The 227,438-nt window shown below is 59.9% G+C and carries 201 protein-coding genes and 1 pseudogene; 110 read left to right on the forward strand and 92 right to left on the reverse strand.

Translation table 11 applies throughout. From position 1 onward, the window contains the following. From AC13RM_RS12555 to AC13RM_RS12565, 3 genes are all read right to left on the reverse strand, one after another. On the reverse strand, positions 1 to 797 hold a 797-nt coding region (locus AC13RM_RS12555; RefSeq protein WP_488555141.1), incomplete at its 3' end, for an ABC transporter substrate-binding protein. Positions 798 to 883: 86 nt separating this feature from the next. Then, positions 884 to 1,669 (reverse strand): DUF4037 domain-containing protein, encoded by a 786-nt coding sequence (locus AC13RM_RS12560; RefSeq protein WP_440478166.1) that lies wholly within the window; start codon positions 1,667 to 1,669, stop codon positions 884 to 886. Positions 1,670 to 1,703: 34 nt separating this feature from the next. Next, on the reverse strand, positions 1,704 to 3,023 hold the full coding sequence (locus tag AC13RM_RS12565; protein ID WP_374818797.1) for an alpha-L-fucosidase: 1,320 nt from the start codon (positions 3,021 to 3,023) through the stop codon (positions 1,704 to 1,706). A 203-nt stretch (positions 3,024 to 3,226) separates the two neighbouring features. Between AC13RM_RS12565 and AC13RM_RS12570 the strand changes: the two genes are divergently transcribed. After that, a complete protein-coding gene (locus AC13RM_RS12570) occupies positions 3,227 to 4,234 on the forward strand; it encodes a LacI family DNA-binding transcriptional regulator (protein ID WP_113228456.1) in 1,008 nt (335 codons plus the stop codon). A 138-nt stretch (positions 4,235 to 4,372) separates the two neighbouring features. Further along, entirely contained in the window at positions 4,373 to 6,577 is a 2,205-nt protein-coding gene (locus AC13RM_RS12575) for a DUF1217 domain-containing protein (RefSeq protein WP_440478167.1), read from the forward strand. 17 nt (positions 6,578 to 6,594) lie between these two features. On the opposite strand, the gene AC13RM_RS12580 is transcribed toward AC13RM_RS12575, so the two are convergent. Together AC13RM_RS12580 and AC13RM_RS12585 are read right to left on the reverse strand one after the other, a co-directional pair. Continuing rightward, complete coding sequence (locus AC13RM_RS12580) at positions 6,595 to 7,371, reverse strand: SDR family oxidoreductase (protein ID WP_440478168.1); 777 nt, start codon at positions 7,369 to 7,371, stop codon at positions 6,595 to 6,597. 53 nt (positions 7,372 to 7,424) lie between these two features. Then, positions 7,425 to 8,318 carry an aldose 1-epimerase gene (locus AC13RM_RS12585; RefSeq protein WP_440478169.1) on the reverse strand — a complete coding sequence of 298 codons (894 nt, stop codon included), beginning with the start codon at positions 8,316 to 8,318 and terminating at the stop codon, positions 7,425 to 7,427. Between the two features lie 378 nt (positions 8,319 to 8,696). Here AC13RM_RS12585 and AC13RM_RS12590 point away from each other — a divergent pair, with 378 nt between their 5' ends. The 5 genes from AC13RM_RS12590 to AC13RM_RS12610 all read left to right on the forward strand — a co-directional run bounded on the left by AC13RM_RS12590 (position 8,697) and on the right by AC13RM_RS12610 (position 13,717). Further along, a complete protein-coding gene (locus AC13RM_RS12590) occupies positions 8,697 to 9,680 on the forward strand; it encodes an arabinose ABC transporter substrate-binding protein (protein ID WP_488555142.1) in 984 nt (327 codons plus the stop codon). A 71-nt stretch (positions 9,681 to 9,751) separates the two neighbouring features. After that, a complete protein-coding gene (araG, locus tag AC13RM_RS12595) occupies positions 9,752 to 11,257 on the forward strand; it encodes an L-arabinose ABC transporter ATP-binding protein AraG (protein WP_488555143.1) in 1,506 nt (501 codons plus the stop codon). A 16-nt stretch (positions 11,258 to 11,273) separates the two neighbouring features. Continuing rightward, positions 11,274 to 12,230 (forward strand): L-arabinose ABC transporter permease AraH, encoded by a 957-nt coding sequence (gene araH / locus AC13RM_RS12600; protein WP_285174334.1) that lies wholly within the window; start codon positions 11,274 to 11,276, stop codon positions 12,228 to 12,230. A 119-nt stretch (positions 12,231 to 12,349) separates the two neighbouring features. Then, a complete protein-coding gene (locus AC13RM_RS12605; protein ID WP_374818811.1) occupies positions 12,350 to 13,126 on the forward strand; it encodes a FadR/GntR family transcriptional regulator in 777 nt (258 codons plus the stop codon). A 207-nt stretch (positions 13,127 to 13,333) separates the two neighbouring features. Continuing rightward, complete coding sequence (locus AC13RM_RS12610; RefSeq protein ID WP_440478172.1) at positions 13,334 to 13,717, forward strand: YybH family protein; 384 nt, start codon at positions 13,334 to 13,336, stop codon at positions 13,715 to 13,717. A 38-nt stretch (positions 13,718 to 13,755) separates the two neighbouring features. Here AC13RM_RS12610 and AC13RM_RS12615 read toward each other — a convergent pair whose 3' ends face one another. Next, positions 13,756 to 15,039: a cystathionine gamma-synthase family protein gene (locus AC13RM_RS12615; RefSeq protein ID WP_374818817.1), complete on the reverse strand. Its 1,284-nt coding sequence runs from the start codon at positions 15,037 to 15,039 to the stop codon at positions 13,756 to 13,758. A gap of 334 nt (positions 15,040 to 15,373) precedes the next feature. On the opposite strand from AC13RM_RS12615, the gene AC13RM_RS12620 reads away from it, so the two are divergent. Beyond that, positions 15,374 to 16,153 carry a class I SAM-dependent methyltransferase gene (locus tag AC13RM_RS12620; RefSeq protein ID WP_374818820.1) on the forward strand — a complete coding sequence of 260 codons (780 nt, stop codon included), beginning with the start codon at positions 15,374 to 15,376 and terminating at the stop codon, positions 16,151 to 16,153. Between the two features lie 103 nt (positions 16,154 to 16,256). Here AC13RM_RS12620 and ppk2 read toward each other — a convergent pair whose 3' ends face one another. Both ppk2 and AC13RM_RS12630 read right to left on the reverse strand, forming a co-directional pair. Continuing rightward, positions 16,257 to 17,171, reverse strand: a complete 915-nt coding sequence (gene ppk2, locus AC13RM_RS12625) for a polyphosphate kinase 2 (RefSeq protein ID WP_374818823.1) — start codon at positions 17,169 to 17,171, stop codon at positions 16,257 to 16,259. A gap of 96 nt (positions 17,172 to 17,267) precedes the next feature. Then, positions 17,268 to 18,056, reverse strand: a complete 789-nt coding sequence (locus AC13RM_RS12630) for a 3-hydroxybutyrate dehydrogenase (protein WP_374818826.1) — start codon at positions 18,054 to 18,056, stop codon at positions 17,268 to 17,270. Positions 18,057 to 18,261: 205 nt separating this feature from the next. On the opposite strand from AC13RM_RS12630, the gene AC13RM_RS12635 reads away from it, so the two are divergent. After that, a complete protein-coding gene (locus AC13RM_RS12635; RefSeq protein ID WP_075852790.1) occupies positions 18,262 to 19,008 on the forward strand; it encodes an acetoacetate decarboxylase in 747 nt (248 codons plus the stop codon). Between the two features lie 36 nt (positions 19,009 to 19,044). After that, positions 19,045 to 20,202 (forward strand): patatin-like phospholipase family protein, encoded by a 1,158-nt coding sequence (locus tag AC13RM_RS12640; RefSeq protein ID WP_374818829.1) that lies wholly within the window; start codon positions 19,045 to 19,047, stop codon positions 20,200 to 20,202. Positions 20,203 to 20,315: 113 nt separating this feature from the next. On the opposite strand, the gene AC13RM_RS12645 is transcribed toward AC13RM_RS12640, so the two are convergent. Continuing rightward, complete coding sequence (locus tag AC13RM_RS12645) at positions 20,316 to 20,933, reverse strand: CGNR zinc finger domain-containing protein (RefSeq protein ID WP_374818832.1); 618 nt, start codon at positions 20,931 to 20,933, stop codon at positions 20,316 to 20,318. Between the two features lie 164 nt (positions 20,934 to 21,097). Between AC13RM_RS12645 and AC13RM_RS12650 the strand changes: the two genes are divergently transcribed. The 3 genes and pseudogenes from AC13RM_RS12650 to AC13RM_RS12660 all read left to right on the forward strand — a co-directional run. Further along, a complete protein-coding gene (locus AC13RM_RS12650) occupies positions 21,098 to 21,784 on the forward strand; it encodes an alpha/beta fold hydrolase (RefSeq protein ID WP_374818835.1) in 687 nt (228 codons plus the stop codon). A 56-nt stretch (positions 21,785 to 21,840) separates the two neighbouring features. After that, positions 21,841 to 22,683, forward strand: a complete 843-nt coding sequence (locus tag AC13RM_RS12655) for an alpha/beta fold hydrolase (RefSeq protein WP_374818838.1) — start codon at positions 21,841 to 21,843, stop codon at positions 22,681 to 22,683. A gap of 108 nt (positions 22,684 to 22,791) precedes the next feature. After that, positions 22,792 to 22,980 (forward strand): annotated as a pseudogene (locus AC13RM_RS12660) (SDR family oxidoreductase); the annotation flags it as partial. A 20-nt stretch (positions 22,981 to 23,000) separates the two neighbouring features. Here AC13RM_RS12660 and AC13RM_RS12665 read toward each other — a convergent pair. The 4 genes from AC13RM_RS12665 to AC13RM_RS12680 form a co-directional block, all read right to left on the reverse strand. Continuing rightward, positions 23,001 to 23,795: a hypothetical protein gene (locus AC13RM_RS12665; RefSeq protein ID WP_374818840.1), complete on the reverse strand. Its 795-nt coding sequence runs from the start codon at positions 23,793 to 23,795 to the stop codon at positions 23,001 to 23,003. 231 nt (positions 23,796 to 24,026) lie between these two features. Then, positions 24,027 to 25,724 carry a GMC family oxidoreductase gene (locus AC13RM_RS12670; protein ID WP_374818843.1) on the reverse strand — a complete coding sequence of 566 codons (1,698 nt, stop codon included), beginning with the start codon at positions 25,722 to 25,724 and terminating at the stop codon, positions 24,027 to 24,029. Between the two features lie 3 nt (positions 25,725 to 25,727). Further along, positions 25,728 to 26,456 carry an SDR family oxidoreductase gene (locus tag AC13RM_RS12675; RefSeq protein ID WP_374818846.1) on the reverse strand — a complete coding sequence of 243 codons (729 nt, stop codon included), beginning with the start codon at positions 26,454 to 26,456 and terminating at the stop codon, positions 25,728 to 25,730. Positions 26,457 to 26,604: 148 nt separating this feature from the next. Next, positions 26,605 to 26,733: a hypothetical protein gene (locus tag AC13RM_RS12680; RefSeq protein WP_374818849.1), complete on the reverse strand. Its 129-nt coding sequence runs from the start codon at positions 26,731 to 26,733 to the stop codon at positions 26,605 to 26,607. Positions 26,734 to 26,957: 224 nt separating this feature from the next. Here AC13RM_RS12680 and AC13RM_RS12685 point away from each other — a divergent pair, with 224 nt between their 5' ends. Then, a complete protein-coding gene (locus AC13RM_RS12685; RefSeq protein ID WP_374818852.1) occupies positions 26,958 to 28,694 on the forward strand; it encodes a hypothetical protein in 1,737 nt (578 codons plus the stop codon). A 285-nt stretch (positions 28,695 to 28,979) separates the two neighbouring features. After that, on the forward strand, positions 28,980 to 29,804 hold the full coding sequence (locus AC13RM_RS12690; RefSeq protein ID WP_374818855.1) for a DUF535 family protein: 825 nt from the start codon (positions 28,980 to 28,982) through the stop codon (positions 29,802 to 29,804). 36 nt (positions 29,805 to 29,840) lie between these two features. Here the strand turns inward: AC13RM_RS12690 and AC13RM_RS12695 are convergent, their stop codons facing one another. Both AC13RM_RS12695 and AC13RM_RS12700 read right to left on the reverse strand, forming a co-directional pair. Beyond that, on the reverse strand, positions 29,841 to 31,058 hold the full coding sequence (locus tag AC13RM_RS12695) for an ATP-binding protein (RefSeq protein WP_374818858.1): 1,218 nt from the start codon (positions 31,056 to 31,058) through the stop codon (positions 29,841 to 29,843). Continuing rightward, positions 31,055 to 31,747, reverse strand: coding sequence for a response regulator (locus AC13RM_RS12700; RefSeq protein ID WP_374818861.1), 693 nt, complete (start codon positions 31,745 to 31,747; stop codon positions 31,055 to 31,057). Before AC13RM_RS12700 ends, AC13RM_RS12695 begins: the two co-directional genes overlap by 4 nt. A 202-nt stretch (positions 31,748 to 31,949) precedes the next feature. Here AC13RM_RS12700 and AC13RM_RS12705 point away from each other — a divergent pair, with 202 nt between their 5' ends. The 3 genes from AC13RM_RS12705 (at position 31,950) to AC13RM_RS12715 (ending at position 35,262) form a co-directional block, all read left to right on the forward strand. Beyond that, positions 31,950 to 32,711, forward strand: a complete 762-nt coding sequence (locus AC13RM_RS12705; RefSeq protein ID WP_374818864.1) for a phosphatase PAP2 family protein — start codon at positions 31,950 to 31,952, stop codon at positions 32,709 to 32,711. Positions 32,712 to 33,271: 560 nt separating this feature from the next. Next, positions 33,272 to 33,901, forward strand: coding sequence for a ParB-like protein (locus tag AC13RM_RS12710; RefSeq protein ID WP_113228432.1), 630 nt, complete (start codon positions 33,272 to 33,274; stop codon positions 33,899 to 33,901). Between the two features lie 173 nt (positions 33,902 to 34,074). Next, positions 34,075 to 35,262, forward strand: coding sequence for an arabinose transporter (locus AC13RM_RS12715; RefSeq protein WP_374818867.1), 1,188 nt, complete (start codon positions 34,075 to 34,077; stop codon positions 35,260 to 35,262). A 166-nt stretch (positions 35,263 to 35,428) separates the two neighbouring features. On the opposite strand, the gene AC13RM_RS12720 is transcribed toward AC13RM_RS12715, so the two are convergent. Together AC13RM_RS12720 and AC13RM_RS12725 are read right to left on the reverse strand one after the other, a co-directional pair. Beyond that, positions 35,429 to 36,007 (reverse strand): flavodoxin, encoded by a 579-nt coding sequence (locus tag AC13RM_RS12720; RefSeq protein ID WP_374818869.1) that lies wholly within the window; start codon positions 36,005 to 36,007, stop codon positions 35,429 to 35,431. A gap of 70 nt (positions 36,008 to 36,077) precedes the next feature. After that, positions 36,078 to 36,335 carry a hypothetical protein gene (locus AC13RM_RS12725; protein WP_374818871.1) on the reverse strand — a complete coding sequence of 86 codons (258 nt, stop codon included), beginning with the start codon at positions 36,333 to 36,335 and terminating at the stop codon, positions 36,078 to 36,080. Between the two features lie 576 nt (positions 36,336 to 36,911). On the opposite strand from AC13RM_RS12725, the gene AC13RM_RS12730 reads away from it, so the two are divergent. Together AC13RM_RS12730 and AC13RM_RS12735 are read left to right on the forward strand one after the other, a co-directional pair. Next, positions 36,912 to 37,637: a response regulator gene (locus AC13RM_RS12730; RefSeq protein WP_374818873.1), complete on the forward strand. Its 726-nt coding sequence runs from the start codon at positions 36,912 to 36,914 to the stop codon at positions 37,635 to 37,637. Then, positions 37,634 to 39,133, forward strand: coding sequence for a sensor histidine kinase (locus AC13RM_RS12735; protein ID WP_374818875.1), 1,500 nt, complete (start codon positions 37,634 to 37,636; stop codon positions 39,131 to 39,133). Before AC13RM_RS12730 ends, AC13RM_RS12735 begins: the two co-directional genes overlap by 4 nt. Positions 39,134 to 39,320: 187 nt before the next feature. Here the strand turns inward: AC13RM_RS12735 and AC13RM_RS12740 are convergent, their stop codons facing one another. The 4 genes from AC13RM_RS12740 to AC13RM_RS12755 all read right to left on the reverse strand — a co-directional run bounded on the left by AC13RM_RS12740 (position 39,321) and on the right by AC13RM_RS12755 (position 44,503). Further along, positions 39,321 to 40,670: a c-type cytochrome gene (locus tag AC13RM_RS12740; protein WP_374818878.1), complete on the reverse strand. Its 1,350-nt coding sequence runs from the start codon at positions 40,668 to 40,670 to the stop codon at positions 39,321 to 39,323. Positions 40,671 to 40,790: 120 nt separating this feature from the next. Further along, on the reverse strand, positions 40,791 to 43,055 hold the full coding sequence (locus AC13RM_RS12745) for a xanthine dehydrogenase family protein molybdopterin-binding subunit (RefSeq protein ID WP_374818881.1): 2,265 nt from the start codon (positions 43,053 to 43,055) through the stop codon (positions 40,791 to 40,793). Next, positions 43,052 to 43,513, reverse strand: coding sequence for a (2Fe-2S)-binding protein (locus tag AC13RM_RS12750; RefSeq protein WP_374818884.1), 462 nt, complete (start codon positions 43,511 to 43,513; stop codon positions 43,052 to 43,054). Before AC13RM_RS12750 ends, AC13RM_RS12745 begins: the two co-directional genes overlap by 4 nt. 270 nt (positions 43,514 to 43,783) lie before the next feature. Beyond that, positions 43,784 to 44,503, reverse strand: a complete 720-nt coding sequence (locus tag AC13RM_RS12755) for a CDP-diacylglycerol diphosphatase (protein WP_374818887.1) — start codon at positions 44,501 to 44,503, stop codon at positions 43,784 to 43,786. A gap of 334 nt (positions 44,504 to 44,837) precedes the next feature. Between AC13RM_RS12755 and AC13RM_RS12760 the strand changes: the two genes are divergently transcribed. Beyond that, a complete protein-coding gene (locus tag AC13RM_RS12760) occupies positions 44,838 to 45,041 on the forward strand; it encodes a hypothetical protein (protein WP_092707204.1) in 204 nt (67 codons plus the stop codon). A gap of 72 nt (positions 45,042 to 45,113) precedes the next feature. Here AC13RM_RS12760 and AC13RM_RS12765 read toward each other — a convergent pair whose 3' ends face one another. Continuing rightward, positions 45,114 to 45,485 carry an NIPSNAP family protein gene (locus AC13RM_RS12765; RefSeq protein ID WP_113228424.1) on the reverse strand — a complete coding sequence of 124 codons (372 nt, stop codon included), beginning with the start codon at positions 45,483 to 45,485 and terminating at the stop codon, positions 45,114 to 45,116. Between the two features lie 550 nt (positions 45,486 to 46,035). Here AC13RM_RS12765 and AC13RM_RS12770 point away from each other — a divergent pair. From AC13RM_RS12770 to fdxA, 4 genes are all read left to right on the forward strand, one after another. Next, a complete protein-coding gene (locus AC13RM_RS12770; RefSeq protein WP_440478254.1) occupies positions 46,036 to 46,509 on the forward strand; it encodes a (2Fe-2S)-binding protein in 474 nt (157 codons plus the stop codon). Continuing rightward, positions 46,509 to 47,492, forward strand: coding sequence for an FAD binding domain-containing protein (locus AC13RM_RS12775; RefSeq protein WP_488555182.1), 984 nt, complete (start codon positions 46,509 to 46,511; stop codon positions 47,490 to 47,492). The genes AC13RM_RS12770 and AC13RM_RS12775 overlap by 1 nt, the downstream gene beginning before the upstream one ends. Continuing rightward, on the forward strand, positions 47,489 to 49,777 hold the full coding sequence (locus tag AC13RM_RS12780) for a xanthine dehydrogenase family protein molybdopterin-binding subunit (RefSeq protein ID WP_440478255.1): 2,289 nt from the start codon (positions 47,489 to 47,491) through the stop codon (positions 49,775 to 49,777). Before AC13RM_RS12775 ends, AC13RM_RS12780 begins: the two co-directional genes overlap by 4 nt. 216 nt (positions 49,778 to 49,993) lie before the next feature. Beyond that, a complete protein-coding gene (gene fdxA / locus AC13RM_RS12785; RefSeq protein WP_095437155.1) occupies positions 49,994 to 50,335 on the forward strand; it encodes a ferredoxin in 342 nt (113 codons plus the stop codon). A gap of 66 nt (positions 50,336 to 50,401) precedes the next feature. On the opposite strand, the gene AC13RM_RS12790 is transcribed toward fdxA, so the two are convergent. The 9 genes from AC13RM_RS12790 to AC13RM_RS12830 all read right to left on the reverse strand — a co-directional run bounded on the left by AC13RM_RS12790 (position 50,402) and on the right by AC13RM_RS12830 (position 60,090). Further along, on the reverse strand, positions 50,402 to 51,799 hold the full coding sequence (locus AC13RM_RS12790) for an amidohydrolase family protein (protein WP_488555144.1): 1,398 nt from the start codon (positions 51,797 to 51,799) through the stop codon (positions 50,402 to 50,404). A 7-nt stretch (positions 51,800 to 51,806) separates the two neighbouring features. Beyond that, positions 51,807 to 52,730 (reverse strand): LysR family transcriptional regulator, encoded by a 924-nt coding sequence (locus AC13RM_RS12795; RefSeq protein WP_095437153.1) that lies wholly within the window; start codon positions 52,728 to 52,730, stop codon positions 51,807 to 51,809. Between the two features lie 35 nt (positions 52,731 to 52,765). Then, positions 52,766 to 53,542 carry an enoyl-CoA hydratase-related protein gene (locus AC13RM_RS12800; protein WP_488555145.1) on the reverse strand — a complete coding sequence of 259 codons (777 nt, stop codon included), beginning with the start codon at positions 53,540 to 53,542 and terminating at the stop codon, positions 52,766 to 52,768. After that, complete coding sequence (locus AC13RM_RS12805) at positions 53,539 to 54,696, reverse strand: CaiB/BaiF CoA transferase family protein (RefSeq protein ID WP_488555146.1); 1,158 nt, start codon at positions 54,694 to 54,696, stop codon at positions 53,539 to 53,541. Before AC13RM_RS12805 ends, AC13RM_RS12800 begins: the two co-directional genes overlap by 4 nt. Continuing rightward, the gene (locus AC13RM_RS12810; RefSeq protein ID WP_488555147.1) at positions 54,693 to 56,051 is read right to left on the reverse strand and encodes an FAD-dependent oxidoreductase; all 1,359 of its coding nucleotides are present in this window, start codon (positions 56,049 to 56,051) and stop codon (positions 54,693 to 54,695) included. Before AC13RM_RS12810 ends, AC13RM_RS12805 begins: the two co-directional genes overlap by 4 nt. A gap of 27 nt (positions 56,052 to 56,078) precedes the next feature. Further along, on the reverse strand, positions 56,079 to 56,912 hold the full coding sequence (locus AC13RM_RS12815; RefSeq protein WP_440478261.1) for an ABC transporter permease: 834 nt from the start codon (positions 56,910 to 56,912) through the stop codon (positions 56,079 to 56,081). Further along, positions 56,909 to 57,727: an ABC transporter ATP-binding protein gene (locus tag AC13RM_RS12820; protein ID WP_374818918.1), complete on the reverse strand. Its 819-nt coding sequence runs from the start codon at positions 57,725 to 57,727 to the stop codon at positions 56,909 to 56,911. The genes AC13RM_RS12815 and AC13RM_RS12820 overlap by 4 nt, the downstream gene beginning before the upstream one ends. Positions 57,728 to 57,732: 5 nt before the next feature. Beyond that, the gene (locus tag AC13RM_RS12825; RefSeq protein WP_488555148.1) at positions 57,733 to 58,767 is read right to left on the reverse strand and encodes an ABC transporter substrate-binding protein; all 1,035 of its coding nucleotides are present in this window, start codon (positions 58,765 to 58,767) and stop codon (positions 57,733 to 57,735) included. A gap of 234 nt (positions 58,768 to 59,001) precedes the next feature. Next, positions 59,002 to 60,090 carry a DJ-1/PfpI family protein gene (locus AC13RM_RS12830; protein ID WP_488555149.1) on the reverse strand — a complete coding sequence of 363 codons (1,089 nt, stop codon included), beginning with the start codon at positions 60,088 to 60,090 and terminating at the stop codon, positions 59,002 to 59,004. A 62-nt stretch (positions 60,091 to 60,152) separates the two neighbouring features. Between AC13RM_RS12830 and AC13RM_RS12835 the strand changes: the two genes are divergently transcribed. Beyond that, positions 60,153 to 61,178, forward strand: coding sequence for a GlxA family transcriptional regulator (locus AC13RM_RS12835; protein ID WP_488555150.1), 1,026 nt, complete (start codon positions 60,153 to 60,155; stop codon positions 61,176 to 61,178). Between the two features lie 104 nt (positions 61,179 to 61,282). Here AC13RM_RS12835 and AC13RM_RS12840 read toward each other — a convergent pair whose 3' ends face one another. The 6 genes from AC13RM_RS12840 to AC13RM_RS12865 form a co-directional block, all read right to left on the reverse strand. Beyond that, entirely contained in the window at positions 61,283 to 62,536 is a 1,254-nt protein-coding gene (locus tag AC13RM_RS12840) for an LVIVD repeat-containing protein (RefSeq protein ID WP_488555151.1), read from the reverse strand. A 73-nt stretch (positions 62,537 to 62,609) separates the two neighbouring features. Next, positions 62,610 to 63,653: a substrate-binding domain-containing protein gene (locus AC13RM_RS12845; protein WP_285174293.1), complete on the reverse strand. Its 1,044-nt coding sequence runs from the start codon at positions 63,651 to 63,653 to the stop codon at positions 62,610 to 62,612. 40 nt (positions 63,654 to 63,693) lie between these two features. Further along, a complete protein-coding gene (locus tag AC13RM_RS12850; protein ID WP_285174292.1) occupies positions 63,694 to 64,728 on the reverse strand; it encodes an ABC transporter permease in 1,035 nt (344 codons plus the stop codon). Further along, positions 64,728 to 66,209: a sugar ABC transporter ATP-binding protein gene (locus AC13RM_RS12855; protein ID WP_488555152.1), complete on the reverse strand. Its 1,482-nt coding sequence runs from the start codon at positions 66,207 to 66,209 to the stop codon at positions 64,728 to 64,730. The genes AC13RM_RS12850 and AC13RM_RS12855 overlap by 1 nt, the downstream gene beginning before the upstream one ends. 563 nt (positions 66,210 to 66,772) lie before the next feature. Beyond that, positions 66,773 to 68,659, reverse strand: coding sequence for an MFS transporter (locus AC13RM_RS12860; RefSeq protein WP_374818941.1), 1,887 nt, complete (start codon positions 68,657 to 68,659; stop codon positions 66,773 to 66,775). A gap of 370 nt (positions 68,660 to 69,029) precedes the next feature. Further along, positions 69,030 to 70,229: an MFS transporter gene (locus AC13RM_RS12865; RefSeq protein ID WP_374818944.1), complete on the reverse strand. Its 1,200-nt coding sequence runs from the start codon at positions 70,227 to 70,229 to the stop codon at positions 69,030 to 69,032. Positions 70,230 to 70,804: 575 nt separating this feature from the next. On the opposite strand from AC13RM_RS12865, the gene AC13RM_RS12870 reads away from it, so the two are divergent. The 6 genes from AC13RM_RS12870 to AC13RM_RS12895 all read left to right on the forward strand — a co-directional run bounded on the left by AC13RM_RS12870 (position 70,805) and on the right by AC13RM_RS12895 (position 76,747). After that, positions 70,805 to 72,364: a B12-binding domain-containing radical SAM protein gene (locus AC13RM_RS12870; protein ID WP_374818947.1), complete on the forward strand. Its 1,560-nt coding sequence runs from the start codon at positions 70,805 to 70,807 to the stop codon at positions 72,362 to 72,364. Positions 72,365 to 72,814: 450 nt separating this feature from the next. Continuing rightward, positions 72,815 to 73,057, forward strand: coding sequence for a DUF1127 domain-containing protein (locus tag AC13RM_RS12875; RefSeq protein ID WP_374818950.1), 243 nt, complete (start codon positions 72,815 to 72,817; stop codon positions 73,055 to 73,057). A 356-nt stretch (positions 73,058 to 73,413) separates the two neighbouring features. Beyond that, positions 73,414 to 74,088 carry a response regulator transcription factor gene (locus tag AC13RM_RS12880; RefSeq protein WP_488555153.1) on the forward strand — a complete coding sequence of 225 codons (675 nt, stop codon included), beginning with the start codon at positions 73,414 to 73,416 and terminating at the stop codon, positions 74,086 to 74,088. Continuing rightward, positions 74,085 to 75,440, forward strand: coding sequence for a sensor histidine kinase (locus AC13RM_RS12885; RefSeq protein WP_374821260.1), 1,356 nt, complete (start codon positions 74,085 to 74,087; stop codon positions 75,438 to 75,440). The genes AC13RM_RS12880 and AC13RM_RS12885 overlap by 4 nt, the downstream gene beginning before the upstream one ends. 99 nt (positions 75,441 to 75,539) lie before the next feature. Further along, a complete protein-coding gene (locus AC13RM_RS12890) occupies positions 75,540 to 76,130 on the forward strand; it encodes a class I SAM-dependent methyltransferase (RefSeq protein WP_095437136.1) in 591 nt (196 codons plus the stop codon). Beyond that, on the forward strand, positions 76,127 to 76,747 hold the full coding sequence (locus AC13RM_RS12895; RefSeq protein ID WP_374821264.1) for a DedA family protein: 621 nt from the start codon (positions 76,127 to 76,129) through the stop codon (positions 76,745 to 76,747). Before AC13RM_RS12890 ends, AC13RM_RS12895 begins: the two co-directional genes overlap by 4 nt. 23 nt (positions 76,748 to 76,770) lie before the next feature. Here the strand turns inward: AC13RM_RS12895 and AC13RM_RS12900 are convergent, their stop codons facing one another. Further along, the gene (locus AC13RM_RS12900; protein ID WP_374821267.1) at positions 76,771 to 77,802 is read right to left on the reverse strand and encodes a class I SAM-dependent methyltransferase; all 1,032 of its coding nucleotides are present in this window, start codon (positions 77,800 to 77,802) and stop codon (positions 76,771 to 76,773) included. 253 nt (positions 77,803 to 78,055) lie between these two features. On the opposite strand from AC13RM_RS12900, the gene AC13RM_RS12905 reads away from it, so the two are divergent. Further along, positions 78,056 to 79,999 (forward strand): putative bifunctional diguanylate cyclase/phosphodiesterase, encoded by a 1,944-nt coding sequence (locus AC13RM_RS12905; RefSeq protein WP_374821270.1) that lies wholly within the window; start codon positions 78,056 to 78,058, stop codon positions 79,997 to 79,999. Between the two features lie 34 nt (positions 80,000 to 80,033). Further along, complete coding sequence (locus tag AC13RM_RS12910) at positions 80,034 to 80,420, forward strand: ester cyclase (RefSeq protein ID WP_095437132.1); 387 nt, start codon at positions 80,034 to 80,036, stop codon at positions 80,418 to 80,420. Here AC13RM_RS12910 and AC13RM_RS12915 read toward each other — a convergent pair. The 5 genes from AC13RM_RS12915 to AC13RM_RS12935 all read right to left on the reverse strand — a co-directional run bounded on the left by AC13RM_RS12915 (position 80,417) and on the right by AC13RM_RS12935 (position 86,933). Beyond that, complete coding sequence (locus tag AC13RM_RS12915; protein WP_374821274.1) at positions 80,417 to 81,619, reverse strand: MFS transporter; 1,203 nt, start codon at positions 81,617 to 81,619, stop codon at positions 80,417 to 80,419. The two genes, AC13RM_RS12910 and AC13RM_RS12915, sit on opposite strands and share 4 nt — an antisense overlap. Positions 81,620 to 81,739: 120 nt before the next feature. Further along, positions 81,740 to 84,070, reverse strand: coding sequence for a cation:proton antiporter domain-containing protein (locus AC13RM_RS12920; protein ID WP_488555154.1), 2,331 nt, complete (start codon positions 84,068 to 84,070; stop codon positions 81,740 to 81,742). Between the two features lie 150 nt (positions 84,071 to 84,220). Further along, positions 84,221 to 85,426: a 3-oxoadipyl-CoA thiolase gene (pcaF, locus tag AC13RM_RS12925; RefSeq protein ID WP_488555155.1), complete on the reverse strand. Its 1,206-nt coding sequence runs from the start codon at positions 85,424 to 85,426 to the stop codon at positions 84,221 to 84,223. Between the two features lie 113 nt (positions 85,427 to 85,539). Next, positions 85,540 to 86,229 (reverse strand): CoA transferase subunit B, encoded by a 690-nt coding sequence (locus AC13RM_RS12930; protein ID WP_440478278.1) that lies wholly within the window; start codon positions 86,227 to 86,229, stop codon positions 85,540 to 85,542. After that, the gene (locus tag AC13RM_RS12935; protein WP_488555156.1) at positions 86,226 to 86,933 is read right to left on the reverse strand and encodes a 3-oxoacid CoA-transferase subunit A; all 708 of its coding nucleotides are present in this window, start codon (positions 86,931 to 86,933) and stop codon (positions 86,226 to 86,228) included. Before AC13RM_RS12935 ends, AC13RM_RS12930 begins: the two co-directional genes overlap by 4 nt. Positions 86,934 to 87,084: 151 nt before the next feature. On the opposite strand from AC13RM_RS12935, the gene AC13RM_RS12940 reads away from it, so the two are divergent. Beyond that, positions 87,085 to 87,840 carry an IclR family transcriptional regulator gene (locus AC13RM_RS12940; protein ID WP_440478280.1) on the forward strand — a complete coding sequence of 252 codons (756 nt, stop codon included), beginning with the start codon at positions 87,085 to 87,087 and terminating at the stop codon, positions 87,838 to 87,840. Between the two features lie 95 nt (positions 87,841 to 87,935). Here the strand turns inward: AC13RM_RS12940 and AC13RM_RS12945 are convergent, their stop codons facing one another. Next, positions 87,936 to 88,823 (reverse strand): helix-turn-helix domain-containing protein, encoded by an 888-nt coding sequence (locus tag AC13RM_RS12945; RefSeq protein WP_488555157.1) that lies wholly within the window; start codon positions 88,821 to 88,823, stop codon positions 87,936 to 87,938. 113 nt (positions 88,824 to 88,936) lie between these two features. Here AC13RM_RS12945 and pobA point away from each other — a divergent pair, with 113 nt between their 5' ends. After that, positions 88,937 to 90,109, forward strand: a complete 1,173-nt coding sequence (gene pobA / locus AC13RM_RS12950) for a 4-hydroxybenzoate 3-monooxygenase (protein ID WP_488555158.1) — start codon at positions 88,937 to 88,939, stop codon at positions 90,107 to 90,109. Between the two features lie 7 nt (positions 90,110 to 90,116). Here pobA and pcaQ read toward each other — a convergent pair whose 3' ends face one another. After that, positions 90,117 to 91,043 carry a pca operon transcription factor PcaQ gene (gene pcaQ / locus AC13RM_RS12955; protein ID WP_488555159.1) on the reverse strand — a complete coding sequence of 309 codons (927 nt, stop codon included), beginning with the start codon at positions 91,041 to 91,043 and terminating at the stop codon, positions 90,117 to 90,119. A gap of 94 nt (positions 91,044 to 91,137) precedes the next feature. On the opposite strand from pcaQ, the gene pcaD reads away from it, so the two are divergent. From pcaD to AC13RM_RS13030, 15 genes are all read left to right on the forward strand, one after another. Further along, positions 91,138 to 91,944 carry a 3-oxoadipate enol-lactonase gene (gene pcaD, locus AC13RM_RS12960; RefSeq protein ID WP_488555160.1) on the forward strand — a complete coding sequence of 269 codons (807 nt, stop codon included), beginning with the start codon at positions 91,138 to 91,140 and terminating at the stop codon, positions 91,942 to 91,944. Beyond that, positions 91,944 to 92,348 carry a 4-carboxymuconolactone decarboxylase gene (gene pcaC, locus AC13RM_RS12965; RefSeq protein ID WP_113228390.1) on the forward strand — a complete coding sequence of 135 codons (405 nt, stop codon included), beginning with the start codon at positions 91,944 to 91,946 and terminating at the stop codon, positions 92,346 to 92,348. Before pcaD ends, pcaC begins: the two co-directional genes overlap by 1 nt. A gap of 12 nt (positions 92,349 to 92,360) precedes the next feature. Beyond that, positions 92,361 to 93,110 carry a protocatechuate 3,4-dioxygenase subunit beta gene (pcaH, locus tag AC13RM_RS12970; RefSeq protein ID WP_488555161.1) on the forward strand — a complete coding sequence of 250 codons (750 nt, stop codon included), beginning with the start codon at positions 92,361 to 92,363 and terminating at the stop codon, positions 93,108 to 93,110. Next, positions 93,110 to 93,724, forward strand: coding sequence for a protocatechuate 3,4-dioxygenase subunit alpha (gene pcaG, locus AC13RM_RS12975; RefSeq protein WP_374821305.1), 615 nt, complete (start codon positions 93,110 to 93,112; stop codon positions 93,722 to 93,724). Before pcaH ends, pcaG begins: the two co-directional genes overlap by 1 nt. Positions 93,725 to 93,727: 3 nt before the next feature. Continuing rightward, the gene (locus tag AC13RM_RS12980; protein ID WP_374821308.1) at positions 93,728 to 94,801 is read left to right on the forward strand and encodes a 3-carboxy-cis,cis-muconate cycloisomerase; all 1,074 of its coding nucleotides are present in this window, start codon (positions 93,728 to 93,730) and stop codon (positions 94,799 to 94,801) included. A 125-nt stretch (positions 94,802 to 94,926) separates the two neighbouring features. Continuing rightward, on the forward strand, positions 94,927 to 96,099 hold the full coding sequence (locus AC13RM_RS12985; protein WP_374821311.1) for an ABC transporter substrate-binding protein: 1,173 nt from the start codon (positions 94,927 to 94,929) through the stop codon (positions 96,097 to 96,099). 91 nt (positions 96,100 to 96,190) lie between these two features. Further along, on the forward strand, positions 96,191 to 97,054 hold the full coding sequence (locus AC13RM_RS12990; protein ID WP_374821314.1) for a branched-chain amino acid ABC transporter permease: 864 nt from the start codon (positions 96,191 to 96,193) through the stop codon (positions 97,052 to 97,054). 1 nt (position 97,055) lies between these two features. Continuing rightward, positions 97,056 to 98,060 carry a branched-chain amino acid ABC transporter permease gene (locus tag AC13RM_RS12995; protein WP_285174265.1) on the forward strand — a complete coding sequence of 335 codons (1,005 nt, stop codon included), beginning with the start codon at positions 97,056 to 97,058 and terminating at the stop codon, positions 98,058 to 98,060. Next, positions 98,057 to 98,821 (forward strand): ABC transporter ATP-binding protein, encoded by a 765-nt coding sequence (locus AC13RM_RS13000; RefSeq protein ID WP_285174264.1) that lies wholly within the window; start codon positions 98,057 to 98,059, stop codon positions 98,819 to 98,821. The genes AC13RM_RS12995 and AC13RM_RS13000 overlap by 4 nt, the downstream gene beginning before the upstream one ends. Continuing rightward, a complete protein-coding gene (locus AC13RM_RS13005; protein ID WP_285174263.1) occupies positions 98,802 to 99,518 on the forward strand; it encodes an ABC transporter ATP-binding protein in 717 nt (238 codons plus the stop codon). Before AC13RM_RS13000 ends, AC13RM_RS13005 begins: the two co-directional genes overlap by 20 nt. Positions 99,519 to 99,653: 135 nt before the next feature. Further along, entirely contained in the window at positions 99,654 to 100,046 is a 393-nt protein-coding gene (locus tag AC13RM_RS13010; RefSeq protein WP_285174262.1) for a GFA family protein, read from the forward strand. A gap of 133 nt (positions 100,047 to 100,179) precedes the next feature. After that, positions 100,180 to 103,806 (forward strand): hydantoinase B/oxoprolinase family protein, encoded by a 3,627-nt coding sequence (locus AC13RM_RS13015; RefSeq protein WP_488555183.1) that lies wholly within the window; start codon positions 100,180 to 100,182, stop codon positions 103,804 to 103,806. A gap of 83 nt (positions 103,807 to 103,889) precedes the next feature. Next, positions 103,890 to 104,417, forward strand: a complete 528-nt coding sequence (locus tag AC13RM_RS13020) for a winged helix DNA-binding protein (protein ID WP_069610284.1) — start codon at positions 103,890 to 103,892, stop codon at positions 104,415 to 104,417. 302 nt (positions 104,418 to 104,719) lie between these two features. After that, positions 104,720 to 105,550: an MBL fold metallo-hydrolase gene (locus tag AC13RM_RS13025; protein ID WP_374821319.1), complete on the forward strand. Its 831-nt coding sequence runs from the start codon at positions 104,720 to 104,722 to the stop codon at positions 105,548 to 105,550. 79 nt (positions 105,551 to 105,629) lie between these two features. Next, positions 105,630 to 106,067 carry a VOC family protein gene (locus tag AC13RM_RS13030; RefSeq protein ID WP_440478873.1) on the forward strand — a complete coding sequence of 146 codons (438 nt, stop codon included), beginning with the start codon at positions 105,630 to 105,632 and terminating at the stop codon, positions 106,065 to 106,067. Positions 106,068 to 106,081: 14 nt separating this feature from the next. Here the strand turns inward: AC13RM_RS13030 and AC13RM_RS13035 are convergent, their stop codons facing one another. Together AC13RM_RS13035 and AC13RM_RS13040 are read right to left on the reverse strand one after the other, a co-directional pair. After that, positions 106,082 to 106,828, reverse strand: coding sequence for a polysaccharide deacetylase family protein (locus AC13RM_RS13035; protein ID WP_440478872.1), 747 nt, complete (start codon positions 106,826 to 106,828; stop codon positions 106,082 to 106,084). After that, the gene (locus tag AC13RM_RS13040; RefSeq protein WP_440478871.1) at positions 106,818 to 107,915 is read right to left on the reverse strand and encodes a glycosyltransferase family 4 protein; all 1,098 of its coding nucleotides are present in this window, start codon (positions 107,913 to 107,915) and stop codon (positions 106,818 to 106,820) included. Before AC13RM_RS13040 ends, AC13RM_RS13035 begins: the two co-directional genes overlap by 11 nt. 303 nt (positions 107,916 to 108,218) lie before the next feature. On the opposite strand from AC13RM_RS13040, the gene AC13RM_RS13045 reads away from it, so the two are divergent. After that, entirely contained in the window at positions 108,219 to 109,943 is a 1,725-nt protein-coding gene (locus tag AC13RM_RS13045) for an adenylate/guanylate cyclase domain-containing protein (protein ID WP_440478877.1), read from the forward strand. A gap of 69 nt (positions 109,944 to 110,012) precedes the next feature. Then, positions 110,013 to 110,891, forward strand: coding sequence for an FkbM family methyltransferase (locus AC13RM_RS13050; protein WP_488555162.1), 879 nt, complete (start codon positions 110,013 to 110,015; stop codon positions 110,889 to 110,891). 2 nt (positions 110,892 to 110,893) lie between these two features. On the opposite strand, the gene AC13RM_RS13055 is transcribed toward AC13RM_RS13050, so the two are convergent. Next, complete coding sequence (locus AC13RM_RS13055; protein ID WP_440478869.1) at positions 110,894 to 111,373, reverse strand: class I SAM-dependent methyltransferase; 480 nt, start codon at positions 111,371 to 111,373, stop codon at positions 110,894 to 110,896. A 143-nt stretch (positions 111,374 to 111,516) separates the two neighbouring features. Between AC13RM_RS13055 and AC13RM_RS13060 the strand changes: the two genes are divergently transcribed. The 12 genes from AC13RM_RS13060 to AC13RM_RS13115 all read left to right on the forward strand — a co-directional run bounded on the left by AC13RM_RS13060 (position 111,517) and on the right by AC13RM_RS13115 (position 128,334). After that, positions 111,517 to 112,692 carry a DUF3095 domain-containing protein gene (locus tag AC13RM_RS13060; protein WP_440478868.1) on the forward strand — a complete coding sequence of 392 codons (1,176 nt, stop codon included), beginning with the start codon at positions 111,517 to 111,519 and terminating at the stop codon, positions 112,690 to 112,692. A 360-nt stretch (positions 112,693 to 113,052) separates the two neighbouring features. Next, entirely contained in the window at positions 113,053 to 114,390 is a 1,338-nt protein-coding gene (locus tag AC13RM_RS13065; RefSeq protein WP_113228374.1) for an adenylate/guanylate cyclase domain-containing protein, read from the forward strand. A 160-nt stretch (positions 114,391 to 114,550) separates the two neighbouring features. Continuing rightward, complete coding sequence (locus tag AC13RM_RS13070) at positions 114,551 to 116,458, forward strand: ABC transporter ATP-binding protein (RefSeq protein WP_113228373.1); 1,908 nt, start codon at positions 114,551 to 114,553, stop codon at positions 116,456 to 116,458. Beyond that, positions 116,455 to 118,377, forward strand: a complete 1,923-nt coding sequence (locus AC13RM_RS13075) for an ABC transporter substrate-binding protein (protein WP_374821341.1) — start codon at positions 116,455 to 116,457, stop codon at positions 118,375 to 118,377. Before AC13RM_RS13070 ends, AC13RM_RS13075 begins: the two co-directional genes overlap by 4 nt. Next, the gene (locus AC13RM_RS13080; protein ID WP_113228371.1) at positions 118,370 to 119,368 is read left to right on the forward strand and encodes an ABC transporter permease; all 999 of its coding nucleotides are present in this window, start codon (positions 118,370 to 118,372) and stop codon (positions 119,366 to 119,368) included. Before AC13RM_RS13075 ends, AC13RM_RS13080 begins: the two co-directional genes overlap by 8 nt. After that, positions 119,365 to 120,540, forward strand: coding sequence for an ABC transporter permease (locus AC13RM_RS13085; RefSeq protein WP_285174253.1), 1,176 nt, complete (start codon positions 119,365 to 119,367; stop codon positions 120,538 to 120,540). Before AC13RM_RS13080 ends, AC13RM_RS13085 begins: the two co-directional genes overlap by 4 nt. 101 nt (positions 120,541 to 120,641) lie before the next feature. Then, the gene (locus tag AC13RM_RS13090; protein ID WP_374821345.1) at positions 120,642 to 121,856 is read left to right on the forward strand and encodes a glycosyltransferase family protein; all 1,215 of its coding nucleotides are present in this window, start codon (positions 120,642 to 120,644) and stop codon (positions 121,854 to 121,856) included. Positions 121,857 to 121,873: 17 nt separating this feature from the next. Continuing rightward, on the forward strand, positions 121,874 to 123,133 hold the full coding sequence (locus AC13RM_RS13095; RefSeq protein ID WP_374821348.1) for a glycosyltransferase family 4 protein: 1,260 nt from the start codon (positions 121,874 to 121,876) through the stop codon (positions 123,131 to 123,133). Further along, on the forward strand, positions 123,130 to 124,275 hold the full coding sequence (locus AC13RM_RS13100) for a glycosyltransferase family protein (RefSeq protein WP_488555163.1): 1,146 nt from the start codon (positions 123,130 to 123,132) through the stop codon (positions 124,273 to 124,275). The genes AC13RM_RS13095 and AC13RM_RS13100 overlap by 4 nt, the downstream gene beginning before the upstream one ends. 237 nt (positions 124,276 to 124,512) lie before the next feature. Next, entirely contained in the window at positions 124,513 to 127,227 is a 2,715-nt protein-coding gene (locus tag AC13RM_RS13105; protein ID WP_440479748.1) for an ABC transporter transmembrane domain-containing protein, read from the forward strand. A 53-nt stretch (positions 127,228 to 127,280) separates the two neighbouring features. Beyond that, positions 127,281 to 127,757, forward strand: a complete 477-nt coding sequence (locus tag AC13RM_RS13110) for a cyclic nucleotide-binding domain-containing protein (protein WP_015343447.1) — start codon at positions 127,281 to 127,283, stop codon at positions 127,755 to 127,757. A gap of 133 nt (positions 127,758 to 127,890) precedes the next feature. Beyond that, positions 127,891 to 128,334 (forward strand): CYTH domain-containing protein, encoded by a 444-nt coding sequence (locus tag AC13RM_RS13115; protein ID WP_285174251.1) that lies wholly within the window; start codon positions 127,891 to 127,893, stop codon positions 128,332 to 128,334. On the opposite strand, the gene AC13RM_RS13120 is transcribed toward AC13RM_RS13115, so the two are convergent. The 9 genes from AC13RM_RS13120 to melA (AC13RM_RS13160) form a co-directional block, all read right to left on the reverse strand. Further along, positions 128,331 to 128,552, reverse strand: coding sequence for a hypothetical protein (locus tag AC13RM_RS13120; RefSeq protein ID WP_440479747.1), 222 nt, complete (start codon positions 128,550 to 128,552; stop codon positions 128,331 to 128,333). The two genes, AC13RM_RS13115 and AC13RM_RS13120, sit on opposite strands and share 4 nt — an antisense overlap. 8 nt (positions 128,553 to 128,560) lie before the next feature. Beyond that, positions 128,561 to 129,622 (reverse strand): hypothetical protein, encoded by a 1,062-nt coding sequence (locus AC13RM_RS13125; protein ID WP_440479746.1) that lies wholly within the window; start codon positions 129,620 to 129,622, stop codon positions 128,561 to 128,563. A gap of 314 nt (positions 129,623 to 129,936) precedes the next feature. Continuing rightward, positions 129,937 to 131,079: a fumarylacetoacetate hydrolase family protein gene (locus AC13RM_RS13130; protein WP_440479745.1), complete on the reverse strand. Its 1,143-nt coding sequence runs from the start codon at positions 131,077 to 131,079 to the stop codon at positions 129,937 to 129,939. A gap of 177 nt (positions 131,080 to 131,256) precedes the next feature. Continuing rightward, positions 131,257 to 132,627: an alpha-glucosidase/alpha-galactosidase gene (melA, locus tag AC13RM_RS13135; protein WP_132719288.1), complete on the reverse strand. Its 1,371-nt coding sequence runs from the start codon at positions 132,625 to 132,627 to the stop codon at positions 131,257 to 131,259. An 18-nt stretch (positions 132,628 to 132,645) separates the two neighbouring features. After that, a complete protein-coding gene (locus AC13RM_RS13140; protein WP_113228361.1) occupies positions 132,646 to 134,316 on the reverse strand; it encodes an ABC transporter ATP-binding protein in 1,671 nt (556 codons plus the stop codon). Positions 134,317 to 134,326: 10 nt separating this feature from the next. Next, on the reverse strand, positions 134,327 to 135,454 hold the full coding sequence (locus AC13RM_RS13145) for an ABC transporter permease (RefSeq protein WP_285171569.1): 1,128 nt from the start codon (positions 135,452 to 135,454) through the stop codon (positions 134,327 to 134,329). Continuing rightward, the gene (locus tag AC13RM_RS13150) at positions 135,454 to 136,464 is read right to left on the reverse strand and encodes an ABC transporter permease (RefSeq protein ID WP_113228359.1); all 1,011 of its coding nucleotides are present in this window, start codon (positions 136,462 to 136,464) and stop codon (positions 135,454 to 135,456) included. The genes AC13RM_RS13145 and AC13RM_RS13150 overlap by 1 nt, the downstream gene beginning before the upstream one ends. Positions 136,465 to 136,622: 158 nt before the next feature. After that, positions 136,623 to 138,710, reverse strand: a complete 2,088-nt coding sequence (locus tag AC13RM_RS13155) for an ABC transporter substrate-binding protein (RefSeq protein ID WP_113228358.1) — start codon at positions 138,708 to 138,710, stop codon at positions 136,623 to 136,625. 132 nt (positions 138,711 to 138,842) lie between these two features. Further along, complete coding sequence (gene melA / locus AC13RM_RS13160) at positions 138,843 to 140,309, reverse strand: alpha-glucosidase/alpha-galactosidase (protein WP_374821370.1); 1,467 nt, start codon at positions 140,307 to 140,309, stop codon at positions 138,843 to 138,845. Between the two features lie 210 nt (positions 140,310 to 140,519). Between melA (AC13RM_RS13160) and AC13RM_RS13165 the strand changes: the two genes are divergently transcribed. Together AC13RM_RS13165 and AC13RM_RS13170 are read left to right on the forward strand one after the other, a co-directional pair. Then, entirely contained in the window at positions 140,520 to 141,422 is a 903-nt protein-coding gene (locus AC13RM_RS13165; RefSeq protein WP_374821373.1) for a helix-turn-helix transcriptional regulator, read from the forward strand. 195 nt (positions 141,423 to 141,617) lie between these two features. Further along, the gene (locus tag AC13RM_RS13170) at positions 141,618 to 143,861 is read left to right on the forward strand and encodes a glycoside hydrolase family 2 protein (protein ID WP_440478006.1); all 2,244 of its coding nucleotides are present in this window, start codon (positions 141,618 to 141,620) and stop codon (positions 143,859 to 143,861) included. Positions 143,862 to 143,882: 21 nt separating this feature from the next. Here the strand turns inward: AC13RM_RS13170 and AC13RM_RS13175 are convergent, their stop codons facing one another. Beyond that, on the reverse strand, positions 143,883 to 144,794 hold the full coding sequence (locus AC13RM_RS13175; RefSeq protein ID WP_488555164.1) for a GntR family transcriptional regulator: 912 nt from the start codon (positions 144,792 to 144,794) through the stop codon (positions 143,883 to 143,885). A gap of 317 nt (positions 144,795 to 145,111) precedes the next feature. Between AC13RM_RS13175 and AC13RM_RS13180 the strand changes: the two genes are divergently transcribed. The 4 genes from AC13RM_RS13180 (at position 145,112) to AC13RM_RS13195 (ending at position 149,947) form a co-directional block, all read left to right on the forward strand. Continuing rightward, positions 145,112 to 146,131: an aldo/keto reductase gene (locus tag AC13RM_RS13180; protein WP_488555165.1), complete on the forward strand. Its 1,020-nt coding sequence runs from the start codon at positions 145,112 to 145,114 to the stop codon at positions 146,129 to 146,131. Positions 146,132 to 146,308: 177 nt separating this feature from the next. Continuing rightward, positions 146,309 to 147,298, forward strand: coding sequence for an ABC transporter substrate-binding protein (locus tag AC13RM_RS13185; RefSeq protein ID WP_113228352.1), 990 nt, complete (start codon positions 146,309 to 146,311; stop codon positions 147,296 to 147,298). Between the two features lie 94 nt (positions 147,299 to 147,392). Continuing rightward, positions 147,393 to 148,943, forward strand: a complete 1,551-nt coding sequence (locus tag AC13RM_RS13190; protein WP_488555166.1) for a sugar ABC transporter ATP-binding protein — start codon at positions 147,393 to 147,395, stop codon at positions 148,941 to 148,943. Positions 148,944 to 148,975: 32 nt separating this feature from the next. Beyond that, positions 148,976 to 149,947: an ABC transporter permease gene (locus tag AC13RM_RS13195; RefSeq protein ID WP_113228350.1), complete on the forward strand. Its 972-nt coding sequence runs from the start codon at positions 148,976 to 148,978 to the stop codon at positions 149,945 to 149,947. Between the two features lie 236 nt (positions 149,948 to 150,183). Here AC13RM_RS13195 and AC13RM_RS13200 read toward each other — a convergent pair whose 3' ends face one another. The 4 genes from AC13RM_RS13200 to AC13RM_RS13215 form a co-directional block, all read right to left on the reverse strand. Beyond that, the gene (locus AC13RM_RS13200) at positions 150,184 to 151,191 is read right to left on the reverse strand and encodes an acyltransferase family protein (protein ID WP_488555167.1); all 1,008 of its coding nucleotides are present in this window, start codon (positions 151,189 to 151,191) and stop codon (positions 150,184 to 150,186) included. Next, complete coding sequence (locus AC13RM_RS13205) at positions 151,188 to 152,480, reverse strand: O-antigen ligase family protein (RefSeq protein ID WP_488555168.1); 1,293 nt, start codon at positions 152,478 to 152,480, stop codon at positions 151,188 to 151,190. The genes AC13RM_RS13200 and AC13RM_RS13205 overlap by 4 nt, the downstream gene beginning before the upstream one ends. An 8-nt stretch (positions 152,481 to 152,488) precedes the next feature. Continuing rightward, the gene (locus AC13RM_RS13210; protein WP_488555169.1) at positions 152,489 to 153,763 is read right to left on the reverse strand and encodes a polysaccharide biosynthesis/export family protein; all 1,275 of its coding nucleotides are present in this window, start codon (positions 153,761 to 153,763) and stop codon (positions 152,489 to 152,491) included. Between the two features lie 84 nt (positions 153,764 to 153,847). Beyond that, positions 153,848 to 154,528 (reverse strand): sugar transferase, encoded by a 681-nt coding sequence (locus AC13RM_RS13215; RefSeq protein ID WP_113232802.1) that lies wholly within the window; start codon positions 154,526 to 154,528, stop codon positions 153,848 to 153,850. A gap of 730 nt (positions 154,529 to 155,258) precedes the next feature. Here AC13RM_RS13215 and AC13RM_RS13220 point away from each other — a divergent pair. Continuing rightward, positions 155,259 to 155,549: an exopolysaccharide production repressor protein gene (locus AC13RM_RS13220; RefSeq protein ID WP_374821393.1), complete on the forward strand. Its 291-nt coding sequence runs from the start codon at positions 155,259 to 155,261 to the stop codon at positions 155,547 to 155,549. Between the two features lie 90 nt (positions 155,550 to 155,639). Then, a complete protein-coding gene (locus tag AC13RM_RS13225) occupies positions 155,640 to 156,650 on the forward strand; it encodes a glycosyltransferase family 2 protein (RefSeq protein ID WP_113232803.1) in 1,011 nt (336 codons plus the stop codon). Positions 156,651 to 156,662: 12 nt separating this feature from the next. On the opposite strand, the gene AC13RM_RS13230 is transcribed toward AC13RM_RS13225, so the two are convergent. Both AC13RM_RS13230 and AC13RM_RS13235 read right to left on the reverse strand, forming a co-directional pair. Next, positions 156,663 to 157,607, reverse strand: a complete 945-nt coding sequence (locus tag AC13RM_RS13230; protein ID WP_374821397.1) for a polysaccharide pyruvyl transferase family protein — start codon at positions 157,605 to 157,607, stop codon at positions 156,663 to 156,665. 86 nt (positions 157,608 to 157,693) lie between these two features. Further along, complete coding sequence (locus tag AC13RM_RS13235) at positions 157,694 to 158,653, reverse strand: glycosyltransferase family 2 protein (RefSeq protein WP_113232805.1); 960 nt, start codon at positions 158,651 to 158,653, stop codon at positions 157,694 to 157,696. Between the two features lie 719 nt (positions 158,654 to 159,372). Here AC13RM_RS13235 and AC13RM_RS13240 point away from each other — a divergent pair. The 8 genes from AC13RM_RS13240 (at position 159,373) to AC13RM_RS13275 (ending at position 168,878) form a co-directional block, all read left to right on the forward strand. After that, positions 159,373 to 160,458, forward strand: a complete 1,086-nt coding sequence (locus tag AC13RM_RS13240) for an acyltransferase family protein (protein WP_208409494.1) — start codon at positions 159,373 to 159,375, stop codon at positions 160,456 to 160,458. A 28-nt stretch (positions 160,459 to 160,486) separates the two neighbouring features. Beyond that, positions 160,487 to 161,269 (forward strand): endo-1,3-1,4-beta-glycanase ExoK, encoded by a 783-nt coding sequence (gene exoK, locus AC13RM_RS13245; protein WP_374821562.1) that lies wholly within the window; start codon positions 160,487 to 160,489, stop codon positions 161,267 to 161,269. Between the two features lie 106 nt (positions 161,270 to 161,375). Continuing rightward, positions 161,376 to 162,584: a glycosyltransferase family protein gene (locus AC13RM_RS13250; protein ID WP_113232807.1), complete on the forward strand. Its 1,209-nt coding sequence runs from the start codon at positions 161,376 to 161,378 to the stop codon at positions 162,582 to 162,584. Positions 162,585 to 162,604: 20 nt separating this feature from the next. Continuing rightward, positions 162,605 to 163,579, forward strand: coding sequence for a glycosyltransferase family 2 protein (locus AC13RM_RS13255; protein WP_374821401.1), 975 nt, complete (start codon positions 162,605 to 162,607; stop codon positions 163,577 to 163,579). Continuing rightward, positions 163,576 to 164,514: a glycosyltransferase family 2 protein gene (locus tag AC13RM_RS13260; RefSeq protein WP_113232809.1), complete on the forward strand. Its 939-nt coding sequence runs from the start codon at positions 163,576 to 163,578 to the stop codon at positions 164,512 to 164,514. The genes AC13RM_RS13255 and AC13RM_RS13260 overlap by 4 nt, the downstream gene beginning before the upstream one ends. Next, entirely contained in the window at positions 164,511 to 165,536 is a 1,026-nt protein-coding gene (locus AC13RM_RS13265; protein WP_113232810.1) for a glycosyltransferase family 2 protein, read from the forward strand. The genes AC13RM_RS13260 and AC13RM_RS13265 overlap by 4 nt, the downstream gene beginning before the upstream one ends. A gap of 4 nt (positions 165,537 to 165,540) precedes the next feature. Further along, positions 165,541 to 166,446, forward strand: a complete 906-nt coding sequence (gene galU / locus AC13RM_RS13270) for a UTP--glucose-1-phosphate uridylyltransferase GalU (protein WP_374821405.1) — start codon at positions 165,541 to 165,543, stop codon at positions 166,444 to 166,446. An 83-nt stretch (positions 166,447 to 166,529) separates the two neighbouring features. Beyond that, positions 166,530 to 168,878, forward strand: a complete 2,349-nt coding sequence (locus tag AC13RM_RS13275; protein ID WP_113232933.1) for a polysaccharide biosynthesis tyrosine autokinase — start codon at positions 166,530 to 166,532, stop codon at positions 168,876 to 168,878. Here AC13RM_RS13275 and AC13RM_RS13280 read toward each other — a convergent pair. The 5 genes from AC13RM_RS13280 to cbiE all read right to left on the reverse strand — a co-directional run bounded on the left by AC13RM_RS13280 (position 168,875) and on the right by cbiE (position 173,267). Continuing rightward, the gene (locus AC13RM_RS13280; protein ID WP_374821408.1) at positions 168,875 to 169,771 is read right to left on the reverse strand and encodes a DMT family transporter; all 897 of its coding nucleotides are present in this window, start codon (positions 169,769 to 169,771) and stop codon (positions 168,875 to 168,877) included. The genes AC13RM_RS13275 and AC13RM_RS13280 overlap by 4 nt on opposite strands. Positions 169,772 to 169,901: 130 nt before the next feature. Further along, complete coding sequence (locus tag AC13RM_RS13285; RefSeq protein ID WP_374821411.1) at positions 169,902 to 170,462, reverse strand: NADPH-dependent FMN reductase; 561 nt, start codon at positions 170,460 to 170,462, stop codon at positions 169,902 to 169,904. A 268-nt stretch (positions 170,463 to 170,730) separates the two neighbouring features. After that, a complete protein-coding gene (nikR, locus tag AC13RM_RS13290; protein ID WP_285171627.1) occupies positions 170,731 to 171,168 on the reverse strand; it encodes a nickel-responsive transcriptional regulator NikR in 438 nt (145 codons plus the stop codon). 79 nt (positions 171,169 to 171,247) lie between these two features. Next, positions 171,248 to 172,006, reverse strand: a complete 759-nt coding sequence (gene cobM, locus AC13RM_RS13295; protein WP_374821414.1) for a precorrin-4 C(11)-methyltransferase — start codon at positions 172,004 to 172,006, stop codon at positions 171,248 to 171,250. A 19-nt stretch (positions 172,007 to 172,025) separates the two neighbouring features. Beyond that, positions 172,026 to 173,267 (reverse strand): precorrin-6y C5,15-methyltransferase (decarboxylating) subunit CbiE, encoded by a 1,242-nt coding sequence (gene cbiE / locus AC13RM_RS13300; RefSeq protein ID WP_488555170.1) that lies wholly within the window; start codon positions 173,265 to 173,267, stop codon positions 172,026 to 172,028. Here cbiE and AC13RM_RS13305 point away from each other — a divergent pair. Continuing rightward, positions 173,251 to 174,021: a cobalt-precorrin-6A reductase gene (locus AC13RM_RS13305; RefSeq protein WP_488555171.1), complete on the forward strand. Its 771-nt coding sequence runs from the start codon at positions 173,251 to 173,253 to the stop codon at positions 174,019 to 174,021. The two genes, cbiE and AC13RM_RS13305, sit on opposite strands and share 17 nt — an antisense overlap. Here the strand turns inward: AC13RM_RS13305 and AC13RM_RS13310 are convergent. The 6 genes from AC13RM_RS13310 to AC13RM_RS13335 are packed head-to-tail and all read right to left on the reverse strand — an operon-like array spanning position 173,985 to position 179,267. After that, on the reverse strand, positions 173,985 to 174,749 hold the full coding sequence (locus AC13RM_RS13310; RefSeq protein ID WP_488555172.1) for a precorrin-3B C(17)-methyltransferase: 765 nt from the start codon (positions 174,747 to 174,749) through the stop codon (positions 173,985 to 173,987). The genes AC13RM_RS13305 and AC13RM_RS13310 overlap by 37 nt on opposite strands. After that, entirely contained in the window at positions 174,746 to 175,483 is a 738-nt protein-coding gene (locus tag AC13RM_RS13315; RefSeq protein ID WP_488555173.1) for a precorrin-2 C(20)-methyltransferase, read from the reverse strand. The genes AC13RM_RS13310 and AC13RM_RS13315 overlap by 4 nt, the downstream gene beginning before the upstream one ends. Continuing rightward, positions 175,480 to 176,112, reverse strand: a complete 633-nt coding sequence (locus tag AC13RM_RS13320; RefSeq protein ID WP_488555174.1) for a precorrin-8X methylmutase — start codon at positions 176,110 to 176,112, stop codon at positions 175,480 to 175,482. The genes AC13RM_RS13315 and AC13RM_RS13320 overlap by 4 nt, the downstream gene beginning before the upstream one ends. Positions 176,113 to 176,114: 2 nt before the next feature. Next, complete coding sequence (gene cobG / locus AC13RM_RS13325) at positions 176,115 to 177,548, reverse strand: precorrin-3B synthase (protein ID WP_488555175.1); 1,434 nt, start codon at positions 177,546 to 177,548, stop codon at positions 176,115 to 176,117. 48 nt (positions 177,549 to 177,596) lie between these two features. Beyond that, a complete protein-coding gene (gene cobF / locus AC13RM_RS13330; protein WP_488555176.1) occupies positions 177,597 to 178,373 on the reverse strand; it encodes a precorrin-6A synthase (deacetylating) in 777 nt (258 codons plus the stop codon). 57 nt (positions 178,374 to 178,430) lie between these two features. Beyond that, positions 178,431 to 179,267 carry an AraC family transcriptional regulator gene (locus AC13RM_RS13335; RefSeq protein ID WP_113232823.1) on the reverse strand — a complete coding sequence of 279 codons (837 nt, stop codon included), beginning with the start codon at positions 179,265 to 179,267 and terminating at the stop codon, positions 178,431 to 178,433. Positions 179,268 to 179,386: 119 nt separating this feature from the next. Between AC13RM_RS13335 and AC13RM_RS13340 the strand changes: the two genes are divergently transcribed. Next, positions 179,387 to 180,583 carry an MFS transporter gene (locus AC13RM_RS13340; protein ID WP_113232824.1) on the forward strand — a complete coding sequence of 399 codons (1,197 nt, stop codon included), beginning with the start codon at positions 179,387 to 179,389 and terminating at the stop codon, positions 180,581 to 180,583. A 61-nt stretch (positions 180,584 to 180,644) separates the two neighbouring features. On the opposite strand, the gene AC13RM_RS13345 is transcribed toward AC13RM_RS13340, so the two are convergent. Both AC13RM_RS13345 and alr read right to left on the reverse strand, forming a co-directional pair. Then, positions 180,645 to 181,895: a D-amino acid dehydrogenase gene (locus AC13RM_RS13345; RefSeq protein WP_488555177.1), complete on the reverse strand. Its 1,251-nt coding sequence runs from the start codon at positions 181,893 to 181,895 to the stop codon at positions 180,645 to 180,647. Between the two features lie 31 nt (positions 181,896 to 181,926). Further along, a complete protein-coding gene (gene alr / locus AC13RM_RS13350) occupies positions 181,927 to 183,060 on the reverse strand; it encodes an alanine racemase (RefSeq protein WP_488555178.1) in 1,134 nt (377 codons plus the stop codon). 125 nt (positions 183,061 to 183,185) lie between these two features. On the opposite strand from alr, the gene AC13RM_RS13355 reads away from it, so the two are divergent. Then, positions 183,186 to 183,650 (forward strand): Lrp/AsnC family transcriptional regulator, encoded by a 465-nt coding sequence (locus AC13RM_RS13355; RefSeq protein WP_015343397.1) that lies wholly within the window; start codon positions 183,186 to 183,188, stop codon positions 183,648 to 183,650. A gap of 35 nt (positions 183,651 to 183,685) precedes the next feature. Here AC13RM_RS13355 and AC13RM_RS13360 read toward each other — a convergent pair whose 3' ends face one another. Beyond that, positions 183,686 to 185,512: a PAS domain S-box protein gene (locus tag AC13RM_RS13360; RefSeq protein WP_374821449.1), complete on the reverse strand. Its 1,827-nt coding sequence runs from the start codon at positions 185,510 to 185,512 to the stop codon at positions 183,686 to 183,688. A 248-nt stretch (positions 185,513 to 185,760) separates the two neighbouring features. Then, on the reverse strand, positions 185,761 to 186,645 hold the full coding sequence (locus tag AC13RM_RS13365) for a LysR substrate-binding domain-containing protein (protein WP_174181938.1): 885 nt from the start codon (positions 186,643 to 186,645) through the stop codon (positions 185,761 to 185,763). Between the two features lie 217 nt (positions 186,646 to 186,862). Here AC13RM_RS13365 and AC13RM_RS13370 point away from each other — a divergent pair, with 217 nt between their 5' ends. Continuing rightward, positions 186,863 to 188,203, forward strand: coding sequence for an MFS transporter (locus AC13RM_RS13370; RefSeq protein ID WP_374821453.1), 1,341 nt, complete (start codon positions 186,863 to 186,865; stop codon positions 188,201 to 188,203). A gap of 64 nt (positions 188,204 to 188,267) precedes the next feature. Here AC13RM_RS13370 and ocd read toward each other — a convergent pair whose 3' ends face one another. Then, positions 188,268 to 189,317, reverse strand: coding sequence for an ornithine cyclodeaminase (gene ocd, locus AC13RM_RS13375; protein WP_285171655.1), 1,050 nt, complete (start codon positions 189,315 to 189,317; stop codon positions 188,268 to 188,270). A 143-nt stretch (positions 189,318 to 189,460) separates the two neighbouring features. Between ocd and AC13RM_RS13380 the strand changes: the two genes are divergently transcribed. Next, entirely contained in the window at positions 189,461 to 189,898 is a 438-nt protein-coding gene (locus tag AC13RM_RS13380; protein ID WP_015343394.1) for an Lrp/AsnC family transcriptional regulator, read from the forward strand. 36 nt (positions 189,899 to 189,934) lie between these two features. Here the strand turns inward: AC13RM_RS13380 and AC13RM_RS13385 are convergent, their stop codons facing one another. After that, on the reverse strand, positions 189,935 to 190,192 hold the full coding sequence (locus AC13RM_RS13385) for a hypothetical protein (RefSeq protein WP_374821458.1): 258 nt from the start codon (positions 190,190 to 190,192) through the stop codon (positions 189,935 to 189,937). Positions 190,193 to 190,439: 247 nt separating this feature from the next. On the opposite strand from AC13RM_RS13385, the gene AC13RM_RS13390 reads away from it, so the two are divergent. Beyond that, a complete protein-coding gene (locus tag AC13RM_RS13390; RefSeq protein WP_374821461.1) occupies positions 190,440 to 190,787 on the forward strand; it encodes a hypothetical protein in 348 nt (115 codons plus the stop codon). 86 nt (positions 190,788 to 190,873) lie between these two features. Here AC13RM_RS13390 and hutC read toward each other — a convergent pair whose 3' ends face one another. Then, positions 190,874 to 191,629 (reverse strand): histidine utilization transcriptional repressor HutC, encoded by a 756-nt coding sequence (hutC, locus tag AC13RM_RS13395; protein ID WP_488555179.1) that lies wholly within the window; start codon positions 191,627 to 191,629, stop codon positions 190,874 to 190,876. Positions 191,630 to 191,822: 193 nt separating this feature from the next. On the opposite strand from hutC, the gene AC13RM_RS13400 reads away from it, so the two are divergent. The 6 genes from AC13RM_RS13400 to solA all read left to right on the forward strand — a co-directional run bounded on the left by AC13RM_RS13400 (position 191,823) and on the right by solA (position 197,655). Continuing rightward, positions 191,823 to 192,662, forward strand: coding sequence for a transporter substrate-binding domain-containing protein (locus AC13RM_RS13400; RefSeq protein ID WP_488555180.1), 840 nt, complete (start codon positions 191,823 to 191,825; stop codon positions 192,660 to 192,662). Positions 192,663 to 192,763: 101 nt separating this feature from the next. Beyond that, positions 192,764 to 193,489: an ABC transporter permease gene (locus tag AC13RM_RS13405; protein ID WP_374821470.1), complete on the forward strand. Its 726-nt coding sequence runs from the start codon at positions 192,764 to 192,766 to the stop codon at positions 193,487 to 193,489. Between the two features lie 10 nt (positions 193,490 to 193,499). Continuing rightward, positions 193,500 to 194,204, forward strand: a complete 705-nt coding sequence (locus AC13RM_RS13410; RefSeq protein ID WP_113232837.1) for an ABC transporter permease — start codon at positions 193,500 to 193,502, stop codon at positions 194,202 to 194,204. 22 nt (positions 194,205 to 194,226) lie between these two features. After that, positions 194,227 to 195,003, forward strand: a complete 777-nt coding sequence (locus tag AC13RM_RS13415) for an ABC transporter ATP-binding protein (RefSeq protein ID WP_092706976.1) — start codon at positions 194,227 to 194,229, stop codon at positions 195,001 to 195,003. After that, the gene (locus AC13RM_RS13420; protein ID WP_374821475.1) at positions 195,000 to 196,505 is read left to right on the forward strand and encodes an HAL/PAL/TAL family ammonia-lyase; all 1,506 of its coding nucleotides are present in this window, start codon (positions 195,000 to 195,002) and stop codon (positions 196,503 to 196,505) included. The genes AC13RM_RS13415 and AC13RM_RS13420 overlap by 4 nt, the downstream gene beginning before the upstream one ends. 1 nt (position 196,506) lies before the next feature. Continuing rightward, a complete protein-coding gene (solA, locus tag AC13RM_RS13425) occupies positions 196,507 to 197,655 on the forward strand; it encodes an N-methyl-L-tryptophan oxidase (RefSeq protein WP_374821478.1) in 1,149 nt (382 codons plus the stop codon). 20 nt (positions 197,656 to 197,675) lie between these two features. Here solA and AC13RM_RS13430 read toward each other — a convergent pair whose 3' ends face one another. Further along, positions 197,676 to 198,170, reverse strand: coding sequence for a cytochrome b (locus tag AC13RM_RS13430; protein ID WP_374821481.1), 495 nt, complete (start codon positions 198,168 to 198,170; stop codon positions 197,676 to 197,678). 204 nt (positions 198,171 to 198,374) lie between these two features. After that, positions 198,375 to 199,790: an aldehyde dehydrogenase family protein gene (locus AC13RM_RS13435; RefSeq protein ID WP_374821484.1), complete on the reverse strand. Its 1,416-nt coding sequence runs from the start codon at positions 199,788 to 199,790 to the stop codon at positions 198,375 to 198,377. A gap of 94 nt (positions 199,791 to 199,884) precedes the next feature. Here AC13RM_RS13435 and AC13RM_RS13440 point away from each other — a divergent pair, with 94 nt between their 5' ends. Beyond that, entirely contained in the window at positions 199,885 to 200,781 is an 897-nt protein-coding gene (locus AC13RM_RS13440) for a LysR family transcriptional regulator (protein WP_374821487.1), read from the forward strand. Positions 200,782 to 200,902: 121 nt separating this feature from the next. Next, positions 200,903 to 201,520: an O-methyltransferase gene (locus AC13RM_RS13445; protein WP_374821490.1), complete on the forward strand. Its 618-nt coding sequence runs from the start codon at positions 200,903 to 200,905 to the stop codon at positions 201,518 to 201,520. 49 nt (positions 201,521 to 201,569) lie between these two features. On the opposite strand, the gene AC13RM_RS13450 is transcribed toward AC13RM_RS13445, so the two are convergent. After that, on the reverse strand, positions 201,570 to 202,328 hold the full coding sequence (locus AC13RM_RS13450) for an alpha/beta fold hydrolase (RefSeq protein ID WP_374821493.1): 759 nt from the start codon (positions 202,326 to 202,328) through the stop codon (positions 201,570 to 201,572). A gap of 50 nt (positions 202,329 to 202,378) precedes the next feature. Further along, the gene (locus AC13RM_RS13455; RefSeq protein WP_374821496.1) at positions 202,379 to 204,151 is read right to left on the reverse strand and encodes a cytochrome c biogenesis protein DipZ; all 1,773 of its coding nucleotides are present in this window, start codon (positions 204,149 to 204,151) and stop codon (positions 202,379 to 202,381) included. A 556-nt stretch (positions 204,152 to 204,707) separates the two neighbouring features. Here AC13RM_RS13455 and AC13RM_RS13460 point away from each other — a divergent pair. From AC13RM_RS13460 to minE, 7 genes are all read left to right on the forward strand, one after another. Continuing rightward, the gene (locus tag AC13RM_RS13460) at positions 204,708 to 205,760 is read left to right on the forward strand and encodes an alpha/beta fold hydrolase (protein ID WP_374821499.1); all 1,053 of its coding nucleotides are present in this window, start codon (positions 204,708 to 204,710) and stop codon (positions 205,758 to 205,760) included. Positions 205,761 to 205,872: 112 nt separating this feature from the next. After that, entirely contained in the window at positions 205,873 to 206,613 is a 741-nt protein-coding gene (locus AC13RM_RS13465; protein WP_374821502.1) for a response regulator, read from the forward strand. Then, entirely contained in the window at positions 206,610 to 207,932 is a 1,323-nt protein-coding gene (locus AC13RM_RS13470) for a sensor histidine kinase (protein WP_374821505.1), read from the forward strand. The genes AC13RM_RS13465 and AC13RM_RS13470 overlap by 4 nt, the downstream gene beginning before the upstream one ends. Before the next feature lie 186 nt (positions 207,933 to 208,118). After that, on the forward strand, positions 208,119 to 208,535 hold the full coding sequence (locus tag AC13RM_RS13475) for an organic hydroperoxide resistance protein (protein ID WP_374821508.1): 417 nt from the start codon (positions 208,119 to 208,121) through the stop codon (positions 208,533 to 208,535). 313 nt (positions 208,536 to 208,848) lie between these two features. Continuing rightward, positions 208,849 to 209,580 (forward strand): septum site-determining protein MinC, encoded by a 732-nt coding sequence (minC, locus tag AC13RM_RS13480; protein WP_374821511.1) that lies wholly within the window; start codon positions 208,849 to 208,851, stop codon positions 209,578 to 209,580. Between the two features lie 29 nt (positions 209,581 to 209,609). Beyond that, positions 209,610 to 210,425, forward strand: coding sequence for a septum site-determining protein MinD (gene minD, locus AC13RM_RS13485; RefSeq protein ID WP_285171720.1), 816 nt, complete (start codon positions 209,610 to 209,612; stop codon positions 210,423 to 210,425). Continuing rightward, on the forward strand, positions 210,422 to 210,682 hold the full coding sequence (gene minE, locus AC13RM_RS13490; RefSeq protein WP_075856156.1) for a cell division topological specificity factor MinE: 261 nt from the start codon (positions 210,422 to 210,424) through the stop codon (positions 210,680 to 210,682). The genes minD and minE overlap by 4 nt, the downstream gene beginning before the upstream one ends. 64 nt (positions 210,683 to 210,746) lie before the next feature. Here minE and AC13RM_RS13495 read toward each other — a convergent pair whose 3' ends face one another. Further along, positions 210,747 to 210,947: a hypothetical protein gene (locus AC13RM_RS13495; RefSeq protein WP_374821514.1), complete on the reverse strand. Its 201-nt coding sequence runs from the start codon at positions 210,945 to 210,947 to the stop codon at positions 210,747 to 210,749. A 76-nt stretch (positions 210,948 to 211,023) separates the two neighbouring features. Between AC13RM_RS13495 and AC13RM_RS13500 the strand changes: the two genes are divergently transcribed. Continuing rightward, complete coding sequence (locus tag AC13RM_RS13500) at positions 211,024 to 211,770, forward strand: polysaccharide deacetylase family protein (RefSeq protein ID WP_374821518.1); 747 nt, start codon at positions 211,024 to 211,026, stop codon at positions 211,768 to 211,770. Positions 211,771 to 211,785: 15 nt separating this feature from the next. On the opposite strand, the gene AC13RM_RS13505 is transcribed toward AC13RM_RS13500, so the two are convergent. After that, a complete protein-coding gene (locus tag AC13RM_RS13505) occupies positions 211,786 to 212,394 on the reverse strand; it encodes a TetR/AcrR family transcriptional regulator (RefSeq protein WP_374821521.1) in 609 nt (202 codons plus the stop codon). 111 nt (positions 212,395 to 212,505) lie between these two features. Between AC13RM_RS13505 and AC13RM_RS13510 the strand changes: the two genes are divergently transcribed. The 3 genes from AC13RM_RS13510 to AC13RM_RS13520 all read left to right on the forward strand — a co-directional run bounded on the left by AC13RM_RS13510 (position 212,506) and on the right by AC13RM_RS13520 (position 217,007). Continuing rightward, the gene (locus AC13RM_RS13510) at positions 212,506 to 213,195 is read left to right on the forward strand and encodes a PspA/IM30 family protein (protein ID WP_374821524.1); all 690 of its coding nucleotides are present in this window, start codon (positions 212,506 to 212,508) and stop codon (positions 213,193 to 213,195) included. Positions 213,196 to 213,239: 44 nt separating this feature from the next. Further along, positions 213,240 to 213,521 carry a YiaA/YiaB family inner membrane protein gene (locus tag AC13RM_RS13515; protein ID WP_112335778.1) on the forward strand — a complete coding sequence of 94 codons (282 nt, stop codon included), beginning with the start codon at positions 213,240 to 213,242 and terminating at the stop codon, positions 213,519 to 213,521. Between the two features lie 90 nt (positions 213,522 to 213,611). Further along, positions 213,612 to 217,007 carry an acyl-[ACP]--phospholipid O-acyltransferase gene (locus tag AC13RM_RS13520; protein ID WP_440478037.1) on the forward strand — a complete coding sequence of 1,132 codons (3,396 nt, stop codon included), beginning with the start codon at positions 213,612 to 213,614 and terminating at the stop codon, positions 217,005 to 217,007. Positions 217,008 to 217,099: 92 nt separating this feature from the next. Here AC13RM_RS13520 and AC13RM_RS13525 read toward each other — a convergent pair whose 3' ends face one another. Genes AC13RM_RS13525 through AC13RM_RS13535 form a run of 3 tightly spaced genes read right to left on the reverse strand, consistent with a single transcriptional unit; the run spans position 217,100 to position 220,349 of the window. Beyond that, on the reverse strand, positions 217,100 to 218,113 hold the full coding sequence (locus AC13RM_RS13525; RefSeq protein WP_374821531.1) for a HAMP domain-containing sensor histidine kinase: 1,014 nt from the start codon (positions 218,111 to 218,113) through the stop codon (positions 217,100 to 217,102). Then, positions 218,113 to 218,817 (reverse strand): response regulator, encoded by a 705-nt coding sequence (locus tag AC13RM_RS13530; protein ID WP_374821535.1) that lies wholly within the window; start codon positions 218,815 to 218,817, stop codon positions 218,113 to 218,115. The genes AC13RM_RS13525 and AC13RM_RS13530 overlap by 1 nt, the downstream gene beginning before the upstream one ends. Positions 218,818 to 218,834: 17 nt before the next feature. Next, the gene (locus tag AC13RM_RS13535) at positions 218,835 to 220,349 is read right to left on the reverse strand and encodes a DUF4153 domain-containing protein (RefSeq protein ID WP_440478038.1); all 1,515 of its coding nucleotides are present in this window, start codon (positions 220,347 to 220,349) and stop codon (positions 218,835 to 218,837) included. Between the two features lie 694 nt (positions 220,350 to 221,043). Here AC13RM_RS13535 and AC13RM_RS13540 point away from each other — a divergent pair. From AC13RM_RS13540 to AC13RM_RS13550, 3 genes are all read left to right on the forward strand, one after another. Further along, entirely contained in the window at positions 221,044 to 222,852 is a 1,809-nt protein-coding gene (locus AC13RM_RS13540; RefSeq protein WP_374821541.1) for a diguanylate cyclase, read from the forward strand. A 106-nt stretch (positions 222,853 to 222,958) separates the two neighbouring features. Next, on the forward strand, positions 222,959 to 224,032 hold the full coding sequence (locus AC13RM_RS13545; RefSeq protein WP_374821544.1) for a serine hydrolase domain-containing protein: 1,074 nt from the start codon (positions 222,959 to 222,961) through the stop codon (positions 224,030 to 224,032). A gap of 2 nt (positions 224,033 to 224,034) precedes the next feature. Further along, positions 224,035 to 224,592, forward strand: coding sequence for a GNAT family N-acetyltransferase (locus tag AC13RM_RS13550; protein WP_488555181.1), 558 nt, complete (start codon positions 224,035 to 224,037; stop codon positions 224,590 to 224,592). Between the two features lie 3 nt (positions 224,593 to 224,595). Here AC13RM_RS13550 and AC13RM_RS13555 read toward each other — a convergent pair whose 3' ends face one another. Then, positions 224,596 to 225,417, reverse strand: coding sequence for an AraC family transcriptional regulator (locus AC13RM_RS13555; RefSeq protein ID WP_374821550.1), 822 nt, complete (start codon positions 225,415 to 225,417; stop codon positions 224,596 to 224,598). 291 nt (positions 225,418 to 225,708) lie between these two features. Between AC13RM_RS13555 and leuA the strand changes: the two genes are divergently transcribed. Next, positions 225,709 to 227,382: a 2-isopropylmalate synthase gene (gene leuA, locus AC13RM_RS13560; protein WP_374821553.1), complete on the forward strand. Its 1,674-nt coding sequence runs from the start codon at positions 225,709 to 225,711 to the stop codon at positions 227,380 to 227,382. The last annotated feature ends 56 nt before the right edge of the window (positions 227,383 to 227,438 follow it).

Below are 227,438 nucleotides of genomic sequence, written 5' to 3' on the forward strand. Positions count from 1 at the left end.
CCGGTAATCAGTGACCAGGGACCGTCTATATACATGGCGACATTGCCCGAAGCGAAGCGGCCGCTTGCCGCGGAGGCATCGGCCGCAGAGGCAAAGACCGGCGAGAGCTTGTCCTTGGCGGTGAGATCGGCGTATTTGCCGAACGCATCGACAAAGCCGGCATTGGTGAGGTCGAATTCATTGTCGGCGTTGAAATAATCCGCGCCGAGCGCGACGGGGCCGGCGATGAAATCGAAAGCCTGGGTGCCATAGCCGTATGCTCCGTCCTTGGTCAGTACCTTGGCGTCGGCCTTGAAGTCGTCGAACGTCCAGTCCTTGGCAGGTTCCTTCAAGCCGGCGGCTGCGAACTTGTCGCGATTGTAGAAGACCATCCACGGGCCGACATCGTAGGGCAGCGCATAGAGTTTGCCGTCCTGCGAAAGACCGGACATGATCGATGTTTCGAAGTCAGCCACCTTCACGTCGCTGCCTTTCACATAATCATCAAGCGGCGTCAGGATCGAAGAGAAATTCGGCAGGCGCATCGATTGCATTGAGACGATATCGGCGACCTGACCCGATGCCGCCAGAACCGGCAGGCGCGTCCAGTAGTCCGTCCAGCCCGAAAGCTGCAGCTTGATCTTGATATCGGGATATTGCTTGTTGACGAGATCGGCCAGCTGCTGCCAGAGCTCCGCATCGTTCGGCGCTCCCCACATCTGCCAGGTAAGGGTCACGGCGGCATCCTGCGCTTGCGCGCCGATGCCGGGTAGTGAGCTCGCCGCAAGGGCGGCGGCAAAGATCAATGAACGCTTCATGATTGTTCCTCCTCCTTAATGACTTTCGTTGTAGTGACGTTGATCACTATCCGGACGCTCCCCTCCGGCTTGGTCTTGCGGCTCGTTCACGCCGCGATCATGGCCTCCAGGTCGGCGATCAGGCCGATCAGTTCGCTTCGTTGACGCTGCCACGTGTCCGGGCCTTGCTCGGGCTCCAGAATGGCCGTCATCCGCTGGAGAAAGTCAGGCGGCAGCCGTTCAAGTTCGGCCGCCATGGGCAGGTTCCAGCCGTCGCCCGGAAAATAGACACGGTTGAAGGCAAAGACGGTCTGCAGAATGGCGTTGGCAAGCTTGCCTGTGAGACCGACGAGAAAGACGAGGTCGCGGCGAACGACCTTGCTCTCATAGTGATAATCCCTGGCCCAATAGCGCAGGACATCCATATATTGGCTGAGCACGGACGCCCGCAGCGCTTCCGGATATTGCGCCAGCTGCTGCCTCCAGCCGGCCAGTAACCCCCTGGGATCGGCGATGATCTGCTGGTTGGCGAGATCGGTCGGCAGATGATAGCCCCAGATCGTCCATTCGAAGCTCTTCGGCACGACGACGCCGGCAAGCCAGGAATCCAGGTCGCGCTGGACGCCGGCATACCGCCGCATCCAGACGCCATCCATGCGAATACCTTCGGCCCGCCAGTCTCGCAGCGCGGCATCGAAACGCCGCCACGCCGCGGTTTGCCGGACCTCCGGTCCGCGATAGGTGTCGGCATAGACTCTGAAGTCGAAATCCGATTGCGCATCCGACCATCCCTTGCCGCGCGATCCGGCGAGCGCGACGGCACCATTGCCGTCTTCTGCCAGATCGGCGATCAGGGGGGTCATCGCGGCAATGAGTTCGGTTTCGCGGCTCACGGCGGCACAGGGCGGCTGGGCTTCGCTATCTCCCTTAATCCTTGAGGATCAGTTCGATGACCGGGGTGACGACGTCAGGCTTGAGCACCGGCAGTTCCAGGGTCAAAATGCCATCCCCGACGGCGACGCCGATATTGGAGTCGACTTCGGCATCCGGGTCGAGCCAATGAAGCTCGCTGGCATCGTGCAGGAACTGTGCATATTTGACCTTGCGCCCCAGCCCTTCGATATGGATGTGGCGGAAGGGCCAGGTCTGTATATGCAGGTAGAGCCGATTGCCCTTCTGGGTGAAGCGGCATCCGTTTGGCGCCTTGTAGGTCGAAGGTCCTGCACCATAGATCGCGCGGCCGTTCAGCCGCAGCCATTCGCCATAGGTGTCGAGCGCCTTGATGGCGCGGGCGTCGAAGGTGCCGCGGCCGGTCGGACCGACATTCATCAGCAGATTGCCGCCGAGCGAGACCGTGTCGACCAGGATGTTGATGAGCTGGCCGGCATCCTTCCAGCTGGTCTCGTCGCGATAATAGCCCCAGGAGCCGCTGAAGGTGTGGCAAGCTTCCCATCGTACCGGCAGGCCCGCAACGGTCGGTGCGACGCGCGGCGTATATTGCTCCGGCGTGACGAGTTCGGGCATGTGATCCGCATCGCGCGGCAAGTCGAGGCGGTCGCCGACGATGATATCGGGTTGCAGCTGGCGCACCAGCTTCATCAGGTCGTCGCTCTCCCAATCGGCTCGGCCCTTGCCCGGCAGGCCCTTGTAGACGCGCTGTGGGTAGCTGAAATCGAACCAGATCACGTCGATCTTGCCAAAATTCGTCAGAAGCTCGGTCACTTGGTCGCGCATGTATTTGGCGTAACGCTTGACGTCGCGGCCCTCGTTGAGCTTGGCGGCGTCGGGATGGTTTCGCTGCGGGTGATGTCCGTCGATCGGGAAGTCGGGGTGGTGCCAGTCGAGCAGCGAATAATAGAAGCCGACCTTGAGCCCCTCGGCGCGAAGCGCTTCGACATAGGGGCCGATCAGGTCCTTGCCATAGGGTGTGTTGGTAACTTTGTAGTCGGTGACCTTGCTGTCCCACAGGCAGAAGCCTTCATGGTGCTTCGCGGTCAGAACGACATATTTCATGCCGGCTTCGCGAGCGCGGCGTGCCCATTCGCGGGCGTCGTAAAGGTCGGGGTCGAAATTGTCGAAATACTTCTGATAGGCCTCGGTGGTGAACTCTTCGCGGTTCTTCAGCCATTCGTGACGTGCGCCGAGGGCGTAAAGTCCGAAGTGGATGAACATGCCGAAGCGGTCGTGTCCAAACCATGCCTTGCCGTCGGCCACATTCTGGCCGCCACTGATCGCTGCGTCGCTCACACTATCCTCCCAAGTGTTAAGGCTTCATCGAACCGGTTCGATTTGATAATTGATCCACATGCCCAGTATGTCAAGCGCACTGTTGAAATCTCTTTCCGCATATTGCTTCATGGCCGGCAAATGTTAGATTTGTGACAAAGATTCATGGAAGGGAGTCCTTTCGATCGGAAGGCTTGAGGCGATAGAAACGGTTCGAAAAATTCATGGCCACCATTCGTGACGTCGCCAAACTCGCTGACGTATCCGTCTCGACGGTGTCGCTGGCTTTGAGCAATCCGGCGCGCGTCAGCCAGAAAACGCTGGAGAAAATCCGTCAGGCGATCGCCGCGGTCGGCTTCGTTGCCGATCCGCTTGCCCAGAGCCTGGCGCGTGGGCGCAGCCGCATGATCGGCTTCATCGTCGGCAATGTCGGCAACCCGTTTTTCGGGGATATCCGACGCGAGCTGGAAAATTATGCGCTGGACCACCAGCACTTCGTCGTCGTCACCGATTCCTCAGGCAAAACGGATCGCGAGAGGGCCATGGTCGAGCACCTGATCGGCCTGAAGACCGCAGGCCTCGCACTTGCGCCGTCAGGCCATGATCGGGATTATATCGACTTCATTGCCGGCCTGAACCTGCCGATCGTCTGTTTCGACCAGAAGGTTGCCGGCATCGAGCGCGATTTCGTCGGCTCCGACAACTATCTGGCCGGGGCGATGCTGACGGAACATCTCCTGCAGCTCGGCCACAGGCGCATCGCCGTCATTACCGGCCCGAGCCATATGCATACCGCGACGGAGAGATATCGCGGCTTTGCCGATACGATGGCCAATGCCGGCGTGGACATCAATCCGAATTTCGTCGTCGACGGCCAGTTCACGCGCACAGCCGGCTACGAGGCGGCCATGCGTCTGCTGATCCAGCCCGAACGCCCCACTGCGATCCTCGGCACCAATAACGCAGTTGCGCTCTCGACGCTGCAAGCCATGCAGGAGCTGGGCTTCCGCTGTCCCGAAGACATCTCGCTCGCCATGATCGACAATGTCCAATGGAGCTCGGTCATCACGCCACGCATCACCATGGTGGTCCAGGATACGCTGGCGCTCGGCGGCATCATCGCTAGACGCCTGATGCACCGCATCACCAATCCGCAAGGTGCGGTCGAGCCGCCGCAGGATTTCGTGCTGACGCCGAAATTCGTTCCGGGCAATTCCTGCCGGAGAATTTAAGGCTCCGTGCCCGCGGCGTAGCTGAGATTGATTACACCGAATGGCAAAGCACAGATTGCTGATCTAGTCTCGCGCAAGGTCCGGTTGCGATAATTTATGCGGGGCGAATATCGATGAACTGCGCTGTGGGGGCGATCTATGATTTCGACGTATCTCGGCTACGTGTCCGCGACAAAGGACATGGCATCGACGCTTGCGCGCATCGCCAAACAGGCGACGGTCAAAAGCGACCAGCAATATTACGATGCGCATATCGGCAAGATTAAGAATGTCGATGAGTTTCTGAGCGACTACAAACTGTATAGCTATGCGGTGAAGGCCTATGGCCTCGAGGACATGACCTACGCCAAGGCCTTCATGAAAAAGGTCCTGACCAGCGATCTCAGCGACACGAGCAGCTTTGCAAACAAACTGACGGACAGCCGCTATCGTCAATTCGCTGCCGCTTTCAATTTCGGCGGCACGTCAAAAAATCAATCGGCTCAAAGCGATTCGCAGAAGAGCGATACGATCGGGCTCTATGAGCAATCCTTCGCCAATGAGACGGCCTTGGCCAAGAAGGAAAGCAAATTCTACGATAGCTGGATCGACAAGGTGTCGAACGTCGACGATATCGTCAATAGCAGCAGGATGACGGACTATATCCTGCGGGCACATGGTCTAAACCCGGACAATATCTCGAAGGCGTTCTTGAAGTCGGTTCTGACCAGTGATGTCAACGACCCGAACAGCTTCGTCAACACGGCGAGCAATTTCTCGACGGCATCGCTGCAGCCGACATACAAGCTGATCGCGTCGCAGTTCAGCTTCAATGCCGACGGAACGCTTTCCGGTGCGACTGCGCAGACGGCGGAGCAGAAGGAGGCCATGATCTCGCGGTATGACAGCATGGTCCCGAGCCTGTTGAGCCCGGCTGCGGCCACCAGCAATGACGACTATTATCGCCAGGCAATCACGAAAGTTCAGTCGCTCAGCGAGATCACCGGCGACAACAGGCTGTTTTCCTATATCAAGACGGCATTCAATCTCAATCCCAAGCTCACTCCGGTCCAGTTCAATCTCGCTTTCACGAACTCCGATTATGCTGCCGTGACCGGAATGGCGGATATGGTTTCGCACTTTCAGTTTGCGTCCGATGGTACGCTGCCGGCCGGTCAGCCGGCGCAGACGCAGCAAGCCATCGACGACATCTCGGCCAAATATTTGAACCAGGCGAAAGATGCGAAACAGAACCTGTTCGGCGATGCCGAAAAACACTACAAGACCGCGGTCGGCGAGATAAAGACGATCGCGGACTTCTTTGCCGCCAACGATACCAAGAACAAGAATCTTCCAACCGTGGAGGACATGGCGCTTCGCGCCTTCGGGATCGGCAAGAACGAGGTCTCCAGAGATCAGCTGCGCAAGATCCTGGAAAGCGATCCCTATGACAGCAAGAGCTATGTCAACTCGCTGAAAGACGACAGATTCGTCGAGCTTGCCAAGGCATTCAATTTTGACAGCAAAGGCAATCTGCGGGCGCCGGTCACGGCGCTGTCGCAAACCTCGATCAACAGCCTGATCTCAGCCTATTCGAAGTCGAAGACCTTCGGATTGACCGGCGAGATGCGAGACAAGGCGGTCAAGGATGCGAAGGACGCAGCGACCGAATTCAGCAAGTCGATCGCCAAGATCAAGACGGTCGACGAACTTCTGGCTGACAAGAAGCTGACGGAGTTTATCCTCATTGCGAACAATATCGATCCCAAGTCGGTCGACAAGAATACCTTGAAGAAGGCTTTCACTGCGGATCCCGAGGATGCCAAGGGCTTTTTGAACACGCAGGCAGGCCAACAGTTCAAGGCGATGGTGAACGTCTTCAATTTCGACGCCAAGGGAAATCTGACCACAGCCAAGATCGAGCAGGGGCAGAACAAGGGCGCACGTCTCGCCACCAACGATCTCTATCTTCATCAGACCCTGGAGACGCAGCAGGGGAGCTCCAACGAAGGCGTCCGCCTCGCTCTCTATTTCCAGCGCAAGGCGCCGCAGGTCAATTCCGTCTACGATATCATGTCGGATCCGGCGCTCTACAATGTGATCAAGACGACCTATTCGCTGCCCGCATCCATGTCGAACATGGATGTGACCCGCCAGGCAGCTATGCTTGAAAAACTATTCCCGATCAAGGACTTGCATGACGCCGGCAAGGTGAACAGCCTGCTCAAGCGCTTCTCGGCCGTCTATGATGCGGCAAATGGCGGGAATACGACCTCCGCCGCATCCGCCATCCTGACGCGCGGGTCGGGGATTGGCATGAGCGCGGACCTGATGCTCTCGATTGCCCAGCTCAGATCGCGATAGCCTCTTCGTTTGCGACACTATTGATGCTGCAATACGCTCAGGCCTCCGTCCACGGTCAGGCAGGTGGCATTCATGAAGGGACACTCGTCAGAGACCATGAAGACCGCTGCCATGGCGATTTCGTGAGGCGTGGCGATGCGGCCGCCCGGATGTAGCTTCATCGTCTCCGCCCTGGCCTTTTCCGGGTCGGGGAAACTGTTCCAGTAATCGATGGCCTTCTGCGTTGCGACATAGCCGGGCGCGAGCGCGTTCACGCGCACGTTCTTCGAGGCATATTCGATCCCCAGCGATTTGGTCATGCCAAGAAGCGCATGCTTGGCAAGCGGATAGGGGAAGGTGTGCGGAATGATCGTGAAGGCGTGGGTCGAGGCGATGTTGAGTATGACGCCGCCACTGCGGGCGATCATCTCGGGCAGCATGGACCGGCAGCAATTCCAGGCGCCCTTGAGGTTGATGTCAAAGCATCGTTCCCAGTCCTCGTCCGTCGTCTGCAACGGCTCGGCAAAGACGTTGACCCCGGCATTGTTGACGAGCGCATTGATGCCGCCGATTTCGCCGGATGCTCTCGCCACGGCTGCGCGCACGGCTTCGGTATCGGTGATGTCGGCGGCTTGATAGCCGAGATTGGCGCCATCTTCCTTCAGCCTATCCGCAGCCTGTTCCAGCAGAGCTTCGTCGCGATCGATCAGGAAGATGCTTGCATCTTCGGCCACGCATGCCTCGGCTATGGCCAGCCCGATCCCCTGTGCGGCTCCGGTAATGAAGATCCGTTTTCCCGAAAGGCGATTTGACATCCAGTATTCCTCTTTGTGCTGGGGCGGAAGTCTCGCGGTCAGCCGGTCGCGGGCTACCGCGAATATTCCTGTGGCTGCAAGCGGATCGATCCTGCAAATGTCTCCCCGGGCTGCAGGATTTTCAAATCTCCGAGATCGGGAAGATTGTGACCGTTGGCAATGTGGGACATTGGCTCGAAGCAGAAATAGTCATGGCGAAAGGCCGGGTTGAAGTTTGTGTCGGGGACGAAGATGAAGGCGTGCCTGATCGACGTGTCGGCAGTCAGGCGCAGGCGTGCATGTCTTTCCGGCCAGACGATCTCCGCCTCGCCGCTCCATCCCTCGAAGCCGTTGTTGACCCAGCGGCGAGGCAAGGGGGAGGGTGCGGAGAAATCGAGATCGGCCGGAATCTCGGTAGGTTCTCCCGGAAGCCAGCCTTCTGTTTCTGTCCAAAATCGCAGCGCCGGCGCAAAGAGCGTCGTCTCAGGGGTCATCGGGAAGTATGGATGCCAGCCAAGCCCGAAGGGCAGCGCCCCCTTGCCGGTGTTCTCAACGCTCATGTGAAGCATCAGCCCTTCGGATGACAGAGCGATGATCTGTCTCGCTTCGTAACTGTAGGGCGTATCGCCCTCCCGATGATGAAAGCCGATCTGCAGTTCGTTGCTGCTGCGGGAGAGGACGGACCATTCAGCCTGCCAACCGTCGCCGTGAAGGTAATGAGGATCTGAGGCCGTGTTCGGCCTGAGCCGGTAGTCGTGCCCCTCGAACTCGAAGCGATTGTTTCGCACGCGGTTGCCGAAGGGAACGAGGGGATAGCAGGCGGAGGCGGACGCCTGCGCATCATCGGGAGCGGGTCTCAATAGTGCAATTCTGCTGCCTTCCATCGTCCAGGCATAATCAAGCAATGTGCCGCCGAAGGTTGAAACGCGAGCCGAAAGCGAACCGTCCTGCAAATCGATAATGGTCATTAAACGGTTGCCTTCCCCTCACAACCAAGGCCGGTGCCGAACGGATGGCACCCTATATTTGCCTCATTCCATGTCAACATATATATATGATTTATTTTGGACTATCTTTGAGGTTTCTACCGTTAAATCTCGCGATTCCTCCATATGTAGTATTTCAAGCGGAGCTCCTCGCTACCGCTCAACGCTGCAATAACGCAAATAATCATACATAAATATTGACTGGTATGATGTTTTTTCATATTCAAGGTCGCGGGTCCTTGGGCTGCAAATGCAGCTTAATTGTTATACAAATAATTGACTCGTATTACAATATAACTTACGGAAATCGAGCAGTTCCCGGGAGATGGATGGGGACGCGCAAACAAAGGGAGAGAGATCATGCGCTTTTTCAAAGCGGCAATCCTTGCAGGCACCTTTGCCGTTCTGGCGGCCGGCTCTGCTTTCGCGGAGGACGTCAAGATCGGCTTCATCGTGAAGCAGCCGGAAGAACCCTGGTTCCAGGATGAGTGGAAGTTTGCTGATCAGGCGGCCAAGGAGAAGGGCTTCACGCTCGTCAAGATCGGCGCCGAGGATGGCGAGAAGGTTCAGTCGGCGATCGATAATCTCGGCGCGCAAGGTGCGCAGGGCTTCATCATCTGCACGCCGGACGTGAAGCTCGGCCCCGGTATCGTTGCCAAGGCTGCCGCCAATCAGCTGAAGCTGATGACCGTCGACGACCGCCTGGTGAATGCCGAGGGCAAGCCGCTCGAAGATGTACCGCATATGGGCATTTCCGCAACGAAGATCGGCGAGACCGTGGGCCAGGCGATCGTCGACGAAATCAAGAAGCGCGGCTGGGACATGAAGAATGTCGGCGCGATCCGCGTGTCCTACGATCAGCTGCCGACTGCCGTCGACCGCGTCGAAGGCGCGATCGCGGTTCTGAAGGCCGCGGGTTTTCCGGCCGCGAATATCTACGACGCACCGCAGGCCAAGACCGATACGGAAGCAGCGCTCAACGCCGCGACCACGGTTCTCAACAAGCATGCCGATATCAAATACTGGGTCGCTTTCGGCCTCAACGACGAAGCCGTGCTCGGTGCCGTCCGTGCCTCGGAATCGGTCGGCATTCCCGCAACGAACATGATCGGCGTCGGCATCGGCGGCGCGGATTCGGCGATCAACGAGTTCAAGAAGCCCGCTGCGACCGGCTTCTTCGGAACTGTCATCATCTCGCCGAAGCGTCATGGCTATGAAACGGCGCTCAACATGTATGACTGGATCGCCAACAGCAAGGAGCCGCCGAAGCTGACGCTCACCTCCGGTTCCCTCGCGCTGCGCGGCGATTACGAAAAGGTTCGCAAGGATCTCGGCATCGAATGATCATCCAGGCAGGATGATGTCCGTCCGGCGGCCTCATAAATGCCGCCGGACCTTCTCTCGATGGAGCAAGCATGGCTTTCCTTGAATTCAAGGGCATTTCCAAGGGCTATCCCGGTGTCCAGGCGCTGTCCGACGTCTCTTTCGATGTCGAAAGAGGCGCCGTGCACGGGCTGATGGGAGAAAACGGCGCCGGCAAATCGACGCTGATCCGGGTTCTCTCCGGCGATCAGGCGGCGGATAGCGGCAGCATCGTCATCGATGGCGTGGAGCAACGCTACAGCTCCGTCCGCGATGCCTTTCATGCCGGCGTCATCGTCATCCATCAGGAACTGCAGCTGGTGCCGGAACTGACGGTTGCCGAAAACCTCTGGCTCGGCCGTTTTCCCGGCAAGGCCGGCGTGATCGACGGCAAGAGGCTGATCGAGACCGTTCGCACCAAGCTCAAGCAAATTGGCATCGATGTCGATCCCGCGGCAAAGGTGTCCTCGCTGTCGATCGGCGCGCGCCAGATGGTGGAGATCGCCAAGGCCGTCATGGTCGATGCGCGGGTGATCGCGCTCGATGAGCCGACCTCCTCGCTCTCGTCACGTGAAAGCGAAATCCTGTTTTCCCTGATCGACCGGTTGAGAGCCAACGGCACCGTCATTCTTTATGTCTCCCATCGCCTGGATGAGATCTTCCGGCTCTGCGATAGCCTCACCGTGCTGCGCGACGGCAAACTTGCAGCCCATCATCCTGATATTGCCGATACGACGCGCGAGCAGATCATCTCGCAAATGGTCGGCCGCGAAATCAGCAATATATGGGGCTGGCGCGAGCGGCCGCTCGGCGAGGTACGTCTGGAAGTTACGGCGCTCTCCGGCTCGAAGTTGCGCCATCCCGTCAGCTTCTCGGTTCGCAGGGGCGAAATCCTTGGCTTTTTCGGCCTCATCGGCGCCGGCCGAAGCGAAATGGCCCGGCTTCTTTATGGCGCCGATCATCGTCATCAGGGCAGCGTCTCGATAGATGGCGTCGCCGTCGCGCCGAACAATCCGAAGGCGGCCATCAGTGCCGGCATGGTTCTCTGCCCTGAAGATCGAAAGTTCGACGGCATCATTCAGGGGCGATCGATCGAGGAAAACATTGCGATTTCTTCGCGGCGGCATTTCTCACCCTTCGGCATCCTCAATCTGAAGAAGGAAGCCTCGGTCGCCGATCAGTTCATCGCCAAGCTCAGGGTCCGTACGCCCTCGCGCAAGCAGGATATCGTCAATCTCTCGGGCGGCAACCAGCAGAAGGTCATCCTCGGTCGCTGGCTTTCGGAGCAGGGTGTCAAGGTTCTCGTCATCGACGAGCCGACGCGCGGCATCGATGTCGGCGCCAAGTCGGAAATCTATGAAATTCTCTACGAGCTGGCGGCAGGCGGCATGGCGATCGTCGTTATCTCCAGCGAGCTTCCCGAGGTCATGGGCATTTCCGATCGCATCATGGTCATGTGCCAGGGTCGCGTCGCCGCCAATGTCGCTCGCGCTGATTTCGACGAACGGGCCATTCTGACTGCAGCCTTGCCCGACAAGAATGCCGCCGGCACAATCTAATTCAGGAATAGTAGTGATGAATTCGTTGAAAAAAATCCTTCTCGGCGAACAGGGCCTCGTGGTGATCTTCGCGATCGCCTTCGTGATCGTCTCGCTCTTCGTGCCGAGCTTCCTGACGGAGCGCAACATGCTCGGCCTGCTGCAGTCGGTGGTGACGATCGGCATCGTCGCCTGCACGATGATGTTCTGCCTGGCCTCGCGCGACTTCGATCTCTCGGTCGGCTCGACGGTCGCCTTCTCGGGCATGATCGCCGTTATGGTGTCGAACTCCACCGGCTCCATTCCGCTCGGCCTGCTCGCCGCACTGATCTGCGGCAGCGTCGTCGGCGTCGTCAACGGCGTCGTCATCGCCAAGTTCCGCATCAATGCGCTGATCACCACGCTCGCGACGATGCAGATCGTGCGCGGCCTCGCCTTGATCGCGTCTGATGGCCGTGCCGTCGGCATCAACGATCCGGCCTTTTATCAGCTGGCGCTGTCGCGCTTGCTGACGGTGCCGACGCCGATCTGGATCATGGTGCTGCTCTTCATCATCTTCGGCTTCACGCTCAACCGCACTGTTTTCGGCAAGAACACGCTTGCGATCGGCGGCAATCCCGAGGCGTCGCGTCTTGCCGGCGTCAATGTCGTCAACATGCGGATCTGGATCTTTGCCTTGCAGGGTCTTGTCTGCGCCATTGCCGGCATTCTGCTTGCCTCGCGCATCACTTCGGGCCAGCCGAACGCGGCAACCGGGCTCGAGCTCTCCGTCATCTCGGCATGCGTGCTTGGCGGTGTGTCGCTTGCGGGCGGCCGCGCAGCGATGACCGGCGTGATCGTCGGTGTCCTCATCATGGGTATCGCCGAGAACGTCATGAACCTGCTCAATATCCAGGCCTTCTATCAATATCTCGTGCGCGGCTGCATTCTGCTGCTTGCCGTCCTGTTGGACAATCTGCGGTCGTCGGCGGCAGGGCGTGGCAGTCGCTTGTAACGGTCGGATTTCCCAGGAGAAGTTTGGGGAGAAGTTTGTCGGGCTTGCAGTTGCGCATTGATGCCGGGGCGTAGTGCCGCTCATGATCGCTGACGGGCCAGCGGAAGGGAGTGCTAGGGATGAGTACGCGTTTGGGGTCTTTACGGACGGCGCAGGCCGGGGCCGCGCCCGAGCAGGGAAGGCGAACCGTGCGCGAGGAGCTGTTGAAGAAGCTCATCGGCCAGATCGTCTCGGGTGCTCTTGCCGAGGGCTCGCTTCTTCCCAACGAGGCTGAGCTTTCGGAGGTTTATGGCGTCAGCCGCACCAGCCTGCGCGAAGCCATGCAATATTTATCGGCGCTGGGGATGGTTCGCTCGCGCACCCGCGCCGGCACCACCGTCCTCCCACGAGAGAACTGGAACTATCTGGACCCGCTGGTTCTCGATGCGACCCTGGCACTCAGCAACGACCGCAGCTTCTACGATTCCCTGCTCGATGCGCGGCAAGTGCTGGAACCCGCCGCTGCCGCACAGGCGGCTGCCAATGCCACGGCCAAGCAGCTCGCACAGATTGCCGAAGCCTTCGAGGATATGGTCGCCGCCAATGCCCGCGACAACGAGGCATGGAGCCAGGCGGATCTGGAGTTTCATACCGCCATCATCAATGCCAGCGGCAACTGGGTTTTCCGCCAGTTCGCCACTGCGATCCGCGCCGCTTTGCTGGCGAGTTTTCGCCTGACCAACCGGGCCAGCCAGTCGCATGATTACGCGATCGCGCGCCATCAGGATGTCCTGGATGCGATCCGCATGCGCCGTCCCGATGCTGCACGTTTTGCCATGGAACAGCTGATCGGAACGGCCAGAATGGAACTTAGCGACGCCCTGCGTGCCGCCAAGCCGAAGGACGGGTCGGAATAGGCCGGTTCGTCTGCGGCAAAGAAGGCCCCACTATCTGCTATATGTCCGGCATGACGGAGCGCGCTATATCGTTAATCTGGATATTGAAACCTGGCCGGATGATTGAGTTTAGGCAACGGCGACTTTCTCCGTCCAATAATTCTCGCCTCACGAGTTGAAACGCAGCCGCTGTTGCAATGCAGCGCTGTCTATGGAGGAAATGTCGCAGTGACCGACGATGAAAAGGCAATCCGGAAAGTCGTGGAAACCTGGACTGCCGCGAGTAGGGCGGGCGATACGGCGACCGTCCTCGGGCTGATGACGGACGATGTCATCTTCATGATTCCCGGCCAGGAGCCCTTTGGCAAGGAGGCATTTGCTGCGGCTTCCAAAGGCATGGAGGGTATGAAGATGGAGGGTGCGAGCGAGATCGTCGAGCTGCAGGTGCTTGGTGACTGGGCCTATATCCGCAATCACATCGATATGACGGTGACACTGCCTGATGGCGACGCTGTTCATCAATCGGGCTATACGCTCACGCTTCTGCGCAAGGAGGCAGGCGGTGAGTGGCGCCTCGCGCGTGATGCCAACCTCCTGGCCGTGCGGCCCTGATCTATCTCGCTCCCAGCCTTTCGGCCGCGTAGGCTTTATCAAGCGGCGTCGAGGGCAGCGGCAAGATCGGCAATCAGATCGTCGGGATGTTCGATCCCGATCGACAGGCGGATCGTCGATTCCAGCACGCCGATGCGGTGGCGTACATCCACAGGCACGCCGGAATGCGTTGTCGTTGCCGGATGGGAAGCGAGTGATTCCGTGCCGCCGAGGCTGACGGCGAGCTTGAAGATCTGCAGCGCGTTCAGGAATTTGAACGATGCCGGCTGGCCACCCTTGATGTCGAAGGAGAAGGTGGAGCCCGCACCGCTGCACTGGGCGGCGAAGGTACGGCCCCTTGCCGAGGACGGATCCGTGTAGGGCAGGTAATGGATCTGCTCGACCTTCGGATGATCCCGCAGGAAATCGGCGACCGCCAGGGCGTTGCTGTTTGCCCGCTCCATGCGGATCTGCAGCGTTTCCAGCGACCGGCCGAGCATCCAGCAGGAATGCGGATCGAGCTGAGTGCCGATCGCTCCGCGCAGCGCCTTCACCTGTTTGATGACGGCTTTTGAGCCGAGGGCGGCGCCCGCGATCAGATCGGAATGGCCGCCGACATATTTGGTCAGCGAATAGAGGGAGATATCGGCCCCGTGCTCGATCGGCCGCTGAAAGACCGGGCCGAGCAGCGTATTGTCGCAGGCGATGATCGGGGTATGTCCCTGTTTCCTGCCGATCGCATCGGCGATGCGGCGGATCATGGCGATATCGACGAGGCTGTTCGTGGGGTTAGCAGGCGTTTCCACGAGAATGACCGAGACACGGCCTTTGGTCATGGCCTCCTCGGCAGCTGCCGTCACCGAGCCTTCGTTGACGCCATCGGCGAAGCCGACGGCCGCGACCCCGAGATTGAGGAATGTCTTGGCGACCAGCGTTTCCGTGCCGCCATAAAGCGGCTGCGAATGCAGGATCGCATCGCCCGGTCGCGCGAAGGTGAGAAGGGTCGTCGCGATGGCCGACATGCCGGAGGAAAACAGCGCGCCGCTTTCCGCTTTTTCGTAAACGGCAAGGCGATCCTCGACGATTTCGCTATTGGGATGATTGAAGCGGGAATAGACGAGGCCGACCCCCGTGCCCGCCGGCGGTTCGGTGCGGCCGGAGATATAGTTGAAGAAATCACGCCCGTCCTCTGCCGATTTGAAGACGAAGGTCGAGGTCAGGAAAACAGGCGGCTTGACCGCGCCCTCGGAGAGCTCAGGGTCATAGCCGTAATTCAGCATCTGTGTTTCGGGATGGAGGGGGTGGTTGCCGATATGCGTTTTGGACGGATGCGGCGCAGTCATGACGGTCTCCTCGGCCGATGAGGTGAATTTTAGACTCACATTATACATCACTTAGGATGCCGGCTCGCAATTCGTCATCATCTGCGATGCGGTTCGGTACTGGCCCAATATAGGTCAGAACTATCCAACTAGCGCATGACTATCCGGAATACGACAGAAAGGTCGCTATATCCGTGAGTGGCGCTCGCCGTGACGCCCTACCACCCCAATTTTCGAGAGCTTCCGGCTTCGCTGTAGCGGTCATGCAGAAATGGGGCGTTTCTTGATCGACCAGTCCTAACCGATGGGGAGGCTCGGAGGCGAAATGCATGAGGAAAACCAGTGAGGTTTACATTTGAAATCGGGCGTTCGAAAATTTGTGTTTCGTGATCTTCAAAAAATCGATGGTTACATCGACCCACCGGATGCGCTTGTCTTCCTGTCTTTGATCGAAAAGCAAAGACAGGAGAAACTATACGGCGGTCTCGCCGAAATCGGGGTTTATTACGGGCGATCCTATTTTTTGCTGCGCAAGATCAGCGCACCCGATGACAATGTGCTTGCGATCGATCTTTTCGACATAGAAGCGAATGGTGCGCAATATCAACGCTTTCTCGACAACGGAAAATCGCTGGGCATTCCCGTCGACGAGGACCTCGTCATAACAGGCGATAGCACCGGGCTCGATCCGCAGGCCATCATCGATAGGGTTGGGCAGGTTCGTTTTTTCAGTATCGATGGAGGACATTTGCTTCGCCACATCGTTGCCGACAGCCGGTTAGCGAAGAGTGTTCTGACCGATCACGGCATCATCGCCTTCGACGACACCTTCAATCCGGCTTGGCCGGAGGTGACGGTCGGCGTCTCGGATTTTCTGCGCAGAAACAGCGATACCTTTGCCGCCTTCTGCATGACGAAGTATAAGACCTATGTCTGCCGGCGCGACTTTCATGAGCTCTATCGAGCCGCGCTTGACCAGGCACGGCATCTTCTGCCGTTCGAGCACGCGGAGATGGATTTTCTCGGCTCGAAAGTCCTCAGGCTGCACAATCCCATCAACCGGAGGGTTGCCTATGAGCTTCTACAGCGGCTGGGCTTGGGGGCGATATCCGAATGGGCCTATCGTTCAGCCTGACCTTGAGCCGGCCCGGCTTGCCGGTTGGCGGAACTAGCGCGATTTCGTTTTTCAAGTAATTCTTCAGAGGGGCCCGCCGGAGGCGGACCCCTCATCGGTTTCATCAGTAGATTTCAGGCACATACATTTCCGGCGGGACCGGCGTACGGTGATAGTCTGCATTGCGCATGCGTTCCGGCAGCACGATTTCCGGCTTCGGTACGCTTTCGTAGGGGATCTGGCCCAGAAGATGGGCGATGCAGTTGAGGCGCGCCTTCTTCTTGTCGACGGCATGGACGACCCACCACGGCGCTTCCGGAATATGGGTGCGCTCCAACATCTCTTCCTTGGCCTTGGTGTATTCTTCCCAATGCACGCGGCTCTGCAGATCCATCGGTGAAAGCTTCCACTGCTTCAGCGGGTCCTGAATGCGCATGTTGAAGCGGAATTCCTGCTCCTCGTCGGTGATCGAGAACCAGTATTTCAGGAGAATGATGCCGGAGCGAACCAGCATGCGCTCAAAATCCGGCACGGAGCGGAAGAACTCCTCCAACTCCTCCGGCGAGCAGAAGCCCATGACGCGTTCGACGCCGGCGCGGTTATACCAGCTGCGGTCGAAAAGCACCATTTCGCCAGCTGTCGGTAGATGAGCGGCATAACGCTGGAAATACCATTGGTGCCGTTCGCGTTCTGTCGGGGCTGGCAATGCGACCACGCGGCAGACGCGCGGGTTGAGGCGCTGGGTGACACGCTTGATGGCGCCGCCCTTGCCGGCGGAATCGCGGCCCTCGAACAGCACGACGACCTTCAGCTTCTTGTACTGCACCCAGTCCTGCAGGCGCACGAGTTCATGCTGAAGGCGGAAGAGTTCGCGGAAGTAGACCCGCCGGTCGAGCGTCGCCTCGCCTTCGCTGATGAGACCTTCTGCGACCAGCTCGTCGAGCCGATCCTCTTCGAGCTGCATCTCCAGCTCTTCGTCGAAGCTATCGACGATCTCATCCTTGATGCGGCTGAGCGGGTCCTGGTTCTCTTCGGTCATTGCGCGCCTCCTGCTCTGTTTTCATCTTGTCGTTACTGCGGCTCACGGCCGCAAAGCCGGCGCATTCGGCAAATATGCGTCGGCTATGTCTCGGCATTATTCGGCGGTCCAGCCGCCGTCGACGGAAAGCGTCGTGCCGGTAATCTGCTTGGCTGTATTGCCGCAAAGGAAGACGGCGATTGCGGCCACTTCATCGACCGTCACGAATTCCTTCGTCGGCTGGGCGGCCAGAAGCACATCGTGCTTAACCTGCTCTTCCGTCATATTGCGCGCCTTCATCGTCTCCGGGATCTGCTTCTCGACAAGCGGTGTCCAGACATAGCCGGGCGCGATGGAGTTGACGGTCACGCCATCTTGTGCGGCTTCAAGGGCGATCGTCTTGGTGAGGCCGGTGATGCCATGCTTGGCGGAAACATAGGCCGACTTAAAGGGCGAGGCGACCAGCGCGTGTGCCGAAGACGTATTGATGATGCGGCCCCATTTGCGTGCCTTCATGCCGGGGATGGCGGCCTTGATGGCGTAGAAGGCGGCAAGCAGATTGATGCGGATGATCGCTTCCCACTTGTCGTCGGGAAACTCTTCGATCGGAGCCACGAACTGGATACCGGCATTGTTGACGAGAATATCGAGGCTGCCGAAGGCTTCCTCGGCTTCACGCACCATTGATGTCACTTCTTCGCCATTCATCATGTTGGCGGCGGAGTAGCGGCACTTCACGCCGAAATCGGCTTCGATGCCAGCGCGTTCCTTTTCGATCGCATCGGCATCGCCAAGGCCGTTGATCGTCACATTCGCGCCCTCGGCGGCAAAGGCACGGGCGATCGCAAGCCCGATGCCGCTCGTCGAACCGGTGACCAGCGCATTCTTCGAAGTCAACGAACCCATGATGCAACTCCTGCAATGTCTATGACATGGTTGAGTAAATGGAAAAGGCTGAGATGAGCGCACACTGCCAGCCTCGTATGTCGCTTTGATAACAGTGCGGTTTCGCCTCTCGCCGCAACCCTTCGACAGCTGACACTTCACTGTCATGCAACCGTGCAAGTTTTCGCTCCGGTACCGGCGATTTCCTCCAACGACGGAAGATACGATGAAGGTCGAAGACATTCTCAAGCATGCCTATGCGATGCCGCTGACCAACCCCTCCTATCCTCCCGGGCCCTATCGGTTCTTCGATCGCGAATATATCATCATCACCTACCGGACCTCGCGCGAAGCGCTTGAGGCGGTCGTGCCCGCGCCGCTCGAAATCGACGAGCCGCTGGTGAAGTACGAATTTATCCGCATGCCGGATTCCACCGGTTTCGGCGATTATACCGAGACCGGGCAGGTCATCCCGGTTACCTATCGCGGGCAGAAGGGCGGCTATGTTCACTCCATGTATCTCGACGACGATGCGCCGATCACCGGTGGCCGCGAGATCTGGGGCTTTCCGAAGAAGCTCGCCAGCCCGAAGATCGTCAACGAAGGCGAGGTCATCGTCGGCACGCTGCATTACGGCAGCGTTCTCTGTGCTACGGGGACGATGGGCTACAAGCACAAGCCGGTCGACCAGGGGCCGCTTCTGTCCGCTCTCTCGGAGCCCAATTTCCTGATCAAGATCGTGCCGCATGTCGACGCCACCCCGCGCATTTGCGAATTGGTGCGCTATTACCTCACCGACATTACCATCAAGGAAGCCTGGACCTCGCCCGCCGCCCTCGATCTCAGGCCGCATGTCATGGCCGATGTCGCGCGGCTGCCTGTGCTGGAAGTGGTTTCCGCGGTTCATTTCACCGCCGATCTGACGCTCGGGCTTGGTGAAGTCGTTCACGACTATCTCGCCGAGCGCAGATAGCCGCATCCTATTTTCATTTCATGCTGGAGACGGACCGTGCTTGAACGAAACACCAAGGCCGCAGCCCCGACCATTTCGGAAATTGCCGCTCAATATGATCGCGTCGCCCTGGTATTCCAGGGCGGCGGCGCGCTCGGCGCCTATCAGGCCGGCGTCTACGAGGCGCTTGCCGAAGCGGGATGCGAGCCGAGCTGGCTTTCGGGCGTCTCGATCGGCGCGGTCAATGCCGCTATCATCGCCGGCAACGAACCCGGCCGGCGGCTGCAGCGTCTGGAGCAATTCTGGCAGATCATCTCCGGTCGCAAGATCTGGGCCTATACGCCCGAAGGCGATTTCTTCCGCGATATCCGCAACCGCACCAGCTCGTGGATGACGATGACCATGGGCCAGCCCGGCTTCTTCAAGCCGCGCTTCCCCAATCCCTGGTTCGAATTGCCGGGCGCAGAAGGTGCCACCAGCTTCTATGACTCGGCAGAGCTCAAGAAGACGCTGGAGATGCTGATCGATTTCGACGTGCTAAATGATGGCAAGAAGCGCTTCAGCGTCGGTGCGGTGAATGTGCGCACCGGCAACTTCGTGTATTTCGATACCGACAATATCCGCATTGGCCCCGAGCATATCATGGCGAGCGGCGCCCTTCCGCCGGCCCTCCCGTCTATCCGCATCGAGGGCGAATATTACTGGGACGGCGGCATCGTCTCCAATACGCCGCTGCAATATCTGCTCGATCAGGAAGAAGACCGCAGCTCGCTCGTCTTCCAGGTGGATCTCTTCAGCGCCCGCGGCGTCCTGCCGCGGAGCATGCCGGACGTGCTGTCGCGTCATAAGGACATCATGTATTCCAGCCGCACCCGGCAGAATACCGACAACTTTAAGCGAATTCACGGGCTGAAGATGAAGCTCCTGGGTGCTTTGAAGCGTGTTCCGAAGGATCAGCTGACACCGGAAGAAGAAGAGCTGATTGCGGATTATTCCGATGCCGGCGTCGTCAACATCGTGCATCTGATCTATCAGCACAAGAATTACGAAGGTCACGCCAAGGACTATGAGTTCTCCGGCACGTCGATGCGCGAGCATTGGGACATGGGCCTCGAAGATACCAAGCGCACGCTGCGCCATACCGACTGGCTGCTGCCACCCTTCAGCGACGATGCCGTCGCCATTCACGATCTTCACAGGGAAGACCCGGCCTGAGCCGATAGACGCCCTTCGGCCCGACTTTAGCGATGACCGGACCGGAGCGAGCTGCGCTTAGCTCCGGCTGATTTCATGCTTCCGGCAAAACCCTATCTTCTGCGCGACAGGCGTCAGCTCTGCTTGAGCCGGTGCCGATGAGCGGCCTGCTTGGCGCGATTGCCGCACATCGCCATGCTGCACCAGCGTCTGCGGTGACCGCGCGTGTGGTCGACGAAGAGCAGGGTGCATGCGTGGCCTTCGCAGGCTTTCACATCGGAGAAATCCTCGGTGCAGACAAAACGCCCCAGCGCTTCGCCGATCGGCAATAGCAGCGATTCCGGTGACCGCCATTTCCGCATCGGCTGAAAACCGAGCCCTTCTCCGCCGGATGGTCTTGCGACGATCCGACCAAAACCTTCGTCGCGTTCCAGCAGGCGATTCAGTGGCTCCAGATCGCTCAAAGCATCCGATGTGAGCGGTTTTCCCTTGTGGGAGTTTACGAAAGCCCTGAACCATTCGCGCAGGTTTCTTGCCTGATCGGCGACCTTGTCGAGTTCGCCGGGCAGCGCCCGTTCGCGCATGGCATTGAGCGTCTCACGAGGCACCAAGCCCGCCTGTTCCAGCCAGCGAAGCAAGCCCTCCCCATCGTCAATCCAGTCGATCGGCACATCCACCGGCGTTGCGACCGAATTGAGGAAATCCAGTCCCAGCGTATCGCCGACGAAGATGGCGGGCGAGTGGTTGTCCATGGACTACTTCCTTTCCGGCCATCGACAAGGATGCTGAATGGCCATTCGAAAACATGACAGGCATATAACCTATCAAAAGCCGCTTGACAAGTTACGCATATCAGTCGTAACCCTATTAACGTAATTTGAACGGTTACGAGCTTCGGACCATAAGGAGAAAGCCGATGTCGTCGCAAAATGCAGATATTGTTCTTGTCCATGGCGCCTGGGCGGATGGGTCGGGTTGGGCAAAAGTGATCGTGCCGCTGGCCGCTGCCGGCTTTTCGGCAACTGCCGCTCCATTGCCGTTGACCTCCTTTGACGAAGATGTCGCCGCGCTTGAACGGGCGCTGGAGCGGGCGAAAGGACCGGTGATCCTGGTCGGCCACGCCTATGCCGGCGCGGTTATCTCAGCCGTTCGCGGCGAAAAAGTAAGGGCACTGGTCTATGTTGCTGCACTTGCGCCGGATGAGGGCGAGACGGCCGCCGATGTCTTCTATCGCGGCGAGCCTCACCCGCAGGCGCCGAAACTCGCGCCTGACGGCCACGGGTTGATCTACCTTCCGAATGGCGCCTTCGCGACCGCCTTTGCACAGAACGCCAGGGCCGATGAACTGGCGGTACTGGCTGCCTCGCAACGGCCGATCTCGCCGGCATGCATCACCGTTCCCGTCGCCCGCCCGCTCTGGAAGGACCGTCTCACCTGGTTCCTGATCGCCGAGGAGGACCGGATGATCCGGGTCGACAATCAGCGCTTCATGGCAGCGCGCATGAAGGCAAAGCAGTGCTCCGTCCCGGCCGATCATATGCCGATGGTCACGGCGCCGGCCGCCATTTTCGACATTATCCGAGACGCGGCCGTCGCTATCTGAATTCTCGATTTGTAGCTCTATAATTGCAATCAGAAAGGTTATGAAAGGGCCTTAACATGTCTGATATCAGCTATCGCATCGTCAATGTCGAAGGCGTCAAGGTCTTCTACCGCGAGGCAGGCTCGCCAGGGGCAGACAAGCTGCTGCTCCTGCATGGCTTCCCCACTTCCAGCCATATGTTCCGCGATCTCATCCCGTTGCTGGCCGATCGTTATCATATCATCGCACCGGATCTTCCGGGCTTCGGGCAATCCGACGCGCCGAAGGGCGGCAACACATTCGACAGCATCGCCGAGACGATCGACCGTTTCACCGAAATCGTTGGTTTCGAGCGCTATGCCGTCTATGTCTTCGATTATGGCGCACCGACCGGCTTCCGCCTGGCCGTGAAGCATCCGGAGCGGATCACGGCGATCATCTCGCAAAACGGCAATGCCTATGAGGAGGGTCTGAGTGAGGAGTGGAATCCGATCCAAGCCTACTGGCGCGAAGCCTCGGAGGAAAACCGAAATGCGCTGAAGGCGGCGCTCACGCCGGAGGCAACAGCCTGGCAATACACGCACGGCGTTCCGGATGTCGCTAAAGTCTCACCGGACGGCTATTCGCTCGATAATCTCTATCTAGCCCGCCCCGGTGCGGAAAAGGTGCAGCTCGATCTCTTCGGCGACTATAAGAGCAACGTCGCGCTCTATCCGACCTTCCAGAATTACTTCCGCACCCATAAGCCGCGTCTCTTGGCGATTTGGGGCAAGCATGATCCTTTCTTCCTGCCGCCCGGTGCCGAGGCCTATCGCCGCGACATTCCCGGAGCGGTCGTCAAGCTTCTCGACACCGGCCATTTCGCCCTCGAAACGCATGCGGGCGAGATCGCAGCCGAAATCCGCGCCTTCCTTGGCTGACATCAAGCCCAACCGCATCGACAAGGATCGGTGCGGTAGGGCGTCAGCTTTCTTCGAAATCAGGAGAAATATCCTGTCCGACGCTGTCGTGATCATCACCGGTGCAAACATTGGGCGCCGCTGCACGATATGACCGTCGAAGAGGCCACCGCCAAGTTCCCGCGGGAAGCGGGAATTGCCCGCTATGGCGAGCCGGAAGAGATCGCAGAGCTGATGGCGTTCCTGGTCTCGCCAGGAGCGCGCTGGATGACCGGCTCGGCCCTGCGCATGGATGGCGGCGAGGTGAAGTCGGTCTGATCGACGCTGGGTGACAGACGTCAGCGAGCCTTGTAGCTGACTGAGATCTTCGCGCTCGCCAGCGCTGTTTGCGCGAGTTGTGCGGCGTCGAGACCGAGGGTGCCGATCGGCAGCGGCTTGTCGAAGGCAAGGTCGAGCGTAAAGAAGCCCGTCGGGTGCGGCAGATCCTGTACGAAACGCAGCAACGCCTTTTTCGATTCCGCATCGATACGGCTGTCGGGCAGAGCCTGCAGCGCGGTGACCGTCGTATCACGCAACTGGTTGATGCCCTGGGCGGGATCATCCGAACCTGTCATCTGCTGCAGAAAGGCAGCCAGCGACGGCACGGCCATGCCCTCGAACAGCCCTTGATTGTCGAGCCGGAAGCGCAAGTGCGAGAGTCCGACCGATCCATTTTGCATCAGAGCCGGCATGCCTGCATTTTTGGGCAAGCTCAGCTCGGCCGAGAGCGAGGCTCTGCCGAGGCGCAGATTGGTGAGCTCCAGCTCCTGAATATCCAGGTAACCATCCTTGGGATCGAAACGGAAGGCGCCGGACATCTCCATCGGCCATTGCTGGACCGTCGTAATGTAATTCGCCATGGCGTTGTCGAGCATCGGCGTGAAGCGCACGCCCTCGACCGAGAACCGCCCCCAGGTCGGCAGATGGTCGGGCTTGCTTGCGATGGACTTGAGGAAGTCGGCCAATCCGTCTCCCTTGAACTCGGCGCGTTCGAAGGTCCATCCCACTCTGCTGCCGGATTTGAACAGGCCATTCGTAACCGCGCAGCCATCATGCAGGTCGGAAATGGCAAAGCCGTCGGCATGCTGGATCACTGCACTCCCCTCAATGAGATCGGTACATGGCGTCCCGGCCGCGGCGGTGAGGGGCGCGAATGAGACGAGCAATGGGAGCACGAGGGAGAAGCGCATCTTTCAGGACTACCTGTTTGAGTCGATCGGCAAATAGCCGCCACGCCATGTTTGCGGCTATGCCGCTTATGTCAAGGCGTGAGATCTCCGTAAGCCGTGCGCCGCCAATGCGGGTCGGTAAGCCGGCGATGCCCTCTATGTGAGGATGCTGTTAGCATCGGTCGCGCGGATCAGGTCTGCGGCCTTTTCGGCAAGGCAATAGGTGGCCGCGACCGTATTGGCCGAAACGATGCCCGGCATGATCGAGGCGTCGACGACGCGCAGGCCCTCGACGCCATGCACCCGCATGGTAGCGGGATCGACGACCGATCGTTCTCCGCGTCCCATGGCGCAGGTGCCGACGGGATGAAACAGCGTCCCGACCCGCTCGCGGATGAAGGCGTCAAGCGCGCCATCGCTTTCGATATCCGACCCGGGGTCTATCTCGGCGTCCAGATGTGATGTGAACGGAGCCTGCGCCGTGATCTGGCGTGCCAGCCGGACGCCCTTGCGCAGTACGTCCATCGTGCTGTCGCCTCGGAAGAAATTATAGAGGATCGACGGCTTCTCCTTCGGGTCGGCACTCTTCAAGGCGACGCGACCGATGCTTCCGGGCCGCAGCTGGCAGACATGCATGAGGAAGCCATGGCCGGTGAAGCCCGATGCGGCCTGTGTGTTGGCCCGGCCGGTGCAGAAGAAGAGCTGGATATCAGGCCGGCCGCTTTCAGGATCTGTCGAGATGAAGCCCCCGCCTTCGCCTGTTGTCGAGGAAAACAGGCCGCGTTTATTGAAAACCCAGTTAAGGACATGGCCGACATTGCGTGGCAAGGCGCGCCAGGAGACGCCGTAGGGCGCGATGGATTTCGCCCGATATTCGATGGTGACGTCGAGATGATCCTGCAGGTTCTCACCGACCCCGGGCAGGTCGGCGATGACAGGAATGCCATGGCGCATAAGGTCTTTTGCGTTGCCGATGCCCGACAGCATCAGCAGATGCGGCGACGCGAAGGATCCGGCCGAGAGGATGATTTCGCGGCCGTCGAGCGTGCCGTTCTCCCCGTTTCTTCGAAAGGCAATACCGGTTGCCTTTCGGCCATCGAACACGACGCGCGTTACCTCGGTTTCGCCCATCACCATGAGGTTCGGCCGATGCCGCACCGGGTCGAGATAGGCGCCTTCTGCAGTGACGCGCTCGCCGTCCTTTTGCGTGAAAGTATAGAGGCCGACACCGTTCTGTCGCGCGCCGTTGAAATCGGCGTTGAGGGGATAGCCAGCCTGTTGCGCCGCTTCCAGAAACACTTCCGCCATCGGATTGACGCTGCGCAGCGGCGCGATGTTCAGCGGTCCTTTCGTGCCGTGATAGGTTGGGTCGATCTGTTTCTCGAGCGGCGCGTTGCCGAAGCGAATGTGTCCGGCGGAGCCCGGCTCGGCCAGGATCTCGAAGCGCTCCAGCTTACGGAAATAGGGCAGCAGGTCGTCATAGCCCCAGCCGGAATTGCCGAGGTCGCGCCAATGGTCGAAATCCTCGCGCTGGCCGCGGATGAAGATCTGGCCGTTGACATTCGTCGAGCCACCCATGCCCTTGCCGCGCGGCAGGGCGATCGAGCGACCCTGCAGGCCGGGCTCGGGTTCGGTTTCGAACCAGGACATGAATTTCGGGCCACCGAAAAAGGCGAGCGCCGGCGCCATGAAGGTGACCATGGCGAGCGGAATGCGCACGATCGCCTTGCGTGCATTGCGGTCCATGCCCGCTTCGACCAGGCAGACGCGTGTGGCCGGATCTTCGCTCAGGCGATTGGCCAGCACGCAACCCGCCGCACCGCCACCGACGATGATGTAGTCGAAATCGTGCAAGGCTCAGATATCCTGGGTCTGCGGCAGGATCACCAGATCGCGGATGGTGACATTGGCGGGCCGCGTCAGCATGAAGAGCACGGCATCGGCCACATCCTCCGACTTCAAGCCCTCGCGCGCCGCAACCTTGGCATCGATAGCGGCAGGATCGGTATAGCCCCAGAGTTCGTTCAGCACGACGCCGGGCGCCACAGAGCCGACGCGGATATTGTGCTTCATGATTTGCCGCCGCAGCCCATGCACGAAAGCCTGGATCGCATGCTTGGATGCCGAGTATATCGGCTCCCAATGGATGGCCTGATGCCCTGCCACCGAGGAGGTGACGACGATCTGGCCGCCGCCCTTGGCAATCATGTCTGGCAGCACGGCGCGGGTCAGCCGGAAGACCGAATTGACGTTGATCGAAATAAGTTCATCCCAAGCGTCGGGATTGCCTTCGGCAACATCGCCGGGAATGTAGAGGCCGGCATTGGGCAGGAGAATGTCGATCCGGTCGAAGCGCTCCATCGCTGCATCGACGACCTTCTTGACTGCATCCGGTTCGGTGAGATCCGCCGGCAGTACCAGCGCGTCACCGCCAGCCTTGTCGGCGACCGCTTGCAGCCTTTCGGCGGAACGGCCGACAAGTGCGAGCTTCGCTCCCTCTTCGCCGAGCGCCAATGCGATTGCGCGCCCGATACCGGAGCTTGCGCCGGTAACCAGTGCGACCTTACCTTCAAGCTTTTGTCCCAAGATATCCTCCCCCTTGGCGGAGCCTTGGAAACTCTCCGCCCACGGGAGCCTAGGTAGGCTACTTCTACCCGTCAATGAAAAATCTTTTCTCACGTAAATTTTTGACCAATGCAGCAGACGTGCAGGCGGCGCCGGCGGACAGGACTCATCAGGCCGACAGCTTGTATCCGTCTGTTTTCGCCTGTGCGGTCACGCGGCCGCTATAGGGCAGGATGCGACGCAGAACTTCCTGGGCAAGCGTCTGGGCGTTCTGCTGCGCCTTGTCGAGATTGCTCACGGTTTCGGGATCGATCGAATAAAGGGTCTGGCCATAGCCGAAGTCTTCTGACCATCGGATTGACGCGCGTCAAAACCACCGAATGCGGGTCTTGCCCAGGACTTTCCCGGCGGCGCAGGGGTGACGGTCGCAAGCTGGCGCCCTGTTTCGTCCTCCCCGTTAACTCCATGTTTTTCTGTTCGCTTTAGTTTCCCGGGGATAGTCTTGGGCGGGATCCGAACAGTATGGCGTATGCAGCGACAAGCCGGCAATTTATCCCGTCGACGGATAGTTTCGTCGATCGCTTGGAGAGCGCCCGATTGCAGATCGAACAGCGCTTCCTGGATGGTGGCGCGGTCCTCATCACGGTCACGGAAGCGCTCGCCAAGCTCGTCAGCCTGCTGGAGCATATCGGCAATTCGTTGAAAGAGGAGAATGCGACCGAAGCCACGGCGCGGCTGCTTCAGACGGTGGATCTTTTGAACAAGCTGCCGCCTGCCGAAGCGCGGCGCCAGGGGAGCGTCGCTGCCATCGGGCAGACTGGACAGCGGCTTGCCGAACACGTCCTCTCGATGGAGGAAACCCTGCGCTATCTCAGGACCTTTGCCGCAACGGCGAAGATTGCAGGCGCGCGCATTCCCGACTTTTCGAGCTTCGCCAGCGAGATCGTCGAGCGCATCGAATTCGCCGCCAAGGAAGTCAAGGCGCTGTCCTTGCAGATCCGCTCCCTGGAAGGGCAGATCGAATCCGCCACGGCAAATGAGGACGGTTCTCTAGGGCAGCATCTGAACGGCATCCCGTCCATAGCCCAGCGCCTCATATTGAACGCCGAGGAAATCCAGATTCAACGCCGCAATCTTTCCGAATTGGCGGATAGCGTCGCCGGCCTGGCGCGCAAGATCCAGAACAAGGTAGCCCATACGCTGTCGGCCATGCAGATCGGCGACATCACCAGGCAAAGGGTCGAGCACTGCCAGACGGCGTATGCGATCGCGGAGGCCTATCTCGCCTCGGAGGTTCCGGCCGGCCTTTCCGCCATCGACCGCCAGCGCCTCTCGCAACTGGCCACGACACTGATCTCAGAGCTGCTTGCCGAAACGACCAAGGGCTTCGACCGCGAGACCGCCAAGATCGTCGACAACATCCGTAGTTTCAATGATGATATCGGCACTCTGCTCGATCTCTACCGAACAATGATGTCGCAGAGCGGGCAGGATGGCAAAAGCCCGATCAATTCGCGGCGCGGCGATCTCGCCGCCGCGCGGATCGTTGTCGATCGCATCGACATCGCCGCAGCCGGCACCAATCGGCTTAGCGAAAAGACGTCCGAGATGGTCAAGGAGCTGACGACGAGCATCCTGACCATCCAGCTCGTGCGGCGCGACATTCAATACATGGCCCTCAATACCAATCTGCGCTGCGGCAAGCTCGGTGAGGAAGGGCGAGCGATCAATGTGGTTGCCGGCGAGCTGCGCTCGTTCGCATCGCTGCTCGATGAAGATGCCGAGAAGATCCTCGTCGGCCTCGGCAAGCTCGAAACACAGGCGACCGGCCTCAAGGATTGGCGACAGGTCGGCGAAGAAGAAAATTCCCCCGGGCTCGGCACGCATATAGACGCCGCACTTGCCCATATCGGCGAAGCCGGCGCGTCGATGGATCTCAACGTGCAGGAACTTCGCCGTTGCGGCGAGGCCATGACTTCGCAAGTGGCCGATGTGATCAAGGGTTTGGACTTCCGCGCTGGGGTAGTTGAGACCTTGGCGTCCTGTATGAAGGAGGCAGGACGTATGCGGAGCGCATTTGTCGATACGACCGGGCTCGAGGCTTCAGTGGCGGCGATTTCCGAGCGCATCTTCAAGATCTACACCATGGCGGCCGAACGCGAGATTCATGCTGCCATTTTCGGTGCGGTGAGCTCTGTTGCCGAAAGCGCACCGGCGCCGGCCAGTGACGAGGATCTTTTCGCGGATGCTCTCTTCTAATCCCCTGGCAGCTTGGTGCGGAGGGCAAATATCCCATCGCCTTGTAAGCTAGCTTCAGCCTTTGATGACACGACCCGCGAAAGGCTGACCTTGCCTTGACGCTGTCTTGACAATTCCAATGCAGATGGTTCGGCGAAGCCATATTCGCCGGGCCTTTGCATGAATCGAAAGACATCGATCGCCGTGACGCCAGAGGGCGTCATATCCAGTATTTCTCCTTCCAAGATGGTTGTGCCGGCAGCTGCCAGATCGCACACATCCCGATACGCCCTGCTCTGGAGAATATTGACCTTCAGTCTGCGGGTGCGTTGGAAGCGTGCTCTTCTCTTCTGGTGCCGCTTTGCCGCAAACCCGCTTGTGACCTTCCGATGGTGGCGCTTTACCGCTGCGTTTGCCGCTGCGCGCGAATTGCCGCCGCCCCATGACGAGCTGCTGCAGAAACCGCTATCGAAATTTCTGGTCCACGGAATGCCCAACGCGCGGCGGCTCTCCCTTCTCATCGAGCATTTTTCCATTGCGGAAACTATTTTCTCCAGGGACAGCATGACGCGGCTCTGGTGCGGCGAATGGCTGGAAATGGGCCTTGTTCAAGGCAAGAGCGAAGCATATGCGTGCTGCATCGCGCTCGCCGACCGCAGCGGCGGCCGGCATGAGGGCGCTTTTGCGATCAAACTCCAGCGCGTGAGTGATCAGGCACTTCTCTGCACGGCGAGATTCACCTTCGTCAATCAAGGGGTGGAGGGGCGCTATACATTTGTCGTCGGCAGCATGCAGGGACCGCGCAATGCGAAGCAGCGTATCGTCGAGGTGACCCGCGATCTTGCGGGCCTGCGTCCGAAGGAGGCGATCCTCATCGTGCTGCAGGGCCTCGCGGCGGAGGGCGGCATGCAACACTTTCTGGCGGTCTCGCAGGCAAGACATCCGATTCAGTATCGCCGGCGCGCCCGCCAATCGATGTTGCTGTCGAACATCGATGCCTTCTGGTTCGAACGTTCCGCCGAACCGGAAGGGGTTTACGGCTTCAGGGTTCCCTATTCGAATATCCTGGGAGCAGACAGGCGCAGCCAGAGCAAGTCATGGTTCTACAATATCGGCGAACTCTTCCATTGATCGCCTGCCGGCCTCTTCCGGCGGCGATGGCTTTGGTCAACAAAGCCGGCATTGCCCCCGCTGTCCGGAACCGTGCCCTTCTTCCGGCACGCTGTCCGTCAAATGGATTGCGACCATGGCGCCGCCCTCGGGCCGATTTGCGAATTCAAGATGTCCGCCGTGGGCAGCCGCGATTGCCTGCACCACGGATAAACCCAGTCCGGTGCCGCCGGTCGCCCGCGAACGCGAGGGGTCGCCGCGCCAGAAAGGGTTGACGGCAACGGCGTCCATATCCTGCGGAAATCCGGGACCGCGATCGAGAACGCGAATGACGATCCTATCGTCCGCCAGCTGCTCGGTTTCGCATCGCAGCCATCCGCCTCCGGCAGCGTAACGGCACGCATTTTCGAGCAGCGCCAATACGGCTTGCCGAATGCGGGGGGAGTCGGCCGAGATCCAGGCGGGTTTCAGCCCAGTTTCGACCTGCAGCTTGCTGGCTTCCAGCATGGGTTTTGCCGAGGCGATGACAGTCTCGACCAGCAGGGATGCGTCGATGCGCTGACGGTCCATCACGAGTTTCTGACCGATGGCGAGCGACAGGGTGCGCAGATCCTCGACAACCCGCCCCAGGCCTTCGACCTGCAGGAGGAGATCGGAAATGATCTTCTGGTCCATCGGAAACACGCCGTCGAGCATACTCTGCAGGGATCCCTGCAGGATGGTCAACGGCGTGCGCAGCTCATGTGCAACCGCCATGTTGTTGAAGCGCAATCTTTCCTCCATCGTCTCCAGGCTGCTCGCAAGGGCGTTGAAGGTTTCAACGAGGCTCGCGACTTCGCGCGTGCTGCGATAGGAGGCTGCGACGCGGACGGAGAAGTCGCCGGACTTCAGGCCTTCGGCGGCGGAAGTGAGATCTTCGAGCGGGCGCGTAAGCCGTCGCGCCAGGAAGACGCCGATTACGGCGCAGAGCAGGGCCGACAAGAGGCCGAAGACGAGGACGGAGAGCTGCACCTTGAGATCCGTCGGCTCCGTCAGCGAATTAAGATGCTCGACAAGCAGCTTAAGCGAATCGCCGTCGGGAACCTTGTTTTCACTCAGCATTTTGTAGGCTGTTGCGGCTCGCGGCGGCAGGGCATCGCTGATACCCTGCTCCAGATAGGTCGCATACCAGTTGACCCCCAGATAGGTCAGGCCGACGCTGAGCAGCAGCATGATCGTGGTGACGACGGCCGTGAGCGACGCAAGCGGCGCGCTGGGAAATCTCGGTTTCTTCATCGAGGGTCCGAAAAGCGATAGCCGATGCCGCGCACGGCAGGAAAGAAGCCGACCTGCCCCATTTCCTCCAGTTTGCGCCTGAGGTTGGAAATGTGCGTATCGACGGTCCGCACAAGGGCATCGCTTTCCGGCAGGCAGGCATCGAGAATATCGGCGCGTGCGAAAGCCTGGGTCGGATGGCGGATCATGTAGGCGAGGATTCGGAATTCGCTAAGCGTCAACGGCACTGCAACGCGGCCTTCCTCCCCGTTGATGAAGACGGTGTAGCTGCTGAAATCGACCTCCAGCGCGCCGAAGCGCTTGATGGCGTCTGCGCGCTCGCCCTGCGTCCGACGCAAGACAGCTCTGACACGGGCGACGACTTCCTGCGGGTTGAACGGCTTGACGACGTAGTCGTCGGCACCGAGGCGCAACCCGCTCAGGCGGTCGATGTCGTCAGCGACGGCCGTGACCATGATGACCGGCGTCGAGCCGGCCTGGCGCAGCCGGCCGAGCACGCCGAAGCCGTCCAGTTTCGGCAAACGAACATCCAGAAGCACGAGATCGGGCTTCAAAAGCGCATGGTGCTGCAGCGCGGTTTCGCCGTCGCCGGCGCGAACCGTGCGAAAGCCGTCCCGCGTCAGATAGCCCTCGAGTATCTGTGCGATTGCCGGTTCATCCTCCACGATGAGAACGAGACTGTTATCCACCCCTAGCGCCCTGTGTTCTTCTGTTTTTCCGTTCGGCTTTGTCGTCCGAACCTTACTATCGCGGACAAAGCCCGCTTCCGCAATTTCCAAACAGCTTTTCGTTCGTCCGATGGCCGATTCTGAACACGGCCTTCATGCGATCTTCGCCATTTCTTGACAATCGGGCTTCAGCTTGGCGCCGTTCCGCCCTTGGAGACATGGCATGTGGAAATATGCATCGAATTTATGGAGTTCCGACTCCGGTCAAATGCGGCCGCGTCAGCTGCAAGCAACTGCGGACAGCGAATTGGCGGTCATAGGCATGCTGATCGTCTGGACCAGCTTCGTCTTTGTGGTCTTTCCGAAACTCGATCTGGCTGTTGCGCGCTTGTTTGCCCACGGGCATGTCTTCTGGCTCGCAGAAAATCCCTGGCTGAAGGCGGTGAGGGATATTGCCCGTCAAAGCCAGCCTTATATTCTCGGCACCATGGCTGTCATCGTCGTCCTGCATGTTTTCCTGCCGCGGCGATTGCGGTTCTGCCGCCCTCATAAGCCGCTTTTTGTGCTCCTGAGTTTTGCCGCCGGGCCGCTACTGGTGGTGCAGACGCTGAAAGTAGTGATTGGACGCGTGCGCCCTCGTCAGCTGATCGAGTTCGGCGGCACAGCGGATTTTACCCCGGTATGGCAGTTTTCGGCGGCGTGCAGCCGCAATTGTTCCTTCCCTTCCGGCGAAGCAGCCGCCGCTGCTGCGGCGCTGTCCCTGTTGATATTCGTGCCTGCCGGGCGAAGATGGATTGCTGCGGTGATCCTGGTGCCATGCTCGCTGTTCGTGGCATTCAACCGCGTGATCTTCGGCGCTCATTTCCTGTCGGATGTCATGCTCGGATGGCTTTTGACCATGTTTGCCATGGCCATGATTTGGCACCGGATCGAAGCGAATTCGCGGGTGATCGATCGCCATGTCACGCGCCTGATGTTCCGATGACCCCATTGCCATGGAAGCAGGCGACGACATCCTCATTCAGTCCGGTTTCCGATCCTTGCGGAGCGGGATTGGCTGTCGGGTGTCGCCGCAATGCGACAGTCCCAAGCAAACCCATGTTACAAACCTTAATACAACGTTTCTTCACCTTTCCTTCGATCAGGGGTTACCTATTTAGCGCTTGTCATGCCGTCGGACGCGATTGAGGCCGGTAGAGCGGATGGTGAGGAGACCTTTGGCGGGGTGAGAGTGACGGAATGGGGTTGGTAGATTGGGCGTTGCGTGGAATGCTCGACACGGATGGCCGACGCAGGATGCGCTCCCGCAGAGACCATTACGAGCCATGGGTCGTGCTTGCCGTTGAGAGCTTCGAGCGGGAAATGCTGGCCTTCTACAGGCGTTCGCAGTTTACGGTAATCAAAAAAGCCGCATGAAGGGTAATTCGATACCGGGTATGGTCGCGCTTCTCCCGCAGCCTGCCTGACGAGCGCGCAACGCTGATCTTGCCGGATTGAAGGGTTATGCTACGCTAAAGTGGTCCTCTCTTTGTGGAGAACTTTCAAATGGTTACGCTGCGCGAACCGATCTTGCATCCAGTTCCCATTGAAGAATTGAGACCCACCCAGATCACCGTCGGCATGCGCGAGGTCAAGGCCAAGCGCAAGGCGTGGCGTCTCAAGGCGGCAGCGGCAGGCGATAAGGCCGGCGAGTTCCTCGGAAATCACATGGTGCCAGCCATCCGGGGACCGCGCGGAAAATACTACGTTATCGATCATCACCATCTTTCCCTCGCGCTTTATGAGGAAGGGGTGAAGGATGTTCTCGTCACCACAGTGGCCGATCTTTCGCGGCTTGATCGGGAGTCCTTCTGGTTCGTCATGGATTGCCATGACTGGATGCATCCTTTCGACGAAGAGGGGAAACGCCGGGGCTATGAGGACATCCCGAAGAGCATTAAGGATCTGGTCGACGATCCCTATCGTTCGCTTGCCGGCGAGTTGCGCCATGTCGGCGGCTACGCCAAGGACACGACGCCGTTCAGCGAATTTCTCTGGGCGGATTTCCTGCGCCGCCGCATCAAGCGCAAGGATCTCGATAAGGATTTCAAGGCCGCACTGGAAAGGGCGCACGACCTTGCCAAGGGCAAGGAGGCCGATTACTTGCCCGGTTGGTGCGGTCCGGTCCCCGAGTGATCGACCAGCTTCGCGGCATCATGTTGACAGTCGTTCAGCAAGCGCCTATTGCAAAGGTAGCCGGTGTTACCGGCCGTAAGCGTTTGACGTCAAGCAACGCACTCAACGATCCTCGTCGGTCGGAGTGCGTTTTTTTATGCCTTCGCCGATTGAGGAAAAGCCTGGAGATTATCATGGCTTTTCAATCGACACCCGATCCGGCGCGCGGCCGGCTGCTGCTGCTGAGCGCCATTCTCTTCATTTCCTATCTTTGCATCGGCATATCGTTTCCGATCGTGCCGCTTTATGTGAACGGACAGCTCCGGCTCGGCAATGTCTGGGCCGGACTCGGCGTCGGCATCGCCTTTCTGGCAACCATCCTCACGCGCGGCTATGCCGGCGGGTTCTCGGACCATCGCGGCGCCAAGGTGGCTGTGACGCGGGGACTTGTATTCTATGTCGTCGGCGCTTTGACGGCTTTGGGTGCCGGCGTCCTCACCGACATGCCGTTGCCGTCCTTTCTGCTCCTCCTTCTGGGACGCTTGGCTTTGGGGCTGGGCGAAAGTCTGGTCGCCGTCGGCATCATCGCCTGGGGCATCGGTGTCGTCGGCCCGGCGCGTTCGGGTAGGGTCCTGGCGCTGGTCGGCGCCGCCATCTATGGAGCGCTCGCAGTGGGTGGGCCGATCGGGTTGATGTTGTTCAGCCGGCTCGGTTTTGCCGGGACAATGGCGATTAGCGCTGTCCTGCCATTCCTGGGCCTGGTGGCGATCTGGCAGGTTCCCGGCGTTGCGCCTCATCCCGGTCAACAGCGCCCGCCATTTTGGACTGTCGTCGGCAAGGTCTGGCTATATGGGGCGGTCGTGTGTTTTCAGGGCATAGGCTTTGCCGCGATCGGCGCCTTCTTTACGCTCTATTTCCTCGACCGGGGCTGGAACTATGCCGGACTGGGCCTGACGGCCTTCGGCGTCGGTTTCGTTCTGGTGCGCGTGTTCTTCGGCCATCTGCCTGACCGTATCGGTGGCCTGCCGGTCGCGCTCGGATCCCTGGCCGTCGAAGCGGCAGGCCAATTGCTGATCTGGTGTGCCGCCGATCCCATGCTCGCCCTGACGGGTGCCTTTCTGACCGGTCTCGGATGCTCGCTGATCTATCCTTCCATGGGCCGCGAGGTGGTCCGGCGGGTGGAGCCGCATCTGCGCGGCACGGCGCTTGGCGGCTTCTCGGCCTTCCAGGACCTCGCCTACGGGCTGACCGGGCCATTTGCCGGCCTCCTGGCCGACCGGGCCGGTTATGGCAGCGTCTTTCTAGCAGGCACCGTCGCCGCGATCGCCGGCCTGTTGATCGCGCTCTCGCTCCGCAGGATACGCGCGGTTGCGTTCAGCTGATTGATATGGCGGTCCCGGCGTTCGGCCGGGACTGCCAGAAGCGATTGGCAATATGCCCAGCGCCATCCTTGGCACAGCTACAGGGCAGCGAAAACCACGCCGTCGACAAGACGTTGCGGCCTGCGCTGAAAGTAAAGCGGGGGCCAATCCGAGCGTGTTGGCGAGCTTAGAGGGCTCGCGGCGCATCCTTCGGCAGGTTTTTGAGAGCCCAGGACGCGATGGCCTTGTCCGCCAGCCTCTCCGTGACCTCGAATTCGCTGATCATCAGGCTAGGCAGAAGCGAAGCGCTGCGTGCTTGTGCGGCAAAATTCCTTTCGTAGTGCGCCGGCTCCAGTACATATGTGGCGAAGGCGGCAACCTTCCGCGCTCCGAAATCCATCCGTTCGAGGAAACTCATGACAGGCGGCGTGATGGTATTCCACCACACCGGGCCGCCGACGAGGATCAGGTCATATTTCGAAAGATTGGGAAGGCCATCGAGCAAGGGAGGAAGCTCTCCCGTTTCCAGCTCGTATTTGGACTGCTCGGCAGCACGCTGCATGTCGAGAGGATAGGGGTTGCGCATCTGGATTTCGAAGAGCTCGGCCCCCAGGAGCGCGCGAAGCTTTTCGGCAACAGCGCCGGTATGGCCGGTATAAGAATAATAGACGACCAGAGTCCGTCGCTCGTCTGCGGCGAAGCTCCATCTGGGTGCGGCGGCCGCGGCCACCATCGATGTCAACACGGTGCGGCGGGAAAGGTGCATGGGTTTGCCTTCCGATTTCAATGAGGCTTTTGGATGCGGAAGATGACCGGACAATTTCGATGGCGGACAATCATTGCTGCCGCGCCGAGGAAGCGCCCATCGATGCCACGGTCCTTCGGGCCGGCAGCATAGGTCCGCCGGAAGTCTGCATTGCCTCGTCGAGGCGCTGCTCGAGAACTAGGGGATCGGTTTCGCCCTCGTCGGCGAATTTCATGAGCTCGCGGGCGGCGATGATCGCCGTTCTATCGGCGAACTCTAGGTCGTGCCGGGCGCAGAAGATTTCGAGAACGCGGCGAAGCGTTGCGATCTGTGATAATTCTATGGCCAATTCCATATCCTCCTGTCAGCGTCGATAGTCTCGACCGGGCAAGTGATTTTCGAGCAGGAGGTTAGGACGGTCCTGTCGCAGCTTTGTGCCGGAGATGTAAAAAGCCTGTCGCCGGCAATGGCAGCGCCGGCCATCGGCTCTGGAGCGGGCCGGCGCGGCAATGATTGTCGGGCTGCGGCCGCAAGGGGCCTATTTTTCAGAGCGTACGGCAGGATTGACCTTGATCGAAGCCGGTCGATGCCGCCGTCGTATTTTGCCGATACAGGGCACATCGGCGGTGCGAGAGCTGCGACAGCTTGTTACAAATTTGCCGGCCTGCGGCACATCTATGTGACAACAAGCTTATAGTTTGTCAGCTGCAGGGGGTCTCTTAGCGCAAAATATCAATTGGATTTCGGGGACAGTTTCGATGAAATTCGTATCCTGGCGATACGGCCTGCACCGGCTGTCGTCAGATTTTCAAGTGGGGCACCGCTTGTGGCGCAACCCTCCGGTCTATGTGAAACTTTGATACACTTTTTTCGATGCGGCTCGAAGCGGCCTTCTGTAGAATGGCTTGAGATCGTGGAAACTGTCATGCAAAAAGCTGCGCACATCGCCGTCGTCGATGATCATTCGGACATAAGGGACCTTGTCGGCCAATATCTCGAGCAGCAGGGCTACAAGGTCAGCGTCGCCGATAGCGGGCTGGCCCTGAGACGGATTCTCGAGCGCGGTGCCGTGGATCTGATCGTTCTCGACGTCATGATGCCGGGTGAAGATGGTCTTTCCGTCTGCCGTCATCTCAGGGCGACAACGGATACACCCATCATCTTCCTGACCGCCACGAGCGAGGATACGGACCGCATCATCGGCCTTGAACTGGGGGCTGACGATTATCTGGTGAAGCCGTTCAATCCGCGCGAATTGCTGGCACGCATTCGGGCTGTTCTGCGTCGGGTCAATGGCGTGCCGCAGCAGCAGCGGGAAACGTTGAAAAAGGCGAGGGTCGTTCGTGTCGGTCAGTGGCGCGTCAATATGGGGCGGCAGGAGCTTTCGGGCGATGATGGCGTCGGCATCCCGCTCAGCACCGCCGAATTCCGGCTTCTGAAGGTCTTCCTCGAACGGCCGGGCATGGTGCTCAGCCGCGAACAGCTTCTCGATCTGACGGTTGGCAGGACGGCCGACATCTTCGATAGAAGCATCGACAATCAGGTGAGCCGCCTGCGCAAGAAGATCGAGCCGGACCCGAAGAACCCTTCGGTCATCAAGACGCATTGGGGCGGCGGCTACAGTCTCTCGGCGGATGTGGGGTTCGAATGATCTACTGGTGGAGGAGGAGCCTTGCCGCGCAGTTCATCGGCTTTACCCTGCTTGCCCTTGTCGTCTCGCAGTGCCTGACATTTTCGATTTCCTGGGACGAGCGCACCAAGGCGCTGCATGCCGCCATGAAGAGCGAATTTTTCAGCCGGTGCGCCTCCGTCACGCGCTTGATGGAATCCATGCCCAAGCCGTTGCGTGAACAGGCTCTGTTGGCAAGCGAGACCAGCTATTCCCGTTTCTGGCTTTCGCAGACGGAACCGACGGATGAAAGCGCATGGCGCTCGCGTGCGGCAAACGAACTTGCGCGGCCGATCGAGAATTTTATCGATCTCGGCGCGAAGTACGGCATGCGCTCGAACTCCGATGTCGATCATCTGATGTCGAAGGGGACAATGACGGCAAATGCTGCCGAGGGCTGGGCTACACCGCCGCCAGTTCTCTGGAGCCTGCCGCAGCCGGCAAAATTCGTTTATTTCGGGGATCGCAACGGATACGGCCTTGTCGTCAAGCTCAATGACGGTATGTGGCTGAACACGGCGTTCTATAAGAATGTCGGCGACCGCTGGTGGGATATGAAATCGCTCACCTCTCTTGCGACCACCGCGCTCATCCTGTCACTTATCGGAGTATTCATCGCCAGCCGCATCGCGCGCCCGCTAAGACGGCTTGCCGTTTCGGCGGAGGCCTTGGGGCGCGGCGAAAATCTTCCGCCGCTGCCCGAAGAAGGACCTGACGACATCAGGCGCACGGCCGAGGCGTTCAACAGGATGCAGGAGCGGCTGCATCGCTTCGTCGACGATCGCACCCGGATGCTCGCCGCAATCGGCCATGACCTCAGGACGCCGCTGACTTCGCTCCGGTTGCGGGCGGAATTCGTCAAGGATGCCGATATCCAGCAGAAGATGCTGACGACCATCGACGAGCTTCAGAGCATGACGGAAGCCGCCATTTCCTTTGCACGCGGCGAATCCACGGCCGAGGAAACGCGAGCCATCGAACTGGAGGCACTGGTCGGCAGCATCTGCGACGACCTTGCCGATCTCGGCCTGCCGGTGGAATATCTCGAAGGGCCGAAGACGACCTATCGCTGCCGGCCCGATGGCTTGCGCCGCGCCGTCCGCAATCTTGCGGAAAATGCGGCACGCTACGGCGGCCATGCCAAGGTCCACATTCACCACTCGGCCAGTACCATCGATATCGTCGTCGAAGACAATGGCCCGGGCATACCGGAGGATATGAAGGAAAAAGTCTTCGCGCCCTTCTTCCGTCTGGAAGCTTCGAGAAACAGGGGCACGGGCGGCGTCGGACTCGGCCTGTCTATTGCAAGGGCAGTGGCCCGGCAGCATGGCGGCGATATCCTGCTTCAGCCCAACAATCCCGGTCTGAAGGCTATCATTTCCTTGCCCCAGGAAGGGCAGGTCAAGACGCCCTCGTCGCGGGTGAGCAGGAGAAGAAGGCGGGCGCAAGCTCTCAAGCTTGCCGGGCAGGAACAGTAGATGCTTGATCCCGGCTCATGGCAGGGCAATCGCATGGACTGAAGTCGTTACGGCGTCCCTTCTGCCCGCTGGGGAGAACGAATTTCCAGTGCTCATCCGCCCCATATGCGATAGCTCTGAGGCTTATGGGAAGACAATGCCGTAAGTCACGCGTAGCGGCACGGCAACGGTCAACATGCAACCAGGACTACCGCATCTGCAATATGATCGGGCTGCTGCTTGCCGGATCCGTGTGCTCGCGCAGGGCCTGCACATCGTTTGCTGTAACCGCTCCGCCATGATTTCCCCAGGAAGAGCGCACGAATGTCAGGACATCGGCAATCTGCTGGTCCGAAAGCTGCTGGCGGAACGGCGGCATGCGATAGGCATCCGGGATTCCATTTGCGACGACGCGGCTGGAGCCGTTCAGCGTTACATTGATCTGCGACGCGTTTTCCTTCGCAAGCGAAGCGGCAGAGCCGGCGAGCGGCGGAATCCATTGCTGCTTTCCGCGCCCGTCGACGCCGTGACAGAAGCTGCATTTTGCAACGAAAGTCTGGGCGCCCGGTATCTGCTCACGGTTGGAAATCGATACGTTCTGGGCCGTGGCCCCGTCATATTGCCAGGGGGTGCCGTCGCGGGCGGGATCGCCGGGCAGGGATTTCAGGTAATGGCTTATCGCCTTCAGGTCGTCATCACTCATGAACTGTGTCGAATTGTTGAAGGCATCCGCCATCGAACCGAAGACCACGGCATGACCGTTCCTGCCGTTCTTGAGGAAGGCATAGATATCGTCCTCGCTCCAGCGCCCAAGTCCGGTGTTGGGATCGCCACGCAGGCTCGGTGCATACCAGCCGTCGAGAAGGGCGCCGGAAAGATAGAGCGGGCTGCTCTCATCCAGCGCTTTTTCCGCCATGGTGATTGCGCGCGGCGTATGACAGCTGCCGCAATGACCAGGCCCCTGCACGAGATAGGCGCCACGGTTCCACTGGTCATCACCGGCCGTTTTCGGCTGATAGGTGCCGCCTTCGGTGAAGACGGCATTCCAGAGCGCCAGAGGCCAGCGCATGTTCATCGGCCATTTGATGTCGGAGGGTTTGTCCGCCTGCTTCACAGGCTCGACCCTATTCATGAAATAGGCATAGAGCGCACGAATGTCGTCGTCGCTCATCTTCACATAGGAGGGATAGGGCATGGCCGGATAGAGGCGATGCCCGTCGCGGGCAACACCCTGGCGCACGGCGCGGTCGAAATCGGCGAGCGTATAGTTGCCGATCCCGGTTTCCTTGTCCGGGGTGATGTTGGTCGTGAAAATGGAGCCGAGCGGCGTCCCCATCTCCAGCCCGCCGGCAAAGGGGGCGCTCTTCGGCGTGCTATGGCAGGCGACGCAGTCGCCGAGGCGCGCGACATATTCGCCGTGGCGCAGCAGGTCTTCCGAAGGCGCCTGTATCGCGGCGACATTGTCGAAGGGAGATGCCGGCGTGCGGGTTACGAACCATGCGACGCCGCCGGCCACAAGCACGATGATCAGGAGAAGAACCAGAAGAAGTTTCTTCAAAGGTGTGCCCTCATGTCTTTGCTTCGGGATTTTTTACGCGGTTAGAGCCAACCAAGCCGGCTCTCGGACCGGAAATGAGCCGAGAGCCGGATGTGTGCCTGGCGCAGCGAGTGCTGCGCCTCAGCTTTCAAAGGTGTAGTTGGAGAGGGGCATGCTGCGTATCCGCTTGCCCGTCAGCGTGGAAACCGCATTGGCAACCGCCGGCGGGATGGCTGGCAGGCCCGGCTCGCCGATGCCGCCCATTTCCGCCCCGCTTTCGACGATGCGGACGTGAACGCGCGCCATGCGATCCGGCGGCAGGATCGGATAGAGATCGTAATTGCGCGCCACCGGCTCGCCGTTCTTGTAAACGGCCTCCTCCATCAGAACCTGTGACATTCCAAGTGCGGTCGCCGAATTGATCTGCGCTTCGATGATTGCCGGATTGACGATGCTGCCGGGGTCGATCGCTTCCCAGACGTCATGGACGACGACCTGGCCGTTGCGGATGGAGACCTCGGCGATCGCCGCCGTATGGCTGCCGAAGGGAGAAGCCATGGCAACACCACGTGCCCGTTTGGAGCCATCCTCCGCCGTGAAGGGACCCCGCTTCCAGCCGCCTGAGAGATCGCCGGCCGCTTTCAGGAGATTGCTCAGTCGCTCGTTCTTTTGCAGCAGCTTGAGGCGCAGCTCATAGGGGTCCTGCCCACCCTTGTCCGCCAACTCGTCGAGGAAGGTCTCGTAGAAGAAGTCGTTCATGGAATTGCCGACAGAGCGCCAATAGGCGAGCGTCGTCGGGTTTTTGACGTAGATCTGCGCAATGCGGTAGTTTGGGATTGCATAGGATTTGCCGGTCAGACCTTCCAGGGCCGTCGGATCCAGCGAATCCTCCTTGTGACCGTAGACGCCTTCCGTCGGTCCCTCGCAAGCGCTGATGGCCTCGAGTGCCACCGGCATGCCGCTGGCGTCGAGTGCGCCGCGGAAGCGCACCGCCGCCATCGGACGCATCGGATCGCGCAGAAACTCCTCCTCGCGGCTCCAGATGAGCTTGACCGGCCGCCCAACCTCTTTTGCAAGCTGGATGGCCTGCGGATAGGGATTGGCCGACGGATACAGGAAATGCCGTCCGAAGAAGCCGCCCAGAATGGGGCTATGGATTATCACCTTCGATGGATCGAGCCCCGTCAGCTTGGCTATGTCGGCCTGGAATTGCTCGGGTGCCTGGTTGGGCATCCAGAGTTCGAGACTGCCGTCCGGATTGAAGCGGGCCAGGGTCGATGGCGGCTCCAGCTGCGCATGATGCAGATACTGGCTCCTGTAGGTGGCGGAAACGAAGGTCTTGGCGCCGTCGAACGCTTTGGCGATATCGCCGACATTCTCCGCTTCCTTGCCATTGCCCGGTTCGTTGGCGAGCTTGTCGTTGAAGGCTGTGGTTGAAAAATCGGCGGGCATATAGCGGAGCTCAGGATTGACGTTCGAGCCGGGCTCGCGCCAATCGACCTGGGCGGCCTCGGCTGCACGCTTGGCATTCCACCAGCGTTCGGCGACGACGGCAACGGCGCCGGGCAGGCTGTGGACGGAATGAACACCCGGCATCGCCTTGAGCTGCTCTTCGTTGCGGATCTTGCCGATGGTCAGGCCGAGGCGAGGAGCGTGCTGGACGGCGGCATGCAACATGCCGTCAATCTTGCAATCGATAGCGTAGACTGCCTTGCCTGTCGACTTGTCGTGGATATCGAGCCGCTCAACCGGCTTGCCGATCCAGCGGAATTTGCTTGGGTCCCGAAGCGCCACGCTCTCAGGGGCAGGAACCGGCAGATCCAGTGCTTCACTCGCAACATCGCCATAGGCAAGGCTGCGCCCTGACGCGGCATGGATGACCCGGCCGGGTTCCGTCGTCAGTTCAGTGATCGGCGCATCCAGGCGCTTTGCGGCGGCTTGCAGGATCATGTTGCGGGCGAGCGCGCCGAGCCGGCGCATGGTCTCATAGCTGGTGCGCACCGACATGCTGCCGCCGGTAATGCGCATCTTACCGTGCACGACCAGATAGTCGCTGCCCGTCGGCGCATTTTCGACGATGAAGGTCTTCGGATCGGCATCGAGTTCTTCGCCAACGATCTGGGCCATCGCAGTGAAGACGCCTTGCCCGCCTTCGACGAAGGGGCTCATGAAACGGATGCTGCTGTCCGGGCGGATTTCGAGAAAGGCCGGGACGCGGGTGCCTGGAGGCATTGGGCTTGCCGCCTGCTGGGCTCGCGCGCGGCCAACCGGGACGCCGAAGCCGAGGACGAAAGCGCCTGCTGCTGCACCCGCGGATGTCAGGAGAAAGTGCCGGCGTGAGATGTTGATAGGAGATCCTGTGGGAAACTCATCTTCAGGAAGGAGATTGCGGCTGGTCTCGGTCACAGCGTTTCTCCTTCTTTCGACGAGAGATCTTTGACTGCCGCCTTGATCGCGTTGTAGGTGCCGCATCGACAGAGATTGATCATCGCCGCGGCGATCTCGTCATCGGAGGGATTGGGCGTTTGTTTAAGGAGCGCAGTCGCCGCCACGACCTGCCCCGATTGGCAGTAGCCGCATTGCGGAACCTGATGCTTGACCCAGGCAGCGACAACACGCTTTCCAACCGGATCCGCCTCGATCGCCTCGATCGTCGTGATCTGGCGGCCGGCGACGCTGTCGAGCGGCGTGACGCAGGAGCGCACCACTTCGCCGTCGACGAGGACCGAACAAGCGCCGCATTGTGCCAGCCCGCAACCATATTTCGTGCCGGTCATGCCCAGCTCATCGCGGATGATCCAGAGGAGCGGCGTATCTCCCTCCGAATCGATTTGGTAGGATTGGCTATTGATTTGAAGATTCATGAGGCGCCTCCTGAGGCTTTCGATCGCGAACCTTCAATGCCAGTCGATGATCTGGATGCTCAACGAACGGATGATGCATAGCTCCGGCTCACAACCCGGACTATAACACTGAACCGACCGCATCAAAAAGATTAGTATGTGAAACGCGATAGACGTTAGAAACCAGATTCATAAATCTGGTTTCCAGGCTCATTCGCTCGCGCGAAAGGAGGCCGCCGGATCGAAGAGGTGATCGATGCGGCCCTCGCGCTAAGCCCTAATATACTGATTCTAATGCGTAATCGCGCAGCTATGGTCCTGCACGTCCTCGCCGCCCATGCCGGGCGGTGCGACATCCGTCAGGACGATAAAGCCGGGGCCGTCGGCGAAATCGGCGCCGACAACCACGAGATTGTGATCGCCCATTTCCTTCGCCGGGTCCTTCAATGTCCTGGCGAGCGCCAGAAACGGATTGAAGTCGCCCAGTGTCTCGCCCTTGACTTGGACCGCCAAGAACTTGTGACCGGCGATTGTATCGGGAAGGGGTGTCCAGTCAGCGCCGATCTTGTCCGCATCGGCCTTGAGGGCTGCCCGTGCATCGGCGCTCAGGCAATCGACGTGGATATGCAGCTGGTTCTGCGAGCGCGCCTGCTGCGCGTTGACGGCCAGGCTGAGGCCGTCGCGCGGGAGCGCATGCGGCAACCGGACATTGACATCGGCTCGCTCGGCCCAGGCATCGGCAAAGAAGTTATGCGTTGCAGGATCGAGGAGTGCCGGGCTCTCCACGCCCGTGATCTTGTCGGTCGGAATCAGCAGAACTTGCGCAACGCCCCGCAGATCCTTCAGCATCGCGTAGTGCTCGGCCGTATTCACCGAGAGGCATGGCGCAGTCTGCACCACGCACTTGTCATGAACGATCTTCCAGAGCACGTCGGAGTCGGCGAAGGCCGGCGCGAAAAGGAGGGGGAGGAAAGTTGCGGCAAGAGCCGTGACGCGGCGCGAGAATGTCATGGCAGGAAATTTCCCAGGTTCAAACGGTTTGGCATTGTCCGAAATTCCGGAGGCTTAGCACAGGCCTATTAGGCTGATGTGACGGCTTGACGGCGGCAAGTGTCAAATGCGGGCAAGCGCGTGCGGTAGAGATTGCGCGATATCAGCTTCGCTTCATCTTGGGCTAAGGCCGCTTTCAGTTTGGTTGCCTAAATGGCAGGAGCCGGGGAAAACCATGCCTTGCCCGGGGAGGAAAAGGTCGCTTGCAGTGACCTTCCAAACACCCGCTGCGAGGCGTTCGCAACGCTCGATCGCCGCAACTTTGCGGCAGACAAAAAACGATCAGGAGCTTGAAATGGGTATCGGAAAGCTGATTGAAGAAGTTGCAGGTGCCGTGGCTGCCGACGAGGCCGTTGAGGCTGTCGACCCGAATGCCGGTTTCCTGACGAAGGCCGCTGCTGCCGTCGCCGGCTTTGAAGGCGTCAACAAGCTGACGGACGTGCTGAAGGAAAAAGAACAGGAACCGGCCGCAGACAATAGCGGTGACCAGAACGGCTGACGGGAAGCGGCAAGCACGCCTGCCGAAAAGAGTTTGAAAGCCGGGCATGTCCCGGCTTTTACGTCAGGCCCATTAATCTTCCACCAGTTTTACAGTTTTAGTCTCGGCCTCGACGGCGATAAAGGGGCGAAAGAATCGGGTCGGTTGCAGGATCGAACTGGCGATATTGGCAATGATCGGGCCTGACGTCTCGCTCCTTGCCAGAGCCTCCTTCCAAGCCGGATCAGCCACGAATGCTGCCCATTTCCGCTGGCGCTCCTCTAGCGATTGCCATTCGAGGAAATAGATGAGATCGTTGCTGGACGGCCCGATCATCGTCGTCCAGAAGCCGATGGGGCGGATCCCGAGCCGCTCCCAGATCGCCAGCGTCGCCGTTTCGAAACGCTCCTGGAGCGCTGGCAGCTTGCCGGGCAAGCAAGTATAGATGCGCATTTCATGGATCATGAAAAATCCTCCTTAAGCGAATTCAGAAAAGGCCGAGCCTGTCCCTGAGAGCTCGACTTAAAAGTAGTTGAGCGATAACAGCGGGTTGTGATCCCTTTAGCGCTGAATCAAAATAGGGCTTTCGATGACGTGCGCTACTATTGCTCTATTTGAGCATAACTGAAGCGGGCTTCATGTTTCAAGTGATTTTACGGACCGCGAACGGGCGTTGATCGATCCCATCCCACCGGCCGCAGTGGTGTGCGATCGAGGACAAATAGCACGGGCTCTTTCGGTCCCACCCCTTGCCATCCTCTATCTCGACCGGTTCAAAGCTAGATTCGCCCGGATGTTGGGCTTGACGAAAACAAGCCAGGCATTAATTTAAACGGAGGCGCCTCCGTTTATTCGTGGTGTCCTCTGCTTCCTTGTTCAGATGAGAGCCGACCGTGACAGCACAATCCCATCGGCCCCGTCTTCCTGAAAGAAACCTATAGCAACCGGTAGACCGACGAAGAGTTTCTACTAGATTTCGTAGGTCTCATCTTCGTGACGATGGCAGGAGCTTATCATGACACGAACCATCCATATCGCGCTCGACATCAACGGGCAGCGCCACGAGCTCGATGTCGAGCCGCGTGTAACGCTGCTCGACGCGCTGCGTGAGCATCTTTCCCTTACCGGCACCAAGAAAGGCTGCGACCAGGGACAGTGCGGCGCCTGCACCTGCCATGTCGACGGTAAGCGCGTGCTATCCTGTCTGACGCTCGCCGCGCAGGCCGAAGGCCGCGAGATCACGACGATCGAGGGGCTGACCGGCGAGACCGGCGATCTGCATCCGGTGCAGGCAGCGTTCATCGAGCATGACGCCTTCCAGTGCGGTTATTGCACACCGGGCCAGATCATGTCGGCGGTCGCCTGCATTCGCGAGGGGCATGCCGGCTCGGATGCGGAGATCCGCGAATACATGTCCGGCAATCTCTGTCGGTGCGGGGCCTATAACAGCATCGTTGCGGCGGTGCGCCAGGCGGCGGAGGTGGCATGATGCGCAATTTCTCCTATCTGCGCGCCGCATCGACGGCGGAGGCTGCCCAGGCGGCGCAACAGGCCGGCGCCATGCTGCTTGCCGGCGGAACGACGCTGCTCGATCTCGCCAAATGTGGTGTCGGCCAGCCCGATACCGTCATAGACATTACTCATCTCTCCGGCATGAGCGGCATCACCGTTACCGCCGATGGTGCAACGATCGGAGCGCTTGCCAGGATGAGCGAAGTCGCCGATCACAAGGATATCCGTGCGGCCTTCCCGGCTGTTTCCGAATCCTTATCTCTGGCCGCCTCTGCCCAGCTTCGCAACATGGCGACAGTCGGCGGCAACCTCCTGCAGCGCACGCGCTGTTCTTATTTCCGCGATCCCGGCGCCTTTCCCGCTTGCAACAAGCGCAATCCCGGTTCCGGCTGTTCGGCGATCGGCGGCGTCACGCGCAATCACGCCGTGCTCGGGACCAGCGAGGCCTGTATCGCCTCCTATCCCGGTGATCTGGCGGTTGCTCTGGTCGCATTTGACGCCGTGGTCGAGACGGATCGCCGCAAGGTTGCCGCCGATGATTTCTTCCTCGTACCCGGCAGCACACCGGACAAGGAAACCGTCCTGCAGCGCGGCGAGATCATCACCGCCATCACCATTCCTGCCTTCGCCGCTGCCCGGAACTCCACCTACATCAAGGTCCGTGATCGGCAGTCCTATGAATTTGCTGCCGCGAGTGCCGCAGTCGGTCTGGAGCTCGAAGCCGACGGCAGGACGGTCCGCGATATTCGCGTGGCAATCGGCGGGGTCGCCACCAAGCCCTGGCGGGCGCGTGTCGTCGAGCAGGCGCTGATCGGCAAGGCTCTCATTCCGGAGGCTGTGGAAAAGGCCGGCAGGCTCGCCATGGAGGGTGCCGTCGATCATGGCGGCAACCATTACAAGATCGAACTCGCGCCGCGCGTCATCGCCCGTGCCATTTTGAAGATGGGAGGTCTCGCATGACCATGATGGAACCCCGCAAACATGGCGACGCTTCCGACGGTACGGTCGGCGGTCGTCAATCGCGCTTCGAAGGCAATATGAAGGTGACGGGTGCGGCGACCTACGCGCTGGAATACCCGGTCGAAAACCTGGTCTACGCTGTCCTCGTCCAGAGTACGATTCCGGCTGGCCGCGTCATCGAGGTCGATGCTTCGGCAGCACTTGCGGTGCCGGGCGTGCTGCTAGTGCTGACACCAGAGGACGATCTCGGTCTCAAGCTTGCCGGTGATTGGGGCGGCAACAAGCCCGCCGACGGCCCCTATTATCCCCTGCCGCGCGAGGTGCAGTTTAATGGGCAGTCGATTGCCGCCGTCGTTGCCGAAAGCCGCGAATTGGCGACGGAGGCCGCCAGGCTGGTGCGCATCAGCTATGAAGAGAGCAAGCACGTTGCCCATCTCAACGATCCGAATGCCGGCGAGGGCAAGCTCATGGAACCGCTTTCGGTTGCCTGGGGCGATGCCGAGGCTGTCCTTGCCGCATCCCCGGTTAGGATCGAAGCGGAATATTCGACGCCGCGCGAATATCACGTCGCGATGGAGCCGCACGGTCTGACGGCGAAATGGGATGGCGACCAGCTGACCATCTGGGAACCGAGCCAGTGGTCGCATGGCATGGCGCGCATGTATTCGGAATGGTTCGACATGCCCTATGAGAATGTCCGAATCATCTCGCCTTTCATCGGCGGCGGCTTCGGATCGAAGGGGGTGCCGCTTGCCTATGGCGCGGTCGCCGTTGCGGCTGCAAGAAAGCTCGGCCGGCCGGTCAAGCTCGCAGTCACCCGGCCGCAGAATTTCACAAGCTATGGCGGGCGTGCTGCAACCCGACAGAAGATCGCGCTTGGCGCGACGCAGGACGGTATCCTGCAGGCCATCGTCCATCGTGGCGCCAGCGAAACCTCGGTCGATGCCGACTGGCCGGAGCAGACGGGCGCGGCAACGTCGATCCTCTACAAGGTCGAGAATTTCTCCTCGCAGCATCGCGTGGTACCGGTCAATAGCGTGACGCCCGGCGCCTTGCGGGGACCGGGCAAAAATCCGAGCGCCTACGGTATCGAATGCGCGATCGAGGAACTGGCCTACAAGCTCGGCATGGATCCGCTCGAGCTCAGGCTGAAGAACTATGCCGATCACGACTATCAATCCGGCAAGCCATGGTCGACGCGTCGGCTGCGCGAGGCGCTGACGGAAGGTGCTGAAGCCTTCGGTTGGTCGCGGCGCAGCCACGCGCCGCGCTCGATGCGCGACGGCAAGACGCTGATCGGCTGGGGTATCGGCTGCGGCACCTTCCCGGTCATCCGGGCGCCGAGCGAGGCGATGATCCGCATTCTGGGGAACGGCCGGGTCGAGGTTATCAGCGGCGCCATCGATATGGGGCAGGGGACCTATACCATCCTTGCCCAGAGCGCCGCTGAGGTCTTCGGCATCCCCGTGGATCAGGTGGACGTCCATCTCGGTGATTCACGCCTGCCGGGATCGGCGATCGCTGGCGGCTCGATGCTGGCCGGATCGATCATGGGTGCCGTCCACAAGGCAGCGGTCGCAGCGCGCGACGAACTCATCGGCCTTGCCCTCAGCGAAGCAAACTCGCCCTTCCGCGAGACGGGCGCGAACACGCTGAACTTCGCCGAGGGGCGCATCGTGGCACCGCGCGGCGAGACGCCATCGCTGACGCTGGCGGAACTGATGTCGGCGCTGAAGCGTGAGGAGATCGAGGTCCGGCGCAATACCCTGCCTGACGGTGCGAACGCCCAGGAACAGCTCCAGGCATGGACAACCATGGCTAGGGTTCAGGGGCCGACGATGGGTGATTATTCCATGCACAGCTGGTGCGCCCATTTCGCCGAAGTGCAGGTCGACGAGGATTTCGGTACGGTGCGCGTCTCCCGCATGGTCTCCGCCTTCGATTGCGGCCGCCTTTACAATCCGCGGCTGGTCGAAAGCCAGTGGCGCGGCGGCATCATCATGGGCATCGGCCAGGCACTTCTGGAAGAGGGGCTAGTCGATCAGCGTAACGGACGCACCGTCAACAACAATGTCGGCGACTATCTCGTTCCGACGAACTCCGACATTCCGGATATCCAGGTGATCTCCGTCGGCGTGCCGGACCATAATGCCTCGGCGCTCGGCGGCAAGGGCGTCGGGGAAGTCGGTATCGTCGGCGTCGCGCCTGCCATCGCCAACGCCGTGTTCCATGCCACCGGCAAGCGTGTCCGCGATCTGCCGATAACGCTGGAAAAGTTGCTCTAACGGCAGTTCGGATTGAGCCGCATTGTGTAAATGAATGCGGCTCAAATGCCTCAAGCCTATCTCAACTCCGGTGCGTGGGTGTCTTTCAACAGATTTCCTTTCACCGGAGCGTTGCCGGTTTGGCAATCAAAAGGCCGAAAATCGGCGCTTCTTCAGAACGCTCCCTTTTGCCATAGTTCATCGAAAGCGCTCTTGAGAGCGCTGCGAGGCGACGTCATGGCTTACGTAATCACCGAACCCTGCATCGATACGAAGGACGGCGCCTGCACCGTCGCCTGTCCGGTCGATTGCATCTACGAGGGCGGGCGGATGTTCTACATTCACCCGGACGAGTGCATCAATTGCGGCCTCTGTCTTTCCGTCTGTCCTGTCGATGCCATCCTGTGGGACGAGGAAATGCCGGCGGAGCGGCTGTTCCTGCGCGACGTCAACCGCGATTTCTTCGCTGACGGTGTGACCGGCTGGGGCGCCCCCGGCGGCTGGGACAAGAGCCGCACGACCAGCCTCGATCATCCCTTCGTGACGGCTTATGATGGAGCGCCCGAAAATCGCTTGTGATGCAAGGCATGTCTCGATTGGGTCTCGCCGCTGCCCTTTGTGCAGTGGTCGTTGCCTCTCGCGATATCAGGAAATGCCGGGCCAGCTCGCATAATAGGTGCGCGTCGCTTCCGACAATGCGTTGACGAGAGGCCGTTGCCGCTCAAGTCTCGGCAGATCGGCTCTTGCCTGCGCCAGGAGTTCTGCAAGCGCAGCGTCGAAGTCGACGCCTGTCAGCCTACCCTCGCGCATCACTTCGTGGCCAGCCACGACAAGTCCGCTGGCATATCGCGCGCTCATGCGCGTCAACAGGACCTCCGCCTCGTCGACATCATCGAACAGCGCATCGGCGATTAGAGCTTTATAATCGATGATCGCATAGTCCTCCGCACCCTTGGCATTGATGACCTGCCTCCCAACCCGGATTGCTGCGTCGAATACATTCTCGGCTGTCAACCGTCGTGTCAGGCTACGTCCGCCATGCAGCAGATAAAGGAGACGCATTTCCCGCCAGAGATCCTGATCGTCATCCAGGCCGGTACCGTCGAGGCCGATGGCGAAGGCGGGACCGCCGAATTCGATCATGGATGCGATCGGAGCGATGCCCGAGCGGAGGAGCAGATTGGCTGAGAGATTGCTGACGAGCTGCACGCCGCGCTCGGCAAGCACTTCAAGTTCGTCGGGGCGCAATTGGACGCCATGGGCGATGGCGAGCCGCGGCGACAGGAAGCCTATGCTGTCGAGATAGTTGACGATGCCCTCGGGAAAGCGGCGGTCCAGCCATAGGCGCTGGCGCGGACTTTCGAGCAGATGCATATGGATGCGCCTGTTGTGGAATGCTGAAGCCTCCGCAATCGCCTCAAGAAGCGCGTTCGAGCACCATTGCGGCCCGATCGGCCCATACTGCACATCGACCAAGGGGCTGGTGTTGGCCGCAGCGACCGCCCCAACGGCTGCAAGTTGGGTGGAGATGGGAGCGTAGGCCGGAATGGTCGGCTCCAACACCTCCCAGTCACTTGCCGGCAGAAAGGATTTGAGCCGTTGTGGCCCGCCATCATAGGCCCAGGCATCATGGTCGAGCAGCGGGCAGGAAAGCGCAAGTCGAATGCCGATATCGCCTGCGGCCCGCATGACGGCGCTTGCCTCGTCGACCAGACGATCGACATTGAGGGAATTATGGCAGTGCATCGTCGCGCCGACACCGGTTTTGGCCAGCCGGCCGAATGCGACAAGCGCCTCGAGATAGGGATCTGTGCGCGGCCGCAGCCTCAAGCCCGGTATCCATACCTCAAGCGCGTCGTCGACCGCGCCGAAATCAAGGGTGCGGATGCCGTAGCCATGGTCATGGGCGTTGACGGGCGAGGGCAGGATGAGGTCGCCGGGTTGCGCAGTCGTAGCATCGAACCGCAATGGCAGGTCTGTCAATCTGTCGAAACGTGTGGCCGGGCCATAGCCAGGACATTTGAGCAGGCGGATCTTTTTCATGCTTTTCTCATCTGCTGACGATGGCTCTCAAATCCTCGCCGAACCTGCGCAGCTCGGTATTAAGCAGCTCGATGACTGCTTGGCTGGCATGGGTTAGATGCCGATCGCGCGGCACGAAAATAGCGATATCGACAGTGCTGAGCTTGAAGTCGCGAATCGGGATGGCAACGATTTCGCCCGTCTGGATTTCCGGCCAGAGTCCAACCGGGGTAAAAAAACCAATGCCGTCACCCGACATGATCAATGGTTTGAGAAGGATTGGATTGTTGGATGCGACCAAGGTTCGCCCCACCCGATTGAGCCCCGCAAGTTCGACTGCTATCGCCGAACTGACGACTTCGCTGTCGAGCGCCAGAAGCAGCTTATATTGGGCGCATTCTGGCAGCGTCACCGATTTCGCCCGCGCCAATGGATGCGATGAAGCGACCATGGCCATGAAGGCTGTGCGGATCGAGCCCACAAGCTTCAGGTCATGTGGGGTCGCAAGGTCAAAGCTGATGCCGATATCAATGTCGCCAGCCGCGATGAAATGAAAAATATTGTTGTAGGCTCCCGCTCGGACGCGAAAATCGACCGCAGGATGCAGCCTATGAAACCTCTTAATGAAATCAGGAAGAAACGTAACGAGGAGGCTGTCGAGGGCGGCGATGTGGACGCGGCCCGTATTCTTTCCCTGAAGGTCACCGAGATTGGACTTCATTACCTCGAAGTCCTGCAGCGTCTCCTTGGCATGGCGCAGCACGATTTCGCCGGCAGACGTTAGGCGCAAACCGTCGGAAAAGCGCTCGAACAACGGTGTTCCAAGCTCGTCTTCCAATTTCTTGATCTGGCGGCTGACGGCGGAGGTTGCCACATGCAGCTCTTCGGACGCCTTGCGGATCGATCCGGAGCGTGCGACCTCGGCGAAATACTTCAGGATGCTGGCATGCATAGAAAGCCCTCGGCAATCTCGAAGCTATAGCATGCCTATCTGCCGCGCCAAACGGGTGCCCGCTTCTCGCGGAAAGCCGCCACACCCTCCAGGGCATCCTCGCTTTTCAGCGCCTTGATGAGCGCCGGCGTGCGCAATGCCTGAGCCTCGACCGGGCTCAAATGGGCGGTGCGATTGACCGTCTGCTTGATGGCCCGGAGCGATAGCGGCGCACAGGCGACGATGTCCGAGACCCAGCGATCGACAGCCGCATCCAGCCCTGCGGCCGATACGACTTCGTTGACGACGCCATAGCTTGCCATCTCATTCGCACTGAACTGCCGCCCCGTCAGCATAACGGCCATGGCGCGGTTGAACGGGATCTTGCGCTGCAGGAGCACCATGCCGCCATCGAGCGGCATGCGGCCGACGCGGGCTTCAGGTAGACCAAAGCGGGCCGTTTCCACCGCAATGACGATATCGCAGCCGAGCACCATCTCGAAGCCGCCGCCAAGCGCATAGCCGTTGACGCGGGCAATCACGGGCACGTCGAGCGAGCGGCGGAAGGCGAGGCCGCCAAAGCCGTTCTCCCGCCCGACGGTCCAATAATCGACGCCGGAACTGCCGCTGCCGCCTTTGAGGTCGGCGCCGGCGCAAAAAGCCTTTTCGCCGGAACCGGTCAGGACGACGCAACTGATATCGTCGCGCCTCTCGATCTCCGTCCAGATCGCCTCAAGTTCGGCTTCTGTCTCGGCATCGACGGCGTTCATCCGGTCGGGCCGACCCAGCGTGACGCGGGCGACGCGGTCTTTTACGGTGAAGGTAACGCTCATGCCGCGTCTCCCTGCACCTCGGAAAGCGAGGCGAGAATCTCGTCATTGTGCTGACCGAGCTGCGGCGGCGCGATCCGAACAGTCACCTGAGCAGCCGACATGTCGATCGGCGAGCCGATCAGGCGGATCGGACCGGCGGCGGTCTCGCCTGCCTCGAGGATCATCTTGTTGATGATCGTCTGCTCGTCCTTCAGCGCCTCGGGGAGTGAACGCACCGGCGCGCAGAGGATGTCGACGCCTTCCAGCCGTGCAATCCAGTGCGCAGTGCTGTTCTTGGCGAAGTTGTCGCGGAAGATCGCCTGCAATTCCGGCCGCCGCGCCATCTGGGCATCGAAATCTTTGTAGTGCGGATATTGCGAGAGGTCCTCGATCTCCAACGCCTCGCAGATGTCGCGCAAGGGGTTCGGCTTGAAGGCGCCGACCATGACGATCGCACTGTCGGTTGTCTCGAAAACACCCGTCAGCGGAAAGGCGCCCCAGTTTAGATCCTTCTGGCGCATCAGATGCGTCGTACCCTCCTGCATCTGCATGGCGATCATGGAGTTGTAGAGGCTGACGGCGACCTGTTGGCCTTCGCCGGTCTTGTCGCGTTGCAGAAGAGCAAGCAGGATACCTTGGACGAGGTGCATGCCGGCAGAATAATCGGCAAGCGGTGTGGCATAGATCGAGGTCGGGTGGCTGTTGTCCGACTTGCGGCGCATGACGCCGGAGACGGCCTGCGCCAGCACGTCCTGGCCGCCCTTGTGCTGATAGGGGCCGGTCAGCCCGAAACCCGTGCCGACGGCATAGATCAGGCGCGGATTGGTCTTCTTGAGATCCTCATAGCCAAAACCCATGCGTTCCATGACGCCGGGCCGGAAGTTGTTGACGACCACGTCGGCAGTCTCAAGCAGCGCCTGGACGGTCTTGCGGGCGCCGGCATCCTTCAGATCGAGCGCCAGGCTCTTCTTGTTGCGGTTCAAAGAGCAGAAGACCGGGTTGTTGAGCCCGTCCGGATCGGAGCCGAGCGACCAGCGCGAGAGATCGCCGATCTTGACCTTTTCGATCTTGATGACTTCGGCGCCGTAGTCGGCCAGGACCTGCGTGCAGGAAGGCCCGAGCATAACCTGTGTGAAGTCAATCACGCGGATTCCGTCGAGTGGCAAAGTCGTCATTCTGCAGCCTCCAAATATGTCGCGTTCTCCGAGGGAATGTCGCCGGGATCGGCGCCCTGGGCCCGCATCTGTTTCTGAATTGCCTTGACATCGGCCTTGCGAACGGTCGTACCGGCATTGAGGGCGACGGTTGCGGCGACACCCGCCGCCTCGCCCATCGCCATGCACGGTGGGATCTCGCGACTGGATTTCTGTGCTTGCGGCGTTGAAGAATAATGCCGGCCGGCAACGATCAGCTGGTCGACCTCCCTCGGCAACATGGCGCGGTAAGGCGTGTAATAATCGCGGCCGCGGCAGACGGTGTCGGCAAAATGGCGGCGGGTCATGACGTCGTCCTTCGTCACGACATAATCTCCCTGCAGCAGCCGCGTCTGGCGCACGCCGGTCTGCGGTGCGAAATCGACGACATAGGCATTCTCGAAGCCGGGCATCTTTTCCCGCGCGAAATCGAGCAGCTTTGCGATCCGCGAGCGGCCTTCCATCTCCGCTCTGGTCAGGTCGTCGACCTTTAGACCACTCAGCGTCGGCATATGCGGGCAGTTCAGCCAGACGACGCCGGGCAGCGGCGTCTTCAACCACCAGAAGGACCAGCAGCCGCCGATCAGTCGCTTGGCTTCATGATCGAGCGCCTTGAAGGCTTCCGGCTCCTGCTGCTCGAAACGCTCCGCCGCTTCCGTATCGACGCCGCCCCAGCGCGAAACCGTCGTCAGGATGAAGTTGGATTCGACATGGGAAGCGCCTGCGCTTGCGGCGACATCGAGATCGCCCGTCGTGTCGATGACGACATCACCAAGGATCGCCTGCATGCCTTCCTTGGTCTGGCAGATCACGCCCTTGATTGTGCCATCCTCGACGATCGCCGAGGAGAACCAGCTATGGGTCCTGAGCTTGATCCTCGCTGCGGCGATCATGTCGTAGGCGGCGCGCTTAAAGGCGTCGGGATCAAAGGCGGCCGAAAAGCAGATCGGATGCGGCATCGACTGGGTGTGGAAGTCGAAGAGGCCCCAGCGCGCCCAGCGCTGCCAGGCCTCCGGCGTATCGCGGAATTCGATCAGGCGATCGCGATCCGTCGGGGTCACGCACAGTCCCCAGCGCTTCATGCGCTCGATCATCTCTATGCAGATGCCGCGCACGGTGATTTCAAGCTCGTTGATCATGTCGTCGAGCACGAGCACCATGCCGCCGGCGGCAAGTCCGCCGACATAGGGATAGCGTTCGAGAAGCGTGACGCTGGCGCCGTTGCGTGCGGCCGAGACGGCTGCGGCAATCCCTGCCGGGCCACCGCCGACCACGACCACATCGGAGCGATCGACGACACGGATATCCCGTGCAGGCTGGTGAATAACCTGTTCCATTGGTGTTCCCTCGATGTTTTCTAAGCTTTAGTGCTGTCCAGCCGGCTTCCAGCGGATCATCTTCGCCTCGGCGACCGAGACGATGAAGAAGAGGATCACGGCCAGCAGCGCGGCAATGACCACCGTCGCGTAAAGCAGCGGCGAGCGGAAATTGTAGGTCGCCTCGATGATGAGCGCGCCGAGCCCGAAGCTGGAGCCGATCCATTCCGCCACGATCGCGCCCATGACGCTGCTCGTCGCGGCGATCTTCAGCGCGGCGAACAGGAATGGCAGCGAGCTGGGGAGACGAACCTTCCAGAGGATCTCTGAATTGCTGGCCGAAAGCACCCGCATCAGGTCGAGCATGGCGGGGCTCGCGGAGCGAAGTCCCTGGACCATGTTGACCAGCGTCGGGAAGAAGCAGATCAGGCCGGCGATGATAATCTTCGGGGCAACGCCATTGCCGAAGATCAGAACGAGGATCGGCGCCAGCGCGATGATCGGGATCGCCTTGACGAAGACCGCGATCGGATAGAAGGCCTTTTCGGCAGTCGCGCTGTGGACGAACCAGATCGCCAGCAGGATGGCGACGAGATTGCCGAAGACGAAACCGAGAACGGCCTCGAGCACGGTCGGCAGGAAGTTTCGCGTCAGTGTCGCGGCATTGTCGCGAAAGGCGTAGAGCACATCGAGTGGGCTCGGCGCCATGAAGGTCGGGATCTTGAAGATCCAGATGACCGCCTGCCAGAGCACGATGCAGCCGAGTGCTGCAAGGATCGCCGGCATGTGCGAGGAGAGAACGCCGACGGTGGCGTCGAGAATGGCGACCTTGCGCGGCGTCTTGGCAATACGGCCGAAGTCGGAGTGCACGGCGTTGCTCATATGCATTCCTCCAGCAGCGCGCGCAGATGCGCTGTGACTTTGATGAAGTCGACCGTGTCGCGCATCGCAAGGGTGCGGGGATAGGGAAGATCGACCTCCATGAACTCTTTCACCCGGCCGGGATGCGCCTGCAGCATCAGCACGTGCTGACCGAGGAAGACCGCCTCAGGAATGGAATGGGTGACGAAGACGATGGTCGTGCCGGTTTCGCGCCAGATGCGAAGCAGTTCTTCATTGAGCTTGTCACGGGTGATTTCGTCCAGGGCGCCGAAAGGCTCATCCATTAAAAGGATACGCGGCTTGGTTATCAGGGCGCGGGCGATGGCGACGCGCTGGCGCATGCCGCCGGACAATTCGTGCGGCAGGGCATTTTCGCGACCCTTGAGACCGACGAGGGCGAGCAGCTCCATGGGATCGGCATAGGAACTCTTGTCGTGCTTGCCGACTTCCAGCGGCAGGCGGACATTGTCGATGACACTCCGCCACGGCAAAAGCGTTGCCTCCTGGAAGACGAAGGCAAAATCGCGACCCTCACGTGCCTCTCGTGGCGACCGGCCGAACACCGAAACCGACCCGTCGCTGATATGGACAAGATCGGCGATGCAGCGCAGCAAGGTCGACTTGCCGCAGCCGGATGGCCCGAGCATGGTGACGAACGACCCCTCGGGAATGTCGACGGAGACATTGGAGAGAGCGGTGAACTCGTTACCCTTGTCGCCGAAGCGAATGTCGAGATCGCGAATAGAAACCGCGAGCCTCGTCGTTTCGGCTGCTGGTAGCGGCTGTTGCTGCTTGATGGTAGCGGCGCTCATCATGGCATTCACCCGATCTGCTTACGGATTTCGGTCGTCGCGTCGAGGATCGCCATGGTAGCGACGTCGTCGACGGTCGGTATGGCGCCGGCAAACTGCTTGAGATCGGCATAAGCCTTGATCTGGGCGGCCCAATTGTCCTTGTTCATCGCACCCCAGCCGGTCTGCTTGGTGCTGTCGCCGAAGGAGAAATCGATGACCGGGTGGACGGCCTCGAGCTCGCTGGTCTTGTCGAGGTTGGGATAGGCGTCGACCAGCATGTCGACCGCCTCTTCCGGATGGTCGCGAACATAACCCCAGCCCTTGGCGGCGGCCGTGGTGAAGCGCACCAGCACGTCGGAATGCTTGTCGAGCTGTTCGTCGGTCGTGTAGTAGACGTTGGCGTAGAGCTGGAGGCCTGCATCCCAAAGCATCATATCGACACGCTCGCCGCCGAGCACCTTTAGCGCATTGGTGTTCGTCACCCAGCCGGTAACGGCATCGGCCTGGCCGGTGATCAGCTGGTTCATATCTGAACCCATGTTGACCATCTTCACCTTGTCTTCCGGAATACCGTTTTTGGCCAGCAGCGCGCGCAGCAGGATGAAGGCGGTCGGCTGCGTGGCGATCGTCTTACCGATCATGTCCTTCGGCTCGCGGATCGGTGCCTTCTTCAGCGAGAAATACGTAAAGGGATGCTTACGGTATCCGGCCAGAAACGCCTTGACCGGCATGCCGGCCGAGCGGGCGAGCATGACGGACGGGCTGGAGGAAATCTGCCCGATGGTGGATTGGCCTGCTGCAACGCCGGCGACGCCATCGACATTCGGGCCGCCGGGGACGATGGTGAGATTGATGCCCTGCTCGGTGAAGAAGCCCTTCTTCTGTGCCGCGACTTCGCCGATGAGTCCGTTGGAAGCAAGCCAGCCGAGCTGCATGCGCACTTCGGCAACATCGGCGGCCTTGCCCGCGCGGATGCCGACGAAGGTCTGTGTCGCGGCGAGACCTCCGACCAAGGCGGCATTGGACAGGAAACGGCGACGATTCATCATGAATTGAGACATGCTGATAGTTCCCCTGTTGATTGGGCGACCGGACTTTTCGTCTCGTTATCCACCAATGTCAGGGATGATGGGGGAATTCAGCGTTCTAATAAAGAACAATTATGCGTACTATCGATTGCCGAAAAGGCAACGGGCAAGGTGGCGCAAGTCATGCCTTAGCTGCCGTGTTCGTCGCGAGAGTGCAGCCGCCGACGATCAACGAATTTTGCCAGATCGGCGGCGGATAATGATGGATCAATGCCGTATGGGATATTCGAGCTGCAGCACGACGATATCGGATGTTCGTGCACCATATCGCGCGGTAATCTCCAACAGCGCCTGATCCAGCGCCTGCGCGGACGGGCGCGCGGGAACCGTCACGACCAAGGCATCGGTATGGGTCGAAAGGTCCGGCACGAGCACGAGGCCGTTGCGCGAACGGATGGATTGGGCCGGCTCCGCAATGACAGCCTTCGAACGATAGGTTCTAGACCACGCCTCCGCCGTCAGCGCCAACGCGATTTCATCGAAACCGTGCTCCACGGACAGGCGGATGGTCTCGTGGTTCCAGAAGGCAAGGGTGTTGCCGGCAAAGCGCCAGAGGCGGCTCGTTGTCATGTGAAACGGTGTGGAATCATGCGCGCTGCTCCAATCGATGACACCCAGCCGGGCGGCAGCCGAGCGCGCCTTCTGCGCGCCAGCAATGGCCTCCACCAGAGTCAGGGAAGCGGGGATCGATGCCGTGACGCCCGCGGTGCTCATGACATTGCCGTCGACGATGTAACGCTGGTTATGAACCCACTCTGTCCGCGGAAAGGTACGGCGGATCTTGTCGAGGGCGTACCAATGGGTGGTGGCGCGCTTGCCGTCGAACACGCCGGCCCTTGCCGCAAGCCAAGCGCCCTCACAGATCGAAACGACCATCGCACCCTTCGATGATTGCTCGCGAATCCAGGCAATGACGTTGCGGCTGCTGTCATCATGCATGGCGGGGACGATGACGATGTCGGCGCCTTCTGGATGCTCACGGTCAAAGTCCGGCATTGTCGCGTCCGGCTTGATTTTCAACGCCGGCATGAGGTTCACGATGCCGGCCTGGGTCGAGACGATCACGACGTCGGCGACACCGGCACTGCGCAGGACGCCGTAGGGGATGACGAGATCGGTCGTCTCCGTGCCTCGGTTGTCGGCGGCGATCGCGATGAGGGGCCGTGTCCGCCCGGCTTTGAATGTCGGGAGCCGGATGGCATTTTCTGCCGCTGTTGCAGGTCTCTCGAAAGGGAAAATCGCGATGCAAAATGAAAACAGGGCGAGAAGCAAGGTTCTGAGGGGATGGCGATCCATGGCACGTGTCCGGATTTTTGATGTCATGCCCTCGGAAATATTTGGTTCGCAGGCTGGCGAAAATGACAAAGATATCGCATTTTCCGCCAATGCAGGATTCTGGACATTCCCCTCGGCGCATCGTTGTTATCGGCTATGACGGCGTTCAGGCGCTCGATATCGTCGGACCGATGGAGGTCTTCGCGATGGCCAATCTCCATCTGCCCGAGCGCGCGGGGCCTTATGAGGTTCTGCTCGCGTCCCCAGCGGGCGGAGCCATAAAGAGCAGCTCTGCCGGTGGGCTGGTCTTCGGCGAGACCGCGAGCCTGGAGCAACTGCCTGCCGATCTCGATACGATCATCCTCGCGGGCGGCAGCGAGGATGGGCTTCGGCAGGTCATATTTCAAACGGACCTGCTTGCCTGGTTGCATTCGCAGGTGGGGCCTACCCGGCGCATGGCCAGTGTCTGCACCGGAGCCTTCATCCTCGCGGCCGGCGGTTTCCTCGATGGCAGACGAGCGACCACGCACTGGAATTCCTGTGCGCTTTTGAAAGAGTTGCGGCCTCAGATCGAGGTCGAGCCCGATGCCATCTTTGTGGCGGAGCCGCCTGTCTTCACTTCGGCCGGCATTACGGCTGGCATCGATCTATGTCTGGCGCTGGTCGAGGCCGATTGTGGTTCGAAGACTGCTCTTGCCGTTGCGCGACAGATGGTATTGTTCATGCGCCGGCCGGGCGGTCAGTCGCAGTTCAGCACGGGCCTAGCCCTTCAGGCGAACGCCACGCCGCGCTTGCGGCAGCTCTTGAGCGAGATCGTCGATGATCCGACAGGGGATCTATCTGGACCTGCTCTTGCCAACCGGGTCGGTATGACGGAGCGCACCTTTTCGCGCAGTTTCCGAAAGGAAACCGGAACAACGCCGGCGCAATTCGTGGAAGCCGCTCGGCTGGAACGGGCAAAGGCGCTTCTCGAAAGCTCTGACTGGCCGCTGGCCCGTATCGCCGAGCGTTCGGGTTTTTCAAGCCTCGACACTCTGCATAGGGCCTTTCTCAAGCATCTTGCCATAACACCCGGCTTTTATCGGGCGCGTTTTGGCACGGGTGCCTGACGACAAGGTCAGCCTCGTCACTCACATGTCGACTCATGCCGTGCTGGAAAAAACTTCTCTTCTTTCGTCGATAGAGAATATCGATTGGGAGCTAAGCTCGCGCATCAGTCGCCATATTCGATGATCTCAAGTCCGGCGTTGTAATCCGTCGCATAGATCAGGCCCCTAGCATCGACGAAGACGTCGGCGGACTGGATGACTTTCGGACGACCTGGACGGCGGTCGGTCATGGCGGTCGGGCCTGCGGGCACGAGAGCGCCCGTTTCGACAGGATGATAGGGGTCGGAAATATCGAAGGCGCGGATGCCGGCATTCTGCCATGTCGCAAAGATCAGCGTCTCGGAGACGAACGAGCCGGGCCGGTTTTCATGCAGATTGTGCGGTCCGAAATGGCCGCCCTTCGTTGCATAGTCGATTTCGGCCGGGATCGGGAACGTCGAGATGCTGATCGGATTTTCGGGCACGCGGATGTCGAAGACCCAGGTATGTTTCCGACCGTCTTCCTCATTGTCCAACACGGCTTCATCCGCCACGACAAGAAGATCGCGGCCGGGAAGCGGCAGCGGCGAATGCGTGCCACCGCCATAGGGCGGGCACCAGTTATGGTGCTTGATGAGCCTGGGGGCGGAATGATCCTTGATATCGAGGAGCGTCAGTCCGCCGTCGCGCCAGCAGGCATAGGCGGTGTCGCCATGGACAAGCGCATGGTGCAGCGCATAGCGCTTGCCGTCGCCCCAGTTCGGAGTTTCGCCCGCCGCGCGGTTCATGCCGGGGAGCCACCATTGGCCGACAAGTTCGGGCCTGGTTGGATCAGCCATGTCGATAGTGACGAAGATATAGTCGGTAAAACCGTCGAGCAGCGCCGAGGCATAGGCATAGCGGCCGCCGACATACCAAAGCCTGTGAAAGCCGACGCCTTCGACATCCAGTTGGCCGATCTTGCGCGGCCGGTCGGGAACGGAAATATCGAACACGCTCATGCCAGCGGTCCAGGCGCGTTCGCGCTTTCTGGAGGCGACTGTCTCGCCAACGGACTGCGTGTAGTAGGCCTTCTCGTCCGTGAAGGTTTCCACGTCGGCAAAGAGATCGAGCGCGTTGATGACCAGCAGCAGGTCCTCATGCGTCTGCAGATGGATGTTCCAGGTGTTGGCTGGCGCTGGCACGTAATTGACCGTCTTGGGGTTTTTCGGGTCGCGTACGTCAACGATCGAGAAGCCCTGCGACCAGGGATGGGCGACATAGGCGTAGCCTCGATGAACCATCAATTGCAGCCCATCGCCACGGCCGCCGATATCGCTATGGCCGATCAGTGTCATGTTGCGGGCAAAGTCGGGTTTGGGCAGGTCGGTGGACGCCATGGCTCTTCTCATGCGTAAGGAAGTAAAGAGGGCGGCCTTTCACGGCGGCACCTGCGAAAGCGGCTGATAAGCCTCAGTTCTTGGCCGTCGGGATCCACGCAGCCGTCGCGGCATCGCTTTTCAGGAAGGCGGGGAATTTCTGCTGCAGCTCTTCGATCGTGCCGATCTTGTTGTTGATGAGATCGTCACGCGTAATGAGCGTCGGCTGCAGAAGAACGGAGTGGCCCGGAGACTGGCCGATAATGGCGAGCGAAACGGCGCGGACGGAAACTTCACCGACAACTGCCGCATTCGTGGCGGCCGTTGCGACCCAGGCGCTATCCGGCTCGATCATCAGCTGGATATCGGCGGTCGAGGTGTCGACGCCATAGATCTTCACCTGACCGGAAAGGCCGAGTTCGTCGATGGCGAGCTTCACGCCTTTGGCGAATTCATCCCATGGCGTGAAAATCACCGAAATATCCGGATTGGCGCGCAGCACCGCCTTGGTCTGGTCGGCGACGGAGGCGGGAACGGTGTCGTTGACGACACCCCAGACGGCCTTTTCTTTCAGATTGTGCTTGACGATGAAATCCTTCCACACCGCATAGCGGCGGTCGAGCGGCGCGAAACCGGCAACGTAGACAGCACCGCCGGTGAAGCCATCACCCTTATCCTTCACGGCTTGGTCGAGCACGAGCTTGGCCATATCCTTGTCGCTCTGTTCGATCTGCGGAATTTGCGGATTGTCGAGGTTGACGTCATAGGCGACAACCTTGATGCCCTTGTCGAGCGCCTTCTGCGCGACATCCTTCAGGACTTCGGGACGGCCATTGTTGATGATGATGCCATCGACACCGAGATTGATCGCCTGCTCGACGAGATTGCGCTGCGTGTCATTGTCATTGCGGGCTTGCGAGACGGTGAGGTTGACGCCAAGCGCATCAGCCTGCCGTTTGACGCCAGCCTCGAAGGCCTGCAGCCAGTCACCGCTGCCAAGGAAGCTGATGACGGCGATATTGACGGTTCTTTTATCGAAAGGAGCGGGCGCGCCGGGAATGCCGGCAGCCGATGCCGTGGTCATGAAAAGCGAGCCGGCGACGACGGCCGAAGCTATGATTTTGAATAATTTGATCATTGAAAATCCATTGAGCGTTGAGTGGGGACGGATGGCGGGATCATGCTCTGCCGCGGCTGATCCCATAGGTAAGTGCGAGCGCACCGACGAGAACGGCGCCCTTGATGAAATCCTGCGTATAATAGGGCGCGTTCAGCATCGTCAGCCCGTTCAGGAGCACGCCGACGAAGACGGCACCGATCGTCGTGCCGAGAACGTTGGGACGGCGCAGTCCCAGCACGGCAAAACCAATGAGCGAGGCTGCGACGGAATCCATCAGCAGCGAGGCGCCGGAGGAAACGTCTCCTCGACCGACGCGGGCGGCAACGATGATGCCGCCCAGCGAGGCGAGAACGCCCGAGAGCACATAGGCAAAGGTCTTCAGACGGGCGACATTAGCGCCCGCAAGCCGCGTCGCGGCTTCATTGCCGCCGGTTGCGTAAAGAAGGCGACCGAGACGCGTACGCTCGGTCAGCACGAAGAGCACGAGCGCCACGACGAGCATGAGAATGACGGGGAAGGGGACTGTGCCGAACAGGCTTGAACGTCCTATCGTCAAAAAGGCGGGATCGACCTTGCCGATCGCCTTCGTCCCATCGGGAAGGATCAGACCGACAGAGATCGAGCGCCCGGCTGTCGGGATCAGCTGCAATCCCGTGAGCAGGAACATGGTGGAGAGGGTCGCGAGCAGGTCCGGCACCCTCAGCCGAACGATCAGCAGAGCATTGACGAGCCCGACGATCGCGCCGAAGGCGAGTACCAGTGGCACGGTCTCATAGGCGTCGAGGTTCCACACGATCATCGCATAGCTCGCGGCCATGACACTGGAGGCAGCCACCGCGCCGACGGAAAGATCGAAGCCGCCGATCGCAAGCGTCACCGTGACGCCGGCACCGATGATGGCGACCACCGAAACCGCCTGCAGGATGCTCATCAGATTGTTGATGTTGATGAAGGCCGGCTGGGTGAAGCTGAAGATGATGACAAGGGCAATGAGAAGAAGAAATACCGCTCCGCGCCGCACGAACTCCTGCGGTGTAATCGTATTGCCTGCTTGCCTGACCTGTTCGGGAATTTCTGCGGTACCTTCACTCATCAGGCATATTCCTTGTTCTGTCGGTCGCCTGCGGCCGCGTCAGCGGCGTCTTTGAGACCATGATGTTCCATCACCAGCACGCGGTCGGCGACTTCGAGTGCTTCTTCCGGATCGGATGTCGCGATCAGGGTGGCGCGGTCGGTGTGGGCGCGTATGGCCGTGATAATGTCCTGGCGGGCGCCGACATCGACCCCCTGAAAGGGCTCGTCGAGAAGCAGGAGGCGGCTTGGCTCGGCCTCCCAGCGCGCGAGCACGACCTTCTGCTGATTGCCGCCGGAAAGCGACCAGACGGATGCTTCGGGACTGGAGGCCTTTATGCCGAGACGCCGAACGGCCCTTCCTCCTTCGCGGCTCTCCCGCCCGGAAAACAGGAAGCCCGACGGATACCAACGTTTCAGATGCGGCAGGCTGATCGTTGCCGCAATACTCTCTCCCGGCCAGTCCGATGGCATGAGAGAAGAGCGATGCCGGTCGGCGGCAGCCATGACAACGCCACGCGCGATCGCATCCGCGGGCGAGCCGGGCTGAAATGCAATGTCGTCCAGAAGTGCCGTGCCGGAGGCAAAGCGCTCAAGGCCGAAAAGTGTCGACAGAAGTCGGCTCTTGCCGGCGCCGAGAACGCCGGTAATGGCGACGACCTCGCCGGCATGGAGCCTGAGATCGATCGGCGGGCTGTCGGCCAGCAGCCGGACAGCCTGAAGCTCCAGTATGGTCCGGTCGAATTGTTCACGGCGATGTGGGCGAGCCGCCTTCATGGAGCGGCCAATCATGGTTTCGATGGCGACGTCGAAGTCGATCGGCTGCGAGAAGGCACCGACATTGCGGCCGCCCCGCAGGACATCAACGCGGTCGGCGAGCGCATCGAGATCGGCCGTACGGTGCGAAATATAGAGAATGCCCAGGCCGCGGGCCTTCAGCCGGCGGACGATATCGTAAAGCCGGGCCGTCTCGCGCGCAGACAGGCTTGCGGTGGGCTCGTCCAGGATCAGCAGCTGTGCCTTGTTGGAAAGGGCGCGGGCGATGGCGACCATCTGCCGGTCGGCAGTGCCGAGATCGCCAAAATCCCGGTCGAGCGGCAGGTCGAAGCCGGCTTCCGACAGGATCGCTTCCGCCTTCCGCCGCACCGAACGCTTCGACAGAAAGAAGGGCTGGCGTCCGTCAACATATTGGTTAAGCAGCAGCGCATCTGCGACCGAGAGTCCGGCGACGCCGACGACATCGGTCGATTGATGCACGGTGACGATGCCCTGCGCCGTCGCCTCGGCCGGGCTTTCGGGGCGATAATCTGCGCCATTCCATAGGATGATCCCTGAATCGGCGCGGTGGATGCCCGACAGGATTTTGACCAGCGTCGACTTGCCGGCACCGTTCGCTCCCATCAGTGCGACGACCTCGCCGCGATTAACGGTTAGAGACGCTGCCGACAAAGCCTGTGTCGAGCCGAAAGCAAGCGAAAGATTTTGGGCATCCAGCAAGGTCATGGGCGTGGGGTTCGATGATTGTCAGCGGTACTCGTAAGCCCCTGGCGATCAATTAAAAGGACGCGCCTTGCTTTGTTTATTTAATCTATAGAATAAATTTTTCCCAGGCTCCGGTTCGCCTCCATTCGGGTCTCTACAGACGGGCGGCGAGACCGAGCAAGTCTTGCCGACGCCTGTCGCCAGCGAGTTTAATTTGTCTGAAATTTCGAGAGAGCCGAAAAAACCTTCCTTTAATCTACTAATTTTATAGACAATATAAACCGTCAAATATCAGCAATGTCCGCGATGGCGAGGTATTCACGTTGCGTCTGCGGAAACATGCGCCAGGGGTTTTCATGGATACAGTGCTCTATCTCGCTTCTCTCGCGCCGCGGCCAAGCCTTGCGGCAACCAAACGCGCCTGGTCGATTCTGCAGCATTTTCTGGCAGGCCTAATGGTCCTCTTTTCGCTTCTGGTGCTGCTGCACGCTGTTTGCGGAAGCTGAAATCCGCGCTTCCATCAGGAACTGAAAGGAAAACGAATGGGCCCGGCGTGCCGCATCTGAACGCCGGGCCTTATGCGGTTACTTGATGCTGTTCAGATCGACGCCCTTGGTTTCCCGAACGAAGATAAGGCCAATGATCAGAGTCATCGCAGCGATCGCGATCGGGTACCAGAGGCCATAATAGATATCGCCCTTGGCGGCGCTCATGGCGAAGACCGTTGCCGGCAGCAGGCCGCCGAACCAGCCGTTGCCGATGTGATAGGGCAGCGACATGCCGGTATAGCGGATGCGGGTCGGGAACATCTCCACCAGGATTGCGGCGATCGGGCCGTAGACCATCGTCACGTAGATGACGAGGATGGTCAGGATGAGGATGGTCAGCGGCCAGTTGATGGCCGCAGGATCGGCAACCACCTTGAAGGCACCACCCTTAGCGATGGTGTAGACCGGCATATCAGTTGCGCCACCGGCCTGATCCGCCGTCAGAAGCTTCGCCTTGACGAGATCTGCAACTGGGGTGACTGTCTTGTCGCCCGCCCGCACGGTCGCCCCGTCAAGCCCCAGTTCCGGGTTTGCGGCGATGAAGGCGTCAAGCTTGGCGTCCGGCACCTTGACGGGATCGCGCGCCAGCGGGAAGCCGGCCTTTTGCAGGGCAAGGTTCATGTCATGCGTGAATGCAGCGCTCTTGGCCGCTGTACCGGCACCTGCCGCCGTTGCATCGTAAGAGGTGATGGTCGCGTCGCCGATCTTGACGGTTGCCGGCTGTCCGGCTGGGCCTTCGGCGATCATGTAGGGCACGGACGACTTCGACAGGAACGAGGTGGCGATGTCGCATGAATTGTTGAACTGGTTGGTGAGGCCAACCGGATTGAACTGAAAAGTGCAATCGCCAGGAGCAGCCGTCACCGTCGCCCGGACGGTTTGCTCCGCTTGGGCGAGGGCGGGATTTGCGGCATTGGTCAGCGCCTTGAAGAGCGGGAAATAGGTGAGGATCGCCAGCGCAAGGCCCGCCATGATGATCGGCTTGCGGCCGATCTTGTCGGACAACCAGCCGAAGAACACGAAGAAGCCGCTGCCGATCAGAAGCGCGATCGCGATCATGATGTTGACCGATTGGCCGTCGACCTTCAGCACGTTCTGCAGGAAGAACAGCGAGTAGAACTGGCCGGCATACCAGACGACCGCCTGGCCGGCGGTGAGGCCGAGCAGCGCGATCAAGGCGATCTTGGCATTCTTCCACTGGCCGAAGGCTTCGGAGAGCGGTGCCTTGGAGCCCTTGCCCTCTTCCTTCATCTTCTTGAAGGCCGGCGATTCACTGAGCGATAGCCGGATCCAGACGGAGATGGCGAGCAGAAGGCAGGAGAGAAGGAAGGGAATACGCCAGCCCCAGGCTGCGAAAGCCTCCTTGCCGAGCGCATTCTGCACGATCAGGATGACGATCAGCGACAGGAACAGGCCGAGTGTTGCCGTTGTCTGGATCCACGACGTGTAGTAGCCGCGTTTGTTGTCGGGCGCATGCTCGGCGACGTAGGTGGCGGCGCCACCATATTCGCCGCCAAGCGCAAGGCCCTGCAGCAGGCGAAGGATGATCAGGATGACAGGCGCGGCGATGCCCCAGCTCGCCGATCCGGGAAGGACGCCGACCAGGAAGGTCGAAAGACCCATGATCAGGATCGTGACGAGGAAAGTGTACTTACGTCCGACAAGATCGCCGATGCGCCCGAAGACGAGGGCGCCGAACGGCCGGACGAGGAAGCCTGCGGCAAAGGCGAGCAGGGCGAAGATATTGCGGGTTGCTTCCGGATAGTCGCTGAAGAAGGCCGTGCCGATGAAGGCGGCCAGAGAACCGTAAAGATAGAAATCGTACCATTCGAACACGGTTCCGAGGGAGGAGGCGAAGATGACCTTCTTCTCCTCCCTGGTCATGCCTCGACTCGTCGTCTCGGCCACGGACGTGGATGCCATGAATCAATCCTCCCAATTGCACCAGGGACATGGTCAAAAGACCCGTGTCATGTCCCCCATAATGACATTACGCAGGACTTTCCTGCCGATGGGCGCGGAAAGTCGCGCCAGTGGATGCTCTCCTGATTTCCTCCCCCAGGAGATCACGCACCTGATGCATATGTGAGTGTTGGCCAAAAATTGAAAATTGCAATGGCTGCAACCGCTGTTGCTCATGGAAATCTGTGTGTAAGTATCAAGAAATATGAATATGTCATTGCCCGGCGTAACGGCCGGGGCTTGTCGCCGGCAAAAGCGCTGTCGGGCGCGGCGAAATGTGAGGCACCCGACATGGTTCGCAGATGTGAGTCCAGGCCTCTTCGCGCTGATTTCAGGCCGGCTGCAGCTGCAAGCGCCGCATGGGCGGAAAGGCAAGCGCGATGGCGGCCGCCCCCAGCCCCACCATGGAGGAGCCGATGAAGAGCCAGGAGTAGTTGGCGAAGGTATCGAAGATCCAGCCGCCGATCAAAGGTCCGGCTGCCATGCCGATGCTCGAGAGCATCGATGCCGCTCCAAAGACAGTGCCAATGACGCGCGGCCCGAAATATTCGCGCGCCAGCACGGCATAAAGCGGCATCACGCCGCCATAGGCACTGCCGAAGACGACCGCCAGCGCATAGAACTCGCCAAGCTCGCTGACCAGCAGATAGGTGGCAAGTGCCGCCGCCTGCACCAGGAGGCCGGCGACCAGCACCGGTTTCACACCGAACCTGTCCGCAAGCGTCCCGTAAAGGAGGCGGCCGCCAAGACCCGCAAGGCCCTCGACGCTATAGATGCTGACAGCTGCCATCGGCCCCACGCCGCAGATGGTGGCGTAGCTGACCATGTGGAAGATCGGTCCGGAATGGGCTGCGCAGCAGGCAAAGAAGGTCGCGCCGAGCACGAGGAACTGCGGCGAGCTGAAGATCCGCCCGAGCGGCAGGCTCCGCTCTTCCCTTTGTCCATCCGCGCCGGTGGTCTCGGCAAGGACCGGTGCTCGCCGGACCAGCAGCGCCGCCGGGATCAGCAGAACCCACGCCATGATGCCGATGACAAGCATGGCGAAACGCCAGTCATAGGCCGAAATAAGATATCGGGCGAACGGCGACACCGTCATCGGTGCGACGCCCATGCCGGCTGAGACCAGGGATACCGCAAGACCTCTGCCCTTGTCGAACCAGGCGGTCGTTGCCGCGATCATCGGGGCGAAGAAGGCACTGGCGGCAAGGCCGACGAGAATGCCGTAGGTCAGCTGGAATTGCAGAAGCGACCCCGCCCGGCTTGCCAGGACAAGCGCCAGCCCAAGCAGCAACGCGCCGGTCATCACTACGATGCGGATGCCAAAGCGATCGCTTGCGGCTCCCCAGGCAAAGGCACCGAGGCCCATGGTCAGGAAATTCAGCGTCATGGCGGCGGCGATGCCGGCATGCGACCAGCCTGTATCCGCGGCAATCGGCACTTGAAAGATCGCCAGCGAAAACATCGCGCCGAGCGCAACACAAGTCATCAGCGCACCGGCACCGACGATCACCCAACGATAGGACGAACTCATTTTGCAGCTCCCTTCATCCGGTTCGGTTCAAGGTGCGAAAGATCCGATAATATGCTTTCGCGCCATGTCTGGAATAAAGACGATTGCGTCGGGACGATTTCGACATTGCCGCCGTAAAAATTTTTATCGGCGGCGTGGGCGATTCATTTGCCCATGTCGGATCGGCACTGGATGAGAGGCATCCTCGGTAGACTGAAGTGGTAGAAGCTCACCCTCCCCTTGGGGGGGAGGGTCGGCCGTAGGCCGGGGTGGGGTGACTGCGGCAATCTCTGAGGCCAGACAATTGTCACCCCCACCCGCCGCTTTGCGGCGACCTCCCCCCTCAAGGGGGAGGTATTATCTAGCATGCGGTGCGCTCAGCGAGAAGAATGTCCCGCGCGGGTGGTTGCTCGGACACCCAGCGGCCGGAGGCATCCGGAATTTAATCCTGAGCTCATATAGGGCTGCTAAGACAGCCGCCTCGATGCTGGAAGACCCTGCTTCGCTGCCGGAAGGTCGGCGGATGCAGCTGCAAATGATATACAGGCTTAAAGCAATACCGAACCAGATCTTCACGTCATGGAGCGGACTATTCAATGGCTCATATCGTCATCATCAATCCGCGTTTCGAAACCTCCTATTGGGGCATGGAGCACGCTCTGCCGCTGTTCGACGTCAAGGCCAATCTTCCGGTGGCCTGCCTGCCTTTGCTGGCGGCGCTGACGCCGGCCACACATACCGTCACTCTAGTCGATGAGAATATCGAGCCGATAGACTACGGCCTTTGCGAGAAGGCCGATATCGTTGCGCTGACGGGGATGATCGTTCAGCGCTTTCGTATGACGGAAATCCTGACCGAACTCAAACGGCGCAACTGTTTCACCGTCGTCGGCGGACCTTGGGTTACGGTCAAGGAGGATTATTTCGGCAACCTCGTCGATGTCTCCTTCATCGGCGAGGCGGAGGAGACCTGGCCGAAATTCCTGGCTGAATGGCAGGAGGGTCATCATGCCCGGCGCTACGAACAGGCCGACAAGACGGATATGAGCAAGGTGCCCGTGCCGCGCTTCGATCTCTTGAAGATGGACGAATATGCTGTTGGCAGCATCCAGTTTTCGCGCGGCTGTCCTTTTACCTGCGATTTCTGCGACATCATCGTGGTTTTCGGCCGCAAGCCGCGCATCAAGACCAGCACGCAGATCATCGCCGAGATGGAGGCCCTGCTCGCGTCCGGAATGGATACGGCTTTCATCGTCGATGACAATCTGATTGGCAACAAGAAGGCGATCAAGGAAGTGCTGCGCGATGTCGTCGCCTGGCAGGAGCGTCATCATTACCCGATGACGTTTCTGACGGAGGCGTCGATCGATCTGGCTGACGATGCCGAACTGATGCAGCTGATGGTCGATGCCAATATCCGTGTCGTCTTCATCGGTATCGAAACCCCGAACGAGGAGGCGCTGCGCGAAACCAAGAAGCTGCAGAACCTGCGCAAGGGCGGGACGATGTTGGAGAAAATCCACACGATCCAGCAGACCGGCATGGAGGTCTGGTGCGGCATGATCCTGGGCTTCGACAGCGACGATGCAACCATCTTCGATGCGCAGCGGGTTTTCATCAAGGATGCGCGCATCGTCAATGCCATGATCGGCATGCTGGCGGCGATCCCGAAGACGCCGCTCTATACACGTCTCGCCAAGGAAGGCAGGCTCGATCATGACGATCCGCCAGCCTACGGCACCAATGTCATCCCGCTCAATCTCTCGCGCGAAACCTTGCGGGACGGATATCTTTCTGTCCTCAGCGATCTGCATGAGCCGGCCGCCTATTTCGATCGGTTGGATGCGCTTTATATCGATGCCCGCATCGAACCGGAAAGTACCCGCTTACGCCACCTGCGCCGCCACCCGCTGCGTTTGCTGGCGCTCAACGCGACATGGGCATTCGAGGCGGTCGGGATTTTCCTCCGGCTGATGCGCCGAGTGAAGGAGGCGGATTTGCGAGCCACTTACCGCGCGCGGCTTTTCAATCTCCTGCGGCATCGGCGCTCTCCCGTCGTGCTGCAAATCTATGCCATCAAATGCGCCATGCATTACCACGCCCATATCATGGTGCAGCAGATGCGTACCGGGGGCGGCATCGTCAATTCGTTCTAGCCCGGCTTCAAACTTGGCAGACCTTGCCGGCAGTCAGGCCCCCCCTGCGGCAGCGATCCTCCTCTGCTCGCCAACGTCGTCACTGTTGCTTCGATGCAACATATTGTGCTGGATATTTGCAATTCGAAATTGTGGGGTTGCCGATTGGCGGATCTCGCGTATGATACGTCCATCCGCAAATCGAACAGGGAGGCGTGACATGCATAATCTACATATGTTTACATACGTCTCCGGCGGAATGATGTCGATGGCCTTGGTGTGTGCTGCACCAACTGCGCGACGACTCTATAATTAAAGCTTTAAAAGCTTTATCTGCCGCCGCTTAGGCGTTTTCCCATTAAACCTATATGACCTGCCCAGGGAATGACTTGGTGCGTCGTCGACGCATCCGCTCCTGAAGCCGGTCAAGCTTCAAGAGGACCTGGTCGCGTGATTGCGCCAGGAATAACGATGGCTCCTTCACAATTTATAGTTGCCGAGAGTTTGACGGCGACGATCGATGAACTTTACCAGAAATTCGGTGCCTGGAGGACTGCACAAGCCCTGCTGTTTGTCGCCTGGAAACGGCGGCAGATCTATGAGGATGTATCCGGATTATCGAATTATCAGCTTCGTGATATCGGCCTTCCCGAGCGTGAGGAAGGGTTGGATTATCGCAGCTTGCTGGCGTTGCATGTGAGCCGCCTTAAATGAGGTGGGCTTGATGCAGATGAACACTTTACTGCTCGTCCTTCTTGACCTCTGTTGGTTCGAGAATGGCGGGACGGCTGCGAAATTGCGGCGGACGGGAAACCATTTGTGTGGTGTGTTCACCGCTCCGTTCGCTGTAGCTTACCTATCGGCCGCCGCACGGCGGATATCGCAGGGGGAGGCGATGCCTTCCCTTGCGACCTAACTGGCGTCGAAAGCCGAACTGGCCGAGATCTTCGCATGCCGGCAGCATATCGGTCCGAATTCTCCAATACATAATAGAGTGTAGCCCGGAGAGGGTCGCAATCTTCCCGCAATCCGCTTATGCAATGCAGTCGTTCCATTTTGGGGATGGTTCATTGCGGATCTTGTTACTAGAAGACGAGCCGGAAATGGCAGCGGCGCTGAGGGCTGCGTTGCAGGCTCGCGATGCCATCGTCGATCATGTATCGATGCTGGCCGATGCCGAAGAGGCTGCGATAAATCTCCCTTACGATGCCATTCTCCTCGACCGGCAGGTTCCGGATGGCGACGGCTTGTCGATCATTCCGAAGCTGAGGGCTGCCGGCGTCAATACGCCCGTTATCGTGTTGACTGCACGCGGCGATCTCGACGATCGTATTGGCGGTCTTGATACCGGCGCCGACGATTATCTCGTCAAGCCTTTTGCCATAGAGGAGCTGCTGGCACGACTGCGGGCCATTCTGAGACGCCCCGGCGAGTTGCGGACCGAGGTGGTGAATTTCGGCAGGCTGTCCTATGACTTCGGCTGCCATGACATACTGATCGAAGGCCAACGGCTCGAATTGCCACGCCGGGAAGTTCTGGTCTTCGAGGCGCTTGCGCGCCGACTTGGCCGCACGGTGCCGCGTCATGCGCTCGAAGAGGCCGTCTACGGGTTCAGCGAAGATATCCAGTCGAATACGCTGGATGCGCATATCTCCCGTCTTCGCCGCAAGCTTGCCTCCGTGGAGTCCGGTCTGGAGATCCATCCCGTTCGCGGTATCGGCTATCTGATGAGACAGCAATCATGATCGCAAGCCAACCTTCCCTGCGATGGCGTCTCGTATCGCGCCTGTCATTCCTGCAGGCGATTTTCCTGTCGCTGCTTGCGGTGCTCATCGTCGCCGCTCTGTGGGCGACCGGCAGTTTCATCTCGCTTCAGCCGGAAGACGAGACCATCGATGCCATCTCCCAGTCCCTCGGGCGCGATCAGAATGGCGCCCTTGTGCTAAAGGAGACACCGGCGCTTACGGCACGGCGCGGAGATTTGCCGGGTCTCTGGTTCGTCGTGCGTGATCGCAGCGGCGCTGTGATCCAAGACGGAAGCGTGCCTCCGGCCTATGCGACGATCGGCGCTGCGCTCGACGGTATCGGACAGGCCCGTTTCGGCAGCAATCTCGGCGGCAGTATCGTGCCGGCCGCCCGGCTGCAATGGGTATCGTCTCCGGCGGGCGAGATCCAGGTCCTGACGGGCGTGGACGGCAGCGTATCGACGGTCCGCATCCTTGGAGCCATGAGTATTGTCTTCTTTAGCGCCCTTCTCCCGCTGCTGATCGTCACCGCGATCGCAACGATGATTGCCGCGCCGATCGTGGTTCGCCGCGCTTTTTCTTCGCTCGATTCCGCCGTTGCTCGCGCCGGACAGATCGATATCAATCGCCAGGGTACGCGGCTGCCGGTCGACGATGTCCCGCGCGAGATCCTGCCGCTTGTCGAAGCCGTCAATGATGCGCTGAGCCGGCTGGACGAAGGCTATGAACGGGAGAAACGTCTTTTCTCTCATCTTGCCCATGAGTGGCGTACCCCGGTCGCGATCCTGCAGACACGTCTCGATGGCCTGCCGGCAGGCCCTTTGAAAGAGCGGCTCTTCGAGGATACGGTTCGCCTTGCGACCCTTGCCGAGCAATTCCTCGATCTTCAGCGCCTCAATCATCGTTTCGAACCGGCTTCGGTCGATCTCGTGGAGATCGCCGAGCACGTGGTTTCGGAGCTGGCGCCGCTTGCGATCGCTGCCAATTACGAACCCTGCTTCATCAAGGACGAGGAGATCGTCCAGGTTCTCGGTGATCGCATGGCTATCGAGCGGGCCGTCGCCAATGTCGTACAGAATGCGATCCAACATGGCGGCCGCCGTGGCAGGATAATTGTCCATGTTGGTCGTGCCACCGGCATCACCGTAACCGACGAAGGAAACGGTATCCCGCCGGAGGAGCGGGACCGCATCTTCGAGCCGTTTCATCGCCTCCCCGGGCGCGGCAAAGGGTTCGGTCTTGGGCTCAACCTCGTTCAGGAAATTGCCAGGCTTCACGGTGGACAGGTTTGCGTTGTCGACGGACCGACCGGAGGTGCGACTTTTAGATTGAGCTTCCCGATGGCCGGGTAGGTCGTCGCGGGTTCCCCGGTGCAATGTTCCCGCAATCGGCTCCCCTTAGGAAAAGCCTGCCGCGCAGGCGAATCTTTCAAGCCCTACTGGCGGGAACACATGTCAAACACGTCTCTATTTCTGCGAACTCTCTTGACCAACCCGCGCATGGTCGGTGCCATAGCGCCGTCCGGCACGATGCTGGCCAATCTGATTACAAGCGAAGTCGATCCTTCCGCGGGTCCGGTTTTGGAACTCGGCCCCGGAACGGGCGTGTTCACGCATGCCCTGCTTTCGCGCGGCATATGCGAGAGGGATATTACGCTGATTGAGTCTGCCCATGGCTTTGCCAGCCTGCTTCGACAGCGGTTTCCCGATGCTCGTGTCGTCTGCGCCGATGCCGCGCGGCTCGGCACTCACAACCTGCCGGAAGGCGTGCGGTTCGGCTGCGCGATCAGCGGATTGCCGCTGCTCAACATGTCGCCGAAGACAGTGATTGCCATTCTGACTGCGGTCTCGGCAAGGCTGCATGAGGGCGGGGCGCTCTATCAGTTCACCTATGGTGTCCGCTGTCCGGTGCCGCGTCGTTTGCTCGATCGGTTCGGCTTCAAGGCAACGCTGCACGGCCGGGTGTTGCGCAACTTCCCGCCCGCCAGGGTCTATAAGATCGTCCGGCGCAGGCCGCTTCATTATCCGGCTGTGGTCGTATGAATGGTACCTCCCATCTGTTGGATGTGCTGCCCGATCTGGTGGCATGGGGATTGCTTGGTCTTGCGCTATGTTCGGCGATCGAGAAGCTCGTCCCAGTCATACCATCCGCCGGCATGCTCTTGATGCTGGGTATGTTGGGTGTCGTCCATCTTGCGGCTCTACCCATCGTGATTGCCATTACCGCCAGTGGTTCAACGGCAGGCTCGTTGTTTTGGTATGGAATGGGCCGATGGCTGGGGCCGGTGCGTGGCGACATTTTCGTGCTGAAGGTGACCAGGTATCTGGATATTAAAGAAGAGCGGTATCTGCGTCTGAAGCGCAGTTATCGTGGTAATCTGATACGGGTCACGTTCCTCGGCCAGCTTGTGCCTGTTGTCAGGGCCTATATGGCATTTCCGGCAGGCGTGCTCGCCATGCCGCTGCCAGGCTTCGCCATCGCAACATTCTGCGGCGCATTGATGTGGAATACGCCGTTTCTGGTGTCGGGCTACTTGCTGCGGAGGCAGATATTTACACCAGATACAGCAGCGCCTGCCGCCGTTGCAGCAATCGCTTTGGTTAATTTTCTGCTGCTTGCTCTGTTCCGATTTCGCCGGCCAAGCCGCAACGCGGCTTAGCCGGTCATGTCGCTTGCCGTCGGCTATACGGTCAGAACGGCGTATATCACGCCGCCGTTTTCGCCGCGTGTAAGAGAAACATCGGCGATCGGGTGCTTGACCTTGTCGATGATCGACTGGACATCCTCGTCCGTTCGCCAGATCAGCGGCCAGTTCATGAAGGTCTCCATATAACCTTCGACACCGATATCCTTGGCGAAGTTTGCAAGCAGGAACTTGCCGCCGGGCTTCAGCATCTGCAGGCAGCGTTCCGTCAGACGCACGGCTACGCTTTCGGCCAGATAATCGTAAAGGCCTGCTGCATAGATGAAGTCGAACGTGCCGAGCTTCTGTGCGCGTCCCAAAATGGTGCGAACGGAGCCGTTGATCGCTTCGATGCAGCTGCCTTGGAAGGCCGAGCTCACCGTCCCGACGCTGACCGGATCCTGATCAAGTGCGACCCAGCGTTTGAGCCTGCCGCTCTGCAGAGCCTTAGACAGCTCCGCTTCGCGAAGATGGCCGGCCGCGATCGCCAGGATCTCGGCGCCATCCGTCGCCTCCGCCGCCGCATCGACATGCGCTGCCAGGATCTCGCGCCTTTCACGCACGGCGACTGCGGATGCTGCACGCCGAGTGAAATCGTAAACTTCAGCGCCCAGCGCCGAAGCTTCCGCCACCTGTGCAGCAACGGCTGGATGTTCGTAAATGAAATCCAGCAGATAGGCATCCCCGCTATAGCCGCGCGGCTTTTCGAAGGACCATCGTGTCAGAGGGTCCTGCAGCAGGAAGGACGACACGGGATGACCCTGCGCAACCGAGGCCAAATGGGCCCAGGTCAGGGGTGTCGTCTTGCTTTTCAGCGCCTGCAGACGCTCGGTCAAGGCCTTCATCGTGCCGGGAACGGGTGCGTTTGCTTCGAAGGCCTGCTGCGTAAGGGAGAGAACGAGGGCGAGTTCGGCCTCGCCCTCCTTAATTTGATCGGTTGTAAGGTTGTTACCGGACGATCTCGTATGTTCCGAGATGGACTGAGAGGTAACGAGGCTGAAGCCATCAAGAGCGGTTTGAAATTGTTTCAATTTTAAATCATTCCGTGAACACTACGCAAACCATATCTCATATAAAAATTGAGCGCTATGGTTTTGTTAATGTCGCTGCGGCAACGCTTTCGTTATCAAACGGATCAAATTAGCCGCCGTGGTGAAGCGAGCGATTTGTTCATTCGAGCGACGCAAAGGTAACGCGGTGGACATGAAGTCTCGGCTAACTCGGGTGATGATGAGCATGCGTCGATTGTCGGGAAGCAGCGATCTTGGTCAGAGCGAGGCCCGCATGACTAACCGCCCCGATGAGCTGCGTGCGCTCTACAAAGCCTATAGCAACGATGCGCGGCGTGCCTTGGCTCGCAGCGGTCTGTGGCTTGCCGTGCCTGTTTATGTCCTCTTCCTGATCACGGATCTGGTCTTCATTCCCGACGTTTCGCACGTGACGATCCCTGCGCGGTTTCTGATCGGTGGCTTTTCGCTTCTGACCCTGGAAATGCAGTTTTCGCGGCAACGTCGTGCCGGCGAGCTTGAGGCGACATGTGCTGCGGCTGTCGTTCTTGGATATGTCGTGTGGCTGCTGCCGGCATTGCAGACGGCCAATGCCGAGGCATTCTCCTATTATGCCGCCTTCGGCGCCATCTTCATGATGGGCGTTAACCTTTTCTTCAGCCTCGAATTCGGTTTGGCACTGCTCTCGTCGGGGCTGATCTTCGCCTTTTTCCTGCTGTCGCTGACGGAATTTCACTACAGCGCCGCCTATTGTCTGGCCTTCACCACCTTCTATCTCTGTTGCTTCGTATTCACCTCCTATGTGAACTGGAAACTGAACAAGGAGCGCTTCAACGTCTTTCTCAATGCAAGAGAAGCGGAGCTGCAGCAGCGCCAGGCGACAGAACGCGGCGAAGCTCTTCTGCGGCTCTCCATTACCGATTCCCTGACCGGGATGGAGAACAGAAGAGCTGCCGATATAAGGCTGAAACAGTTTTGGGATCGCTGGCGCGAGAAGGGCGCAGCATTCGCCATCCTGCTGGTCGATGTCGACTTCTTTAAGAAGTACAATGATTATTACGGCCATCAGGAGGGTGATCACTGTCTTGTGACGGTTGCCAATGCGCTGTCGAACATCGTCGCTCCGCTCGGTGCGACGGTCGGGCGCTACGGTGGCGAGGAATTCATCGTTATCCTCGATCTGGAGAGCAGCGCGGATGCGCTGGCTCTGGCGGATGCCATTTGTCAGGGGATCGAAGCTCTCGATATCGTCCATGCACAGCGCCTGGATGGCTTCCGGCATGTCACGGTGAGCGTTGGAGCGACCATTACGAGAGACGTCGCCGGCGCGAAGCTGGAGAATGTGATCAATGAGGCTGATCGCGCCCTGTATTCGGCAAAGGCGAGCGGCCGCAATTGCGCACGGATATTCGACCCGAACGAGCTGCCCGGCGGCGATGCGAGCGAGAATATCGCAGCCATTCTGAAGATCGCCATCCAGCAGAACCTCGTCTCGCTTGTCTATCAGCCGATCCAATATCTCCAGACCGGAGAAATCGGTGCCTATGAAGCTCTGATGCGCCTGCAGTTGCTAGACGGGTCGAATGCTTCTCCGGCGGTCTTTATCCCGATAGCGGAGCGCACCGGGGCCATCATGGAGCTCGGCTATTGGGCGATCAGAAGGGCTTGTTGTGATTTGCTTACCCGCGACATCGTCGACACCGTCAGCATCAACGTCTCCCCGATCCAGCTGCGGGCTCCAGGTTTCGCCGCGCAGGTGGCGGCTATTTTGGCGGAAACGGGCGTTTCGGGTCACAGGGTGGCGTTCGAGATCACCGAGGGCGTCGATATGGAGATACGCCCCGATGTGCTCGACAGCATTCAGGATCTGAAGAAGCTCGGCATCAAATTCTGGCTTGATGATTTCGGCACAGGTTTTGCCGGGTTGTCATGGCTTCGCCTGATGGAGTTCGAAACCGTCAAGATCGACAAATCCTTCCTGCATGATGCGGCAAGCAACGACGGCGCGAAGATCCTTCTCGAGGATATCATCGGTCTGGTGCGCAATCGCGGCCATCGCATCCTGGTCGAGGGCGTGGAGGACGAGGAGCAACTCAATCTCGTCAAATCCTTTGGCATCGACGCCGTTCAGGGATACCATATCGGCCGTCCGGCACCTGCGCTCAAGCATCCGATCACGATGATGCATACAGGCCGCCGCCGTCTGCAGGCATCGGCCTGAAGCACAGGCCGTCTCCAGGTCGAGGGTGATGAGAATGGCAAACGTCGATCTGTCCGAGATCTACCGAGGCTATATTGCCTGTCTCAACGGACAAGATTGGCCAAATCTGCGTAAATTCGTCCACGAAGACGTGTGCTATAATGGCGCCCATGTCGGGCTATCAGGCTATCGGCAAATGCTCGAAGATGATTTTCGCGCCATTCCCGATCTTCATTTCGATATCACTTTACTGATCTGCGAACCGCCACGCGTCGCAAGCCGCCTGCAATTTGATTGCAGGCCGACGGGCATGCTGTTCGGTATGGCGGTGAATGGCAGAAGGGTACAGTTTGCCGAGAATGTCTTCTATGAGTTTCTGGACAGGCGAATCCGGAACGTCTGGTCTGTCATCGACAAGGCGGCAATCGCGGCCCAGCTCTAGGACTTTTTCCCAAGGCGCAACGCTATGAAGCCTGCTACGAACGCCGCGACGCCGCTTGCAATAATCGGGCCGGAATAGCTGCCGGTATGGTCGAAAATAAAGCCTGCTGCAGTTGGCCCGATCAGGGCTGCTACACCCACGGCCGAATAGAGATACCCGATAACTGCACCAATCTGGCGCGTGCCGAACAAGTCAGCGGCGACAGCCGGATAAAGGCCGACGCACCCGCCATAGCTCATGCCGAAGATCAATGCGAATAAAGTGAGCTGGATCATGCCTGATGCCGACGCCCATATGGCAAAGGAGGCAGCGACTGCAAGGGTGAGCGATGCCAGCAGCTGCCGGCGGCCGAAACGATCTCCCAGGCCTGCGAGAAAGAAGCGGCCGACGATGCTGCCGACACCGATAACGCTGACAAGGGCGGTTCCGTCCTGAATGGAAAGACCCATGTCGCGGGCGGCGGCGACGATATGGACGTAAGGAATGAAGGTGCACAGAGAGGACAGGAGAAGCACGACATAGAAAAGCCAGAACCGTCCGTCACGCCATATTGCGGGGAGCGTATGGTCGCCGGCGTAAGCCAGGTGCGAGATCGTACTGTCCCGTCGCTTGCGGACAAGCAATGCCGCCGGCACGCCAAAGACCGCGAAGATGCAGGCAAGAGTAAGGAAACATCCTCGCCAGCCGATGAAGGGAAGGGCCTTGCCGATGGCAAAGGGCAGGATCAGGGTGCCAAGTCCAATCCCCGCCGTCGCGATGCCCGACGCCTGGCTTCGTTTGTGGATGAACCAAGACTGCACCGCTCCGATCGCCGGAACGTATGAGAGGCCGATCCCAAACCCGACGCCGAAGCCATACCAGATGTAAAGGGCGGTCAGGGACCCGGCGCGGCTGGCGCCGATATAGCCGAGGATCATGGCGGCAAGCCCCAGAAGAACCAGACCGCGGGGCGACCATCTGTCGGCGAGAGGCCCGGCAATCGCGCCGAGCGAGTAGAAGAGGAATGCGGAAATGGAGAAGACGAGGGCGATCTCACCGCGGGAGGCGCTAAACTCCGCGGCAAGGCCCGGTAAGGTGGCGGAGAAGGAGTAGGCGGCTCCGAACGTCACGGCCGTCAGCACATGGGCGGCGGCAACGACCTTCCATCCCTCCCGCGTATCGGCTTCTTCATGGTCACGCGAAAGGGCAAGGTCGGACATCGGTGCGCTCGGTCAAATCATGTTGCCGGCCAATATGGCCCAGGAGGCAGCATAGGAAAAATGAATAGCGTTGATGTCTTTTATCGATTCTCCTGATTCATCTCATGGCTGATGGTCGGTTTATTCGGGAATTGCCGGCGAGGAAGAGGCCAGATCGGTTTCGATGAAAATGCAGGATCTGTCGGCGGTCTGCAGCATCGTGTCGGCGACGCTTCCGTAGGAAAGGCTGCCGCTGGCTCTTTTGCTTACGCCGAGCACGATCAGATTATACCCGCCGCTGCGTGCATGCCGTAGGATCGAGAGCTCCGGCGAGGGGCCTTGCTGCACGACCTTTTCGATCTGCACGCCATAATAATCTGCAATGGCACCGACCTTGTTCAAAATATCCCGATGGTCGCTGCCGCGGTCGCTGATGCGTGGAATAGCGCTGGCGTTGCGCGGCTCGACGATTAACAACAGCGCGCAATGGGCGTTTGCCGCCTTTGCGATCGCGAGCCCGAATTCGGCAGCGCGGATGGAACGCTCCGTGCCGCTGACGGGCAGAAGGATCCGCAGATCCCCCGGATTCTTTGGAAGCGAGCCGCGTGCCGTTATGATCGCCGAAATTCCCTGGAACGCCGATGTCATGACCTGCAGCGACGGGCCAAAGCGACCATCGTCTCCCAAGGAGGGTTCGATGCCCGCAAGGAGAAGATCGTGGCCTGTATCGGAGACGTCTTCGAGTACAGTTTCGAGTTTGTCGCTCTTTTCTCGAACTGTCACATGGATATCGCCTTGGCCAGCCAAATTCTGCTCCGGTGGCGCAGACGCAAGCAGGTCGGTGGCGTATTGGCGCAGATCTTCCGCGATTGTCTTGGCTTGCGACGCTGGACGCAAGTCTCCCGATGCATCGGGCGCGTCCAGAGTTTCATCGGCTTCGCGCGCATCCATCACCGTGACGGGCATCTTGCGCGTCACCGCGAAGAAAGCGGCGATCCAGGTTGCCAGACGGCTGCTTTGTGAACCGTCGACAGCCAGCAGGATGCGTTCAAAATTTCCGAGGAAGCTCTCGCTTTCGAATTGTTCGCGCTCCAGACGATTGCGTTCCTCTTCGCGCAGCGGCAGGCGGGCAAGTGCCCAACGAAGCGTCGGCGGCATCGCCATGGTGGTGATGACGGCCATGGCGACGATGACGGAGAAGAGTTTTTCGTCCAGCACGCCGACCGACAGGCCTATGGTCGCGACGATCACTTCCGTCGATCCCCTCGCATTCATGCCGCAGCCGAGCGCCAGGGCCTCCGATGCCGAATAGCCGCCGAACCTGGCGGCGGCAAAAGCGCCGCCGAACTTGCCGATGCTCGCTATGACCACGACGGCAGCCGTCAGCAGCAGGATGGAGGGATCGGCAAGCACGGTGAGATCGGTCTGCAGGCCGGTCAGCCCGAAGAAGACGGGCATGAACAGAGCCGTCGTCAAGGCGCGAAGCTGCACATCGATCTGACGTGTGAGAATGGGCGATTCACCGACCAGAATGCCGGCAACGAAGGCGCCGAGGACGGTATGGACGCCGATGAGGTTGGTGATGATCGCCATCGTACCCATGATTGCGATGATGGCGCTGAGCACGGGCAGGTCGCTGTGGAAATTGTCGTTGGTCCAGCGGATAATTTCGAAGACTACCCGTCTGCCGACGGTGAAGCTGACGGCCATGAAGGCCAGCGTCCCGATCACGCTGGTTGCCAACGTCGTGAGATCGACCGTGCCTTTTTCGGCAAGACCGAATGTTATGGCGATGATGACCCACCCGATCGTATCGTCGATGATAGCGGAGGCGACGATCAGTTGGCCGATGTTCCGGCGCATGAAATCCATCTCGCGAACCACGGAAGCGACGATCTTCACCGAGGAGATGGAAAGCGCAGTGCCCAGGAAGAGGGAGGTTACCAACCGCTTTTGAGGATCGGGAAGCAAGGCGTCGGGGATGAGCTCGCCTAAGGCAAATCCCGCAGCAAACGGGATGGCGATACCGGTCAGAGAGACGCCGGCCGCGGATTTGCGCAGACGTTTCGCAAGACCGAGATCGGTCTCCATGCCGGCGAGCAACAGGAGAAAGAGAATGCCGAGCTGGCCGACCGCATCGACCATGCTCTTTTGTGCGCCGTCCGAAGGAAAAAGGCTCGCTTGTGCATGCGGGAAGATCAGGCCGAAAAGGGAGGGGCCGAGAATGATGCCGGCGATGATCTGGCCCATGATCGATGGCTGGCCGATGCGCACCATCAATTCGCCGAGCAGCCTGCCTGATACGACAAGCAGAATGATCTGGATCAGGAACAGCCCTTCCGAAGGGTGACTGGCCTTCTGCCCCTCCGCTGCGAAGGCGGATTGCGCAATCGACAGTAACAGGGCGACGGTAATGAGAATGATAACGGCGTTTGACGAAAATGGCTTCGAGACATTCTGGCGTGACGGCATGGACTGATCCCACTGAGCAGCAGGAAAACGCTCCAAAGCCTTTGCCGTTCCAGATCATTACTGATTGCCGCCGTCGCCAGGCCTGCATCGGGCGCTTGGAAGCGGTCGTGGTCCGCCGCTCATCCGGCCGCGGACCATGGGCTGGAACGATCAGACCCGTTCCAGCGCGATGGCGATGCCCTGGCCGACGCCGATGCACATGGTGGAAAGCGAATAGCGGCCGCCGGTTTCCTTAAGCTCCAGGGCGGCGGTGCCGGTGATGCGGGCGCCAGACATGCCAAGCGGATGACCAAGCGCGATGGCACCGCCATTGCGATTGACGCGGGTATCGTCGTCAGCAATGCCGAGTTCGCGCAACACGGCAAGTCCCTGGGAAGCGAAGGCTTCGTTGAGTTCGATGACATCGAACTGTTCCTGGCGCATGCCGAAGCGCGTCATGAGCTTGCGCGAGGCCGGAACCGGGCCGATCCCCATAATGCGCGGGGGGACGCCGGCAGCCGCACCGCCCAGAATGCGCGCTATCGGCGTCAGGCCGTATTTTCTGGCCGCTGCTTCTGAAGCAATGATGAGTGCGGCAGCGCCATCATTGACGCCGGAGGCGTTGCCGGCCGTCACCGTGCCGCCTTCCTTCTTGAAAGGCGTGCCGAGCTTGGCAAGCGCTTCCATCGAGGTTGCGCGCGGATGCTCGTCCTTGCCGACGATAACCGGATCGCCCTTGCGCTGCGGGATCGTGACTGAGGTGATCTCCTTGGCAAGCCGGCCGTTCTCCTGTGCTGCCGCAGCCTTTGCCTGCGAGCGGACGGCAAAGGCGTCCTGATCTTCGCGAGTGACCTTGTAATCTTCGGCGACGTTCTCGCCGGTTTCCGGCATGGAGTCGACGCCATACTGCTTCTTCATGACAGGATTGACGAAGCGCCAGCCGATGGTGGTGTCGTAGATCTCGGCATTGCGCGAAAAGGCGCTTTCGGCCTTGGGAATGACGAAAGGCGCTCGCGACATGCTTTCGACGCCACCAGCGATCATGATGTCGGCCTCGCCGGCGCGGATGGCGCGGGCAGCTGTGATGACGGCATCCATGCCCGAGCCGCAAAGCCGGTTGATCGTCGTCCCGGGCACCGAAATCGGCAGGCCGGCCAGCAGGCCTGCCATGCGCGCGACGTTGCGATTGTCTTCGCCCGCCTGGTTGGCGCAGCCGTAGATAACGTCGTCGATGGCTTCCCAGTCGACCGAGCCGTTGCGCTCGATTAGTGCCTTCAGCGGCACGGCGCCGAGATCGTCGGCGCGGACGGAAGAAAGCGATCCGCCGAAGCGGCCGATCGGCGTGCGGATATAGTCACAGATGAAGGCTTCGGTCATGATCTTCTCCCTACGGCATGTCGCGCAAAACGTTATGGCGGTTTGCAATAGCGACCTACGAGATATTATAAGCTTAAAGCATTGCGCGCGAGTCTGAAAGATCGCAACGGGCTTCAGAGCTTCGGCACAATGAGGTCGGCAACGGGGCGATCGATATGGAGCGGCGCGCCGGTCATCGCCTGCAGCTCGTCCATCGTCATGGCGGCGAGCTTTTCACGGACGACGAAGCCTTCCTTGGCAATGTCGATGACCGCATGGCTCGTATAGATGCGGGTAATGCAGCCGACGCCGGTCAATGGGAAGGTGCAGGCCTCCACTAGTTTCGGCTTGCCGTCCTTCGTCACATGTTCGGTGATGACGAAAACCTGCTTGGCGCCATGGACCAGATCCATGGCCCCGCCGACGGCGGGCACACCCTTCGAGCCGACGCGCCAGTTGGCGAGGTCGCCATTTTGCGCCACCTGATAGGCACCGAGGATCGCGACATCCAGATGGCCGCCGCGTACCATGGCGAAACTATCGGCATGATGGAAGAAGGAGGCGCCGGGTTTCAGCGTGACGGCCTTCTTGCCGGCGTTGATCAGGTCCCAATCCTCTTCGCCCTCCGCCGGCGGCTCGCCGAAATTCAGGATGCCGTTTTCGGTGTGGAAGATCGCCTGACGGCCCGAGGGCTGGTAGCGGGCGACCATTTCCGGAAAGCCGATGCCGAGGTTCACATAGGCGCCATCTTCGATATCCTGAGCCGCGCGCCAGGCGATCTGCGCATTGGAGAGCTTAATGTCTTCGCGTGTGTCGATGGTCATACGTAGGCCACTCCGGCTCGAATGAGATTCTCTTCCTGCTGCGGATCGGCGACCTCAACAACGCCGTTGACGAAGATGCCGGGGGTAACGATGTGCTCAGGATCGAGCTCGCCGGCGGCAACGATTTTCGAGACCTGTGCGATCGTCTTGGCCGCGGCCATGCACATCAGCGGGTTAAAATTGCGGCCGGCCTTATTGTAGATGAGATTGCCCTGCACGTCGCCGACTGCAGCTTTGACAATGGCGAAATCGGCCTTGAGCCAGCGCTCCTGGACGTAGTGACGACCGTCGAATTCCGCGATGACCTTGCCGTTGGCGAGTTCGGTGCCATAGGCTGTGGGGGTGTAGAAAGCCGGAATGCCGGCGCCGCCGGCGCGGATACGTTCGGCAAGAGTGCCCTGAGGCACCAGTTCCAGCTCGATTTCGCCCGCCAGATAACGGTCCGTGAAGGCGCGCGGATCGGATGAGCGCGGGAAGGAGCAGATCATCTTCCTGACCATGCCGGCATCGATCATGGCTGCGATGCCGATGCGCCCGTTGCCGGCATTGTTGTTGATGACAGTCAGGTTCTTAGGACCTTTGTCGATCAGCGCGTGGATGAGTTCGATCGGCGCGCCTGAGCCGCCAAAGCCACCGATCATCACGGTCGCACCATCGCCGATCTCGGAGACGGCAGCCGCCGTGCTCGCAATTGTCTTATCCATGCGAAAACTCCCACTTGCAAATGCGGGCGGACCAAGGCGCCCCGTCCTCTTCCTTTCGAATAGATCAGCATGGACTGGACGGCAATTAATTTGTGCGTTATTTGATTTTTGTTCATATATCGCACAAATCGGATGAGGATTGGAGGCTGTTATGCGCGAAACGGATTTCGTCAGCGGCTTTGCCAGGGGATTGAAAGTCATCGAGGCCTTTGGGGAGACGCGGCAGCGCCTGACGATCGCCGAGGCATCGAAGTTGACCGGCCTCGATCGTGCCACGGTGCGCCGTTCGCTGCTGACGCTCTCCGACCTCGGCTATGCTGTTTATGACGGCAAATTCTTTACGCTGACGCCGAAGATCCTGCGGCTCGGCCATGCCTACCTGGCGGCGACGCCGCTGCCGACCATCATCCAGCCGCATCTCGATCAGCTTGCCGAGCGCGCCGGGCAGAATGCGTCCGCCTCGGTGCTCGACGGCACGGAAGTCGTCTATATCGCGCGTGCCTCGCAGCGTCGGGTGATGTCGATCAACCTGACGCCCGGCAGCCGCCTTCCGGCTTTCTGCGCTTCGATGGGCCGCGTCCTGCTGGCGGCGCTGTCGGAAGGCGAGGCGCGTTCGGTGCTTGGGCGAACTGATCTCAAGGCGAACACGCCGAATACCAAGACCGATCCCGAGGAGTTGATGGCCGAGTTCCGCCGGGTGAGGGAGCAGGGCTATGCCGTTATCGATCAGGAGCTGGAAATCGGCCTTTGCTCGATTGCCGTGCCGGTCGAAAACGATCGCGGCCAGACCGTGGCGGCGATCAATATCGGTGCTCCGGCTGCCTATGTTGCGGCTTCCGACATGGCCGAGAGGTTCCTGCCATTGTTAAAGGAGACGCAGAAGGCGCTGCGGCTGGTGCTGCCGTAGCTTTGTATTTTCGGGGCATCTTCGTGGTTCGAGACGGTCCTTTAGGCCTCCTCGAAGCACGAGGGCGGGTGGCTGCCCTCGATCCAGATGCTTGCTCACATCCCGAGCCTCTCCCGCTCCTCGATACGCCAAGCGCGCGGCGTCTGGCCAGTCTGCTTGGCGAAGAAGCGCGAGAAATAAGCCGGATCGGCAAAGCCGAGGCGATAGCTGATTTCCTGGACCGTCGCGAAGGTGAAGACCAGTTCGCGCTTGGCTTCATCCAGCAGCTTGCGCGTAATCAATTCATGAGCGCCGTGCCCGGTCCGGCTGCGTACGATGCGGCTGAGATGGGCCGGCGAGATGCCGAGGTTCTCGGCATAGAAGGCGGCCGGCTTGTGCGAGCGGAAGTGGCGCTGGATGAGGCCCTGCAGCATCTCCATGCGGCGCTCGCTTTCGTCGCCTGGCGTCGATCCTTCTTCAGCCTTTTGGGCTATACGCGCCGTCAGCAGCAAGGCCGAAGTCAGATAGGCATCCAGCAGATCGTTGCGGCCGTTGCGGTGGCTCGCAAATTCTTCGCCCAGGCGTTTTAGCGTATTGGCGACATAAGCCGCGTCTTCGTTGCCCATGTCGAGCAGGGTTAAATGGGGCTCTGCAAGCCATGCTCCGAGCCGGCTGCGATCGCCCGGGGACGCCTTCAGATGCGAGATCAGCACCGTGATGACAAAGCCGTCTATATCTCGCGAAAAGCGGAAGCCGTGATTGAGGCGAGGCGGCACGGTAATGACGGCGGGCGGCGTTATGGCATGGGGAGTTCCGTCAAAGATGGCATCGCCGGATCCGGCATCTATGTACAAGATCTGGAAAAAGCTCTCATGCCGGTGTGGGCGGATCTCCCAGTGATGGAGGCTGCTGCGGGACGGAATTGTTTCGCAATGCAGCCAGAAATCCGGCTTCCGGCCGGTATTTTCGCCATAGAGCTCATAGATCGGCACGTTCTTCGTCATGGCACTCCTCCCTCGCCATGTTCGATTTGTGCAATTTCATGACCGAAATGTCCATTGCGGACTTGCCTCGCGCCGAAGAGACTTGAGGCAAGAAATATGCATGGGAGGAGACAATGCGCACTCAAGTCGCCATTATCGGTTCGGGGCCGTCTGGGCTGCTGCTCGGCCAGCTGCTCACGGAAGCCGGCATCGACAATGTCATTCTCGATCGGGTCGGCAAGGATTATATTCTCGGCCGCGTGCGCGCCGGCGTTCTGGAGGAAGGCACCGTCCGCCTGCTGGATCAGGCGAAGTCCGCCACGCGCCTGCATGCCGAGGGCTTACCGCATGATGGCTTCTCGCTCGCCTTCGACGGCCGCGATCATCGCATCGACCTTCATGGTCTCACCGGCGGCAAACGGGTCGTCATCTATGGTCAGACGGAGATGACCCGTGACCTGATGGCTCGCCGCGAGGAAAGCGGCGCTCCAACCATCTACGGCGCCGCCAACGTCCAGCCGCACGGTTTCGATGGCGATATGCCCTATCTGACTTACGAGAAGGACGGCATTTCGCATCGCATCGATTGCGATTTCATTGCCGGCTGTGACGGCTTTCATGGTGTCAGCCGCAAATCGGTGCCGCAAAAGGCAATCCGCAGCTTCGAGAAGGTCTATCCCTTCGGCTGGCTCGGCGTGCTGGCGGAGGTGGCGCCCGTCAATCACGAGCTGATCTATGCCAACCATCCCCGTGGTTTCGCGCTATGCTCCATGCGATCGATGACACGCAGCCGCTATTACATTCAGTGTCCGCTCGACGAGAAGGTCGAGGACTGGAGCGACGACCGCTTCTGGGATGAACTGCGCCGCCGGCTGCCGGCCCATCATGCCGAGGCTCTGATCACCGCGCCGTCCTTCGAGAAATCGATCGCGCCGCTGCGCTCCTTCGTGGCCGAGCCCATGCGGTTCGGCCGCCTTTTCCTCGTCGGCGATGCCGCCCATATCGTGCCGCCGACCGGCGCCAAAGGGCTCAATCTGGCGGCGAGCGACGTGCATTATCTGTTTTCGGGGCTTGCCGAACATTATCAGGATCGCTCGAATGCAGGGCTGGGCGCCTATTCCGCCCGCGCGCTTGCTCGCGTTTGGAAGGCGGTGCGCTTCTCCTGGTGGATGACGACGATGATGCATCGTTTTCCCGATACCAGCGATTTCGACCAGAAGATTCAGGAAGCCGAACTCGATTATCTCACCCATTCGCGCGCCGCTTCGACCGCGCTCGCCGAGAATTATGTCGGTCTACCGTTCTAGGCGAGCATTAGAGCTTCTTGGCAATCTCGCCTGCCGCTTCTCGGATTGTCTGCATCAGGATCGATAGGGGCAGGGTGGGGATAGCGTCGGTGCGCATGGTCAAGCCGACCGGTCCTTTCGTTTCGCTGGTATCGATCGGCAGCAGCGCCAATAGCCCGTCATCGACATCCCCGGCAACGACGCCGGCCGAGATGATCCAGATGGCGTCGCTCGATCGCACGAAGGCGCGGCCGAAGGAATCTGACACGGTTTCGATCTGGTTGGGCAGTCCGCCGGCGCCGTTGGCGATCAGGAAGCTCTCGACGAAGGGCCGGATGATCGAGCCGCGCGTGGGCATCAGGACAGTATAGCGGTTGAGATCGGAAAACAGCGACTGCCCGCCCGATAGGAGCGGATGGCCGGCCCTGACGGCGAAGACGACCTGTTCAGAGTAGAGGTGCTCGAAGGAAAAGCCGGTCATCTTGTCGGGGCTCGCCAATCGGCCGACGACGAGATCGAGGTCGCCGATGCGCAGTTGCTCTAGCAGCACCGCGTTCTCGCCTGTCACGATCTTGATGCGGCTCCAGGTCTCCTCTTTGAGAAACAGGTCCATCGCCCGCGGCATAATGCGTGTCGAGACCGTCGGCAGTGCGCCGACGCGGATCGGCGGCGCTTCGCCGGAGCGCTCCTGCGAAACCGAGTCCAACCCTTGTCGGAGTGCTGTCAACGCGGCACCGGCATGGCGGAGAAAAACTTCGCCATAGCGGGTGATGCGGATACCGCGCCCATCGCGCTCGAAGACGGCGACGCCGAGTGCTTCTTCGAGTTCGCGGATGGTTTTCGTCACCGCCGGCTGGCTGATATTCAGCAGCCCGGCCGCCTTGATCACGCTTTTCTGGCGCGCAACCTCGACAAAGGTTTGCAGATGGCGGAACTTGATGCGTGCGTCGAGCATGCTTACTCATAACCCTGGAGTTATCGTAGAGCAAAGAAATATCATTTTACCTAACCAGATTATACATCCAATCTCGCGGTCGAGGAGATTTCCAGTGCAGTTTGCCCGCATCAACGACGTCACGATCCACTATCAGATCATCGGCGGCCCCGCCGACAAGCCGGTTCTTGTCTTTGCCAATTCGCTCGGCACCGATTTCCGGATCTGGCGGGATGTGATCGTGCGCCTGGCCGGCGATTTCGCCATCGTGCTCTACGACAAGCGCGGCCATGGTCTCTCCGATCTCGGTCAGATGCCTTATTCGATCGAGGATCATGCCACCGACCTTGCCGGGCTGCTCGATTTCCTCTCGGTTAAGAACGCCATTATCTGCGGCCTGTCGGTCGGCGGGCTGATCGCGCAGTCGCTCTATCAACGCCGTCCGGATCTGGTGCGGGCGCTGGTCCTCTGCGATACCGCCCACAAGATCGGCACGACCGAGAGTTGGAATGCCCGCATTGCGCAGGTCGAAGCTGAGGGTATCGAATCCATCGTCGATTCCATCATGGAGCGCTGGTTCACGCCCGCCTTCCGCCGTCCGGAAAACATCGCCTATACCGGCTATTGCAATATGCTGATCCGCCAGCCGGTCGCGGGCTATGCCGCCACCTGCGCGGCCCTTCGCGATGCCGATCTCACCGAAGCCGCGGCCAAGATCGCCGTGCCCACCATCTGCATCGTCGGTGATCAAGATGGCTCGACGCCGCCCGATGTGGTTCTGTCGACGGCTAAGCTCATTCCGAATGCGCGTTATGAAGTGATCAAGGACGCCGGCCATATCCCCTGCGTCGAACAACCCGAGGCGTTGACCGAAGTCATCCGTGCCTTCATCGATGTCGTCCTGCGTGGAGAACAAGCCTGATGAATGACCCTACCGCGCCGTCCGAGCGCTATCTTCAGGGCATGGCGACACGCCGCGCTGTGCTCGGCGACAGCCATGTCGATCGTGCGCAGCAGGCCGTAACGGAGTTCGACCAGCCTTTCCAGGAGCTGATCACCGAAGCGGCTTGGGGGCATGTCTGGTCGCGCCCGACGCTCAGCCGGCGCGAGCGCTCCATCGTGACGATCGCGCTTCTGGCCGCACTTGGTCAGGATGATGAGGTGGCCATGCATGTGCGCGCAACGCGCAATACCGGCGCGACGCGCGAGGACATCTGCGAGGCGCTTCTGCATGTGGCGATCTATGCTGGCGTGCCGGCCGCCAACCACGCGATCAAGATCGCCAAGCAGGTTTTCGAACAGATGGACGCCGAACAGGCGGCATGAAACGAGGCAGACATGTCCGATAGAACCAACAGCAAGCCCGAAACGGGCGCCTTTTTCGCGAGAGACCGCGCATGGCATCCGCCGGCCTTTGCGCCCGGCTACAAGACCTCCGTATTGCGCTCGCCACAGCGCGCATTGCTGTCGCTCGACGGCACGATCTCGGAAATCACCGGGCCGGTCTTCGGTCATTCCATATTGAACGAACTCGACAACGACCTGATCCATAATTTTGCCAAGCCTGGCGAAAGCGCCATCGGTGAACGGATCATCGTTCATGGTCGTGTACTCGATGAGCGCGCCCGACCGGTGCCGGGCGTGCTGCTCGAATTCTGGCAGGCCAATGCCGGAGGGCGCTATCGCCACAAGAAGGAAACCTATCTCGCTGCTATCGATCCGAATTTTGGCGGCTGCGGCCGCGCCATCACGGATGATGAGGGGCGCTATGCCTTTCGCACCATACGCCCCGGCGCCTATCCCTGGCCGAACGGCGTCAATGACTGGCGGCCGGCGCATATCCACTTCTCCGTCTTCGGCCACGGCTTTGCGCAGCGGCTGATCACGCAGATGTATTTCGAGGGCGATCCGATGATCTGGAAATGTCCGATCGTCGGCACGATCCCCGACAAACAGGCGATCGAGCAGCTGATTGCACCGCTCGACTGGGGTAATACGATCCCGATGGATGCCCGCGCCTATAAATTCGATATCGTGCTGCGCGGTCGCCGTTCGACCCTGTTCGAAAACCGGCCGGAGGGCAATTGATGGTACAGGATCTCGGCTATCTGAAGGAAACGCCGTCGCAGACGGCAGGCCCTTACGTCCATATCGGTCTGACGCCGAATTACAGCGAGATAGGCGGCGTCTACGAGGCCGATCTCGGCTCCGTCATGGTCAACGACAAGACGCTTGGCGAGCGCATTACGGTGACGGGCAGGGTGATTGATGGGGCGGGAGCGCCGGTCAAGGATGCCGTCCTCGAAATCTGGCAGGCAGACAGTGCCGGATTGTACAACAGCCCGTCGGAGTTGCGCGGCACGGCCGATCCGCATTTTACCGGCTGGGGGCGTTGTCCGACCAATTCGACTGACGGCGTTTTCCGTTTCGAGACCATCAAGCCCGGCCGTGTTCCCTTCAAGGACGGCCGCAAGATGGCGCCGCACATCACCGTCTGGATCGTGGCGCGCGGTATTAATATCGGTCTGCATACGCGGATGTATTTTCCGGAAGAGGCTGCCGCCAACGTGGAAGATCCTTTGCTTGCCCGCATCGAACACAAGGAACGTTTGGCAACGCTGATCGCCCGCAAGGAAGGCTCCGTCTACACCTTCGACGTCCATTTGCAGGGCGACAAGGAAACGGTTTTCCTCGATATATAAGCCATGAGCGTTTCTCCCTTCGATCATTCCTTTCTGTCAGGCCTTCTCGGTGACGAGGAGATTGCGGCCTATTTCTCGGCCCAGGCCGATATCCGTTCCATGCTCGCCTTCGAAGCAGCGCTTGCCGAGGTCGAGGCGCGGCATGGGTTGATCCCGCAGGCAGCGGCTGCTCGTATCGCCGAAGTCTGCGCGACTTTCGAACCGGATCTGCAAAGCCTGAAGACGGCGACGGCTTCAGATGGTGTCGTCGTCCCCGATCTTGTCAGACAGCTGCGCAAGGCCGTCGGCGAGGATGCAGGCAAGCATGTCCATTTCGGCGCCACCAGCCAGGATGTCATCGACACCAGCTTGATGCTGAGGCTGAAGGCAGCGGCATTTATCCTGAGCGGCCGCCTCTTCGCCGTATCATCCGCGCTTGCCAAACTGGATGAGCGTTTCGGATCGAACAGGCTGATGGGTCGCACCCGGATGCAGGCGGCGATTGCGATCACCGTGTCCGATCGGCTGCGGGCTTGGCAGCATCCGCTCGATCAGTACCGCGATCGGCTGACGCAGGAGACTTTTCCGCTGCAATTCGGCGGGGCCGCCGGTACGTTGGAAAAATTCGGGCCGAATGCGGCGGAAGTCAGGAGTTCGCTGGCACAAGCGCTCGGCCTCACGGACGAGCCGCAATGGCAGAGCCAGAGGGGGCGCGTTGCCGAACTGGCCGGATTGCTTTCGATGATCTCCGGCAGCCTCGGCAAGATCGGCCAGGACGTGGCACTTCTGGCGCAGGCGGGCGACGAGATCGAGCTTGCCGGCGGCGGCGGTTCATCGGCGATGCCGCACAAACAAAACCCGGTCGCTGCCGAAACGCTGGTCACGTTTGCCCGCTTCAATGCGGTGCAGCTTTCGGGCATTCACCAGTCGCTGGTACACGAGCAGGAGCGCTCTGGCGCCGCCTGGACATTGGAATGGCTGCTATTGCCCCCTATGGTGGTGGCAACGGCAGCTTCGTTGCGCCACGCGTTGCAACTGGTCGGTTCGATCAAGCGCTTGGGAACGACAGCCGAGCAGGATATTCGTCGCCATTCATAACTGAATTGGTATGGAAGCAAGGTTTTATTTCATTTTACATCACCATTTCCCATGAGAAATTGGTGATGATCAGAATTTGAATGATCAAGGGCAGCTCAAAAAAACGGCTGCCGGGAGGAGAGAAAATGAAACGGTTTGTCTTGGCCGCTATCGCGGCCGTTGCTCTTGGCGGTGCTGCCTATGCCGATACTATTAAGATCGGCGTCATCGGTCCGTTTTCCGGCCCGTTCGCGCTGCAGGGCAAGAATTTCAAGGCCGGTATCGACGCCTATATGGCCGTCAACGGCAAGAAGGTCGGCAATGATGAGGTGGAGGTGATCTACCGCGACTTGCCGGCAGCTGATCCCGCCCAATCGAAGTCGCTCGCCCAGGAGCTCGTCGTCAAGGAGAAGGTTCAGTATCTCGCCGGCTTCTACTTTACCCCGGATGCGATGGCGGTAACACCGATCCTCAAGCAGGCCAATGTGCCGATGGTGATCTTCAACGCCGCCACTTCGGCTATCGTCACCAAGAGCCCGCTCGTCGTGCGCACTTCATTCACCACGTGGCAGACGTCGACGCCGATCGCCAAGGTTGCCTACGATGCCGGCGTGAAGAAGGTCATCTCCGTCGTCAGCGATTACGGCCCGGGCGTCGACGCCGAAAACGCCTTCAAGGCCGGTTTCGAGAAGCAGGGCGGCCAGGTGGCTCAGGCGATCCGCATGCCGCTTTCGACCAATGATTTCAGCCCGATCATGCAGCGCATCAAGGATTCCGGCGCGCAAGGCGTCTTCGCCTTCCTGCCATCCGGCCCGACGACGCTCGGCTTCGTCAAGGCCTATAATGAGAATGGCCTGAAGGCTGCCGGCATCAAGCTTTTTGCACCCGGCGACCTCACGCAGGAATCCGATTTGCCGGCGCTTGGCGATGCCGCGCTCGGCATGCAAACGACCTTCCACTATGCGATTTCGCATGACTCGCCGGAAAACAAGGCTTTCGTCGCGGCCGCCGGCAAGGCGATCGGCAATCCTGCCGAGCTGACCTTCCCGGCCGTCGGCGCTTTCGACGGCATGCATGTCATCTACAAGATGATCGAGGCGACCGGCGGCAAGCAGGATGCGCAGAAGGCCGTTGATGCAGTCAAGGGCCTGTCCTGGGTCAGCCCGCGCGGCCCGGTCACCATCGACGCGGAAAGCCGGCATATCACGCAGAACATCTATCTGCGTGAGGTCGCCAAGGGCGATGACGGCAAATACTACAACAAGGAAATCCAGACCTTCGAGAAGCAGGGCGATCCAGGCCTTGCTGCCGCGAAGTAAGCGCTCCTGAAGCTCCTACCTCTGATCGGAAGCCTCCGTTCAGGGGTGTGACGACAGCGGTCGCGTAACAATAACCGGACCAGCGATATCAATGCAAACCGTGCTCAGCATAGCAGTCGATGCCCTCGCTTACGGCATGGTGCTGTTCGTCATCTCCATCGGCCTCTCGGTCACGATGGGGTTGATGCGCGTCGTCAATCTGGCCCATGGCGCCTTTGCCATGATCGGCGGCTATATCGCCTCTTATGCCGCACATGATCTTGGTCTTGGCTATGCTGCCGCAGTATTGCTGGCCGTGGTTGGCACGGTCATCATCTCCATCCCGATCGAACGGCTGCTCTATCGGCGCATCTATGGTGCGCCCGAGTTGACGCAGGTGCTGATGACGATCGGCATCACCTTCTGCATCATCGGTATCGCCAACTACGTCTTCGGCCCGACTTTGAAGACCATACCCTTGCCGGGCAGCCTGCAGGGCTCCGTCGATCTTGGCTTTCGGACCATCGGCACCCATCGCATCTTCGCGATCGTCTGTGGCCTCATCGTTGCTTTGGCGCTGTGGTACACGATTGAGAAGACCTCCTTCGGCGTGAAGCTACGGGCCTCAGTCGACAATGCCTCAATGGCGGCGGCTCTCGGTGTGCGAACAGAAATCGTCTATGCGGTCAGCTTCGCGATTGCCGTTGGGCTTGCCGCCTTCGGCGGCGTCGTGGGGGCCGAGCTACTACCGGTCGAACCCTATTATGCCCTGCGCTACATGGTGACCTTCCTGGTCGTCGTCTCTGTCGGCGGCGCGGGCTCGATCTCCGGCGCGCTGCTCGCCTGCCTCATTCTCGGCTGCATCGACACGACCGGCCGCTACCTCATGCCGGAATACGGCGAATTCTTCTTCTATCTGGCCGTCATCGCCATCGTCTGCGTCTTCCCGCGCGGCTTTGCCGGGAGAATGAAGTAACATGGCCTTGACCCTTGAAAGAGAGGCGGCGACGACCGTGACCAGACATCGTACATTCGGGCAGGACCTGGTCGCGGTTGCGGTCATCCTCGTCATAGCTGCTGCCGGCTATCTGCTTTTTCCGGACAACCTCGCCCTTCTCACCCGTCTGATCGCAATCGCGCTTCTCGTGCTGTCGCTCGATCTTGTCACAGGCTATTGCGGCGTGGCGACCCTCGGTCATGCGGCGCTGTTCGGTGCCGGCGCCTACGCTGCCGGCATCGCATCGGCCCATTACGGCATCAACGATCCCTTGCTCATGACGCTTGCCGGCATCGTCGCCGGAGCCATCGCCGGCCTGATCTGCGGCGTCGTCATTTTGAGAGCGCATGGCCTGCCGCAGCTCGTGCTCTCGATCGCGCTGGTCTATCTCTTCCACGAATTCGCCAACAAGGCATCGAGCTGGACAGGCGGCAGCGATGGATTGTCGGGGATTTCAGCCGATCCGCTGTTCGGTGTTTTCGAGTTCGATCTCTATGGGCACACGGCCTACTTCTATGGCGTGGCACTGCTGCTGATCGTCCTCGTGCTTTTGCGCTTTCTCGTCCGTTCGCCCTTCGGCATGCTCTGCCGCGGTATTCGGCAGGATCCCTTGCGCATCCGCGCCATGGGCGCTTCGCCGAAGGTGGCTCTCATCAAGATGTATGTCATTTCCGGCGCCGTTGCCGGCATCGGCGGCGCCTTGACCGCGATCTCGACACAGGTCGTCGGTCTCGACAGCCTCTCCTTCACACAATCGGCCGAGGCGCTCGTCATGCTCGTACTCGGCGGCACTGGATCGCTGTTCGGCGCGCTCGTCGGCACGCTGATTTTCATGCTGTTCGAGGATTACGTCTCGGCCGCCAATCCCTTCCATTGGCTGACGATCGTCGGCGCTCTGCTGATTCTCGTCGTTCTCTTCGCGCCCACGGGCATTTACGGCACGGCCGCCGCCTATGTGGCCCGTCGCAGGGAGGCGCGGGCATGAGTGCGATTTTTGAAGTCAGCAATCTGAAGAAGGCGTTCGGGGGTCTGACGGTGACGAACAATGTCAGCCTGTCGATGGCGCCGGGAGATCGTGTTGCGCTCATCGGCCCGAACGGCGCGGGCAAGACCAGCTTCGTCAATCTCGTCACGGGCAATCTGCCCGTCGATTCCGGCGAAGTCCGTATTGCGGGACAAAACGTCAACAAGGTCGATGCCATCGGCCGGGTCAGGCGCGGCCTCGTACGCTCGTTCCAGGTGACCAGGTTGTTTCAGGATATGACTCCGGCCGAGCATGTGGGCATGGCCGTGCTGCAGCGGACGGGTCGCTCCGGTCGCATGTTCGGCAATTTCCTCGCCATGCGCGATGTCATGGCCGAAACGGAGGAACTGCTCGACACGCTCGGCCTCAGCGCACTTGCGCATCGCAAGGTCAGCGAAATCGCTTACGGCCAACAGCGGCTCCTGGAAATTGCCGTTGCCATGGCCCTGAAGCCGAAGGTGCTCCTGCTCGATGAGCCCGCGGCCGGCGTGCCGCAGAGCGATACCGGCCGCATTGAGCAGGCGCTGGCCGATCTTCCCGCCGATCTCGCCGTGCTGATGATCGAACATGACATGGACCTCGTTTTCCGCTTCGCCAAGCGCGTGGTGGTGCTCGCCGCCGGCACAATCATATTCGACGGTTCACCGAAAGACGTGACGCAGGATGCGCGGGTGCGCGAAGCCTATCTTGGGAGCTATGCCAATGCCGGCCACGCCGCTTGAAGTCGAAAACCTGTCGGCCGGCTACGGGCCGACGCGGGTGCTGGAAGGGGTTTCATTTTCGGTCCGCGCCGGCGGGCGGCTCGCCGTGCTCGGCCGCAACGGCATGGGCAAGAGCACGCTGCTTGCCACGCTCGCCGGGCAGACCCGGCGCTATGATGGCCGCATCCGGCTGGGTTCGGCCGACATCGCTGGCCTGCCGAGCGCCCGCCGCGCCCATCAGGGCCTCGGCTATGTGCCGCAGACGCGCGACGTCTTTCCGACGCTGACGGTGGAGGAAAATCTCTCCGTTGGGCTCAAAGGACGGCCGAAGAGCGCTTTGCAGGAAGCCTATGACATGTTCCCGCGCCTGAAGGAGCGTCGCAAAAATTTAGGCAGCCAGCTTTCCGGCGGCGAACAGCAGATGCTGTCGACGGCCCGTACAATTCTCGGCCGTCCTTCCGTCCTGCTTCTCGACGAGCCGCTGGAGGGGCTTGCCCCCGTCATCTGCGAGGAGTTGATGGCCGCCTTCGCCAAGCTTGCCAAATCGGGCGATATGACGATCCTGCTCGTCGAGCAGCGCATCCAAAGCGCGCTCGATTTTGCCAGCGATGTCATCATTCTGGAACGCGGCCGGCTTGCCTGGAAGGGTACGCCCGAGGGGCTGGCTGCGGATCATGGCGCGGTTGAACGCTTGCTCGGCGTCGGTGGATTGCATTAGCCCATCTGCTTCGGCTGTGCTCCGATGGAGCGTGGCGTTATAATGAAACGCCATGCTCCCACCAGCCGCCTGCCGTTGCAGCGGCTGTTCCGTTTGTCGTAGACAGTCGTCTGCTTGTTTTTGAGGAAGTGCAAGATGGATCGATTTACCGGCGGCTGCTTGTGCGGCAAGGTGCGGATCGTCGCGTCGGGGCGCCCCTATCGGGTCGGCATTTGTCATTGTCTCGACTGCCGCAAGCATCACGGCGCGCTTTTCCATGCCTCCGCGATCTTTCCCGAGGATGCGGTGACGATCGAAGGCGAAACACGAGACTATGCCGGCCGATTTTTCTGCCCTCACTGCGGCTCGTCCGTCTTCTCGCGAAGCGCAGACGAAATCGAAGTGAACCTCGGGTCTCTCGATGCTCCGGATCGGTTGAAGCCGACCTACGAACTCTGGACCGTCCGCCGCGAATCCTGGCTGCCGCCGTTTCCGCTCGCGAGACGATATGATCACGATCGCGAGGCAACGAGCCGCTTCGAGGATTAGGTCAGGCTCGCCGCAAGCGTTATGATGACGAAAATTGTCACGGCGATCGGTATCGATTCATGTTGACGATAAAACGTTGACGATTTATCGATATATTATCATCGTTGTTGGCGTCGTTCTGCTGGAGGCGGGTTTGTCGGAGAAGATTTCGGGTCGTTGGGATTTCTGGATCGATCGCGGCGGTACCTTTACCGACGTTGTCGGGCGCGATCCGTCCGGTGCTCTCCACGCCCGCAAGGTCCTCTCGGAAAATCCCGAGGCTTATCGCGATGCGGCCGTTCATGGCATTCGTCTCCATCTCGGTCTTGGCAAGGGCGAGCCGGTTCCTGAAGGTGCGATCGGCGAGGTCCGCATGGGCACGACGGTCGCCACCAATGCGCTGCTCGAGCGCAAGGGCGAACGCCTTGCGCTGGTAACGACGAAGGGATTTCGTGACGCGCTGCGCATCGGCTATCAGGAGCGCAAGAAGATCTTCGCGACCGAGATCGTCAAGCCGGAAGCGCTATACGAAGATGTCGTCGAGATCGAAGAGAGGGTGCTTGCCGACGGCACCGTCGAACTGGCTCTGGACGAAAAGGCTGCAGAAGCGGCACTGCGCGACCTTCTCGCTAGAGGTTATCGCTCCGTCGCCATCGTCTTCATGCATGCCTATAAATTTCCGGCGCATGAGGCTGCGGTCGCGAGGATCGCCAGATCCATTGGCTTCGAGCAGGTTTCGGTCAGTCATGAGGTCTCACCGCTGATCAAGCTCGTCGGCCGCGGCGATACGGCTGTCATCGACGCCTATCTGTCGCCGGTGCTCGGCCGCTACATCCGCCAGGTCTGCGATGAGCTCGATGTCGAGCGCACCGGCGCGCGCGTCATGTTCATGATGTCGTCAGGCGGATTGACGGCCGCCGACATGTTCCAGGGCAAGGACGCGATCCTTTCGGGTCCGGCTGGCGGCGTGGTCGGCCTTGCGAAAACCGGCGAGCAGGCGGGTTTTGCCAATGTCATTGGCTTCGACATGGGCGGCACCTCGACGGATGTGGCGCATTTCGATGGCGAATATGAGCGCGCCTTCGAGACGGAGGTGGCGGGCGTCCGCGTCCGTGCGCCGATGATGCTGATCCACACTGTCGCGGCCGGCGGCGGTTCGATCCTGCATTTCGATGGTGATCGCTTCCGCGTCGGCCCAGATTCTGCCGGCGCCTTTCCGGGTCCGGCCTGCTATCGCAATGGCGGTCCGCTGGCGGTCACCGATGCCAATGTCATGGCCGGCAAGCTGCTGCCGGAATTCTTCCCCTCCATTTTCGGACCCAACCAGGATCAGCCGCTCGATGTCGAGACGGTGCGGACCAAGTTCGCATCCCTCGCAGCCGAAATTGGCGATGGGCGAAGCCCGGAGGACGTTGCCGACGGCTTTATCCGCATCGCGGTTGCCAATATGGTCGAGGCGATCAAGAAAATCTCCGTGCAGCGCGGCTATGACGTGACGCGCTATGCGCTCAACTGCTTCGGCGGCGCCGGTGGCCAGCATGCCTGTCTGGTGGCCGATGCGCTCGGCATGAAGAGCATCCTTCTGCATCCGATGTCCGGCCTTCTCTCCGCCTATGGCATGGGCCTTGCCGATATCCGCGCAACGCGCCAGAAGGCACTCGGCGTTTCCCTCGATGATGCCGCACCTGCCGCCATCGCAGCGCTTGGCAGCGAACTGCGTGGCGAATGCGTGCCCGAATTGGGAGCCCAAGGTGTCGCAACGGCCGAGATCAAGACGGTCCAGCGCGCCCATATCCGCTATGCTGGCACCGATACGCTGCTGGCGGTCGAAACGACTTTCCCCGAGATCGACAAGCCCTCGCGGCTGCGCAGCCAATTCGAGACGCTGCACAAGCGCCGCTTCGGTTTCGTTGCCGAGGACAAGCCTTTGGTGGTGGAAGCCGTCGAGATCGAAACGATCGGCGGCGCTGCGGCCGATATCGCAGTCGAGCTGGAGACGATGGGCGAAGGTGAAGCTGAGGCAGCAAGGCGCACCGCCTTCTATTCGAACGGCGAGAGTCACGATGCGGCCGTTGTTCTGCGCCAGGCGATCAAGCCCGGCCAGACCGTGACCGGTCCGGCCATCATCATCGAGCCGAACCAGACTGTTGTCATCGAGGACGGCTGGCAGGCGCAGCTGACGGTCAAGGATCATATCGTCCTCGAGCGCATCAAGGCGCTGCCCGAACGCAACGCCATCGGTACCAAGGCCGATCCGGTGATGCTGGAGATTTTCAACAATCTTTTCATGTCGATCGCCGAGCAGATGGGCATGACGCTGCAAAACACGGCCTATTCGGTCAATATCAAGGAGCGGCTGGATTTCTCCTGCGCCGTCTTCGATGCGGAAGGCAATCTGGTCGCCAACGCGCCGCATATGCCGGTTCATCTGGGCTCGATGGATGCGTCGGTCGCAACCGCGATCCGCGAAAACGCCGTCATCCATCCGGGCGACGTCTTCCTCATCAATGCGCCCTATAATGGCGGCACGCATCTGCCTGACCTCACGGTCTGTACCCCGGTCTTTGACGATGCGGGTCAGAAGATCCGCTTCTGGGTCGCCAGCCGCGGCCATCACGCCGATATCGGCGGCATTTCGCCGGGCTCCATGTCGCCGCTCGCCACCCATATCGAGGAGGAAGGCGTCTATATCGACAATTTCAAGCTGCTCGATCGCGGCCGATTCTGTGAGGCGGAACTTACCAAGCTGCTGACGGGTGCGCGCTATCCGGTGCGCACGCTGGCGCAGAACATCAACGATCTCAAGGCCCAGGTTGCAGCCAACGAGAAGGGCGTCGCCGAGCTGAAGAAGATGATCGTTCACTTCGGCGAGGATGTGGTCGATGCCTATATGGGCCATGTTCAGGATAACGCGGCAGAAAGCGTGCGCCGCGTCCTCGATCGCCTGTCCGACGGTGAATTCAGCTATGAGATGGATCAGGGCTGCAAGATCGTCGTCAAGATTTCGATCGACAAGGACAAGCGCGAGGCGACGGTCGATTTCAACGGCACGTCCGCGCAGCGCCCGGACAATTTCAATGCGCCGCAGCCCGTCACACGCGCCGCCGTCCTCTATGTCTTCCGTGTGCTCGTCGAGGCCGATATTCCGATGAATGCCGGCTGCCTCCGGCCGATCCGGATCATCATTCCCGAAGGCACGATGCTGACGCCGAAATATCCAGCGGCCGTCGTTGCCGGCAATGTCGAGGTCAGCCAGGCCGTGACTAACTGCCTGTTCGGCGCCGTCGAGGCGCTTGCCGCAGCCCAAGGCACGATGAACAATCTGACCTTCGGCAACGATGCCTATCAATATTACGAGACGATCTGCTCCGGTGCGCCGGCAGGACCGGGTTTCAATGGCGCCGATGCGGTGCACACGCATATGACCAATTCGCGCCTGACCGACCCCGAAATCCTCGAAACTCGGTTCCCGGTCGTGCTGGAAGATTTCCACATTCGTCCGAATTCGGGCGGACGCGGCAAATGGAACGCCGGCAACGGCACGCAACGCACGATCCGCACGCGCGAAAAGCTGGAATTCGCGATCCTGTCAGGCCATCGGCGTGTGGCGCCCTTTGGCGTGAAGGGCGGCGAAGCAGGACAGACCGGCCGCAATTATGTCCGTCGCAACGATGGCAAGATCGAGGAACTGATCGGCTCGGCCCATACCATCCTCGAAGCTGGCGAAGCCTTTACGGTCGTCACTCCCACTGGCGGTGGCTACGGAAAACGGGACGAATAGCAATGTGATGCCGGGTCGAGCGGCCTTGATCGCTCGGCCCGTCGAATCTGCTGGGCCTTGATCCGGTTCGAAGGAGTTTTCAGGTGACGTCCGAGGAAAAGAGTAAGCGACGCGAATTGATCGTATCGTCGGCCCATCTGGCCGGCGGCAGCTCGCCGGCTCTGTCGGAGCTGGAATACGGGTCAATCCTCTTTTCCCATGCCTTCAATCGTTGGCTGGTGCGCTGCATGGCGGCGGCCGGTGTGCCTGGCCTTTCGCCGATCGAGATCCTGATCATCCATTCGGTGCGGCATCGCGATCGGCCGAAAACGCTTGCCGATCTCTGCCTCGTCCTCGACATCGAGGACACGCATGTCGCCAATTACGCCATCAAGAAGCTTGAGGCGGCAGGCCTCGTCAAAAGCGGCAAGGCCGGCAAGGAAAAGACCATCCGCGTCACTGACAAGGGCCTGGACGCGCTGAAGCGCTATACCGAAATTCGCGAGCGGCTATTGGTTGAGGCAACGAAAGTATCGGGTCTCTCGCAAGACGATCTCTCCGATATCGCTTCGCATCTGAGGGCATTGTCTGGCTATTACGAACAGGCGGCACGTTCGGCCGCCACGCTCTAGGATAGAAGCGCGCAAGTCTCGGCCAAATCTTCTCAGTCTCTCGCAAAGGTTCGCATTTCGTTGCGGTCTAATATAGATTAGCCCATCAGAACCACACGCAAATTCCCGTCTCTTATCTATTCTGCCATTTCATACCTATATTAGGTCTGTGCGATCCGTTGGCGGCAATCCGCCCAACGATCTGTGTCGGCTGACCGATGAGATCCAGTTTTTACCACTGCACGACTTTTAGAAATTGCTGGCTTCGCACGATAGCAAAAGTGTGCTTTTTTGACCGAAAGGGGAATGGTGTAAAAACTTCCATGAACAACGATAGTTTTGAGCTGAAATTTTGGGGCGTGCGGGGGAGCATCCCTGTATCGGGACCGGAATTTGAGCGGTACGGCGGTAACACGTCGTGCATTGAGTTACGGCATGACGGCAGGCATATCTTATTCGACGCCGGGACGGGTTTGCGCGAAGCGGCCGGCTCCCTTGCCAAGGAAGGGGTTCGCAACATCGATCTCTTCTTTACCCACTCCCACTACGACCACATCATCGGCTTACCTTTCTTCAACGCGATCTATGATCCGCGCGTGAGCGTCGATCTCTGGTCGGGCCATCTGGCGGGCAAGACGACGACGCGGCAGCTGATCGGCCAGTTCATGCGGCCGCCATGGTTCCCCGTCGAACCCGATATCTGTCGCGCGGCGATGAATTTCCGTGATTTCGCCGCCGGCGATACGTTGAAGCCGCATCCGGGCATCGTCATTCATACGACGAGGCTGAACCATCCCGGCGGCTGTATCGGCTATCGCATCGAATGGGCGGGCCGGGTGATCGCCATGGTCTATGATACCGAGCATGTGGCAGGCAAACTCGATGAGGCCGCGCTTGAGCTAATGGCGGATGCAGATCTTGCCATCTACGATGCGACCTATCTCGAAGCGGAGATGCAGAAATATCTTGGTTTTGGCCATTCTACATGGCAGGAGGGCATCAAGCTCGCCAAGAAGGCCGGCGCCAAGCGGCTTGCCATGTTCCATCACGCGCCCGGCCGCACGGACCGCGAACTGGACGACATGCAGCGCGATGCACAGAAGAGCTTCCCCGAAGCGTTCTTCGCCTTTGACGGACAGTCGCTGCAGCTCTGAGGTACGTTTGGCCGCAAGCATCCATTGTTAGATCGGGCCGCACCCCGTAGACTGGAACGACTTTCGGGAGGCTGCAAGCATGGCCGTCAAACGGATGGACAATGTCGGAATCGTCGTCGAAGACCTGGCAGGGGCGATTGATTTCTTTCGCGAACTTGGCCTTGAGCTCGAAGGGCAGGCGACGATTGAGGGAGAGTGGGCGGGGCGTATCACCGGGCTCGGCGATCAGCGCGTCGAAATTGCCATGATGCGCACGCCGGACGGTCACAGCCGACTCGAGCTCTCCCGTTTCTTTGCGCCGCCTGTCATCGCGGATCATCGCAACGCCCCGGTCAACGCTTTGGGCTATCTCCGCGTCATGTTTGCCGTGGACGACATCGACGACACCCTTGAAAGGCTCCGCATGCGCGGCGCGCAGCTCGTCGGCGAGGTGGTCCAGTATAGCAACACATATCGCCTCTGCTATATCCGCGGGCCTGAAGGGCTCCTCATCGGGCTTGCCCAGGAACTTAGCTGAGCGCAACACGGCGGCTAGGATATGAAATGGTCAACCGGCCGCCATTCGATGGCGGCATGGTCGACCGTTTCCTCGAACAATGTCTCGACGAAATCCCAGGCGAGATCGTCATGGACGAGGTGGTGCGTCATCACCCCGATCGGTTCGTCATGGCCGTCGAAACGGATCCGGAGTTCTTCAACGAGACGTGCGATTACTTCGGCATGCGGTAAACCGCCACGTACACCGTGCCATCTCATGATATCGATATGCGTGTTGATCAGGCCGATAGGGGCCTGCTTTGCCAATCCAAAAACGGAGACGGCGCGATAGCCGAAGGGGGCGAGATGCAGCAGCAGCGCATCGGCGATCCGGTTCCACGGCGGCACCAGCAGCGGTACGAACTGCTTGCCATAAAGAGCTTCGAGCTTGTCAAAGCCGCGATGCAGCTCGTCGAGCACGATTGCCTGTGGCCGATGCAGACCGAGTTCCTGCTTCTTGGTCTCGTCAGGAGCATAGTTTTGATGCGTCCAGCCATGCACCGTGGCAGTGATGCGGCTTTCGCCCGCCAGCCGTTTGGCAAGTGCCTCGCCTGTCGGTCCCGGAATGATCGCAAGAGCCATTGGCACGTCGAAACGATTGGCAAGCGATAGAAGCCGGTCGAGGGCAGGCGTCGGCTCGATGGCATCATCATCGCGGAACCAGAATTTCACCTTTCGCCCGGCCGCGTTCCATCGCTGCAGCTCGTCGCGCAGGGGCTGCCAATCGGCTCTATCGCTCATAATAGGTGTCTCCCAGATGGTTTCGAAGAATGGTTTCCAACCGCTGCGACGCGGCGGTCAAGGAACGCTCCCGATGCACGAAGTGATAGGCTGCGTCTGCCATGCTCTGCCGCAGGTTCTGATCGTTCAAAAGTCGAGCGATAGCACCGGCATAGGCCGTGATATCGCCTTCCGGTGTCAAAAATCCCGCCCTATCCGCCATCACCACCTCCGGCACGCCGGCCGTTGCCTGCGCGACGACGGGCAGGCCCGCCGCCTGCGCCTCCAGATAGGCGAGGCCATAGGCTTCATTGCAGCCGGGCCAGACATAAAGGCCGGCGGTTGCCAGTTCTTGCGCGATCTCTGCGGTGGAACGCTCTCCGCGCCAGATGATGCGGTTTTCACCGAACGTGGAAAACAACGACCTTGCCTCGGCCCGCATCGGCCCGTCGCCAATGATAGTCAAGGTCCAATCCTGATCGCGGATAAGATCAAGCGCACCCGCCAGCATGGCGTAGCTGTCAAACTTGTCGCCCTTGCGCAGCATTGCCACGGTAATCAGCCGTCGCGGATCGGAGGACAAGCGGGCGAAGGGCGCGGTATCGATGAAGGGAAGGAGGCGCTCGTAGCGGCCATCGGGGATCGCATCGAGCAAACCGATCCGGTCCCGCTCGGTAAAGCACAGATTGACGGCGGCCAGCCTTACCGCATCGGCGATAAGGCGCTGATTCTCGCTCCAGCCGGTCTCGTCATGACGGCGGGAATAGGAAGCCTCCGCCGTGACATAGGGGATGCCCAGCCTCCTGGCGACGGATGGACCGATGAGATCGGGCGTCTTGTAATAGGGATGATAGGTGAACCACAGATCAGGCGCTGCCTCGCTTTGCCAGCGCTCGATCAGGCGGCCTGCTTCGGCTTGCGCCTGCCGGGCGATTTCCATGCGTGGGCCGGCTTCCGGGGTGGGCGTGAAACTGCGCAATTCGGAAGCGACTTCGACTTGATGTCCCGCCATCTTCAATGCTGCGATGATCTGGCGGGCCATCAGCCGGTCACCGGACGGGACCGAATGGGCAGGTGACTTCAAGGGAGCGTAAAAGGCAATCTTCATGATGTCGTCACACGGTTGACGATTAAGTGATGGCAGGAACCCGAATCGTGAAAAGATTGCCCGAATTCCGACCGGTTGCGTGACAATAAGGTCCCTGCTTCAAAAAGCCGCGTTCTCGACGGCATGCGGCGTTGCGGCTACTGCATAATTCCTTAAATCGGAATCGATTTAGGGATAAAATTATGCAGCAGATTAAAAGTGCTACAGCGACCTTTGCGCGTCGTATATAACGCGCAGCGCTGTAGATGATAGGCGATAGCCGTTTTCGGATCTGTTGTGAACGGGCAATATACATTGGGTTTGATGACCATCGAGGCAAGAAAGCCAATCATGACCGATCGCCTCGTGCGAAAGCTGCGTCTCGGCTCGGGTCTGATCGTTTTTGTTTTCGTCATTATGCATTTGGCCAACCATTCCCTCGGCCTGATCTCGCTCGGCATGGCCGAACATGCGCAACATTGGTTCATGGCGGTTTGGCGCAATCCGGTTGGAACCCTGCTTCTCTATGGAGCGCTGATCCTGCATATCCTGCTCGTGCTGCGAATGCTCTACAAGCGCAGAACGCTCGTCATGCCCGCCGGCGAAGCTTTTCAGATCGTTACCGGTCTGTTGGTGCCCCTCCTGCTGATCGACCATATCGTTGCGACGCGCATCGTTCACGAAGTCTACGGCTATCACGACACCTACAAGGCGATCGTGCGTAGCCTGTGGGTGACTTCGCCATTCAACGGGATGCGCCAATCGTTCGTCCTCCTCATCGTCTGGGTTCATGGATGTATCGGCGTTCACTTCTGGCTGCGCTACCGCCCGTGGTACACGGCGATCGCGCCCGTCATTCTGTCGCTTGCCATCGTTTTGCCGGTTCTTGCGTTGCTCGGCTTTGCCGCAATGGGCAAGACCGTGGCGCATGAGGTCGCCCAGGAGGATGAACGCGGTTATCCCGGCGGCTATTACAGCGACGTGCGAAGCTTCGGCGAAACAGGCTCGGCACCCGGCGGTAAGATAGCGGAAGACTTGTGGCCGTACCGTGCCGGATTCTATGGTGCCTTCAGCCTGTCGATCGCCGCTCTTTTCGCCTTCCGGGCGCATCGCAGACTAAGAGAGCGGCAATATCAGGTCGCTATCCGCTACGCAGGCGGAGAGGTCGTGCACGCACCACGCGGTTTCAGTGTGCTCGAAGCAAGCCGTCTCGGCGGCATCCCCCATTATTCGGTCTGTGGCGGCAAGGGGCAATGCTCTACCTGCCGCGTGCAAATCATCGAGGGGGCGGAAAACCTGCCGCCGCCTGAGCCGTTGGAGCAGAAGACCTTGAACCGTATCGGCGCCACGCCGGATGTCAGGCTTGCCTGTCAGCTGCGCCCGACCGGCAATGTCAGCGTCGTGCCATTGCTGACGCCGATGGCCGAGGCGACGATTCCCGTCTATACCCAAGCCGCAAGTCCCGGCCGCGAGCGCGAGATCGTCGTCTTCTTCTGCGATCTGCGCCATTTCACCTCGCTGACGGAATCGCGGCTGCCCTTCGACATCGTCTTCCTGCTCAACCGCTATTTCGCCATCGTCGGCCGCATCGTCGAGGAGAATGGCGGCCGGATGGACAAGTTCATCGGCGATGGTGCCATGGCCCTCTTCGGCCTTCGCACAACCCCGAAGGAGGCCAATCGCCAGGCATTGAAGGCCGCCGCCGCGATCATCCGCGAGATCGACAAGCTCAGTGCCGAGCTGGCTGATGACCTGGCTGCCCCGCTCGAAATCGCCATCGGCATCCACACCGGCCTCGCGGTGGTGGGTTCGATGGGATACGGCACCGTCAAGAACGTGACGGCGATCGGCGATACCGTCAATGTCGCCAGCCGTCTCGAAAGCGTTGCCAAGGAATTCAACACCGCGCTCGTCTTTTCGGAGCCGGTGGCACAGCTTTCGGAAGCAGATATTGCCGGCACCGAAAGCCGCGAGATCGCCGTCAGGGGCCGGGGCGAGCCCTTGCGCGTCTACATCGTCTCGAAGGAGGCGAGTGGCCACTTTGCCTGATTTTCCGAGACCTGAGGCGCCGATCTCCGCCGTTTGCAATCGAATGGCGCTGGTGTAGGGATGGCGCTCATGTTCGACCGCAGGATTCTCACAAGAAAATACTGGAAGCGAGCCTTTCGCCGCAAACGCGATGCAATCGCCACGCGCCTCTTCGACACCAGGTTGGGCCGGGACATCCTCGTCAGTGCGATCGGCCCCCGCGTCAAGACGATGACGGTCGATTGCGGCGATCACATCCTCAGTTTCTCGCCGGCCGACTACATCGGTCGCAAGGTTTTTCGCAAAGGGCATTTCGAGCGCGATCATGTCGACCGCCTGCTGAGCCGACTGCGCGAGCACGGCCTGCTGCGCAAGGGATCGGCGCTCCTGGAACTCGGCGGCAATATCGGCACGCAGACCTGCTATTTTGCCCTCAGTGGCGCCTATGACCGCATCGTCAGCGTCGAGCCGGACCCGCGCAATTTTCGCCTGCTGGCAGCCAATATCGCCGACAATGGCTTGCAGGAGATGGTGACGGCGGTCAATTGCGCCGCCGGCGATCTCGAGGGGCAGCTCGACTTCTATCTCAACCACAAGAATCACGGCAAAAGCAGCGCATTGCGGCAAGGCCCAACCGACGAGAAGATCTCGGTGCCGGTCCGGCCGGTCAACGATATTCTCCTGCAGGCAGGCGTCGATCCTGCCGATATCGGGCTGATCTGGATGGACATCGAGGGCTATGAGCCGGTTGCCTGCCGTTCGATGGGCGCGCTGATGGGCCGCAAGGTGCCGCTCTATATGGAATTCACTCCGGCCTTCTACGGCAAGGATCAGACCAGAGACTTCGTTGCTGATCTTGCCCGGCACTATAGCGAATGTCTCGCCTTCTTCGAAAGCGGCGAGCGGATCATGAAGGTGGTCGAACTGCCCGTCGAGGGTGAACAGTTCGACGTCCTGTTTCTGCACTGAGCCTATTTGCGCCGATAGATGAAATAGCGACCGTCCTTTACCGTCGAAGGCAGGGGCAGCACCTCGAGATCTGGATGATCGAGGGGGAGGCCGCTGACTGCAAGCCCGCCCGATGCCAGCACGCCAGCCATGATCTCGGGCAGCCAGGACAATGTTATCGCATCCTTGTCTTCGTAGCCGGTGCCGATATCGGCGTGGGCGAGCGAGGCATTGGCGCCGATGAAGGTTTTCGCCGTGTCCCTGATCTCGCCGAGCACGAGATCGTCGGTCGACGGCATCGAAGGACCATAGGCATTGACCGCCCGGTCGAAGGCGATGATGCGGCGATCGGGAAAAAGTTCGCGCAGGTGATCGAAGGTGCGGCCATTGCCAAGACCGAGCTCCAGCACGGGGCCATCAAGCATTCTCACCTCGTCGGCAACGGCATTGAGGATGTCGCGCTGTGCGCTGAGGCGGCGAATGAAACTATCCAGGCGGCTCATCGTATTTGAAGTATCCTTGGCGTCTTGTGCCTCTCCCGCAGTGGGCGTAGCACGGCGGGCATCGCTGCGTCGACCGCCCGCTGGCTTTTCAACGCATTTGCTGTAGGGATAGATTGTCGCGGCGCTCAATGAAGGGGGACATCATGGCCGAGCCATCCAATGATGATTTCTTCCATAAGCTTGCGGGTTTCACGCGTTTCGAAGGTGTGACCGACAGCGCCAATTACCAGCCTCTCCCGGATGACTGGCTGATTGCCGTCGCCGACATCGTCAGCTCGACGAAGGCGATTGCCGCCGGACACTACAAATCGGTCAATATGGCGGGCGCCAGCGTGATTTCCGCCGTGCTCAACGCCTTGGGCCGAGGCGACTACCCCTTTGCCTTCGGTGGGGATGGTGCAGTGGTCGCCGTCCCGCCTTCCGGCGCGGAACGAGCACGACAAGCTCTTGCGGCTGTACGGGGCTGGGTGATGGAGGAACTGCAGCTCGATCTGCGCACGGCTTTGGTGCCGATGGGCGCCATTCGTGGCGAGGGGTTCGACGTGCGGGTCGCCCGCTTCAGTCCGAGCGATTATGTCTCCTATGCCATGTTTGCCGGCGGCGGCACGAGTTGGGCGGAGCTGCAGATGAAGGCGGGCCGCTTCATCGTCGAGGCGATGCCGGCAAGAGTGGAACCCGATCTGACGGGCCTTTCGTGCCGCTGGAATCCAATCAAGGCGCAGAATGGCGAGATCGTCTCGATTATTGCCATTCCCGGCGACGCTGGAAGCGGTCCGAAATTTCAGCAACTGGTCGCCGATATCATTGCCATATCTGCGGAGCAGAGCCGCGACAGCCATCCCGTCCCGGTCGAAGGCCCCACGCCGGCATTGAGCTTCGGTGGCGCGGATATCGAGGCGCGGGCTTTGGCCGCCCCGGCCAATCGCTGGTGGCGCAAGCTTGCCATTGATGCTCAGATCGTCCTTGTCTGGGTTCTCGACAAGTTCGGGGTGAGGACCGCAACTTTCGATGCCAAGATCTACCGGCGTGATCTTGCGGCGAATTCCGATTTTCGCAAGTTCGACGATGGCCTGAAAATGACGATCGATGTCGACGCCACGCATCTTGAGCGCATCGAGGCGCGCTTGCGCCAGGCCGAGGCGGAGGGTGTCTGCCGTTTTGGTCTGCATCGCCAGGATAGCGCGTTGATGACCTGTTTCGTGCCGACCCCGCTCATGCGCGATCACATGCATTTCATCGATGGGGCGAGCGGGGGTTATGCGATGGCGGCGATGGCGCTGCGGGAAAAGAGGCCGCCCGAGCTTGCCGCGGGCGAGTGATCTTCGATTGTCCCACGCAGCTGGCCATGGGTTTCAGTCGCGATTTTTATCGACCCATTTCGGTTTAGCCCATTGTTTCAGCTGAATATGCGCCTTATCTGAAAGAGAACAAAACGAGAGTCGCCGATTGCGACGGCTGCCGTTTTGCTGCATTTCTGGTGCGGGGGCGTGAGAGATGCATCCGATTTTTCTGGTGTCCGCGCAATCCATGGGTAGCAAGGGAACGCGCTGGTGCCGTTAATGATTGTTTCATCCAGCCTGGAACGATAGGCCGGAAATTCCGGGGGTGGAAGTCGGCGAAGAAGCCAGTGCTCCATGGCCGGCGAGACATCGGGCATTGCAAGATAGGCCGCGGGGACAATGACTATTCATTCGAGTGTTTCTGATCTTCTTCTTGATAAAGTAGCGGAATGGCTGACACAGGCGGCGCTCACAGGCGAAAACCTGGAGACCATCGTTCGTGGCTTCTGCGAACGCATGGCTGCGACGGGGATGCCGCTCAAGCGCGTGCATTTGACCTTTTCCATGCTTCACCCGCTCTATGATGCGCTCGGCTTTACCTGGCGGCGCGCCGGCGGTCTGATGATCGAGGGCTACCGGCATGGCAACGAGAAGCCGGAACGCTTTGTGCAGAGCCCCTACTATTATCTTCTCTCCAACAATCTTCAGCACCTGCGTCGCCGCATCGATGTCGACGGTGCTGTCGAATTTCCGATTTTCGAGGATCTGCGCAAGGAGAAGGTCACCGACTATATGGCCTTCGTGCAGACTTTCGGCGCGGGTTCTGTGCAGGGGATGATGGGCTCCTGGTCGACCGACAGCGTCGGCGGTTTCAGCGAAGAGATGATCGGCGCGTTGATGCGCATGCAGAACCATCTGGCCATGGCCGCCAAGATGGCGGTGCTCGGCAAGCTCGCCAACAATATGCTGACTACCTATCTCGGCGGCGATGCCGGAAAGCGTGTGCTGAACGGCCAGATTCGCCGCGGCGACGGCGAGACGATCCGCGCGGCCCTCGTCATGGGCGATATGCGGCAATCCACGGTTTATGCCGAAAAGGAAGGGCGCCAAGCCTATATCGATACACTGAACGAGTTCTTCGACGCGATCGCAGCGCCGTTCAATCGTAATGGCGGCGAAATCCTGAGCTTCCTTGGCGACGGATTTCTCGCTGTCTATCCATGCGGGCGGCATAAGGACCCGTCAAAGGTGGCTTGCGAAGCTGCACTTTCGGCCGTTTTCGAGGCGCAACGCCGTGTCACGGCGCTCAACAGCGATCGCCAGTCGCGCAATTTGAGCGAAGTGCGCTACGGGATCGGCCTGCATGTCGGCAACGTCATGTTCGGCAATGTCGGCTTGAGGGACCGCTTGACGTTTTCCGCCTTCGGCGCGGCGGTCAACGAGGTCGAGCGCCTACAGTCGCTGACCAAGAAATATGCAACCGAAGTCGTCGCAAGCCAGGCTTTCTCAAGCTACACCGATTGCGAATGGGGGACGTTGGGAGAGGAAAAGCTGCGCGGCGTGCGCCAGCGCTTCACCGTCGTTTCCCCGAAAGCCGCGACGCCAGCCAATGGCGCGCTCGAGATCTTTCAGGAAACGGCACCGGACAGCCTCTCCGAGGCCGAGCAGGTCATTCTCTTGCACAGGGATGCCAAGAAGTTCGAGAACCGTTTTCAAGTTGAAAACCTGACTCCGTAACCGCTGATGCGGCCCGCTTCAGCATAAGCCGATATATCACTGGAAAGACGACGGTTTTTTTACAGTCGCCGCATTGCTTTGACCAGCTAGACACCCGTTATGGCCTACGTTAGTGTGCCGTATAAGGCCACAAAGGTCATGTGAGCGGGAAATAATATGTATGGCGTCAGGGACTGATCTACTGCGTATTGAGAACCTCGACGTCTCATTCTCCCTTTACGGGGATAGTCTGCGCGTCGTCAAGAATGCCGGCTTGAGAGTGCTTCCAGGCAAGGTTACGGCGCTCGTCGGCGAATCCGGCTCCGGCAAGTCGATCATCAGCCAATCGATCATGGGCATCCTCCCAACGGCGGCGAAGGCGACCGGCCGGATTCTGTTTACCGATCCGCTCAACGGTCAGACGACCGATATCCTCCAGTTGCCGCGCGACGGCGTCGCCATCCGCGGGCTGCGTGGCGCGCGGATGGCAAAGATCTTCCAGGAGCCGATGACCTCGCTGTCGCCGCTGCATACGGTCGGCAATCAGATCAGTGAAGCGCTTCGCATTCACAGCGCCGGCACCAGCAGAGCCGAGCAGCGCGAAAAAACGGAAGAGATGCTGAATCTCGTCGGCTTTCAGGACCCGGTTCGCACTTTCGACATGTATCCCTTCGAGCTTTCCGGGGGCATGCGCCAGCGCGCGATGATCGCCATGGCGCTGATCTGCAATCCGGCGCTGCTGATTGCCGACGAGCCGACGACGGCATTGGATGTCACCATCCAGGCGCAGATCCTCGGCCTGCTGCGCAATCTTCAACAGACATTCAACATGGCGATGCTGCTGATCACTCATGATCTCGGCGTCGTTGCGAACATGGCCGACGAGGTCGTGGTCATCTATCATGGCGAGATCATGGAAGCAGGTCCGGTCGAGACGATCTTTCGTCAGCCCCAGCATCGCTATCTGAAGGCGCTGATGTCGGCGGTGCCGCATTTCGACATGAAGCCGGGAGAACGATTGAAGTCCTTGCGGGATGTCCCGGTCAATCTCGGCACTTTCTCCAGCAAGAAGAAGCTTATCGGCAACGGTGTGCCGGCTGCGGGTACGGCGCCCGATGTCCTGCTCAGCGTGCGCAATCTGACCAAGACCTATACCTCGAAGGCGGGCGGGCTGTTCGGGCGACGGGATGGCACGAAGTTCCGCGCGGTCGATGATGTCAGTTTCGATATTCGCCGTGGCGAATGTCTCGGCCTAGTCGGGGAAAGCGGCTGCGGCAAGACCACCGTAAGCAAGATCCTGATGCGGGGTGTCACTGCCGACAGCGGTTCCGTCACCTTCGATGACGGCAGCGGCAAGATCGATGTGCTTGCCGTCAAGGGCGATGAATTGATGGATCTGCGCACGAAGATCCAAATGGTTTTCCAGGACCCGGTCTCTTCGCTTTCTCCGCGCATGACCATCCGCAACATCCTGAGCGAACCCCTCGAAATCCATGGGCGTGGCGACAGTGACGAGCGCAAGCAGAAAGTCACGGCGCTGATGCAGGCGATCGGGCTCGACAAGCACTATCTGAGCCGCTATCCGCACAGCTTCTCCGGCGGCCAGCGCCAGCGCATCGGAATTGCACGCGCCTTGGCGCTAGGCCCCAAGCTTCTGATCCTCGACGAGCCCGTCTCGGCGCTCGACGTGTCCGTCCAGGCGCAGATCCTGAACCTCCTCAAGGATCTGCAGAAAGAACTCGGCCTGACCTATCTGTTCATTTCGCACAATCTCGCGGTGGTCGACTATATGGCCGATCGGATTGCCGTGATGGCGCGCGGACGCATCGTCGAAATCGCGCCGCGCGAGATCATCCTGCGCGATCCCGTTCATCCCTATACGCGCTCACTGCTTTCGGCGGTGCCATTCCCCGATCTGGACCGGCCGCTGGATTTCTCAGCCCTGGGCAGCGAAGGCGCCGCAGCCAAGCAGAAATGGGGGCCGCAATTCTCCGAGGGAGCGGACGGAGATCTGGCCTATGCCGATCTGGGCGGGGGACATTTCGTGCGTGCCCGCCGGGGTCTCGGTGCCCAGGAGCTGCGCAAATGATCAATCGGCGCAGCTTTCTCGGCCTTTTGGCCTCTACCGTTCTGCCCCAGCCCGTCCTCGCGGCCGATGTCGACAACGAGCCGGAATATTTCGCCGATTGGCTGAGGGCCGGCCAGATGCCGCATCTCGCCAAACGTTTGCCGAAATTCCCCCGCGTCGTCAATGTCGCGGCCATGGGGCGCATGCCGGGCCGTTATGGCGGCTCCGTGCGCACGCTCATCGGCAGCCAGAACGATATCCGCCTCATGACCATCTATGGCTATGCTCGCCTGGTTGGTTATGACAGCACGCTGACGCTTCAGCCGGATATTCTCGAGTCCTTTTCCGCCGTCAACGATATGGTGTACACCTTCAAGCTGCGCGAGGGCCATAAATGGTCCGACGGGCAGCCGTTTACGGCCCATGATTTTCGTTACTGGTGGGAAGACGTCATCCTCAACAAAGAGCTAACGCCCGGAGGAGGCGCGCTGGAACTCCGCCCGCACGGTAGCCTGCCGCGTTTCGAGCTGATCGACGACTTGACGGTGCGCTATTCCTGGGATGATCCCAACCCGAATTTCCTGCCGATCCTGGCCGCGCCCCAGCCGCTCGTCATCGCCGGGCCGGCGCATTATCTTAAGCAGTTCCACAAGAAATACCAGGACAGCATTCGTCTTTCCTCGCTGATGAAGGAAAACCGGGTGAAGAAATGGCAGGATCTGCATATCAAGATGGGCCGCTCCTACCGGCCTGAAAATCCCAATCTGCCGGTACTCGATCCATGGAAAAACACGACAGCGCCGCCGGCCGAGCAATTCGTATTTGAACGCAACCCCTATTTCCATCGCGTTGACGAGAACGGGCGGCAGCTGCCCTATATCGATCGCATGATCCTGAACATCAGTTCTTCGGCGATCATCGCCGCCAAAACTGGTGCGGGGGAAAGCGATCTACAGGCGACCGGCATAGACTTCAATGACTATACGTTCCTTAAGGAAGCGGAAAGGCGCGATCCAAGCAAGATCAAGGTCGATCTCTGGAAGGCGGCGCGCGGGTCACGCGTTGCCCTGTACCCCAATCTGAATAGCGCCGATCCAGTCTGGCGCGATCTCTTACGCGATGTTCGGGTGCGCAGAGCGCTGTCGCTTGCGATCGATCGTCACGAGATCAATATGGCGGTCTTCTACGGCCTCGGTACGGCAAGCGCCAACACGATGTTACCCGACAGCCCGCTTTTCAAACCCGAATATGCCTCTGCCTGGATCGAGCACGATCCGGATCAGGCCAATGCTCTTTTAAACGCTGCCGGCCTGGACAAACGAGATGAAGACGGCATCCGTTTGCTGTCGGATGGCCGGCGAATGGAGATTACCGTTGAAACCCCGGGCGAAAGCACGCTCGATTCCGACGTGCTCGAATTGGTGACCGATCACTGGCGCAAAATCGGCATCGCGCTTTTCATTCGCGTGTCCCAACGTGACGTTTTCCGCAGTCGCGCTATGAGCGGGCGCATTCTGATGTCAATGTGGTTCGGCCTCGACAATGGCGTGGCGACGGCCGACATGAATCCGGGCGAATTGGCGCCGACAGCCAACGACCAGATGCAGTGGCCGCTTTGGGGCATGTACTATCTCTCGCGCCAGACGCAAGGGGTGGCTCCCGATGTGCCGGAAGCAGTCGAGTTGGTCAAGCTGCTGGGCGAATGGGAAGAAGCTGCCTCCTCCTTCGAACGTGCCGAAATCTGGCACAAGATGCTAAAGATTTATACGGATCAAGTGTTCTCCATCGGCCTGGTCAACGCCACCTTGCAGCCGATCGTGCATTCGGCCCGCATGCAGAATGTGCCGGAAAAGGCGCTTTACGGCTTCGACCCGACCTGCCTGCTCGGCGTGTACATGCCGGACACCTTCTGGATGAAGGAGGAACGCCGGAATGCTTAAATATATCCTCTGGCGTACCGCCGTGATGATCCCGACCTTGGTCATCATCTCCATGTTGGTCTTCACCATCATCCAGTTACCGCCCGGAGATTTCTTCGATAGCCAGATCGCCGAACTGCGTGCTCAAGGCGACACCGCCAATCTCCAGGATATGGAGAATCTTCGCCACGAATACGGGCTCGACCAGCCATTGCCGCTCCAATACCTGCATTGGGCCGGCGGCATGCTGCATGGCGATTTCGGCTATTCCTTCGAATATCAGCTGCCGGTATCGGATGTCGTCGGCGACCGGCTCTGGCTGACAATCCTCGTGTCGATGACAACAATCCTCTTGACCTGGCTGATCGCTTTTCCGATCGGCATCTATTCGGCGACTCATCAATATAGCTGGGGCGATTACGGCCTGACTTTCCTTGGTCTGCTCGGTATCGCCATTCCGAATTTTATGCTGGCGCTGATCCTGATGTATTTCGCCAATGTCTGGTTCGGCGTGTCGATCGGCCATCTGATGGATCAGCAATATCTCTCGCAGCCGATGAGCTGGGAGAAGGCGCGCTCGATCCTGTCGCATCTGTGGATTCCGGTCATCATCGTCGGCACGGCAGGGACGGCGGGCATGATCCGCCGCCTTCGCGCCAATCTCCTCGACGAGATGCAGAAGCAATATGTCATCACCGCACGAGCCAAGGGGCTGCATCCCCTGAGGGCTCTGGTGAAATATCCGCTGCGCATGGCGCTGAACTTCTTCGTGGCCGATATCGGCTCCATCCTGCCGTCGATCATTTCGGGCGCCGAGATCACGGCAATCGTGCTGTCGCTGGAGACGACCGGCCCGATGTTGATCCGGGCCCTGCAAAGCCAGGACATGTATCTTGCCGGTTCATTTCTGATGTTTCTCGCCTTCCTCAATGTTATCGGCGTGTTGATCTCGGATATCGCGCTCGGCTTTCTCGATCCCCGCATCCGCTTGCAAGGCAGGAGCACAAAGTGAGCGTATCCCTGCCAAAACCCGGGGCTCCCCTGGAGCATTACGTCTCGAACGCGGATTTCGATCCGGATCAGTTCGAAGCCATGTCGGCCGGCCAGCAGCGCTATTACATGGCTTCTCAGAAGAAGCTGATGTGGTGGAAGTTCAAGAAGCACAAGCTCGCGCTTGCATCAGGCATTTTCCTGCTGCTGGCCTATGGCATGATCGTGATTGCCGAGTTTCTCGCCCCCTACGGGCTGCATACCCGCAATGTCGATTACATCCATTCGCCGCCGCAGGCGGTGCACTTCTTCAACAATGGAGAGTTCGTCGGACCGTTCGTGTACGGCCGCAAGATGACGCTCGATATCGATACGCTGCGCCGGGTCTATATCGATAATCGCTCGGATGTACAGCCGATCCGCTTCTTCTGTCGCGGCGACGCCTATCGCTTCTGGGGGCTGGTGGATTCGAACGTCCATCTGGTCTGTCCTGCGGTCGGCGGACAAATGTACCTGCTTGGGACGGACCGTTTGGGCCGCGACGTGCTGTCGCGCATCATCTATGGCGCACGCATATCCCTGACCATCGGGCTGATCGGCATTTCGGTCAGCTTCGTGCTCGGCATCGTCATCGGCGGTCTAGCGGGCTATCACGGCGGCCTCTTCGATCTCCTCGTCCAGCGCGTGATCGAGGTGCTGCAATCGCTGCCGAGCTTGCCACTGTGGATGGCGCTGGCCGCGATCATGCCCGTGAGCTGGAGCCCGATCATCGTCTATTTCGGCATCACCATCATTCTCGGCATTCTCGACTGGACCGGTCTGGCGCGCGCCGTGCGCTCGAAACTTTTGTCGCTGCGGGAGGAGGACTATGTTCTCGCGGCTCAATTGATGGGCGCCAGCACGCCGCGTATCATCGGCCGTCATCTCGTTCCCGGCTTCATGTCGCATCTCATTGCGTCGGCAACGATCTCCGTTCCGAGCATGATTCTCGGCGAAACCGCGCTCAGCTTCCTCGGATTGGGGCTTCGCCCGCCAATCACGAGTTGGGGCATTTTGCTGACCGAGGCAAGGAGCGTCAGCGTCATTGCCTTCTATCCATGGCTCCTTTTCCCTATGATCCCGGTGATTTTGATCATTCTGGCGTTCAACTTTTTAGGAGACGGCTTGCGCGATGCCGCCGATCCCTACAAATAGCAGGATGAACGGCGAAGACAGGATTGCAATTCGAGAAGCGGCCCGCGGATGTCCTTTGTCGACAGACCGTGTATAACTTTCACCCCCAGAGGTTTTTGCCTATGAAGCGGCGCTTAGAAGATGCTCGAATCCTCATGTATAGCCATGACACGTTCGGTCTCGGCCATCTGAGGCGGTGCAGAACGATTGCCCATGCGCTTGTCGAGGACTATCGCGGTTTGAACGTGCTGATCATTTCCGGCGCGACGATCGCAGGGGCATTCGATTATCGTGCTCGTGTCGATTTCGTCAAAGTGCCGAGCGTCATCAAGCTGCGCGACGGCGAATACACGTCTATGGCGAGCCATGTCGCGCTGCAGGAAACGCTGAAGATGCGGCAGTCGATCATTCGCCATACGGCCGAAACCTTCCAGCCCGACGTTTTCATCGTCGACAAGGAGCCGATGGGGCTAAAAGGCGAGGTCGAGGAGACGCTGACCTATCTGAAGGCGCGCGGCACCACGCTCGTACTCGGCATGCGCGACGTGATGGATGCGCCGCACCTGCTGGAAGCCGAATGGAAAAAGAACAACGTCCTCCAGAAGATCGATCAATTCTACGATCGCGTCTGGGTCTATGGCCCGCCGGATTTTCACGATCCGCTCGTCGGCCTCGATGTCCCCTCCGGTGTGCGCCGAAAGATGGAGTTCGTCGGCTTCCTGCAGCGCAGCGTTTCCACCCTGGGCACGAAATCGGAACATGTGCCTGACGAGGATTATATCCTGGTGACAACAGGCGGCGGTGGCGACGGCGCCGATCTCGTCAGCGATGTCATTGCCGCTTTCGAGGGGGACAGCTCCCTCACGCAGAAGACGCTGATCGTGCTCGGCCCCTATATGCCCGCCAAGGAACGCGGCCAGCTTTTGGAGCGCGCCAGCAAGATCGACTGTCTGCAGGTCATCGAGTTCGACAACAAGATGGAAGAGCTGATCGCCGGCGCCAAGGCTGTCGTCGCAATGGGCGGCTATAATACCTATTGCGAGATCCTGTCCTTCGACAAGCCGGCGCTGATCATTCCGCGCACGCGGCCGCGCGAGGAGCAGCTCATCCGTGCACAGCGGGCAAGTGAGCTCGGCCTCGTCGACATGCTGCTGCCGGAAGAATCGGTCGATCCGAAGCAGCTTGCCGCTGCCCTGAAGCGCCTGCCGAACCGGGCACCACCTTCGGCGAGCAACAGCAACATGCGTCTGGAAGGGCTTGTGCATATTTCGCGCACTGTCGGCGAATGGTTCGATGACCGCGAGCGCTATACGCCGCTATCGATCGTTGCCGAGTAGATTACCGGAACCGGTCGATGCGGAAGAAAATACTGGTGGTCCTGAAAGGCTATCCCCGCCTGTCGGAAACCTTCATCGCGCAGGAGCTGCTCGGCCTGGAGAGGGCTGGCTTCGAGCTGACGTTGATTTCGATGCGCAAGCCCACGGACAAGAAGCGTCATCCCGTCCATGACGAGATCAAGGCGCGCGTCGTCTATCTGCCCGAATATCTGCATAACGAACCGTTGAGGGTGCTTCGCGCCCTCTTTGCCGGTGTCGGCAAGCCCGGGTTCAAGCCGCTCCTGAAGCAGTTCTGGAGCGATCTGAAACGGGATATTACGCCGAACCGCGTGCGGCGCTTCGGTCAGGCCTTGGTGCTTGCGCATGAATGGCCCGATGGCAGTGAATGGCTGCATGCGCATTTCATCCACACGCCGGCCTCGGTAACGTCCTATGCCAGCATCATGACCGGTATTCCCTGGACTTGTTCAGCCCATGCCAAGGATATCTGGACGTCGCCGGACTGGGAGCTCTCGGAAAAACTCGGCCGCGCCCGCTGGACCGTGACCTGCACGCGCACCGGTTTCGAGCACATGCGCGATCTGGTCGGAGCGGACGACAAGGTCCATCTGAGCTATCACGGTCTGGATCTCGATCGCTTCGGCTCCTTCATCGGCGAACATTCCAGCCGCGATGGCAGGGACGCTTCCGATCCCGCTTTTATCCTCAGCGTTGGACGTGCGGTGGAGAAGAAGGGATACGACGTGCTGCTGAAGGCGCTGGCATTGCTCCCCGGCGATCTCAACTGGCGCTTTACTCACATTGGCGGCGGCGATGGCCTGGCGAAACTCAAGGCATTGGCCGATACGCTTGGCATTGCCGACCGCATCACCTGGAAGGGTGCGCTGGCACAGGAAGACGTGCTTGCCCACTATCGCCAGGCCGATATCTTCGCGCTTGCTTGCCGGGTGGCCGCTGACGGTGATCGTGATGGACTGCCGAACGTGCTCGTGGAGGCCTCTAGCCAGCGTCTCGTCTGTATCTCCACCAATGTCTCCGGCGTTCCCGAACTCCTCGAAGATGGTGCGAACGGTCTCGTCGTTCCTCCGGAGGATCCGCAGGCGCTTGCCGTGGCGCTGGAATCCGCCATTCGTAACCCGGCGCTGCGTCACAGGCTGGGCGAAGCGGCCGAAAGGCGGGTGCGCGAGCATTTCGACTATCACGCCAGCATCCGGCAACTGACAGGGCTGTTCGAGGAGCAATGGCAGAGAGAAGATCAATGGCGGAAATCCGCATGACAACCTCGCATAGCCTACCCTTGCGGGTCTTTTTCTACGTTCAGCATCTCCTTGGCATCGGCCATCTGGCGCGGGCGAGCCGCATTGCCAGCGCGTTGGCGAAAGACGGCTGCCAGGTGACGATGGTCACCGGCGGCGTGCCGGTCAACGGATTTCCCGGCGCTGATGTGACCTCGGTGACATTGCCGGCCGTGGTTGCGAGCAGCGCCGGCTTTTCCGGCCTCGCCGATCAGTCAAGCAACCCGGTCGGCGAAGAGTTTCTGTCCCGCCGGAGGGATCTGCTGCTGGAGGCGTTCCGGCAGGCTGCACCCGATGTCGTCATCATCGAGGCCTTTCCCTTCGGCCGCAGGCAGATGCGTTTCGAGCTCCTGCCGCTGCTCGACGCCATTGCCAAATCTGACCCGAAGCCGAGGCTCTACACCTCCGTGCGGGACATTCTGCAGCAGCAGAAGAAACCGGGGCGCGACGAAGAGACGGTCGGCCTGCTTCGCGATCATTTCGATCGCGTGCTCGTCCATGGCGATCCGCATTTCGTCCGACTGGAAGAGACCTTTCCCCTGACCGAGGCGATCGCCGACAAGATCGTCTATACGGGTCTTGTCGCACCCGCTTTGCCGCCGGAACCGGTCGAAATCTTCGACATCGTCGTTTCGGCCGGCGGCGGTGCTGTCGGGCGCGACCTCATCCGCGCCTCGTTGGAAGCGGCAAGCCGCGTGGCCACCGATCGCCGCTGGCTGCTGATCGCCGGGCCGAACCTGCCGGAGCAGGATTACGCCGATCTCGCTGGCGCCGCACCTGGCAATGTCGAGTTCGTTCGCTTCCGCAAGGACTTTCCCTCCCTTTTGCGTGGCGCCGAGCTTTCGATTTCGCAGGCCGGCTATAATACGGTCGGCGATCTTCTGGTGGCCGGCTGCCGCGCCATTCTGGTTCCTTTCACCGCCGGCGGTGAGACGGAGCAATCCGTCCGAGCCGAGCGGCTGGAGAGATTGGGGCTGGCATTGGCCTTGCCGGAAGCGGGATTGACGGCGGATATGTTAGTCGAGGCCGTGAGGACAGCGCTGTCCCGACCCAAGCCAGGCAACCCGGATATCGATCTTGGCGGCGCCGCCAGAACATCGGCCATTCTGCGTGAGATCAGGTAGCGACGTGTACGGCCGATATCGGAGACATCCTGTCGTTTTATCCTCCTGGATTCCCGCAATCTTGTGATATAAATCGAAAATTCGATGAATCGGGAGGAGCGTGGACGAAAGACCGGGCGGAGTCCCTTTTCACATATGGGGCCACGTATCAGTAACGAAACCTTCCCGCATCTCTGCAACATCGGTGCCGGCATCGCGCTGGCGCTGGGCGTTGAATTTGAAAGCCTGCAGTAAGCAATGGAAAAAAGCCTAGCGCGCTACATTTGGTCGAATACCCGGCTGGAGCAGATCTGGATACTGCTCGTCGTCGCGGCCTCGATGATCCCGTACTTCCTCTCCTTCGACTTACCGAAGCAGATCGTCAACGGGCCCATCCAGGGCAAGGGTTTCGAACATCCTGGCGATACGCAGACCTTCATGCACATCGCCTTCAATGTGCCACTCATCGGCCATGTCGAGATTTTTCAAGGCGTGCAGCTGACGCGCATGTCGATGCTCGTTGCGCTGAGCATGGTGTTTCTGGCGCTCGTCGTGCTCAACGGCCTCTTCAAACTCTATATCAACACCTACAAGGGACGGCTCGGCGAGCGCATGCTTCGCCGTATCCGCTTCGAGCTGATCGACCGGGTATTGCGGTTTCCGCCGGCGCATTTCAAGCGGGTCAAGCCCGCTGAAATCGCCACCATGATCAAGGACGAGGTGGAGCCGATGGGCGGCTTCACGGGCGATGCCTTCGTGCAGCCCGCCCTTCTCGGCGGCCAGGCGGTAACGGCGCTCGTCTTCATCATCATGCAGAATTTCTGGCTCGGCATGATTGCCGCCGCCATCGTCGCCGTGCAGGCGATCGTCATTCCCCGCATGCGCAAGCGGCTCCTGGAACTCGGGCGCCAGCGGCAGCTGACGGCGCGCGAACTTTCCGGCCGCGTCGGCGAAATCGTCGATGGCATCGGCACCATCCATGCCAACGATACGACGAACCTGGAGCGCGCCGACATTGCCCACCGGCTCGGATTGATCTTCTCGATCCGCTACGATCTCTACCAGTGGAAGTTCATGGTGAAATTCATCAATAACTTCCTGGCTCAGGTCACGCCCTTCCTGTTCTACCTGATCGGCGGCTTCCTGGCGTTGCAGGGCCGCCTGGACATCGGTCAGCTCGTCGCCGTCATCAACGCCTATAAGGATCTGCCCGGCCCGTTGAAGGAGCTGATTGACTGGGACCAGTCGCGTCAGGACGTCCAGGTAAAATACAATCAGGTGGTCGAGCAGTTCAGCGTCGATCACCTGATCGATCCGAAAATCCAGGCGGTTTCGCCCGCGCCCGCGGCCCGCATAACCCATTCTCTCGTCGCAACCAATCTGACGATCGTCGACGACAGCGGCGCGCGCGTGCTGGACCATGTTTCGGTTGAAATTCATCCGGGTGAACGGGTGGCGATCGTCGGCGACAGCGGTGCAGGCGGCGAATATCTCGCAGAGGCGTTCGGGCGCCTGACCTGGCCGGACAGCGGCCGTATTTCGATCGACGGCCACGATATTCTGGAACTGCCGGAATCCCTCATCGGGCGACGCATCGCCTACGCCTCCTCCGAAACATTCTTCTTTCACGGCACTTTGCGCAGCAATCTCCTCTATGGCCTCAAGCACGCGCCGCTCGTTGGCCCCGTCTACAGCGAGGATGAGGCAGTAAAGGTCAAATGGAGCATGGCCGAGGCACGGCGGGCGGCCAATCCCGAATTCGATCTCAATAGCGACTGGGTGGATTACGCCGCTGCCGGCGCAACGGGGCCGGATGATATCTATTCCGCAATCCGGCCGGTTCTCGACGCCGTCGCCATGTCGCAGGATATTTTCGACATGGCCCTGCGCTCGAATGTCGATGCCACTGCACACCAGGATCTGACGTCGCGCATTGTCGAACTGCGGCAGGCATTGCGCTCGCGGCTTGAGGAGGAAAAGCTCGAGGATCTCGTAGTTCCCTTCGAGTTCGATGCCTACAATCCGCAAGCGACGGTTGGTGAAAATCTGCTTTTCGGTACGCTGAAGCGGCCGCAGATGACCAATCGCAAGCTAGCGGCTCATCCCTATTTCCGGCAGATATTCGCCGAGACGGGTCTGGTATCCGATTTATACGATATGGGCCTGGAGATCGCCGAAAACGCGGTCGAACTCTTCACGGACCTGCCGCCGGACCACCCGTTCTTCCAGCAGCTGACCTTCATGACGGCGGAAGATATCCCGACCTATGAGGCGCTGCTGCAGAAGCTGAACGGCAAGGGCTATGAGGCGGCTACCGACGATGAGCGTGCGGCCATCATCCGGCTGAGCTTCTCCTATATCGAACCGCGTCACCGCTTCGGTCTTCTGACGCAGGTGCTCATGGAAAAGATCGTGCAGGCCCGCGCGAAATTCTACGAGAATATCCCGGCTGATCTTGCCAAGGTCATCGAGCGCTATGATCCGGAGCGTTTCACCGCGTCCGCCACCTTGATGGACAACGTGCTATTCGGCCGCATCGCGCATCAGCAGGCGAATGCACCGGAACGCATCCACCAGATCATGTATGATGTGTTCGGGCGTCTCGGCATGCATGATGCAGTTCTGTCGATCGGGCTGGATTTCGACGTCGGCTCGGGCGGCAAACGCCTGACCAATGTGCAACGCCAGAAACTCAATCTTGGTCGCGCCCTTCTGAAACGTGCCGATTACATCATCTGCAATCGGCCGCTGCCGGCGCTCGACCATCGCGTCCAGGATCAGATCGCGAGGGCCATTCTCGGCGAACTCCATAGCGGGGATTATGCACCGGCGATCATCTGGGTTCTCTCCAACCCCAGTTTTGCCGAATTGTTCGACCGTGTCATGGTTTTCGATCACGGCAGCCTCGTCGAAAACGGCTCTACCACCGATCTTTTAGAGAAAAACGGTATGTTCAAAGAACTGTTATCGTAATATCCTATCTCGACAGTGGCGTCTGGGGCCGAACACTGGGGGTATTGAAGCTCATGCTTCTGAAGGACGAAGTTGAAATGCTGAAGCGGGTGCCGATTTTTTCGCGCATTGCACCTGCAAAATTGAAACTTTTGGCGTTTACATCCGATCGGGTCAGCTACAATGCTGGCCAAACCCTGTTTCATCAGGGCGATCAAGGTGATGCAGCCTATGTTGTTCTTTCAGGAACCGCTGATATTCTCGTCGATAGCCCAGCCGGCGAGATCAAGGTTGCTGAAGTCGACCTCAATTCCATCGTTGGCGAGATCGCCATCCTCTGCGATGTCTCTCGTACAGCCACGGTAAAAGCGACTTCGAGGCTGGAGGCCTTGAAGATCAGCAAGGAGCATTTCCTGAAGCTGCTCAGCGATTTTCCGGAGATGGCCGTCGAGATCATGCGCGTGCTGGCAGATCGCCTCAACCACACGACCTCGGAACTGACCGCCGTCCGTAGCCGCCTCAACCAGCCGCAGTCGATGTCCACCCACTGAGATTGAGGGGGCAAGTGCCCAGACTTTTGAGAGGCGGGCGTCCCATTTCAATATGGCGAACCCAATTCCGAAATATGCGCGGCCTGAATATGAACGCCGATTTCTTCTCAGCGACATTCCGGATCTTCCCGGAATGGCATTCCGGCTGATCGAAGATCTTTATCTCGACGACACCAGGCTGCGCCTTCGCAAGATCACCTGCGAGGATGGAAACGAGCACTACAAGCTCTGCAAAAAATACCCCGGCCCGAGCGCCAATCCCCTGGCAATCGTCAATATCTACCTGACATCGCAGGAATATGATCTTCTTTCAGCGCTGAACGGCAAAAGCATTCGGAAGAGGCGGTACAATATTGCCCCGTCCGCGCTTTGCCTCGATATTTTCGAAGGCCAGCTTGCCGGCTTGGTTCTATGCGAGATCGAGGCGGAGTCCGTCGCCTTGCTCGAAGCGCATACATTGCCTCACTGGATTGGACGCGACGTTTCAGACGATCCGTTTTTCACCGGCGGCAATCTTGCTTCTATCGATGCTGCGCAACTGTCGGAGAGACTGGCGTCGCTCGGGTCTGGCGCTTAGTCGTTAACGATCTTGCCGGCAATGAAGAAGCTCAAGACAGGCAGCGCGATCCAATCAAGCCAATCGGAGGGAGGTGCTGCGGTGCGTCGTCTTTTTTCGCGAAGGAGGTTTTCTCTGCCGCCTTCGTCGGCTCTGACGGCAAGGTTGATACTGATTTGCCTGACTTTGGCATCACGACGTCGGCCCCGGCTGAATAGCAAGGCCGACGTCGCGATCATGCTTTTCGCTATTTTCCGTAAGTCAGTACGGTGAACGTATTGGGGAAGAACGTGTTGGCATAGAAGGGAGAGACTGTCGTCAGGATTTTCTTGGAGGCGTCGGCGCTGCCCTCGGCCGTGATGGCATAGATCGCCTTGGTTTGACGATCCATCGCCATTGTGCGAACGCCGGCACGGGTGCCGAGTGTTTCCAGCGGCTTGTAACTGTCGGGGCCATCGACCTCGAAGACGTTGAGATTGGCGCTCACGCCGTTTGCAGTGAAGATACGCTTTAGGTCACCATCGTAGACGATACTGTCGGTTCCTCCCCCGATCTCAGCGCTGTAAACGACCTTGCCGCTATTCCCATCAAGTACGGTGAAAGAGGGCTTGATGGTATCGTGCCCGCGGCAACTGATGTAGACGCGTTCGTCAACGGTATTGACCGTCACGGCGGTTGGACGACCGCAAGCCGGGGCCGTGTCGTAGGTCGCGACGATCTTTCCGGCCTTAGTGTCGATCTTGTACACTTTATCGAGATCTTGTGCGGCGAGGAAAAAGGCGGATTTGCCGTCGCTATCGGCACCTTCGACCTTTTTGCTTGGCACCTTCAGGCGACCAACTTCCTTCAGTGAAGGGACGTCCAGCATAATCAGCTCGGTGCCGTCCTGCCCGGCACCCATATTGAGCACCAGATGTTTGCTGACGGCATCATAATGACTGGTGTCGAGATCCTCGCCGACCTTGATCGGAGCCTGGGCCTCCAGCGTCGAAAGCTTGAACGGCGTGATCGTGCCATCCTCATTATTGGAAATGCCGAGATCGAATTCGGGGATGAGCACGGCACCATCTGAACTATCGATCGCTGTCTTATCGATCACCTTGATGACCTTGTCGGCAGTAGGATCGAAGACCTGCAAACCTTCCTTACGATGGCCCAGGAAAACCCGATGTGTAGCGGAATCGACTGAAACATAGTCATAGCCTGAGCCTTTGCCTTCGATCGCGGTGGCATGTTGCTGGTGCCAACCATCGAACGCGAATGCCGGCGTCATCATAATCAGTGCGAGCGCAGTTGTAGAAATTGCCAATCTCGACCTTATCATCCTATCCTCCTGATAAGTTTGCCGTTCCCCCCGGGCTCCGCAAACTAACAAGTCAAGCTTTCAACGAGCTTTCATTGAGGAGCTCATGGGTGATGATCGCATCCAAAAGGTCGGCTTTAACGGTTCTCAGGAGCGTACGATCCTCTCCTGCCGCGCAAGACCATCGAGCGCGCAACTCATAGCAGCGCAACCGCAGAACCACGCATGACGTCAAATGCGGAACATCATGCAAATTCGGGAAACCCGTCAGGATTGACCTGATGAGCTGAACCGCTCGAGATCCCGATTTCCTCCGGGTCTCAGATCAATCCACGCCGGGCGAGATTGCGCATCAGATGCGAAGCCCCGAAAGTCCAGGGCGGGCATTCGGTTGATAGCAGCACGCGGTTCCTCAGCGCCCCCAGCTTGTCGTTGGAGATGGTGACGATGTCACCGACCTTGTGGGTAAAGCCCTGGCCGGACGTGTCGCGATCCTCGACGGGGGCGAAAAGCGTTCCCATGAACAGCACGAAGCCATCGGGATACTGATGATGACGACCGATGGTCTGAGAGACGAGATCGAGCGGATCGCGGCTGATTTCCTTCATCGACGAGCGGCCGTGCAGCACATAACCGTCCTCACCTTCGACCTTGAGGTCGAGATCGGCGTTACGCACGTCGTCGAGAGTGTATGTGTCGTCGAACAGACGGATGAAAGGCCCGATCGAGCAGGAAGCGTTGTTGTCCTTGGCCTTGCCGAGCAATAGCGCGGACCGGCCCTCTACATCGCGCAGGTTGACGTCGTTGCCGAGGGTGGCGCCCTTCACACGGCCCTGACTATCGACGGCGAGCACGATTTCCGGCTCGGGATTGTTCCACTTGGAGATCGGATGCAGGCCGACATCCGCACCTTGCCCGACGGAGGACATGACCTGCGATTTGGAAAAGACTTCGGCATCCGGTCCGATGCCCACTTCGAGATATTGCGACCAGACGCCTTCCTCGATCAGCGCTGCCTTGACCTTGGCCGCCTCCGGCGACCCCGCCTTCAAATTGCGCAGGCTGTCGCCGATCAGCGCTGTCACCTTGCCGCGGATTGCTTCGGCAAGGTCCGGATTGCCGGCTGCGCGCTCCTCGATGACGCGCTCCAGCATCGAACGGGCGAAGGTGACGCCGCACGCCTTGATAGCCTGTAGGTCGATAGGGGCAAGAAGGTGGATGGCCGAGCGGTCGGCCCTGGCGGCAAGCAAATCGTCGAGTTTGGCGATGGCTTCGCCTTTGCGCGTGCGAATGAAAGCCACCGGATCATCTTTTTCCAGAAGGTCGCGCATGGTTGGCGTCTCCTTCGAGGTGATGTCATAGAACGTGCCATCGCGAAGGGTGACGAGGGCAGGACCTTCCACATCCGGGCGCCAGATGCGGCCAACAAAGGTTCCGGTGGTGAATGTATCTGAGCTCGCCATGTCGTTCGTCTCCTCCAAACTGCGTGTGTTTTCTAACTCAGGCGAAGGTGCTTTGCCATGGGTTATCGGAGCGATATTCGCCCGCGTTTTGGATTTTCATTTTCTCCGATGCGGTAAAAATGGAAGGCCCCGCGGCAACACCGCGAGGCCTTTGGGCCGCAAGCCGGGAGAGTGGCTTCAGGCGGCCTGAACCTTGCGATTGCCGCGCGCCCATTCCGGCAGCCAATCGCCATGGGCTGCCAACAGCTCATCGACGAGCGACCAGATCTGATCGAGATCGAGTTCTGCTGCCGTATGCGGGTCCATCATCGCGGCGTGATAGATGTGCTCGCGGTTCTCTGTCATCAGAGCCTTTACCGTCAGTTCCTGCACGTTGATATTCGTGCGGATCAAGGCCGTCAGCTGTGGCGGCAGGTCGCCGACATAGGTGGGCTGGATGCCGGAGGCATCGACCAGGCAGGCGACTTCGGCTGCACAATTGAACGGCAGCGAGGTAATGCAGCCATTGTTGCGGACATTGCCGTAGATGACCGACGGCTCGCCGGTCCAGACCGAATTGATGATCGAGGAGGCATATTCCTTCGACTGCTTGACCTCGATCTTCTCAGCCGTGCGATATTCCTCGGCCTGGTTTTTCCAGCGTGCCACCTGTTCGATGCAGCGCTTCGGATACTCGTCGAGCGGAATGCCAAACTTCTCGATCAGGTCCTCGCGGCCTTCCTTGATGAAGTAGGGCGTATATTCGGCGAAATGCTCGGAGCTTTCGGTGACGAAATAGCCGAGGCGGGTCAGCATCTCATAGCGCACCTTGTTCGGGCAGCGCGGATTCCAGCCAGGCTTCGGCGCGCGTCCTTCGCGATAGGCGCGCACGAGATCCGGATAGAGATTGCGGTAGGAACCATCGGGCTGGCGGTGCTCGAATTCGAGATAGAAGGCCATGTGGTTGATGCCGGCGGAACGATAGCGGATCTCGTCATAGGGAATGTCGAGATCGTGAGCCAGCTCCATCGCCGTACCCTGCACGGAGTGGCAAAGGCCGACCTGCTTGATCGTTGGGTACTTCTCGCCGATCGCCCAGGTATTGATTGCCATCGGGTTCACATATTGCAGCATGATCGCATTCGGGCAGACGGCGAGCATGTCCTCGCAAATCTTCCAGAGATGCGGAACCGTGCGCAGGCCGCGCATGATGCCGCCGACGCCGAGCGTGTCGGCGATCGTCTGGCGCAGGCCATATTTCTTCGGAACCTCGAAATCGGTGACCGTGCAGGGCTCGTAGCCGCCAATCTGGAAGGCGACGACGACGAAATGTGCGCCGTCAAGCGCCTTGCGCTGGTCGGTAAAGGTTTCGACCGTGGCCGGAGCGCCAAGCGTCGAGGCAAGCTTGCGGGCAACGATGGCGCTTTCGTCCAGCCGCTGTGGATTGATGTCCATCAGCGCGATCCTGGCTCCTGCCAGGGCAGGGCGCTGCAAGACGTCGCCGATGATATTCTTCATGAAAACGGTCGAGCCGGCTCCGATGAAGGTGATCTTGGGAGTGCCTGTCATGTCAAAATCTCCTGAATGCTATGAAGCCACCTCGAACGCCGCTCTGACAAGGCGTTCGGTGTAAGCCGTCTTGGGATGCGATAGGACTTCTTCGACCGGCCCTTCCTCCATGATCTTGCCGTGCTGCATGACGATCACGCGATGGCAAAGGGCGCGCACGACCTTGAGGTCGTGGGAAATGAAGAGATAGCTCAGACCCCGCTCGTCCTGCAGCTTGCGCAGGAGGTCGATGATCTGGGCCTGGACGGAAAGGTCGAGGGCCGAAGTCGGCTCGTCGAGAAGGATGAATTCCGGCTCGAGCGCGATGGCGCGGGCAATGGCTATGCGCTGGCGCTGGCCGCCGGAAAACTCGTGCGGGAAGCGCGAGAGAATATTGGCCGGCATGCCGGCGCTGACGAGCGCCTCCTTGACGCGTTCCAGCCGCTCGGTCTTGTTGGCGCCGAGATTGTTGACAATCAGCCCCTCGCAAATGATCTGGCCGATGGTCATGCGCGGGTTGAGCGACGAGAACGGATCCTGAAAGACGATCTGCATGCGCGAGCGCAGGGGCCGCATTTGGGCGCGAGACCGATCGTGGATCGGTTGCCCGTCGAAGAAAATCTCGCCGCCATCGGTATCGATCAACCGCAGCAGCGCCTGGCCGAAGGTGGTCTTGCCCGAGCCGGATTCGCCGACAAGGCCGAGCGTCTCGTGGCGGCGCAGCTCGAGATCGAGTCCGCCGACGGCGACGAGCTCACGCATGTCGGGCTTAAAGAAGCTGCCGTGACGCAGCATGAAGGCCACCTTGACCGACTTGCCTTCGAGCACCGTGTCACAGTTCGGCGGCAGCGGTTTTGCATGCCCGCGCGGCTCCGAAGTCAGCAGATGCCGCGTGTAGGGATGCTGCGGATTGGCAAAGAGCGCTTCGGTCTTATTGTGTTCGCGCATCTCTCCATGCTGCATCACATAGACATAGTCGGAGAACTGGCGCACGACGGTCAGGTCGTGGGTGATCAGGATGACCGCCATGCCGAGCTGCTTTTGCAGGTCGCGGATGAGATTGAGGATCTGCGCCTGCACCGTGACGTCGAGCGCCGTCGTCGGCTCGTCGGCGATCAGGACATCCGGATCGTTGGCGAGCGCCATGGCGATCATCACGCGTTGCCGTTGTCCACCCGAGAGCTGATGCGGATATTGTTTCAGCCGAGCTTCCGGATCGGGGATCTGAACCTGTTTCAAAAGGTCGAGCGCCCGCTTCTCCGCGTCGCGGCGGCTGACCTTGCGATGGACCCGTATCGCCTCAACGATCTGGCTGCCGATCGTGTAGATCGGGTTGAGCGAGCTCATCGGCTCCTGGAAAATCATCGAGATGCGGTCGCCGCGCAGCTGCCGCCGCGCCTTCTCCGAAAATTTCAGCACGTTCTTGCCGTCGTAGTGAACGGCGGCTTTGTCTGAAACCACCGCACGCTTGGTCAGGAGGCCCATGACGGTGCGGGCCGTCACCGACTTTCCCGAGCCGGATTCGCCGACGATCGCGATGGTTTCGCCGCGATAAAGCTGGAAGGTGATGTCCTTGACGGCATCGACCATGCCGTCCTCGACCTTGAATTTGACGGCAATATTGCGGGCGTCGATGACAGGCGAGGTGGTCTTTTCGCCGGCATCGTGCCTGGTGTCGGGAGCATAGGGATTGACGAGTGCGAGAGCCATTCCGTTCTCCTCAATAGGGGTCGATTGCGTCGCGCAGGCCGTCGCCGAGCGCATTGAAGGCGAAGACGGTGACGAGAACGAAGGCGACGGGCGAGAGAATCCAGGGGTAGGAGCCGATGACCGAATAGGTCGACGTATCCTGCAGCATCAGGCCCCATGAGATCAGCGGCGGCTTGACGGCAAAGCCCAGGAAGCCGAGGAAGGATTCCAGCAGCACAACACTCGGGATTGCGAGCGTCACCGCGACGATGACATGGCTCATGACGTTCGGCAGGATATGCTGCAGGATGATGCGCCAATCGGTTGCTCCGACCGCCATCGCGGCGCGAACATACTCGATCCGCGCCAGCGCCAGCGTTTTGCCCCGCACCTCGCGGGACATCTGTGCCCAGCCGAGCGCAGACATCACGACGATGACGAAGGCGAGGAAGACGTTCGTAGGCGCAGTCACGGGGATCAGGGAGGTCAGCGCCAGATAGAGCGGCACTTGCGGGAAAGCCAGTACGACCTCGACGAAACGCTGGATCCAGGCGTCCACCGCACCACCGAAATAACCGGAGATCATGCCGATCGTCGTGCCGACGATGGTGACGATGGAAACCACGGTCAAGGCGATCATCAGCGAGATGCGCGAACCATAGATGGCGCGCGACAACACATCCCGCCCGAACTTGTCGGTGCCGAGGAAATGCACCGGACCGCCGTCGATCGCGCCGAAGAGATGGCGGTTGCCGGGGATCAGGCCAAACAAATAATAGGGATCACCCTTGACGAAGAAGCCGAGCAGGCGCGGGTGGTCATAGTCCGGCCCGACGATTGGCTGGAAGGTGACCGGGTCGAGATCCGTCGTCTCGGCAAGCGCGTAGACGCGGGGTAGAAAGACGAAGTTGCCGTCCTTGTCATGGAAACTGATGACCTGCGGCGGCGCAAAACCGGTATCGGTCGCCTTCGGATCGAGTGGTGCTACGAATTCGGCAAAGATCGCCATCAACAGCAGCAGGATGACGAGAACGAGACCGCTCATGCCCGTCCAGGAGCGCTTCAGGCGCCGCCAGACCAGCGCGATATAGCTTTCATTGCCGCTTTTGAGCTGGATCTTTTCTTCCGGCGATGGCGGGGAGTTGCTGAAGGCCAGCATCAGTGTATTCCTCCCTGTTGACGGACACGCGGATCGAGCAGCGCAAGCAGCATATCCGCGATGATATTGCCGACGATGAGGGTGGCCGAAAGCACCATCATGAAGGTTGCCGTCACATAGACGTCGCCGATCGCCATCGAGCCGACGATGGCCGGACCGACGGTCGGCAGCGTGAAGATGATGGCGGTCTCTATCTCGCCCGTCAGCATGTAGGGCAGGACGACGCCCTGATACATGACGAGCGGGTGCAGCGCGTTCGGCACTGCATGGCGCATGACGACCGCGCCGCCGGAAAGGCCTTTCGCCCGCGCGGTCTCTACATATTGGGCATTCAGCGTATCGAGAAGATTGCCGCGCATGACACGCATATTGTAGGCAAGGCCGCCGAATGTCGCGATCGCAACGACAGGCCAGACATGCCTGACCAGATCGACGAACTTGGCCCAGGACCAGGGCGCACCGCCATATTGCGGCGAGAAGAAGCTGCCGATCTCCGAGACGTTGAGCTGGAAGACGAGAAGATAAACGATGATCAGCGCCATCAGGAAGCGCGGCACCGTCATGCCCAAAAAGGAAATGCCCGACAGGAGGCTGTCGATCCAGCTATATTGCCGTGTCGCCGCCCATATGCCGAAACCGATACCGAGAACGGATGCGAAGATGTGGCAAACCAGCGCGAGAGCCAAGGTCCGCGGCAGACGCTCTCCAACGACATCGGCGACGGGTTTGTTGTAGAACATGCTGTAGCCGAAATCGCCCTTGGTGACGATGCCGCCGATCCAGTTGACGTATTGAACCACCAGCGGCTTGTCGAGCCCGTGTTCGCGGCGGTAAATTTGCGCCTGTTCATCGGCTTGGGCGAAGGATGCACCGCCCTGGTTCATCAATTGCGAGCGTATGTAATCAGCATAGTCGCCAGGCGGGGCCTGAATGATCGCAAAGGTCACCACGCTCAGGATGAAGAGCACGGGAATGGCGGAGGCTATTCGCACGAGCAGGAATCGTAACATCGGACGGTTCGCTTCTCTTGATGCTGTCGGCAGTCTCATCCCATCGGGGTGATATACGCCGGCGGTTCAATTCTATCCCGGCGATAGCTGATCGCTGGATGTTTCAGGTCCCATGGCAACCGGCATCATACCGGCTGCCATGGGTGTTTCATACGACCCTACTTGATCGGACCGGCGCTGCCAGGAGCACCCGGAAGCTCTTCCGGGAAGAGCTCGTACTTGCCCTGCTTGTCAGCTGCGACCCAAAGGCGCTCGCGGATGATTGAGTCCTCTGCCCAGTTGAAGAGGAAGATCGGCGTGCCCGGAGGAACGTTGGAGAAGCGCTTGTTGATGATCAGTGCACCTGGATATTCGGTCAGACCGATATTGTAGAGGTGTCCCGTCGAGATCTTCTGGAACTGCTTCATCAAAGCCACGCGTTCGTCGTTGTCCTTCGATGTCGTGAATTTGCTGACGACATCCACCATGTCCTTTTCGAAGGGCATGAGATCGACCGTGCCATCCGCACCCGCACGATGGTTCCAGCTCGTGCGAGGACCGACAGGTGCAAGCTGCTCCGTATTCTGGACGACCGAGGCCAGCTCCGTACTGTTACGTCGAACCATCCAATCGAAGCGGCCGCCGTAATTGGCATCATCGCGCTTGGGTCCGTCGAGCGCGTTGATGATGACGCGCAACCCGAGCTTCTCCATCTGGCCAACGACGCCTTCGGCCAGGCTCTTGTCGGTGGTGTAGTCGTTGCTGACCAGCAGGGTGATCTCGACATCCTTGCCCCCGTTGACGTTGGCCGGGAAATTTACGATGCCGTCGCCGTCGGTATCCTTCAGACCGGCCTTCGCAAGCTCGGCCTTGGCCGCGGCAAGATCGAACGGATAATAGACGGTGGAATTGCGATCATAGAAGCTGCTGCCGGAGGAAAGACCGCCCGGATAAATCGCCGTGAACGGGCCCTTGACCAGTGACTCGCCGAGGGCTTTGCGGTCCAACGCCATCGTAACGGCCTTGCGGAAATCCTCATTGCGGTTCAGGTCGCGAATGGCCTGAGCACGCGGATCGGGATTGCCCCAGCCATTGGCGGAGAAATTCATCTGCAGGTTATAGCCGATGAGGCGAGGGCCGAAGGCAAGACGAGCGGGCGCATCGGGCTGTGCGGCGCGCTTCAGCGAAGCGACGAAATTTTCCGGCTGCTCCAGGTTCGAAAAGTCGCCGGAACCGGCAACCGCTTGCACGTCGCGATCCGCCCAGGTCGAGAGCTTGTAATGCAGCTCATTGAGGTAGGGCAGCTGATTACCCTTCTCGTCGACCTTCCAGTAGTAGGGATTGCGACGCAGGACGATGATATCGTCAGGCCGGTATTCGACCGGCACCCAGGCGCCCATGACCGGAATGTTCATATATTCCGGCGGGAAAGCGTTCTTGAACTGATCGTAGGTGTTCTTGGAATATTTCGGGTGCTGCGGCTTCAGGATATGAGATGGGCCCGGGCAGAAATTCGGATAGGCCATCGTGTAGAGATATTGCTTCGGGAAGGCGTCCTTGAAGGTCCATTCGACGGTGTAATCGTCGATCTTCTTGAGGGTCGTTCCCTCACCGAAAGCTTCCGGCGATGCGCCGCCGCCGAGCGGCGAGACGTTCGGGTCGATGACCTCGTCTTCCCAGTAGAACATGATGTCATCGGCGTTAAAGGGCACGCCGTCGGACCATTTCGCGCCTTCGATCAGATGCATGGTGAGCTTATGGCCGTCGGGCGACCATTCCCAGCCCTTGGCAAGGTTCGGCAGCGGTTCGGTATCCTTTGCCTCCACCTGGAAGAGGGGAGCCGTGCGCGTCAGGCACTCCGAAAGGGCGATGTCGATGCCGCCCCAGCCCTGGGTTTGACCGGCGCCGTAGTTCCAGCCCTCCGGCCGGCCGCCGATAACATGGCGCATGGTATCGCCATAGACGCCGACGCCGTCGGGCATGTTGCCCGTCTTGAAGACCAGAGGTTCTTTCGGCAGGCGATCCTTGACGGGCGGCAGCTTGCCGGTCTTTACGAACTTGTCCGTCACCCAGGCAGGCTCGTGATAGTCCGGCAAAGCCTTGAACTCCAAGATGGAGTTGCGCTCGACATATTTGATCTTGCCCTCAGCCGGGAAAACCGGCGGAACGGGCGGCACTGTCGGCTCGGCTGCGTAGGCGCTGATGGCGATCGCGGATGTGGCAATCGTCAATGCGGCGAGAAGGCCGATCGGTCGAAAATGTCTCATCTTGTTCTCTCTCCCAATATCGCGAGCTTTCCGTTCAGGCGTCGCGTTCCTCCCGTAAAACGGAAGACGGCCGGCTGCGGCGGGATATCACCCCTCTGCCGCCGCAGCCATTGTCTTCCGATCTGTTGTTCCTCAGCCGGCCTGCTTCAGCGCGGCCTTTTCTGCCCGCAACTCTTCGATCGAGCGTACATTGCGGCTTGCCGCACCCTTCCAATCGCGCGTCTTGACCTTGCCCTGCGACAGGCGCTCCTTCGCGCCATCGACCGCGTGGGCATATTGCGGCAGCCAACGGGCCTCGGCGACCACCATTTCGTCGACCATCTGCCAAACCTCCTCCGGTGTGGCGACGGCACCGACCAGCGGATCATGCAGGACGGCAAGCTTCAAGAGGTCAATATCGCCGCTGATAGCGGCATGGACCGACATGCGCTGAACGTTGATCGAGGATATGCAGGTGGCTGCACATGCCTCCGGCAGAGTAATTCCCGCCACCATGTTGATGCCGAAGCGATCGACGAAGCCGGGTGACTCGATGATGGCATCGGCAGGCAAATTGGTGATGACGCCATTGTTCTTGACGTTGAAATGGCCGCGATAGACGCGATTCGTCTCCAGCGCTTCGAGAATATGGCTGGCATGTTCGTTGGAGCGGCGTGCGGGGTCGATCGGCTGCGAGGCGCTGTCGAGGATCTGCTGGAATTCCGTCTCGAACCAGTTGCGCGTCTCGGTGGAGTGACGCAGATAGCCGCCGGTCTCGCCATGGATCCAGTCCGACATGTCGATCCATTTGTTGATCTCGTCGGGGCGCTTGCGATACCAGGGCAGGTATTCCGACAGGTGTCCGTTGCTCTCCGTCGAATAGACGCCAAAACGCTTGAGAACGTCGATACGCAACTTTTCCTGCTGCGAATAGACCGGATGGGCCTCGAAGGCGGCGATCAGCTCATCCTTGCCGATCTTGCGACCGTTGAAGCGCAGGTCGACGAACCAGGTCTGGTGGTTGATGCCCGAGCAGATATAGTCGAGTTCGCTCTTGTTCTTCGCGCCGAGCACTTCGGCGATCTGTTCGGCTCCATGCTGGACGCCGTGGCAAAGGCCGATCGTGTCGACCTTGCCATATTCGATCGCCGCCCAGGTGTTCATCGCCATCGGGTTGGCATAGTTCAGGAATTTGGCGCCTGTCTCGGCGACTTCACGGATATCCTTGCAGAAATCGAGAATGACTGGGATGTTGCGCTGGCCGTAGAGAATGCCGCCGGCACAGATCGTATCGCCGACGCACTGGTCGATGCCGTATTTCAGCGGAATGCGGATATCTTCGGCATAAGCCTCTAGGCCGCCGACGCGGACGCAGCTGATAACGTAGCGCGCGCCTTCCAGCGCCTTGCGGCGATTGGTGGTAGCCGTGACGCGTGTCGGGAGCTTGTTGGATTCGACGATCCGGTCGAGGATCGCCTTGATCATCGTCAGATTGTGCTCACTTACGTCGGTCAGCGCGAATTCGACGTCGCGGAATTCCGGCACGCAGAGAATGTCGGTGAACAGCTTTTTCGTGAAGCCGACGCTGCCGGCGCCGATGATAGCGATTTTGAAACTCATGATCCTCACCTTCAAGTCGATCGAATAAGCAGCGGTAGGGAAATCGACAGCATTTTCGCCCATGATCGCAGCGATTGCGAAACGGGCCGAAATCGTGATTTTTCCTCCGATCGCCGTTCCTCGCCGGCGAGCATGCGCTGTTTTCTGGCGGGATTATGCCTATAATCACGGAGGCGAACAGAGAACTATTATGCTTTTGAGGGTAATTTTGTGCTGCAAGAATTGATCGCTAACGGACAGGTTATGCGGACGGTTTCCCTGCCGCGTGGACGCCACCGATTGCACGCCATGCCGACCAGTGCGGGATATGAAATCCGCGAAGACGAAGCCTATGATTGGGATGGACGACGACGCGGCCTCACACCGTTCACCGTGCTGCAGCACACGATCAGCGGCACGGGTCGCCTGCGCTATGAAAGCCGTAACTATCGCGTCAACGCCGGGGATACGCTGCTCGTTCTCGTGCCGCATAATCATCGCTATTGGCTGGAGAAGGGGGAGCGCTGGGAATATTTCTGGATTTCTATGAACGGCGAGGAAGCACTCCGCATCCATCGCCTGATCCTCGCCGCAGCCGGTCCGGTGTTGAAGCTACAGCAGGCGACCATCGATCATCTTGCCGATTGCAGCCTTCGGCTCGTCAAGGGTGCCACGACACCGGCTTCGGCTTCTGCCATCGCCTATGAGGCTGCCATGGCGCTCTATGACGACGTCTTCGGCTCGCATGCCTTTGCTGCCGACCGCTCCGTCATGCAGATTGTCATCGACCACATCAATGCCAATCTCGACAAGCCGCTGCCGGTCGAAGAGCTTGCGAAGGTGGGCGGCCTCAGCCGCGCGCATTTTTCGCGCGTCTTCGCTGAGAGCGAAGGCGTGCCGCCGGCGGAATTCGTGCTGCAACAGCGCATGCAGCGCGCGGCGAAGCTGCTGACGAAGGCTGCCTTCATTCCGGTCAAGGAGGTAGCGATCATGTCGGGCTTCGACGATGCCAATTATTTCTCCAAGGTGTTTCGCCGCATCTACGGCATCAATCCGACGGAGTTCCGCACGACAGGCATGTATGCTTCGGTGCGCAGTCCGGTCGAGGAGACGAAGAACGGACGGAGCCGATAGATCCGTGATAGGTCGGCTCCTTGCTATCACCGCTTGCCTTGAAAATCGAAATCCGCCAACCGGTCGCATTGCGCAACGGCGGCGGGCCTGTATAGATATCGCCCCGCGGCGTCCTGCCTGCCTCGCCGCGTGCCTGACTTCTCAGCAACATCTGTTCGTCATCCGATGCGACGGGCTTAATCGATAGGATTGAATATGCGTTCTGTTGTCGCCTTCAATGAATCCTGGACGTTTCATGAAGGGTTTTCGCCCGAGGATGCCAGTCGCCCGCAGGAGGGACAGAGTGTTACGCTGCCGCATACGGCGGTCGAACTGCCTTTCAACTATTTCGACGAGAAATCCTATCAGCGCGCCTTCACCTATCAGAAGATCGTCAACTGGGATGAGGCCTTCGCAGGCCGCGAGGTATCGCTGATCTTCGATGCGGCCATGGCCGATGCCGTCGTCTATCTGAACGGCGAGGAAATCGTCGCCCACAAGGATGGCTACACGCCGTTCGAGGCCCGCCTGACCGGCCGCCTGCATAAGGGCGTAAACCTGATTACGGTCAAGATCGACGGCAGCGAGAACCCGCAGATCCCGCCTTTCGGCGGCCGGATCGATTATCTGACCTATGCCGGGATCTATCGCGATGTATGGCTGAAGGTTGCCGCGCCCGTCTCGGTCGCCAACATCAAGGTCGAGACGACGGATGTCCTTTCCGACCGCAAATCCGCGACGGTGCGCTGCGATATCTCCAATCCGCAAAATCTCGTTTTAAAGGGTACGGTGACGGTTACTTTGCGATCTGCCGACGGCGCAGCCATCGCTTCCGGAAAGGCTGACACCTCGGGTGAAAGCGTAAAGCTCAGCTTTGCCGGCCTTTCCGGTCTTTCGCTCTGGGAGCTCGACAATCCCGTTCTCTATTCGGCGGAAGTGGAGCTTGTGAGCGAGCATGGAGCGGATCGTCATACCGCGACTTTCGGCTTTCGTACGGCAAGCTTCACCGCCGAAGGCTTTCTGCTGAATGGCAAGAAGCTGAAGCTGCGCGGTCTCAACCGCCATCAGGCTTTCCCCTATGTCGGCTATGCGATGGGCCGATCGGCCCAGGAGCGCGACGCCGAAATCATCAAGCGCACCCTGAAATGCAACATTGTGCGCACCTCGCATTATCCGCAGTCGAAATGGTTCCTCGACCATTGCGACCGCATCGGTCTTCTTGTCTTTGAGGAAATCCCCGGCTGGCAGCATATCGGCGATAAGGAATGGCAGCAGGAATCGATCCGCAACGTGCGCCGCATGATCGAGCGCGACTGGAACCATCCTTCCATCATCATCTGGGGCGTGCGCATTAACGAATCCCAGGATTCTCACGATTTCTACGCCGAGACGAATCGTCTGGCGCGTGAGCTCGATCCGACGCGTCAGACCGGCGGCGTTCGTTACATCACCGAGAGCGAAATGCTCGAGGACGTCTATACGATGAATGATTTCATTCTCGGCAACGAGGAGCTGCCCGGCGCCAACCGGCCGCGCACGCCGCTCAGGCCGCAGCAGGAAAATACCGGTCTTTCCAAGGATGTGCCCTATCTGATCACCGAATTCGGCGGCCATATGTATCCGACGAAAATCTATGACCAGGAGCAGCGCCAAGCCGAGCATGTGCGCCGGCATCTGGAAGTCCTGAATGCTGCCTATGGCGATCCGTCGATATCAGGCGCCATCGGCTGGTGCATGTTCGATTACAACACCCACAGTGATTTCGGCTCGGGCGACCGCATCTGCTACCACGGCGTCATGGACATGTTCCGCGAGCCGAAATTCGCAGCCTATGTCTATGCCAGCCAGTGCGAGCCTTCCGAAGAGGTTGTCATGAAGCCGGTGACGATCTGGGCACGCGGCGAGCGCAATATCGGTGGTGCCCTGCCGCTCATCGTGCTCACCAATTGCGACGAGGTCGAGCTGCGTTACGGCTCGTTGACCAAGCGTCTCGGCCCGGACAGGGAGACTTTCCCGCATCTGCCGCACCCGCCTGTCGTTTTCGATCACCGCTCCTTTACCCCGGACGAACTCGGCGTATGGGGGATGGAGTGGGAGGACGTGCATTTCACTGGCTATATCGCCGGCAGAAAGGTTGTCGAGCAGCATATGGTCGCCAATCCGCTGCCGACGTCGCTTCACGTCGAAGCCGATGCCGATACCTTGCGCGCAGGCGAGCGCGATACGGTACGCGTCATCGTGCGTGCGCTCGATCAGGCCGGCTCGCGTCTCGCTTTTCTCAGTGAGGCCATCACGGTCAAGGTCGACGGCCCGGCGAAGGTTATCGGGCCGGAAACGGTGGCATTCCAGGGCGGGACCACGGGCTTTTGGTTGGAGGCGACGGGCGAGGCCGGGGCGATAAAGCTCGAAGTCTCGTCCCCACGCTTTGCTAGCCAAAGCTTGAGCTTCACCGCAAAGTGAGCAAACTGCCGGCTCTTGCCGTCAGGCAATTGAGCCGGCAACTTCGGCTGTGCCTTGCGGGATCGACTGTAGCAGCGTCTGCCGTGCCGAGGCGAGATGCCGGCGGCACGCCGCATCGATCCTTCGCTGGTCGCGCGATTGCAGGGCCTCGATATAGTCGAGGTGTTCGGTCACGGCGCGGGCATTGCGCTCGCGGGCGAACGTCTTGTTCCACTGATAGTGATAGTGAAAAATGATGGCGATGACGTCGTAGAAATCGGCGATGAAGCGATTTCCCGAGGCACGATGGATGAGGAGGTGAAACTTTTCATCGAGACGCGAGAAATCGCGGTAATGTGCATCGATATCTTTGAGCAGTTCCCGGTGTTCCTGCTCGATCGCCTTGAGATCCTCCCAGGCGCGATGATTGGCGGGCAGGCGACCGAATTCGGCGGCTGAATGCAGCTCGAACATTTCGCGCACATCGGCGAGCTCGAGCGCAAATTCGCTGGTGAAGCCCTTGAGGATCCAATGGCTGTTCGGCCGCTTTTCGATCAGGCCGAAGCGGCTGAAGCGAATGAGGAATTCGCGCACGACCGAGGTTCCGGTGCCGATCTCACGCGCCAGTTCCAGCTCGTTGATCTGCATGCCGGGCTGAGCTTCGTCGGACATGATACGCATCATGAAACTGCGCTCGATGATGTCATGTAGTGAATCGGTCTCTTCCTTCGGGAAGAAATCATCCTCCGTCGGCCGGCGCAGAACCGTCTTCTGCCGCTTGTTCCAGAGAATGATGCCGGCGTCACTTAGACGCATAAGGATCGCGCGCGCCGTACTGCGGCTGACGCCGAGTTCGGCGGCGATTTCCGGCTCGCTCGGCAGCTCGGTATCGGGCTTCAGGCGCGCCGCATAGCGATTGTACGCCTCCTTGAAGAGCGTGTTTTGCCTTGCCATTTCCCCCTCGCGTATCGTCGCCGCTCTTTACCGGCGGCGCTGTCTGAACCATGATCGGATGGCAGTCAATTGCAGGAGTGTTGACGAAGCGCACTGGCCACCTTCCTCCAAGGCGTCAGGCGATTTGCTCGTTGACACCAAAATGTTTATTGTAGATAAAAAACAAAATCAATTGGTGGATGGACTATCGGGAGCTAACCGCCACCAATGACGAAGGAGGAATGGGAGCGGCCCGCTTGGGATCACTCCGACATGGATCCAAGAGTGCCAAATGCGCTCATCGGAAATTGCGTGACAGCCATCACAAGGGAGAGGTGATGCAGACAAGAACAATCGACAGGACGGACCTTAAGGTCACGGAGATCAGCTTCGGCGCTGCGGCGCTGGGTGGTCTCTATCGTGCCTGTCCGCGCGACCAGGCAATGGCGACCCTTCAGGCGGCCTGGGACAGCGGTATCCGTTATTTCGACGCTGCGCCCTGGTATGGCTTTGGCCTCGGCGAGCGTCGTGTGGGCGATTTCCTGCGTGATCAGCCCGAGGACAGCTATGTTCTGTCGACGAAGGTCGGCCGCATCATGCGCCCGGTGCCGACCGACAAGGTGCCGAATTACGGCTATGTCGATCCGCTGCCCTTCGATGCCGATTATGACTATTCCTATGACGGCATCATGCGCTCGGTCGAGTTCAGCTATGCCCGTCTCGGTCTTAACCGCATCGATATTCTCTATGTCCACGATATCGGCGGCTACACCCACGGCAAGGCGCTCAACGAGCGCTATCTCGGCCAGCTTCTTGGCTCTGGGCTTAAGGCTCTCGAGGAGCTGAAGTCGTCAGGCGCGATCAAGGCTTATGGTCTCGGGGTTAACGAGGTACCGGTCTGCCTGGACGTCATGCATGCGGCCGATATCGATTGCATCCTGCTTGCGGGCCGCTACACGCTGCTGGATCGTTCTGCGGTTGCCGAGCTGCTGCCGCTTTGCGAGAAGAAGGGAACGTCGCTAATCGTGGGCGGCGTCTTTAACTCCGGTATTCTGGCGACTGGCCCCGTGCCTGGCGCGCATTTCGACTATCTGCCGGCGACACCGGATATTCTGGCCAAGGTCGGGGCGATGGAGGAGATCGCCCGCAAGCATGGTCTGCCGCTTGCACAGCCGGCGCTTCAGTTTCCGCTGCGAAGCCCTTGCGTGGCTTCGGTGCTGATCGGTACGGCGAAGCCGGAGAGTCTTGTCCGCAACATGCAGCTCATGGAGCCACGGCTTCCCGACAGTCTCTATGCGGAGTTCGAAGATTTGACCGTGGTCGCGCCTCCGTTGGGAGACGAGGCGGTCAGAGTCTAGCAGATTGGGAGCTATCGAGCCGTCAGAAGAGACGGCTTCGAAGAGGAGGAAAGCCTGTTTTGGCGTCGGTGGCCTTTCCGCCGCGCGATGCGTGATGCCGCAAGGCGTTGCGATACCAGCCGTAAGCGTTCAGCGGCGGGTGTGCAGGAGAACAGAGCGCGTTGAGAGGAGAAGCAGATGAAAATTGCCAAGTCACTTCTGTCCCGCCGCAGCTTTACCGGCCTGGCCGGCGCTGCCGTCATAGCGATGGCGATGCCCGTGCAGTCCTTCGCGGCCGACGTGACCATCCCGATCATCGTCAAGGATACGACGTCCTTCTACTGGCAGATCGTTCTCGCCGGCGCCCGCCAGGCGGGCAAGGATCTCGGTGTGAAGGTGCCGGAACTCGGCGCACAGTCGGAATCCGATATCAACGGCCAGATCAGCATTCTCGAAAACGCCGTTGCCGGTAAGCCGGCCGCTGTCGTCATTTCGCCGACCGAGTTCAAGGCGCTCGGCAAGCCCGTGGATGAAGCCGCCAAGTCCGTGCCAGTCGTCGGCATCGACTCTGCTGCCGATTCCAAGTCCTTCGTCTCGTTCCTGACGACCGACAACGTCCAAGGCGGCCGTATCGCTGCAGACGGTCTTGCGGCCGCAATCAAGGGCATGACCGGCAAGGAAGAGGGTGAGATCGCCATCATCACCAGCCTGCCTGGCGTCGGTTCTCTCGACCAGCGTCGTCAGGGCTTCCTGGAAGAGGTCAAGAACAAGTATCCGGGCCTGAAGGTCGTTGCCGATAAATATGCGGACGGTCAGGCAACCACCGGTCTCAACATCATGACCGACCTGATCACAGCCAATCCGAAGCTGGTCGGCGTCTTCGCCTCCAACCTGATCATGGCCCAGGGCGTGGGCCAGGCAATCGCCGAAAACAAGCTCGGCGACAAGATCAAGGTCATCGGCTTCGACAATGACGACAAGACCGTCGGCTTCCTGAAGTCGGGCGTTCTTGCCGGCCTCGTGGTGCAGGACCCCTACCGCATGGGTTATGACGGCATCAAGACGGCGCTCGCCGCTTCCAAGAAGGAAAAGGTCGAGGCCAATGTCGACACCGGCGCCAACCTCGTCACCAAGGCGAACATGAGCGACCCGAAGATCGATGCGTTGTTGAACCCGAAGGTCAAGTAAGGCTTGAGGCCGCGCCCGCGCGAATCGGGCGCGGCCTTTTCGTCTGGCCGCTTCTCCGAGGCGGTCGTGCGGCGATGCGAGAGGAGGAGACCTCATGACGAGCCTTGAAGAAATCAGCCATAGGCACGACGATACCGTCAAGACGGAAGCAAACCGCATTCCGCCAGGCTCGCCCATCCTGGAACTCAAGGGCTTGCAGAAGCGCTATGGCTTCGTCGAGGCGCTGAAGCCGGCGACCGTCACGTTTCTGGCCGGAGAAATTCATGCGATCGTCGGCGAAAATGGTGCGGGCAAGTCGACCCTCATCAAGCTCCTGACCGGTGTTATCACCAGGACGGCGGGCGAAATTTTCTGGTGCGGGCATCCCGTGGCGCTTGCAACGCCGAATGAGGCGATCGCCCGCGGCATCAACGCGGTGCATCAGGAAGTGGTGCTCTGCCCTCATCTGACGGTCGCTGCCAATCTCTTCCTTGGCGATGAAGTCAATCGTTTCGGCCTGATGCGCAAGAAACAGATGGTGGCGATGGCCCAGACCGTGCTCGACGATCTCGGTTTCGGACTGCCGGCCGGCGAACTTTTGAGTTCTCTCACCATCGGACAGCAGCAGCTCGTGGCAACGGCAAGAGCGGCGATGCGCGGTACGCAATTCCTGATTTTCGACGAGCCGACCGCCTATCTCACTCGTCAGGAATCGGCGCAATTGTTCAAGCTGATCCGCCGTCTGCAGGGCGAAGGCGTGACGATCGTCTATATCAGCCATCGCATGGAAGAGGTGTTCGAACTGGCAGATCGCGTCTCGGTCTTACGCGACGGTACTCATGTCGGCACCCGCACGATCGCCGAAACCGACGAGGACGAGCTGATCAAGCTGATGATCAATCGTTCCATCGAGCAGATCTACCACAAGGAGGAGATTCCGATCGGCGATACCATCATCGAGGCTCGCGGTCTTTCCGGCCCTGGCTTCGAGAATATCTCGCTCAGCGTCCGTGCCGGCGAGATTGTCGGTCTTTATGGGCTGATCGGCGCCGGCCGCAGCGAATTTGCGCTGGGTCTCTACGGCCGCCAGCCGCTTTCAGCCGGAGAGATTTACTGGCAGGGGCGCAAGGTTGACATCCGCAACGAGCGTGATGCGATGGAGCTCGGCATTGCGCTGGCGCCCGAAAGTCGCCGCGATCAGGGGCTCTGCCTCAACCTGCCGATCGGGCTCAACATCAATCTGCCCGTGTTCCGGCGGCTGAGCAGCGGTCCGATCATCAATAGCAAGAGCGAAGCGGCCAATGCCGACAAGCAAATCCGCGACCTCAGCATCAAGACACCGAGCCGGCGGGTTCTGGTTTCCGCGATGTCCGGCGGCAATCAGCAGAAAGTGGTCATCGGCAAATGGCTGAGCCACGGCGCCAAGCTCTTCATCTTCGACGAGCCGACCGTCGGCGTCGATGTCGGAACGAAGGCGGAGATTTATCGGCTATTTGCCAAGCTGCTGCGCGCTGGCGCCGGCATCATCGTCATTTCGTCCTATCTGCCCGAGGTTTACGAACTCGCGGATCGTCTGCACGTCTTCCGCCACGGTCAGCTGGTCGCCAGCCATGATTTCCATGCCGCGACGCATGAGGAAGTCCTCGGCGAGGCAATCGGCGTCTGAACAACAAACAAGTCTAAAGAGGGAGAACAAAAATGGCCGCGAATACGACAGAAGGCCCGACCGTTGCGCCGCGGCGCAAGATGAACATCCTCTTCAGCTTGACGCTGATCCTGCTGTTGCTGGCGCTGTGGGTCGCGCTCGGATTCTGGACCGACAAATTCTGGACGCCGCTCAACATCACCAATCTGATGCGTCAGGGCTCGATGACGGCCATTCTTGCGCTTGGGCAAACCTTCGTTATCATCACAGCGGGCATCGATCTTTCCGTCGGCGCAATCGTCGGCTTCTGCACTGTCATCATCGCCTGGCTGCTGCAGGCCGGGTTTCCGGTCTGGGCGGCCATCCTGATCACCTTGCTGTTCGGGGTCCTGATCGGGGCGTTCCATGGTTTCGGCATCGTGCGCATGGGGCTGCCACCCTTCATCATCACGCTCGCGACATTGACATCGCTTCGTGGCATCGGCCTGCTGATTACCAACGGTTCGACGATCAACATCGTCAATGATGATTTCACCAATTTCGCCGTCTCGGATTTCTTGGGGATACCGAGCCTGTTCTGGATGGTGATCCTGGTGGCGATCCCGGCCGTGATCTTCCTGCATCTGAGCCGTTGGGGGCGCTATCTCTTCGCCGTCGGCTCAAACCGTGAGGCTGCGCGCTTGTCCGGCGTCAACGTCAACTGGATGATCTATCTCGCCTATATCCTGTCGGGAACCTGCGCTGCCTTCGTCGGCGTTCTGCTTGCATCGCGCATCGCCATCGGCAACGCGACACAAGCGGATGGCTGGGAGCTGCAGGCCATCGCCTCGTCGGTTATCGGCGGGACCAGCCTTTTCGGCGCGGTCGGCACCGTCTATGGCCCGCTGATCGGCGCCTTCATCCTGGCGACCATCAACAATGGCGCCAATCTGCTGAACCTCAACTCTTTCTGGCAGCGCATCATCACCGGCGTCCTGATCATCGTCATCGTCTATTTCGACCAGTTGCGTCGCCGCCGGGCCTAGGGCAGGAACGGAGCGACAATCGAGCGGGACGCTATCCCGTTCGATTGTTGCCATTGCTTGTTGTCAGGGAAAGAGTTCACGGGTCCCTTTGGAGCGCGGTGGGCACCAGGCGTATCCGGGCGGGCTCCGGTGTGGACGCTTGTAGACAGAAGCAGGCATCAGTCTGCCGCACAAGCTACGCCGGAACGGACGAAATATCCTTTAAGAGACGTCTACCGGACGGCCAAAGGGGCCTCTTAGGCCGGCGAGGGGCGCGATCTCTGCCAGCTCAGGTTTCTCAGCAGATTGCGCAGCGGCTTTTCGACGGCTTCGTAGGCGCAGATGCCGAGAATGGTGCCGCTGATGACGCCGACGAAGGTAATTGCGTCGGAGGGTATCTGCATCCGCGCCATCAGCTTGACGACCACCGAAATGGCCAATGTGTGCCAGAGGTAGATCGAATAGGAGGCGTTGCCGAGATAGGTGAGGAGCGGAATGGAGGGCAATTTGCCGCTGCGCTCCACCGACACTATGCCGAGCACGAGGGCAACAGCGAGCGGTCCGCAGGTCGCCTCGTTGAAATCCAGGCTCAAAATCTGGATCGTGGCAAAGCCCGACAATGCGACGACGATCAGGGCAAGGCCGAGGCCTGCCCCCGGCACATGTCCAGATAGCCAGAGGCGTCCGAGGATTGCGCCCGCGACGAATTCCAGGATGATCGGCCGCGTATAGGTCAAGAGCAACGGCGACTGTGGGTCGATGATGCCGCCGGCAAGGACGAAGGCGAGGAAGATCGCCGTCATGCTGGCAAGCCGCAGCCGTTGAGGCAGAAACAGGCAGGCCGCGAAGATGACGTAGAAGAACATCTCGAAATTCAACGTCCATCCCTGCACCAGAACCGGCCAGATCTCGCCGCCGCTCGTGCTTGGCGAGCGGACTGGAATAAACAGCAGGGAGCCGAGAATATGGCTTGCCGTCAGCTTCATATTCGGAAACAGACCAATGGCGGTGCCGGCGATCATGATGGCGGTCACGATCCAGTAGGACGGCGCGATGCGCTGCAGCCGGTCGAGCGCAAAACGCAGCGGCGTCACCGGCCGACGCTCGCTCATGGTCCACATGATGAAGCCGCTGATGACGAAGAAGACGTCGACGCCGGCGGCGCCGATGCGGAAATGGCCGCCGCTGCGCTCGGCTGCGTGAAACAACACTACGGCGAGCGCGGCAAAGGCACGGAGATATTGAATGCCGTAGAGTGTCTTCATTGGCCCGTTCGCGGCTCCCAGTTGACGGGCGGCGCGAATGGTATCTGCTCGTCCGTTCGCGATGGTGTGTTGGCCGGCATGCGCACTCGCATGGAAAGCTTTCCTGCTGTGAAGTAGAACAGGAAGGATCCGACATGGTACGGATTGAGAATATCGATCTCGACGAAGGAGCGGATCAGCAAGAGGGTCGCGACACCCAGAAGGATGTAGGATTCATCATTTCTGATGTCGCTCAGAAAGCGGCTGATATGGCCGATGAAAGCCGTCAGCAGGATCGAGGCGAGCAGGAAGACGCCGATGAGTCCGGTTTCGACCGTAGTTTCGATATAGGTATTATGGAAATGGAAGCCGGCGCGGGAGGCGATAAAAAACTCATCCCACAGTCGCTCGGGCTCGGAGAAACCCTGGACCCAGTAAGCTTGATAGCCGACGCCGAAGAAAGGGTTCTGCTGTGCGGCCGCGATGCCCTGCTGCCAAAGATAGGTACGCCCGGTGAGCGTGGAATCCTTACCAAAGGCACCGAGAACAAGATCGACCGCACCGAGATAGACGCCGGCAACTGCTAGGATGACGCCGGAGACGGCCGCTGTCACAAACAGCCTTTTGCGCTGCTTGGGCGACAGATACAGGATGACACGCAGGCTTATGCATAATGCTACGACCAATCCCGTCGTCAGCACCGATGTTGCCGATGCCGAAGCATGGAGGCAATAGGCGGACAGCAGGCCGGCAAATCCTGCACCCAGCATCCAGATCCGACGTTCGCCAAGGACGAAGACGGCCGCGAAGGCGAAGTAGATGCCGAGCGAGGCATAAAAGCCGAGCTGGTTCTTGGAATCGAAGGCGCCGACGAAGCTGTAGCTTCCGTCGATCGGATCATAAGCATAATAGCCGAACAATATCGAATAGATGAGCACGATGGCGGTGCCCGCGATCGCGCCGCGTGTCAGCGTGCGGATGTCGAGCGTGCGCATGGCGACTAGGGCGCAGAAGATATGGGTCATGTACTGGATCGCCGCGCGCGCCGTCGCGGAGGGGACGACCGACCAGAAGATCGACAGGCAGGTGAAAACGCCGAACGCGAAGAGCCAGAGCTGCCTGTTATAACTGCCAAGCACGTTCCGGTAGTCCATCATGACGAGCGGAAACCAGAGGGCATAATAGAGCAAAATGGAGGGTTGGCCGAAACGGGAGGAATAGGCAAACACGAAGAAGGAGAGAGCAATCGCCACCGCTCCGTAGGTGGCGTTGCTGCCTGGACGCACAAAGATCGATTTGGCTATCCGCATCGACTTTCCTATCGGATGGCAAGGCCGGTAGTGACCTTGATCAGGTCGCCCGGCAACACCTGCGTGTTTTCCTGCGCCTGGATTTCCTTCGACTGGCCGTTTTCGTCACGAATGATGGTGTAGGAGATGCTTACGCCCGGTCCGCTTGGATCGAGGTTGCTGGCGTCGGCGGATTGGGCCACGGCTTCCTGCATGAGCGATTGGCTGGTCGACAGCTTGAGCTGCAGCGTTTCCAGCTGCGTGTCCGTATCCTGCATGTCCTGGGCCAACGAGCTCTGCCAGTCGTTGTGCAGAGTGATCTCGTCCTGATTGGCCTTGTTGATATCCTGTTTGGCTTTCAGGGACGCGGTTTCCGTATCGAGAAGCGTCGCTTCCAGGTCGGAGGCGCGTTGTTCAGCAGAGATCCTGCGGGAGGCAAGCTCCAACCCGCGCTCCGTCAGGCTTTCGACCTTGTCGCGGTCGGCCTTGGCCAAATCAAGCTGACGGCTCTGCGTGTCGTTCTTCTTCGAAAGCGCCTCGACTTCGTTCTGCAGGAGCGCCTTCAGATCTTCCAGGGATTTCAGCTGCGTCGTCATACGCTTGGCGCGCGTATCCATCAGCGCCTTCTCGCTCGCGAGCAGATTTGCCGTTTGCGGCAACTGCCTGAGCTCTGTCGGCACATCGATATCATCCTTGCCAGCCAATTCGGCCACCAGGCGGGCCTTGCGCATCAACAGGCGACTGCGCTCCGCCATATAGACGACGGCTTCGCCCTTGGCATTGATGAAATCGCGCGCAAAGCGTTGTCCGGCATCGGCACGGCGCATGCCGCCGCCAAGGCTTACGGCTTTCAGCACCGTCAGGTTGGGTGCGAACGGATATTCACCCGGGTTCTGCACTTCTCCTGAAAGGTAGATTGGCCGGAACTGCGACATCTCCACTGAAGCCGATGGACGGTCACGCAGGCCGAACTGCTTCTGCAGCCCGAGGCCGATGGCGTCGGCGATCTGATCCGTGGTCTTGCCGACTGCGGGCATGTCCCCAATGAAAGGAACGGAGATCGAACCGGATGGCCCTACGGTGTAATCGCCCGAAATGGTGGACCAGTCACGAACGGTGCCTTCGGCGGTCTGCCATTCGGCGACGCGCACATGCAGCTTATCCATGACGCCCAGATGATATCCGGGAAGGGTTTCGGCCGAAGCCGAGACGGAAGCTACGCAAAGGCTGAGAGCAACGATAGTTGCACAGCACAGCGATGTATTGACACGTACAAGCCTCTTGGAAGGCCGAAATTCAATCATGCAGGATCTTCCCTGTTATTGGTAGGCAGCCCGCAAGACGCGGGAAAACCGCAGGAAACCTCCCGCGGTATCTGCCAGTCATCATCAATAGCTGCCGCGCGAGAGGCAGACTGCAGGAATGGTTTTGGCGATGATCACCATGTCGCTGCTAAGCGACCAGTTCTTCACATAATGCGTGTCGAAGGCGACACGGCTTTCATAGGAGACGTCGTTGCGGCCGCTGACCTGCCACAGACCGGTCAGGCCCGGACGGGACTGCAAATAATAGATTGCCGCGGTCTCGTAGCGTTCGAGCTCGTCTTCCACGACCGGGCGTGGTCCGACGACGCTCATTTCGCCGCGAATGATGTTGATGAGCTGCGGCAGCTCGTCGAGGCTGAGTTTGCGCAGGACGGCCCCGACGGTGGTGACGCGGGGGTCGTTCTGCAGTTTGCGCGTTGCGCGCCACTCTTCCATTGCTCTCGGATTGGCCTGCAGATGAGCATGCAGCACCTTGTCGCCATCGACGACCATGGTGCGGAACTTCAGGCAACGGAAGGTCTTGCCGTTATGGCCGATACGGCGATGACCGTAGAAAGCGGGGCCGCGGTCTGTAAGTTTCACCAACAGCATCAGCAGCAGAAAGAGCGGGCTGATGAGAATCAAAGCGAGCATAGCGGTAGAGACGTCGAAAACACGCTTCATTACTCCACCAGTGGGCGGAAAGACGTCGCTTTCCGCGGCGCTGAAAAAAGCCGATGTGGCCGATCTCGTCGCAGACTTCATAGAGAAAACTCCATTCATGTTGACGATTGGTCGGAAATTCTCGGACGCGTAATTAGAGCCGGGATGATCGGAGTGTAGGTTCCGATTTGGACTTTTTAAGCCAAACTTTTGTAGCGATATGACATGGCGGTATACATTTACCGCATCAGTGGTGACTTGGTTTAAATCAGTGATCAATTATAGATGGGTTGTACTGTATCATGTTGCGTATAATGGCACGGTTGATAGCTCTGCCACGTCATAGTCGACGATTTCTAAGGATGTTATAGGCATCGAACGTTAAGTTGTTCATTATCATTGGCTTCGATAGCCTGTGTTCGGTTTCCCCTCAGCTATATGGCATTCTGATTTCTTCATAGGATATATTGCGCTGCAGCAATATTTTGCGGTGCACATACTGAGATCGGATTTTTCAGAACTTTGTAATAAAAGTTGATTGAATTGATGATGAAACCATGGAGGCGTGGCTGACCTCACGCTTCGCAAAAGTTGCATTATTTCATTATGCATCCATATAATTGCGAAGAGAAAGATGAACAAATTCAATTGTAATTATAATCGACGTGTAGTTTTAACAGGCTGGGGGTTACGGTCGTCTCAAATCGCAACGGATCTCCGTAACTTGGTTGAATCTCAATGAATCATAAAATATATTTAAGACTTAGGTCTGATAAGGGAGGAAAGACCTTGATCATTTTTCATTTGATGGTCGAGCGGGCGGGGTAAGATTATGTATGCGCCCCGCGTTTTCATCAGCATGCTAGGCACGCTGCTCGTATTTGCCATCGCAACATATTTCCTGACGAACTCGCTTTCGACCACCCTGATCGAAACGGTCATCTGTGCCGTCCTTCTGCAGATCGGCTATTTCCTGGGCGTGCTCTACCTTGTCTGGAAGGAGCGCAGGGCGCACGCGGCCCTGTCGAGCGAAGACAAGCTGCCGGCCTCGGGCCAGGAGGACACCAAGGTCGCCGGTCTGTCCGCCTCCAGTTTAAAGCGGTCGGAGCCGTTCAACCCCTGAACCGGCTAGACGATTAGATCTTTTGATGATCCGGCGGTTGTCGGATCGTAGCCATGTCCTAAGTCTCCGCCTGAACCATTGGAGGCTGACGTGACCGACAGTGCAGAAAAAAGTGTCTGCGTAATCATTGCCGCAAAGAATGCCAGCGACACCATCGGGCTGGCTGTTGCCTCAGCCCTTCGCGAGCCTGAAGTGGCGGAAGTCGTCGTCATTGACGACGGCTCGACGGATGGGACCGCCTCTGCCGCGGCCAAGGCCGATGACGGCAGCGGCAGGCTGACGATCCAGGAATTCGAAAAGAACCGCGGGCCGGCCGCAGCACGAAATCACGCGATCGATATATCCAAGGCCCCGTTGATCGGCATTCTCGATGCCGACGATTTCTTCTTTCCGGGGCGTTTTGCTGCGCTGCTTGCCGCTGACGATTGGGATTTCGTCGCAGACAACATCGCCTTCGTCAGTGCCGACACCGTTCCTGACGCCCATGCGCGGCTCGATCATTTCGATGCGAAGCCGCGTTTTCTCGATCTTGCTGCTTTCGTTGAGGGCAATATTTCCAAGCGCGGCGTGCGCCGCGGCGAGATCGGCTTCCTGAAGCCCTTGATGCGGCGCTCCTTTCTGGATGCGCATGGCCTGCGCTATAATGAGGCGCTGCGCCTCGGCGAGGACTATGACCTTTACGCCCGTGCACTGGCCAGGCGCGCACGTTACAAGATTATCCATAGCTGCGGTTACGGCGCGGTCGTGCGCAGCGATTCCCTGAGTGGACGGCATAGGACAGAAGATTTGCGCCGTCTCTATGAGGCTGACCGGACCATTCTTGCCAAGGGCGGGCTTTCTTCAGAAGATGCGGCGGTGATCCGCCGTCACGAGCAGCATATTCGCGATCGCTACGAGCTCCGGCATTTTCTCGACATCAAGTCACAATCGGGGCTCCTGTCTGCCGCGATCCATGCGCTTTCGCATCCCTTCGCCGTCCCGGCGATTGCCGGCGGCATTCTGGCCGACAAGACCGAGCGCTTCCGCAAGCGGAGCGGAGCGCCCATCGCCCATGCCGGTGCAAACGGCCTGCGCTATCTTCTGCAGGCCGCTCCGAAATAGCGGTATCGCAGCTTACAGATAATCGCGGCGAACGCCTTCGATCGCATCGAGGAGGCGCTCCTTGCAGGCCGCAAGTGCGCTGTCCTTGCTCAGCTGCGGCCTTGCCTTGCTTGCCTGCCACAGAGCCAGGGCGGAAGGCATGGCAAGTGCCTGCTTTGCCATGATGCGCAGCGTGGTCTGCTCGGGATCGGCAAGCATGACGTTTTCCCCGTAGCGCTGCTTTCCGAGCTCTTCTGCTGCCAGCTTGCTGCGCTCGAAGCCGACACCCCAGAACTTCGCACCCTTGGCGATCGCCTCGGCGCGGGTCGAAACGGGGATGTGCTTGGGCTGGTAGGTGACGCCGAGCGAGCGAGCCCAGTCGTTCCATTTGAAGCTGTTGATGGAGCGCGAGGAGCTGACTGCAATCCATGGAACGCGGAAGGCATCGGCAAGGATGGCGCCGTGCATGGATTCCGCCACGATCAGTTCGGAGGCGGCAATTTCGCGGATCACGGCCTTCGCCTCGCCGCGGGGGTCAAGATAGGAAAGGCCGACGGTCTTGCAGATTTCGGGCCAGAGGCCAGCGGCGGCCGACTCCCAGTGTGGAATGAAGGTGCGCTTGCCGTTTTTGGAAATGTTCTGGAATTCGGGCATTTCCGTTACCAGGACGGCGGGATCGACAATGCCCATGGTGGCAGGCAAGCCAGCCTTTTCCGCTGTCAGCGGGCCGCGTACGCTGCGGATATCCCATTGCGACGTGTCGCGCATGTCTGGAAGGGAGCCATAACCGAAGCCGCTGCCGATGACGAGTTTGCGTCCCTCGTCGGGCAGGATCTCCGTGTTGAGGACGGTTCCGACGCCGACCAGCAATGTTTCCTGGTGAGCATCGCGAAGGCCGGGAAGTAGGAAATCCCAGAGCCAGAGATTGAGATCGTCACCGAAATTGCCATGGGTGGATTCCCAGTGGAACGGCTTCATACAGGACTCCTTGCTGATCCAAACGATAGCGGGGCATGCCGTGGCTCTTCGATGCGGCATGCGCAGCTCATGCTGCGCTGCAAAATCTAGGGCGCGAGCTTGCCGACGGCAAGCTGCATGACGCTTTGTAAAATCGCCGGGTCGCGCAAGGCCCATTTTGCCAGCAGTCCAAATTGCGGCAGACGCCGCTGCCGCATCTGCCGCGCCTGGCTCCAGAGCGCCTGCCGTCGGGCGCGGTTTTTATAGAGTCGGATGGACTCGACATCCTGCGGCCGCCGAGAAAATCTCTGCTCCAGTGTGTTGAGCGCCGTCCATGTGTTGAATTGCTGACGCAGAAATTGCGGGGAATCGTTATCGATGCTGTGAAAGATGTTTACGCCTTCGCCACGCAGTGCACCGGCATTTTCACACAGCAATACCCGCTTGGCTGCGAGAATGCAGTCGCAGAAGAACAAGACATCCTCTGCCGCCAGCCGCAATGACGGCTCGAAACGAATCTTTTCGAAAACCGGCCGTCCGATCACCATGCAGGACATGTGCAAAAAGCTCCAATCCTGAAGCATGACACTGGCAATGTTCGGAATTTCGACGACGGCGGGCCTGTCCGACAATCGTATCGTATCGGCCGACTTTCCGAGTTCGGCGATGCTGAAATGATAATAGAACTCCTTGCCGCCATCGATGGAGTCCCAGTAGCAATCGGCGTTGTAATGGGTCAGCGTTCCGAAGGCGTTGCTGAGATGCTCCGGTGCCCATTCGTCATCGGAATCCAGGAAAGCCACGAACCGGCTCTCGGCGGGCACGCTGTTGAGGCCGGTATTGCGCGCGCCGCCGGGACCCGCGTTGGTCTGACGGATCACACGGATGCGCTTTCTTTCTTCATTGCTCAGCGACTGCAGTTCGTCTTCCGCCGGAAGCGGCGATGCATCGTCGATGATGAGGATATCGAAATCCTGAAATGTCTGCCGGGATATTGACCTCAACGCGCGCAGCAGAACGCCGGTTTGCTTCTGATAGAACGGAATAACAATTGTGATAGACGCCATTTTTCCGCCTTTACGGTTTTGATTCAGGGGCTTGCGGTCTCATCCCCGAGGGCATGATCATTGGCTTTTCAACGGCATCCGCGGCAATTTTCCGGCCGATTGGCCCATCACGGAGGTCGTTGTGACGCCAACAGGTAGCGTCCAATCGGTGTCGAGCAATGTTGAGAAACGAGATTTTCTGAAAACTTTATCCGAGCGTGACAGCATCCAGACCATCCCGGGAGGGATCGTTGTGACACATTGCGCGCCATGATCGTACGTTGATGCATCCATAAGGGGAGCGACGTAAGCCGCTTTTCTTATAGGGATTGAAATGCTGTCGCATTTTGGTCATGGTTCGCCTACCAAACTCTGCTGCACTGCAAAAATTCTTCACCTTCCAGTAAAAAAACAAGGCGGGTCGAACCCTTCGTCGGAAACCGGCATCGAAATATCCAACGAGAGTCTAAGTGCCTTTCGCAGCAGAGCTTTTGCCCAATTCAAATCGATTATTCCATGCTTAAAGGCATGCAAACGGACATTTTCAGCACTGATCCGCATATGATTTTTTACTCATTTTTGCTGCGGTGCCATATTCCCTTTCCAAAGAGCGCCCTAGGTTAACCCCTGCAAGCTCTGCTCTGCTCTGTTTGAAATGGCTGCAAGGGGGGATGCAGCACGAAGAAAGGGTGACAGACATCGTGAATGTGACTGCCAACGTGTCTTCGCGGATAAACCTCATGCGCATCGTGCTCATCTCGGGCATAATCTTTGTCCATATACCGTTCGATCCGCATAGCAGCCCGTTCAACGGCGCCTATGGCTTTTTCGATTGGCTGCGAGTGTTCCTTCGTGACAGCTTGTTCCGTGTCGGTGTCCCCTGCCTGAGCGTGATCTCAGGATACTTGCTGTTTCGGAATGGAAAGGCACCGCAGAGCTATACAGAGACCATTAGCCGGAAGACAAAGACAGTTATTCTGCCATTCCTGCTGTGGAATAGCGCGTTCTTCCTATTCGTACTTCTTCTTCAGTATTACGGTATCGCTGATGGATATCTTCCCGATCTGTCGGAAGCTAATCCGCATGTAATATCAAATCTCCTTCTGGCTATCGATGGCGAACCGATAAATCTCCCGCTCTATTTTCTCCGCGATCTTTTTGTTTGCATTTTGCTGTCGCCGGTTCTGGCTTTTCTTATTCGTCGTGCTCCGTTACCGACATTGGTCTTTCTGCTTTTGCTGGCGGCATGGCCCATATCTATCGGGATAGTGTTGCGGAACTCCATCCTCTTCAGCTTCAGCTTCGGAATCTACCTGAGCCTCCATCGTATCGACGTGACGCTCATAGATCGCTATGCCGCCCTGATCGCGCCTGCCTTCATCGCGCTTGCAGCGCTTCTGGCAACGGCTGCCTACATGACAGGGCCTGGATTGCCGTTGTGGCTTGAAGTTTGTCGCAATCTGATGGTGTTGGTGGGTATTCCCGGGTTCTGGGCAGTATCGGCAATCTTTATCCGTAGCCGCATCGGGCAGGGCCTGGCAGGAACCGGCAGCCTCAGCTTCTGGATTTTTTGCGCCCATTATCCGCTGCTCTTCTGTCTCTGGGTTCTTTGGAACCGCGGCGGCAGCGAACTTTATCCGATTTTCTATCTTTTGGCGGCCGCACTTGCCTTGCTGCTGCTGCCCTTGACCAATGGTATGGCGCGTTACGCCCTGCCAAGCTTCCACAACCTGCTGACTGGCAGCCGGGTTCGCCCGCAAGCCGAAACCCGTGCTGTCCAGAACCGCGTCGCCGAAGATCGGCAAGTGCGTTCGAAGCAAAGGTGATGCCATGACGACATCGAAAAGAAGTTACATGCAAAGACTTGGTCTTGTCTCAATCGCTCTCATGAGCGCGTGCTTCCTGCCACAGGCTGTGTCCGCCCAGGATGATCAGGCGTCCGGCCGGTCATTCGTCGACAATTTCGAACGGCTGGATACCGGCCGCTGGTATATTTCCGATGGCTGGAACAATGGAGCGTATCAGAATTGCACCTGGTCGCGGAAACAGGTGAGCGTCAAGGATGGGACGCTGCAACTGCAGTTCACACAGTCCAAGACCGGTGATCGCAATTATGCTTGCGGCGAAATCCAGACGACGAAACGTTACGGCTACGGCACTTACGAGGCGCGTTATCGCACAGCCAAGGGGCCTGGTCTCAACTCTGCCTTCTTCACCTATATCGGCCCGACCGACAAGAAACCGCACGACGAGATCGATTTCGAAGTGCTCGGCAAGAATCCCGGCCAAGTTCAGGTCAACCAATATATTTCCGCCAAAGGCGGCAACGAAAAGCTGGTGCCGGTTGCAGGCGGTGCCGACCAGGACTTCAACGACTATGCCTTCGTCTGGGAAAAGGATCGTCTGCGCTACTACGTGAACGGCAAGCTCGTTCAGGAAGTCACCGATCCTTCGAAGATACCGACGAATGCGCAGAAGATCTTCTTCAGCCTCTGGGGCACCGATACGCTCAGCGGCTGGATGGGCAAGTTCGCCTATAGCGGCGAGCCGGCAACCATGGAGATCAAGCGCGTCGCCTTCACTGCGCCGGGAGAGAAGTGCCTGTTCCCGGAATCGATCACCTGCAAGCTCGATTGAACCTGGCCGGCCGCGTGGCATCTCGCGCGGCCGGTTGCAATGCCACCATGCAACACCAACCACACAAGGCGCGCGGTCCCGGCCGGGCGCAAAAGCGGAAATTTTGATGCTGCATATACTGTATTTCGTCCATGATCTTGCCGACCCGGCTGTGCGCAGGCGGGTGCTGATGCTGCAGGCCGGCGGGGCACTCGTGACGCTTGCGGGGTTCCGGCGCGACGACAATGCGTTGGCTGCCATTAACGGCGTCGAGCCGATCGAGCTCGGCAAGACGCAGGATGCCCAGTTTGCGCAGCGTATCGCGGCGGTGGCCAGATCGGCGGCGAAGTTGCGTAGTGCGCTGCGCTCGGTCGCAAGGCCGGACCTCATCATCGGCCGCAATCTCGAAATGCTGGCGCTGGCCAATCGCGCCAAGTCCGTTTTCGGCGGCGATATGCCGATCGTCTATGAATGCCTCGATATTCATCGGCTGCTGCTGCGCGACGATGTCGTGGGCAGCGCGCTTCGCAGCGCGGAGCGTTACTTCGGTTCGCAGGCGGCATTGCTGGTGACCAGTTCGCCTGCCTTCATCGAGCGCTATTTCCGTCCGCGCTCCGGACTGCATGTGCCGGTCATGCTGCTCGAAAACAAGGTGCTGGCGCTTGAGCCTGCGGCGCGCGCCATCACATCGGCCGCAAGACCGCCGGCTGCGGGCAAGCCCTGGAAGATTGGCTGGTTCGGCGCCCTTCGCTGCCGCAAGTCCTTGGCCTTGCTCGATCAATTCTCGCGCCGGATGGAGGGCCGTTTCGAGATTGTCCTGCGCGGCAGACCGGCCTATTCCGAGTTCGAGGACTTCGACCGCACCGTCCGCGATGCACCCTTCATGCATTTTGGCGGCGCCTACAAGAACCCTGAGGATCTCTCGGCGATCTACGGCGAAGTCCAGTTTTCCTGGGCGATCGACTTTTTCGAAGAGGGACTGAATTCCAGCTGGCTGCTGCCGAACCGCCTTTACGAAGGTGGTCTTTACGGCGCCGTGCCGATCGCGATCAAGGAGACGGAGACGGCAAGATTTCTTGCCAGCCGAAAGATCGGGCTAACGCTTGACAGAGCCGATGCCGACCATCTGGCGGCGCTTTTGAGTGAAATGGACGTGAAGCGCTATCTCGCCGCTTTCGAGGCTGTGGCGTCCCAGGATCATAAACAATGGATGGTGGATCGCGCCGACTGTCAGTTGCTGGTGCAGCGGCTGGCATCGTTGACGCGCGCCAACGAGCAGATGACCGAGATACAGGCCCTCCCACAACTGCATCGCAATAGAGGTGGATTGCAATGACGACTGGAAGTTCAGGGGATATGCGTTGCGTAATCGTTATTCCTTGCCTCAATGAGGAAAAGCATATCGAGCCGCTGATCGACAAGCTGGGGCGGGCTCTCGACGAACTCGATGCGAAGATCGTGGTGGCTGATGGCGGCAGCACCGATCGCACGCGCGAGATCGTGCGGTATATAGCCGAGAGAGATCCGCGCGTTCTCCTGCTCGACAATCCGAAGCGGCTGCAGAGTGCGGCGATCAATCTCGCCATCGAGACTTTCGGTGACGATCATGAATATTTCATCCGTATCGACGCCCATGGCGATTATCCGGAGGATTACTGCCAGACGCTGGTGCAAGAGGCTGGTGCGACGGGCGCGGATTCCGTCGTCGTTGCCATGCGCACCATGGGTTTCAGCGCCTTCCAGAAGGCAACGGCCGTCGCCCAGAACTCCAAGCTCGGCAATGGCGGCTCCAAGCATCGCGAAGGAGCCAAGGGCCATTGGGCGGAGCATGGGCATCATGCGCTGATGCGCGTTGCCGCCTTCCGTGCCGTCGGCGGCTACGATGAAAGCTTCAGCCATAACGAGGATGCCGAGCTGGATTATCGGCTGAACAAGGCGGGCTATCGGATCTGGCTCACCGACAAGACCGCCATGACCTACTATCCGCGCGCCAGCGTCCCGACGCTCTTCAAGCAATATCTCGGTTATGGCCGCGGCCGCGCGCGCAATATTCTCAAGCACCGCAGCATGCCGAGCATGCGCCAGATGCTGCCGCTTGCGGTCGTGCCGATTTTCATCGGTGCCTTCCTGGCGGTCCTCAACTGGATTGCGGTCATCCCAGTTGGTCTGTGGGCTGTCGCTTGCATCGCCTACGGTTTCTGGATCGCTCTCGGCCAGAAGAACCCCTACGGTCCTCTGGCTGCAATTTCCGCCATGGTCATGCATTTCGCCTGGTCCATGGGCTTCTGGATGGAAGTTTTCAGCTTCCGCAATCGCAGGGTCGCGTCATGACACAAGTCCATCGGCGCCCCATTAAGATCGACATAGCGGTCTGCACCTATCGGCGGGCGGAGCTCGATCAGACACTGCTGTCGCTTGCCGTGCTCAACGTCCCCACAGGTGCGGTCATCCGGATCATCGTCGCCGACAATGATGTGACGCCAAGCGCGCGGGGCCGCGTCGACGCCATGCGTTCGGCCGTGCCCTTCGAGATTGTCTACGTCCATTGCCCGGCATCGAACATCTCGATCGCGCGCAATGCCTGCCTCGATCATGCAAGCGGCGATTTCCTCGCCTTCATCGATGACGACGAGACTGCCTCGGAGGACTGGCTGACGGAAATGCTCATCATGGCCGACACGACGGGCGCCGACGCCGTTCTTGGTCCCGTGCAGGCGGTCTACGCGAATGTCGCTCCGGCATGGATGCAGCGCGGCGATTTCCATTCGACCTTACCTGTCTGGGTCGCGGGAGAAATCCTGACCGGCTACACCTGCAATGTGTTGCTGCGCCGCGGTGCGCCTTCGCTTGCCGGCCGGCGTTTCAATATCGCACTCGGCCGCAGCGGCGGCGAAGATACCGAGTTTTTCATCCATATGCATAAGGCGGGCGGCCGGATTGCTTATGCCGAGGATGCGCTGGTCTACGAACCCGTTCCCAACAATCGCGCCACCGTTTCCTGGCTGTCGAAGCGCCGGTATCGCATGGGCCAGACGCATGGACGCATGCTGCTGGAGGCCGCGAGCGGTTTCGGGCGCTGGCGAGCAATCGCGCTTGCGGGCACGAAATCCGCCTATTGCTTCGTTGTCGCGGCTTTGCTTTCGGCATCGCCCATCAAGCGGCATCGCTATGGCCTGCGCGGCATCATGCATGCCGGCGTCGTCAGCGGTCTCTTCGGAGTTCGCGAAATAGAACAATACGGAAATCTGGAGAAGGCACCTCAATGACGGATTTCATCCCCGATGTCAGCTTCGTCATCGCTGCCTATAATGCCGAGGAAACGCTCGAGCGCGCCATCGACAGCGCGCTGGCCCAAGGTGCCGTCAGCATGGAAGTTATCGTCGTCGACGATTGCTCGACGGACGGCACGCGCGAGATCGCCGGCAATCATCCCGATCCACGGGTACGCCTCGTTGCCATGGCCCGCAACGGCGGTCCGGGCGCTGCCCGCAATGCCGGGCTGGATGCTGCCCGGGGCCGCTGGGTTGCCGTGCTCGATTCCGATGATGCCCTGCGTCCGGACCGCATGGCCCGCCTGATCGCCAGAGCGGAAAAAGCCGGGGCACAGATCGCGGTCGACAATCTCGACGTCATCCGCGAGGACGCGGGTACGATATTGCCGATGTTCCCGGAGCCGATGCTGGCACGCATGCCGACGCTGACGCTGGCAAAGTTCATCGCCTCCAACATGATTTTCCAGTCGGAGCACAATTTCGGCTATATGAAGCCGGTCTTCGAGCGAGCTTTCGTCGAAAAGCATCGCCTGCGCTTCGATGAGACCCTGCGGATTGGCGAGGATTACATTTTCCTTGCTTCCGCGCTTGCTCGTGGCGGCCTCTGCGCCGTCGAGCCGACCGTAGGCTACTTGTATTACATTCGCGATGGGTCGATCTCGCGTGTTCTCAGGCAAGACCATGTCGAAGCCATGCTTGCCGCAGACACAAGATTCTTCGCCGAACATCCCTTCGGGGCTGCTGCCCTTGCCGCGCAGCGGCGACGCACGCGCAATCTGAAGGACGTCATCGCATTCCTGAAGCTGGTCGACAGCATCAAGGAACGTGAATTGCAGGCGATGCTCAAGATCGCATGCCTCAACCCGCGGGCGGTGCGCCATCTCAGCATGCCGATCTTTGCGCGTTTTCGTCGGTTGGCCGCATCTCTGCGGAGCGGTCGCCAGCCGTCGCCTACCTCCCAACTTTCCTCCCCTCTGCCCAATATGGGCGCAGGCCCTCACTCTAACAAAGGATAGAGCCATGGACCCCAAACGTCGTGTGAGAAAAGCAGTCATCCCGGTTGCCGGCAATGGAACGCGCTTCCTGCCCGCCACCAAGGCGATGCCGAAGGAGATGCTGACGATCGTCGATCGTCCCGTCGTGCAATATGCCGTCGATGAAGCCATCGAAGCCGGCATCGAGCACATCGTTTTCGTCACCAGCCGCAACAAGTCGGCGATCGAAGACCATTTCGACGACACGCCGGAGCTGATTTCTTCGCTGCAAAGGGCAGGCAAGAACCATCAGGTCAGCGAGCTGGAACGCCTCCTGCCGCGGCCGGGCGCTGTCAGCTTCACCCGCCAGCAGGCTCCGCTCGGCCTCGGCCACGCCGTCTGGTGTGCCCGCCACCTGATCGGCAACGAGCCTTTCGCGCTGCTTTTGCCTGACATGCTCTGCTACGGCATTCGCGGCTGCATGGCCGGCTTGATGGATCTCTATAATGAGACCGGCGGCAATATCGTCGCCGTCGAGGAATGCGCTCCGGAAGAGACCTCGAAATACGGCATCATCGGCAAGGGCGAGTCCGTGCGCCATGGCTTTGCCGTGACCAAAATGGTCGAGAAGCCGCATCCGTCCGAGGCGCCTTCAAACTTTTACCTCAATGGCCGCTATATTCTGCAGCCCGAGATTTTCGACATTCTGGCCCGTCAGGAGCGCGGCGCCGGCAATGAGATCCAGCTGACCGACGGCATGCTGCGCCTTTCCGAGACGCAATCCTTCCATGCCCAGGTCTATAACGGACGTACGTTCGACTGCGGGTCCAAGCACGGCTTCATCGAAGCGAACGTCGCCTTCGCGCTCGCTCGCTCCGATATCGGCAGCTTGGTCTATGACTCGATCCGCAACATGGTCGTCTCGCACGAAGCGCAGATGACCGCCGCTTAAGCCTGTCACATTGTGGCCTGCGGCCGGGAAGGCCGCGGGCCATGGCTATTATTCATTCGGGCTTCTCCGACAAGGTGGTCGCCATGCATCAGAAGAACTTCACTTTCCACAGCGCTCTTCCACAAGCGGAGTCGCAGGATAGCTTTATCGATCTCGACCGGCTGATGGCCGTCGTGATCCGGCGCATCCGCACCATCATTTTCGCCGTGGCCGCTTTTGTCATTCTGGCCGTCGCCTATCTGCTTACTGCGACCTCGAGCTATACCTCGATGACGCAGATATTGCTCGACGAAAGCATGACGAAATATGCCGAGGATCAGCCGCCGGCGGCAAGCAGCCAGCAGGCGGACATGGAGATCGCCAGCGCGGTCGAAATCCTCAAATCGAACGAAATGGCGTTGCGCGTCGTCGACACGGCGGGCCTTGCGGACAACAATACGTTACTCAATCCGCCTGTGTCTCCGGCGGCGTTGCTCAAATCCGGCGTCAGCCTTATCGTCAGCGTCTTCACGCCCGGTCGCCCGCCTATGACGCCCGAGGAACAGCGGGAGGCTCAGCGTCAGAAGGTTGCTGCCGTTCTGCAGGACAATCTGAAGGTCGAGCGCGTCACGCGAAGCTCGGTCGTCGCCGTCTCCTTCAGTTCGACGGACAAGCGTCTCGCCGCCAAGGTTACGAGCGCTTATGCCGACGCTTATCTGACCGACCAGCTGAACGCCAATTTCGATGCGACCGAACGCGCTTCCGTCTGGTTGCAGGAACGCTTGAACGACCTGCGCCAGCGCGCCCAGGAGGCTTCGCTCGAAGTCGAGAGATACAAGGCCGACAATGGTCTGACGTCAACTGGCGGCGAACTGATGTCGGAACAGCAGATTTCCGACCTGAACAAACAGCTGATCATCGCGCAAGCCGATACGGCCAGCGCTGCCGCCCGTTACAATCAATATAAATCGATCATCGACCAGGGCCCTGACAACGCCGTCAAGAATGCGACCATCTCGTCGAGCTCGACCGACAATTCGGTGCTGCAGGATCTGAAGACGCGCTATCTCGCCGTCGAAAAGCGCGAACAGGATGTTACGCAGAATTTCGGCGCCGATCATCCGCAGGCAGTGGCGCTCAAGGCCGAGCGGCAGGACATCACCCGGCAGATCTATCAGGTCCTTCAGCAGCTCACTGCCAGCTACAAGAACGAGTATGATGTCGCTCAGTCGCGGGCGGAATCGCTGCGTGAAAGCATCGACAAGGTCGTCGGCAAGAATTCCGAGGCTAATAAGTCGTTGGTTCACCTGAATGAGCTGAACCAGAAGGCATCCGCGCTGAAGACGCTCTATGAATCCTATCTCGGCCGCTTCGAACAGGCGACGCAGCAGCGTTCCTTCCCGATCGCCAAGGCACGCGTCATCTCGGTGGCCGGGGTGCCGACCGCGCCGTCCAGCCCGAAGAAGACGCTCGTCATGGCGCTTTCGGTCATCCTCGGTCTGATGGTTGGCTGCGGTGTTGCTGCGTTCCAGGAGTTCCGCGACCGCTACTTCCGCGTCGAGGCCGACGTGCGGGCTGCTCTCGGTTTAAAGTTCCTGGGCTATCTGCCGCTGCTCGGCCAGCAGAGCAAGAGCAAGAGCAAGAAGAAGTCGCGCAAGGGTGATGCCGGAGCGGAGCCGATAACGGCGGAAGAGGGAGAAAACGGCGTCGCCTTCGAGCGCATAATGCGCATCTCCGTCGAAGCGCCGCGCTCGATCTTCGCCGAGACCTTGAGGAACGCCAAGCTCGCCAGCGACGTGATGCTGCAGGGCCGCGCCGACCGTGTCATCGGCGTCGTCTCGGCACTGCCGGGCGAAGGCAAATCGACGACGGCTGCCAATTTTGCCGCCCTGCTTGCGAGCAGCGGCAAGCGCACGCTGCTCATTGATGCCGACTTGCGCAATCCGGGTCTCAGCCGGACCCTGAAGACGCCGCCGCAGGCCGGCTTGATCGAGGCCGTGCTTGGCGAGGTGCCCTGGACGAATGCCGTGAAGGTCGATCCGCGCACCAAGCTTGCCATTCTTCCGGTCGCCGTGCGCGATCATCTGCTGCACACCAGCGAGCTTCTATCCTCGCAGGGCATGCAGCATCTGATGGAAAACGCCCGCAAGATGTTCGACTACATCATCGTCGATCTTGCGCCGCTTGGTCCCGTCATCGATGCAAAGGCCTTCGCGCCGCAGGTCGATGCCTTCCTGCTGGTGACCGAATGGGGCGCAACGCCGACCAATCTGGTGCGTGATGTTCTCGAGCAGGAGCCGCAGATCAACTCGCGCATCCTCGGTGTGATCCTCAACAAGACCGACATGTCGGAACTGCCGCGCTACAGCGATTTCGGCGGAACGGAGCGCTACCGGCAGAAATATGTGAGCTACTACACCGAGGTGCAGCCGCGTGCCCAGGTGGATGCTTAGCCTGCTGATGCCTTGCCGGTCTTGAGCCGGGTTCTCGCCAGGACATGCTCGCGCCAGATCGTGAATATGCCCGCCGCAACAACGATGAGTGCGCCTAGGATCATGGGCGCGCTCAGCTTTTCGCCGAATATCATGACACCGATAATGGCGGAAAAGACGAGCTGCAGATAGGTCAGCGGCTGGATCACCACCGCGTCCAGCATGTCGTAGGCTCGGATGAGGAAATAATGGCTCGAAACGCCGGTCAGGCAAAGAATGCCCATGAAGATCCAGTCATGGGGCGCAAGCGACGTCCAGAAGAACGGCCCGATGCAGGTCATGGCGATCGCGCCCACCACGCCCGTATAGAAAAAGCTGGTCATTGCGCCGTCCTCGCGGCTGACATAGCGTGTCAGGACGACGTAGAGCGAAAATAGCAATGCGCCGAAGAGCGGCACCAGGAAGCGTGCATCGAAGACACCGCTTTCCGGCTTCAGAATCAACAGCACGCCGACGAAGCCGAAGCAGATCGCCAGCCATCGCCGCCAGCCGACCTTCTCGCCGAGGATCGGGATGGACAGCAAGGCCACCATCAGCGGACCGGATGAAAAGATCGCCTGGGAATGGGCAAGGCCAACAATGACGAAGGACGAGATAGCGACGACGATCTGTGCGGCGAGCAACAGGCCTCGGGCAATCTGCAGGACAGGGCGCTTGGTCCTGGCGTTGCGCCGCAAGCCGCCCGGTGCGCGCGAAGCCATCGCGATGGCGAAAAGCATGAAAGCCCAATAGCGGATCATCGCCACCAGAAGCGGCGGATACGCGCTGACAAGGTGCTTGGAGATGCCGTCCTGTATGGCGAATATGCTGATTGCCAACAGCGTGAAGACGTAACCGGTACTATTGGATTTCATGGCTTTCGAAGGAAGACGATGTGCGAGGCCCCGGAGGCGCCGGGACTCGGCACCGCATTCACATTAGGTCATTCATCGGTTCAATCATAGGCTCCATGTCTGCGGTCCGGCCCACTCGCAGAGCCGCACATCAGCCCTTTTTGCGATCCGCGACGAAAGCCGTGAAGCCATCGATGAAAGCCGCAAGATTATGCTTCACTTTCTCGTCGATGATTGCGCCATCGGCATCAAAGACACTGCCGGCGCGTGACACCATCAGCCGACCGCCGAACCAGGCTTCGGCGCCGAGCGTGCGCAGCACTGTCAACCAGGCGTTCTGGCTGAGGATGGTGCCGAAATTGCCCGGCGAAGCTCCGAGGACGGCGATCGGCTTTCCGCCGAAAACCTGGGCGATGTCGGTGGAGGGCCGGCTCATCCAGTCGATAGCGTTCTTGAAGACGCCCGGAAGCGAATTGTTGTACTCCGGCGTAAACAGGATCAGCCCATCGGCTGAAATGGCGAGGTCCTTGAGTTCCTGTACTTTTTCCGGAATGCCATCCGCAGCCTCGAGATCGGCGTCGTAGAGCGGTACGCCGTGAATGGTGCGGGCGATCAGCTCGACGCCGCTTGGTGTCAATTCGACGGCCGCATGCAGCAGGGCCGTGTTGAAGGAGCCTTTACGCAGGCTGCCCGATATGCCGAGTATCTTCATCGCTTCCCCCATTTGCCGTGATGGGAAGACATTTATGCTTCGCCGCCCTTCGTCAAGGCCTGACGGAATCTTATGTGGTGAGTAACGACTTCGGTTTGACCGTGCTTGCCGCCCGGGAGGCATGATCCGGATCGGCGCTGAGGCCGATGCTGGAAGCCGCCGGCATCACTGGCCCTGTTGAGCCGCTTGGTTTTGGTTGTCGCTCCCGGGGAGCATCGCCTATGTCATCAGCGCTGACTGAGTAGTCCGCGGGCAACTTGCCGCCCGCTCAGTCATGCGAATGGGTTTCGCGGTGGTCTGCGCCGTCGTCCGATGGAATGATGTGCAGGTTCCCGAAGCGTACGCCGCGCTGTGTCACGACGCTGTCGGCAAAGGTCTTTATTTCGTCCACCTTACCCTTCAGCACGGAGACTTCCAGGCAATCTTGCCCATCGATATGAACATGAAGCGTCGAGACTGAAAGATCGTGGTGATCGTGTTGCGCTGTCGTCAGCCGGCGCGACAGGTCGCGGGTCTCGTGTTCATAGACATAGGCAAGGGCTGCGTAGCATCTCGCTTCGCCATCTATGGTCGGTTGCGCGCGGGTCACGGCATCGCGGACGAGATCGCGCAAGGTTTCCGAGCGGCTGGCATAGCCACGCTGCGCGCTGATCTTGTCGATCGTCTCCAGAAGATCGTCGTCGATGGTGATGGTAATCCGCTGCATGTCCCGATCCTCTTTCGACCCGTGGCTTGCCGTGATCGACTAGAGGAAATTTCGAGCGGATTTGCAACGGTGCCCGGCGTTATTGGCGGCCACGGAAACGACGCTGATAGGTAGGATCGTAGAGCGAGCTTTCGCGGAAATCGCTGGCGCCAAGCGATGCACCGACGAAGATCAGAGCCGTGCGCTCGATCGGATCGGCGGCGACCTTCGCTTCGATCGTGGCAAGCGTCCCACGAATGATCCGCTCATCGGGCCAGGAGGCCTTGACGACGATCGCAACCGGGCAATCCGCGCCATAAAGCGGCGTCAGATCCTCGACGACGTCTTTGAGCGCATGGATTGCAAGGTGGATGGCGAGCGTGGCGCCGGTCGCGCCGAATTTCGCCAGCGTCTCATTGTTCGGCATCGGCGAGGCACGGCCTGAAACGCGGGTGAGAACAAGGCTTTGAGCTATGGCCGGGATGGTCAGCTCGCGACCGAGCGCCGAAGCGGCAGCTGCGAAAGCGGGCACGCCTGGGGTCATCGTATAGTCAATGCCATGCTGTTCTAGCCTGCGGATCTGCTCGGCGACCGCGCTCCAGACCGAGAGATCGCCCGAATGCAGGCGCGCGACATCCTCGCCGGCTGCCGTGGCTTTCAGATATTCCGCCTCGATCTCGTCAAGCGACATCGGCGCCGTATCGATAATGCGGGCGCCGGGTGGGCAATATTGCAGCAGTTCCGGCGAAACGATCGAGCCGGCATAGAGGCAGACCAGGCACTTGCCAATCAGATCCCGTCCGCGCACCGTGATCAGGTCAGCGGCTCCTGGGCCTGCGCCAATGAAATGCACCGTCATCGCTCTACCTCGTTCTGAATTATGGCTTGGTCCACGACCATTGCGTTACGGGCATGGCCGGCCGCCAGCCGGTCATGCGGCCGACAGGTGCGGTGCGGGCAATGTCGATGCGGATCAAGGAGCCGCCGCGGCGTGCCTGCTCGGCCAGCAGAAGCGCTTCCATTTCCGTCGTGACGGCATTGGCGACCAGCCTGCCGCCGCTTTTCAATTCGACGATAGCGGCCTCAAGCACGCCGGCATCGCTGCCACCCCCGCCAATGAAGATCGCATCGGGCGCAACGAGGCCGGAAAGAGCCGCCGGTGCCTCGCCTTCGACGATCACCAGGCCCGGCACGCCGAAATTGCCGGCATTGCGACGGATACGTGCCGCGCGCTCGGGCGACGCCTCGATGGCAATGGCGCGCAGCGACGGATCGGCGAGCATCCATTCGATGCCGATCGAACCGGAACCGGCGCCGATATCCCAGAGTAGCTCACCATAACGTGGCGCCAGCGCGGATAGCGTCATCGCGCGGATCTCCCGCTTGGTGATCTGGCCGTCATGTTCGAAAAGCTCGTCGGCCAGGCCCGCGCTCAGCGGCAAAATACGCGCGCCGGCTTCCGCCTTGACCTCGATGCCGCAGATGTTCAGATCGTTGACGTCGGAGAGGGCAAAGTCAGCCGCAGTTTGCCGGGAGACTTTCTCGTGGGCGCCGCCAAGCGCTTCCAGAACCGTAAGCTCGGATGGGCCAAAGCCGGAGCTTTGCAGCAGGGAGGCCACCGTGCCAGGACCCTCGCCGTCCGATGTCAGCGCCAGGATTTTGCGGCCGGCATGTAGATGCGGCCGGATGAGATCGATCGGCCGTCCGTGCAGCGAGAGAACCGTCGTCTCCTGCAAGGGCCAGCCGAGGCGCGATGCGGCGAGGCTGAAGGAGGAGGGCGCCGGGATCACAGTCATTTCAACGGCTGGAATGTGCCGCGAAAGTGTCGCGCCGACGCCATAGAAAAACGGATCGCCGGAGGCGAGAACCACCGTCGACTTGCCGCGCCGGGCAAGCACCGCCTCGACGGATTTTTCGAATGGCGAAAGCCATTGATGCGTTTCGCCAGAGATCAGCGAGCTCATCAACTCGATATGGCGCGTCCCGCCGAAGACGACCGGCGATGAGGCGATCAGCCGCTTGGCTTCGTCGCCGAGACCGGCTGGACCGTCTTCGCCGATGCCGATAAGAGTGAGCCAGCGTTGAATTGAAGGTGTCTCAGCCATGGGCAAGGCCCGCATTCTGATCCTCGGCGGCACCACGGAAGCCCGCGCGCTGGCGACGGCTCTTGCCTCGCGAGCGGATTTCGAGGTCATCCTGTCGTTTGCCGGACGAACCGCCGATCCGGCGCCCCAGCCCGTTCCGGTGCGCAGCGGCGGTTTCGGCGGCGCTGAGGGGCTTGCCCGCTATGTCAGCGACAAAGAGATCGACCTGTTGGTAGATGCCACGCATCCTTTTGCAGCCCGCATCTCGGCCAATGCCGCAGCGGCTGCTGCTCAATGCCATGTGTTCGCTTTCGCGCTGCGCCGTCCCGCATGGGTGCCGGTCGAAGGCGATGATTGGCTTTCCGTGCACAGCGTTTCGCAAGCTATCGCTACACTTGGCGCCAAGCCCTTGCGTGTCTTCCTTGCAACCGGCCGTCAGGAGGCGCATCAGGCGAACGCCGCGCCGCAGCACCATTATTGGGTCCGCAGCGTCGATCCCGTCGAGCCGCCGCTGACGGTGCCGCATGTCAGCTACATTCACAGCCGGGGTCCGTTTCGCCTGGCCGACGAGCTTGACATGCTGCGACAGCATCAGATCGAGGTCGTCGTCGCCAAGAACAGCGGCGGTGACGCGACCTACGGCAAGATCGAGGCCGCAAGGCATCTCGGCATCAAGGTAATCATGATCGAGCGCGCCGAGACCGCCGGCTTGCCGGTGGTCGAAACGGTGGATGCTGCGCTCGATCGGATCGATCATTTCGTCTCTTCCCTAATGAACCGCGGCGTATAAACCAGATCCGGGCGTCCTTCGCGGGCAATGATGCGGGTTTCGGCCGAGCCGATGATGACGCAGGTTGCCATATCTGCTTGTGACGCCTCTGCGTCGCCAAGCCGTGCCACTGTCATGCGCTCGTCAGGACGGCCCGCGGCCCGACCGAAGATGACAGGCGTTTCACCGGGCAGTACGGCGCGCAGAATTTCGAAGGCTTTGCCGAGCTGCCAGGGGCGCGCCTTGCTGATCGGATTGTAGAGCGCGATCACAAAGCCCGCTTCGGCGACGGCGCGAAGACGACTCTCGATCAGCGGCCAAGGCTTCAGATTGTCCGAAAGCGAGATGGCGCAAAAATCGTGGCCGAGCGGCGCGCCGATGCGCGCAGCGACTGCAAGCATGGCTGTTATGCCGGGCACGACGATGAGGTCGATTGCGCGCCATTCTGCCGGACCGTGATCGATCGCCTCGCAAACGGCGGCCGCCATGGCAAAAACGCCGGGATCGCCGCCAGAGACGACGCAGACATTGACGCCCGCTGCCGCCCGCTGCAGCGCCACCTTGGCGCGGTCCAGCTCCTCGCGATTGTCCGATGCGTGACGGATCTGGTCGTCGCGGAGCGTCAGGCGGTCGAGATAGGGACCGTAACCGTAAAATTCATGAGCGTCGGCAACAGCAGCCAACGCCTCCGGCGTCGTCTGCTCAGGCTTGCCGGGGCCAGTGCCGATCACGTAGAGCCGCCCGCTCATGGTCTGCTTTCCCAGCCAGGAACCAGAACCAACGAGAAATAAGGTGCCTCGGCATCGTCGCGGCTGGCAAGTGGTGTCATGGCGCCGTTCGCCATCGTGCCGCGCTCGACATAAATCGCTTCTTCCAGCCGGCCGGCGGCATCGAGCGCGCGGCGGATTTTTGGCAGATTGCGGCCGACCTTCATGATGACGGCCGCTTGCGTGTCGCCCAGGCGGCGGGTGAGCTCAGCCTCTGCCATCGTTCCCGGCAGCACGGAGAGAACGTCGTCTCCCTGCACCATCGGCAAGCCGGCGAGCGACCAGCAGCCGGACATGGCCGTCACGCCCGGAATGACCTCTGTGGGGAAGCGATTGGCAAGGCGCACATGTAGGTGCATATAGGAGCCGTAAAACAGCGGATCGCCTTCGCTGAGCACGGCAACCGTCTTTCCCTCACGCAGATGCGCCGCCACCATTTCGGCCGAGGCGTCATAGAAAGCGGTGATCTGACTGAGATATTCCGATGCGTCCTTATCGATCTCGGTCGTGACCGGATAGTAGAGCGGCAGCAATTTTACATCGGCTCTCAGAAGCTCGCCGACGATGGCCTTGCCGTTGCCGCCTCTGCCCTGTTTGGCAAAATAGGCGATTACATCGGCACGCTCTAACGCCTTGACGGCCTTGACCGTCAGCAATTCCGGATCGCCGGGGCCGGTGCCGACACCGATCAGACTTCCGTTGGATGGTGCGCTCATAGGCCCGGCCTCGCAAGAGCGTTGAGGGCGGCTGCCGTCATCGCACTGCCGCCAAGCCGGCCGCGCACGATGGCAAAGGGAACGCCGTAGGAGTTTTCAGCAAGTGCATCCTTCGATTCCGCCGCGCCGACAAAGCCGACGGGCATGCCGATGATCGCGGCCGGTTTCGGCGCGCCATCGCGCAGCATTTCCAGAAGGTGGAAGAGGGCGGTGGGGGCATTGCCGATGGCAACGACGGAGCCGGCAAGGCGGTCTGTCCAAAGATGCATGGCGGCGGCCGAGCGCGTGTTGCCGATGGTTTTGGCGATCTCAGCCGTGCGCGGATCCTGCAAGGTGCAGATCACTTCGTTGGCGGCAGGCAGGCGGGCGCGGGTCACGCCACGGGCGACCATTTCCGCATCGCAAAAGATCGGCGCACCGTTAGTCAGCGCCTTGCGGGCGGATGCGACAAAATCGGAAGAGAAGAAAAAATGTTCTGCGGCTTCCACCAGTCCGCAGGCATGGATCATGCGGACTGCGACATTGGCCTCGGCTTCGGGAAAACGCTGGAGATCGGCTTCGCTGCGGATGATCGCAAAGGAGCGTTCATAGATCGCATCTCCCTCGCGGATATAGTCATAGTCAGGCATTTCTATCCCTGTCGTAAAGCCGTCGCGATTGCGTCCCGGCCGAGCCGTTTAAGACACTGCTGTGCCGATTCGCCAGCAGCTTTGTTGTTTCGCACCAGTTCTCCGAGCGCAGCCAACGCTGGTTTCAGGTCTTCCTTGTGGATGTAAGCCACCGGCTCTGATGATGATGACCCATTTACGACAATAGCATAGCCCGTTGCAGCACCGACAATGGTCAGCATTGCCGGAGACGGGTGAGCACAGCCTTTCGTGCAGCCGGACAGATGTACCTTGAGCGAGCCGTCAAGCAGGTCGGCGCCCAATTTGATGAGATCGGCCGCCGCCTGCCTCGTCGAATAATGCGCAGAGGCGCATGCTCCGGCACCTGAACACGGGATTGCATAATTGGCCGGATCGTCAGCGCGCGTCTGGAAGTCGCAATCAACTGCCGTGGCTAGGATGTCTTCAATGCGATCGCGAGGAAGCCCGAGCAATAGCAGGCTGTGCGCCGGCCCCGTCCGAATATCATGCACTCCCGCCACCTCAGCCGCGTCGAGAAAGCGAATGAGATCTTGGGCGTGGATGCGACCGAAGGCCGGTCGTAGGCCGAGGGCCGAATGCTGCTTGCCGAGCGGGATGAGCCCGAGAGAGGTCGGGGTAGCGCTTTCGACGGGTGAGAAACGGGAGGCGGCCGGAAGCTGCGCTTGCAAAGAGCCAATGTCCAGATCGCGGCCGCGAGCGCGAGGACCGATTGCGGTCAATGCTTTGACCAAGGTGATGACGCCAGGAATCACTTGTTCGTCGGTCAAGTTGGCAAGCGGCGTGGCCGTCGCCTGTGTTCCGGCAATCGCAAGCTCCCACAGTTGACTGCCATTTACGGCGTTGATCGCCTTCAAACGGATATCCGCCGAAATTTCATCGAGGATCACCCGGCCGCCGCCGTCAACGATAATGGCGAGCTTTGCAGCCAGCAATGGCTTGGGATGAAGTGCATCGATGGCGCTTCGCAGGCGCTCAGAAAGCCCGCGTGCATCAGCAATCTCGGACGGATCGACACCGCTGAGCGGCGGGACTTCGATCGCGACGCCGGTCTCCGGCACGATGCCGGCGCGGTCGATATCGGCAGCCAGTCCCGGCATGCTTTGCGGTGTCATACCGCGCAGCTGAAAATTGCCCCGCGCGGTGATCTCGATCAGACCGTTGCCATGCTTTTCTGTAGCCTCGGCCAAGGCGCGAAGTTGAGCGACGGTGAGGCCCGGCGTTGATGGCCGCAGGCGTACGAGCAAACCGTCGCCCGTCTGCATCGGCGCGCTCAAGGAGGGGCAGGCACCGCGAACCATGGAGGGTAGGGGCGACGCAACGCCATCCTCGGCAGCTCCCCTCTCAGAGAAGCATGCCTGGTCCTCCATTGTCTGCGTGTCGGCCGCAACCATAAAACTGCCCTTCATAAGGGACATTTCCTTGCACAAACCGGATCGGCGGGCAAACGATTTGGTATTCGGCGCTTATTCGAGATCGTCGAAATCCTGGCCCTTGCGCATGAGATAGATATCCATGATCCATCCGTGCCTGGCGCGGGCTTTGGCGCGGGTCGCGAGAATGCGCTCGGAAACGTCAGCCAGCTTGCCGGCGATCGTGATCTCATCCCGAGTGCCGAGATAAGCTCCCCAATAGATATAGGCATCGGGATCATCGATTTTGCTGAAGGCCTGCTCGCCGTCGAGCATGACGACGGCCGTTTCGGCAATGCCCGGAAAGCTCTCGGCCAGCCGCCGGCCGGTGGTGATCTGCACTGGCTTGCCGACGAGGTTAAGCGGGATGCGATGGCTTGCCGTCAGCGCCTGGATACTGGTGATGCCGGGAATAACGCTGTAATCGAGAGCGACTATGCCGCGACCGACGACACGCTCGAGAATACGCAACGTGCTGTCATAAAGGCCGGGATCGCCCCAGACGAGAAAGGCAGCACTCTCTTTTTCCGTCAGATGTTCCAGAAACAGCCGCTCATAGGTCGCGGAAATCGCGTCATGCCATTCATCGACACTCTGCACATAGCTACGGTCAGCGGTCTTGCGTGAAGGCACGTCATAGTCAACGAAACGCGTGGTCGGATTGGTGACATAGCGCTGGCAGATGTCGCGCCTGACATCGGCGAGTTCCGTCTTGGCGGCGCCCTTGCTGGGAATGAGGATGACATCGGCCGAGTTCAGCGCATTGATCGCCTGCACGGTCAGATGTTCGGGGTTTCCAGTGCCGATACCGACGATGTGAATATGCCGCATGTGCCCTCGCTCTTCAGGGCTGTTTGCCGGAAGCGCACGATCATTTCAAGAGGAGCTTCAGGCCGATTGCCGCTCAAGGGTCCAGCGATTGGCCATATAGCTGCGCGGCGAGGTGCCGAGCATGCGCCGGAACATGGTGGTGAAGGCCGCCACACTCTCATAGCCCGCCTCGAGCGCGACATTGGTGACGGGTTGACCCTCGGCGAGCTGCGGCAGGCAGGCAAAGACGCTCGCCTGCTGTCGCCATGTGGTGAAGCTGATGCCGGTTTCCTTGCGGAACTGTCGGGTGAAGGTGCGGCGGCTCACCGAAAGCTTGTCGGCCCAATCGTCCAATCTGGCGTTGGGCGATGGCGTGGATAGATAGTCGCGGCAGAGCGCGGCCATCCGACGGTCGGACGGGAAGGGGAGACCGAGGGGCCGTTCCGGCAGCGTCGCGATCTCCTCGACGAGAAGAGATAGGACCAGCCTTGCCTTTCGATGAGTGACCGGCGCCTCCCGTAGCCGAATGGCTTCCAATAGCAGGCTGCGGGCGAGGTCCGTCACTTCGACGACGCGCGGGGCCTCATCCTTCGGCGGCGGGCCGCGCGGTGTCACGTAGACGGATTTCATGCTGACATCGCTCAGGATCTCGATCGAATGTTCCAGCCCGACGGGAATGAAAAGGGCATGGCCGGGTGGCACCATCCAGCGGCCGCGCGCCGTCATGATCAAGGCGACGCCGGCGAAGATGCAAAGCAGCTGGGTGCGGCGGTGGTGATGCCAGGGAACCGTGTAGCCCTGCGGCGGCTCGGCGCTATGGACGAGCACGTCGGCCGGCGATTCCTCCATCCAGCGCATGTTTCGAACATGGTCGTCGTCGAGGGTTGCCAGCAACTGTTTCGATAGCTTTTCCATTTTGGCCCAATCGAGAAACTATTGGACCAAAACACGAAAGAAGGACATTCGCAAGCCGTGCTAAAGGCGGATCAAGTCATATCGTCGGCAAGCCTCGCCGGCGCAGGAGGATTCCCCACATGGTTGCGGAAGTTGCGGGTACCCAGGCCCGATATCAAAAGACGACGATGTCGATTGTTATGGCGGTCAGCACCTGTCATCTGCTGAACGATACGATGCAATCGCTGCTGACATCGCTCTATCCGATGTTCAGAGAGAATTATGCGCTCGATTTCGTGCAGATCGGCCTGTTGACGATGATGTTCCAGATCACCGCCTCGCTGCTGCAGCCGGTTGTCGGCATCGTCACCGACAAATGGCCGATGCCCTATTCGCTGCCCGTCGGCATGGTCAGCACCTTTGCAGGCTTGCTGCTGCTCGGTTACGCCGGCAGTTTCGGCGTGCTCTTGATCGCCGCAAGCCTGATCGGTTTCGGTTCGGCCGTCTTCCATCCGGAGGCTTCGCGTGTTGCACGGCTGGCGTCGGGAGGACGCCACGGTCTGGCGCAATCGCTCTTCCAGCTCGGCGGTAACGCCGGTTCGGCGATCGGTCCGCTGATTGCCGCTTTCTTCGTCCTGCAGCACGGCCAGAAGAGCGTTGCATGGCTTTCGGTGCTGGCCGTCATCGGCTTCATCGTTCTGAGTTGGGTCGGCAACTGGTTCATCAATCATCGCCGCCAGCAGTCGGCACGTCCCGCCCCGAGCCGCGCCTTGCCGATCGCGCGCAACAAGGCGATGTGGGCGCTTGCCATCCTCATCCTGCTGACGGCAACGAAGAACGTCTACATGGCGAGCATATCCAGCTATTTCACCTTCTACGTCATCGACAAGTTCCATCTCGATGTCCGCGATGCACAGCTGATGCTGTTCCTCTTCCTCGGCTCGGTTGCCGTCGGCACGATCATGGGCGGGCCGGTAGGCGACCGCTTTGGTGCGCGTTTCGTGATCTGGTTCTCGATCCTCGGCGTCATCCCGTTTGCGCTTTTGATGCCCTATGCGAACCTGTTCTGGACCTGTGTCCTCACTGTCGTCATCGGTCTTGTGCTTGCCTCCGCCTTCCCGGCGATCGTGGTCTTTGCGCAGGAGCTGATCCCCGGCCGCGTCGGGCTGATCGGCGGTATCTTCTTTGGCTTTGCCTTTGGTGCCGGTGGACTTGGCGCGGCGTGGCTTGGCGATTTTGCCGATGCGCGCGGCATTCCCTTCGTCTACACGATCTGCTCGTATCTGCCGCTGCTGGGATTGTTCACGATCTTCCTACCGCGAATCCCGCGGCATTGATCGCGACCGGCGGGCGATCAGCCCGCCGCTGTCCTTGAGCGCTTATGCGCAAGCCTGCTTGTCAGGCGTAGCGGCTGATGGCGAGGTCGGTGGCGTCGATATCAGGTTTGCGGCCGCTGACGAGATCGCTGATGACGCGTGCCGAACCGGAACTCATGGTCCATCCGAGCGTACCGTGACCGGTATTGAGGAACAGCCCCTTGATCTTGGTCGGTCCGATCACCGGCGTTCCATCTGGCGTCATCGGCCGCAGGCCCGACCAGAAGGAGGCCTTGGCAACGTCGCCGCCCGGGAAGAGATCGGTCACGGAATGCTCGAGCGTCCGGCGCCGCGCAAGGCCTAGGTCATTGGTATAGCCGGAGATTTCCGCCATGCCGCCGACGCGGATGCGGTCGCCAAGCCGGGTGATGGCGATCTTGTAGGTTTCGTCCATGACGGTCGATTCCGGCGCGCGCGAGGCATCGGTGATCGGGATCGTCAGCGAATAACCCTTGACCGGATAGACGGAGAGGCTGATGTCGAGCGGCTTCAGCAAAAGCGGCGAATAGCTGCCGAGCGCGACAACGATCGCATCGGCATCCACGCGTCCAAGATTCGTCATCACGCCACGTACTTGGTTGCCCTCGACGTCGAGCCCCTTGATCATCGTGCCGTATTGGAACTTCACGCCGAGCTCGATCGCCTTTGCGGCAAGTGCGTTGGTGAACTTGAAGCAGTCGCCGGTCTCGTCCTTCGGCGTCAGCAGCCCGCCGACGATCTTGCTGCGAACATGTCGGAGCGCCGGTTCGACGCGAATACAGCCATCGGGATCGAGCACCTCATACGGAATGCCGTCGGCCGCAAGAGCCTTGACGTCCTTGGCGGATGCATCGAGCTGCGCGTGCGTGCGGAAGAGCTGCAGCGTGCCCTGCATGCGTTCGTCATAGGCAATACCCGTCTCTTCACGAAGTTGGGCGAGCGAAATGCGGCTGTAATCGGCAAGGCGCAGCATACGGCTCTTGTTGATCGCATAGCGTTCCGACGTGCAGTTCGACAGCATCTTGACGAGCCATGAGAGCATGGCGCCATCGACCTTCGGGCGCAGGATGAGGGGCGCATGGTGCATGAACAGCCACTTGATCGCCTTCATGGGAATGCCGGGCGCGGCCCAAGGCGAGCAATAGCCGAAGGAGACTTCGCCGGCATTGGCGAAGCTCGTCTCCAGCGCCGGTCCCTGCTGCCGGTCGATGACCGTGACTTCATGGCCGGCCTTGGCAAGCTGATAGGCTGACGTCACGCCGATGATGCCGGCACCCAGAACGACGACTTTCATGATGTCCTCAGAGACTTGAGAGATGGGAAGATCAGCGATATTGACGATGAAAGCGATGGCCGAGACTGGTCAGGATTTCATAGGAAATCAAGTCGGCGTCGCGCGCGAGATCATCCAGGGTTTGATGATCTCCGAGAACCTCCACCATGCTGCCGAAAGACAGTGCGCCTTCGGGCAAGGCGGTGATATCGATTGTCGTGCTGTCCATCGAGACGCGGCCGATGATCGGCAGACGAACGCCGTTATAATAGACCGCGCCACGATCGCTGAGGCTGCGCGGCAAGCCATCGGCATAGCCGGCGGCGATCGTCGCGAGTCGGGTCTGGCCTTTCGTCACATGCACGCCGCCATAGCCGACCCGCGCGCCCTCTGGAACGGTTCGCGTCTGCACCACGGCAACTTCGAGCCGAACGACGGCCTCCATGGGGTTGGCAACGCCACCGGTTGGAGCGCCGCCGTACAGCGCAATCCCCGGCCGCGCCAGTACGCCGTGGAAATCTCCGCCAAGAAAGATGCCGCCGGAATTCGCGAACGAAACATCGTACTGCGGAAACTCCGCTGCAACGCGACGCATTTCGGTAAGCTGATCGCCGTTTTGCCTGCTGTCGGCCTCATCTGCGGAGGCGAGGTGGCTCATGATGAACAGGATATCGATGTCGTCGGATGTCCGCAGGTGAGCTACGACCGCGCTACGATCCTCCGGCGGTATGCCGAGCCGCGACATGCCGGTATCGAATTGGAGAACCGCGGGGAGCCTGCGCTGAAGAGAGCGTGCCGTCTGCGACCATTGCTGCAGCTGATCGAGGGAATTGATGACAGGCACGATACCGCCGTCGGCGCAGGTGGCCTCATTGCCGGGCAGCAGGCCGTTCAGCACGAAGATCGTTGCGTCGCTGGGGAGTTGCGGGCGCAACCGCAGCGCCTCGATGAAATGGGCGACGAAGAACGAGCGGCAACCGCGCGCATAGAGCGCTTTCGATACTTGGCTGGCGCCAAGCCCATAGGAATCGGCCTTGACGACGGCGGCCGTCTTCGCCGGCGCGACGATGGCGGATAGCTTGTCGTAATTCCGGCATAGCGCGGCCAGATCGACCGTCAGATAGCCACATGCTCCACTATCCATCGCCAACTTTGGCGCCCGAGAATCCACAATGCCGCCGTCCATGTCCGCCCTCGCTTCTTTAAAGGCAGATTATTGAAAGGATCGTGAAATTGTTCACCAAACAGTGATTGATTATTGTGTAATTGCAAAGATATTGAAATGATCTGCGAGTTTTTGAAAGATTCAACATGGCCGCTCTCGACGCCATCGACCGCAATATTCTCCGCCTGCTTCGTCTTGATGCGCGTGTCAGCAACGCCAAGCTGGCAAGTGAGGTGGGGCTGTCGCCATCGGCCTGCCTGCGGCGCATCAAATTGATGGAGCAGGCCGGGGTAATCCGCGGTTATACGGCCCTGGTGGACACGTCCCAGGCAGAGGCATCGATCGCTGTCATCATCAACATCACGCTCGAGCGGCAAACGGAGGAACATCTCGATCGTTTCGAGGCGGCGGTGCGCAAACATCCGGAGATCAAGGAATGCTTTTTAATGACGGGCGGCTCCGACTATCTGCTGCGCGTCGAGGTCGCCAATCCCGGCGACTTCGAACGCATCCATAAGGATATTCTGTCGACCATGCCGGGAGTGCTGCGAATCCATTCGAGCTTCTCGATCCGCAACGTGCTTGCGACGCGGCCGAAGGGGCTGCGTTGACTCGATCGAGATTGCAGCGGCGCCCGGGCGCGGCGTTACTCCGTTGTGTCGTGGGCTTGATCCCAGCCGATGCCTGCGGCGGCATCCACCTCGCAGATCAAGCCGCTCGGCTCGTAATGGACTTGGACCTTGCCGCTCAATTCCGCCGCCAGCAGGCTTTCGATCAAGCGGGAGCCGAAACCCTTGCGGGTCGGAGGCTTTACGATTGGCCCTCCCGATTCCTGCCAACGCAGCTTGAGCCGGTCGGTCTCGCCCGTTTCCACGGACCAGGTGATCGCAACGCGGCCATCCGCCACTGAAAGCGCACCGTATTTGGCGGCATTCGTCGCCAGCTCATGCAGCGCAAGCGATATGGAAACAACGGCTCTTGGCGCGAGCTTGATCGCGGGCCCGGAAATTTCGAACCTGTCCTTCGGATAGGGTGACAGCGCCTGGGCGATGACGGCGGTCAATTCCGCCTGCTCCCATTGGCCGTGGATCAGCAGATCGTGGGCGCGCGCCATAGAGGAGAGCCGCGCCTCGAATGTCTCGACAGATGCCTTGTCCACATCGTCCCGCCCGAGCGTTTGGCGCGCAATGGCCATCACGGTTGCGAGCACATTCTTGACGCGATGATTGAGCTCGCCGACCAGCACGGTCTGCAGGCGCTCGGCCTCCTTCTTGGCGCTGATGTCGTGAGCAGTCTTCGACGCCCCCACGATCCGGCCATAGACGTCATAGATCGGGGAAACGCTGAGGAGAACATCGACAAGCTCGCCGTTCTTGTTGCGTCGCTTGGTTTCGTAAGGATCTACCTTTTGGCCCGCGCGGATCCGCGCCAGAATCGCCGGCTCTTCGTCACTACGGTCTTCCGGAACGAGCATCATCACGGACTGGCCGATGGCCTCTTCGGCCGATTGTCCGTAAAGCCTTTCAGCACCGCTATTCCAGCTTGTGATGATCATGTCGAGATCGATGCTGAGGATGGCGTCGTCCGATGAGGCGACAATAGCCGCCAGTTGCCGCTCTACCTCCTGTGCACGCTTGCGTTCACTGATATCGGTGACGATCGCGGCGACCCGCTGAATGCGTCCCGAACTGTCTTTCAAGCCGGAGACGGAGTTTGCCACCCAGACGAGGCTGCCATCCTTACGAACATAGCGCTTTTCGATCTCGAAGCTTTCGCCCGTCGTCATCATCGCCTCGAACAAGCGCTCATTCTCATGCAAATCGTCCGGATAGGTAATGTCATATGTCCGCATGCCGAGGAGCTCGCTTTCGGAGTAGCCGACAATCTCGCAGAAACGCTCATTCACCAGGACGAAACGGCCATCGAGTTCGCATTGGGCAAAACCTGTCGCCGATTGCGAGACGACGGCGCGAAACAGCTCTTCACTTTCACGCAGTGCTTGCTCTGCACGAACCCGTTCTGTCGTTTCGTTGACGATGCAGAAGACGCCCAGCGTCTTGCCATCCGCATCGCGAACCGGCGAATAGGAAATATCGAAGTAAACCGTTTCGGGATAGCCGTAGCGCTCGATATAGAAGGGCCGATCCTTGGCGGCGACGGTCTTGCCATCATGAAGGACGGATTGCAGAAGGGGTTCGAGGTCGTTCCAGAGCTCGGCCCAGTTTTCGCGCGCGGGACGGCCCAGGGCCTGGGGATGCTTGTCGCCTATCGTCGGCGCATAAGCGTCGTTATAAAGCGCAACAAAGTCGTCGCCCCAGAACATGACGATCTGGGCTTGCGCGGAGAGCATAATATCGACGGCAGCGGTAAGGCATGGGGGCCACGCCGATTTCGGGCCAACACTAGTCGCTGCCCAGTCGAAGCCAGAGATAAGCGCCGCCATCTCGTTGGTGTGACTTGCCAATTCGGGCATGATATTCAGGATGCATCCTCTCTCGAGCGACAGCAACCCGTAAGGATTGCCCTGTTCCGCTCATGCTTGCAAAAATTCATAACATATTCTTCGTCGCGAAGTGCAGAGAGAAAATCTGCTGATTTCGATGTATCTTAAGTGACATAAGCGAATTTTCACGCCGCATATTTCGGGCTGCTCAAAGCGGTCCAGGGCGATGGGCCTTCATCCGGGGCGAACTTCCATTTGACGCCAGTTTGAGGCAGCTGTCAGGTGTCCGGCCTTGCATGCATTTCGGCCGTCAGCCATCTTTCGAGCGCGAGTGCATCCGGCCTTCCGGCAATGTGCGGCGCGATCCAGAGCACCATGCGGCGCGGGCCGGGCAGAAAACCGAAAGGTGCCACCAGCCGCCCGGAAGCAAGCTGATCGAGCACAAGCATCTGCGGCACCACCGCCATGCCGAGGCCGCATGCCGCGGCCTGGATCAGCAGATAGAAATGATCGAAAGCTGCCTGCGGCGTCAGATGCAGATCCGCCTGCCCGGCTATGGCCTGCCAGTCGCTCCAGGCTTGCGGCCGTGTCTGGGTGGAGAGGATCGCCGCGTGTTCCATATCATCGGGACGCAAAATGCCGGAGCGGCTCAGATATTCCGGCGAACAGACAGGACCGATGGCCTCGCCGCCGAGCTCCCGGATGATCGCATCCTTCGGCGGATCGATGACACTGGAGCGGATGGCGAGGCTGATTTTGTCGCGGACGAAGTCGACCTGGTCGTAGTTCATGTTGAATTGAAGGGCGATATGCGGATGGCGCTCGTGAAACTGGCCGATGCGCGGAATGATCCAGCCCATCATGATCGAGGAAGAGCAGGAGAGCGTCAGCGGGCTCGGCCGGACGCGCTCGACGCTTGCCTGCATCAGGCCGAAAGCGCTCGCCAGCCCTTCCGCCAGCCGCAATCCCTCCGGCGTCGGCTCCGTCGAACGCGCACGTCGGGTCACGAGGATGACGCCGAGCGTTTCCTCCAGTCCGCGAATGTGCCGGCTGATCGCGCCATGCGTAACGCAGAGCTCATCGGCGGCAAGCGTCATCGACCTGTGCCTGGCGGTCGCTTCGAATGCCTTCAGCGCATTCAAGGATGGAAGGGGGCCGCTCATTTTTTGATTCCACTGCCTCATGATGTGATTTTTCCTCACATGATGGGGAGATTAAATCGTTTGCCTGCAACTTGTCCACCCCGTTAGAGATCAAGGTCATTCGAAGGCGCATGCGGCCGAAGGCAGGAGTTGGAAGGGAATTCGGAGTTCCGTTCTGTCGGCGACGCAAGCGGATCGCTGCGTCGTAAAGATTTCAGCACGGGGGGAGGAATTTTCATTGCAGCCCGCAAATCAGGAAATGTCACAGGTCGAGCGTTCGGCCATATCAAAGGTGTCGAAGCGGCTGGTACCCTTCATCGCCTTGATGTTCTTCATCAACTTCCTTGACCGCACGGCGATTTCCTTCGCCGGGCCGAACGGCATGACGACGGATCTGGCGCTGACGGCAGCGCAGTTCGGCTTTGCCGCCGGCATCTTCTTTTTCGGCTACATCGTTCTCGAAATCCCGAGCAATCTCGCGCTTCACAAATACGGCGCGCGCCGCTGGCTCGCCCGCATCATGGTGAGCTGGGGCATCGTCGCACTGCTGTTCACGTGGGTCTCGAGCGCAACGGAACTTTATGTGCTGCGTTTCCTGCTCGGCGTTGCCGAAGCCGGCTTCTTTCCGGGGGCGATCCTGTTCTTGAGCATGTGGGTGCCGGCCAAGCATCGCAGCAAAATCCTGGCACTGTTCTACCTTGCTCAGCCGCTGACAACCGTCATCGGCGCGCCTTTCGCAGCAATGCTGATCCAGATGCATGGCGTCTTCGGCCTTGAGGGCTGGCGCGTCATGTTCTTCGGCGTCGCCATTCCGGCTATCTTTGTCGGCATCATCACCTGGTTCTACCTTGCTGATCGGCCCGATGATGCGAAATGGCTGACCCAGACCGAGAAGGATTGGCTGAACCGGGCGCTCGCCGGCGAGGAAAAGGCAAAGGCTGCCGCACATGGCAAGATGACGGGCCTCGCCTTGACGGATGGCCGCGTCTGGCTGCTGTCGGTCATCTATTTCGGTCTGATTTATGGTCTCTATGCGCTGGCCTTCTTCCTGCCGACGATCATTGCCGGCTTCGAAACGAAATTCGGCACCAAGTTCGATGTCTTCGACAAGGGGCTGATTACGGCCATTCCCTATCTGCCGGCGGCTGTTGCCCTGTTCTTCTGGAGCCGCGATGCGTCCAGACGCGGGGTGCGGCCGTGGCACATCGGAATTCCGGCCCTGGTTGGCGCCTTCAGCATTCCGGCCGCGCTTTATATGGGCTCGCCCGAGGCGACGATCGTGATGATCACGCTGACGGCTTGTGCGATCTTTTCCGCCCTGCCGAATTTCTGGGCCATTCCGTCGCGTTTCCTGACGGGGCCGGCGGCTGCGGCGGGCATCGCGCTGATCAACACCATCGGCAATATCGCAGGCTTCGCCGCACCCTATGTGACCGGTGTCGTCAAGGATGCGACCGGCCTCTATGAACTGCCGATGTTCATCGTCGGGGCGCTGATGCTGTTGTCGGCTCTGCTGGCTTTCTCGTTGAACGGGCAGGTCCGCGAGCCGGAACTGGTTACCTACGGCAGCAAGGGCTGAAATTGTTCGACTGAAGAATAGACATTTTTGATGGCGGCTGTGGAAATGGCCGCCATTGTCTTTTTTAGGCTGCGCGCAGCAGCATGCCAAAGAGGTCGCGCGGATCGTCCGGGTCGGCAATGATATCGAGTTTCTGGAAATAATCCGTGCCGGCCAGCTTTTCGCGGACGTAGCGCAAGGCGGAAAAATCCTCGATCGCGAAGCCGACGCTGTCGAACAGCGTGATCTGCCTATCGCTGCTGCGGCCCGGTGCCCGGCCGCTGACGACCTGCCAGAGTTCGGTAACCGGATAGTCAGCGTCCATCTGCTGGATTTCGCCTTCGATGCGGGTCTGCGGCGGATATTCGACGAAAGTGTCGGAGCGCAGCAGGATGTCGCGGTGGAGTTCCGTCTTGCCGGGGCAATCGCCGCCGATGGCGTTGATGTGCACGCCGGCGCCGACCATGTTGTCGGTGAGGATCGTGGCATATTGTTTGTCGGCCGTGCATGTCGTGATGATGTCGGCACCTTCGATGGCCCCCTGGGCCGAGGTGCAGGGCACGAGCTTCAGGCCGGTCTTTGCGAGATTGCGAACGGTCTTTTCCGTGGCTCTGGGATCAATGTCGTAAAGGCGGACCTCTTCTATGCCGAGCACCGCCTTCATCGCCAGTGCCTGAAATTCGGCCTGCGCGCCATTGCCGATCAAGGTGAGGCGCCTCGAATTGGCCGGCGCTAGATGTTTTGCCGCCATCGCCGAGGTTGCCGCCGTGCGCAACGCCGTCAGCAGCGTCATTTCCGTCAGCAGCACAGGGTAGCCGGTCGAGACTTCTGCAAGCAGGCCGAAGGCGGTCACCGTCTGCAGGCCCTGCGCCATGTTCTTCGGATGGCCGTTGACATATTTGAAGCTGTAGACCGCCCCATCCGAGGTCGGCATCAATTCGATGACGCCGTCATGCGAATGGGAAGCGACGCGTGGCGTCTTGTCGAAGAGGTCCCAGCGGCGGAAATCCGCTTCGATGGCATCCGTGAGTTCGATGAGTGCGGTTTCGACGCCGATATGATGGACGAGCCGCATCATGTTCTCGACGCTGACGAAGGGAATGAAAGCTCTTTCCGATGGGAGCGGTGCGGACATTCTCGTATCCTCGGTGGAAATCATTTCCTATAGGGTATCAAGCGGATCGATTGACTAAAATCGCAAAACTGTGCCAGTTCTGGTATGGGTTTATACAAATTGCCTAGGTTTTTTGACGGAATGGACAAGATCAGGATCATGCGATGACGCTCGCCAAATATATTCCCGATGATCTCGACCGGCGTATCATCGCTCATCTGCGTGCCGACGGGCGGGCTTCGCTCTCCAAACTGTCCGATGTTTTGGGCGTCGCGCGTGGTACGGTGCAGAACCGGCTGGACCGGCTGATAGAGACCGGCACGCTGCTTGGTTTCACCGTAAGGGTTCGGGAAGACTATGAGGAGCAGACCGTGCATGCCGTCATGATGATCGAAGTCGTCGGGAAATCGACGACGCAGGTCATCCGCAAACTGCGCGGCCTTCCCGAAATTTATTCGCTGCATACGACGAATGGCAATTGGGATCTGGTCGCCAATATCCGCGCAACCAGTCTGTCGGACTTCGACCGGGTCTTGCGCGAGGTGCGGATGATCGATGGCGTTGCAAACAGCGAGACCAGCCTGTTGCTGAGCAGCCTGTGATAGGTGCCTTAAAGGTTGCCGCCCGTGAGCGGGCCGTCAGGAACGATGTGCGCGCAATATGCGCTTCCAGAGTGTGCCGCCGAGGAAGCGATTGAACACCATGAAATAGACGACGATGAGAACGAAAAGCAGCAGCGCGGGTAAGCCATCGAGCTGCAAGCCATCCGCCGTCTTGCCACCGAAGATAGATGCAATAATGTAGCCCAAAACCAGGAAGGCGGTCAGGAAGTCGAAGACGGCGGCAAGCACGATGCGCCATGTGGGTGGCTGCGCTGCGGGTTTTGTTTCAGACATTGTCGAACCCAATCCTATTGGCAAAGACGACGGCAGGAATGCATCGGCCGCTAGTCGGCGGACCACATCACCGATACATCCAATGCGGAAGCGCTTTGTCAATCGCGCCGGCGGTCATAGCTGATGCGGCGAGCCGTTTTACTTGTTCCTGCCAGAGATTGGCGTCAGCCAGCGGAGCCCGACCGGAAGCGCAGACAGGCCGTGCCGCACAGCTTGAAAACTCGCGGCTTGTTGTTATGATTTTTGCATGGAACTTACGCTGCTCGCTCATGCTCTTGCCTGGATCGTGCTCGGCCTGATCGTCGTGACGACGGTCGTTCCGGTCGGGACGAAGTATCCGCTCATGGCAATGGCGAGCATCGACAGCATCATCCCGTTCGGCCTTCTGGGATTTCTGTTTGTCATGGCTTACCCGGAAGACCGTCGCATCATTGCTCTCGTGTGTATATTGGTCGCGGCCGCGAGCGAGGCGCTCGCGCTGATCCTGCCGCAAAAATGCCTCAGGATCGAACGCGCCATCTTGAAAGTGCTTGCTACGGTTTCGGGCCTGCTTTTGGGCGCATTACTTATGGAGTGCATGCTGCAGGCATCGTAACTTGCCGACGGCATATCGGCATTCGACTCCTCTTGAATCCCTTACGCATTCTCAAGGCAAACGAATGTTATATCTTCCATATACAACTAACGATCCGATGGTTTGCCACTTTGGCTCTCCAGCCGATAGCGGTGTCCCGGATAAACCAGCCGCGCCGTGGACACGATCCCGCGCGCCGACCATGTGCGCCTCCGGATCGTCAGGCAGGGTTCGGTCTTCAGGATCGTCAGCAGCTTGCATTCCCAGGCTTGCGGCATGACGGCTTCGACCACATGTTCCGAGCCGCTGAGCGGGGCAACGGCCGAAAGGTAGGCATTCGGCGTCATGTCGGCAAAATCCTGCTGCAGGTAATCCGGTGCGGCGTCCGGATGGACATGCCGGTCCTCGATCTGCACCGGCACGCCATTCTCGCTATGCACGATCAGGGAATGGAAAACCGGCGATCCGATATCGAGTTCCAGCGCATCGGCCACGTCGGGCGACGCGGCTTCCTGGGCAAGCACGATCACCGTTGCTTGGTGGGAATGACCGCGTTCGGCGATTTCCTCGGCGATGTTGCGGACCTCGAACAGCGCCGATGCGCCCTTGCGCTCGGCGACGAAGGAGCCGACGCCCTGGATGCGGACGAGCTCGCCTTCATTGGCCAGTTCTCGCAGCGCGCGATTGGCCGTCATCTTGCTGACGCCAAGTTCGACCACCAATTCGTTTTCGGAGGGAACACGATATTTGGGCGGCCACTCGCCACTATGAATGCGGTCGAGTATCATCTGCTTGACGCCGGCATAGAGAGGTGCGGTATCATTTTCTGCCAGTTCGCGTTTCATCTCGCCGGAACGCTTCATTGCCTATTCCCTTTGCACCGCGTGAATCTGCCTCGAAAACAACTTTCCCACTTGCATATCATAAATTATCTCATATGGTACCCTATACAACCTCGCAATCAATCCTAAAAATTAATTGGGAAAGCGGGCAAGCCGGCGAAGATCGGTAGGAAGTGCTGCAAGGCTTATTTCAACCTCAGAGGAGCTCTACACGATGAAATTCAGTGCAATTCTCTTGTCAGGCGTCGTGGCCGCCGCCGCTTTCGCCGCGCCGGCCGTTGCCAAGGACTGGAAGACGGCAACGATCACCCTGGAAGGTGCCTACGCGCCGTGGAACATGACGAACGCCGACGGTACGCTCGGCGGGTTCGAGCCGGAGCTTGCCAAGGTTCTGTGCGAACGCGCCAAGATCGATTGCAAGCTCGTCGCTTCCGACTGGGACGGCATGATCCCGGCGCTGAACGCCGGCAAGTTCGATGTCATCATGGATGCGCTGTCGATCACCGACGAGCGCAAGCAGGTCATTGGCTTCACCATTCCTTACGCCGCGACGCCCGCCGCTTTCGCGACCGCCAAGGATAGCCCGCTTGCCAATGCTGCCGGCACCGGCGCCACGATCAAGATGACCCCCAGCCAGACCGGCGTCAAAGAAATCGACGTGTTGAAGGAAGCCTTCAAGGGCAAGACGATCGGCATTCAGGCCGCAACCGTCTATGCCAAGTTCGTCTATGACAATTTCGGCTCGATCGCCACGATCCGCGAATACAAGACCGGCGCCGACCGCGATCTCGATCTGCAGAACGGCCGTATCGATCTCGGCTTCGATGACGCGGTCTACTTCGCGAACGCTTTCGCCAGCGCCAATGATTCTCTCGCCTTCACCGGCCCGGAAATCGCCGGTTCCATCTGGGGCGAGGGCGAAGGCCTCGGCATCCGCAAGGCCGATACCGAACTGCGCGACAAATTCAATGAAGCGATCAAGTCGGCGCTTGCCGATGGCACCATCAAGACCCTGTCGATGAAGTGGTTCAAGGTCGACGTCAGCCCGAATTGATGAGTGCGGCCCTCGGCCGGATATCATCGGTCTCCGGCTTTGCGGCCGGAGACCATGTGATATCCTGACGCCTGAAACTGCCACGGACACGGATTGGATCTATGGCAAGCTTGCAATTGCTGGGCTTCGGCTCGAACGGATGGGGCGCGCTGCTGCTTGTTGCCGCCTTGATGACGCTCGCCGTCACGGCCACCGCCTTGGCCATTGGGGCCGTCCTGGGCGCGATCATCGCTTTCGCCAAGCTCTCCGGAAGCCTGGTGCTGAAGACGCTCGGCAATATCTACACCACCGTCTTCCGCGGCGTTCCAGAACTTCTGATCATCTATCTGATCTATTTCGGCGGATCCTCTGCGGTGACGTCGATCGGCAAGTGGCTCGGCTATGACGGCTTTCTCGGCTTGCCATCTTTTGCCGCGGGTGCTCTCGCCGTCGGCATCATTTCCGGCGCCTATCAGGCAGAGGTTTTTCGCGGCGCCTATCTTGCGATTTCTAAGGGCGAGCTTGAGGCCGCGTCTGCTATAGGCATGCATCGCGGTCTGCGCCTGCGCCGGATCATCATTCCGCAGGTCTTCCGCTTCGCCATTCCCGGCCTCGGCAATGTGTGGCAGCTCAGCCTCAAGGACTCTGCTTTGATCTCGGTGACCGGCTTGGCGGAATTGATGCGCACCAGCCAGGTGGCTGCCGGCTCCACCCGCCAGTATTTCCTCTTCTTCATCGCCGGCGGCATTCTCTATCTTGTCCTGACCAGCCTGTCGGATCGCATCTTCAACAAGGCCGAACGTCGCGCTAATCGCAGCATGCCGGCTGCGACGATCGGCCAGGCTTGAGGAGGACGGCATGGATTTCGATTTTCTTTCGAGCACGATGATCACACTGCTAAAAGCGGTGCCGATGACGCTGCTGCTCTTCTCCCTGTCGATCCTCTGCGGCGGCATTCTAGCGCTCGTCATCGTCGCCATGCGCGTCAGCGGCAATCCGATTCTGTCCGGCTTTGCCAAGGGCTATATTTTCGTATTTCGCGGCTCGCCGCTGTTGATCCAAATGTTCCTGGTCTTCTACGGTTTGGCGCAGTTCTCCATCATCCGCTACTCCTTCCTCTGGCCGTTCCTGCGCGAGCCCGTCGTCTGCGCGATCCTGTCGCTGGCGCTCTGCACCGCCGGCTATTCGGCCGAGATCTTCCGCGGCGGCATCCGTGCCGTTTCGCCGAAGGAGATTGAAGCCGCGCGTTCGATCGGGATGTCCGGCTTCCTGCTGGTTCGCCGCATCATCGCGCCGATCGCCTTCCGGCATGCGCTGCCGGCCTATTCGACCGAGATCGTGCTGATGATGAAGTCGACGGCGCTTGCGAGCCTCGTCACGGTCTGGGAGGTCACGGGCGTTGCCCAGCGGCTCATCTCGCAGACCTATCGCACGATGGAAGTTTTCATCTGTGCCGCGATCATCTACCTCGTGCTGAATTTCATCATTCTGCAGGCCATGGCCCTGCTGGAATATTCTCTGTCCCGCCATCGCCGTGCCATCCCGCCGGCGCTGAAGGCCTAAAGCTTACTGGAGCAGGCAAATCATGCCAGGTGTCACCCGACTTTCCGTCCGCAACATCCGCAAGAGCTTCGGTACTCATGAAGTCTTGCGAGGCATTTCCCTCGATGCTCAGGATGGCGATGTGATTTCGCTGCTCGGCGCTTCCGGCTCGGGCAAATCGACTTTCCTTCGCTGCATCAACCTTCTCGAAATCGCCACCGATGGCGAGATTTGGGTGGATGGCGAGCAGATCCGCATGATCCACAAGAATGGCAAAAGCTATCCGGCGAGCCATAAGCAGGTGGATCATATCCGTTCCGAACTCGGCATGGTCTTCCAGAGCTTCAATCTCTGGTCCCATATGACGATCCTTCAGAATGTCATCGAGGGTCCGGTTCATGTCCTGAAGCGTCCTCGCGCTGAATGCATCGCCGAGGCCGAAGTGCTGCTGGAAAAGGTCGGCATTGCCGACAAGCGCCATGCCTATCCCGCCCATCTCTCCGGCGGCCAGCAGCAGCGCGCGGCGATTGCCCGCGCGCTTGCCATGAAGCCGAAGCTCATGCTGTTCGACGAGCCGACCTCGGCGCTCGATCCCGAGCTTGTCGGCGAAGTGCTGCGCGTCATGCGCTCGCTTGCCGAAGAAGGCACGACGATGCTGGTCGTCACCCACGAAATGAGCTTCGCCCGCAACGTCTCCAACCGCGTCGTCTTCATGAAGGAAGGCCTCGTCGAAAGCACCGGCACGCCGGATGAGATGTTCGGCGGCGGCGCCTCGCCGGCATTTCGCCAGTTCATCGGTCATTTCGGAAACGGACAATGACCGTCACGATCGATGGGCCGCTATCCTGGCGCGACGTCGCCCGCGTCGGGGGCGGCGAACCCTTGTCTCTCTCCGATACTGCCTGGGAACGCGTTACCAAGGCAAGCCGCATCGTAGAGCGTATCGTGGAAACGGGCGTGCGCGCCTATGGCGTCAATACCGGCGTCGGCGCGCTTTCCGATACGGTGGTCGATCGCGATTCCCAAAGCCGGCTCTCGCGCAACATTGTCCTCAGCCATGCCTGCGGTGTCGGCCCTTTGCTGGCGGCGCGCGAGGTGCGCTCGATCATTGCAGCGCAGATCGCCAATTTCGCCCATGGCCATTCCGGCGTGCGGCCAGAGATCGTCAGGCATCTGGCCGCATTTCTCGAACATGACTGCATTCCGGAAGTCCCGTCTAAAGGCTCAGCCGGCTATCTCACGCACAATGCCCATACGGCGCTCGTTCTGATCGGCGAGGGGAGGGCTGTCGTGAAGGGCAAGTCGATGAGCGGTGCCGAGGCGCTTGCGGCCATTGGCCGGAGCCCACTCGTGCTCGGCGCCAAGGAGGGCTTGAGCCTCGTCAATGGTACGGCTTGTGCCACAGGATTGTTGGCGCTTGCTGTCTCCCGTGCCGAACGCGTGCTCGATTGGGCCGATGCCATCGCCGCGCTGACCCTGGAAGCCGCAGGTTGCCAGATGGCGGCTTTCGACGAGAAAGTGTTGGCGCTGCGCCCATCGGCCGGCATCGCCAAGGTCGGGCGCAGGCTTCGTAGCCGTCTGCATGGTAGCGGCCTTGTCGCCGCCGCTCTTGGACGGCGGACGCAGGATGCCTTGAGCCTGAGATCGGTGCCTCATGCCCATGGTGCAGCTTGGGATGTCTTCGAGCAGACGGCGCGCGTTGTCGATCAGGAACTGGCCTCGGTCACGGATAATCCGGCTGTCTCAGGCACGCCGGAGCAGCCGGTTGTCTCTTCCGAGGCGCATGCCGTTGCACCCGCTCTTGGGCAGGCAGCCGATAGTCTGGCAATCGCGATCGCCCAAGTTGCCGCGATGAGCGAGCGGCGGACGGATCGCCTCGTCAATCCGCTGGTGAGCGGCCTGCCGCCGTTCCTTGCGAGCGACGCCGGCAGCCATTCCGGTTTCATGATCGCGCAATACACGGCTGCGGCGCTGAGCAACGACAACCGACGACTCGCCGCCCCCGCATCGCTCGATGGTGGTTTGACTTCCGGTCTTCAGGAAGATTTCCTTGCCCATCCGACAGCGGCCGCCAACAAGCTGCTCGTCATACTCGATAATGCCGAATACATCCTTGCGATCGAGCTGATGGCAGCGGCGCAGGCTCATGATTTTCTTGTCTCGCAGGGAACGCGGGCGGTCGGAACCGAACGTGTCTACACGGCAGCCCGTTCATGCGTGCCGATCTATGGCGACGATCGCCCGCTGAATGCGGATATGGAAGTCTTGCGGGCTATGATCGCCAAGACCGCGCCGCCTGCGGAAAATGAAAGTGGAGCATGAAATGACTGCGGAATTCGACGTTGCCGTCGTTGGCCTCGGCGCGATGGGAAGTGCGGCCTTGTCTTTCGCCGTGGCGCGCGGCGCAAAGGCGATCGGGATCGAGGCGCATTTCCCCGCACATTCCCTCAGCTCCTCGCATGGCGACAGCCGCCTGATCCGTCTCGGCTACTTCGAAGATCCGTCTTATGTGCCATTGCTGAAGCGTGCCTATCAAAACTGGCGCTCGCTGGAGGCAAGGCTGCGGGCCGAGATCCTGACGGTGACAGGCGTTCTGCAGATCGGCGCGCCCGACAGCAAGATCGTCAGCGGCACGCGCGCTTCCTGTGACATGCATGGATTGCCGCACGAGATACTCGATCGCGACGCCATGAAGCGGCGGTTTCCAGCGTTTGAGTTGGAGGAAGGCGAGATCGGCGTGCTTGATCCGCAGGGCGGCTATGTCAGGCCTGAAGCGGCAATCATGGGCTATTTGAAGCTTGCGGCGGAAGACGGTGCCGTCTTGCATTTCGGTGAGCGTGTTGTCGCAATCGATCCTGATGATACCGGCGTAACGGTCGTTTCCACAACCGGGCGATATCGCGCCCGTAAGGTGATCGTCGCAACCGGCGCGTGGATTGCCGAGCTCGTTCCGCAGCTGAAGGTGCATGCCCAGCCCATTCGCCAGGTGGTGGCCTGGTATCAGCCCAAGAATGGTTTCGTTGCTGAACCTCAGCGCATGCCATGCTTCCTGCGCGATGAAGGAGCGGAAGGTTCCTATTTCGGCTTCCCGGCCATCGGCGTCGATGGTGTGAAAATCGGCCGCCATGCGCATTTCAGGGAGCCGATCGATCCAGCCATGCCCAATCCGCCGGTCAATGACGCCGACACCGATCTGCTCGACAGCTTCGCCCGCAAGCGCTTGCCGAATGCCGCGTCGTTTCGCGTGCGGGCGACGACCTGCCGCTATACGATGCTGCCGAGCGAGGATTTTCTCATCGATAGGGTGCCTGGACAGCCGAATGTGGTGGTCTCGTCGGCCTGTTCCGGCCATGGCTTCAAGTTTACGAGCGTCGTCGGGGAGATTCTCGCCGATCTGGCGCTTCAAGGCGGCAGCGCGCTGCCGACTGCTCTCTTCTCCTTCGAAAAGCACTTTGGTGGCAAATCGGCTTAGCCGCCAATTTCGCAGATGACTTAGCCGATTGTCATGCGTCGCAGGACATTCGATTTGAAATAGAAGTGCTGAACAAGCGCTCCAAATATGTGCAGTACGACGACGATCCAAAGCAGCGTCTTGATCGGGCCGCCATGGACGAAGGCGGCTGTGTCGATACCGAAATAATAGGCTGCCATTCCCGATAGGGGCATTGCGAAGATCAATGCATAAAGCAGGAAATGCGTGATGCTCGCGATAAAATGCAGAAATGCGGGCTGATTGTCTGGCGGCGCCGGGACATCGGACACCAATCTCAGGCAAAGGCGCACGACAGCCAAAAGCAGGATCGCGATACCGGCATAAGCATGGATATTGGCGCTGGCAACATCGGCCGGTGTTGGCACCTGGCCATGCCGCACAAGACGCCGCCACGCGTTCATGCCATCGGGAAACAGAAGATTGAAAAAGATGAGGATGGCCATGAGCCAGTGAAGAATGCGTTGCGGAGCAGAATAGGTCGATCTGGCAGGCATCGGGTCTCCTTAAATTGGAATCGTTCTAAAGGTAGACCATGATTCTAACGAGAACCTGAATGCGAACCTTCCAGTGCACTTCGTTCGGCATCCTCATATCTTGGCGCATAGCTGGGGTATCCTGAAGGCGCGAGCCTTCGCGACCGACTAGGGAGATGCCCCGGAAGGCTGTTAAGCTCCTCCGGGACCCTGGGCTTCCTCACATCAGCTGAGCACCGCGCGCGGTTCGAGAAACGATTCCAGGCCGGCGGCGCCGAATTCCCGGCCTATACCCGATTGCTTGAAGCCGCCGAAGGGTGCAAGCGGTTCGTGCGGTGCGCCGTTGATGACAATGCGGCCCGCCTCGATGCGATCCGCCATCCGCTTTGCCCTGGCGACATCGGAGGAGAAGACATAGGCCTGCAGGCCATAGACGGTGTCGTTGGCGATCTCGAGCGCGTGCGTCTCATCGCGATAGGGGATGACGCAGAGTACCGGTCCGAAAATCTCTTCGCGGGCGATCCGCATGTCGTTATTGACGCCGGAGAAGATGGTCGGACGAACGAACCAGCCGCGATCGACCCCTTTCGGCCGCCCCTCACCGCCGACGATCAGCCGTGCGCCTTCTTCCTGACCGAGACGGATATAGGACTGGACGCGATCCCATTGTTTCCGGCTGACCATGGGGCCGATCCTGACGGTGGGGTCGCTTGCATCGCCCACCTTGAGTGTCGCCACCGCTTGCGCCAGATGATCGTGGATCTCAGTCAGCCGGCCTTCGGGCGCGAGAATGCGTGTGCCGGCGATGCAGGCCTGGCCGCTATTGGCAAAACCGGCTGCAAGGACCTGCGGAATGACTAGATCGAGATCGGCATCGTCGAGAATGATGTTCGGGCTCTTGCCGCCGAGCTCGAGCGTCACGCGCTTAAAGGTCGCCGCTGCCGCCTGAAGGATCGCCCGTCCCGTCACCGTCGAGCCGGTGAAGCTGATCTTTGCGATGTCATGGTGGCTGCTGAGCGCGGCACCCACCACATGGCCGTAGCCGTTGACGATGTTGAAAATCCCATCCGGCAGACCGGCCGCATGCAGGCACTCGGTGAGGAGCTGCGTCTGGATCGCGCTCATCTCGGAGGGCTTGATGACCATGGTCGCGCCCGCCGCGATGGCTGTGGCAAGCTTGTTGCAGATGAAGCCGTAATTGCTGTTCCAAGGCGTGATCGCGGCTGCGACGCCGGCCGGGCGCATCTCTATCTCCGCGTGGCCAATGCGGCGGCGAAATTCATAGGATTCGAGTGTTTTCGCCATGTTGAGGAATGCCGTGGCGGCATGTAGCACCGAAAAACCGACGAAGGATGCCGGCGCACCATATTCTTCGCGCATGGCGTCGGCGAGGTCTGAGGCTCTGGCTGCAACTGCGTCGTGCAGGCTGTGCAGCATGGCGATGCGCTCGGCCTTCGAGCTTTGCGACTGGCTCGCAAATGCCGCCTTGGCAGCGCTGACGGCGTTGTCGACATCCTGCTCGTCGCCAAGGCGGACGGTGCCGATTTGCTCTTCCGTGGCCGGGTTGAAAAGAGGTGCTTCCTCTTTGCCATGGGGCCGAACGAAGCTGCCATTGATGTAAATCGTATCTATCGTGCGCATGAGCGTCTCCTTCATCTTCACGACAGAGGTAAGACGCGTTATCTGTTCGGTGTAGTGGGACAAAGTGGTACAGGTTGATAAGGAAAATCGCGCAATGAAGGCCAGTTTGGCGGAGCTTGAGGCGATCGCGGCCGTTGCGCGCCATGGCGGCTTTCGCGCGGCTGCGCGCGAACTCGGCATGTCCTCCTCCGCGCTCAGCCACGCGGTTGCCGCGCTGGAAGAACGCCTGTCCGTGCGGATCTTCAACAGGACGACGCGCAGTGTCACGCTATCGGATGCCGGCGAGCGCTTCGTGGCGGAAGTGGCGCCGGCACTCGCGGCAATCGACAGGGCGATCGAAAATGCAGGCCTGTCTTCCGGTACGATATCAGGCACGCTTCGTCTCAATATGGCGCCCGGCGCAGCGCACATGCTTCTGACACCGCTTATTCTCGAATATGGCCGGCGCTATCCCGATGTCGAAATCGAGATCGTCACCGATAATGCCTTGGTCGATGTCATCGGCAAGGGCTTTGATGCCGGCATTCGGATTGCCGAGGCAGTTCCGACAGATATGGTCGCAATCCCGATTATTCCGACGCTGCGTTCGCTCGTCGTCGGCTCACCTGCCTATTTCAGCAACAGGCCATACCCACTTGTTCCGGGCGATCTCCTGCGACATCGCTGCATCCGTGCCCGCATGGCGAGCGGCAAGCTTTATCGCTGGGAGTTCGAGCGACACGGCCAGTCCATCCTCATCGATGCGCCGGGAAGTCTCACCCTCGATGCTTCCGACTTGATGCTGAGCGCCGCGCTCCAGGGGGCGGGGCTGGCCTATATCAGCGAAGCCTCTGTTGCCGGGCACATAGCGGCGGGCAATCTGATCGCGGTGCTGGAGGATTGGAGCCCACCCTATCCGGGGCTCAGCCTGTATTTTGCCCAGCGCCGCCAGATGCCGGCCCGATTGCGGGCCTTGATTGATCTGATCCGCGAGCACAATGCGTCCCGCTGAACGTCGGCGAAAGATTAAGTTTCAGACATGAATCTCCATAGCGCTTGAGTGGCGCCATATCGAGATGTAGCCATATCGCGTGAGATATCATCGAGATGATTGTTTGAAAGGTGAGCGTGTCATGGATCAGAAGATCGAAGCCGTTCTCGAAGCCTATCACGAGCTAATTCGTGAAGAGCACAGCAAGCCGAGGGAAACGCCACCGGGCGGGCGTGACGGTGGTCAGGATCGTCGGTTGAGAGCGGTAGGACCGGAGACGGGTCGCTTCATCAACATTCTGGCAAAGAGCCTGAAGGCGCCCACCATTCTGGAGCTTGGCACATCCTTCGGCTATTCCGGCATCTGGCTTGCCGAGGCCGCGCGCGCCAGCGGCGGCAAGCTTATTTCCATGGAGCTGCACGCCTATAAGACCGAATTTGCCAGGGAGATGGCCGAAAGGGCTGGTTTGGCCGAGCATATCGATTTCCAGGTCGGCGATGCCGTCGAGATGATCAAAGCACTTCCTTCCGGCGTCGATTTCGTCCTCGTCGACCTGTGGAAGGATCTCTACATCCCATGCCTGGACGCCTTCTATCCGAAGCTCAATGCCGGCGCTATCATCGTGGCCGACAATATGTTCATGCCCGGCAATGAAGACGTGAAACGCTACGGCGAAGCCGTTCGCGCCAAGCCGGGCATTACCTCTGTTCTGTTGCCCGTCGGTTCGGGGATCGAAGTCAGCCGATACGATCCTGTATAAGGATCGGAGGCGGCGGCGATCCAATCCTGAGATCGCCGCCTGTATGAATTTACTTGCCGACGTCCTTGGCTGCCTTCTCGATGACGGCGGCCACTTTTTCCGGCTGCGAAGCGAAGACGGCGTGGCTCGCCTTGATTTCGGTCACGTCGCTGCCGGCGCGCTTTGCCATATCAAGCTCGAGCTCGGGATTGATGGAACGGTCGTTTGTTGCCACGACGGCCCAGCTCTTCTTCGCCTTCCAGGCGGGGTCGCCGACTTTGGCGGTGAAAGCCGCCTTCGACGCGAAGACCTGCGATTTCGCCAGGAAGTTGGCTTCATCCTTCGGCAGGTCGCCGGCAAAGTCGGCGGCGAATGTCGCGGGATCAAGATAGAGATACTGGCCGTCCTTGGTTTCGCGGATGTTCATGCTGCCTGCAGGCTTCGAACTTGCGAGGCTGATCAGGCTTTCGCCCTTATCGGGCTGAAATGCAGCGACATAGACAAGGCCGGCAACGTCGGGACGATTGCCCGCTTCCGTGATGACCATGCCGCCATAGCTATGGCCGACGAGCAGGCTCGGCCCATTCTGAAGGTCGAGCGCGCGATTGGTGGCAGCAACATCGTCGGCGAGCGAAGTGATCGGTTCCTGCACGACGGTGACGTTGAAGCCGTCCTTTTCGAGGATATCGGCAGTCTTGCGCCATCCGGAGCCATCGGCCAGCGCACCGTGGACGATGACGATATTCTTGATCTCGGCTGCCTGCGCTGCAGGTGCCATGGCGCTTGCGGCAAGACCAAGAGCGGCAATGGAAAGAAGGCGGTTATTCATGAGTATAACTCCTGTCAGTTGAGGTTCATGCTTGGGGTGAAGAGGGCATTTCAGCCGAAGGTGAAGGCGTAGGCCTGGACCCCGGGATCGAGGAAACGGATCTCGAAGTTGCGAGCGGTGACGTCACCCGATTGGCGGACGAGCTGATAGAGCCTGGTGGCAGTCACGGTGCCGTTGCCGTCGGCGTCGATATCGGAACCGTGGTCGGCCCCAGGCGCCTTTCCATCCACGGTCACCTGGAAACGAATCGGTTTTCCGTCTGCGGAAGGCCCGAGGACGAGGTGCAGGTCGCGGGCGCTGAAGCGATAGCTGATGCCGCCGCCTGCCTTGTTGAGCGTCGCCTGCTCGGACCCGATGGTCCAGGTGCCGGCCAGTCCCCATTGATTGAGGCCGGGATTGGCAACGGAATAGTCGGCGGCGGTGTCTGCTTTCAAGCCTTCGGGGGAGACGAAACCTGTTGCCTGGCTGTAGCCGATATAGGTTTCGCCGGAGCGGATATGGCCGAGGTCGGGGCTTGCTTCCGCGCCCTTGGCATCCGGAACGACCGGGCCGCTCCGGGCCATGTCGCTGCCTGCCTCACGCAGCAGATCCTGGATCGCCTGTTCCGTCTGGCGATAGTTGCCTTCACCGAAGTGCTGGTAGCGGATCTGCCCCTTGGCATCGATCAGGTAGTGGGCCGGCCAGTAATTGTTCTCGAAGGCGCGCCAGATGCGATAGTCGTTGTCGATTGCGACCGGATAGCCGATCTTGAAGTCAGCGATCGCCTTCTTGACGTTATCAAGGTTCTTCTCGAAGGCGAATTCCGGAGCATGAACGCCGATGACGACGAGACCCTGATCCCTATATTTTTCCGCCCAGGCGCGAACATAGGGTATGGTGCGGATGCAGTTGATGCAGGAATAGGTCCAGAAGTCGACGAGCACGACCTTGCCGCGAAGCTCGGCCGTGGTCAGCGGCTGCGAATTCAGCCAGGTGACGGCGCCGTCGAGCGAGGGGGCGGGGCCTTCGATCGGAAGGTCGCTGTGGAATGGACGTGCCGCGTCTGTGGCAACCTTCGTGGCACTGTTGCTGGCAACCTCGGTCTCCGGCGTTGAGGTCTTGGGATGCAGCTTCTCGAGCAAAGCCTGTTCGAAGGAGCCGGTGCTTGCATAGGAGAGGCGGGCAAGCAGGCCGGTATCGAGGCCGAGCGCGATGGCGGCAACGCCGGCTAGAACAGCCGCGCCTGCGACCTGGCGGATGCGTTCGCTGACGCCGAGTGATTGCTTCATGCGGCCAAAGATCCTGCCACCGGCAAAGAGTGCAACGGCAAGCGAGGTGGCAGCACCGGCGCCATAGGCAAGCAGCAGGAAGGTCGTCTGCAGATTGGCGCCCTTCAAGGCCGCGCCTGTCAGGATCAGCCCGAGGATCGGGCCGGCGCAGGGCGCCCAGAGCAGGCCGGTCGCAATGCCGAGCACGAAGGAGCTTCTGATACTCGAGGTCGCGCGACCTTTGCCGGCAGCGTTCAGCAGGCTGTTGCCAAGATCGACCGCCGGCCGGGAGAGCGCGCTGGCGATGCGCGGTGAAATGAGGCTCAGGCCGAAGAGGCCGAGCAGGACGATCGCTGCAAGGCGTCCATATTCATTGGCGCGGATCGCCCAGGCACCGCCGACTGCGGCAAGCGTTGCGACAACAGCAAAAGTGAGGGCCATGCCTGCAAGCATGGGCAGCGTGCTTCGGACGAAGGGCTGTCCGGCGCGGGCAAAGACGAAGGGAAGGATGGGCAGGATGCACGGACTGAGGATCGTCAGCGCGCCTCCGAGATAGGCTATGATGAGAAGCGTCATCGTCTTGTTCCTTTGGAAGCGATTGACCGGCTGCGGACGGCGAGGTGCCGTGCTCAGCAGTGACGCTATCTGCCAGTGACGACGTATCTCGAATGTGTCTGATTGGATGGGAGAATGTACCGAAACGTCGATGTCTTGGGCTGCGATACATTGCGATACAAATCGAATGGTGGCGATCTGGTTTTCAGCAAGTCCGGCAGGAACAGCGCAATCGCGGGTGAGATGCGACGGTTGCTGCGCAACCCCTTCTCCCCTGGGGGAGAAGGTGCCGACAGGCGGATGAGGGGGATGCCAGGAACACGGAAGCCGGTGAGTCCAAGGCAGCCTACCCCCTCATCCGACCCTTCGGGCCACCTTCTCCCCGAGGGGAGAAGGTGCGCGTTGCGCCGAAAGGTCTCATATGCGATCACCCTGAGCCGGAGGGGGCGAATTGTATCACACTGTATCTATGCCGCCTGAAGCTACAAAGGCATTCAAAACGCCACTGGCCGCGACACATCGGCGATACATGTGGCTGGCTTTCTTGTGCTCACGATCCAATCCACAGGAGAGACAGATGTCCGAGGAAATCAACCACACCCGCCGCCGCTTCTTCGGCATTGCCGCAATCGCTGTCGCAGCCGCTGAGTTCGGCCTGCCTGCCATCGCCGGCGCACAGGAAAGCAAGGCTTCCGCTTCGGCTCTGCCTGCCGTCAAGGCCGGTACCCACACCTCCTTCGACGCGCTGAAGCAGATCAATGCGGGCGTGCTCAATGTCGGTTATGCGGAAGCCGGCCCGGCCGATGGTCCTGTCGTCCTGCTGCTGCACGGCTGGCCCTATGACATCTACAGCTTCGTCGATGTCGCGCCGCTTTTGGCAGATGCCGGCTATCGCGTCATCATTCCCTATCTTCGCGGCTATGGCACCACCACCTTCCTTTCGAAGGATACACCGCGCAACGGCCAGCAGGCAGCGCTCGCCGCCGATATGATTGCGCTGCTCGATGCGCTGAAGATCCAAAAGGTCGTCGTTGCCGGCTACGACTGGGGCGGCCGCACTGCCGATATCATGGCGGCACTCTGGCCGGAACGTTGCAAGGCGCTGGTTTCGGTCAGCGGCTATCTCATCGGCAGCCAGGAGGTCAACCGCAAGCCGCTGCCGCCGAAGGCGGAGCTCGCATGGTGGTATCAGTTCTATTTCGCCACCGAGCGCGGCCGCCTCGGCTACCAGGAAAATCGCCACGATTTCGCAAAGCTGATCTGGCACACCGCCTCGCCGCAGTGGGCCTTCGATGACGCCACTTTCGATCGCTCGGCTGCAGCCTTCGATAATCCCGACCATGTTGATATCGTTATTCATAACTATCGCTGGCGGCTTGGTCTCGTCGAAGGCGAGGCGAAGTTCGATGCCTATGAGAAGAAGCTCGCCGCCGGACCGGTAATTTCGATCCCGACCATCACCATGGAAGGTGACGCCAACGGCGCCCCCCATCCGGAACCTTCGGCCTATCGTGGCAAGTTCTCGGGCAAATACGAGCATCGCACCATCACCGGCGGCATCGGCCACAATTTGCCGCAGGAAGCGCCGCAAGCCTTCGCCCAGGCTGTGATAGATGTTGATCGTTTCTAGTTCAGCGGTAGTGTGCGAGTGGGTGCCGGCAAAGCCGGCGCCCGCTGCCGTTGGCGCGACGAGGAATGACTATTCGTAGGTTGGTGCTTACGATGATGAGTGGGAAATCGAAATGGATCATGTCGACCATATCCTAATCGTGGATGACGATCGGGAAATCCGTGAGTTGGTGTCGAGCTATCTGAAGAAGAACGGCCTGCGGGCGACGACGGCTGCCGATGGCCGGCAGATGCGCAGTTTCCTCGAGGCCAACTCGGTCGACCTGATCGTCCTCGACGTGATGATGCCGGGCGACGACGGCCTGGTGCTCTGTCGCGAGCTTCGTGCCGGTAAGCACAAGGCGACGCCCATCCTGATGCTGACGGCACGCGACGATGAGATGGACCGCATTCTCGGTTTGGAAATGGGCGCGGACGATTATCTGGCCAAGCCTTTTGCCGCCCGCGAGCTGCTTGCCCGCATCAAGGCGGTTCTGCGCCGCACTCGCATGCTGCCGCCCAATCTGCAGATCAGCGAAGCCGGCCAGTTGCTGGTCTTTGGGGACTGGCGGCTGGATACCGTCGGCCGCCATCTGCTCGACAAGGACGGTACCGAGATTACGCTTAGCGGCGCCGAATACCGCCTGCTGCGCGTCTTCATCGACCACCCGCAGCGGGTGCTCAATCGAGACCAGCTTCTGAACCTCACCCAGGGTCGCGACGCCGATCTCTTCGATCGCTCCATCGACCTGCTCGTCAGCCGTCTCCGCCAGCGTCTGGGCGATGATGCACGCGAGCCGATGTATATCAAGACTGTTCGTAGCGAAGGTTATGTCTTCTCCGTGCCGGTGGAAATTGCGGAGCTTCGCCCATGACCATGGTCGACCTTCCAGGTCGCCGGCCATGGTGGCCGAGCACCCTGCGTGCACGCATTTCGCTTATCCTCCTGGCGGGGCTCGCGATCGCTTATGGCCTGTCCTTCAGCGTGCTCTATGTCGAGCGTTACATGTCGGCAAAGGCCGTCATGCTCGGCACGCTGGAAAACGACGTAGCGACCTCGATCGCGGTGCTCGACCGCCTGCCGGCGGATGAGCGGGCGAATTTCGTCGATTGGCTGAGCCGCGGCAATTACAATTTCGAGCTGGGCAACGGCCTGCCCGGCGTGCCCGATACCTCTGCCCATGGTGCGGAGATCGCCGCCAAGATAGAGGATGCGGTCGGCCATCGCTTTCCCATCCGCATGGAAGCGATACCGGGTCCGGTCTCGCGGCTGCAGGCGCATCTTAATCTGAGTGATGGCAGCCCGCTGACCATCGATGTTACGCCCAAGGGCGTCATGCCGATGGCGGCCTGGCTGCCTTACGTCTTCGTCGTCCAGATGCTGTTGATCGTCCTTTGTATCTGGTTTGCCGTGAGACAGGCCACGCGTCCGCTCGCCGAGCTTGCCGCCGCGGCCGATGCGCTAGATCCCAATAAAAAGAGCCCGGCCCTGAGCGACCGGGGGCCGACCGAAGTGGCGCATGCTGCCAAGGCCTTCAATGCCATGCGGGATCGAATCGCGCATTATCTCGAAGAGCGCGTACAGATCCTAGCGGCGATCTCGCACGATCTGCAGACGCCGATCACCCGCATGCGCCTGCGCGCCGATATCGCCGATGATTCTCCCGAGAAAACCAAGCTGTTGCAGGATCTCGGCGAGATCGAGCGTCTGGTGCAGGATGGGATCGCCTATGCGCGCAGCGCCCATGGCAACGGCGAGAAGAGTGCGCGCATCGATCTTGCGTCCTTCATCGAAAGCATCAGCTATGACTATCAGGACACCGGCAAATCCGTCGAGATTCTCGGTCTCATTCACGGAACTGCGACGACGAAGCCGCATGCGCTGCGTCGTATCCTCACCAACTTCATCGACAACGCCCTGAAATTCGCCGGAGCGGCGGAAATCGCCGTGGAGCGGCGGGATACGGGCCAGATTGCGATCACCGTTCTGGATCGCGGTCCCGGCATTCCGCAGGACCAGATAGAGGCAGCCATGCAGCCCTTCTTCCGGCTGGAACAATCGCGCAACCGCAACACCGGCGGCACAGGGCTTGGTCTGGCGATTGCTCAGCAACTTGCCCAGACGCTCGGCGGCTCCGTCAGGCTCTATAACCGCGAGGGTGGCGGCCTGGCGGCAGAAGTCGTTATTTCCTGATTGTTCCTTCGAAAGACTTTCCGGCAATTTGTAAGCAATTGTATCCGGCTCGTTGGAGCCTACGTTTTGTAACACTTTCGGCGATTCCGGAAACATGCCGGATACGTCGATCCATCAAAAACAACTCCGTCAACAGAGGTTGCCCCACAGCACAACAGAGCGGGCAACGCAACAACGGAGTGTTCCATGACCAAGATCGACAAGGTTCTCTACACCGGCAAGACCCACACCATCGGTGGCCGCGATGGTTTCGCGCGCAGCGATGACAACCAGCTGGATGTCAAGCTTTCGCCTCCCGGCAGCGCCCATGCCGGCACCAATCCCGAGCAGCTCTTTGCAGCCGGCTGGTCGGCCTGCTTCATCGGCGCCATGGGCCTTGCAGCGGGCAAGCGCAAGATCAAGTTGCCGGCCGATCTCGTCGTCGATGCCGAAGTGGATCTGGGCATCACGGAAGGTGCTTACTTCCTGCAGGCGCGACTGACCATCAGCATGCCCGGCATCGAGCCTGAGCTTGCCCGCACGCTGGTCGAGGAGGCCCACCAGACCTGCCCTTATTCGAAGGCGACTCGCGGCAACATCAATGTCGAGCTGAAGCTCGCCTGAGAATCACCCGGGCATCGATATTGCGCGCCGCTTCGGAAGGTGCGACGCGCCGAATCGTTAATTTTTCCGCGTTGGCCATCGAGCAAGGCTGCGCTCGCGTTGCGCCCGGAGGATCATATGCGTCCCATCATTCTTCTCCTTGCAGGAGCTGCGATTTTCGCCGTTCCATGCGTCTACGACCCCAGCTCCAACGAGCCTTCGGCGCTCGCGAGCATTGCCGTTTTATGGGGCGGTTCTGGCTCCAACGGAGCACCGTATTAACCATTTGTTAACCATATCAACGGTACACAGGATCAACGATTTATTCACATAGATGACCAAAGTGCTAACAGACGCTCGTTCGATCCGTATCAAGGGCCGCTCATTTCTTGCGGTCATGCTTTCGCCGGATCTTCCGCTGGACCAGTGGTTGATCAGGCTTGACGACCTCGCAGCTCGTTCGGCCGGCTTCTTTCTGGGGCGGCCGGTCGTGCTCGATATCACCGACCTGCCGATCGACAAGGCGCAGCTCAAGGAGCTGATATCTGAGCTTTCGGCTCGCAATGTCAGCATCATGGGCATCGAGGGCGGTCGCCCGTCGATCGCTGGGCCTGGCATGCCGCCGATCCTGAAGGGCGGGCGCCCGGCTGCCGATTTCGAAGTCTCCGAGGCCGAGCCGGTCGTGGAGCGCCGCAACAGCGAACCCAAGGCGCCGCCTCCGGAAGTTCGTGCGGTTACGCAATCCCTGATCATCCGCGAGCCGGTGCGATCCGGCCAATCGGTGATCTTTCCCGAAGGCGATGTCACCGTCATCGGTTCGGTGGCGTCGGGCGCGGAAGTCATCGCGGGTGGATCGGTCCATATCTACGGCGCCCTTCGCGGCCGCGCCATGGCGGGCTCAATCGGCAATGCCTCGGCGCGAATTTTTTGCCGCAAGCTCGAGGCCGAGCTGCTGGCAATCGATGGAATTTACAAGATGGCGGAAGACGTATCACCCGGCCTCAGGGGACAAGCCGTCCAGCTTTGGCTGGATGGTGAAACGATCATGGCCGAAAAACTAATCTGAGCCGAAGCCGGCCAAAACAGGAGAGCAAGATGGGCAAGGTAATCGTCGTCACATCAGGCAAGGGCGGAGTTGGAAAGACGACTTCGACGGCCGCATTGGGGGCGGCTCTGGCACAGAGAAACGAAAAGGTCGTCGTGGTCGATTTCGACGTCGGTCTGCGCAACCTCGATCTGGTCATGGGCGCGGAACGCCGCGTGGTCTATGACCTCGTCAACGTCATTCACGGCGATGCCAAGCTGCCGCAGGCGCTGATCCGCGACAAGCGGTTGGAGACGCTCTTCCTCCTGCCGGCTTCGCAGACCCGCGACAAGGACAATCTGACGCCCGAGGGTGTCGAGCGCGTCATCAACGAGCTCAAGAACTATTTCGATTGGGTCATCTGCGACAGCCCGGCCGGTATCGAGCGCGGCGCCACCCTAGCCATGCGCCATGCTGACGTCGCCGTAGTCGTCACCAACCCGGAAGTCTCCTCGGTGCGCGATTCCGACCGCATCATCGGCCTGCTGGACTCCAAGACGCTGAAGGCCGAGCGCGGCGAGCGCATGGAGAAGCACCTGCTGCTGACCCGCTTCGACGCCGGCCGCGCCGAACGCGGCGACATGCTGAAGGTCGACGACGTGCTGGAGATCCTCTCCATTCCGCTCCTCGGCATTATCCCGGAAAGCACCGATGTCCTGCGCGCCTCCAACCTCGGCTCGCCGGTCACGCTTGCCGATGCGCGCTGTGCGCCGTCGCTTGCCTATTTCGATGCCGCACGCCGTCTTGCCGGCGAGCAGGTGCCGATCGCCATCCCCGGCGAAAAGCGGGGTATCTTCGGCAAGATCTTCGCAAGGAGGGCCGCATGAGCATTTTCGGACTGTTCCGCAAGCAGAGATCTGCACCCATGGCGCGCGAGCGCCTGCAGATCCTCCTTGCCCACGAGCGTGCCTCCGTGGGCTCGGATCTCGTATCCGTGCTGAGAGAGGAAATCCTCGCCGTCATCGCCAAGCATGTGCAGGTCGATCGCGACAAGGTGCAGGTGAAGATGGATCGCGACAAGGACGTCTCCATGCTGGAGATCGATGTCGAGATCCCGCGTGACGCGGCCTTGCAGGCCGCTTGACGAGCGGCTAAAGCCTGTCAAATGTGCGAATTCTGTCACATGGCTCTCTCGTGTGGCAGAATTGCTAAAATTTTCGCAGCCGGCTCTTGCAAAGGATGCGATTCGCGCTTATCTGCCGGTCATCACCTGTATCGATGGCCTGCCGTGCTGACATTTCTGTGTCGAGCCGGCGTTTGCTGTCCGGGTTAAAAAGCAAGGGCGCTCCCCAGAAATGGGTAGAGCGCCCTTTGCTTTTGTCGTGCTTGCGGCGCTTTTCTTGTTCCATGCGATATGCCAGTTTGCGGCGATGATACGGGGAGGCGGCTGGCTTGGGCGGATTGAATTATCGATGGAAGGCGGTCTTGAGATGGCTGCTCGCCGGCATCTTTGCCGCTGTTTGCGCTATCTCCGCTGAAGCGGCGGATAAGACGATCTATCTGACATTCGATGATGGGCCCTTGCCTGGAACGAAGAACATTCTTTCCGTGCTAAGCCAGGAAAATGTCCCCGCCGCCATGTTCATGGTCGGCCAACATGTCGAAACCATTCCCGCCGGGCGCGATCTCCTGGCGGAGGCCAAGGCCATGCCGTTGGTAACCGTCGGCAATCACAGCTACAGCCACGCCAATAATCGTTACCGACGATACTATTCCAACACCCAGGCCGTGGTTGCAGACATGCTGCACGCCAATGAAGTGCTCGGTCTGACGCCGATCGTCAATGCGCGGCTGCCGGGCAGGGATGTCTTTCGGCTTCCGACCGTATCGAGGGAGGATCTATCCATCAACGTCGCCCAATGGGAGCGTGAGTGGCTGGATTATGAACTCGTCGCCGACGCGGGGTTCTATCTCTATGGCTGGGATTTCGAATGGGTGCACAGCGATGACGGCAAGCCGGTCCAATCGGTGGACCATCTCGTCAATGAGATCGATCATCTTTTCCAGTACGGTCGTTTCACGCAGCGGGGCAAGATGATCCTGCTGATGCATGACGAGATGTTTCAGGACCAGTTCAACGGCCGCGAAAATCTGCAGTCGCTGATCCGCAAGCTGCGGGATCGTGGCTACGCTTTCGGCGATATCAGGAATTATGCGCCCTCGAAGCCTTAAAAGCCATAAATCCGGCTAGCCTTGTCGTGCCGCGGCTCCGGCTGCGACCGTCAGGATGAAGTCGTCGAGTTCCTGTTCCAGGCTTTCGATCGGCAGACCGACAAACCGTCCTTCCAGGCTGATGCTGACGACGCCGTGTACAGCCCCGAACAGCGTTCTTGCCCGAATCGCGCGTGCCGTCTCCGACATATTCGGCTGCAATTCTGCCAGCGGCTCGGCAATGACGCCCATCAGGAACATATGCTCTTCCAGGTGCCACTCGGGGCTCGGGCGGTCATCCGGCGGGCGATGATCGAAGAGCGCCTTCCATAGATTGCGATGGGTGACCGCAAAGCGCAGATAGCCGCGCGCGAGATTGCGCAGCCGGTCGGCTGGCGTGTGATCCCGAACCTCCGTCAGCGCCAGCGATGTCTCAAGCGCCTTCAGCGTCGCCGAATTGACGTGAATAACAAGATCGTCGAGATCGGCGAAGACCGTATAGAGGCCGCCAAGGGCGCACCCTACATCCTGGGTGACATCGCGCGCCCTCAGGTTTGAGAGCCCGTCTGCAGCGATGCGATTGCGCGCCGCCTCGATCAACCTGAGCTTCAGGTCCTCGCGCTTTTCCAGGGTTTTTCTCGCCATCAGCTATTCCAATTCTATTTCTTGAACGTTGTTCAAAATTGTTGTTGAACAACGTTCATGATTCTGGCATACATCGTTTCGTGAACATCGTTCATAAACGGGAGACGACAAATGTTCAATTCAATTCTGACGCTCATTCGCGGTCGGGCCTATGATGCGGAACAGGCGTTCATCAATCGCAATGCAGTGCCCTTGCTTGCACAACAGATCCGTGAGGCGGCCAGCGCCATTCAGTCGGCGCGGCGGGCTGTGGCGATTGCCATCGCGCAGAATGAGCAGGAAAAGAACCGCCACGCAGCGATCATCGGCCGTATTGCGGATCTGGAAACGCGCGCCGTTGCCGCCCTGCAGAAGGGAGGCGACGACCTTGCCCGGGAGGCGGCCGAGGCAATCGCCCAGCTCGAAGCCGAGCGGGATGCTTCCGAGAAGGCCCAGGCGCAATTCACTCAGACGATCGGCAAACTCAAGGCGACCGTTCGCACAGCGGAAGCGCGGCTGCAGGAACTGCAACGCGGCGAGCGCCTGGCGCGCGCCACGGAGCGGACGCAGAAGCTCAATGCCGCCTGCGACGACAATTCCGGTCTGGCAACGCTCGATGAGGCCGAGGAGACGCTTGCCCGTCTTCAGGCCTATCAGAGCCGCTGCGAGATCGCAGCCTCGGCCATGAAGGAAATGGATGCTGCGAGCCGGCAGGCACACATCATCGAAAAACTCGCCAATGCCGGCTGCGGCGCACCGCTCGGCGCTTCGGCCGACGATGTGCTGGCCCGCCTGCGTGAGCGCATGAATTCAGCAGCCTGAAAAACAAACCCATCAAAACATTAGATAGTTGAGAGGATATGATTATGAACGACAGCTTTCAGAAACATTCCCAGGCTTGGGTCAGCTTCTCCTACATTTCTTTTGCTGCCGCCGCTTTCATGCTCCTCGTCGGCCTTTACATGATGCCGATCGATCTCTGGGGCAAAGGCTATCTCGCCATGGGCATCCTGATGCTGGTGCAGACGGCGGTCAACGTCACCAAGACTGTTCGTGACAACAGCGAGGCTGACAAGCTGATCCGCAAGGTAGAAGATGCCCGTACGGAAAAGCTTCTGGTTAAGTTCAATCGTGACGGTCAGGACTAATCTTTATTAACGACGCTGTAGAGTTGTATCCGCGCTCAACCTTTGCGTAACAACTCTGTGGCGTCCTGTTGGCCGAATGAGGGATACGCCATGCAAACGCACCTGATGAGATCGAGGAAGTTCGCGCCGCTGTTCTGGACGCAATTCCTGACTGCATTCAACGACAATTTCTTAAAGCAGACTCTGGTTTTCGTTATTCTCGCGCAGATGGCGACGGAGGGTGCGGCGCTGGTCACACTTGCCGGCGGCATCTTCATCGTGCCGTTCCTGCTCTTGTCAGCGATTGCCGGTGAGCTTGCCGACAAATACGACAAGGCCAGGATGGCGGAGCTTCTCAAGCGCTGCGAGCTCCTGGTGGCGGCGATCTCGGTGGTCGGCATCGCCTTCTCCTCGATCTGGATCCTGATGCTCGCCCTCTTCGGCTTCGGCGTCATTTCCTCGCTCTTCGGGCCGATCAAATACGGCATCCTGCCTGATCATCTGGCAAACCGGGACCTCCCCAAGGCCAACGCCTGGATCGAAGGCGGCACCTTCATCGCCATTCTCACCGGCACGATGGTCGCCGCCATTGCCTTCCGCGAGGGCGAAAATGTCTGGATCTTCGGGCCGATGATGATGGGGCTTTCCATCCTCTGCTGGTTTGCCGCCCGCATGATCCCCTCGACCGGTTCCAAGGCGCCTGATCTCGTCGTCGACACCAATGTCGTGCGCTCCAGCTACAGGCTGGTCAACGAGCTTCGTGCCGATAGCCGCATCTGGCGGGCGTCGCTGATGAACTGCTGGTTCTGGTTCGTCGGCGCCTTCATCATGTCGATGCTGCCGGTCATGGTCACTGACATTCTCGGCGGCTCGGAAATCGTCGTTCCCGCCTATCTGGCGATCTTCGCCATATCCGTCGCCATCGGCTCGGCCATTGTCGGCTGGATGGCTGCCGGCCGCATCGTGCTTTTGCCGGCGCCGATCGGCATGCTGATCGTCGCGCTCTTCGGTCTCGATCTCGGCTGGAACCTATGGGGCTTGCAATCGACCAGCCATGCCGAAACCATTCTCGCCTTCTTCGCCGGACCGAAAACGATCCGCGTCGCCATCGATCTGGCCGGCATGGCGATCGGCGGTGCTTTCTTGGCCGTTCCGACCTTCTCGGCCATGCAGAGCTGGGCGAATGAGGATCGCCGCGCCCGCGTCATCGGCGCATCGAACGTGCTGTCCGCTCTCTTCATTGCTGTGGGCTTGGCGCTTGTGGCCGTGCTTCAAGCGGTGGGTCTGTCGATCCCGGTCATCATTCTCAGCATCTCCGTACTCAACATCGCGATTGCCTGGTTGATGCTGAAAATGCTGCCGACCAATGCCTTCCGTGATCTCATCTCCATCATCTTCCGCGCCTTCATGCGGCTGGAGGTCGAGGGCCTTGAGAACATCCGCAAGGCAGGCCCCGCGCCGATCATCGCGCTCAACCATGTGAGCCTGCTCGACGGTGCCTTGGCGCTTGCCATCACCGAGGAAGAGCCTGTTTTCGCCATCGACTATGCCTTCGCAAACAAGTGGTGGGTGCGGCCGCTTTTGAAGATGTGCAAGTTCCTGCCGCTTGATCCCACCAAGCCGATGGCGACGCGCTCGCTGATCAAGGTCATCCAGGATGGCAGCCCGGTCGGCATCTTCCCCGAGGGGCGCCTGACCGTCACCGGTACGCTGATGAAGGTCTATGATGGTGCCGCCATGGTCGCCGACAAGACCGGCGCGATGATCGTGCCCGTGCGCATCGATGGTCTGGAAAAAAGTTATGCCTCGTATCTGACGTCGAACCATGTTCGCCGCCGCCTCTTCCCCAAGGTCAAGGTGACGATCCTGGAGCCGGTCAAGCTCGACGTTCCCGCGGAACTCAAGGGCAGGAAGCGCCGCATTGCCGCGGGTGCCGCTCTCTACCAGATCATGTCGGCGCTGATGTTCCGCACCGCCGACACCAACAATACAGTCCTCGGCCGCGTTATCGACAGCGCCCATGAATATGGCGGCAAGAAGCTCGCCGTCGAGGACCCGATTGCCGGCAAGCTCTCCTACGCCAAGCTCCTGACCGGGGCTGCGGTGCTGGGTGCGAAGTTCAAGAAGATGTTCCCGAACGAGAAGACGCTCGGCGTCATGCTGCCGAATGCCAATGGCACGGCCGCGACTGTCCTCGGCGTCATGTCGGCGGGCAAGGTTCCGGCCATGCTGAACTTTACCGCCGGTGCGGCCAACATCCTGTCCGCCTGCCGGACGGCCGAGGTCAAGCACGTGCTCTGCTCGCGCGCCTTCGTCACGCAGGCCAAACTCGGTCCGGTGGTCGAAGAGTTGGAAAAGCAGGTGACCTTCGTCTGGCTGGATGAACTGCGCACGCAGGTGACCTTCCTCAACAAGATCGCCGGCCTCATGCGCAAGTATCGGCCGCTGGTGAAGCGCAGCGCCGACGATCCAGCCGTCATCCTCTTCACCTCCGGTTCGGAAGGGGCGCCGAAGGGCGTGGTGCTGACGCACCGCAATGTCCTCTCGAATGCCGCCCAGGCCGCCTCTCGCATCGACTTCCACCCGGGCGACAAGGTGTTCAACGTCCTGCCAATGTTCCACTCCTTCGGCCTGACGGCAGGCACCATCCTGCCGCTCGTCTCGGGCGTGCCGGTGTTCTTCTATCCATCGCCGCTGCACTATCGCATCGTGCCGGAACTGATCTACGTCTCCAATGCAACCATCGTCTTCGGCACGGATACGTTCCTGAACGGCTATGTCCGCACAGCGCATCCTTATGACTTGCGGTCGATCCGCTACATCTTCTCGGGCGCCGAGCCCGTGAAGGCATCGACCCGCGAGGTCTATATGGAGAAATTCGGCCTGCGCATCCTGGAAGGCTATGGCGTGACCGAAGCGGCTCCGGTGATCTCGCTGAACACGCCGATGTACAATCGCACCGGAACGGTCGGCAAGATCATGCCGGGCATGGAATGGAAGCTCGAGCCGGTTCCCGGCATCGATGAGGGCGGCCGCCTTCTCATCCGGGGTGCCAACGTCATGGCCGGCTACCTGCGCGCCGACAATCCCGGCGTTCTCGAGCCGCTGCCGGAAGGTTGGCACGATACCGGCGACATCGTCACCATCGATGAGGACGGTTTCGTCAAGATCCGCGGCCGAGCCAAGCGCTTCGCCAAGATCGGCGGTGAGATGATCTCGCTTGCCGCAGTGGAAACGCTTGCCGCACAGCTCTGGCCGGGTGCCCTGAGCGTCGTCTCGTCCGTACCAGATGCCAAGAAAGGCGAGCGTCTCGTGCTCCTGACCGATGCGCCGGGTGCGACCCGAAGCGATTTCCTCGCCTTCGCGAAATCGAAGGGTGCCACAGAAATGATGGTTCCCGCCGAAGTGACCGTCGGCAAGGTGCCGGTCCTCGGCTCCGGCAAGGTCGATTTTGTCACCGCGCGCGCGATGGCTTTGGAAGCTCAAGCGCAGTCACAGGCGGCGTAAGCTCCTGATTTTAAAACAATAGAGCGGCCGATGGTTTTAGCCTTCGGCCGCTTTTTTGTTGCCGCCGCCGGCTCATGGCGGAGTGCGCCGTTTCAGGCGGCGATGGGAAGGATGATCTGAAATATCGTCCCATCCCCGCTGCTCTCACGCAATTCGATGCTGCCTCCGTGGGAAGCGAGCATTGCTCTGACGATGCCAAGGCCCATGCCCGTGCCGCCATCGTCCCGGCGCGTCGAGAAGAAGGGTTCGAAGATGCGATCCCGATTGCCTTCGGCAATGCCGCGCCCGTTATCGCGCACCTGGATCGTCATTCTCCGCCCTTCGCCGCTTGCCTTGATTGCAAGGCTTGTGGCGCCGTTCTGAAAGGCATTTTCCGCCAGATTGGCAAAGATGATGCTTGCGGCCTCGCCAGGCAGTGCCAGCATCTCGTCGGTGCTGCCTTCGTCGATAATCGCCAATTGGCGAAATTGCATCTCCAACTGGGCAATGACAGCGCGAAGGCTGCTGGAGCCCTGTTGGGATGGAAGCTCGGCCTTTGCCAGCTCCCGCAGTCGCGACAATAGCCGATCCAGCCGTTCGGTGTCGGCGATGATGTTTCCGAGAAAGCGGTTGCGCTGCTCCGGGCTCATCGGATGGCTGTCGTCATCGTCGCGCAGCAGTTCCGCCGCTCCCTTGATCGAGGTCAAGGGCGATTTCAGCTCGTGGGAAACGTGGGTGGCGAAGGAACGGACATAATCGGAATGGTCGACGAGCTTGCCGGCGAGATCGAGAAAGCTCTGCGAAAGGGTGGCGACCTCGCGCGTGCCGTAGATTTCGAGCGGCCGGATTGCGGATCGTCCGCCGCGGGCGATCTCTTCGGTTCGGGCAATTAGGGCATTGATCGGCGTAGTCAGCGTGCGCGTCAGCACATAGGCGACGATAAGAGTGAGGATCAGAACGGCGGCAAGCGTCGCAATCTCCGCCGGCGCCATAGCGCCGGAGGCGGCGCGCATGACGCGAAACCAGATGATCGTGAGCATCGGTAGCGTCATCACGGTCAGAAGCACGGCATAGACGATGAGGGCAAGCGGCGGCCGCCATTTCGGCTTTACCCTTGGCGCGCGCATCAGACGCTTCCTTCCGCGGCCGATGTCAGTTTGAAGCCGATACCGTGCACCGTGGCGATGATGCCCTTGCCGCCGACGGCCGAAAGCTTGGCGCGGAGATTGCGGATATGGCTGTCTATGGTGCGGTCGGCCACCTGCATGTCAGCGCCATAGGCCGCCTCCATCAGTTGATCGCGGCTGAAAACGATCCCGGGGCGCGACAATAACGTGTCGAGGATCGAGAATTCGAGCGCCGTCAAGGTGAGCGGCATATCGGCGAAGCTGGCGGTGCGGCCACCGCGATTGAGACGCAGAGATCCTACGGACACCGAGCCATTGGTCGCATCCGGCTCCGAGCCATGGCCGCTTCGCTTCAAGATGGTCCGGACCCGCGCGACCAGTTCACGCGGGCTGAAGGGTTTGGTGACATAATCGTCGCCGCCGATTTCCAGGCCGAGGATCCTGTCGATTTCCTCGTCGCGTGCCGACAGGAAGAGGATCGGAAGATTCGATGTCTTGCGAATGCGGCGACAGACTTCCAGCCCATCCATGTCGGGCATGCCAACGTCGAGAACGATCAGATCGAGACCGCCTTTGTGAAAGGCCATCATGGCCTCTGTGCCGTTGCGCGCGGTCGTCGTCTTCATGCCGGCGCGGTCGAGCGCGAAGCAGATCACGTCGCGAATATTCGGTTCGTCGTCGGCGACGAGGATGCGCTGGGCCATGCTGTAAGGGTCCTGGTTCACCCATTCGTTTTCTTCGTTTCCGCCTGATCTTGCAAGAGTTGTGTCTGTTTGAGGTAGTCGTCGAGGCGGGCGTCGCGATATGTCCAGCTTCGCCAGTCGCGCGGGCGTCCGATATGCTGCCATAATAATGTTTCGCCCACCCTGCGGGCATCCGCGTCGGCAGGCAGCGATGCCAGATAGGTATCGAGCGCTGGAATGGCCGCCGGGCCGAGCGTCGAGAGATAATCAAGATCGAGCACGATGCCTTCGCCCGATATCTCGCGGCTATGGGCAACGTTGAAGCGGGCGATGAAGGCGGGAATATCGGCGAGCGCTGCGGCATAGAGTGTGAGAACCAGCATCGCGGAGCTTAACGCGATCAGCCACTCGTTGGAGCGACGAAGCAGGATGCGCAGGAGGATGAGAAAGAGGCCGACTGCGACCAGCCCCATCCAGATGCCGGCCGCAACACGCAACTCCGTCAGCGAATAGACTTCGACATAGAGATCGAGCCGCAGAATGGAGGAAAGGCAGAGCAGGATGTTCTGCGCGATCCACAGATGCACCAGGCCGCGAAGCAGGGGACTTCTATCGCCCGGCCCGCCGCGCCGCATGGCAGCAAGTACGAAGACGGCGGCAAGGATTGCGGTGAGTAGCAGCGGATAGGCACCGCGATGAGCGTATTCGGCATGGCTCATGCCATCGGGCAGGCTTGCTCCACCCCAGAGATAGGTAAGATCGAGCAGCGTCTGCACGGCAAACAGCGCATTGAAGACCAGCAACGAACGCAGCAGGGCACCATGGCCGAACAGCATGTCCTTGTCTTCAGCTCCGGTTGCGATATCAGGGACATCGCGTCGACGGCGCCGCCGCCGCATGAGACGTGGACGAAGCAGCAGGGACAAGAAGGCTGCAACGGCAAGCCAGAAGCCGATGCGCCATATGCTGAACAGCTGCAGCAGGAAGGTAAGGTCGATGCTGCGCAGCGTCTTGTCAATCAGCGGATTGGCGGCTGCAAAAAGGGCAAGAAAGCCAGCGGCAAAAACCAGCGGCATGATCCAGTTGCGAAGATGATGCCGCACGCCATACGGTGACGGCTTTTGCAGACGCTCCAGCCAGCGATAGCTCGCGCGGCGAAAAGGCCGTGCCGGCACGTCCAGAAGGAAGCGCAGCAGCACGAGCGGCAGGCGGATCCGCTGCGAAGGGGTCAATCCGCCGATGCCGAGCGAGATCAAGCAAAGACTGAGAAGGCTGATTGCGATACCCATCCAGGAGGTGGCTTCGGCAAGGGGCGTGGACGCGACAAGGCTGAGGGCGACAAGCACCGCGATTTTTGGAATGGATTGCCTTTTTCGGGAGGAGATCAGTAGACCGGCGGCAACGGCATTGGTGAAGATAAAAAGATTGAGGCCGGGTTGCCTGTCGAAAAGCAGAAGGTCGGCCAAGGCGAGAAGGGCAATGAATGTGAGGAATTTACGATGGGATTCGTTTGTGGAGTTTGAGGGAAGGGCTGCTGCATCGGATAGGCTCATCGGCATCGGCTCCGGGCGAGATGTTCGGCGAAGAGTATGATCTTGGCCCCATGAGCGGGCGGATCGGCTTGAGGGTGGCGATCGTCCTCGAGCCACCAGCCTTCCTTGAGAAAGCTGCGCGGCAAGCGGGCGGGCAGGGCGGTGATTGTCTCGGGCCTGTTGTTCATAGCGCGACGATGGCGCCTGTCTTTGCAGAATCTGTGCAGAAGGCGAGGAGCTATTCAGGAAAGTGACTTAGATCTGAAAGTTCAAATCATCGCACTTGTCTGAGATCTGAACAACAATCGCCGTGCGCAAGGCTAATCCTAACAGGATAAATTTTAGCATTGCGTGAAAGATGTCTCGAAATGGGGCAGTCACTTGTGGAACTTAAGCATATATTTCCCAGCTTCCAGTCGGCCTATGGATTGCCGGTCTGAAAATCGATTTGTTGACGCGGCTGTCGTACTCACCCCTGACGACAGCCGGGAACCTCGGAAGCAGCCGCCTGGCCGCAACCGAGGTTCTCGTCAGAAGATCGCGACGCCCGCAGGTCTCCGCGCCGCGCGATGCAGACGAGGGTTGGTGCCTATGCGCCGGGAATAAGCTTTCCACGCTGTATATTCTCGCTTGATCCCGTGGCTGCATGTCATAATTGAGGGCTCGGCATGGCATGTACTTTAGAAATGTCTGAAAAGGGCGCAAAGGACGGCAGATGAGAATTACCACAATTACGAATTGGGCCTACGGTATCACCGTGGTCCTGACCGTGCTGTCGGCTGTGGCATTCATTCTCTCGGCCCGAAGCGCTGTGCAGGAGCGGCAGGCCGTGGAGCAGCATCTGTTGCTGAACAGCATGGGCGAGGAGCTTGCGCTCGGCGCGGAGGAAACGACGGACGAAGCCCGTCTCTATGTCATACGCGGCGAGGAGAGGCACCTGGATGCCTTCACCATTGACGAAGGTGAAGAGCGCCGCCGTGATACGGCGATCAATGCCCTGCGCGGCCTCGGCATTCCGGATGCCGAGCGTCAGGTCATCGAGGAGGTGGCGGTTAATGCGGAGGCGCTCGATAAGGTGGAGGCGGCGGCGGTCGCCGCCTATACCAGCGGCAATCAGACGGGTGCGCGCGATACGCTGTTCGGCCCTGAGCACGAGCGCTTCCAGACGGCACTGCTCAATAGTGTCAATCAGTTTCGCGCCCTGGCGACGGCGCGCACGGAGGCCGCTTTCCGTTCCGCGCAGGCACGCAGCGATCTCTGGGCCAATATTGCCAAAGTGATGCTCGCCTTGACGGCGGTCATATTCCTCGGCGTGCTCTATTTCATACTGCGGCGCCGGGTGGCGCTGCCGCTGGTGCGCATGACCGGGATCGTCAACCGGCTGGCAAGACAGGACTATGCCGTCGAGGTGCCGACCGATCGCCGCCGTGACGAGATCGGCGAGATGAACGATGCGATACAGATCTTCCGCGAGAACGGTCTGGAGCGGAACCGCCTCGACGCCGAGCGCAAACGCGATCTGGAGACGAAGGATCTCATTCTGCAGATGATGCACCGCCTGCAGGCCTGCTACGCCCAGAATGAGCTTGCCGAAGTCGTTGCGCTCTTCGTGCCGCAGATCTTTCCTGGCGTCGCGGGATGCCTCTACACGATGAACGAAAGCAGGACGACGCTCAGCGAAGTCAGCCGGTGGCTGGAGCCCGAACATACTGAGACTTCCTTTGCCGCTTCCGCCTGCTGGGGCCTGCGCCGTGGCCGCCCGCATGTCAGCCACGTGGCGGATACCGATATTCCTTGTCAGCATCTGGATCACTCAGGCGTGCCGGGTCTTTGCGTTCCGCTGACCGCGCTCGGCGAGGCGATCGGCCTGCTTTATTTCGAGGACCGCACGAAGGATGCGACGGCCGCCGATGCGCCGCGGCTCTATCTGGAGCTGATCGCTGAGAATATCGGCCTTGCCATCGCCAACCTGCAACTGCGCGACCGGCTGATCAATCTTGCCGTACGCGACGCGCTGACAGGCCTGCTCAACAGGCGCTCGCTGGACGAGGCGCTCAACAACCTTCACAGAGACCAATCCGCCCGCACGGTCATTTGCATGATGATCGACATCGATCACTTCAAGCGTTTCAACGACGAGTTTGGCCATGATGCCGGCGACGAGGTGTTGCGGCATGTCGGGCAGATCGTTGCCGATACGGTTGGCGACGCCGGTACGGTCTACCGCTTCGGCGGGGAGGAGTTGACGGTCATCGCCACCGATATGGCCGACGAACAAGGTTTTGCGCTCGCCGAGAAGCTGCGCACGAGCGTGTTCGGCACGCCCTTTTCTTATCGCGCGCGGATTGTCGGCCCGCTTTCTGTCTCCGTCGGCGTCGCCTCATCCCCAGTATCGGGACCGACCACGACCCTGATCAACCGTGCCGACGGCGCTTTGCTGAAAGCAAAGCTGAATGGCCGCAATAGGACGGTGGCGGCGTTCGTCGTGGAGGCGGACGGTGAATTGCGGGTGGAGCGAAGCTGATTTCGACGGGCTTCCGCGGCGGCGAAATGTCGAGTGAGCGCCTTGCTGAATACATGCTTGGATTGTAGCCTGAGCTGAAAGTCGCATAACTGAGGAAGGCGATTTCATGGCCGTGACACTGAGCAATTCACCCTTGTCGTCTGATCAGGAAATCTTGCAGGCCATGGGCTTTGATCCTGGGCTCGGCCGCAAGTTTGAAGCCGGTATCGAGTCCGGCCTGCTGCGCGATCTGCATGTCGTGCTTGCCGCCCGTTCCGGGCGTGTATGCCTGGAATATTATGCAGTCGGTTCCGATGAAAATTGGGGAGACCCGCTCGGGGACGTCGCTTTCGACGCGGATACGCTGCACGATCTTCGCTCCGTCACCAAGAGCATTGCCGGCCTTCTTTATGGCATCGCGCTCGACAGGGGATTCGTGCCGCCGCCGGATGCATCCCTCTATGAGCAGTTCCCGGAATACGGCGATCTCACCCGAGATCCTGCACGCGCCAAGATCACCATCGCCCACGCACTGACGATGACGCTGGGGATGGAGTGGGACGAGGATCGTCCCTATACCGACCCGCTGAACAGCGAAATTGCGATGGAGAACGCGCCGGACCGATATCGTTTTGTCTTGGAGCGTCCGCTGATCGCCGAGCCGGGAACGCGCTGGATTTATTCCGGCGGCAGCGTCGCGCTTGTGGGCGCGATCATCGAGCGCGGCACGGGTAGGCGTCTGCCCGATTTCGCACGAGAGGCTCTCTTCGAACCGCTGGGGATTAAAAAATTCCATTGGAACGCCGGGCGTGACGGCGTGGCGTCGCCGGCATCCGGGTTGCGCCTCACTGCCCCCGATTTGCTGAAGATCGGCATGCTTTTCCTCCAGAAGGGCGTATGGAGCGGCCAGAGGATTGTCTCGGAGGAGTGGATCGCGCAATCCCTCGCGCCGGCGATTTCGACCGGGGACGGTTTGAGCTATGGCAGATTGTGGTTCTCAGGCGATGCACCGGTGCCGGCGTTTGACGGTCCGCGCCCGTGGTATGCCGGCTTTGGAAATGGCGGGCAAAGGCTTTGGCTGATGCCCGATGCGGGTATCGCCGCTGTCATCTATTCCGGCAAGTATAATTCTTGGGATGCCTGGATCACGCCCACCCGCGTCTGGCGCGAGATCATCCTTGCCAATCTGCTGAAAGCGTGACGATGGCGCCTTCAAAAGCCGAGTTTCCCACACTTGTCACCGAGCGGCTGCGGCTGCGCGAAGCGAGTATGGATGATCGCGACGACTTCCATGCGCTGATTTCGATTCCGGAGGTCACACGGTTCTCGAATTGGGTTGTTGCGCCGAAAATGGCGCAGATCGAGCGCTCTCTGCGATGGATGATCAAGATCTTCCCCAAGGGAACGGGCTGCTCATGGATTATTGAGGACCAGGCCTCCGGCCGTTTGCTCGGTGCCATCCGTTTCAACAGCTTCGATAGGCGCGCCAAATGTGCCGAGCTGGGCTACGAATTGCATCCATCCGCCTGGGGCAAAGGGCTGATGAGCGAAGCGGCACGCGCCGTCGTGCGATGCGGCTTCGACGTTTTTTCGCTCAATCGCATCGAAGCCTGGACGTTGCCGGGAAACGGGGCTTCCGACCGGGTTTTGGAAAAAGCGGGCTTTCAATATGAGGGCACGCTGCGCCAGAAGGCGCGATTCAAAGAGGCCTTCCACGATTTCCGCATGTTCGGTTGCCTAGCTGACGACCGGCAGAACTAGCCCTTAGTCCGTTCCCTGGCTGGTTTCGCCAGTCAATGTTGCAGATTGAAAATAATCCCGAGGCGAGCTGCCGAGCGAACGCCGGAACATAGCCGAGAAGGCGCTCGGGCTCTCATAGCCACAGTCCAGCGCGACATCGAGAATGGTCCGTCCTTCCGCGAGTAAGGTGAGAGCCTTCAACATGCGTGCCTGCTGTCGCCACCGGCCGAAGCTTAGTCCTGTCTCTCGTTGAAATAGCCGCATGAACGTCGCCCGGCTCATATGCAGCCCATTGGCTGCTTCTTCGATCGAGATTGTACTCGCAAGATCGCCGAGCAAGGTTTCGCAGAAAGCCGTAAGGGCCGGATGTTTCGGTAGCGGTAGCTTCAGCGGCTGTGCCGGCAGGAAAGTGAGTTCAAGAAGCAGGAGGCGAATGACCGCATTCGCGACCTCTTTGCGATCGGGTTTATCGACGAGGCCGGCGAGCCGCAGGATGAGCTCACGCAGGAGCGGGGTGACCTCCACCACCATGCACTCTTTCGGCAGGGTATCTCTGCCGTCGGCATCGATCAGCAACGAGCGAAATTGAACGCTTGTATGACTTGCCGTCACATGCTCGAGATGCGGCGGCAGCCAGACCGCGCGGCTCGGCGGCACGACCCAGGTGCCGCTATCCGTGGTCAAGGAGATTACGCCGCTGACGGCGTAGAGCAGTTGTGCCTGCCTATGGCTGTGGCGAGAACTGGTGAAGCGATGATCGTCATGTGCGATGACGGCGACGCCTCCAGCGACATCGGCGCCGTGCTGCAGATAGGGTTGATCCTTTTGCGACGATGATTGATCCATGCGCGTGAGAATATCAAAGATGCCGGCAGTAACCTAGAGCTCCTTTCCAGCAGGATATTTCCTTTCGTGTCTGCCTCATCCCATAATCTGCATCGATCGGATCGGCCGCACCGCGCTGCCGCATCGCTATGCACATGGGCGGGCGTCACGGTCACATCTATCGGACGTAATTCCCTTCAGCTCTCCATTGCATTGCGACTTAGCCGCGGTCGTCGGGCCTGACGGCATCCCGGCGGCCGTATTCTGCTGTCCGCTTTCTCCCGAATTGACCGACACGCAACGGAATGGATCATGCTGAAGAATCCTGAAACCAAATACCGACCCTTTATCTCGCCCATCGAATTGCCGGATCGGCAATGGCCGAACAGACACCTCGACAAGGCACCACGCTGGCTCTCAACGGATCTGCGCGACGGAAACCAGGCGCTCGCCAATCCCATGGATGTCGAGCGCAAGCTGCGCTTCTACGACATGCTGCTCGCCTCGGGCTTCAAGGAGATCGAGGTTGCCTTTCCATCCGCTTCGCAGATCGAGTTCGATTTCGTCCGTGCGCTCATCGAGGAAGACCGCATCCCCGAGGATGTGACGATCCAGGTGTTGACCCAATCGCGCGCCGATCTCATCGCGCGCACGTTCGAATCCCTCATCGGCGCCCGCAAAGCCATCGTGCATCTCTACAATGCGACCGCACCGCTCTTCCGCCGCGTCGTCTTCGGCATGGAACGACACGAGATCGTCGACCTCGCCATCAGCGGTGTTACCGCAATGCTGGAGGAAAGCCTGAAGCAGCCGGAGACCGACTGGACCTTCGAATATTCGCCGGAAACCTTCTGCTTCACCGAGCCGGATTTCGCGCTCGAAATCTGCGAGCGCGTGCTCAATGTCTGGCAGCCGACTGCGGAACGCCCAGCTATCCTCAACCTGCCGGCAACGGTGGAAGTGGCGATGCCGAATGTCTATGCCGACCAGATAGAATGGTTCTGCCGCCATATTTCGCGGCGCGAGGTTGTCATCATCAGCGTACATCCGCATAATGATCGCGGCACGGCGGTAGCCTCGGCGGAACAGGCGCTGCTTGCCGGCGCCGATCGGGTCGAAGGTTGCCTGTTCGGCAACGGCGAGCGTACCGGCAATGTCGATCTGGTGACATTGGCGCTGAACCTCTATACGCAGGGTATCGATCCCGGCCTGACCTTTCCGTCGATCCGCGATGTGGTCAAGACGGTGGAATATTGCAACGGCCTGCCCGTTCATCCGCGCCACCCTTACGCCGGCGAACTCGTGCACACGGCCTTCTCCGGGTCACATCAGGATGCGATCCGCAAGGGATTTGCCGCGCACGAGCGGCGCAACGACGGCGTCTGGGAAATGCCCTACCTGCCGGTCGATCCCGCCGATATCGGCGAGAGCTACGAGGCCGTCATCCGCGTCAACAGCCAGTCGGGGAAGGGCGGGGTTGCCTGGGTGATCGAGCAGGACAAAGGCCTGAAGTTGCCCCGCGCCATGCAAGTCGATTTCAGCAAGCGGGTGCAGTTCCTCGCCGATGAGACGAAGCGCGAACTGACGGCCGAGGATATCTGGAGGGCTTTCGTCCAAGCCTATCATGTCGACGATGTCGAGCGCTTTGCCCTTATAGATTACGAAGGCGGTTTTCGCCGGGGAGCGGGTGCAGAGCGCATCTTCACCGGCCGGATTCGCCATGGCAATCGCGATGTTGCCGTCAGCGGTCGCGGTAACGGGCTCGTTTCGGCGGTGCTGGCGGCGATTGCCGAAGCCTTCGGAGTGGAGTTGAGCGTCATGGACTATCAGGAGCACGCATTGCGTCGCGGCAGCGATGCAAAGGCGGCCGCTTATCTGCAATGCGTCCGGCCGGACGGATCGCAGGTCTTCGGCGTCGGTATCGATGAAGATGTTGCAACGGCGACCGTTAAGGCGGTCCTCAGCGCCGCAAGTGCGGCCGGCTGACGATCGTCCGTTCCGCTCGCGCTATCGGCCGCAAATCGGCCGATAGCTGGGCTGCT

The sequence above is a fragment of the Martinezella sp. CNPSo 3732 genome, assembly GCF_057784515.1.

Excerpts from the sequence above, each read along its gene's own strand:
- AC13RM_RS12570 (WP_113228456.1), top strand. The coding sequence starts at position 3,227 with ATGGCCACCATTCGTGACGTCGCCAAACTCGCTGACGTATCCGTCTCG.
- AC13RM_RS12575 (WP_440478167.1), top strand. The coding sequence starts at position 4,373 with ATGATTTCGACGTATCTCGGCTACGTGTCCGCGACAAAGGACATGGCA.
- AC13RM_RS12580 (WP_440478168.1), bottom strand. The coding sequence starts at position 7,371 with ATGTCAAATCGCCTTTCGGGAAAACGGATCTTCATTACCGGAGCCGCA.
- AC13RM_RS12585 (WP_440478169.1), bottom strand. The coding sequence starts at position 8,318 with ATGACCATTATCGATTTGCAGGACGGTTCGCTTTCGGCTCGCGTTTCA.
- AC13RM_RS12590 (WP_488555142.1), top strand. The coding sequence starts at position 8,697 with ATGCGCTTTTTCAAAGCGGCAATCCTTGCAGGCACCTTTGCCGTTCTG.
- araG (WP_488555143.1), top strand. The coding sequence starts at position 9,752 with ATGGCTTTCCTTGAATTCAAGGGCATTTCCAAGGGCTATCCCGGTGTC.
- araH (WP_285174334.1), top strand. The coding sequence starts at position 11,274 with ATGAATTCGTTGAAAAAAATCCTTCTCGGCGAACAGGGCCTCGTGGTG.
- AC13RM_RS12605 (WP_374818811.1), top strand. The coding sequence starts at position 12,350 with ATGAGTACGCGTTTGGGGTCTTTACGGACGGCGCAGGCCGGGGCCGCG.
- AC13RM_RS12615 (WP_374818817.1), bottom strand. The coding sequence starts at position 15,039 with ATGACTGCGCCGCATCCGTCCAAAACGCATATCGGCAACCACCCCCTC.
- ppk2 (WP_374818823.1), bottom strand. The coding sequence starts at position 17,171 with ATGACCGAAGAGAACCAGGACCCGCTCAGCCGCATCAAGGATGAGATC.
- AC13RM_RS12630 (WP_374818826.1), bottom strand. The coding sequence starts at position 18,056 with ATGGGTTCGTTGACTTCGAAGAATGCGCTGGTCACCGGTTCGACGAGC.
- AC13RM_RS12635 (WP_075852790.1), top strand. The coding sequence starts at position 18,262 with ATGAAGGTCGAAGACATTCTCAAGCATGCCTATGCGATGCCGCTGACC.
- AC13RM_RS12645 (WP_374818832.1), bottom strand. The coding sequence starts at position 20,933 with ATGGACAACCACTCGCCCGCCATCTTCGTCGGCGATACGCTGGGACTG.
- AC13RM_RS12650 (WP_374818835.1), top strand. The coding sequence starts at position 21,098 with ATGTCGTCGCAAAATGCAGATATTGTTCTTGTCCATGGCGCCTGGGCG.
- AC13RM_RS12655 (WP_374818838.1), top strand. The coding sequence starts at position 21,841 with ATGTCTGATATCAGCTATCGCATCGTCAATGTCGAAGGCGTCAAGGTC.
- AC13RM_RS12685 (WP_374818852.1), top strand. The coding sequence starts at position 26,958 with ATGGCGTATGCAGCGACAAGCCGGCAATTTATCCCGTCGACGGATAGT.
- AC13RM_RS12695 (WP_374818858.1), bottom strand. The coding sequence starts at position 31,058 with ATGAAGAAACCGAGATTTCCCAGCGCGCCGCTTGCGTCGCTCACGGCC.
- AC13RM_RS12705 (WP_374818864.1), top strand. The coding sequence starts at position 31,950 with ATGTGGAAATATGCATCGAATTTATGGAGTTCCGACTCCGGTCAAATG.
- AC13RM_RS12710 (WP_113228432.1), top strand. The coding sequence starts at position 33,272 with ATGGTTACGCTGCGCGAACCGATCTTGCATCCAGTTCCCATTGAAGAA.
- AC13RM_RS12715 (WP_374818867.1), top strand. The coding sequence starts at position 34,075 with ATGGCTTTTCAATCGACACCCGATCCGGCGCGCGGCCGGCTGCTGCTG.
- AC13RM_RS12720 (WP_374818869.1), bottom strand. The coding sequence starts at position 36,007 with ATGCACCTTTCCCGCCGCACCGTGTTGACATCGATGGTGGCCGCGGCC.
- AC13RM_RS12730 (WP_374818873.1), top strand. The coding sequence starts at position 36,912 with ATGCAAAAAGCTGCGCACATCGCCGTCGTCGATGATCATTCGGACATA.
- AC13RM_RS12735 (WP_374818875.1), top strand. The coding sequence starts at position 37,634 with ATGATCTACTGGTGGAGGAGGAGCCTTGCCGCGCAGTTCATCGGCTTT.
- AC13RM_RS12750 (WP_374818884.1), bottom strand. The coding sequence starts at position 43,513 with ATGAATCTTCAAATCAATAGCCAATCCTACCAAATCGATTCGGAGGGA.
- AC13RM_RS12755 (WP_374818887.1), bottom strand. The coding sequence starts at position 44,503 with ATGACATTCTCGCGCCGCGTCACGGCTCTTGCCGCAACTTTCCTCCCC.
- AC13RM_RS12760 (WP_092707204.1), top strand. The coding sequence starts at position 44,838 with ATGGGTATCGGAAAGCTGATTGAAGAAGTTGCAGGTGCCGTGGCTGCC.
- AC13RM_RS12765 (WP_113228424.1), bottom strand. The coding sequence starts at position 45,485 with ATGATCCATGAAATGCGCATCTATACTTGCTTGCCCGGCAAGCTGCCA.
- AC13RM_RS12770 (WP_440478254.1), top strand. The coding sequence starts at position 46,036 with ATGACACGAACCATCCATATCGCGCTCGACATCAACGGGCAGCGCCAC.
- AC13RM_RS12775 (WP_488555182.1), top strand. The coding sequence starts at position 46,509 with ATGCGCAATTTCTCCTATCTGCGCGCCGCATCGACGGCGGAGGCTGCC.
- AC13RM_RS12780 (WP_440478255.1), top strand. The coding sequence starts at position 47,489 with ATGACCATGATGGAACCCCGCAAACATGGCGACGCTTCCGACGGTACG.
- fdxA (WP_095437155.1), top strand. The coding sequence starts at position 49,994 with ATGGCTTACGTAATCACCGAACCCTGCATCGATACGAAGGACGGCGCC.
- AC13RM_RS12790 (WP_488555144.1), bottom strand. The coding sequence starts at position 51,799 with ATGAAAAAGATCCGCCTGCTCAAATGTCCTGGCTATGGCCCGGCCACA.
- AC13RM_RS12795 (WP_095437153.1), bottom strand. The coding sequence starts at position 52,730 with ATGCATGCCAGCATCCTGAAGTATTTCGCCGAGGTCGCACGCTCCGGA.
- AC13RM_RS12800 (WP_488555145.1), bottom strand. The coding sequence starts at position 53,542 with ATGAGCGTTACCTTCACCGTAAAAGACCGCGTCGCCCGCGTCACGCTG.
- AC13RM_RS12805 (WP_488555146.1), bottom strand. The coding sequence starts at position 54,696 with ATGACGACTTTGCCACTCGACGGAATCCGCGTGATTGACTTCACACAG.
- AC13RM_RS12810 (WP_488555147.1), bottom strand. The coding sequence starts at position 56,051 with ATGGAACAGGTTATTCACCAGCCTGCACGGGATATCCGTGTCGTCGAT.
- AC13RM_RS12815 (WP_440478261.1), bottom strand. The coding sequence starts at position 56,912 with ATGAGCAACGCCGTGCACTCCGACTTCGGCCGTATTGCCAAGACGCCG.
- AC13RM_RS12820 (WP_374818918.1), bottom strand. The coding sequence starts at position 57,727 with ATGATGAGCGCCGCTACCATCAAGCAGCAACAGCCGCTACCAGCAGCC.
- AC13RM_RS12825 (WP_488555148.1), bottom strand. The coding sequence starts at position 58,767 with ATGTCTCAATTCATGATGAATCGTCGCCGTTTCCTGTCCAATGCCGCC.
- AC13RM_RS12830 (WP_488555149.1), bottom strand. The coding sequence starts at position 60,090 with ATGGATCGCCATCCCCTCAGAACCTTGCTTCTCGCCCTGTTTTCATTT.
- AC13RM_RS12835 (WP_488555150.1), top strand. The coding sequence starts at position 60,153 with ATGACAAAGATATCGCATTTTCCGCCAATGCAGGATTCTGGACATTCC.
- AC13RM_RS12840 (WP_488555151.1), bottom strand. The coding sequence starts at position 62,536 with ATGGCGTCCACCGACCTGCCCAAACCCGACTTTGCCCGCAACATGACA.
- AC13RM_RS12845 (WP_285174293.1), bottom strand. The coding sequence starts at position 63,653 with ATGATCAAATTATTCAAAATCATAGCTTCGGCCGTCGTCGCCGGCTCG.
- AC13RM_RS12850 (WP_285174292.1), bottom strand. The coding sequence starts at position 64,728 with ATGAGTGAAGGTACCGCAGAAATTCCCGAACAGGTCAGGCAAGCAGGC.
- AC13RM_RS12855 (WP_488555152.1), bottom strand. The coding sequence starts at position 66,209 with ATGACCTTGCTGGATGCCCAAAATCTTTCGCTTGCTTTCGGCTCGACA.
- AC13RM_RS12860 (WP_374818941.1), bottom strand. The coding sequence starts at position 68,659 with ATGGCATCCACGTCCGTGGCCGAGACGACGAGTCGAGGCATGACCAGG.
- AC13RM_RS12865 (WP_374818944.1), bottom strand. The coding sequence starts at position 70,229 with ATGAGTTCGTCCTATCGTTGGGTGATCGTCGGTGCCGGTGCGCTGATG.
- AC13RM_RS12870 (WP_374818947.1), top strand. The coding sequence starts at position 70,805 with ATGGCTCATATCGTCATCATCAATCCGCGTTTCGAAACCTCCTATTGG.
- AC13RM_RS12875 (WP_374818950.1), top strand. The coding sequence starts at position 72,815 with ATGGCTCCTTCACAATTTATAGTTGCCGAGAGTTTGACGGCGACGATC.
- AC13RM_RS12885 (WP_374821260.1), top strand. The coding sequence starts at position 74,085 with ATGATCGCAAGCCAACCTTCCCTGCGATGGCGTCTCGTATCGCGCCTG.
- AC13RM_RS12890 (WP_095437136.1), top strand. The coding sequence starts at position 75,540 with ATGTCAAACACGTCTCTATTTCTGCGAACTCTCTTGACCAACCCGCGC.
- AC13RM_RS12895 (WP_374821264.1), top strand. The coding sequence starts at position 76,127 with ATGAATGGTACCTCCCATCTGTTGGATGTGCTGCCCGATCTGGTGGCA.
- AC13RM_RS12905 (WP_374821270.1), top strand. The coding sequence starts at position 78,056 with ATGACTAACCGCCCCGATGAGCTGCGTGCGCTCTACAAAGCCTATAGC.
- AC13RM_RS12910 (WP_095437132.1), top strand. The coding sequence starts at position 80,034 with ATGGCAAACGTCGATCTGTCCGAGATCTACCGAGGCTATATTGCCTGT.
- AC13RM_RS12915 (WP_374821274.1), bottom strand. The coding sequence starts at position 81,619 with ATGTCCGACCTTGCCCTTTCGCGTGACCATGAAGAAGCCGATACGCGG.
- AC13RM_RS12920 (WP_488555154.1), bottom strand. The coding sequence starts at position 84,070 with ATGCCGTCACGCCAGAATGTCTCGAAGCCATTTTCGTCAAACGCCGTT.
- pcaF (WP_488555155.1), bottom strand. The coding sequence starts at position 85,426 with ATGACCGAAGCCTTCATCTGTGACTATATCCGCACGCCGATCGGCCGC.
- AC13RM_RS12930 (WP_440478278.1), bottom strand. The coding sequence starts at position 86,229 with ATGACCATCGACACACGCGAAGACATTAAGCTCTCCAATGCGCAGATC.
- AC13RM_RS12935 (WP_488555156.1), bottom strand. The coding sequence starts at position 86,933 with ATGGATAAGACAATTGCGAGCACGGCGGCTGCCGTCTCCGAGATCGGC.
- AC13RM_RS12940 (WP_440478280.1), top strand. The coding sequence starts at position 87,085 with ATGCGCGAAACGGATTTCGTCAGCGGCTTTGCCAGGGGATTGAAAGTC.
- AC13RM_RS12945 (WP_488555157.1), bottom strand. The coding sequence starts at position 88,823 with ATGACGAAGAACGTGCCGATCTATGAGCTCTATGGCGAAAATACCGGC.
- pobA (WP_488555158.1), top strand. The coding sequence starts at position 88,937 with ATGCGCACTCAAGTCGCCATTATCGGTTCGGGGCCGTCTGGGCTGCTG.
- pcaQ (WP_488555159.1), bottom strand. The coding sequence starts at position 91,043 with ATGCTCGACGCACGCATCAAGTTCCGCCATCTGCAAACCTTTGTCGAG.
- pcaC (WP_113228390.1), top strand. The coding sequence starts at position 91,944 with ATGAATGACCCTACCGCGCCGTCCGAGCGCTATCTTCAGGGCATGGCG.
- pcaH (WP_488555161.1), top strand. The coding sequence starts at position 92,361 with ATGTCCGATAGAACCAACAGCAAGCCCGAAACGGGCGCCTTTTTCGCG.
- pcaG (WP_374821305.1), top strand. The coding sequence starts at position 93,110 with ATGGTACAGGATCTCGGCTATCTGAAGGAAACGCCGTCGCAGACGGCA.
- AC13RM_RS12980 (WP_374821308.1), top strand. The coding sequence starts at position 93,728 with ATGAGCGTTTCTCCCTTCGATCATTCCTTTCTGTCAGGCCTTCTCGGT.
- AC13RM_RS12985 (WP_374821311.1), top strand. The coding sequence starts at position 94,927 with ATGAAACGGTTTGTCTTGGCCGCTATCGCGGCCGTTGCTCTTGGCGGT.
- AC13RM_RS12990 (WP_374821314.1), top strand. The coding sequence starts at position 96,191 with ATGCAAACCGTGCTCAGCATAGCAGTCGATGCCCTCGCTTACGGCATG.
- AC13RM_RS12995 (WP_285174265.1), top strand. The coding sequence starts at position 97,056 with ATGGCCTTGACCCTTGAAAGAGAGGCGGCGACGACCGTGACCAGACAT.
- AC13RM_RS13000 (WP_285174264.1), top strand. The coding sequence starts at position 98,057 with ATGAGTGCGATTTTTGAAGTCAGCAATCTGAAGAAGGCGTTCGGGGGT.
- AC13RM_RS13005 (WP_285174263.1), top strand. The coding sequence starts at position 98,802 with ATGCCGGCCACGCCGCTTGAAGTCGAAAACCTGTCGGCCGGCTACGGG.
- AC13RM_RS13010 (WP_285174262.1), top strand. The coding sequence starts at position 99,654 with ATGGATCGATTTACCGGCGGCTGCTTGTGCGGCAAGGTGCGGATCGTC.
- AC13RM_RS13025 (WP_374821319.1), top strand. The coding sequence starts at position 104,720 with ATGAACAACGATAGTTTTGAGCTGAAATTTTGGGGCGTGCGGGGGAGC.
- AC13RM_RS13030 (WP_440478873.1), top strand. The coding sequence starts at position 105,630 with ATGGCCGTCAAACGGATGGACAATGTCGGAATCGTCGTCGAAGACCTG.
- AC13RM_RS13035 (WP_440478872.1), bottom strand. The coding sequence starts at position 106,828 with ATGAGCGATAGAGCCGATTGGCAGCCCCTGCGCGACGAGCTGCAGCGA.
- AC13RM_RS13040 (WP_440478871.1), bottom strand. The coding sequence starts at position 107,915 with ATGAAGATTGCCTTTTACGCTCCCTTGAAGTCACCTGCCCATTCGGTC.
- AC13RM_RS13045 (WP_440478877.1), top strand. The coding sequence starts at position 108,219 with ATGACCATCGAGGCAAGAAAGCCAATCATGACCGATCGCCTCGTGCGA.
- AC13RM_RS13050 (WP_488555162.1), top strand. The coding sequence starts at position 110,013 with ATGTTCGACCGCAGGATTCTCACAAGAAAATACTGGAAGCGAGCCTTT.
- AC13RM_RS13055 (WP_440478869.1), bottom strand. The coding sequence starts at position 111,373 with ATGAGCCGCCTGGATAGTTTCATTCGCCGCCTCAGCGCACAGCGCGAC.
- AC13RM_RS13060 (WP_440478868.1), top strand. The coding sequence starts at position 111,517 with ATGGCCGAGCCATCCAATGATGATTTCTTCCATAAGCTTGCGGGTTTC.
- AC13RM_RS13065 (WP_113228374.1), top strand. The coding sequence starts at position 113,053 with ATGACTATTCATTCGAGTGTTTCTGATCTTCTTCTTGATAAAGTAGCG.
- AC13RM_RS13070 (WP_113228373.1), top strand. The coding sequence starts at position 114,551 with ATGGCGTCAGGGACTGATCTACTGCGTATTGAGAACCTCGACGTCTCA.
- AC13RM_RS13075 (WP_374821341.1), top strand. The coding sequence starts at position 116,455 with ATGATCAATCGGCGCAGCTTTCTCGGCCTTTTGGCCTCTACCGTTCTG.
- AC13RM_RS13080 (WP_113228371.1), top strand. The coding sequence starts at position 118,370 with ATGCTTAAATATATCCTCTGGCGTACCGCCGTGATGATCCCGACCTTG.
- AC13RM_RS13090 (WP_374821345.1), top strand. The coding sequence starts at position 120,642 with ATGAAGCGGCGCTTAGAAGATGCTCGAATCCTCATGTATAGCCATGAC.
- AC13RM_RS13095 (WP_374821348.1), top strand. The coding sequence starts at position 121,874 with ATGCGGAAGAAAATACTGGTGGTCCTGAAAGGCTATCCCCGCCTGTCG.
- AC13RM_RS13100 (WP_488555163.1), top strand. The coding sequence starts at position 123,130 with ATGACAACCTCGCATAGCCTACCCTTGCGGGTCTTTTTCTACGTTCAG.
- AC13RM_RS13105 (WP_440479748.1), top strand. The coding sequence starts at position 124,513 with ATGGAAAAAAGCCTAGCGCGCTACATTTGGTCGAATACCCGGCTGGAG.
- AC13RM_RS13110 (WP_015343447.1), top strand. The coding sequence starts at position 127,281 with ATGCTTCTGAAGGACGAAGTTGAAATGCTGAAGCGGGTGCCGATTTTT.
- AC13RM_RS13115 (WP_285174251.1), top strand. The coding sequence starts at position 127,891 with ATGGCATTCCGGCTGATCGAAGATCTTTATCTCGACGACACCAGGCTG.
- AC13RM_RS13120 (WP_440479747.1), bottom strand. The coding sequence starts at position 128,552 with ATGATCGCGACGTCGGCCTTGCTATTCAGCCGGGGCCGACGTCGTGAT.
- AC13RM_RS13130 (WP_440479745.1), bottom strand. The coding sequence starts at position 131,079 with ATGGCGAGCTCAGATACATTCACCACCGGAACCTTTGTTGGCCGCATC.
- melA (WP_132719288.1), bottom strand. The coding sequence starts at position 132,627 with ATGACAGGCACTCCCAAGATCACCTTCATCGGAGCCGGCTCGACCGTT.
- AC13RM_RS13140 (WP_113228361.1), bottom strand. The coding sequence starts at position 134,316 with ATGGCTCTCGCACTCGTCAATCCCTATGCTCCCGACACCAGGCACGAT.
- AC13RM_RS13145 (WP_285171569.1), bottom strand. The coding sequence starts at position 135,454 with ATGCTGGCCTTCAGCAACTCCCCGCCATCGCCGGAAGAAAAGATCCAG.
- AC13RM_RS13150 (WP_113228359.1), bottom strand. The coding sequence starts at position 136,464 with ATGTTACGATTCCTGCTCGTGCGAATAGCCTCCGCCATTCCCGTGCTC.
- AC13RM_RS13155 (WP_113228358.1), bottom strand. The coding sequence starts at position 138,710 with ATGAGACATTTTCGACCGATCGGCCTTCTCGCCGCATTGACGATTGCC.
- melA (WP_374821370.1), bottom strand. The coding sequence starts at position 140,309 with ATGAGTTTCAAAATCGCTATCATCGGCGCCGGCAGCGTCGGCTTCACG.
- AC13RM_RS13170 (WP_440478006.1), top strand. The coding sequence starts at position 141,618 with ATGCGTTCTGTTGTCGCCTTCAATGAATCCTGGACGTTTCATGAAGGG.
- AC13RM_RS13175 (WP_488555164.1), bottom strand. The coding sequence starts at position 144,794 with ATGGCAAGGCAAAACACGCTCTTCAAGGAGGCGTACAATCGCTATGCG.
- AC13RM_RS13180 (WP_488555165.1), top strand. The coding sequence starts at position 145,112 with ATGCAGACAAGAACAATCGACAGGACGGACCTTAAGGTCACGGAGATC.
- AC13RM_RS13185 (WP_113228352.1), top strand. The coding sequence starts at position 146,309 with ATGAAAATTGCCAAGTCACTTCTGTCCCGCCGCAGCTTTACCGGCCTG.
- AC13RM_RS13190 (WP_488555166.1), top strand. The coding sequence starts at position 147,393 with ATGACGAGCCTTGAAGAAATCAGCCATAGGCACGACGATACCGTCAAG.
- AC13RM_RS13195 (WP_113228350.1), top strand. The coding sequence starts at position 148,976 with ATGGCCGCGAATACGACAGAAGGCCCGACCGTTGCGCCGCGGCGCAAG.
- AC13RM_RS13200 (WP_488555167.1), bottom strand. The coding sequence starts at position 151,191 with ATGAAGACACTCTACGGCATTCAATATCTCCGTGCCTTTGCCGCGCTC.
- AC13RM_RS13205 (WP_488555168.1), bottom strand. The coding sequence starts at position 152,480 with ATGCGGATAGCCAAATCGATCTTTGTGCGTCCAGGCAGCAACGCCACC.
- AC13RM_RS13210 (WP_488555169.1), bottom strand. The coding sequence starts at position 153,763 with ATGATTGAATTTCGGCCTTCCAAGAGGCTTGTACGTGTCAATACATCG.
- AC13RM_RS13215 (WP_113232802.1), bottom strand. The coding sequence starts at position 154,528 with ATGAAGTCTGCGACGAGATCGGCCACATCGGCTTTTTTCAGCGCCGCG.
- AC13RM_RS13220 (WP_374821393.1), top strand. The coding sequence starts at position 155,259 with ATGTATGCGCCCCGCGTTTTCATCAGCATGCTAGGCACGCTGCTCGTA.
- AC13RM_RS13230 (WP_374821397.1), bottom strand. The coding sequence starts at position 157,607 with ATGAAGCCGTTCCACTGGGAATCCACCCATGGCAATTTCGGTGACGAT.
- AC13RM_RS13235 (WP_113232805.1), bottom strand. The coding sequence starts at position 158,653 with ATGGCGTCTATCACAATTGTTATTCCGTTCTATCAGAAGCAAACCGGC.
- AC13RM_RS13240 (WP_208409494.1), top strand. The coding sequence starts at position 159,373 with ATGCGCATCGTGCTCATCTCGGGCATAATCTTTGTCCATATACCGTTC.
- exoK (WP_374821562.1), top strand. The coding sequence starts at position 160,487 with ATGCAAAGACTTGGTCTTGTCTCAATCGCTCTCATGAGCGCGTGCTTC.
- AC13RM_RS13250 (WP_113232807.1), top strand. The coding sequence starts at position 161,376 with ATGCTGCATATACTGTATTTCGTCCATGATCTTGCCGACCCGGCTGTG.
- AC13RM_RS13255 (WP_374821401.1), top strand. The coding sequence starts at position 162,605 with ATGCGTTGCGTAATCGTTATTCCTTGCCTCAATGAGGAAAAGCATATC.
- AC13RM_RS13260 (WP_113232809.1), top strand. The coding sequence starts at position 163,576 with ATGACACAAGTCCATCGGCGCCCCATTAAGATCGACATAGCGGTCTGC.
- AC13RM_RS13265 (WP_113232810.1), top strand. The coding sequence starts at position 164,511 with ATGACGGATTTCATCCCCGATGTCAGCTTCGTCATCGCTGCCTATAAT.
- galU (WP_374821405.1), top strand. The coding sequence starts at position 165,541 with ATGGACCCCAAACGTCGTGTGAGAAAAGCAGTCATCCCGGTTGCCGGC.
- AC13RM_RS13275 (WP_113232933.1), top strand. The coding sequence starts at position 166,530 with ATGCATCAGAAGAACTTCACTTTCCACAGCGCTCTTCCACAAGCGGAG.
- AC13RM_RS13280 (WP_374821408.1), bottom strand. The coding sequence starts at position 169,771 with ATGAAATCCAATAGTACCGGTTACGTCTTCACGCTGTTGGCAATCAGC.
- AC13RM_RS13285 (WP_374821411.1), bottom strand. The coding sequence starts at position 170,462 with ATGAAGATACTCGGCATATCGGGCAGCCTGCGTAAAGGCTCCTTCAAC.
- nikR (WP_285171627.1), bottom strand. The coding sequence starts at position 171,168 with ATGCAGCGGATTACCATCACCATCGACGACGATCTTCTGGAGACGATC.
- cobM (WP_374821414.1), bottom strand. The coding sequence starts at position 172,006 with ATGACGGTGCATTTCATTGGCGCAGGCCCAGGAGCCGCTGACCTGATC.
- AC13RM_RS13305 (WP_488555171.1), top strand. The coding sequence starts at position 173,251 with ATGGGCAAGGCCCGCATTCTGATCCTCGGCGGCACCACGGAAGCCCGC.
- cbiE (WP_488555170.1), bottom strand. The coding sequence starts at position 173,267 with ATGCGGGCCTTGCCCATGGCTGAGACACCTTCAATTCAACGCTGGCTC.
- AC13RM_RS13310 (WP_488555172.1), bottom strand. The coding sequence starts at position 174,749 with ATGAGCGGGCGGCTCTACGTGATCGGCACTGGCCCCGGCAAGCCTGAG.
- AC13RM_RS13315 (WP_488555173.1), bottom strand. The coding sequence starts at position 175,483 with ATGAGCGCACCATCCAACGGAAGTCTGATCGGTGTCGGCACCGGCCCC.
- AC13RM_RS13320 (WP_488555174.1), bottom strand. The coding sequence starts at position 176,112 with ATGCCTGACTATGACTATATCCGCGAGGGAGATGCGATCTATGAACGC.
- cobG (WP_488555175.1), bottom strand. The coding sequence starts at position 177,548 with ATGTCCCTTATGAAGGGCAGTTTTATGGTTGCGGCCGACACGCAGACA.
- cobF (WP_488555176.1), bottom strand. The coding sequence starts at position 178,373 with ATGCGGCATATTCACATCGTCGGTATCGGCACTGGAAACCCCGAACAT.
- AC13RM_RS13335 (WP_113232823.1), bottom strand. The coding sequence starts at position 179,267 with ATGGAAAAGCTATCGAAACAGTTGCTGGCAACCCTCGACGACGACCAT.
- AC13RM_RS13340 (WP_113232824.1), top strand. The coding sequence starts at position 179,387 with ATGGTTGCGGAAGTTGCGGGTACCCAGGCCCGATATCAAAAGACGACG.
- AC13RM_RS13345 (WP_488555177.1), bottom strand. The coding sequence starts at position 181,895 with ATGAAAGTCGTCGTTCTGGGTGCCGGCATCATCGGCGTGACGTCAGCC.
- alr (WP_488555178.1), bottom strand. The coding sequence starts at position 183,060 with ATGGACGGCGGCATTGTGGATTCTCGGGCGCCAAAGTTGGCGATGGAT.
- AC13RM_RS13355 (WP_015343397.1), top strand. The coding sequence starts at position 183,186 with ATGGCCGCTCTCGACGCCATCGACCGCAATATTCTCCGCCTGCTTCGT.
- AC13RM_RS13360 (WP_374821449.1), bottom strand. The coding sequence starts at position 185,512 with ATGCCCGAATTGGCAAGTCACACCAACGAGATGGCGGCGCTTATCTCT.
- AC13RM_RS13365 (WP_174181938.1), bottom strand. The coding sequence starts at position 186,645 with ATGAGCGGCCCCCTTCCATCCTTGAATGCGCTGAAGGCATTCGAAGCG.
- ocd (WP_285171655.1), bottom strand. The coding sequence starts at position 189,317 with ATGTCCGCACCGCTCCCATCGGAAAGAGCTTTCATTCCCTTCGTCAGC.
- AC13RM_RS13380 (WP_015343394.1), top strand. The coding sequence starts at position 189,461 with ATGACGCTCGCCAAATATATTCCCGATGATCTCGACCGGCGTATCATC.
- AC13RM_RS13385 (WP_374821458.1), bottom strand. The coding sequence starts at position 190,192 with ATGTCTGAAACAAAACCCGCAGCGCAGCCACCCACATGGCGCATCGTG.
- AC13RM_RS13390 (WP_374821461.1), top strand. The coding sequence starts at position 190,440 with ATGGAACTTACGCTGCTCGCTCATGCTCTTGCCTGGATCGTGCTCGGC.
- hutC (WP_488555179.1), bottom strand. The coding sequence starts at position 191,629 with ATGAAGCGTTCCGGCGAGATGAAACGCGAACTGGCAGAAAATGATACC.
- AC13RM_RS13400 (WP_488555180.1), top strand. The coding sequence starts at position 191,823 with ATGAAATTCAGTGCAATTCTCTTGTCAGGCGTCGTGGCCGCCGCCGCT.
- AC13RM_RS13405 (WP_374821470.1), top strand. The coding sequence starts at position 192,764 with ATGGCAAGCTTGCAATTGCTGGGCTTCGGCTCGAACGGATGGGGCGCG.
- AC13RM_RS13410 (WP_113232837.1), top strand. The coding sequence starts at position 193,500 with ATGGATTTCGATTTTCTTTCGAGCACGATGATCACACTGCTAAAAGCG.
- AC13RM_RS13415 (WP_092706976.1), top strand. The coding sequence starts at position 194,227 with ATGCCAGGTGTCACCCGACTTTCCGTCCGCAACATCCGCAAGAGCTTC.
- AC13RM_RS13420 (WP_374821475.1), top strand. The coding sequence starts at position 195,000 with ATGACCGTCACGATCGATGGGCCGCTATCCTGGCGCGACGTCGCCCGC.
- solA (WP_374821478.1), top strand. The coding sequence starts at position 196,507 with ATGACTGCGGAATTCGACGTTGCCGTCGTTGGCCTCGGCGCGATGGGA.
- AC13RM_RS13430 (WP_374821481.1), bottom strand. The coding sequence starts at position 198,170 with ATGCCTGCCAGATCGACCTATTCTGCTCCGCAACGCATTCTTCACTGG.
- AC13RM_RS13435 (WP_374821484.1), bottom strand. The coding sequence starts at position 199,790 with ATGCGCACGATAGATACGATTTACATCAATGGCAGCTTCGTTCGGCCC.
- AC13RM_RS13440 (WP_374821487.1), top strand. The coding sequence starts at position 199,885 with ATGAAGGCCAGTTTGGCGGAGCTTGAGGCGATCGCGGCCGTTGCGCGC.
- AC13RM_RS13445 (WP_374821490.1), top strand. The coding sequence starts at position 200,903 with ATGGATCAGAAGATCGAAGCCGTTCTCGAAGCCTATCACGAGCTAATT.
- AC13RM_RS13450 (WP_374821493.1), bottom strand. The coding sequence starts at position 202,328 with ATGAATAACCGCCTTCTTTCCATTGCCGCTCTTGGTCTTGCCGCAAGC.
- AC13RM_RS13455 (WP_374821496.1), bottom strand. The coding sequence starts at position 204,151 with ATGACGCTTCTCATCATAGCCTATCTCGGAGGCGCGCTGACGATCCTC.
- AC13RM_RS13460 (WP_374821499.1), top strand. The coding sequence starts at position 204,708 with ATGTCCGAGGAAATCAACCACACCCGCCGCCGCTTCTTCGGCATTGCC.
- AC13RM_RS13465 (WP_374821502.1), top strand. The coding sequence starts at position 205,873 with ATGGATCATGTCGACCATATCCTAATCGTGGATGACGATCGGGAAATC.
- AC13RM_RS13470 (WP_374821505.1), top strand. The coding sequence starts at position 206,610 with ATGACCATGGTCGACCTTCCAGGTCGCCGGCCATGGTGGCCGAGCACC.
- AC13RM_RS13475 (WP_374821508.1), top strand. The coding sequence starts at position 208,119 with ATGACCAAGATCGACAAGGTTCTCTACACCGGCAAGACCCACACCATC.
- minC (WP_374821511.1), top strand. The coding sequence starts at position 208,849 with ATGACCAAAGTGCTAACAGACGCTCGTTCGATCCGTATCAAGGGCCGC.
- minD (WP_285171720.1), top strand. The coding sequence starts at position 209,610 with ATGGGCAAGGTAATCGTCGTCACATCAGGCAAGGGCGGAGTTGGAAAG.
- minE (WP_075856156.1), top strand. The coding sequence starts at position 210,422 with ATGAGCATTTTCGGACTGTTCCGCAAGCAGAGATCTGCACCCATGGCG.
- AC13RM_RS13495 (WP_374821514.1), bottom strand. The coding sequence starts at position 210,947 with ATGGAACAAGAAAAGCGCCGCAAGCACGACAAAAGCAAAGGGCGCTCT.
- AC13RM_RS13505 (WP_374821521.1), bottom strand. The coding sequence starts at position 212,394 with ATGGCGAGAAAAACCCTGGAAAAGCGCGAGGACCTGAAGCTCAGGTTG.
- AC13RM_RS13510 (WP_374821524.1), top strand. The coding sequence starts at position 212,506 with ATGTTCAATTCAATTCTGACGCTCATTCGCGGTCGGGCCTATGATGCG.
- AC13RM_RS13515 (WP_112335778.1), top strand. The coding sequence starts at position 213,240 with ATGAACGACAGCTTTCAGAAACATTCCCAGGCTTGGGTCAGCTTCTCC.
- AC13RM_RS13520 (WP_440478037.1), top strand. The coding sequence starts at position 213,612 with ATGCAAACGCACCTGATGAGATCGAGGAAGTTCGCGCCGCTGTTCTGG.
- AC13RM_RS13525 (WP_374821531.1), bottom strand. The coding sequence starts at position 218,113 with ATGCGCGCGCCAAGGGTAAAGCCGAAATGGCGGCCGCCGCTTGCCCTC.
- AC13RM_RS13530 (WP_374821535.1), bottom strand. The coding sequence starts at position 218,817 with ATGGCCCAGCGCATCCTCGTCGCCGACGACGAACCGAATATTCGCGAC.
- AC13RM_RS13535 (WP_440478038.1), bottom strand. The coding sequence starts at position 220,349 with ATGAGCCTATCCGATGCAGCAGCCCTTCCCTCAAACTCCACAAACGAA.
- AC13RM_RS13540 (WP_374821541.1), top strand. The coding sequence starts at position 221,044 with ATGAGAATTACCACAATTACGAATTGGGCCTACGGTATCACCGTGGTC.
- AC13RM_RS13545 (WP_374821544.1), top strand. The coding sequence starts at position 222,959 with ATGGCCGTGACACTGAGCAATTCACCCTTGTCGTCTGATCAGGAAATC.
- AC13RM_RS13550 (WP_488555181.1), top strand. The coding sequence starts at position 224,035 with ATGGCGCCTTCAAAAGCCGAGTTTCCCACACTTGTCACCGAGCGGCTG.
- AC13RM_RS13555 (WP_374821550.1), bottom strand. The coding sequence starts at position 225,417 with ATGGATCAATCATCGTCGCAAAAGGATCAACCCTATCTGCAGCACGGC.
- leuA (WP_374821553.1), top strand. The coding sequence starts at position 225,709 with ATGCTGAAGAATCCTGAAACCAAATACCGACCCTTTATCTCGCCCATC.